This is a genomic window from Bradyrhizobium algeriense, from assembly GCF_003062295.1.
Lineage (GTDB): Bacteria > Pseudomonadota > Alphaproteobacteria > Rhizobiales > Xanthobacteraceae > Bradyrhizobium > Bradyrhizobium algeriense.
This window is the reverse complement of record NZ_PYCN01000003.1, coordinates 112,376-343,061: the sequence shown is the minus strand read 5'-3', so window position 1 is coordinate 343,061 and position 230,686 is coordinate 112,376. Positions and strand designations below refer to the sequence as shown.

Below are 230,686 nucleotides of genomic sequence, written 5' to 3'. Positions count from 1 at the left end.
TCTGGGTGGCGGCGCCAGCACGGCTGACCACAGACCAGGGGTAAAAACGGACGGCCTCGGTGCATGCGGCTCTGTGCGAACCGGTAGCCGATGCTGCTGCGGATCGCCGTGCACCAAGGAGTGGCCTCAGTCGCCGTTCCCGGCGCCGAGACGGGCGGCGGCGGAGGCTGGACGACACTATGGCTGGGCGTGCTACTGATGATGGTACTGGGGTTGCGGCCCTCTTGAGCGCGAGTGGCGCGCTTCGGCGCGCCCCGTGGCCCGCGCGCTTTCTCACTCCAGAACAGAGTTCTCGGTCATCGCGCCGACACTAAACCGTCTCCCGTTCGGTCGCAGTGCGTCCCAGCGGCGAACGAGACGAGCTTTTTAGGCTACAGCAGGCAGGTAACACGGTGTTTGTTGCGCGCCCGGGATTTGAACTCGGTGTCATCGGACAGGGAGGTGTACGTGGATCTCGCACATACGGCTACTCCCGGCGGGCTATAAAGATGCCACCGACCGAGTTAGCTTGCTCGCCGATAAGAAAACAGGGCTTCCGTAATAGTGGGTTTCGCGCTGTAGCGGACCTGACTCGAACCCCCGACAGCCGCTCACCGCAGATCGGGACATACCATCTCAAAACGCTGATCTCGTGAGTCAACCATCCTACAAATCTGAGCTCGGGGTGCTCAGAGAGCTGTGCAAGTTTTGGTCCAATAAGGCCGCTTCGGCCGTTGGCGCTTCTCCCGTCACGCATGTGACTACCGATCGCGGCATTCTGAACGCTGGAAATTCACCAATGCCATCAATGGGTCAACCTAAGGCGAAAATTCAGAACGTTCGTTGATTTTACTCGTGAATTCACCGCATTTTGATTCCGCCATTTGGAGGTTCAATCCCTCCCGCCCCAGTGTAGGAGTCTCGCTCGCACCGCGACATTCCATCTAGCGATTGGACGTCGCTGGCTGGACCTAGCTCAAGCTTCCTCATGATGGATTGGAACGAGAGTTCAATTTTTTCAATTTGTTAAAGGGCGGCGTGTGCACGACGTGTGCACCGGGAGATCCAGAAAAATCTATTGAGGGCAGATTTGAGCGCCTTGGACTCGATGCGATCTAATTAGCGAAAGCAGTGCGGCCGCGACCCGGAGGCTGATTTCGTCTGTCGACTTTGAGCGGACCAAGCGATGATGTCGCCGGCAGAGTAGGATTGTTAATCCGCGTGTCTCTGAAGAATGCTGATGTCATGGGGCGAGCCGCACGTTCTCGAACCTCCGGGCTTCACGCCTTGGTCCGTCCTCGAGTTCGCTATCGCGGTCCTTTCCGGCAAATGGGAAGAAAACTGCAGGTTCAACGACGCCGTTATCGGAAAGAGCATTTAATTTTCCGTCCCGAATGACTGCGCCGTCATTCGCCGCGTCGGTGCCAGCGGAACAAAAGTTCGTCATACGGTCGGAGCCGGCGCGGGCGCGCGCTGCTGGATCATCTCCAGAAACTGGGCGATAAGGATCGGCCAATTCAGCAGCGAAGCGAAGCAGAGGCCGATCATAATGGTCTCCACCACCAAGTCAGCCCATTGAACCACCGTGAGAGCTCATCACGTTCCATTTTATTTGCCTATCTTGCGCTGCGGCAGATGTCGTCGCAATGAGAGCGACGCACAGGAACGAAATGGTGACGCGCAATAGTCAGCCCATGACGAGGTCTGCAGCGTTCCTGAAAAAGCGAGGCCTATTACGTTGACGTGCCCAGGAAAAGCATGGCCGTTGGCGAGAGCGCTCTCGTCTATCGTTCCTGCCGAATTTCAACAGCACCGATTTGGAATCTTTCCAAAGCACCTTTGGAATCTTTCCAAACACGGCGTCAGCTGACTCTGGCCGTCGATGATCGAGACATTCTAAGTCGCAGCGCACGCATTTGCGTTGCGGTCACCATAGCGTCTCTTTAAAGAGGCGGCGCAGATCGCCAGCGATCGGAGGTTGCTGATAAGGCGCAGGCAACCAACCCAGAGTGCGAGTCTGCGAGGGAGCTGATTTACAGGGCCGCAAGTGTCGGCCGAGCTCGGACGCGGAGAGCGGATATTCGGTCCATGGTCGTTGCAGCCTAGCGTGGAACCATTTCACGTTGGGCGACGCGCTGTTGATGAGGGACTTTCTGGGAATGCGACGTGCAGGTGGGATCGGAACGGTAACTCGCTTTGGTGCGACATTACTAGGTGGAGTGGCGTTGCTGGCGGGATCCGGATCGCCCGCTCAATCCCAAACGCCGCAAAGCGGAAACTCCCTTCCACCCGTTACTGTCGATGCTCCGACGCAACAGTCGGTCCGCCGCGCGCCAACCAAACGAAGTGACGCCCGGGTCCGATCGACTTCACGGCGCACCACGGTGCCTTCCGCCCCGCAGGCCGAAACCGTCGCGGTGCAATCGCAGCCGTCGCAGCCGGGTGTCGTACCCGCCTTTGCAGGCGGCCAGGTCGCTCAAGGCGCGCGGCTGGGAATGCTCGGCAACACCAGCACAATGAAGTCACCTTTCAACGTGACGAGTTACACGGACAAGTTCATCCGGGATCAGCAGGCGGCAACGGGTGCGGATGCCTTGATCCTGGATCCTTCCGTGCGCAGTACCCACCCAACGGGCGGCGTGGTCGATTCCTTCAATATTCGCGGCTTCCCAATCAACGAGGGCAACAATGGTGAGTTCGCCTTCGAGGGCCTTTACGGCATCGCGCCGAGCTACCGCATCTTCACCGATTACGTCGAGCGCATCGAAGTGCTCAAGGGGCCCTCAGCCGCGCTCTCGGGCATCGCACCCAATGGCGGCGTCGGCGGCGTCATCAATGTTGTGCCCAAGCGTGCGGGAGAGGACCTGACCCGCTTCACCGCGGGTTACGGTTCGGCCGCACGGTTCGGCGGTCACTGGGATATTGCGAGGCGCTACGGCGACAGCAAGGAATGGGGTGTGCGCACCAGCGGCAGCCTGCGCGGCGGCGACACGCCGATTGACCGCCAGTCCGAAACGACGGGCGTCGGGGCGCTGGCCCTCGACTATCAGGGCGAACGGTTCCGGTCCTGGCTCTACCTTATTGCCCAGACCGATCGGTTTGACGCTCCGTCACGTCCGTTCCTGATGGATCCCAACCAGCCCAGCCTGCAAGTGCCAAAGGCACCGGACGGCCGGCTGAACGTGACGCAGCCCTGGGAGTGGTCGCGCATCAACGATCAATCTGTCTTGTGGCGCAACGAATACGATGTAACCGATCAAGTTACGCTGTTCGCCGACGTCGGCGGATCGCGGACCAATGTCGAGCGGTTCTTCGGTCTTCCGACCATCAAGACCACGAGCGGCGACACCACTTCGACGCCGCAGTTCTTCGGGCTCAGCATTGATCGATACACCTATGATGGCGGCGTCCGCGCCCGCTTCGATACCGCATTCGTTCGCCATGCCGTCACCTTCCAGGCTTCCGTCTATCATGACGCGCTGTACCGGCGGCTCACCAATGGCAGTCCGGTTGCGTCGAACATCTACAGTCCGACCGTGGCGCCAACTCAGTTCGCAAACGAGATCCCCGGGCGCCCACCGCTCTCGGACAGCCAACTCACGGGGCTCTCGATTGCTGACACCTTGTCCGTGCTCGATGAGCGTGTCCTGTTGACGTTGGGTGTCCGGCGCCAGGGCGTCGAGGCGAATAACTATCTCACACCGATGACGTCCTACGACAAGAGCGCGACGACCCCCGTGGTCGGCCTCGTCGTCCGGCCCCGGGACAATGTCTCCCTGTACGCGAACTACATCGAAGGTCTGAGCCGGGGCGACGTAGCGCCGCAGCAGGCTTCCAATTTCGGCGAAGTGCTCCCGCCCTACATCGCCAAGCAGTACGAGGCCGGCATCAAGGTGGACTTCGGCCGGATTGCAACCACCTTCAGTGCCTTCCAGATATCGAAGGCGAGCGGCGAGCGGGCTGCTGACGGACACTTCGGGGCCACCGCCGAAACGCAGGTGCGTGGGCTTGAGTTCAACGTCTTCGGCGAACTTATGCCCGATGTTCGTGTCCTCGGAGGCGTTTCGCTGTTGGATGGCACCCTGACAAAGACCGCCATCGCGGCAAACGTGGGCAATACGCCAATTGGCGTTCCGAACGTACAGGCCAATATTGGCGCCGAATGGGATCTCCCGTGGGTGAGAGGGCTCACTTTGAACGGGGCAGTCATCTACACGGGCAGGCAGTTCGTCGATGCAGCGAACAAGCAGCCGATCCCGGATTGGACGCGGCTCGATCTCGGCGCCCGCTACACGACGGCGATCAACGGCAGGAAGACGGTCTTCCGCGCAAACGTCCAGAACGTCACCGGTACGAACTACTGGTCCAGCGTGGCCTCATTCGGAACGTTCTTCCTGGGAGCACCGCGCACGTATCTCCTGTCAATGACCGTGGACATGTAATCGTTGCTCTTACAGTTCGGTGAGACGGTTCATGGATGCTTGTAAGGCTCGGTAGTGGAAGGAGGTGCGGCGCATGCGCTTCATGGACGGTTCCTGCTGACAAAAATCAGGTTGGTCGATATGAAAGTTTGCCTCCTTTCGCCAACATGCTTGATCCCGACCGAAGAGGTCGATCCCGACAGGGTAGCGGAGCTGCACGCGCAAATCCTCCGCACGGGTTGCTGGACTGTTCCGATCACGGCGGAGAAGGACGCCTTCTTCGTGATGGACGGTCATCACCGGCTAAACGTCGCGCACCGCCTGCAACTGCCTGTCGTGCCGGTGATTCTCCTGGACTACAACACAGTGCGGGTGGAGAGCTGGCGCCCTGGCCAGACGATCACGCCTGCGTGCATCCGCGCGATGGCGCGCAGTGGCCGAAAATTTCCGTGCAAGACCACGCGACATATTTTTGATCAGGGTCTGCCCAATTGCAACCTAACGCTGGAGAGCTTGCGCCACCTTGCTCCGACAGAACGCGCCGTAGCCTATGCCAAAAGGGCGAGGTCATGACCTTGCATTGCCATAAGCCCGGCGCGGGCCTCTCACCGATTCTGCGGCCAAGCACGGCGAAGCTCCTGGCTGGCAACGGCCCGCTGCTGATCGATTGGGTCGCCCGACATGGGTCCCCGGTCAATCTGATCTGGCCCGACGAGCTGCAGAGGAATCTCGCGGTACTCACAGGCGTCTTGCGCGAGAGCGGTGTTGCGCATGCGCTCTTTTACGGAGCGAAAGTCAACAAATCGCCCGGACTGTTGGCGGCAGCTCTGCGCGCTGGCGCCGGCATTGACGTCTCAAGTCTTTATGAGTTGCGAGATGCCAGGCGGCTCGGCGCCGACGGCACGCAACTTGTGGCGACGGGTCCGGCGAAGACCGCGGCATTCCACAACGAACTCATCAACTGCAGCGCTCTGATATCGATCGATTCACCGGAGGAGCTCGAAGATTTGATCCGCTTGCTGCCAGCAGAGGGCGGCCCGGTTCAGGCGGTGCTGCTGCGCTTGCGCCCCACCAACCAGGCGCGCAGTCGCTTCGGCATGCCGGCGGCGGCCATCCGGCAGTGTCTATCGCGCATTGCCGGCGAAAGCAGGTTGCGCTTTGACGGGCTGCACTTCCACCTGGGTGGCTATGGTTGGGAATCTCGTGCGCAGGCGATTGGAGAAGTCGCCGGCCTGATCAGCGAATCCCGCGCACAAGGTTTTGCGCCGCGCATGATCGACATTGGGGGCGGGTTGCCGATCCAATATGTCGATGAGCGCGCCTATCAGGCGCATCTTGGGGCACAGATGCCGGAGGATTACCGCACCGGGCAGGTGCCGGCCTCGTTCTATCCCTACGGGGGGAGCCTTTCCGCGGCCGAGTGGCTGCGCTGCCTGCTGCGCGCGCCGATCGCCGATGGCCGCAGCTTATCGAGCTATCTTGTCCATGAGGGGCTGGTGCTGGGGATGGAGCCGGGGCGAGCACTGGCCGATCAGGCCGCGATTTCCGTCTTCCGGGTGTTGCGCGTGAAGGTCGTTGGCCCTGATGCTCATGTCGTCTTCGTCGAGGGCAGCAGCTTCAGCGCGTGCGAAACCTGGTTTGCCTCCGAATTCCTGGTCGATCCCATCCTGGTTCCTTCCATATCGCCGCCGGTCGCCGCAAAACCGATCCGAGCATATCTGGCGGGCCATAGCTGCCTGGACGAGGACGTCCTTTGCAATCGATGGCTCACCTTTCCAATCGCTCCGCGCGCGGGAGATTTGCTGGTTTACGCCAACACCGGCGGTTACCAGATGGACCTCCTTGAAAACGAATTCCATCGCCACCCGATGCCGAGCCGGCTTTGCGTGGTTCAGGATGCAAAAGGGCAGCCAACGCTCGTTCCAGACACAATAGGAGAGGCACAATGCTCTGCACGACCGTAAGCCAGTTGATCGGCCAAACTCCGGTAATGCCGATTGCCGTACCCAACAGCGACGCCACGCTGGTGCTGAAGCTGGAAAAGAACAATCCGGGTGGCTCCATGAAGGACCGGATGGCGCGCAGCATGGTGCTTGCCGCGCTTGAGGACGGGCGGCTCGCGCCGGGCGGCACGATCGTCGAATCGTCGTCCGGAAACACCGGGATCGGACTGGCGATAGTCGCATTGGAATTGGGCCTACGCTTCATTGCCGTTGTCGATCATCACGCCGCGCCGGACAAGATCCGCATGATGCGCGCGCTGGGCGCGGAAATTCGTTATGTCGAAGGCGATTTTCGGGAAGACGAGGTTGCGGTGGTGGAGCGCCAGCGGCTGGCCGCCCAACTCGGTGCCCAGCTTCCTGGTGCGTTGTTCATGAACCAGTCCGACAATCCGGCAAACCCGGAAGGCTATGCCGGTTTGGTCGACGAACTCCTGGCACAGCTTCCAGACGGCGTCGACGCCTTTGTCGGCTGTGTCGGCACTGGCGGCTCAATGACCGGTATCGCCCAGCGTCTGAAGCGGGTTAATCCTGCTGTCCGCACGATCGCCGTGGAACCGGCCGGCTCGATCGTCTTCGGCAAACCCGGCCATCCCTACTACCAGTCGGGCACAGGAACGCCCGCCGGCGATGAAATCGGCAAGGTGCTCGACTATGGATGCATCGATGAAGGGGTACAGGTCACCGACACTCAGGCCTTCGAAACAGCACGTTTTATCGCGCGACGCCACGGGCTCCTGGTCGGCGGCTCGACCGGGGGCACCATCTACAAGGCGCTGGAATTTATTGCGGCCGGCAAGCTGTCCGGCACGGTGGTCACGCCCGTTGCCGACGGTGGCGAGAAATATCTCGGTTCGGTCTTCGACGATGAATGGATGGCCAAGCGCGATCTGTTGGATCCGACAATCGCCGCACAGCTCGACGCCTGGATAACCGGAAGGGCGCGCGCGGCATGAAGGTGACGATCTGCGGTGCAGGGCGCACTGGGCATTTGAATGCCGTGCTCTTCAAGCAGCGCCCAGGTATTACTGTTTCCGTGCTGACGGGAGCGGCTGCCGTCGCCGATCGGTGGACGAGCGGAGACGGTGTTTGGCGGGCCCAGACGCCGGACGGCCATGTCTTGAGCGGGCGGCCCGACTATGTTGGCGCCGATCCGAGCGAGGCACTCACAAACACGGATATGGTGATCGTGACGCAGCCGGCGCACGCGCGGCCCGCGCTTCTACACGACGTCGCACGGCACCTTCCCCGGGACAGGCACATCTATGTCGGCGCGATTCCCGGCTTTTGCGGCTTCAACTGGCTCGCGGCCAAAGCCCTTTCGGGCACATACAATGTGGTGATCTGGGGCATGAAGGACGTACCCCATACCGCCTTTGACCTGGTCCCAGGCGAGCGGGTGCGCATGGGGGGCGCCAAGGCTCAGCTCTTCGCGGCGCTTCATCGCCGCGAGACCGCAGCGAGCCGCGCCGAGCTCCGTGCGATGCTGGGCCGCCTTTATGAAGCTCCCGTCACCCTGCTGCAGGATTATCTGGAAATCACGCTGACGCCGGGCAACGCACTGATGCATCCAGCTGTGCTCTATGCGTTGATCGGCCCCGGCGCACCCTGGGAAAACAAGCCCTTTGACCGTCCCCTTTGCTGGTGGAGCGATTGCCCGCGTGCCGGCGCCGAATTGCTGGAGGCCTGCGATGCGGAAAACCAGGCAATCCGCCATGCGGTCGAGTCACGCCTTCGCATTGATCTGAGTTCGGTGAAGCCGCTCCGACAGGAATTGATCGAGGCTTATGGCAGCCAGATCGAGGACAACCGGGCCATGTATACGCTGCTGCGAACAAACCGTGCTTACGCAGGCATTCGCGCCCCACTTGTCCCCAATCCGGATGGGCCCGGCCTTGTCATCGATCGCGCAAGCCGCGCTTTCCACGAAGACATTGCCTTCGGGCAGGCGCTGCTCGTGGAATTGGCCGCGCGGCTTGAAGTGGCAACTCCCGCTATCACGAAAACCTACAACTGGGCGCTCAACTACCACGGCGGGCTCGCCGAAGGCGCGCCGGCCTGTTTGCCCTCCAACTGGCCGGAGGAAGCGTAATGGACGAGAGGATGTCTTCCCCCGCAAATGCCGAAGCTCAGGCGCGCGCCGCGCAGCTTCGCTTGGGCGCATCGCGCAATGCGCTCAACCGGTTGGTCCGCTGCTTGTTCGCCGAACGTCTCCTTGAACCGGATGCGTTATTGTGGGCGCGCGACGGCAACCAAGCATGGCTCCCGCTTTGGCAGTCACGCCGGGTCCTGCATTTCACCGACCTGCGTCGTGCGCCGGCCGGAACGTTGCAAAATCGCGGTTCTGTCGAGGTACTGGACGAGACCGGCGCTCGGCGCCGGATCGATGATCCCTCGGAGCTGATCGGGCAGGTCGCGCCCGCCTTGGCGATCTCGCCTGCATCTGATGGCGTCGAGCAGCTCATACGCGACGTCGAGGACAGCATGCGCAACGACATCCTGGCGCGCCGTCATCGGGAGGTCTGGAGCGCCGAGCTGAGAGGGAAGGTGGCCGAAGCAGGCGCGCGGGAATTCCTCGCATATCTGGAAAAGAGCCTGCCGCCGCATCTGGCGGCCATGACCCTCGATCAATGGGGCGCGCTGGAAGGTCACCCTTTCTATCCGACCTGGAAGTCCAAGTCCCTGTCACCCGAGGACGTCGCTGCGTTGTCGCCGGAGTTCGGTGCCCGCGTGCGGGTCCGGATAGCAGCGCTACGCAAGGAATGGTCCTATGTGGAGAAGATGCCGCATGTCGGCAGCTATTCGGAATGGTTCGCGCAGAACTTCCCCGAGCTCTGGCGCGACTGGACCGAAGGATTGAACGAGCGTGGCAAGGCTCCCGAGGACTGGCTGCCTCTACCTGTCCATATCTGGCACCTTGAAAATTTCGTGCGCCGTGAATTCGCGTCCGAGATTGCTTCCGGCGTTTTCGACCCGGATGGCCCGGACGTCGTGACGCTGCCGTCAATGTCGTTCCGCACCATGTTGCCGGACACACGGGAACCGCGGCCCTTTATCAAACTGCCTGTGGCGATCTGGATGACCAGCGAACAGCGCACGCTGCAGGCCAAGTCGATTCACATGGGGCCGCGTCTCAGCACCCTGATTTCCGAAATTCTGTCGAAGGAGAGGGATCTGTGTGACAGGTTGGAGATCTTCACCGAAGAGCTGGGCGCAATCCTGCGCCACCCCGTAACGGCCGATGAGCATCCCGGCCGCTTTCTTTCGGTTGTCTACCGCAACGCCGACGCACTGGCGCGAAATGATGGGCTATTACCGGTCACCGTCGCGGCACTCTTGACGGCAAGCCCGATCGATGGCCGCCCGCTCATTTGCGAATTGATTGCGAGAAACGGCGATGAAAGCGAAGCAGCCGTATCTGCGTTCTTCCGTACCTATGCAGCGACCGTCATCCAGCCGACGCTTGCCATATATCTGCTTTACGGAATTGCCTTTGAGGCGCATCAGCAAAACAGCACGATTCTGTTCGATGAAACCGGCCGCCCGCGAAAACTGCTGATCCGTGATTTCGGCGACGGCCGCAGCTTTTCACCTCTCTTTAGGGAACGAGGGCACCACCTCAAGCCCTTCACTCGCGCGGGGATCTTGCCCACCACCTTTGATGACGATATCAGCCTCGTGCGCTCATTCGTCATCGATGCCTGCTTCGTCTGCCACCTTCATGAGGTCGCACTCTGCCTTCACGAACATTATGCTCTGCCGGGCACGAGCCTTTGGCGCATCCTGCGGGAAGAGACCGCGGCAGCTTTCGACGCGCTCAGGCCGCGCATGTTGTCGGACGCGTTCTGGATGGAAGAACGTAAGGCCTTCCTCGAGAAACCCTGGCCGACCCGCTCGGTGCTACGGATGCATCTGGAGCGTTATCGCGACTACCGCGTTGAGCACGAGCTGCCAAATCCAATGGCTTCAGCGGAATGACAAATGCTTCTGCCGCGGTTCGCGGCTTCGGACCGGTTTTTGTTCTGCTGTTCGGGCTGCAATTCATTTCCATGGGTGCCATGGAAATGAGTGGTCCATTCTGGCCGATCCAGATCAAAGCGTTGAGCCCCTCCGACAGCGTCTTTGGGTTAGCAGGTGTTGGTGTCTACGTTGGCCCGATGATTGGCATGTCGCTGACCAGCGCCTTTTGGGGGCGAATGGGCGATCGCTACGGCAATCGGCTGATGATGGTTCGGGCGCTCGGCGGATTAGCGGTCACGCAACTCCTTGTTGCTGTTGCACAGGATGTCTGGACGATCATGGCGCTGCGTTTCTTGCAGGGCGCCTGCGCCGGCTATATCGCCCCAGCGCAGGCCTATGGCGTGCAGATTACCGGCGGGAAGGATCGCGCAAGCCTCTTCGCCTGGCTTCAGGTTGCCACCAATGTGGGCTCGCTGGGCGGCGCCTTTCTAGGCGGGCTCATTCTCGATAGCTTCCCTTTCGCCGCAATAAATCTGACCGCCGGGGCAATTTGTGCGCTGTGCGCTGCTGTTGCCTGGTTGAGCCTGCCCGTACCGACGCCAGGAGCTGTTGCCGCCGATCCCTGGAATGCGGGTACCGCAAAGCCTACGGCGTCGACAGGTATTCCCATCGCAGCTCTTCTTGCCTTGATGGGGATGCTGCTTGCCAGCCGCATGGTCCTGCAGGTTCCTTTCTCACTGTACATGACCCAGGTATTTGGCGCCCGTCACTGGGTCGCCGGCCTCACTTACGGGCTGCTGGCGTGCGGCTTTGTCGTGGCCGCGCCGCTGTGGGCGCGGCTCTTCGAGAATAGAACACCATTCTATGTGCTGGGCGGGAACGTGCTCATTTCGGCGGCGTGCGTTTTGGTGACGCATCTGGCGGGAAGCACCAGCTCCGTTGTCGTATTTGCGTTGCTGTATTTCATCTGGGGTATGCTTCTCGGGGGAACGACGCCGGTCCTTCTTGCGCTCATTTCGGTAGCCGTGGCTCATGATCGACAAGGTTCGGTCTTGGGTCTCGCGCAAGCTTCCCAACAGGGTGCTTCCGCCAGCGGCATCATCGCCGGCGTCGCGGTTACCCAGCTCTTTGGTCTTAAAGCCGCTTTCCCGCTCGTCGCCACGCTTTACGCCTTGTCATTTTTGTCCGCTCTCGGCATATGGCTCAAAATCGCGCACCCCACTCGAAAAGGAATCCGGTCATGACGGAACACCGATCGCTGCTGCATGCCGCGGTGATGGCTCTTGTCCTGATCGTTTTGCTTCCGACAGCAGCGTTTGCCGTCGAACCTGGACCGACACAGACACAAGCGTCAGTTACGCTCACCGATATCGCGGGCCGCCAGGTGACGCTTAACGCGCCGGTCAAGCGCATGCTTCTGGGCGAAGGTCGGCAGCTCTATCTTATCGCATCGCTGGAACCCAAAGATCCTCTGGCCCATGTGGTTGCCTGGCGCACCGATCTGATCGCGGCCGACCCGGCCACTTACGCGCAGTACCTCAAAGTGTTTCCCGCGTTGGCGAAGCTCCCTGCCTTTAAGGGCCAGGAGGACAGCCTGATCGACATCGAATCGGCGATCATCCAGAAGCCCGATGTGGTGCTGCTCAATCTTGAGGCCATGCAGGCCAACAAGGACGCCAATTACATTGAGAAGCTCGCGGCGCTGAACATACCGGTTCTTTACATCGATTTTCGCCACCGTCCGCTGGAAAACACCGAGCCGACCATTCAGCTGCTGGGGAGGATCATGGGCCGAGAGGCGCGTGCCGAAGAGATCATCGCGTTCCGCCGCCAGGCCATGGCTGCAGTTGCCAACGTCCTTGCCGCCAAACAACCGAAACGCCCCAATGTGTTCGTCGAGCGGATCGGCGGCTACTCGCAGGATTGCTGCCTGTCTTTCGGCGCGGAGAATTTCGGCAAATATGTCGAACTCGCCGGCGGCCATAATATCGGCAGCGATATCATCCCTTCGACTTTTGGGCAGATCAGCCCCGAACAGGTCATCGTCGCCGATCCCGCGCATGTGGTGGTTACCAGCGCCGACTGGCAAGCCTACGTGCCCGGCGGCCACTGGATTCCGCTCGGACCAGGGGCGGATTCTCGCCTGACGCGCAAGAAGCTCGAATGGTTCACTACCCGCGACGCCTATACCGGTATCGCGGCAAAGAAGGCGCGGAATTTTCACGGCATTTGGCACCAGTTCTACAACAGCCCATACGAGTTTTTTGCCGTCCAGCAATTGGCGAAGTGGTTCCACCCCGACCTGTTTGCCGATCTGGACCCCGACGCAACCTTTGCTGAATACCATCGTCGCTTCCTGCCGATAGACTACCGCCCCGGCTATAGCGTCAGCCTTTCCGACGGCCAGCGATGACAGATCTCCATACCGAAGCGCTGACAATAGCCGGACGCGACACCTATCAGGCGCTCAGCGTCAGGCGGTGGATCGTTCTCCTTGCGCTGGTGGTCGGGGTTTGCTTGGCATTGGTCGGCGACCTTTCGACCGGGCCGGCGAGCTACGGTCTTGGCGAGGTTGTGCGCACGCTTTTCCTGCCAGCAGAGGCGGATGCGCAGATGCGTGTCATTGTCTGGTCGATCCGCATGCCATCGGCCCTTATGGGCGTCGTGGTAGGTGTGGCGCTAGCCATCGGCGGCGCTCAGATGCAGACCATCTTGAACAATCCGCTGGCGAGTCCGTTCACGCTAGGCATTTCCGCCGGTGCAAGCTTCGGCGCAGCTCTGGCGCTCGCCTTCGGCGTCGCGCTGGTTCCCATGGTAGGCGACTACATTGTCGCGGCCAACGCTTTCGTCGTGGCCATGGCAACCGCCTTCCTAATCCATTTGGCCAGCCTTCGGCGCGGAGCCTCGATCCAGATGATCGTGCTCTTGGGCATAGCGCTGGTTTTCAGTTTCAATACGGCCCTCGCTATCGTTCAATATTTCGCGGCCGAGCAAGCCGTCGCGGCCATCGTTTTCTGGACCATGGGCAGCCTCACCAAGGCGACATGGCCCAAGCTCGCCATCACCGCGCTCGTCGTGGCGATAACCTTGCCGGTGTTTCTGCGCCGCCGGTGGCAGTTGACGGCGTTACGTCTTGGCGAGGCGCGCGCGGCGAGCTTCGGCATTCCCGTGCGGCGCCTGCGGCTCGAAACCCTGATCCTTGTCTCCCTTTTGACGGCGATCCCCGTCGCGTTTGTCGGCACGATCGGCTTTATCGGTCTCGTAGGTCCGCACATCGCCCGCATGATGGTCGGCGAAGACCAGCGCTTCCTGCTGCCCGCGAGCGCGCTGACTGGCGCGCTGATCATGTCGTCCAGCTCCGTCCTGGCCAAAATCGCGGTACCGGGCGCTGTCCTGCCGATCGGCATCGTCACCTCGGCGATCGGATTGCCGGTCTTCCTCTATTTGATCCTGAGAAGCGGAAGAGACATATGGTAGTGCTGAGCACGCATCGCCTCGGCGCCCGCTACGGATCACGCCAGGTGCTACGTGATGTGACGCTTCCGCCCTGTTATGGCGGCGAGGTGGTGGCTGTCATTGGACCGAATGCTGCGGGCAAGTCGACGCTGTTCCGGCGCTTGGCAGCCATTCTTCCGGGACCTGGCGAGTGCCGGCTGGAAGGTGTGCGCGATGCAGATCGCGCCGTCGCCTACATGCCTCAGGACCAAACGGCAAGCGCAGTGCTGACTGTATTCGAATCCATCCTTCTTGCGCGCAAGCAGGTCAGCGGCTGGCGTCTGGGGAGGTCTGATCTGGTGGCGGTGGACCAGGCGCTGGCAGCACTCGATATGGGCGATCTTGCCAATGAAGTCCTTACCGAGCTGAGCGGTGGACAGCGCCAGCTCGTCGGGCTTGCCCAATGTCTCGTGCGCGAACCGCAGGTGCTGCTCTTGGACGAGCCGACCAGCGCGCTGGATATGCACCGCCAGCTGGAAGCGATGCGACAGGTGCGCCGCCTTGCGCATGACGACGGTATGCTCGTGCTGATCGCGCTGCACCATCTCGACCTGGCACTGAAATTCGCCGACAAGGTCGCTCTCCTCTGTGATGGAACGTTGCACGATTTCGGCACGGCGGCTGGCGTCCTGACGCCGGAAAACCTTGCCGCAACCTTTCGCATCAGGGCACGTGTCGAATCCTGCTCGCAGGGCAAGCCGCATTTGATCGTCGACGACGCGATCTGACGCCCGATCGGAGAGGGTGTCGAAATCCGTTTCGCTACTGATCGACACTCCTCTTTCGATTGCCGTTCCTCCATAATGACGTCAATGCGCAGCGAGTGATCCCTCGCAGATGGATCGCGAATGGCGATCGCCCAGCGACGTTTCTGAGGAGTTGGCTTTATATGGCTAGGAGTTCTCTGTGGAGGATATTGCCGCTGTTATGGACGGCTTGGCGATTACGCGCGCTCGGCGGCTATACTATTTTCGCGGAAATAGTATAACGGCGTTAATGTTGAAGAACATACGGTTACGGTAACCAATTGGAATCGCAAGACTATCGTTTTTCCGTCGCGCCCATGATGGACTGGACCGACCGGCATTGCCGCGTGTTCCACCGTCTGATGAGCCGGCGCGCGCGGCTCTACACGGAGATGCTGACGACCGGCGCCATTATTCATGGCGACCGCAGGCGGCTGCTTGGCTTCGATCCAAGCGAGCATCCGGTGGCGCTGCAACTCGGCGGGTCGGAGCCGGATGATCTCGCCGCCGCTGCGAAGATCGGCGAGGATTTCGGTTACGACGAAATCAACCTCAATGTCGGCTGTCCGTCCGACCGGGTGAAGGACGGCCGTTTCGGCGCCTGCCTGATGGCGGAGCCGGCGCTGGTTGCCGATGGCGTTGCCGCCATGAAGCGCGCCGTCAAGATTCCCGTCACGGTCAAATGCCGGATCGGCATCGACGACCAAGATCCGGAAGTGGCCCTCGACGTGCTGGCGCGCGGCGTGGTCGCGGCCGGCGCGGACGCGCTGGTCGTGCATGCCCGAAAAGCCTGGCTCAACGGATTGTCGCCGAAGGAAAACCGCGACATCCCGCCGCTCGATTACGACAGGGTCTATCGACTCAAGGCTGCGCTATCAGGTATTCCGATCATCATCAATGGCGGCATCGGCAGTATTGCGGAGGCTGCGCGGCACCTCGACCATGTCGACGGCGTGATGCTGGGGCGGGCGGCCTACCAGGAGCCCTGGCGTTTGCTCGACGTCGATCCCGAATTGTTCGGCGAGGCGGCACCATACGCCACCATGAAGGACGTCTTCGAAGCGATGTTTCCCTATATCGAAGACCAGTTGGCGCAAGGCGCAAAGCTGCATTCGATGACGCGGCATTTCGTCGGCGCGTTTCACGGCGTTCCCGGCGCGCGTGCCTTCCGCCGCCATCTGGCGGAGAAGGGCGTCAAGCCGGGCGCCGGCGTCGACGTGCTGCGCGATGCGATCGCGCTGGTCGAGGATCGCGCAGCGGCGTTGGCAGCGGCCTAATCTGTCAGGCCGCCTTGGCGGCGTGCGAACAAAAGCCAAAGGCCGCGACCGAAGCAGCCTGCTCCTTCAATCGGCTCGTGCCTTCGCCGCTTCAAATTTCGCCCGCGCCGCCTCAATAGCCGGCCGGTTTCGCTTCGCCCAGGCATGGTCTATGTCCTGAACTAGCCGATCGCATTTTCCGGAGCGTCTCCGCGCCAGGCCCGCGCGATCAGTTCGCGGATTGCCGCTCGCTCGACCGGGCGCGGATTCCAGTAGGGGTTCTTCACGGCGAGGTCGGCGGTCTGATCGATGCCGCTCTCGGGCATGCCGATCTCGCGTAGCGATGCCGGCGCAGCAAGCTTTCGCGCCAGATCATGCAGGCCGAGCGCCGGGTCGCTCACGCCGAGCGCGGCAGCGATACGCGTCATCGCGTCAGGTACAGCAGGCGCATTGTAGGCGAGGGCATGCGGGAGAATGACGGTGTGGGTTTCCGCATGCGGTAGATTGAACGACCCGCCCAGCGTATGGCAGAGCTTGTGATGCAGGGCCATGCCGACGGCGCCGAGGCAGATGCCAGAGAGCCAAGCGCCATAGAGCGCGTCGGTGCGCGCAGCCCTGTCGTCTGGCCGGGTGCAGATCTTGGGCAGGGCGTGCGCCAGCGTGCGGATAGCCTCCTGCGCCATCAGCGATATCACGGGGTTGCGATCCCGGGCGTAGAGCGCTTCGACTGCATGCGCGATGGCGTTGATGCCCGATGTCGCGGACAAGCCCGGAGGCATCGTCATGGTGAGGTCGACATCATAGATCACGACCTCGGGAAGAATTTTCGGGCTCGACTGCGTGGTTTTGATCCCGCCGCTGGTCTGGCCGACGACCGGCGTCATCTCCGAACCGGCATAGCTGGTCGGCAGCACGATCTGCGGCAGGTCGGTTCGCAAGGCGATCGCCTTGCCGAGGCCGGTGGTCGAACCGCCACCGATCGCCACGAGACAATCGGCCCGCACCTCGCGCACGGTTTCCATCGCCCGTTCCGTCACCTCGACCGGCGTATGCATGACGGCTCCGGTGAAGACGCCGGCGAAGCGCTCCCCGATCATCTCCCGGATGCCGGCGACCAGATCTTTCTGGCGCGAGGTTGCCAGCACGAGCGCGCGCGTGACGCCGAGGCGGGACAATTCGTCGGGCAATTGACGCAGCGTGCCGGTGCCGAATACCACCCGCATCGGCGCGCTCTGGTAGACGAAGTCTTGCATGGCTGCTCCTTTGCGGAAGATATAGCCGGCCCCGGATCGTTCCGGAGCCGGACTTTCCGCATTGATGCTCCGCCTCAAGAAGCGGGCTGTGCAACCTTGCGCAAGGTGGCCGTCTCTTCAAGGCCGCTTGCGGGGGCTGTCGCCGGCTGCCGGGCCAGCAGGATGATCGCCCCGGCGGCGATCGCGGAGACGCCGATCGACAGGAACATCGGCGTCGGGCTCTGGTAATATTGCTGAAGCGCGCCGGCAACGAACGGTCCGAGAATGGCGCCGACGCGCGCGACCCCGAGTTCCATTCCAACCGCGGTGGCGCGCACGCCGGTCTCGTAGGAAGCCGCGGTAAAGTTGTTCAGCACGAACTGCGCGCCGATGATGAAGAAACCGGCGGCCGCGACCGACGTGATGTTGACGATGTGGTCATTCAGCACCACGAGCGACAGCACGGCGAGGCCGCCGATCGCCCACCAGGTTGCGATCAGCCCGCGGCTGCTGCCGGACTTGTCGACCAGATGCCCAAGCACGAGAGCGCCGACGAACGACATGATCTGCATCAGCGCGCCGAAGCCGAAGCTGGCCGCGAAGGTTTCTCCACGCTGCATCATCACGGTCGGAATCCATCCCGACAGGCCGAAGATGCAGAACAGGCTGAGGAACGCCGACGCCCAGATCGCGAACGTGGTCCGGCGATATTTGGAATGCAGCAGCACCGCCACCGAATTGACCGGCTTCTCGGACGCCCCGACGGCAATTTTGGCCGACTGATAGACGCCTGCGCGCTCGGGCCGAAGCTTGCTGAGCATGTCGCGGATTTCGCCGGTGCGGCCTTGGAGGGCAAGGAATTTCGGTGACTCCGGCAACATGTAGTGCATGAAAGGAAGCAGTAGGAACGACAGCGATCCGATCCAGTACAACGAGGTCCAGCCGAACGCCGGCGTCGCGAACACGCCGGCGACACCGGCGAGCGTTCCGCCGAGCGCCCAGCCGAGCGCGACGCCCCATAGCGCGAACGTGTTAGCCACCCGCCGCGGGGCCAGCTCGTTGATGTAGGTCGTCGCCAAAGGCAGCAATACGCCTAGCCCGATGCCGGTCAGAAGCCGCAGGATGCAGAACGACAGGAACGAGTCCGCGGACGTCGCGGTCAGCAGCGTGAAGATGCTGGTAATCCAGAGGCCCCCGAGCAGGGTGCCGCGGCGGCCGAGGCGGTCGGCGATGATGCCATGGATGGCGGCCCCGAGCAGGAATCCGACCAGCCCGCTGGAGATCAATAGCCCCGCCTGGCCGGCCTGCAGGCCCCACGGCTTTGCGACATAGTGAATGACGTAGGCCGGATTGAACGTGTCATATCCGTCGAACAGCGTGAGCAATCCCATGATGGCGCCGAGGCGCCAGTGAAATTTGCCGACCTTTGCCTCGGCTAGCTCCTCGTGAAGATCGATCGCTTTCGCAGTCATGGCCGTATCCCTCCCAAGATTGTGTTTGCGTATTGTGAGACCGCTTATTCCGCGGCTTGATGGATGCTTTGCCCGGCGACGGTGGTTTCGCCGAGATCGAGCTTGAACAGGTCGATGGCGTTGCGCCGGCCGATCTTCAGGCGATCGTTCTCACTGATGCTGGCGCTGTTGAACCAGTCGGAGGCGTGATCGACATTTTCGAACGGCCAGTCGACCGAGAACAGAATGCGGTCCGCCCCGATCTCGAGAATGGAATCAATCAGGGTTTGGGTACGGAAATTCCCTGAAGTGGTCAGGAAGAAGTTGGCGTTGAAGTAGTCGCAGATCTTCTTCTTCGCCTTGTGCTTCGGCGGCGCCTTGACCCAGCCGTTACGATGATCGACGCGCCACATGCTGTAGGGCAGGCCTTCGCCCATGTGGCCGAGGATGATCTTGAGTTTCGGATGGGCATCGAACAGGCCAGATCCCATCAGGCGCAGCGCGTGAACGGCGGTCTCCTGTCCGAACGCCCAGGTCGGGCCCATCAGCCACGGATGCCCTTCATAGATCGCGCAGTCCTCCGGCAGCGGATTGCGCGGATGCAGGTAGAAGGGCAGGCCGGTCTTCTCGACCGCCGCCCAGAACGGCCAGTACTGCGGCAGGTCGTAATAGACCGGCCGTTTGCCGTCGCCGACTTGCGAAAAGCCGTTGACCAGCGCGCCGCGGAAACCGAGCGTGTTGATGCAGCGCTGGAGCTCCTTGATCGCAAGATCCGGATCCTGCATCGGCAGCGCCGCAAATGCCTGAAATCGCGACGGGCGTTTTGCCACTTGCTCGGCGAGGAAATCATTGGCCCGGATCGCAATCTCGTTGGCGCGGGCCACGTCGGGAATCGCTTGAACCGCGGGCGCGTTCAGCGACAGGATCATCATCTCGACGCCGTGGCGGTCCATCTGCGCCAGCCGCTTGTCTTGGATATCCAGCAGGCGATCCTTCAGCTCCGGCCAATAAGAATCCGGGACGAAGCCCGCCGAATCCATCAGCGTGTCAGGAATTGCAAAATGTTCCTCTAGTGCGATCTTGCCCTGCATGTCGTCCTCGCTGATGTCTGATGTTGATTAGTATTGGCCTTCAGTACTGTCCTTGCGGCGTCAGCCCGAGCGCGAGCTGGCCGTACATGGTGCCGACGGCATCCCAGTTCATGCTGATATGTCGGCCGACCGCATTGGCGTCGCGCCAGGCGCGCTGCACCGGGTTGGAGAGATCGAGGCCGAGCCCGCCGGTCGATGCGTTCAACGCTTCGGTGGCGCGAATGGCAAGTGCGACCGAAAACGCCTGGCCGCGGCGGCTGACAATGCGATCCTCTATCGAGATCGGCTTGCCGTCGCGGACCGTCGCCGCACGATCCCTGAGATCGCGCAGCAGCACTTCGCGCGCCGCATCGACCGAGGCGGCCGCTTCCGCAACGCGCAACTGGATGGTCGGGAAATCCGCCATGCGATTGTTGTGGCCGGCCACCGCGCCGCGGGTGATCCGTCGCGATGTCACGGCAAGATAATCCTCCAGCGCGCCGGCCGCCGCGCCGACCGCGGCCGAGGCCAGGCAGGAGGGAATGTTCGACAGCATCGGGATCGAGAAGGTGGGGTTATTGGCATAGAGCGTGGCGCCCGGCGTCTTTCCGGATGTGGTGTCGGCGAACGACAGCAGGCGGTGCGCGGGCACGAACACGTCATTCAGCACCAGCGTCTTGCTGCCGGTGCCGCTGAGGCCGACGACATTCCAGGTATCGTCGATGACGTAGTCGGCAGCCGGAACCAGCAGGAAGGCCGGCGCGAACTGGCCGCTCTCGGTCTTCGACGGCAACAGCGCCGCGCACAGCGACCATTGGGCGTTATCGCAGCCGCTGGCAAACGACCAGCGCCCGGTGAGGCGATAGCCGCCGTCGACCTCGATTGCCTTGGCGGCCGGCGCGTAGGAGCCACAGGCCACCGCATCGGGATTGCTGGCCCAGACGTCGCATTGCGCGGCTTCCGGAAATCCTGCGATCAGCCATTGATGGGCCGCGAGCAGGCCGCCGACCCATGCCGTCGAGGCGCAGCTTTTGGCTAGCTCGATGTTCAATTCGACCAGCACGTCGAAATCGTGCTCGTAGCCGCCGAACATCGCCGGCTTGACGATGTCGAAATAGCCGATGTTGCGTAGCGCAATGATGTTCTCTTCCGGAACGCGGCCGGCCTTTTCGGTGGTGTGGGCGCGCGCCTTGATCTGCGGCGCGATCTGCGCCACGCGGCTGCGCAACTCGGCAATATCAGGGCGAAGCGACGGTGACGCTGGCACGTCCTTCAACTGGGCGACTGATACCATTGGTTTGCTCCGTGTCTTCGATGGATTGAAAGGCGGTCAGGTGGCTGGCGCGGTTCACGCGGCCTGGCTGTCGTGCGGCACCGAGAAGCAGTAGGTCGCATCCTGGTAGATCAGCGGCTCGATCGGATCGCGCACGTTCACGACCTCGGCTTCGCCGATGAAGATCGTGTGCGTGCCGTAGGGCACGGCGGCCGCCTTCTTGCAGAAGATGTTGATCTGCGCGTCGGCGAGGTAGGTGACGCCCTCGGCCGAGGTCTTCCAGTCGCCGAGCCCGAACCGCTCCTCGGCCGGGAGCGCGCCGCTGAAGGCGGATGAAAGCGGGACCTGATCGCGGCGCAGCACGTTGACGCAAAACCGGCGCGCCAGCAGCATGATGTCATGCAGCAGCGTTGCCTGGTTGATGCAGACGATCAGGGAAGGGGGATCCAGCGACAGCGACGTCACGGCGGTCGCCGTCATCCCGTGCCGGCGATCCTGGTCGGCCGAGGTGATGACCGACACCGCCGCGGGAAATCGCCGCAACGCGCGCTTGAATGTTTCACGCAATTCGTCGGATGCCGAATCCAGCGACATGGTTTCCTCCACTGAAATCCGCTCTTGTCCGACGGCTCAACTTTCCTTGAACAATAGTTGCATTTGCAAATATCGGTCAAGAGAAATTTTCAAATGCAACAATTGCCTTGAAAAATAATCGGCGTCCGGTTATTGGAAGATTGCAAAAGTTGCACCGAGGCAGGACGCAAGGCATTGTACAGGCTGACAAATTCCTTTCCCTATTTGCTCAACCGCGTGGGCGTGCAGATGGGTGAGCTGTTTTCCAGGCGCATTGCCGGCTACGGCGTGACCCTGCCGATGTATCGTGTGATGGCCGCGCTTTGGGAAACCGGCGACCAGCGGCTCGGCGATCTTGCGGCGATGACGACGATCGAGATATCGACGTTGTCGCGGCTGGTCGGGGAGATGAAACGGCGCGGCCTCGTCACGCGGGCGCGGCTGAAGGACAACGGTCGCACCGTTGCGATCAACCTCACGCCGAAGGGGCGGACGCTGGTCGAAGAGCTGATCCCGATCGCCATCCACTTCGAGGAGGTTGCGGTCCGCGATTTCCCGTCGAAGAACATTTCGGACCTGAAGGCAATTCTGGCAGAGATCTACGAGAGCCTGAAGTCGCTCGAACCCGAGATCGAGGAAGCCAACAAGGCGCGCAAGGCATCGAGGCCGAAAGGCTGACGTCTCCGCGGATAATTTGCAGCGGGCGGGGAAACGCTGGACGCGCCTCCGCCTTTTGCCTTCTATGCCGGACTGGCGTTCGCCTTTAGCTGCGCATGGCGGCGCGGAAGCCGACGAAGCTCAACGCGGCCGCCACGATGACGGCAATCCAGCTCGCCCAGAACGGCACATCGACGCCATTAAAGGTGACGGACCACCCCATCACAATCCGGATCAGCTGCAGAAGTGCGATCAGGGCAAAGATGGTGGCGGCAAGCGTGCAAAAGGTTTTGATGGTCATTGCCCATCTCCGATGGCAACGAGGACGTGCTTGTCCCCCGCAGCCAAAATGGGGAGGGACCGGCGCGGCGGCCACTCCCCTTAGGCAGGCTTAGGCAGGGAAGTGGTTTAGATCGTATGCATCATCCCAGCCGAGGCAATCATGACAGCCGATCTGTGGGCATTAGTTGCGGCCATGCTGTTGGTCGTCGTTCAGCTCACGCTATCCAGTGTGCTGACACTCCGTCAGCTCGGGGGTGCCTGGGTCGCAGGGTCTCGTGACGAATCGCGCGAGGTTACAGGTCTAAGCGGGCGCTTTGTTCGGGCGCACCGCAATCTGCTTGAGATATTCCACAGTTCGCCGCCGCGCGGTGGCGCTTGTGGCGGCCGGCAACATCAGGATAGCCGTGCATCAACGCTGCCGTTCGCTAATTCTTGCAGGCTCAATGAAGGGAATCATGCAAGACGTGGCCCGCTTGTTTGGAGCCCTTGTCAGCCGCCTTCCTCAGCAGCCGCAGCGCCTCGTCGGTCGGGCGACCGTCGATAAACAGCCTTATGGCAAACAGGTATAGCGTCTCCGGATGCTCTTGTTTGAAAGCCCGGCCGTACCATGACTCTGAAGCGTCGGGGATCGACCGGATAGCCGTATTGCCCGGTTTCCAAATACCACGCCAAATGGTGCTGCGCTTCGCCGTATCCATTCTTGGCCGCTCGCTCCAGCCAATAGTTGGCAAGCTCGGTACTCCGGCTGAAGAGATTCCCGAAACGTAAGTGCTGCCCGAGCTCCCATTGGGCCTCCCCGTTGTCCGCCTCCGCCAAATCTTCGAGCTTGCCAAGCCAGAATTTGCACCGCTCTCGGTTAGCTGGAAACCCTTCCTCTCTCCCTGAGTGCCAGAACGCTGCAACAAAGCAGGCAACTGGATCACCTTGCTCCGCGGCGGCTTTCATCAGTCGAAGAGCGGTAACGTTGTCGTCGCGATTATTGGCTTCCATGGCCTCCAGAAATAGGCGCGATCTACTCGCCACGTCTGTCTCCGTTGACGATAGTCATCTCGCAGGCGGCCAAGCGATGCGCTTTAAATCAGTTCGCCGCCGAGCGGGAGCGTTTGTGGTTGGTCGCGACCTCGGGATAGCCGTGCAGCATCACCTTGTCGGCTTGCACGCCCCAGCTTTCCAGGCGATCGAGAAAGCTCATGCCGAGCAGGTTGGTCTTCATCTGCCCGCGCGGCACCACCAGCGCCGGCACCGATTTTTCGACGAGCCCACCGACTGCGAGACGGTCAAGCGTCAGCCGCGCCGCCTTGGTGTGACCGCCGGCGGTTTCGACGTCGACATTGTATTCGAGCATCTCGATCGGCAGACCGATCGCCTTCGCCGTCTCCCAGGTCAGCACCACCGACGTCGCGCCGGTGTCGATCACCATCGGCGCCTTGACGCCGTTGATCTTGGCATGCAGCGCGAATTCGCCAGCCTTGCCGCGCGCGATCTGCACGGCGGGCGCCGGCTCCAGGCTGCGTTGCCGCAGCATCTTCGTGACCGAGTTGCTGGCGCGCGCGATCTGGTTCGGATCGCCATAGGCGACGACGGCGCCGGCGGTAGCGGCGAGCATCGCCAGAACGAGCATGACGCGGATCACAGCGCGCCTCCGCCGGTTGGTCCCAAGATTCGTCCCGGGGTCAGCCGCGCTCGGGGCGCGGCGGCATCTGCACGAGGCCGGCTTCCGCCATGCGCGCCGCAAGGCCTTCCATCACGGCTAATCGCTCCGCGCTCTCCATGCGGTGCCAGCGCGCGATCTCCGGCAGCGTGCGTCCGCAGCCGAAGCAGAGTTTGGTTTTGGGGTCCATCATGCAGACTGCGATACACGGCGTTTCTTTGCTCATTTATCGATAGTGAAATGGTTTGCGTCACTTGCGCAAGCGCTCCAGCTACAACCCGGTTACAAGCCGGTTCCTGCACTCATGATCGGTTTGTGACGCGTCCGCCGTTTGTCGTCGGCTGTGAAGGTGGGATCGGGCTGCAGGGGCGGGGCCTCCTCGGCCATCGGCGCCAGCGCACTCATCACGCGCTCCGGCGGGAAGGTGACGATGACTTCGGTGCCGATGCGCAGCTTCGATTTCAGCGTGAAGGTACCGCCGTGCATGTCGATCAGGCTCTTTGCGATCGGAAGGCCCAGCCCCGCGCCCTGTTCGGCCGATTTGATCGAGTTGGAGCCCTGGCCGAACGAGGCCAGCACGACCGGAATCTCATCCTCGGCAATGCCGGAGCCGGTGTCCTTGACGCTCAGATATTGCCCGCCGGAAGCGGTCCAGCCGACCTTGAGCCAGATATCGCCCCCCTGTGGGGTGAACTTGATCGAATTGGACAACAAATTGAGCACGACCTGGCGCGTGGCGCGTTCGTCGCCCCAGATCCGGGGCATGCCGTGCTCGAACACCTCGTGGATGGTGATGCCGCGGCTGGTCGCGCGCAGCTTCAACAGATGGTGGCAGTCGGCAACGACGTGCACCAGCGACACCGCTTCCTCGTTCAGCTCATAGCGGCCTGCCTCGATCCGTGACAGATCGAGAATCTCGTTGATGAGATTGAGCAGGTGAACGCCCGAATTATGGATGTCGGCGGAATATTCCTTGTACACCGCCACCGTATGCGCGCCAAAGATTTCGCTCTTCATCACTTCGGAGAAGCCGAGGATCGCGTTCAGCGGCGTGCGCAGCTCGTGGCTCATCTGGGCCAGAAAGCGCGACTTGGCGACGTTGGCGGATTCGGCGCGGTGCCGCGCTTCGTCCGAGATCGCCTTGGCCTGTTCGAGTTCGCCGATCAGCGCGTCCTTTTCGGCGCGCGCTTCCAGGGTCGCCAGGGTCGTCGAATGGAGCTGATGGGCGAGCAGGGCAAAATAGGCTTCGGCGGCGACCGCAAGCAGCGCGAGCGCGTAATTGTCGAAGGTTCCGCCCATGACGAAATTGAGCGCGATCGCCGCCGTCACCGGCGCGGTCGCGGCCATCGCCGCAATGGGGAGGGTTGCCGCCAGCATGCTCGACACCGCGATCACCAGCAGCATCAGGAACATCATCATCGTGTTCGAAACGACGTCGAGGCCGGCCGGATGCAGCAGGATCGCCGTCCAGCTCAGGCCGTAGAGCAGGTCGAGCAGCACGAACCGGGTTTGCCATTTGCGCGTGGCGGCGAGCGAGGGCTGCTCGCCGAGGAAGCGCCAGCAATTGCGGATGATGGCGGCATGGATGCAGAGCATGCCGACGGTCCAGACCGCGGCCGGCACAACGGCCTTCCAGAGGCCGAACAGCACGCCGGTCGCAACCACCAGCAGCATGACGACGAAGGAGGCCGATACCCGGGTCTGGGCGTATTGCCGGAGCAATTCGGTATCGAAGGCCGGGCGGGTGCCGCTTGATGACGTTAACCGATCCCGCGCCTCGCGCACCCGCTGCGCCGCCACGCGCCGGGTGTTGACCGGCGGTGCCACCGGCGCTTCTGCCGGAAGCTGCACGACCTCGGGCTTTTCTGCGGGGTTACTCATCAAACAACACAAATCCTGCCCGTGAACCGCGCGGGCTTTTTGCATTGTCTATCTGTGGCGCTAAATCATTAAGCGATGACTTAAAGAGCTAAAAATATCCGTTAACGGGAAGTTAAAATTAACCTGTTCCCCAAATGGAACCCCGCTTCTGACGAGACAAAAAGCGGGGCTCGTTCTCCGATCTTAACCGGCTTTTTTAACTCACCGCTCCAGCCGGGCCATCAGGCTCGACGTATCCCAGCGCTTGCCGCCCATCTTCTCGACCTCGGCGTAGAACTGATCGACCAAAGCGGTCACCGGCAGGTTGGCGCCGTTGCGGCGGGCCTCGGCGATGCAGATCGATAGGTCCTTGCGCATCCATTCGACCGCAAAGCCGAAATCGAACTTGCCCTCGTTCATCGCTTTGTAGCGGTTCTCCATCTGCCACGACTGCGCCGCGCCCTTGGAGATGGTCTCGACCACGGCCGCAACGTCGAGCCCCGACTTCTTTGCGAAATGAAGGCCCTCGGACAGGCCCTGGACCAGACCCGCGATGCAGATCTGGTTGACCATCTTGGTGAGCTGGCCGGCGCCGGCGGGTCCGAGCAGTTTGCACATCCTGGCGTAGGAGCCGGCGATGATCGGCTCGGCCGCGGCATAGGCATCTTCCTTGCCGCCGCACATCACCGTCAGCACGCCGTTTTCCGCACCGGCCTGGCCGCCGGACACCGGCGCGTCGATGAACTTGAAGCTTGCCTTGGTGGCGGCGGCGTCGAGCTCGCGGGCAACCTCGGCGGAGGCGGTGGTGTGGTCGACGAAGACAGCACCCTTTTTCATGCCGGCGAAGGCGCCGTCGGTACCGATCGTGACCGCACGCAGGTCATTGTCGTTGCCGACGCAGCACATCACGAAATCCTGGCCATCGGCCGCGGCCTTCGGCGTCGGCGCGGTGCGCCCGCCGAACTTGTCCGCCCATTCCGCAGCCTTGGCGCCGGTCCGGTTGTACACGGTCACCTCGTGGCCGCCTTTTTTCACCAGATGTCCTGCCATAGGGAAACCCATGACGCCGAGACCGAGAAAAGCGACTTTAGCCATGTGTGTTACCTTGAAGTTTTGCCGGCGACATTGGGCTGGCCGGACGGGTGTTCTTGAGGGAGCCGCACCATACAAGCTGCGCAGGGCAGGGCAACGCCTTCGTTTGGCGGGCGGGGCCGGATTTGTGCTAGGATAGCAATCTCAAGAACTTCACAAAAAAGGGAGTGACATCGCATGGGCGTCAGCGTGGGCGTGCTCGACCATTTCAACATCCGGACCCGCAACCTTGCCGATACGGTCCGGTTCTATGAGGACATTCTGGGCCTGGAAAAGGGCGCCCGGCCGAACTTTGCTTTCCCCGGGGCGTGGATGTACAGCGAGGGCAAGGCGGTGGTGCACCTCGTCGATATTTCCAGGACCGAGGAACCGCAGAAGCCGGATTCCGGCGTCGTCCATCATGTCGCGTTTGCCAGCTACGGCTTCGACGGCATGAAGCGGCGGCTGGAAGCGAAGGGCATGGCATATGACTCCCGGCAGGTGCCGGGCGGTGACCTCTGGCAGATCTTCGTCAATGACCCCAACGGCGTCATGATCGAACTGAACTATGAGGCCGCCAAGGAGACGGCCGCAGCCCCTGCCGAGCGGCGGGATGATGTGGGAGCGAGGTAGCCTTTTGCGCTGAACCGCTCTATGGGTCGCATCGGGCTAGAGCATGATCCGGAAAAGTGGGGACCGGTTTTCCGAAAAGATCATGCTCGAATCAAAGAGATAGAGCGGGATGATGTTTCGAAGAAGTATCATCACGCTCTGGCGTTTTGGGACGAGGCCCGCTTTTCGGATGTGCTCCGAGGTGGATCGGGTCGCGTCAAGAAAGCGCGTCGATACAAGAGAGTAGGGCCCGGTTCTCACTCAGGACCGAAAGGGCTTCAGGAGATGCGCGAGTGAGCGTTACGCAGCAACAGGTTCTCGATTCCCTTGGCGGGGTGGCGTCGCCGCGCGGCGTGCCCTTGACCAATGCCAATGTGCTGTCGGCGATCTCGGTCACCGACGGCAAGGTGTTCTTCTCCATCAACGTCGACGCAGCGGAGGCCCGCGCCTGGGAAAGCGTGCGGGCGCAGGCCGAGGCCGCCGTGCGCGCGATTCCCGGCGTCACCGCGGCGATGATCGCGCTGACGGCCGAGCGCAAGCCCGGCTCGCCGTCTCCTGCGCCTGCGCCGCATCGCCATGCGCATTCACATTCTCCCGGCGTGCAACCGGTCGCCGCGCATCGCCCGCCGCAAGGCGCGGCGTCGCCGATGTCGAAACAGGCGGAGATACCGGGCGTTGCCGCGGTCATCGCGGTGGCCTCGGGCAAGGGCGGCGTCGGCAAGTCGACCACCGCGCTCAACCTGGCGCTGGGCCTGCGCGACCTGGGCTTACGCGTCGGCCTGCTCGACGCCGACATTTACGGCCCGTCGGTGCCGCGGCTGACCGGCATCAATGAGAAGCCGCAACTCGATGACAACAGGAAGATGATTCCGATCCAGCGTTTCGGGCTTTCCATCATGTCGATCGGCTTCCTGGTCGAGGAAAACACCGCGATGATCTGGCGCGGGCCGATGGTGATGTCGGCGATCACCCAGATGCTGCGCGACGTGGCGTGGGGTACGCTCGATATTCTGGTCGTCGACATGCCGCCCGGCACCGGCGATGCGCAATTGACGCTGGCGCAGAATGTGCCGCTGAAGGGAGCGGTGATCATCTCGACACCGCAGGATCTCTCGCTGATCGACGCGCGCAGAGGGCTCGCGATGTTCAGGAAGGTCAACGTGCCGGTGCTCGGCATCGTCGAGAACATGAGCTACTTCCAGTGCCCCGAATGCGGCACGCGTTCCGACATTTTCGGTCATGGCGGCGCGCGGCATGAAGCGGAACGGCTGGGCGTCCCGTTCCTGGGCGAGATCCCGCTGCACATGTCGATCCGGACCACCTCCGATGACGGTAACCCGGTGGTGGCGAGCGAACCGGACGGTCCGCATGCCGCGATCTACCGGGCGATCGGGACCAGGGTTCGCGACCAGCTTCAGGGCGCTATCGCTGCGGCCTGAGGCCCTTATCCGTCGCCCCTAAGACTTTGGTTTAATCAGTGCAGTCATGCCTTTGTCGCGTTTTCGATAGCGAACTTCCGTGTTAAAGCCGCCCCGCCAGAGCGCCCCGGATGACGTGGAATTCGCCCGCCGGAGGACAGCTCGAGGAATATGGGAAACGACCCGTCTTAAGGAGACTTGAATGAAGCGTCGTGATTTTTTGAAGGTTTCAGCGGCCGGTGCTGCCGCGACAGCCGTTGCCTCGCCGGCGATCGCGCAATCATCGCCTGAGATCAAATGGCGCCTGACGTCGAGCTTTCCGAAGTCGCTCGACACCATCTATGGCGGCGCTGAGCAGGTGGCGAAGTACGTCGCCGAGATGACCGACAACAAGTTTCAGATCCAGGTGTTCGGAGCCGGCGAAATCGTCCCCGGCCTGCAGGCGCTGGACGCGACGTCGAACAATACCGTCGAGATGTGTCATACCGTCTCTTATTATTATGTCGGCAAGGATCCGACGTTTGCGATCTTTGCCTCGGTCCCGTTCGGCCTCAATGCGCGCCAGCAGAATTCCTGGTGGTACCAGGGCGGCGGTGAGGCACTCGGCAACGAGTTCTTCAAGAAGTTCGGCGTGATCGGCTTCGCCTGCGGTAATACCGGCGCGCAGATGGGCGGCTGGTTCCGCAAGGAGATCAAGACGGTCGCCGATCTTTCGGGTCTCAAGATGCGTATCGGCGGCATCGCCGGACAGGTCTTTCAGAAGGTCGGCGTGGTGCCGCAGCAGCTCGCCGGCGGCGAAATCTACCCGGCGCTCGAGAAGGGCACCATCGATGCGGCCGAGTGGGTCGGTCCCTATGACGACGAGAAGCTCGGCTTCGCGAAGGTCGCGAAGTACTATTACTACCCGGGCTTCTGGGAAGGCGGCCCGATGATCCACGCCTTCTGCAATCTCGAAAAGTGGAATTCGCTGCCGAAGAACTATCAGGCGATTCTCACCAATGCCACGGCCCACGCCAATACCTGGATGAACGCACGTTACGACATGCAGAACCCGTCCGCGCTGAAGCGCCTGGTGGCCGGCGGCACGCAGCTGCGTCCATTCACCAATGAAGTGCTGGAAGCCTGCCTGAAGTCGACCAACGAGCTGTGGGGCGAACTGTCGGGCAAGAACGCCGACTTCAAGAAGTCGATCGACGCAATGCAGGCCTACCGCTCCGACCAGTATCTGTGGTGGCAGGTTGCCGAATACACCTATGACAGCTTCATGATTCGCTCGCGCACCCGCGGCTGATTACGTCTTAAGTCGTAGAAAGCAGCCCGGCCTTCGCAAGGAGGCCGGGCTTTTTTCGTTTTGCCCGTATAGTTCGGGATGGAAATCGGGAACCGGTTGTTCCATGCTGGCTGTGAAGGCCTCGCCAAGAGGGCCACGACACGTTCACCAACAGGGATGGATTCAATGAAAAGAAGAGATTTTCTTAAAGTCACAGGCATTGGCGCGGCCGGCGCTGCAACTCTGGCGGCTCCCGCCATCGCTCAATCGATGCCGGAGATCAAGTGGCGTCTGACGGCAAGCTGGCCAAAATCACTCGACACGCTGTGGGGCGGGGTCGAGCTGATGGCCAAGCTCGTTGGCGAAGCCACCGACAACAAGTTCCAGATCCAGGCTTTTGCCGGCGGCGAAATCGTGCCCGGCCTGCAGGTGCTTGATGCCGTGCAGAACGGCACCGTCGAGATGGGCCATACGGCGTCCTACTATTATTTCGGCAAGGACCCGACCTTTGCCTTCGGCACGGCGGTGCCGTTCGGTCCCAACCAGCGTCTCAACCAGGCCTGGTACATGCTCGGCGGCGGCAGGGATCTGCTCAACCAGTTCTACAAGAGCTACAACGTCACCTCGTTTCTGGCCGGTAACACCGGCTGCCAGATGGGCGGCTGGTTCCGAAAGGAAATCAACACCGTCGACGACCTGAAGGGGTTGAAGATGCGTATCGGCGGCTTTGCCGGCCGCGTGATGCAGAGGCTCGGCGTCGTGCCGCAGCAGCTTGCCGGCGGCGACATCTATCCCGCGCTCGAAAAGGGCACGATCGATGCGGCGGAATGGGTCGGACCCTATGACGACGAGAAGCTCGGCTTCAACAAGGTCGCGCCGCATTATTACTATCCCGGCTGGTGGGAAGGCGGACCGATGCTGCTCGGGCTCGTCAACCTGGATAAATGGAATTCGCTGCCGAAATACTATCAAAGCGTCATCGAGCAGGCCGGCCAGTCCGCCAATAGCTGGATGATGGCGAAGTACGATCAGGGTAATCCACCGGCGCTGAAAAAATTGCTCGCCGGCGGCACTAAGCTGCACGCGTTCTCGCCACCGATCATGCAGGCTTGCCTCAAGGCGACGAAGGAACTGTATGCCGAAACGGCGGCGACCAATCCGAACTTCAAGAAGGTCTTGGAGTCGCTGAATGGTTTCACGGGCAACGGATACCAGTGGTTCCAGGTCGCGGAGCTCGGTTACGACAGTTTCATGGCACGCAACCCGCAAGGCTGATCGCGTCGTAGCAGGTTCGACAAGCAAAAACCCCGGAGCGAAAGCTCCGGGGTTTCTTCTTGGAAGAAGCGAAGGCCGCTATTGTTTCGGCCCGCCGAAATCCAGCATCGGTGGCAGTTCGATCTGCGGCACCTCGATCCTGACCTTGCTGAGATCGACGTCGAGCGGCTTGTCGAGCAGGGCGGTAACCACGACAGGGAAGGCGATCACGATCGCCACCATCACCGCCTGCAGGCCGATCCAGGGCACGGCACCCCAATAGATATCGGAGCTCTTGACCTCCTTGGGCGCAACGCCGCGCAGGTAGAACAGCGCGAAGCCGAAGGGGGGATGCAGGAACGACGTCTGCATGTTGACGCAGAGCATGACGCCGAACCAGATCAGGGCGGCATCCGCGCCGACGACTGGTGTCAGAATCTTCTGCGCGATCGGCGCAACCATGGGCAGGATGATGAAGGCAATCTCGAAGAAGTCGAGGAAGAACGCCAGGAAGAAGATGAAGAGGTTGATGAAGATCAGAAAACCCCAGACGCCGCCCGGAATCGAGGTCAGGTGGTGCTCGAGCCAGACGCCGCCGGAGACGCCGAGGAACACCACCGAGAAGCAGGTCGAGCCGATCAGGATGAAGACCACCATGGTGGAGAGGCGCATGGTCGTCGAGTAGCCCTGCTTGATCAAGTCGCGCAGGTCAGGAATGCGGACGGCTTCGAGACAAAGCCATACGATGGCGAGATAGACCACCGCGAAGGTTAGCTTGAACGCGAGCCCCTTGCCAAGGAGAACTCCGATGATCGCGCCGATACCGGCTGCGACGATGCCGACGATCAGCATCTTTTGACCCTTGTTGCTCAGGTCCTTGTGATGGATTGCGGCGAGAATGATCGCGCCGATGGCGCCCATCGCGCCGGCTTCGGTCGGCGTCGCCAGACCCAGCATCATGGTGCCCAGCACCACGAAGATCAGCACGGCCGAAGGAATGATGCCCATCAGGCATTTGCGCCAGAGCTGCCAGCCTGTCAGCGTTCGCGCTTCCCTGGGCACTGGCGGCACGTGACCGGGCTTGATCAGTCCGAGCATGAACGTGTAGCCGGCGAACAGGGCGATCTGGAGCACCGAGGGGCCCCAGGCGCCGAGATACATGTCGCCGACCGATTTGCCGAGCTGATCGGCCATCACGATCAGCACCAGCGAGGGCGGCACCAGCTGGGTGATGGTGCCGGATGCAGCCAGCACGCCGGTGATGTAGCGCACGTTGTAACCATAGCGGAGCATCACCGGCATCGAGATCAGCGCCATGGCAATGACTTGCGCCGCCACCGTGCCGGTGATCGCGCCGAGGATGAAGCCGACGATGATGACGGAATAGCCGAGACCGCCGCGGACCGGGCCGAACAACTGGCCCATCGAATCCAGCATGTCTTCAGCGAGGCCGCACCGTTCGAGGACGGAACCCATGAAGGTGAAGAAGGGAATCGCGAGCAGCAATTCGTTGGAAAGCACACCGCCGAAGATGCGTCCGGGAATCGCCTGCAGGAAGTTCATGTCGAAGTAGCCGAGATAGATCGACAGGAAGCCGAAGGACAGCCCGAGCGCGGCCAGCGTGAAGGCCACCGGAAAACCGATCAGCATGGCCAGAATCAAGCCGCCGAACATCAGCGGCGGCATCATCTCCAGCGTGATCATTGGGTCGGCCTCTCGTATTTCGCATCGATCACGACATAACCCTTCAGTGCAGCGATGCGCTTGATCACCTCGGAGACGCCTTGCAGCGCCAGGAAAACGAAGCCTACGGGAACGACGAGCTTGATCGGCCAGCGCAGCAGGCCGCCGGCATTGCTCGACGTCTCGCCGACCTCGTAGGCCTGGAGGAAGAATGGCCAGGACAGATAGCTGAGCAGCAGGCAGGACGGGATCAGGAAGCACAGCGTGCCGATCAGGTCGAGCCAGAGCTGGCCGCGCTCGGACAGCATCAGATAGAGAAGTTCCACGCGAACATGCTCGTTCTTCTTGAACGTGTAGGAGGCGCCGAACATTATGAACAGGGCGAACATGTACCACTGCAGTTCGAGCCAGGCGTTGGAGCTGTAGCCGAACGCGTAGCGGATCATCGCATTGGCGGCGCTCACCACGCAGGCTGCGAGCACGAGCCAGTTGCAGACGCCGCCTAGTTTCTCATTGAGCCAATCGATAGAGTTACTCAGTGCCAACAATGGGCTCATTACGCTCTCCTCGGACGCGTCATCGACGCGTGCCGGATGTCTTCATTGATATTGCGTTGCCATCTCGCGCCGGCCGCCTGGAGCTGCCGCCATGAATCAAACGCGCAAGGCTGCTACCGCGCGAAAAACGCGCAGGCCCGCAGCTCATTCGCAGATGCGATTGCAACGATAAGTCCTCCCCCGTCTCGCGCTACCGCCGTCTTGACTGCAACCAAAAGGATGCAGCGGCCTGTTCCGGCCGTGCTGGCGTGAAGCAGCCGCACCATTTCAGCGCGCTGCGGCGGCGTCAATCGGAAAATGGACAAATTGACGCGGGGACCAATTCGTTGGTTGGCCTGATGAATCCGCGTTGAGGAGGGCGGTAAATTTACGGGCGGCAATCAGCCGCCGGTCACGCTCATGTGGCGCGAGACGCTCGGGCGGTTATGCCGGCGGTCGATGATGAAGTCGTGGCCCTTCGGCTTCAGCCCGATGGCGCGGTCGATGGCGGCCGACAGCAAATCATTGTCGGCGGAGGCGCGCAGCGGTTTGCGTAAATCGGAGGCATCCTCGTGGCCGAGGCAGGTATGCAGCGTGCCGGTGCAGGTGATCCGTACCCGGTTACAGGACTCGCAGAAATTATGCGTCATCGGCGTGATGAAGCCGAGCTTGCCGCCGGTCTCGGCAACGCGGACATAGCGGGCGGGACCGCCGGTATCGTCGTCGAGGTCGGTCAGCGTGTAGTGCTTGGCGAGGCGGGCACGCAGGAGCGACAGCGGCACGTACTGATCGATCCGGCCTTCGCCGATGTCGCCCATCGGCATCACTTCGATCAGCGTCAGCGCCATGCCCTTGTCGTGCGCCCATTCCATCAGCGCGGGGATTTCTTCCTCGTTCATGTTCTTCAGCGCCACCGCGTTGATCTTGACCGCAAGGCCTGCGTCGCGCGCGGCTTCGATGCCGGCCAGAACCTTGTCGATATCGCCCCAGCGCGTGATGGCACGGAATTTATGCGCATCGAGCGTGTCGAGCGAGACGTTGACGCGGCGAACGCCGCAGTCGCGCAATTCGCCGGCGAAGCGCGCCAGTTGCGAAGCGTTGGTGGTCAGCGTCAATTCATCGAGCGCGCCGCTTGAAAGATGCCGCGACAGCGAGCGCACCAGCGACATCACGTTGCGCCGGACCAGCGGCTCGCCGCCGGTGAGGCGGATCTTGCGCACGCCCTTGGCGATGAAGGCCGAGCACAGCCGGTCGAGTTCTTCCAGCGTCAGGAGATCGGCTTTCGGCAGGAAGGTCATGTCCTCGGACATGCAGTAGAAGCAGCGCAGATCGCAGCGATCGGTTACCGACACGCGCAGATACCGGATGGTCCGGCCGAACGGATCGACCATCGGCTGGAACCGGTGATCGGATGAAGTCAACGAGGAACCGCTCATAACCTGCCTTGCTGGTTTCGGCGCGGGGGGCTGCCCGCGAGGTCGCTAGCACAATCTAGGCACCTTCCAGGGCGCCTACAATCCGCAACCTGCCGCAGCTGGGCAGCGGGATCAGCGCGCGGCGGGCTGCGCCGGGGAGCCGCCTTGGGTGGCTTCGGCTTCTCGGCCGCATCGGCTTGCGCACCCTCCGCGGCAGCGCGGCCGGCTTCAGCTCCGCGAACACCGGGCTGGGCTCAATGATGGTCGTCGCCGGCGAGGCAAAACCGCCGGGGTTGCGAATCACTTGGACCGGAACCGCAACTGGCTGGAACTTGGGGCTGGCGAGGGTGACCGGGGCGGCACGTTAAAAATGGTTAGCGCCGAATATCAGCGTTTCAAATATATCCTACAAATCAGATGGTTATGACCTGGATGGAACTTTGCTGAGGCTTTCCACCGCCGCCGGCAGCTCGCGCATATGGCCGATCAGCCGATCGGGCTTCAGTTCGGCGATCGGCACGTCGGTGTAGCCGAATTCGACGCCGATCACGGGAATGCCGGCCCGCCTCGCCACGCCGACGTCGGGGCCGGCGTCGCCGACCATGATGGTCGCAGCCATGTCGCCGCCCGCCCGCGCCACCGTCTGCTGCAGGATGATGGGGTCGGGCTTCGAGACGCCGAACGTGTCGGCGCCGCAGATGGCGGAAAATCGTCCGCTCAGCCCCAATTGGTCGAGCAGCAGCTTCGACAGCCATTCCAGCTTGTTGGTGCACACCGCGAAGCGGCAGCCCTGTGCCGCAAGCTCATCGAGGGCGGCATCCAGCCCCTCGAACGGCCGCGAGGCATCGGCAATATGGGCGGCGTAATAGTCGATGAAATCCTTCATGAGGCGATCGACGTCCGCAACGCTCATCATGCGGCCTTCCAGTTCGAGCCCGCGCTCGATCAGCTTGCGGGCGCCGGCGCCGATCATGTTGCGCGCCGATTTCAGCGGCACCGGCGGCACGCCCTCGCGGTTGAGCGCGAAATTGAGCGCGGCGATCAGGTCGGGTGCGGTGTCGACGAGGGTGCCGTCGAGGTCGAAGACAACAATGCGGGGAAGGGTCATGGGAATTCGCTAGCGGCAGGCAAAGCATCATGCAAGTAGGGAAGTGCAAATCCACAGGAGGAACCGCCATGCGAGAGTTCGCCGGCAAGACGGCCTTTGTGACCGGCGGAGCCGCAGGCATCGGACTTGCGCTCGGCCGGGCGTTTGCTCAATCCGGCATGAAGGTGATGCTGGCGGATATCGAGACGGATGCCCTGCAGGCTGCCGTCAAAAGCCTGCAGGAAATCTCCCCCGACATCAGCGGCACCATCTGCGATGTGGCCGACGCGGAAAGCGTCGAGCGCGCGGCGCGGGCCACATTCGATGCGTTCGGGCGTGTCCATGTCGTGTGCAACAATGCTGGCGTCGCTGCGGGCGGCGGCATCGACCACATCTCGCTGGATAATTGGCGATGGGTCATCGACGTCAACCTGATGGGCGTGCTTCACGGCATCAAAAGCTTCCTGCCGCATATCCGCGCCCATGGCGAAGGCGGCCATATCGTCAACACCGCATCGATGGCGGGGATGCAGGGCGGGTTGGGATTTAGCCCCTATGCGGCGAGCAAGTTTGCGGTCGTCAGCATGTCGGAAGGCCTTGCCCTGCAGCTCAAGCCGCACGGGATCGGCGTAAGCGTGTTATGTCCACACTTTGTGCGCACCGGCATCGGCGAGAGCGGGCGCAACCGGCCGGAGCGCTACGGTCAGTCGCAACCGCTCGATCCCGCCAGTCCGGCGGCGGCGATGGTGGCCGAGATTGCAAGGCAGATCAGGGCGGGGCTCGAGCCTGCGGCGGTCGCCGCGCGCGTGCTCAGCGCGATTCGGGACGATGAACTCTACATTTTCACCCATCCCGGCATGCGTGCCGAGGTCGAGCCGCGTTTCGCGGCCATTTTGGCCGCACTGGACAAGGTGCCGGCCCAATAATCCCGGGCGTGTCGGGCCCTCATGACGCTGTTCCTGCCGGCAAAACGACGCTAGACATGCGCCCGCGGAACGGCGGATTTCGGAAGGCATTCGGCACGTGGATATGGACGGACTTAAGCGGCAGGCGGCGGCACAGGCGCTGGAGCATGTGCAGGACGGCATGAAGCTCGGACTCGGCACCGGCTCGACCGCCAGGCATTTCGTCGACCTGCTCGGCCAGAGGGTTGCCGGCGGGTTACGCGTGGTGGGCGTACCGACATCGGAAGCGACCCGCGCCCAGGCTGAAGCGTGCAATATTCCGTTGACGACGCTCGATGAAGTCGACCGGCTCGATCTCACCGTCGACGGCGCCGACGAGCTTGATTCTGCGCTGAACCTGATCAAGGGCGGCGGCGGCGCGCTGTTGCGGGAGAAGATCGTGGCGGCGGCCTCCGATCGCATGATCGTGATTGCCGACGATACCAAATGGGTCGATGTTCTCGGCCGTTTCCCCCTACCTGTGGAGGTAATTCCGTTCGGGCTGGCCGCAACCCAACGGGCCATGGCCACGGCATTTGCCCAAAGCGGCGTTTCCGGGCAAATGGGGCTCCGCAAGGGCAAGGACGGCCACGTTTTTGTCACCGATGGCGGCCACTGGATTGTCGATGCCCATCTCGGGCGCATCACGGATGCGCCGCGTCTGGCGGGCCTCTTGAGCCTGATCCCGGGTGTCGTCGAACACGGGTTGTTCATTGGCCTGGCCAGCACTGCCGTCCTGGCAGGTGCCCAGGGAATTCGCGTAGTTGAGCGGCGGTAACGCCGGTAATCGAGGAGAATTGGAATGAAGAGCCTTTCACGGATTTTGTCGGCGGCCGGCCTTGCAGTCGGACTGGCCCTGACCGCCGTTCCGGCCGACGCGCAGCAGAAAAATGCACCCGCCGCGACGGCGCCACTCAAGCCCGGCTCGCCGGCGGCGCTCGCCGCCGCCAAGGAAATCCTGGCGATGAAGAACGCGAGCGCGATGTATGCCAACGCCGTTCCCAATCTCGTCGAGCAGACCAAGAACGTGCTGATGCAGAGCAATCTGAACTATCAGAAGGACCTCAACGAGGTCGCCGTGATCGTTGCCAAGGCTCTCGCCGGCCGCGAGAAGGAAATCGGCGAGGGCATGGCGCAGGTCTACGCCAACGAGTTCACCGAGCAGGAGCTGAAGGACCTCGTCACCTTCTACAAGTCGCCGCTCGGCCAGAAGCTGCTCTCGAGCGAGCCCCGTGCCATCCAGTTCAGCATGTCCTACATGAACCAGTGGGCGCAGCAATTTGCCGAAACCATCAACGGCCAGTTCCGCGCCGAGATGAAGAAGCGCGGCAAGGACATCTGATACCATAGCGTTTTCGAGCGAAGTGGACTTCCGGTTCGCGTAAAGAAAACGCGTCAAACAAAAAGAGAAACCAGAGGCGACTTCGGGCGGGGTTGAGATGGCTGAGTTCGACGTCGATCTGTTCGTCATCGGCGGTGGTTCGGGCGGCGTTCGCGCCGCCCGCATCGCAGCCAACCATGGCGCCAAGGTCATGGTCGCCGAAGAATACCGGATGGGCGGCACCTGCGTGATCCGCGGTTGCGTGCCGAAAAAGCTGTTCGTGCTCGGCTCGCACGTCCGCCACGAGATCGCGGACGCCGCCGGTTTCGGCTGGACCATATCGGACGTCTCCTTCGACTGGCCGACGCTGGTCGCCAATAAGGACAAGGAGATTGCCCGGCTGGAAGCCGCCTACGCCGCCAATGTCGAGAAATCAGGTGCGCGCATCGCAAAGACCCGCGCGGTGCTGGAAGACGCCCACACGCTGCGGCTGATGACCGGCGAGAAGGTCACTGCGAAATACATCCTGATCGCGACCGGCGGCGCGCCCAACCATGGGCGGGAAATCCCCGGCATCGAGCACGTCATCTCCTCGAACGAGGCGTTTCATCTCACCGAATTGCCGAAGCGTATCGTGATCCAGGGCGGCGGCTATATCGCGCTGGAATTCGCCGGCATTTTTGCCGGCTTCGGCTCCGACGTAACGGTGATCTATCGCGGCGACAACATCCTGCGCGGTTTCGACGAGGACGTCCGCAAGCACGTGCGCGCCGAAATGGAGAAGCAGGGCATCACCATCATCACCGGCTGCACCATCGATAAAGTGGGCAGGCACGGCGACGAATTCACCACGCACCTGTCTGATGGTTCGAGCATCGCCACCGACAAGGTGATGTTCGCGATCGGGCGGCACCCGAACGTCGCCAATCTCGGGCTTGAGACGGCCGGCGTCGCCATCAACCCGGCGAATGGTGGCATCGCCGTCGATGAGTGGTCCAAAACCTCGGTCGACAACATCTATGCGATCGGTGACGTCACTCATCGCCTCAATTTGACGCCGGTCGCGATCCGCGAAGGCCACGCCTTCGCCGACACCGTGTTCGGCAAGCGCCCCGTCCAGGTCGATCACGCCACCATCCCGACCGCGGTGTTCTCGCAGCCCGAAGTCGGCACCGTGGGCCTGACCGAAGCCGAGGCCCGGGCGCAATTCAGCCACGTCGATATCTACAAGGCCGATTTCCGCCCGATCAAGGCGACGATGTCCGGCCGCGACACCCGCGTGCTGATGAAGCTCGTGGTCGACGGCACGACAGATCGCGTGCTCGGCTGTCACATCGTCGGCGACACGGCGGCTGAAATCGTCCAGGCGGTTGCGATCGCGGTGAAGATGAAAGCGACGAAAGCCGATTTCGACGCGACGATCGCGCTGCATCCGACAGCGGCGGAAGAGCTGGTGACGATGCGGACGCCGACGGCGAGGTATGTACGCCAGGCGGCGGAGTAGGCGGGGCCGTAGGATGGGTGGAGCGAAGCGATACCCATCACCTTCCTTGAAGCGCCATTGATGGGTATCGCTGCGCTCCACCTATCCTCCGGACAGCACACTACCGATGGCCGCGGCACTCTGATAACGGTGCAGGCAAGCATTCAATAACGGAGTTTTCCATGATCGAAACAATTGGCATCGTAGGCGCAGGCACGATGGGCAACGGTATCGCGCAGGTGTGCGCCGCCGCCGGTCTCCCCGTCGTCATGACCGACATCTCGGATGCCGCGCTGACGCGTGGCATGTCCGTCGTGTCCAACAGCCTGGAACGCCTGGTCAACAAGCAGAAGATGACCGACGCGGACCGTCAGGCCGCGCTGGCGCGGATCACGACGAGCACGGACACGGCGAAGTTTTCCACCTGCGATCTCGTGATCGAGGCGGCGACCGAGAACGAAGATTTGAAAGTGAAGATCCTGAAGGATCTCTGCGCAAAACTGCAGCCGCGCGCGCTGCTCGCCACCAACACCTCCTCGATCTCGATTACCAAGCTCGCCGCCGCGACCGACCGGCCGGACCGCTTCATCGGCCTGCACTTCTTCAATCCGGTGCCGCTGATGGCGCTGCTGGAATTGATCCGCGGCCTGCAGACGTCGGACGATACCCACGCCAAGGCCGAAGCGTTTTCGAAAAGGATCGGCAAGGTATCGATCACGGCGAAGAACAGCCCGGGCTTTGCGGTCAACCGCATCCTCTGTCCGATGATCAATGAGGCGATCTTTGCGCTTCAGGAAGGCATCGCCACGGCGGAAGACCTCGACGCCGGCATGAAGCTCGGTTGCAACCACCCGATCGGCCCGCTGGCGCTGGCCGACATGATCGGGCTGGATACGATGCTGTCGGTGATGGAAGTCTTCTATGAGGGATTCAACGACCCGAAATATCGCCCCGCGCCGCTGCTGAAGGAAATGGTCGCCGCCGGCCATCTCGGCCGCAAGACCGGGCAGGGGTTTTACAGCTACGGGAAGTAAACGTCGCGGACGGCGTGTAGGATGGGTTGAGCGCAGCGAAACCCATCATTTCTAGCGCGGAGAGGTGATGGGTATCGCTCCACCCATCCTATGAAGCTACTTCGAAGGCTAATTCGGCAGGCCGAACTGGTTTCAGGAATGGGGAGCATCGGCGAATTCGCGAATCTAGCCACCCCGCGCGGTTGTCAGGGTGGCGCGAAATGGCAGCTATGCAGGAACAATCCATGAAGGACGCTGTTGGGGGCGCGTTTGTACCTTCCTCCCATCACCGTCCTCTGGAGTAATCGATGCTAAAACCCCTCCTTGTTGCGTCGGCGTTCCTGGTCGTCTTTTCCATTCAAGCAGAGGCGCGTCCCAACCACCGGCATCACGGTCACCGGGGCTGGTGCGGTAGTTACCTCAGCAAATATCTCGGAAAACCGGATCGCCGTCTGGCGCTTGCGCGCTCCTGGGCGAGCGAAGGCATGAATGCCGGCGGCCCCGGAATCGGCGTGGTGGTGGTCTGGGCGCATCATGTCGGCATCATTACCGGGCAAACACCTGACGGCCAGTGGATCGTTCATAGCGGCAATGATGGCGGCGCGGTCCGCACGCGAGCCCGATCGCTTGCCCGAGCGATTGCATTCAGGCGGGTGTGATCGACGTTAAGCGAGAACGCATCGGCTACGCCGGCGCGCAGCAATGCAAAGCCCGGCAGTCGATCCGAACTGCCGGGCGAGCAATAATATCAATTGCGAGGAATGAGCCATTGTCGAATTTTGATTCGGCGTGGTCTATCCGGGAAACCACGGTTTGTTGCAGTTCCTTCAAGCGTAGCCGCCTAGTCTCCCGCCTCTATCCATTCCGCAGCGCCGCGCCACAACGTGTCGCGATGTTCGGGCCGGAAGAATCCCATATGCCCGATCCTGCTCGCGCCGGTATCGGCGGGTACCACCGTGATGATCTCTGGCTTGATCGAGGTAAACCCCGCGCACAGCAATTCGACCGCGGGCCGCGTCGCCCAGGGATCGTCGGACATGCAGAGCGCGCGCAACGCGCCCGTGTATTTCGGAAAATTCTGCAACGCTTCGAGTTTGGCGTCGTCGAACAGATAGCGCGGGCTCATCACCCAGCCGACCCATTGCAGGAACGCGTCCTTCGGGAGGTCCATGCCGAGGCCGGCCTTGCCGGGCATGTAGCCGAGCGCGCGGGTTAAGGGGGCGCCGACAAAATTCAGCATCGCATAAACGCGGTAGCGCTCCGGCGCCGTCATCAATTTCCAGTAGCCGGCCTGGGCTGCGATGAACAGTGCGCGGGAAATCTCCGAATTGTTCGGCAGCAGGCCGAGCGCCTGGCCGCCGAACGAATGTCCGACATAGGCGAAGGGGAGCGCCTTGTAGCGCTCGCGCATCCAGGCGACCGCCGCCGTGATATCCTGCGCGGCCCAGTCCGACATCGAGGCCTTGAAGCCGACCAGCGATTTCGGCTGGTTGTAGTCGGTCAGCGCCTGCTGCCTGCTATCGCCGGTGCCGCGGTAGTCGTAGGTCAAAACCGCGCAGCCGCGCTTGGCGAGGTAGCCGGCAAAACCGCGGTAGAGCTTGCGGGGGACGGCGGTTGCCGAATTGATCAGGACGGCGTGGCGCTTGGCGCCGCGGGGCAGAAACAGCGTCGCGGCAAGGGGATATCCATCCGTCGCGGGCACCGTGATGTCGTCGCTAAATACGCCGTCTAGCTCCGGCTCGGCCACTGCTTCTTCTCCTCAGGTTGCGAGCGGCCACAGCAAAAGCGAAATCGGCTTTTGCCGCAAGGGCTTGTCAGGACTACCGGAAATCTAACTGGCGGTCGGCTAAAGGCCTGTGTATAAACCGGCCCTTAACAATCGCCATTAAGTTGCGGTTTTTGCTCAGGAGTTAACGTCATGTCCGAGCGGTGGACGCCCGATAGCTGGCGCACCAGGCCGGTGCTGCAGGTGCCCGATTATCCCGATGCCAAGGCATTGGCCGATGTCGAGGCGCAGCTCGCCACGTTTCCGCCGCTGGTGTTCGCCGGTGAGGCGCGCAACCTGAAGAAAGCGCTGGCCCGGGTCGCTGCGGGCGAAGCTTTTCTGCTGCAGGGGGGCGATTGCGCCGAGAGCTTTGCCGAGCACGGCGCCAACAACATCCGCGATTTCTTCCGCGTGCTGCTGCAGATGGCCGTGGTCCTGACCTACGCCGGCGCGCTACCGGTCGTGAAGGTCGGCCGCATCGCCGGACAGTTTGCAAAACCGCGTTCGTCGAACACGGAAAAAATCAACGGTGTCGAACTGCCGAGCTACCGCGGCGACATCGTCAACGACATTGCCTTCACGGCGGAGTCGCGGATCCCCGATCCGCAGCGCCAGCTGATGGCGTACCGGCAATCGGCGGCGACGCTGAATCTGCTTCGCGCCTTCGCGACCGGCGGCTTTGCCAATCTCGGCAGCGTGCATCAGTGGATGCTCGGCTTCCTCAAGGATTCCCCGCAGTCGCGGCGATACAAGGAACTGGCGGATCGTATCTCGGACGCGCTGAATTTCATGCGCGCCTGTGGGCTGGATCTCGAAAGCCATCCCGAACTGCGTGCCACCGATTTCTACACCAGCCACGAAGCGCTGCTGCTGGGTTACGAGCAGGCTTTCACGCGGGTCGATTCCACGACCGGCGACTGGTACGCGACCTCGGGCCACATGATCTGGATCGGCGATCGCACCCGCCAGCTCGACCACGGCCATGTCGAATATTTCCGCGGCATCAAGAACCCGATCGGCCTAAAATGCGGCCCGTCGCTGAAGCCGGATGAGCTCTTGAAGCTGATTGATATCCTCAATCCCGACAACGAGCCCGGACGGCTGACGCTGATCAACCGCTTCGGCTCTGACAAGGTCGGCGACCATCTCGCGCCGCTGATCCGCGCCGTGCAGCGGGAAGGGCGCGTCGTGGTGTGGTCCTGCGATCCCATGCACGGCAACACCATCACCTCGACCTCAGGCTACAAGACCCGTCCGTTCGACCGCGTGCTGTCGGAGGTGAAGTCGTTCTTCGCCATCCATGCCGCGGAGGGGACGCATGCCGGCGGCGTGCATCTGGAGATGACCGGGCAGGACGTCACCGAATGCATCGGCGGCGCGCGCGCCATCACCGACGAGGACCTCAACGACCGCTATCACACGGTCTGCGATCCCCGCCTCAATGCCGAACAATCGATCGACCTGGCCTTCCTGATCGCCGAACTGCTCAAACAGGAACGTGCGGGTAAGGAAAAGCCGATGCCGGCCGCAGCGGGGCTTTGACTTGCTGCGACTCTGGCGGGCCACCATCAACACGCGTAACGGCCTCGCCTTTGCGATCCGATCGGAGCAGGCCGTCCGCGAGGAACTTCTTGCGCTGGCGCTGTCGGTGCCGCTGGCCTGGCTGGTCGGCGCGAGCGTGATGCGCCGGGTTGAACTGGTCGCGGCGGTGGCGTTCGTGCTGGTGGTCGAGATCCTCAATACCGCGATCGAGAAGCTGGCCGACCGGCTCACCACCGACCACGATCCGCAGATCGGGCGGGTCAAGGACATGGGTTCCGCGGCGGTCGGCGTCGCGCTGCTGATGTCCGGGGCGTTCTGGCTGTTTGCCATCGCCGAACGCATAGGCGCGTTCTAAAGCGAGCATTTGCAGTTTGCTCTTGTGCAAGGCACCATCGCTCCCATGACCGAACCTACGTTTACGATCACGCTAGCGCAATTGAACCCGACGGTCGGCGACGTCACGGGCAACGCCGCCAAGGCGCGCGTTGCGCGCGACAAGGCCAGGGCCGACGGCGCCGATCTGTTGGTGCTGCCCGAATTGTTCATCTGCGGCTATCCGCCGGAAGATCTGGTGCTGAAGCCCGCCTTCCAGGCGGCCTGCCGCGCGGCGATCGAGGAGCTGGCGCGCGAGACCGCGGGCGGCGGTCCGGCGGTGCTGATCGGCACGCCCTGGGTCGAGGACGGCAAGCTCTATAATGCCTGCGCACTGCTCGATGAGGGCCGCATCGCCGCCCTTCGCTTCAAGGCGAACTTGCCGAATTACGGCGTGTTCGACGAAAAACGCCTGTTCGCGCGCGGCCCGGCCGCGGGGCCGGTCACCGTCAAGGGCATCCGCGTCGGCGTTCCCATCTGCGAGGACATCTGGCTCGAAGAATCAGAGGAATACGAAAACATCGTCGAATGCCTCGCCGAGACTGGCGCGGAAATTCTGGTGGTGCCGAACGGCTCACCCTACGCGCGCGACAAGAACGATCTGCGGCTGTCGATCGCGGTCGCCCGCGTCACCGAGAGCGGCCTGCCGCTGGTCTATCTCAACCAGATCGGCGGACAGGACGAGCTGGTGTTCGATGGCGCGTCGTTCGCGCTCAACGCCGATCTCTCGGTAGCGGCGCAACTGCCCGCCTTCGAGGAGAGCATCGTCACGCTGAACTGGACCAGGAGCGCCGACGGCTGGCGCTGTTCGGGGCCGGTGGCGCCGCTGCTCGAGGGCGACAAGGGAGACTACGCCGCCTGCGTGCTGGGCCTGCGCGATTACGTCCGCAAGAACGGATTTCCCGGCGTGCTGCTCGGCATTTCCGGGGGAATCGATTCCGCGCTGTGCGCGGCGATTGCGGTCGATGCGCTCGGCGCCGAGCAGGTTCGCGGCGTGATGCTGCCGTTCCGCTTCACTGCACAGGTGTCGCTCGACGACGCGGCAAAGCTCGCGAAAGCGCTCGGCATCCGTTATGAGGTGCTGCCGATCGCGGATGCCGTCAACGGCTTTGAAAAAATCCTCTCCGGTCCGTTCGCCGGCCTGCCGCGCGACATCACCGAGGAGAATTTGCAGGCGCGCACCCGCGGCACGTTGCTGATGGCGATGTCCAACAAGACCGGCGCGATGGTGGTCACGACCGGCAACAAGTCGGAAATGTCGGTCGGCTATGCCACGCTCTATGGCGACATGAACGGCGGCTTCAACCCGATCAAGGACATCTACAAGACCGAAGTGTTTCGTCTCTCGAGCCTGCGCAACGAGTGGAAGCCCGACGGTGCGCTCGGGCCTTCAGGCGAGGTCATTCCGGTCAACATCATCACGCGGCCGCCGACGGCGGAGTTGCGCGAGAACCAGACCGACCAGGATTCGCTGCCGCCCTACGAGATGCTGGACGGCATCCTCGAACGGCTGGTCGAGCGCGAGGAGCCGCTGGCCACGATCATCGCAGCCGGCTTCCCGGCGGAAATGGTGACGCGGATCGACCGGTTGCTCAACATTGCCGAATACAAGCGCCGGCAGGCGGCGCCGGGCGTCAAGGTGACGGAAAAGAACTTTGGCCGCGACCGCCGCTATCCCATCACCAATCGCTTCCGCGACAATGGCAAGGCGCTGCCCGCGCCCGACGAGAAGCTGGTCGCGCGCGCCGGCCGCGCCTCGGTGGACGCCTTCGAAGGGTAATTTCGCTTCTACTGCTTCGGCGGGATGAAGGTCGGGCCGACGGTGCGGATCTTGTCCTTGTCGGCGGCGGTAGCAGTCGTGTCGGCCGGGGCTGCTGTCGCAGCCGGTGCGGCGGCGGTGCCGGCAGGCGCTGCGCCTTTCTTGGGCGGTGGCGTCGCGCCCTTCGGCTGCGCGCGCTGCTGCATGCGCCGCGCGCTCTCCTCGGTAACGATGATGTCGCCTTGTTCGACGCCGGCCCTGTCATCGACTGACTTCAGCGCTTCCGACCAGGTCTGGCCTGCGGCCTTGCAGGCGCAGGACGGGTTGAACTCAGAGCGGAATTTGAACGCGTTCGGCAGCGACGAGTAAGGCTGGCCGTTGATCGAGACCGCTTGGTTGATGTCCTCGCCGGGATTGCGGTAGGTGAACAGCGTCGCTTCCGTCGCCGGGCAAAGTGCCTTGCAGGTCCTCTCGTCGTCCTGGAATCGCTGCTGGTAGGTGGCGAACGACACCGGGAAATAACCGCCGTCGCAGGTGCGGACGCAGACGGTGCGGAAGGTGCCGGACGGCGCGCCGAGATCGGCACTCGGCGGCGGGAGCGTCTGGTTGTTGTTGCCGAACAGACTGTCGATGAAGTTGCCGGGACCGCGCGCGGCCGCGGCATATTGCGGGCCGCAATTGTTCTGCCCGAGCGCGGTCAGCACCGAGCGGCGCTGGTTTTCGCGGTCGGCGCCGCCGATACCGCCGCTGCGCAGCCGCTCCAGGCTGGTGGTGATCTGGTCGAGATTGGCGCGCATCTGCTGAATCTGGTTGTTGACCGGACCGCACTGGGCCGACCGGCCGTTGAACAGCGAGAAGAAGCCCGAGCTTTCGCAGCCCATGCGCTTGGCCTGCAGCGTGACCCGATCGAGTTCGGCCTGCTGCTTGGCCTGGGCTTCCTGATAGCGGCGGATCTGCTCATCCTTGGCGGGGTCGCCGGTGCCGGCGCCGCGGTCGATAGTCGCCAATTGCCCTTCGAGCCGGATGCAGATCGGATTGGCCTGCGCGCCCTGCTGTGGCGGAGGCGGGGCGTCCTGGTTCATCTGCGCCATGGCGTCATCGTTCGACTGCGCCAAAGCGGGTGCGCCCGGGGTGGTGATGCCGAGCAGGATGGCGCAGGTCAAAATCCGAAGGGAGAGGGGCGCGTTGCGAATTTCCAGCATATCCGGCCATTGAGGGCTGATCCGCGCGGCTCGAAAGCTTGATAGCGCGGCCAAGGCAGCATTCTGCGGCCAAGGCCGCATCCAATACCCCCTTCTCAGGGCAGCGTCACGTCGTTTCCGGGGCGCGGATGTGGCAGCCAGCCCTTGATATTCCGCGATAATCGCCTCCATGGCGCTTTCGAGCGAGAGCCTGCCTCGTGCGTGAATCCCGGTTCTGATTCAACCGGAACCGAAAAGGCTCTAGCGCTGGCAGGTGATGGCGACGTATTCGCCGCAACCGTGGCCGGAGCATCTATCGCCGCCGTCTTTCGGAATCGCGCCGGTGACTTCCTCGGGATCGACGCGGCGGTAGGCGGTGGCCTGTGCAAATTCCCGTGACTGGCAGTAGGAGCGGGCGGCGTGGGCGCCGCATTTTTCGCCCCTGGCGAGGCATTCATCCACGCCGTAACCATCGGCCTGGTTGGCAACGATGAAAACGCGGCTGTCGGCGGAAGCGGCCGAGGCGGCAAGCAGGAAGGCACCGGCCAGGAAGGCACAGGCAATGAGTGCGGAGGAAAGTCGCATGGATGACACCGGCAGGGATGAGGAACCGCCCTCAGGAATAGGCCCAAAGTGTTAATAATGATTAACCATGAGCCCGCGGGGCGGCAGCGAATGGCGGGGGTTCGGCGCCTGATCAGCCCTAAATTGGGCACGAGCAAGGCTTGACGCCGTCCGCCCGATACCGCAATGGTGGAACCATGAACGGTCTCCTCGCCATCTGCAGCATTTGCCGCGAGATTATTAGCTAGCGATTCGCTGGCTGAGGCCGTCTTTTCTCCCAACCGAGATCACTGGACGCCCGGCCGCAACGGATGGGTATGCCATGGAATTACGTCTCTACGATACGTTGACGAAGGAGAAGCGGCCGTTTGTGCCGCTTAATGCCGATAACGTCGGCATGTATGCCTGCGGACCGACGGTCTACGACTTTGCCCATATCGGCAACGGTCGCGCAGCGATCGTGTTCGACGTACTGTTCCGCGTGCTGCGCCATCGCTACGGTGCCGACCATGTGAAGTATGTCCGCAACATCACCGACGTCGACGACAAGATCAACGTCCGCGCCGCACGTGATTATCCCGGCGTGCCCTTGAACGAGGCGATCCGCAAGGTCACCGAAGAGACCTATCGGCAGTATCAGGAGGACGTCACCGCGCTCGGCTGCCTGGCTCCGACGGTGCAGCCGCGCGCGACCGAGCATATCCCGGAAATGCGGGCGATCATCGAGAAGCTCGTGGTCGGCGGCTTTGCCTATGTCGCCGAAGACCATGTGCTGTTCTCGCCGCAGGCGATGAACGAAGCCAATTCCGTGATGCCGCGCTATGGCGCGCTGTCGAAACGCTCGCTCGACGAGATGATCGCCGGCGCCCGCGTCGACGTTGCCCCCTACAAGCGCGACAACACCGACTTCGTGCTGTGGAAGCCGTCGAAGCCGGGCGAGCCGTCATGGCCGTCGCCATCGGACATCAAGGTGGAAGGCCGCCCCGGCTGGCATATCGAGTGCTCGGCGATGGCATGGAAGCATCTCGGCGAAAAATTCGACATTCATGGCGGCGGCATCGACCTGGTGTTCCCGCACCATGAGAACGAGCTCGCGCAGACCTGCTGCGCCTTTCATTCCGACCGCATGGCGAATGTCTGGATGCACAACGGCTTCCTGCAGCTCGAGAGCGAGAAGATGTCGAAATCGCTCGGCAACTTCTTCACGATCCGCGAGATGCTGGCCGATTGGCCGGGCGAGGTGCTGCGCCTGAGCATGCTGAAGACGCATTATCGCTCACCGCTCGACTGGACCCTGAGGGGCGCGGAAGAGAGCGCGAAGACGCTCGATGACTGGTACGCGGTAGCAGCCGACGCCGAGGGCGGTCAACCGTCGCCGGTAATGGTCGAGGCGCTGTATGATGATCTCAACACGGCGCAGGCCATGGCTGTCCTGCACGGCCTGCGCAATGCGGCGGCGTCCGGTGGCGCGCGCGAACGCGGCGAGTTTGCGGCCTCGCTCCGGCTGCTCGGTTTTCTCTCGATGAGCGCTGCGGCATGGAAGGGACGCAAGCAGCAGGCGAGCGGCATTGACGCGGAGCAGGTCGATCGCCTGATTGCGGACCGCACCGCGGCGCGCGCGCGAAAGGATTTCAAGGAGTCCGATCGCATCCGCGACGAACTCGCCGCGATGGGCGTTGCCATCAAGGATGGCAAGGATGCCGACGGAAAGCCCGTGACCACATGGGAGATCGCGTGATGACCAGGCCCGATACGCCATTCCCAAAACACTGGCGTTATTACATCTTCATCAAATGGGCGTTAATCGTTGCTGCGATCGTGCTGGCCTTGAGACTGTTCGGAGTGTTTTGACGCGATGGGACAGGCGCTACCCAAACCTGGTTTGCGACCGTTTTTGCCGGCGGATGTTCCGATACTGGCGGCGATCTTCGTTGCTGCCATCGAGGGGCTGACCGGCGATGACTACAGCGAGGCGCAGCAGGCAGCCTGGGCTCAGGCTGCCGCCGACGAAGAAGCTTTCGGCAAGAAGCTCGCCGGGCAGTTGACGCTGATCGCGACCATCCAGAACGCGCCGGTCGGGTTCGCCTCGCTGAAAGGGGCTGACCATATCGACATGCTCTTCGTCCATCCGAGCGTCGCGGGGCAGGGCGTCGCCTCGATGCTGGTCGACGCGCTGGAAAAACTGGCGGGCGCGCGCGGGGCAAAGACCCTGACGGTCGATGCCAGCGACACCGCGGAGCCGCTGTTTCGGAAGCGCGGCTATGCCGCCAAACAGCGCAACACCGTCTCGCTCAACGGCGAATGGCTCGCCAACACCACGATGCAGAAGACGCTGGCTGACAATGCCGCGCCGGGAGTTCCGTCATGAGCCGCGAACGCCTTTATCTCTTCGACACCACGCTGCGCGACGGTGCGCAGACCAACGGCGTCGATTTCACGCTGCATGACAAGCAGATCATCGCACAGATGCTCGATGAACTCGGCATCGACTATGTCGAGGGCGGCTATCCCGGCGCAAATCCGACCGACACTGAATTCTTTTCGGACAAGCCGAAGTTCGAGAGCGCCAAGTTCACGGCGTTCGGCATGACGCGCCGTCCGGGCCGTTCGGCTTCGAACGATCCCGGGCTAGCGGCGCTCATCGAGGCCAAGGCCGACGCAATCTGCTTTGTCGCCAAATCCAGCGCCTATCAGGTGCGGGTGGCGCTGGAGACCACCAACGACGAAAACCTCGCCTCGATCCGCGACAGCGTCGTTGCTGCGAAGGCGGCGGGGCGCGAGGTGATGGTCGATTGCGAGCACTTCTTCGACGGCTACAAGGAGAACGCCGATTTCGCGCTCGCCTGCGCGAAAGCGGCCTATGAATCCGGTGCGCGCTGGGTGGTGCTGTGCGACACCAATGGCGGCACCATGCCGCACGAGATCGAGACCATCGTCGGCCACGTCATCAAGCACATTCCGGGCAGCCATGTCGGCATCCACGCCCATAACGATACCGAGCAGGCGGTCGCCAATTCGCTGGCCGCGGTGCGCGCCGGTGCGCGGCAGATCCAGGGCACGTTGAACGGGCTTGGCGAGCGCTGCGGCAACGCCAATCTCTGTTCGCTGATCCCGACGCTGCGCCTCAAGAACGAATTCTCCGATGCCTTCGAGATCGGCGTCACCGCGGAGAAAATGACGACGCTGATGAAGGTGTCGCGGACGCTCGACGACATGCTCAACCGCGCGCCGAACCGCCATGCGCCCTACGTCGGCGAAAGCGCCTTCGTCACCAAGGCCGGTATTCACGCCTCGGCGATGATGAAGGACCCGCACAGCTACGAACACATTTTGCCCGAGTCGGTCGGCAACCATCGCAAGGTGCTGGTGTCCGACCAGGCCGGCCGCTCCAACGTGATGGCCGAACTGGATCGCGCCGGTATCACTTACGAGAAGAGCGATCCGAAGCTGGCGCGTCTGGTCGAGGAACTGAAGGAGCGGGAAGCGGCGGGCTACGCCTACGAATCGGCCAACGCGTCGTTCGACCTGCTGGCGCGGCGCACGCTCGGCCGCGTGCCGGAATATTTCAAGGTCGAGCAGTTCGACGTCAATGTCGAGCAGCGCTACAACGCCAACGGCCAGCGTGTCACGGTGGCGCTTGCCGTGGTCAAGGTCGATGTCGCGGGCGAGCGGCTGATCTCGGCGGCGGAAGGCAACGGTCCCGTCAATGCGCTCGACGTCGCCTTGCGCAAGGATCTCGGCAAGTACCAGAAATATATCGAAGGCCTGAAGCTGATCGATTACCGCGTGCGTATCCTCAATGGCGGTACCGAAGCCGTGACGCGGGTCTTGATCGAGAGCGAGGACGAGAACGGCGACAGCTGGATCACGGTCGGCGTGTCGCCCAATATCATCGACGCCTCGTTCCAGGCGCTGATGGATTCGGTGGTCTACAAGCTGGTGAAGTCAGGCGCGCCGGCGTGAGCCAAGACCGTAGCCCGGATGGAGCGCAGCGCAATCCGGGATTTTCGCGGCTGGCTTGAGCGACCCGGATTGCGCTGCGCTCCATCCGGGCTACAAGTGACGGAGGAGCACGAAATGATCGACCACATCTCCGTCGGCGTCAGTGATCTCGAACGCTCCGCGCGTTTCTATGAAGCGACGCTTGCAGCCCTCGGCCTGTCGCGTCTGGTGACGCGCCCCGCAACCATCGGCTTCGGCAAAACCTACCCCGAATTCTGGATCAACCTGCGCGCCGGCATGGCCCCGGTCCCGCCCGAGAGCGGTACGCACATCTGCCTTCGCGCCAAAGCAACCGGCGATGTCGATGCATTCCACGCGGCGGCGTTGAAGTCCGGCGGCCGCTCCGACGGTGCACCGGGCCTGCGCCCGCATGATCGCGTGAAGTACTATGCGGCGTTCGTGATCGATCCCGACGGCAACCGCATCGAGGCCGTGACGTTTCCGAGTGAGTGAAGCGAGGAGGCTTAAAGCTTCCGCGCCAGTTCCGGCGCCATTTCCTTGCTGCCTTCGGGCGCACGCGCTGCGGCGGCGCGCAGGCGCGGCACGATGTCCTCGACCCGTTCAGCCTTGAGGATGTCGATGTCCAGTGACGGGCGGATGAACTCGGTTTCGCGCATGTGCGCCAAAAGCGCGATCAGCGGCTCCCAGAAGCCGTCGATGTTGGCGAGCAGAACCGGCTTGGAGTGGCGGCCGAGTTGCTGCCAGGTCATCTGCTCGACCAGTTCTTCCAGCGTGCCGACGCCGCCGGGCAGGGCGACGAACGCATCGGAATGTTCGAACATCAGCCGCTTGCGCTCGTGCATGTCGGGCGTGACGATCATTTCCTGAACGTGCGTCAGCATATTTTCGCGGGATCGCAAAAAATCCGGAATGATCCCGGTGACCAGGCCGCCGTGATCCAGCGTGGATTTGGCGACCGCGCCCATCAGGCCGACCGAACCGCCGCCATAGACGAGCCGGATGTTGTTCTCGGCGAAAGTCTTTCCCAGGGCGTGGGCAGCTTCGACAAAGCGGGGGCTGGAGCCGGCGCCGGAGCCGCAATAGACACAGACAGTTTTGATTTGATCGGTTTTGATTTGATCCATGGAGATCATGTGGCACTGCACCCAGAAAAGCTCAAGTCTGGTTGACTTCGCTGATGCAGCAGAAATAGGCCCGAAATCAAACCAAACGGGGGAAAGATTTATCTTTCAAGGCTGTACGGGAGAGTTAAACGCTCTATATGACGGGCCTATGCAGACCATTAGAAACCATCTAACGGCGGCCGGTGCGCCATCTTGCGTTGGGCGCGACAGCGATGGCTGATCCTGATTCGCCTGACCGTGCCGCCCAGTCTCCGGCCAGCGACTCTCCCGAAAAGGCGACCCTGATCGGGACGCTGGTGCATCTGTGGCCCTATATCTGGCCTGGCGACCGCGCCGACCTGAAGATGCGCGTAGTCTGGTCGATGGTGCTGCTGCTGGCAGCCAAGCTCGCGACGCTGACGGTTCCGTTCACCTTCAAATGGGCGATCGATGCGCTCAACGGCATGGGCACCGCGCCGGTCGAAGCGTCGAACTGGATGCTGTGGCTGATCGCCTCGCCTTTGCTGATGACCGCGAGCTACGGCGCGATCCGCGTGCTGATGGCGGTGCTGACGCAGTGGCGCGACGGCATCTTCGCCCGCGTCGCCATGCATGCGGTGCGCAAGCTCGCCTACATCACCTTCGTCCACATGCACGAATTGTCGCTGCGCTTCCATCTCGAGCGCAAGACCGGCGGCTTGACGCGCGTACTGGAGCGTGGCCGCACCGGCATCGAGGTGATCGTGCGGATGGTGATCCTGCAGCTGATCCCGACCATCGTCGAGGTGTCGCTGCTGATGGCCGTGCTGCTGTGGCAGTTCGACTGGCGCTACGTGCTGGTCACCGCGATCACGGTCGTGATCTACATGTACTACACTTACATCGCCACCGAATGGCGGATCGAAATCCGCCGCAAGATGAACGATTCCGACACTGAGGCGAACACCAAGGCGATCGACTCGCTGCTCAATTACGAGACGGTGAAATATTTCAGCGCCGAGAGGCGCGAGGCCGAGCGCTACGACCATTCGATGGAGCGCTACGAGCGCAACAGCGTCAAGACCTATACCTCGCTGGCGGTGCTCAACACCGGGCAGGCGGTCATCTTTACCATCGGCCTCACCGCGACCATGCTGATGTGCGCGCTCGGCGTCCGCAACGGCACCAATACGGTCGGCGATTTCGTCATGGTCAACGCCATGATGATCCAGCTCTACCAGCCGCTGAATTTCATGGGCATGGTCTATCGCGAGATCAAGCAGGCGGTCATCGACATCGAGAAGATGTTCAACGTGCTGCAGCGCAATCCCGAGATCAAGGATATCCCGGGCGCTGCGCCGCTCGTGGTCAGCTCAGGCAATGTGCGCTTCGACGACGTGCGCTTTGCCTATGATGCAGAACGGCCGATCCTCAAGGGCCTCAGCTTCGAAGTGCCGGCCGGCAAGACGGTGGCGATCGTCGGTCCCTCGGGCGCCGGCAAGTCGACGATTTCGCGATTGCTGTTTCGTCTTTACGACGTCTCCAGCGGAAAAATCCTGATCGACGGCCAGGACATCCGCAACGTCACGCAAGCGAGCCTGCGCGCCTCGATCGGCATGGTGCCGCAGGATACCGTGCTGTTCAACGACACCATCCGCTACAACATCCGCTACGGCCGCTGGGACGCCGGCGATGCCGAGGTCGAAGAGGCGGCGCAACTGGCGCAGATCGACGCTTTCATCCGCATGTCGCCGAAGGGGTACGAAACCCAGGTCGGCGAGCGCGGCCTGAAACTGTCGGGCGGCGAGAAGCAGCGCGTGGCAATTGCGCGCACGGTGCTGAAAGCGCCGCCGATCCTGGTGCTGGATGAGGCGACGTCCGCGCTCGACAGCCACACCGAGCATGAAATCCAGGAAGCGCTGGAGCGCGTCTCGCGTGGCCGCACCTCGCTGGTGATCGCGCACCGGCTGTCGACCATTGTCGGCGCCGATGAAATTATCGTGCTGGATCAAGGGCGCATCGCCGAGCGTGGCACCCATGTCAGGCTTTTGGCGTCTGGCGGGCTCTACGCCAGCATGTGGAACAGGCAGCGCGAAGCCGAGGAGGCGCGGGAGAAGCTCGCCCAGATCGACGACGGCAACGAAGCGCCGAACCGCGCCCCGCCGCCGGTCGACGATCCGCTCAACGAGCAGCCCAGGGATCTGCCCAAATCCAAAGATCCCTTGTCTAAAGATCCCTTGGCAACCGCCGCGGAATAATCCAAATACGGCGCTACTTCCGAAACGGGAAGTCGGCCAGACAACAGCGAGCCCTAATGTCGATTGCGAATTCCATCCGCGCCCAGATCCCGCCGATCCATCCCGAGGGCTATCCCTTCATTGGCGGCTTCGCGCTCGTCAGCCTGATTCTGTTCTGGATCTGGACGCCGCTGGGCTGGATCGGCTCGCTCCTGACGATCTGGTGCGCGCTGTTCTTCCGCGATCCCGTCCGCGTCACGCCGGTGCGCGACGGCATCGTGGTGGCGCCGGCCGACGGTCGCGTCTCCATGGTCGCGCAGGTGTTGCCCCCGGCCGAACTCGGCCTCGGCGACCGGCCGCTGCCGCGCATTTCGATCTTCATGAGCGTGTTCAACTGCCACGTGAACCGCAGCCCGGTGGCGGGCCGCATCGATCGCATCGCCTACCGGCCCGGCGCCTTCATCAACGCCGAGCTCGACAAGGCCAGCGAAGACAATGAGCGCAATTCGCTGGTCATCTCGACGACGAACGGACGGATCGGCGTGGTCCAGATCGCCGGCCTGGTGGCGCGGCGGATTGTCTCATTCGTGCGGGAAGGCCAGTCGATCGGCGCCGGCGAGCGGTTCGGCCTGATCCGTTTCGGCTCGCGTCTGGACGTTTATTTGCCCGAAGGCACGCGATCGCTGGTTTCCGAGGGCCAGACGGCCGTGGCCGGCGAGACGATTTTGGCCGATTTCGGGTCGAGCGAGCAGGGGCGGACGTTTCGGGCCGATTAACCACCTCTTGGCCGCCTAAAAGGCTAAGCCGCCGCCAATGGCGAACCGGGCCGGCGCTTGCTATATAATGGCAAGCATGCTGACCCCAGATCCCAAATACCCTGAACTACTGCGCCGCCGCCGGTTTCGCCCGATCCCGGTGCGGATGCTGGTGCCCAACGTCATCACCTTGCTCGCGATCTGCGCCGGGCTGACGGCGATCCGCCTGTCGATCGAAGGGCGGATGGAGCTCGCGGTCGCCGCCATCGTATTCGCGGCCGTGCTCGACGGGGTCGATGGCCGTGTCGCGCGCATGATCAAGGGCCAGTCGAAATTCGGCGCCGAACTCGACAGCCTTGCGGATTTCGTCAATTTCGGCGTTGCGCCCGGCCTGATGCTGTACTTCTGGCAGCTGCAAGAGCTGAACAATGGCGGCTGGATCGCGGCGATGGTGTTTGCGATCGCGGGCGGCCTGCGGCTCGCTCGCTTCAATGCCAGTATCGACGATCCGAACAAGCCCGCCTTTGCGGCGAATTACTTCACCGGCGTGCCGGCGCCGGCCGGCGCCATCCTTGCGATGCTGCCGTTCTATCTGTCATTTCTCGGCGTCCCGAAGCCGCCAGCGATGCTGACCGCGGGCTATATACTTCTCATCGCGTTCCTGATGGTGTCGCGCCTGCCGGTGTTTTCCGGCAAGACGGTGCGGATGCGCGTGCCGCCCGAAATGGTGCTGCCGGTTTTCGTCTCGGTGGTGTTCTTCGTCGCGCTGCTGATCGGCTATCCCTGGCATATCCTGTCGATTGGATCGGTGCTCTATCTTCTGAGCCTGCCCATGGGCTGGAAGTCCTATCGCGACCACGAGCGCAATGCTGCCGCGGCGGCGCAACCGGCTGCGACGACGGTGGAGACCGCCGCGCCGTCATCTCCAGCGGCGACATTCTCGCCGGCCCCAGATGATACCGAGGACGATCGGCCGGCGCGGCTGAACTGATCGTCCCGCGCGACTCTCCGATATTTCTGCTCCGATATATCTGCCATGAGCTGCCGCCGAGTTGGGTTCTCCTCCAATCTCGGCTATAGGGCTAAAGCGACGCACGGCCTCAAAGAGCCGGGCCGAAAAATCAGGAGAGAACGCCGTGAACAAAGCCGTTACTGCCCCGCTGCCTGCTTCCGTCCTCGAGGCGCTGGCGCGCTATGACACGCCGACGATCTGCAATGCTATGGAAATCGTCGCGCCTGAACGCCGCCTGATCGGCTACACCACCAAGCCGCTGGTCTGCCCGTTCCCCGATTTGCCGCCGATGGTAGGTTATGCCCGCACCGTGACGATCCGCTCGGTGCTCAAATCCACCCTTCCGGCTGACGAGCAGTCGAAGCGCCGCATCGCCTATTACGAATATGTCGGCACCGGCTTCGGTCCGCGCATCACCGTGATCCAGGATATCGACGGCGCCGATGCCGGTTACGGCGCGTTCTGGGGCGAGGTGCAGAGCAACGTGCACAAGGCGCTCGGCTGCCTCGGCGTCATCACCGACGGCTCGATCCGCGACATCCCGCAATGGGCACCGGGCTTTCAGGCGCTGGCCGGCTCGATCGGCCCGTCGCATGCATGGGTTCATGCGGAAGCCTGGGGCGGCGAAGTGCGCGTCGCCGGCATGACGGTGCATTCCGACGATCTGATCCACGCCGACCAGCACGGCGCCATCGTGATCCCGACAGATATCGCGGCGCAGATTCCGGAAGCCGCCGAACTCTGCGGCCGGCGCGAGACGCCGATCCTGGAGATCGCGCGCAGCCCGGACTTCACGTTGGAAAAACTGAAAGAGGCGTTGAAGCGTTCGTCCGAGATCCACTGACAAAAGTCAGGGTTCAACAAACGGGGGAGGCGTCATGAAGAGGTTCTGGGTCGCGCTGTCATTCTTGATCCTCTTCGGTGCTGCGGCTGCGCAGGCGCAAACCTATCCCTCCCGCCCGATCACGCTGGTGGTGCCTTTCCCGCCGGGCGGATCGACCGATGCCGCCGCCCGGATCATGGCCGAGCGGATGCGTGCAACGCTCGGGCAGTCCGTCGTGATCGAAAATGTCGGCGGCGCGGGTGGCAGCATTGGTGTCGGGCGCGTCGCCCGCGCCGCGCCCGACGGTTACACCTTCGACATCGGCCAGTGGGACACCCATGTCGGCAGCATCATCTACAAGCTAGACTACGACCTCGAAAAAGATTTTGAGCCGATCGCGCTTGTTTCCAACAATCCTCAGCTCATGGTCGCCAAGAAAGACCTGCCGGCCAACACGCTTGCCGAACTGGTCGCCTGGATGAAGGAAAACCCGGGCAAGATCAATTTCGTCAACCAGAACGCGGCGGCGAACGTCACCGGCGTGATGTTCGAGAACCTGACCAAGCAGAAGGTGCAGTTCATTCCCTATCGCGGCGCAGGCCCTGCGATGACCGACCTGATCTCCGGTACGGTGGATCTGCTGGTTGTGCAGGGCGCGGTGGCGCTGCCGCAAATCCGCGCCGGCAAGATCAAGGCGCTCGCCAACCTCTCGGCGACACGCTCGGCTTCGATGCCTGACATTCCGACCGCGGATGAGACCGGCGTGCCCGGGCTCTATATGTCGGGCTGGTTCGGCTTCTGGGCGCCAAAGGGCACGCCGAAGGATGTTATCGCAAAACTCAACGCCGCGACGGTGGAGGCACTGGCTGATCCGGCGATCCAGAAGCGCTTTACCGAACTGGGCCTCGACGTCGCGCCCCGTGCGCAGCAAACGCCGGAAGGATTGGCCGCTTTCCAGAAGGCCGAGATCGAAAAATGGTGGCCGATCATCAAGGCCGCCGGCATCGGCGCGCAGGCGCAGTGAGCGCCAAACGCTATGGTTAGTGAATCCTTGCGATCGTGCCGGCGCTGACCCGCAATTCTACGACCGCGCTTTGGGCTTAACCTTTACGCCTCTTTAATGGCGCAGTCGTAGGGTGCCTCCTGCGCAGCTCCGGATGAGCCGCGCGACCGTCCAGGACGGCCGGTAGTTCGCGTGTGCGTTCGGAGTGCAGAATGGATATCACCACGCTCGTTGGCCTGGTCGCCGGCATCATCGTCCTGTCGACGCTGATCCTGATGGGCGGTGACTTCCGGATGTTCTACGACATCCATGCCGTCATCATCATCTTCGGCGGCTCGACGGCGGCGACACTGATCCGCTTCCCGCTCAGCGCGATCCTGCATGGCATGCCGCTGGGTGCGAAATTCGCCTTCACGATGAGCCGTCTTTCGGCGCGCGATCTGGTCGACGAACTGGCCCGCATCGCGGAAATCGCCCGCAAGCAGGGTCCGGTCGGCCTGGAAAAGGTCGAGACCGATGAGCCTTTCCTCGCCAAGGGAATCCGCTACGTCGCCGACGGCTACGATCTCGAATTCATCCGCGACAACATGGAGCGCGATCGCGACAATTTTCTGATGCACCTGAACGAGGGCTCGAAGATCTATCGCGCCATCGGCGACTGCGCGCCGGCGTTCGGCATGATCGGCACGCTGCTCGGCATGGTGCAGATGTTCTCGAACATGTCGGACCCTTCGAAACTCGGCCCCTTCATGGCGGTCGCCCTGCTGGCGACGCTTTACGGCGCGCTTGTCGCAAACCTGATCTGTCTGCCGATCGCCGACAAGCTGCATGGCAAGCTGATCGACGAGGAAACCAACCGCACGCTGATCATCGACGGCATCCTGATGATCCGCGACTCCAAGAGCCCGGCGCTGGTGCGTGAAATGCTGCTGGCCTACCTGCCCGAAAAACACCGCCACGAGGAAGGCGAGCTGGTTCCGGCCTGACCGGCCGACGGCATCCAGGCGCGGACATAAAGCATGGCCAAGAAAAGACGCGAAGAGGCACATGGCGGTCACGGCTGGTTCGTGACCTTTGCGGATCTGATGGCGTTGCTGCTGTCGTTTTTCGTGATGCTGGTGGCGTTCTCCACGCAGGATTCGGCCAAGTTGAAGATCGTCGCGGGTTCGATGCGCGATGCGTTCGGCGTGCAGACCGAAGCCCGATATTCCGGAATCGTCGAAGCCGACGGCCTGCCGACGCGGCCGAATCTGAAGAACGTCGAGCATATTTCGCCCGAGGATTCCTCCAATACGCCGACGCCGGACGACAAGGACCGTCAGCGCGAATCCGGCGCCCGCCTGAAGGTCGATCGCGAGTTCGCGCTTGCTTCGGCCTCATTGCGCCAGGCGCTGCAGGACATGCCGGAACTGACCGAAATGTCCAGGCACATAATCTTCGAAGAGACCAGCCAGGGCCTCAATCTCGAAATCGTAGACCAGGACGGCCGCTCGATGTTCGCCGACGGCTCCAAGGTCCCCTACGACCGCACCCGCCGGCTGATCCAGAAGCTGGCCGTGCCGTTGAAGGCGACACCGCTGCGGGTCAACATTGTCGGCCACACGTCGGCCGGCTTCGTGCCGGCGCGCAGCGAGTATGGCGCATTCGATCTGTCGGCGGACCGCGCCAACGTCGTGCGCCAGATCCTCGAACGCGAGGGGCTGCCGCCGTCCCACATCTACGCCGTCGGCGGCAGGGCCGACAGCCAGCCATTGTTTCCCGATGATCCGACATTGCCGGCAAACCGTCGCGTCACCATCACATTGATGCGTGAAAATCCGCCGCTTCCGCCAAACCTGAAGCCGTAAGGCGACGGAACTACCATAATACCACTCCCGAAATTTCGATTGGCTTTGCGTAAGCTCCGCATCGTGCGCGGTGCTATGCTTGTCCGAGATTGACAGGCAACACGGAAGCGTCGATAGCCGCCCGGATCAATTCAACGACGAGAACGTTCCTCTCCATCATGACTGTCAGCGTCACATCTACCGAAGCCCATGAGGGCCAGGCCACCTCTGGCTTTTGGGCCCTGACGCTGGGAAGCATCGGCGTCGTGTTCGGCGATATCGGCACCTCGCCGCTGTATGCGTTTCGTGAGGCTGTCACGCACGCGGCGGAGGGCCAGCCGGTATCGCGCATCATCGTTCTCGGCGTGCTCTCGCTGATCCTGTGGTCGCTGTTCATCGTCGTGACAGCCAAATATGTGCTGCTGCTGTTGCGCGCCGACAACAACGGCGAGGGCGGTACGCTGTCGCTGATGGCGCTGGGGCAGCGGGCGTTGGGCCGGCGGAGCTGGCCGTTGCTGGCGCTCGGCGTCGTCGGCGCCTCGATGTTCATCGGCGATTCCATGATTACGCCGGCGATCTCGGTGTTGTCGGCGGTCGAAGGTCTCAAGTTGGTCACGCCTGCGCTCGAACATTATGTGGTGCCGCTGACGATCTTCATTCTGGTCGTGCTGTTCTCGGTGCAGAGCAGCGGCACCGCGCGCGTCGCCTCCGCCTTCGGGCCGGTCATGGTGGTCTGGTTCGCGACATTGTCGGTGTTGGGCCTGATCCACATCAGCGACGATCCAACGGTGCTCTACGCGATCAATCCCTGGTACGCGATCCAGTTCATGCTTTCCCATGGCGTCATCGGCCTTGTGACAATGGGCCTGGTGTTTCTGGCGGTGACCGGCGGCGAAGCGCTTTATGCGGATCTCGGCCATTTCGGACGCAAGCCGATCCAGACCGGCTGGTTCTATTTTGTGTTGCCCGCGCTCCTGATTAATTATTTCGGGCAGGGCGCGCTGGTGTTGTCCGACCCGGCGGCGATCGAAAATCCGTTCTATCGGCTGGTCCCCGGAGTCCTCTTGCTGCCGCTGGTGGTGCTGGCGACAGCTGCGACCGTGATCGCGAGCCAGGCGGTGATAACCGGCGCCTTTTCGCTGATCCGCCAGGCCGTGCAGCTCGGCCTGCTGCCGCGCTTCGAGGTTCGCTATACCTCGGAAACCCATGCCGGCCAGATCTATTTGCCGCGCGTCAACCGGCTGCTGCTGATCGGCGTCGTGCTGCTGGTGCTGTTGTTCCGCACCTCGAGCGGTCTGGCTTCGGCCTACGGCATTGCCGTCTCCACGACCATGGTGGTCGACGGCATCATGGGTTTTGTCGTGGTCTGGAAACTGTGGAACTGGCGCGCGGCGACCGCGGCGGCCGTGATCGTGCCCTTTGTGATCATCGACATGAGCTTCTTTGCCGCGAACCTGTTGAAGCTGCTCGAAGGCGCCTGGGTGCCGCTGCTGTTCGGCGTTGCCGTCGCGGTGATGATCTGGACCTGGCGCCGCGGCGCGGCGATTCTGACCGCGAAGACACGGCGCATCGAGGTGCCGCTGGCGGACCTGATCAAGAGCCTGGAAAAGCGGCCGCCGCACATCGTCAAGGGAACGGCGGTGTTCCTGACCTCCGATCCGAGCTTCGTGCCAACTGCGATGATGCACAATCTCAAGCACAACAAGGTGCTGCACGAGCACAATGTAATCCTGACCATCGAAACCGCCCAGACGCCGCGCGTCGATCCGGCCGAGCGCGTCAAGATGGAAACCATCAGCGAGAAGTTCTCTCTCGTGCGGCTGCGGTTCGGCTTCATGGAATCGCCGAACGTGCCCAAGGCGCTGGTAATCGCGCGCAAGCTCGGTTGGCAGTTCGACATCATGGCGACGTCGTTCTTCGTGTCGCGGCGGTCGCTAAAACCCTCGGCGCAGTCGGGCATGCCGCTGTGGCAGGATCATCTGTTCATCGCGATGAGCCGGTCGGCCAATGATGCCACCGACTACTTCCAGATCCCGACGGGGAGGGTGGTGGAGGTCGGAACTCAGGTAACTATCTGACCAACCAACGAGATTCCTCAGGTAAGCCCCTCCGATCCATGCGTTGGACGCATAGCAAGGGCCCAGATAAATATAACCTATGCGTTCCCGGTGGGAGTATAGCCCTGCCGTCCTGAATTGTGCGTTGCAATAAGCAATCGAGGCGCAAATCCCATGTCATCTGAAAGTGCGGTCACCGCGGCGGAAACGCCCGCGGCCAACGGTCATGGCGAAACGCATTCCACCGCCGGCTTCAAGGCCCTGATGCTCGGCAGCATCGGTGTCGTCTACGGCGACATCGGCACCAGCCCGCTCTACGCGTTGCGCGAAGCCATCGTCGCGGCCAGCGGGCACGCGGGTACCGCCAGCCCGCAGGCAGTGCTGGGCGTATTGTCGCTGATCCTGTGGGCGCTGATCGTCGTGGTGACGCTGAAATACGTCGTCATCCTGCTGCGCGCCGACAACAACGGCGAGGGCGGGACGCTGGCGCTGATGGCGCTGGCGCAGCGTGCGGTCACCAAGGGCGGCGGTGCGATCGTGCTGCTCGGCATCATCTCTGGTGCGCTGTTCTACGGCGACGCAGTCCTGACGCCGGCGCTATCGGTATTGTCTGCGATCGAGGGCATCAAGCTCGTCACGGTGACCTTTGAGCACTATGTCGTGCCGCTGACATTGGTCATTCTGGTTGCGCTGTTTGCAGTCCAGTCCCACGGCACCGCGCGCGTTGCCGCATTCTTCGGACCGATCATGTGCGTGTGGTTCGCCGTCATCGCGATCGCTGCCGTGCCGCAGATCATGCTCCATCCCGAGGTGCTGTCGGCATTCAATCCGCTCCACGCGGTTTCCTTCATGCTCCATCACGGCATGATCGGCTTCATCACGCTCGGCGCGGTATTTCTGGCCGTCACCGGCGCGGAGGCGCTCTACGCCGACCTCGGCCATTTCGGCAAGCGGCCGATCCAGACCGCGTGGCTCTTCATCGTGCTGCCGTCGCTGGCGGTGAACTATCTGGGGCAGGGCGCGCTGCTGATTGGCGATCCCAAGGCGATCGAGAATCCGTTTTTCCTGATGTTCCCGGACTGGGCGCTGATCCCGATGGTGGCGTTGGCGACAGCGGCGACCGTGATTGCAAGCCAGGCCGTCATCACCGGCGCCTATTCGCTGACGCGTCAGGCGATCCAACTCGGCCTGATGCCGCGGTTCGAAATTCGCCATACGTCGGAAGCCCATTCCGGCCAGATCTACATTCCGCGCATCAACATGCTGCTGTTCGTTGCGGTGATGCTGCTGGTGGTCCTGTTCCGGTCGTCGAGCGCGCTGGCTGCGGCCTACGGCATCTCCGTGACCGGGACCATGGTGGTCACGGCCATGATGGGCTTTGTCGTGATCTGGCGGGTCTGGAAATGGTCGCCGGTCGCGGCCGCAGCCCTGATCGCGCCGTTTTTGTTCCTCGACATCACCTTCCTCGCCGCCAATCTGCTGAAGGTGTTCGAGGGCGGCTGGGTGCCGTTGGCGCTCGGCGGCATCGTGATGCTCCTGATGTACACGTGGCGTCGCGGCAGCAAGCTGTTGTTCGAGAAGTCGCGCAAGCTCGAATTCCCGCTGGCCGACCTCGTGGCGATGCTGGAGAAGCGCCCGCCGCAGCGGGTGCCCGGCACGGCGGTGTTCCTGACCTCCGATCCCGAATGCGCGCCGACCGCGCTGATGCACAGCCTGAAGCACTACAAGGTGCTGCATGAGAAGAACGTCATCCTCACCATCGAGACCGCGCCGACGCCGCGGATCGACGATAGTGAGCGGGTGCGGATGGAGCAGCTCAGCGAGACCTTCTCGCGGGTGACGCTGAAGTTCGGCTTCATGGAATCGCCTAACGTGCCGAAGACGCTGGCGATCGCCCGCAAGCTCGGCTGGCAGTTCGATATCATGTCGACATCGTTCTTCCTGTCCCGCCGCGCGCTGAAGCCGGCCGCGCATTCGGGCATGCCGCGCTGGCAGGACCTGCTGTTCATCCGCCTCAGCCAATCCGCCAACGACGCCACGGATTATTTCCAGATCCCGACCGGGCGGGTGGTGGAGGTGGGAACGCAGGTCACGATCTAGGGTCCGAGCCCACAAGTTCCGTATAATTTTGTCGCCGGACGGCAACAGCTTGATTGTTTTTTGGGCGGAACAGAACATCTGACTCCACACGCATCCCGGTTTGGATCAGTCTCCTGATGTCGGGGGTCGGCGGATCGGAGTTTTACCCGGCGTGCCGCAGGGCGCAAATGCCTGCGGCATGCGGACTGTGCTCGGAAGCCTTGAGTGGCAATATTCCGATGCGATGATCTGACATTGTGAGGAGTAGCGCAAATGAGTTTCAGCGCGAACGACCATTCCAACTCCGATAATCCGGAAGATCCGCTGTACTACGCACCGCGCTCGGCGCGCGGCATGGCGAACCCGCGATCTAACGCGGCACCGCAGACGAGATCAGACCATTTGCCCCCCACGCCCCCTTTGTCTCGTTATGATGAGATGCGCGAGGAGGCTTTCGCCAAATTCACCCGTCCGTTGGAGTCCCAGTTCGTTTACGAACGCCGCCCACGACGCGGACTGCTCGCCACTGCGGGCGCAATTTCCGCGGCGATCGGCGTTACTGCGATCCTGGCGCTCGTTTTGTTCAACGTGTTTCCAAGGTCAAAAACTGATCCCTCGGAACTCGCCGTCTCCATTTCAACCCCTGCATCGGCGACGCCGGCCCCGGTAACGACGGAAGACTCCCAGGCGCTGCTTCAAGGATTCAAGCAGTTTCAAAGGATACAAGGCCAAGACCCGGCTGTTTCCGAACCCGCCTCCGCCGGAACGGCTAAAGAGGCGCCCGAAAAATCCCAGGCTCTGCTCGAAAAATTCATGCAGTGGCAGCAGAGGAAATAACCGGAGGCGCAACTACCGTAGCTTGGCAGTCGCTTCCGAATAAGGAAGCAGCCGTCTCAGGAAGTATCAGTCTCGCAAAATCTGAGGCAACGGGCTGCGGACCGCGGCTATCGCGGGCCTGAGTGACCAGAAGATCGATCTAGTCCAGCTCACAGACTCTCCGCACCATCGCGATCGGCGGGCTCCAATACGCCGCGCAACCAAAGCCGGTTCCCGCTAATACCGTAGTATCCCTTGTGCATTCCGCAAGTTTCCTGTGTCTATGGCATGAAATTGGCATGACAGGGCGCAAGTTGATCCGTAACCTTCGCGTTGGGCGTGCATCAGGGGGCAGGGAACAGGGGTGTTTGACGCTGGCATAGGCTGGACAGCTTTGCATGGTCATCGGCCGCGGCGGGATGCCGTCGCCGACCTCACGCCAGGCATTTCACTCGCTTTGGTGCGCTGTGCGCCGCCGATGCAAATGCTGAGCGTTTCCAGGTGCGGTACTACCGTAGAGATTTATTGGCCGTCCGGTGAGGCAGGCACCTACCTGCGATGCTGTATCGAGCTGAACTCGAAAGATCGGGACCTGTTGCGGCATCGGCGGCTCGCCCATCAGACAGCGAACAATCAATCATCGGCATTGGCGATTCTTGCAATGATGTTGCTGCTCGCGATGTGCGGTTGGATCGTCGGTGGGACCGAGGGCATGCGGCGCGCGTTACAGGGAACCGTCCCCCGCCCTGAAGGCACGGTTATCTCGCGCGAGAATATGTATCGCTGGTTCGGCGCCCGCCAGCTGTTCCACGCCCAGGCGCCGGAGTTGTTCGCCATTCTGACGAAGGTTTGCGGCCGAGCCGGCTTGGCTCGAGTGCCGGAGCTTTATTGCCTGCCGGCACCAAGCGATATGAATGCCTACGCGCTCGGCGGACCGGAACGCAGCGCCATCGTCTTAACTGAGGGGCTGTTGCGCGGCATGACGCGCGAAGAGATCGCCGGGATCTTGGCCCACGAAGTGGCGCATATCCGCAACAATGACACCTGGACAATGAGCTGGGCGACTACATTGCGCCGTGCGATCGATTGGACCTCGCTCGCCGGTCTCGCCCTGCTGCGAACGCGACATAACCACGGCGCGATGAGGGCAAGCCAGCCATTGGCGACGCTGCTGAGCGCAGCTCCGGCGCTCGGTCAGCTGCTTGGACTGGCGCTGTCGCGCGTCCGCGAACTGGATGCGGATGCAACCGCGCTAGAATTGACCGGCGACTCGCGGGCACTCATCGCCGCACTCGATAAGCTGGAGCGCCATCATACCGGCTCTGCGCCAATGGCTGTGCCTGCATTCGGGCATGATCCCATGCGCTTGCTTCGCAGCCACCCCGCTACCTCCGAGCGGGTCGGTACTCTACTCAACCTCACTTTTTAGCAACGTCTGAGCCGAAGCAGATGCGGCAAGAGCGCTGGCTGACAAGATCCGCGCGTCCTGGAATTTTCATAGAGTTGCCACCAAAATATCTCCGCGTGTCCGCGAAACTATTCGCGCTTGAGCGCGTTCGGGGAAAAATCAGCAATCAATCGCAGAGCGTCTGAGCGGACGTAAGTAGCTGGCCTCCAGGAGATGGCTGCTAAGAAACAACAAACCCGCTCCTGCATCTCTCAACGGCTTTGTTTTGCCGCCTTATGCTTCTCATTCGGTTGTTGCCTTGAGGAACGCAGTTCGCGTGCCTCAAGGCAGACGTAACCTATTGCTGCGATTTGTCCGGCGTTGAGCATTTGAATTTGAAAAATGCAGAGCCGTCACAAACCGGCGTGACGGACTGTGCCACCGAAGGACCTCGCATGCTGAGGCTCTACAAAGCACTTTGGGCTGAGGGCACCAACCATCGCAAGGAGAACAGCGATGACCTACTTTGATTACCTCGCGCATAATCCGCAGTTCGGACAGTTCGGTCCGCAACAACAAGGGGGATGGGGAGCATTAGGTTCGCAAGGCGGTGTTGGATTCGGACAGGCGGCCTACGGCCAGCAATATGGGCAATACGGCGGTCAGCAGCCCTTCGGCGCGTTCGGATATAACCCCGGCTGGGGCGGGCAACCGACGGGATGGGGCCAGCAGTGGGGCGGCCAACAGCGCCAGCTTTCGCAACAAGACGTGAACGAGGTCGTGCGTCAACTGGTACCGGCGCTGCCTCAAATGCTCGCGCAAGCACAAAATCCGTTCGGCGGAATCGGCTACGCGGCCTACGGCCAAGCGCCGCGGCAGCTGAGCCCGCAGGACGTGAATGAAGTCGTGCGGCAAATCCTGCCCATCGTTCCGCAGATCGTTGGAATGCTGCAGAGCCAGCAGCAACCTCACTATGCGGCCATGCAGGGCGGCCTCGGTCAGGGTCAGTTCGGAGGCCTCGGTCAGCAACTCGGAGGCCTCGGCCAACCTGGTCTCGGCCATCCAGCGCAAGCCTGGGGCACTCAGTTTGGCGCACCTCAGTTCCAGTCAGCGTTCGGCGGTCCCATGGCCTTTGGCCAACAGCGACAACTGACGCAGCAGGATATGGCCGACATTACGCGCCAGCTGATCGGCGTCATTCCTCAGGTCATAGGTAACCTTCAGGCCTATAGCCAACAGCGGATGATCTGAGCGCAATTCGCGGCCAGTCCGTAAGGTAATCAGCGACCGCCGCCCAAAGCGGCGGTTGCGCTCGCTGCCGTTATGCTTCCCTCCGGAGGAGAACATTCATGTCCGATTCCAATCCTTCTGGCGCAACTGCGTCACAGCCACGCCCGGCAGACATTCAGCAGCTCGTCGCGCTGCTCGGCAATTTGATGCCGCTTCTCATGCGCCTTCAGTTTCAACCATTTGAGCAACCGTTCCAAACCATGCCCGGTAGCCTGCCGATGCCGAACCCGGTCCTCGATCGTCAGGCTGCGGAGAACATGATCGGCGATATGGTCGCGGAATCGCTGCGCTCGCTTTCCGCCTTTCTCGCAGCCAACGCAGCACAGCATGCCGGCCTGGAGAACTGCGTGCCGATCGTGACCCAAGCCGCGCACAGGTTTGCCGCGCGGGACTATGCGCAGGCCTTCGACCTGATCGGGCAGGCCTATCGCATGATCGAAATCGTCCGCGCAGCTGATCCGCGCGTTCCGCTGGTGCGACAGGCTTCGACCGATCAGACTCAACCCTCAATCCACTAAAGGTGGGAGGCGACACCATGGCAGCAAGCTCATCAGATGACGCGCGCTCCACGGCGAGCGGCGACCGACGCAAATCATCACGTGACGCGCGCTCGGCGCCGGCCGGTGATCGACGCAAGCCGGCCCGCACCAGTCAGTACATGATCGCGCCGGCGGGACCTGGCGTAAGCGGTCAAGAGCTGGCCGAGCAACTCAACCAGTTCGGCAACATCGAGATCCTGCGGACCCGTGAGCGACGCGACACCACTGTCCCGCCGATTGCGGTCGTGCGCATACCTGACGACGCCGCCACCGCACTGCGCCGCTCCGCAGCTGGCAGCTTGATCATCGAGCCGGACCTCCATTTGCGAGCTGCATCATTCGCTGGCGCGTCATCGGTTCTCCCGACGGCCGCGATGATGACCGCGTTCGGGCCGGATTTGAAGGTGACGATCCGGATCATGAGCGAAGCCGGCACGCCCGTGGAGCAGGCGGCGGTGCGGCTCATCGGTGAGCAGGCGTCAGTTCAGGGACTGACGGATAGCGACGGCAGAGTAAATCTGACGCTGCAAGGCGAGCAGCCGGACACGGTCGCTGCCATACTTGTCAACCCGCGCTCCGGCTTTTGGGGCCTGTGGCAACATCGGCCTCATCTCGACGCCGATGCGGTGAACATCTTCACTCTAAAACCGTTGTCGCTGTCGGAGGCGCTGGATTGGGGGGGCGCAGCCATGCAGCTTGACCGGATCCCGAAGCAATGCCGCGGCGCCGGAGTCAGGATCGCTCTGATCGACAGTGGCGTTGCGACCAGCCACAAGCGATTGACCGGGATCGATCACGGTATCGACATCAGGAGCGCCGAAGCAAAATCCTGGTCGAAGGACGCAATCGGCCACGGCACGCCATGCGCGGGCCTTATCAGTGCCGCGCCCCAGACAGCGCACGGCGTACGGGGTTACGCGCCGGACAGCGAGCTGCATGTCTGCAAGCTTCCGTCCGATGCCTATTGCAGCGATCTGATCGTGGCGCTCGACTATTGCCTGCAGAACGCCATCGACGTGGCGTGTCTGGGATTCGGTTGCGAGCGCGGCTCGGCTCTGGTTGAGCAACGCATCGCTGAGGCAAAACAGCATGGCATGAGCCTCATCGCGGCTGCCGGAAATTCCGCAGGAGCGGTGCTGTTTCCGGCTTGCTCCCCGAACGTCATGGCGGTTGGTGCGGTCGGACAAGCGGGAAGCTTCCCGGAAGACAGTCCGCAGGCGGCACAAGCGGCGGCAGCCATCGCGCTCGCCGGCGGGTTCTTCGTACCGCCGTTTTCCTGTCGCGGGCCCGAGCTCGACCTCTGCGCGCCTGGCGTTGCGATCACTGCCTGCCAGTCCCCTGACAGTTACGCGCTCTGTGACGGGACCTCGCTCGCGGCTGCCCACGTTACCGCACTCGCAGCCCTGATCCTCGCCGATCACAGTGATTTCAAGAGCAGTTTCGCTGCCAGAGATTTGCAACGCGTCGAACGGCTGTTCCAGATTCTCAAGGATACCGCGCAGCCGATCGGTCATCCCTGGCAGACCGGGGCCGGGCTACCGAACGCGGCGCGTGCGCTTGGCATCTGGTCTGAGCAGCGAGCGACAGTCGTGCCGCTGAATGTCGGATTGGGTCAGATGCGCAGCGCCATTCGGCAGCTCGATCAGATTCAGTTCGGCGCAAGCGACGTGATGCCGTTCGAGCTGCCGCGTGGTCCGGCCAGGGTGAGTAGCCTGCCGCTGAGTTCGGGACCTCTGGCGTTCCAGGCCGACGGCGGCGAGAAAGCAAGCATCCACGAACTCAAGGCAGCAATGGCGTTCGCTGGTTTGGCGGCAGAACGCTAAAGCGCGATGGCTCTAAGTCGAATCGCAATCGCGCTTTAGTCGGTTGCGTCCGTCGCATTTAAAATAGCGTCAGGACCAGGGCCGGTCGGACCGCAGCGATCGTTCTGAAACCGCAAACGGACGCCACCAGATCTTACGGTGCGTGAACATCAGCCGCGTCGCGCCGCTTTGATCGCGGCGACGTCGATTTTCTTCATGCCCATCATGGCATCGAATGCGCGCTTTGCTTCAGCGCCGCCGGCCGCCAGCGCCTCTGTCAGCACGCGCGGCGTGATTTGCCAGGAGACGCCCCACTTGTCCTTGCACCAGCCGCACGCACTCTCCTGACCTCCATTGCCGACGATGGCGTTCCAGTAGCGGTCGGTCTCCTGCTGATCATCGGTGGCGATCTGAAACGAGAAAGCTTCGTTATGCTTGAACGCGGGACCGCCGTTGAGGCCCATACACGGGACGCCGGCGACCGTGAATTCTACCGTCAGCACGTCGCCCTGCGTGCCGGAGGGGTAGTCACTGGGTGCACGGTGGACGGCGCCCACGGCGCTGTCGGGAAAGGTTTCGGCGTAGAAGCGGGCCGCAGCTTCCGCGTCCCTGTCGTACCACAGGCAAATCGTATTCTTGGCCATTGCTTGTCCTTTTGCTTGGCTTACTCTCGTCCGAGAGTTCTATCGATGCCCTGCTGTCTGGGCCCGCTCTTTAATCATTAGGCTGCAATCCTTAGGTTGCAATCCTTAGGCTGCTCCTGGGCTGATGCTCACTGCGGAGGCCGCAGCTCGATGCCGTAGCGGGCGTAAATCCGTGCGATGGTGCCATCGGCCAGCAGGGCCTCGATCGCCGCATCGACACGCTGCCGCAGTCTGTCGTCGGGGCGAAGCAGTCCGGCCGCAATATTCCAGTTCAGATCCTGGTCGTTGTCGAACGCTGGAATCAGGCGGAGCGGCTTGTCGGCATGCTGCAGGTTGAACCAGCCGACCGTCATCGGTGTGACGGCGGCGGCCTCGATCTCGCGATTGGCCAGCGCTGCGACGATATCGTCCTCGAACACGAACGGAGACGTGGCGGCGCCGGCCTTGGCGAGCGTCATGGAGACCAGCGAGCCGACCGGTACCCCGACCCGCTGATCGGAACCGAGACTTGCCAGCGACGACGCCGGCGAATCGCCGCGCACTGCGAGCACGACGCCGCTGCGATGGTAGGGGCGCGAAACCCGCACACCGCCCGCGGGCGGCGTATCCTTGCGGGCGATGACGTCGAGCACGAGGTCGCAATCGGCGCGGCGATACTGGATCGCACTGACCACCCATTCGCGCGTCAGCTTGACACCGAGTTGCTCGGCGATTTTGTCGCCGAGTTCGATCTGGAATCCCGGGAGCGGTCCGGACTTGCTTGCAAACGGCAGTGCGTTGGGGCTGGCGCAGAGCGTCAACGCGCCGCGCTCCATGACGGTTTCCAGCGAGCGGGCATCCGCCGAGGCGTTCCAGAACATCAACAGCGAGAGGCTGGCCGCGTATCGGGCGAGGCGATATCGCGGTCTCAACGCCCCGCTAGTCATCGAGCCCCCGAATGTAGGCCAGGATCGCGATGATCTGGCCGTCACTGAACACCGACCCATAGGCGGGCATGGCGCCCGTCCTGCCCTTCTTGATTCGCTCGATGATGAATTCGTCGCTGCGCTCGGACTTCGACAGCTTCGGACCTTTGCCAGCATGGCGGCCGCCATCCGGGTGACAAAAGCCGCAGGTGGTTGCGAACATTTTCCCGCCTTCGATGTCGTCCGGCGAGGCTTCGGCTTGCGGCAGCGGATTTGCCGCGGCCGGTGAGGTGGACTGTTGGGCAAACGAGGCGGTCGACAGCCATGGCCAGACGATGGCCAGGGAAGCAACAATTACGAACGGTATTCGCATTCCAGCATCCGCATTCACCGCGAGGTGTTGATCGCAAGAGCGGCAACGTGTTGACCGCAAGAGGGGCAACGTATGGACCGGCAAGGGCGGCGGGAGAAATCGATCCCCGCCGCCCACGCTATCGTCATTGCCTGAGTGTGAAGACAACCAGGGCACCGGTATTCTTCGGCATGCTCTTGAAGGGCTCGCCAAAGAGCCCGACAAATTCGTCGCCCACCAGGCTGCCCCAGCCCGCCGGCACGGCGACGTACTGCTTGCCACCGGCCATGTAGCTGATGATGCCAGCATTATGCCCCATGCCGTTGTTGCGCGACCAGAGCTCTTCGCCGGTGTCCGCATTGTAAGCGTGCACGACGCCTTCGGAATCCGGCACGAATACCAGATTGCCCGCGGTGGCGAGAACGCTGGCGAGCGGCGGGTACTTGTAGTTGACCTCCCACTTCTTGGCGCCGGTGACCGGGTCGCGGGCGCTAAGATGACCACGGGCCGGTCCGTCCGGAGGCGCCACAGGCTTGAACGTGGCGCCGATGTTGAGCTGGGCCATCGGCTCCAGGATCGGCGTGGTCTTCTCGACGGTCAACTCCATGCACCACTCCTGCCCGATCCGGTAGAAGAGCCCGTTCTTGGGGCTGTAGGCGCCAGAGTTCCAGCTGATGCCGCCCATGATCGCCGGGCACAATGGCGGGTCCACCTTGCCTTCCGAGAGGTCACGGCGACCGATCAACTCGCCGGTCTTCGGATCGATGCTCTTGACGAAGTTGATGTTCTTTACCAGCGGCCAGACGTTCTCGATCTTGGCGTTGGAACGATCGTAGACGAAGACGTGTCCGCCCTTGTTGGCGTGCACGACGAGTTTCTTGCCGCCACGGTCGATCATGACGAACTCTCCCACGGAAGAGTCGAAGTCCCAGGCGTCGTGCGGCAGCTCCTGATGGTAGAATTTGAGCTTGCCGGTATCGGGATCGAGTGCGATGACCGATGTCGTGTAAAGATTGTCGCCCGGCCGCGGTCCACTCTTCTTCCAGTCCGCGCCCGCCCAGTCGTAGAGCGGCGCCGGGTTGCCGGTGCCCCACCACACCGCATTGTTTTCCGGGTCATAGGTTCCGGGCATCCAGCCGCCGCCGCCGCCGGTCCGCCAGGAATCGCCGCCCCAGGTCGCCTTGGCCTCTTCGGTACCGGCGACCGTGAAGAACTCCCATTTCTTCTGTCCGCTCTTGCCGTCCACGCCGAAGATCGGTCCGCGATGGGGCCATTCGCCGCCCTGGGCGCCGATGATGACCATGTCCTTCACCACCAGCGGCGCGCCAGTGAAGCCGACCGTCATCCTCTTGGAATCCAGCAGCTTGGTGTCCCAAACCAGCTTGCCGGTCTTCACGTCGAGCGCGATCAGGCGCCCATCGACCGTGCCGACGTAGAGATTGCCGTGTCCGATGGCGATGCCGCGGTTGTACGGCGAGTGCGTTTGCTTGGCGACCAGTTCCTCGTCGAGTTCCGGCGCGTAGGACCAGATTGTCTTGCCGGTCGCGCCGTCCAGCGCGTAGACGCGGCTGTAGGAGCCCGAATAGTACAGCACGCCGCCGATGGCGAGTGGCGTCGACTGAATGCCGCGGGTGGCGCGCTCCGGAAAATGCATCCAGGCAACTTCAAGATTCTTGACGTTGCCGGTATTGATCTGGTCGAGGCCGCTGTAATGATAGGACTTGTAGGTGCCGTGATAGGTCGGCCAGTCGTTCTGGGCCGCCTCGGCATTCAGCGCCGCGTCTTGAGGCTGCGTCGGCGCTTGAGCGTGCGTCGGCGAGACGGTGACCAAGGCAGCCACCGCCAGCACAGCGCAGCCGGCGAGATATCGTTCGTGGAAAGTCATCTGCGTCCTCCCTTTGTAGTTTGTTTGTTGGGCCGAATTTTCGTCCGCGACCCTTGACAGGATGTCGTGGCGTCAACGCCTCCTAGGGTCACAAGTTCGAAATAGATGGCATGGGCCGGCGGGGCCGCCATCGCGAAGAAGCGACAGCACGTCTTGCGGCCTGAGTGAGAAGCGGGCAGAGGATCGGGCGAAGGATTGTCTTCGAAGAGGGCGCCATGTCAGAGCACGGCGGCACATGCGATCACTGCCAGCGCTTGCCTGTCCCATGCTGCCCCCGGCGATGTCGGTGCAGTGCACCATGACATGTCCCTCGATGCGCTCGCCCATTAGTTGACCGGATTGTTGTTTTTTTGTGGAGCGCCTGTCGGCGGTGGCAACCTTGAGCTGAAGCCGCAGTCACTCCGGCCACGGCGCAGGACAAGCGATGGAGCCGCGCAAGCGTGTCGAGCACAGCATCACCACCGAGCAGCGGGGTTGCGCTCATTCCGGTAACCCCACCGGTCGCGCCGGTCGCAAATGACGGCGGCGTTTGGACAGTGTGACTGTCGGATTACATCGCTTGCGCCAATCGAGGTTTGGGCATTGAATTGCGCGATCATACGCCACCACCGAAAGTAGTTTTCTCAGTGTGCCTGCGCTCGTGCAGGATGACACGATGAAGAGAGGGGCGTGGGCGTGAAGCGAGTGTGATGGCTCCACTCGCAGCTTAAGCGGAAGGTACGCCTCATGGTCATCTGACTGATCGGGAGTAGGCCGAACTCGCAAGCCTCATGCGCGCACTGACCAGCACTGTCGACGCCAAAAAAGGGGAGGAGAACGATGAGCACCTGGCTTAGTGAACGAGAGCAGCGCCTCGTTGCGGGCGCCGAGGCGGCATCGGCCGCAACGCCGATTCCCACCCAGATTGTTTCCAACGGCGAGTATCTGCCGCCCCCGCAGAGCGAGACACAGAAGAAGGTCGAGGCGCGGATCAACGAGCTCGCCGACGTCAACGGCAAGCACCTCGGCTTGAGCCGCAGGCAGTTCCTGCACACGAGCTGTGGCATGGCGGCGGCATTCCTCGCCATGAACGACATCTACGGCAATGTTTTCCAGGTCGCGTCTGCAGAGGCCCGCGAGCCCGAGCTGATGCTGGCGCGCGCGCAGGGCCTCGCCGGCCAGTTCATCTTCGACGTTCAGACCCATTTCGTGCGCGACGAGTTCGATCACAAGGAGCTGTTGGGTCTGGCGGACTTTGCGAGCCAGCACTGGAATCCGAAGATGAAGGAGGAGGGCGTCACCTCGCTCGCCCGCTACAAGTTCCAGAACTATGTGAAAGAGATCTACTACGACAGCGACACCAACATGGCGCTCTTGAGCGGCGCGCCGTTCGACGATCCGAGCTGGTGGCTTCTGTCCAACGAGCAGATCGTCAAGGCGCGCGAGCTGATCAACGACTTCGCGGGCTCGCGCCGCCTGCTGGCGCACAGCGTCATTACCCCGAAGCAGCCCGGCTGGATGGAGGAGGTCGACAAGGCAATCGAGGTCTACAAGCCGGATTCCTGGAAGTCCTACACGATCGGCGACCCGCTGGCGCCCTCGAAATTCCCATGGCGGCTCGACGACGAGCAGGTGATGTATCCGTTCTACGAAAAAGCGGTGAAGGCCGGCATCAACACGTTGTGCATCCACAAGGGGCTGCTGCCGCCCGATTACGAGAAGTCGTTCGCCGGCGTGTGGGAATACGCAACCGCGTGGGACATCGGAAAGGCGGCAAAGGACTGGCCGCAGATGAACTTCGTGATCTATCACTCGGCGCTGCGGGCGTTCCTCGAACTGCCGGACAAGGCATGGGCGGAGTTCGAGCAGACCGGCCGCATCCAGTGGGCTACGGATCTTGCGGAAATCCCGCAGAAGTTCGGCGTCACCAATGTCTATGCCGAGCTCGGCACCTCCTTTGCCAACTCGGCGGTGGCGCATCCGAAGTTCTGCGCCGCGCTGGTCGGCACGCTGATCAAGGGCATGGGGGTCGATCACGTCATGTGGGGGACCGACTCGGTCTGGTACGGCTCACCGCAGTGGCAGATCGAAGCGCTGCGCCGCCTCGAAATTCCGGAGGACATGCAGAAGAAATACGGCTTTGCGCCGCTCGGCGACGCCAATAGCGCCACCAAGCAGCTGATCTTTGGCGGCAACGCCACCAAGTTCTACAAGATCAGGCTGAAAGCGGCTGACAACACCAGGATGCCGGCCTTTTCCGCGGACCGTCTCGCTTCGCTCAAGAACGAGTATGCGCTGGCGGCCGAGGGGCCCTCGAACCTGCGCTACGGCTACGTTCGCGCCGCCTGAACGCCAACCGCTGCGGCGGCACGGGAGGGATCGTGAGGCGACGTGAGTTCATCGCGCTGCTCGGCGGCGCGGCGGCAATCCGGCCACTCGGCGCGCGTGCGGAGCGCGCGCCTGCGCGCATTCTCTATTTCACATACTCGGCCGGCTACCGGCATGATGTCATACCGCTTTCCAAGGCAATCCTGACCCGGCTTGGAAGCAATTCGGGTGTTTTTGAAGTTACTGCAACGGAAGATACATCTGAATTTTCCACCGAAAACCTCGCGCGCTACGCCGCGGTGATGTTCTACACGTCAGGAGAGCTTCCGATGAGCGGCGCGCAAAAGGTAGCGCTTCTCAATTTTGTGCGCTCGGGCCGCGGGTTCCTCGGTGTTCATTCGGCGACCGACACATTCTACACCTGGCCGGACTATCTCGATCTGGTCGGCGGCTACTTCAATGGTCATCCCTGGCATCAGGCCGTGACAATCGAGGTGGTTGATCCCGGCGATCCCCTGATGGCTTTTCTCGGCAATTCGTTGCAAATCGAGGACGAGATCTACCAGATCAGCGACTTCGACCATCGTGGATCACGCGTGCTGCTGCGCCTCGACCCAGGCTCGGTGGACCTTGGCAAGACCGGCGTGCATCGACGATTCTATGGTTGGCCTCTCGCATGGACGCGATACTACGGCGAGGGACGCGTATTCTATACGGCGCTAGGCCACGAGCCGTCAGTTTGGCAGGACGCCCGCTACCAGCGAATCCTCACCAACGCCATCCTCTGGTCGATGCGAAGGTCGCCCTAGCAGACGCCGTGGCAGCCGCCATTCGCGCGGGGCGGGAACGGCTCTGCTATCCGCGGATCGCCGCATTGGCCTTCGCGGCGGCGTTGGTCATCGCAATCTTCGCTGGATTCGCTCCGGTGACCACTTCATTCACGCCGATCATGAATGCGTCCATGATCGGTCTCGATTGCGGATGGAAAAGGATCGCCTTGGCGCGGTCGACATCGGCATTCTGCAAGTTGGTCAGCGCCGCCTCCGCGGCTTGTGCGCCGAACGCCTTCTTGAAGTCCTCGCTCGACCAGGCCGACACCCGTGTCGTCGCCAGCCCCGCCGCAGCGGTCCGCATCGAGGTCGGCTTGCTTGTCGCCCACAGCAGAAACAGGAACGCAGCCCGCTTGTTTCGTGACCTGGAATTGATGCAGGCCTGCCAATGCGACATGAAGGGCACGGACGTGCGACCGGTGGCATGCGGAAAGGCGGCAAACACGGCCTTCCCGGCAACGTGGCTTCTTGCCGGATTGGAGATGTCGGTGGCGAAATTGCTGCTGTCGATCGCCATCGCCGTCCTGCGCTGAAGGAAGTCGTCCAGCACGTGGTACCATTCGTAGCCGCTCACACCGCCAGGCCCGGCTTGACTGAGCAACTTTCCAAACATCTCGATGGCCGCGATTGCTTCGGGGCTTGCGAAAACAGCCTTGTTGTCGCTGACCATGGCCCCGCCATAGGAGAAGACGAAGCTCATGGCCGCCACCGATGAATTGCCGCTGGCTTGAGCCCGCATGGCTATCCCGGACATCTCATCGGTCTTGAGCGCGTTCGCGGTAACAAGCAGCTGTTCGAAAGTCTGCGGAACCGGCAGGTTCTTGGCTGCCAGCGCATCGCCGTTGATGAACAGGGTCACCGCCTCCGAAGTGATCGGCATGGCGTAGCGTTCGCCGTCCCGCCACAACGGAAAGGCCCGGGCTGTCTTGAGAAGGTCGCCCTCGTCATACCAGCCGAGATCGGTCAGCGACTTGTCGGCATAATAGGCGTTCAGCGGCTCGAGCCATCCTGCCGAGATGCCCTGGCCATAGGTCGTCCACATGAAGACGTCGGGGGTGCTGCTGCCACGGTTGAGCTGGATCGGCAGCGCGCCCAGGTACGTCGTCTCCAGCCGGAAGTCGGGAACGACGCTAATACCGGTGAGCTCGGTGAAATCGGGCAAGAGTGGAGTAATCGCGTTCGACCAGGGATGGATCGCGCCGGCGAGCGCGATCGTCTGCCCCGCAAATTGTTTCCAACCTATCGCGGCATTGGCATAGGTCGCGGCGGCATCCTGTGCGAAACCCCACCGCGGCAACATGGCAAGGGCCGGCAACGTTACGCCCGCCGCGCCCAATCCCTTGACGAAGCTGCGCCGGCTGGCCGACGCGGAACCGCTCGGCAACTTTCCACGCAACTTTCGACTTGGAGCCATGTGCTCCTCCCGGGGAAGCCGCCTTCACGTGGGCGGGCCCTAACCGTGACGTTCTGGCCCCTTGCGAGGGGCGTAACGGGCCGGTGTAATCTGCGCGTTGAGGCTGCCGGTTCCCGTCTTACCCGTGCGACCTTGGCTGCATTTACATTATAATACTGGCAATACTCTGCGTCGGCATTAGAAATCAGCCGCTCACGCGAGCATCGAAGACTTAACGCCAATGTCAGTCCCTCAGAGGCAGTCCTTTCGGTGGTTTGCTCGTCCGCTGGCGCTGGTGGTCGCGGTTCTTCTAACTGTGGTTGTTGCGACCGGATTTCTCGGCCTCCGATACTTGCAGGAGCGACATGCGGCAAATCTTGCGCAGGAGCGCAACCGCCAGGTGCTCGAGACGCTGGATCGGCTGAAAGCGGTCATCGCCGACGTGGAGGCCCAAAGGCGCGGCTATCTGCTGACTCTCGATCCGCAATACCTCAAGGCCTACGGCGTCTCCGATGAAAGCGTACGGCGGGACGCGCAGGCGCTCCAGGCTCTGGTCGCGGGTGATCCATTGCAGAGCCATCGTGCCGAACATCTGGCGCTGACCGTTGCGGCGAAGCTGCGCGAGATCGATGAAATCGTCAAAACGGTCCGCACCTACTCCGGGCCGGCCGCGCTGGCGATGATCCGCAGCCTGGACGAGATAAGGTCGCAGATCGACCAGATGGTGGACCACGAGCGCTTCCTGCACGTGGACCAGGAGAGGCGCGCCGAGGCGCTCGAACGACGCAAGGCCTGGCTGATCGCGGCCGCTATCGTCATTGTCGCAGTCCTGGCCGGGGTGGCGCTGGCGCTCGCACGGCTCGAAGCGAAAAGGCGGCGTAAGGCGATCGCAGAGAACATCGCGCTCCACGGCGATCTCCTGGCGCGCGACAAGAAGATCCGGCGCCTGGTCGACTCCGACATCGTCGGGATCATCATCTGGGATCTCGAGGGTCGCATATTTGAGGCCAACGATGCGTTTCTCCATATGTTGGGTTACGACCGGGCGGATCTTGCCTCGGGGCGGGTGAACCGGACGGACCTGACGCCGGCGGAATGGCGCGACCGCGACGCACGCACCGTGGACGAGCTGAAGCGGAAGGGGACCGTCCAGCCATTCGAGAAAGAGTACTTCCGGAAAGACGGCAGCCGCGTGCCCGTGCTGATGGGCGGGGCAATGTTCGAACAAAGCCAACATCAAGGTGTTGGCTTTGTGCTCGATCTGACCGAGCGCAAGCGGGCGGAAGAGGCGCTGCGGCAGAGCGAGGAGCGCTTTCGCACCCTCGTGCATTTTTCCTTCGACGTGTACTGGGAGACCGATGCGCAGCATCGCTTCATTCACCAGGAGTTTGCGGAAAGCCTTGCCGACGCGCCGGGGTTGGGCTCCGAGATCGGGAAGACACGATGGGAAGTGCCTTACCTGGAGCCTGATGAAGAGGCCTGGCGCAAGCACCGGGAGACGCTCGATGCCCACCTGCCGTTCCGTGATTTTGAGCTCGCACGGCTCGCTCCCGACGGCAGCAAGCGTTACGTCTCCGTCTCGGGGCTGCCGGTGTTTGACGGAAGGGGACGCTTCATCGGCTATCGCGGCGTCGGGCGGCACATCACCGAACGCCGGCGGGCCGAGGAAGCCTTGCGCGCCATGCAGGCGGAACTCGCGCACGTCAATCGCGTCACCACGATGGGACAGCTGGCGGCCTCGATCGCCCATGAGGTCAACCAGCCGATCGCCGCGACGGTTACCAACGCTCAGGCCGCCCTGCGCTGGCTGCGCGCCCAACCGCCCGATCTCGGCGAGGTTCGCGACTCCCTTGCCCGTATCGCTGAGGACGGCAAGCGCGCCGGCAACGTCATCGGCGGTATCAGGGCCCTCATCAACAAGGTGCCGTCGCGGAAGGATCGGTTCGATCTCAACGAAGCCATCCTCGAAATGGTCGCGCTGACCCGAAGCGAAGTGCTCAATCACGGCATCTTGCTGCAGACCGGGCTCGCGCCGGGATTGCCCAAGGTGGATGGCGATCGCACTCAACTGCAGCAGGTGATCCTGAACCTGATCCTCAATGCCATTGAAGCCATGGGCGGCATCGATAAGGGGACGCGCGAGCTACGGATCACCACCGAGAGGGAGGCCGCCGGCGGCGTGCTCGTCACGGTTTGCGATTCCGGCCCAGGCCTGGACCCGGCGGATGTGGAGCGCGTTTTCACTGCCTTTTACACGACGAAGCCCACGGGCATGGGCATGGGCCTCGCGATCTGCCGGTCGATGGTCGAGGCTCACGGGGGACGGATGTGGGCGAGCGCGAATGAACCTCGGGGCGCGGTCTTTCAGTTTACCCTGCCGCTGGAACGAGACGAGAGCGTTCCAGCCCGCGCTTCAGGCGGATGGTGAAAACGAGGTCCGTGGTGACCGCCCTCAAGCATCAGAAGCAGAACAGTCGGCAACCGACGGCAGATCGACTCACGCGCGAGACGGCTGCGAATAACCGACTATTAACCATATAAGCGCATGATTTACGCGCTGAATTTGGTGGGCAATCGCACGCGAGCCGTCGCTGCATCGTCCACGCGATGGCTATGCGAGGGAAATCTTGCGACGGGTCTGGGACGTAGGGAACGCAGGTGGCCGAAACACCGGATAAGGAAACGCAACAAGACAATCAGCCTGCGACGGCACGGCAGGGCGCTTCGGGCCGGGTGCCGGCGATACTGGTGTCTTTATCCGCCTTGGCCATCATCGGTGCGGCCACCGCCAATTCTTTGCCGAGTTTCAATCCCTCCTCGTTGCCGAATTTCAATGACTTCTCTTTGCCGAATTTCGATCGCTTCTCTCTGCCAAATATCTCTCTGCCAGATTTCGATGGCTTCTCCTTGCCAAATTTCAATCGCTTCGCCGCACCTGCACATGAGACGGCTTTGGCCCCGTTACCAGATCCCGTCGTCCGCGCGGCACTGAACGATATTCAGTTGTCGCAGCAGCAAAACGCAGCGGTGCTGGTGTCGCTCACGCAGGCCTCTGCAGCTCAACAGGGGGACTTGAAAAGAATATCCCGCCAACTCTCCTCGCTAGCGGCGCAGACGGACGCTCTGCAGAGTGCTGTGACGCCGTTGACGACTTCCAGCATCTCGCATTCAAAACCTCGCGCTCGGGTCGTCCGCACGTCGCGAAAAACAGTCTCCCCACGGCCTAAACCTGTCGGCCCTGTTTCGGTCGGAGGCGCCCCGCTGAGTCCGGCGCCGGCACCGGGTTCGGGTGCATGACAACTTTGCGGTCCCGGCCTCGAATCTGTGCCGCCGATCGGGCTAACGCAGAAGCGTATCCTTTACGTGCAAGTTTTTCGGCGGTGCATGAGTCCGCTGAGGTAAAGCGGAAGTGCGCTGGTTATCCCGAATTTTTCGCTGGTTGATCCTGAGCGGACATGAGTGTCGCCCGATTGTTTTCGGCTATAATGTGCTCGGCACTGGAGGGATTGTGCGATGCCGCGCCTCGTGGTCGACAGCAACTATCTCGGCACCGACGAGCTTCGAACGCAAAATACCAAGAGAAGGTATCGTGCCTTTATCTCGTATAGTCATAAGGATACGGGCTGGGCAAAGTGGCTGCATCGTGAGCTGGAAAAGTATCGTGTGGATCGTGATCTTGTCGGGAGAGAAACCGCGACCGGCAAAATACCGCAAAATTTACGTCCGATTTTTAACGATCGGGATGACTTCGCAAGCGGGCATTCGTTAAAGGAGGCTACCACTCTTGCGCTCGATTCTTCAGAGTTTCTCATCGTCATTTGTTCTCCCCGTTCCGCGGCAAGTTTGCACGTAAATGAGGAAATTCGTCTCTTCAAGATACTAGGACGCTCGTCTCGTATCATTCCCATCATTATTGACGGTGAACCAAATCACCCTGAGTTGGAGTGTTTTCCTCCCGCGTTGAAATTCGAAGTCCTTTCCGACGGGCAAGTCTCGGAGATACCGGTAGAGCCTGTCGCCGCGGATGCCCGCGAGATTGCTGACGGCCGGGAAGTTGCCAAGCTTAAAGTTATTGCAGGTCTGCTGGGAGTTGGTCTCGATGAAATCAGAAGGCGGGCGGCACGAGCTGCACGTACAAGGCTCATCGGCCTGGGCATTACCGCGGGCGCAATGGGAATACTGGCCATTGTGGCCGGGCTAGCTGCTTGGATCGCGCACACGCGCGCAATTGAAGCAGAGCAGCGTTTGGATTGGGCGTTGGAAACCGCGGGCTCGATTACATCGAAGACGGTCAGTTTCAAGAATAGATTCGGTGTTCCTGCTCCCGTTTTGTCAGACCTCCTGCAAGAGGTCGAAAGACTGTTAGGTCGGCTCACACAACAAGGTGTAAATTCTCCTGAACTTGCACGGCGTGAGGCTCAGCTTTACCAAGCGCTATCGAACGGCAACAGAGATACGGGAAACACTGCAAAAGCGTTGCTGCAAGCGAAGCTGGCCTTAGATAAGCTAGCTTACTTCTCGGCGAGGAAAGACAACTCGTCTCAGATGGGGAATGACATTGCATGGGCTCGCATGCAGATCGGCAGTTTGCTCAAGCAGCAAAACAAACATGAAGATGCCAAGAAAGAGTTCTTAGAGGCCCAGCAAATTTTCAAGCAGTTGGTTGCAAGCGAACCACGCAATCCCCAATGGCAATCCGGCCTCGGTGCCTCGCTCAAGCGATTAGCTGATCTACTGGCGGTCCAGGGCAACCAGGTGGAGGCGAAGGCGGCGCTAGACGAGCGCATCGCGATCGATAGAAAGCTGCTTCAACTATACCCCAGCCATAATCCCTATAAGGAAAATTTGGCCTCGGCCTTGAATGATCGCGGAGATCTGAATCTAAATTCCAACGAATTCAAGGAAGCACATTCGCTTTATAAAGAAGCGCTCTCCATCAACTCCTCATTGAACGCAGTTGATCCAGCCAATGTAAACTGGATGGAGAGTTTCGCGCAGAGCCAGCAGAATGTGGGATATAGCCTGGAGCGCCAGGGTAATACTGCGGAAGCCGTCGATCTCTACACTCTCGCGCGGGAAATCCGCCAAAAGCTATCGGACCTAGATCCTACAGACGTTTCGAAATTGGGGCGTCTTGCGTACAATACTAGCTTGATTGGCAATATCGCTTCGGCTACGGGGAATTTACAAAAGGCAGAGAGTTCTTTCGCAGAAGTTGTCAGAGCTAGAAAGAAAATCGCGTTATTGGACCCGCAGGACTCTGCTGAAAAAGGAATCCTTTCGGTCGCGCTCGCGCAATTTGGAACTGCGCAGTTCTATCTCGGCCATATGAGCGCAGCCCTTCTTACCTTTGAAGAGGCGCACACTCTGTGTGCCGAGCTCATTCGATCAGATCCCACGAATACATACGTTAAGGCGGCACAAGCTATTAATCTGGGTCTGATCGGCATAATTGGAGAAGCGCTCGGCGACCAAGCGAGATCGACTTCTGCAGCCGAGGAAATGGTAAAGCTTGCCGACGAGCTGGTCATTATTTCACCCACCAATAATCTGTATGCTTATCAGGCGTTCTTTTCCCGACAACTGCTTGCAATAAAGTACAGAAGCCAGGGAAGACCACAGGAAGCGCTGGAGTTGCTGATCGCAAGGCAAGCCACTGCTGAGCAGCGCAAAGACGAGAAGGACGTTAATTGGCTCAATGCCGTGGGCACCTACTACAGTGAACTCTACCGCGTAAACGTTGATTTGAACCGCTTCTCGGATGCGTTGGCGGCCGCTAATGCCGGTCTTGAAATCACAAAAAGATGGAATGATGTCGACAAAAGAAGCGCCTTGGCAAAGCAGCAGGTGGCTACAGCCTACACCAACGTTGGTATAACAAATCGCTTTCTGAGGAAGTTTGACGAAGCGCGCTCAGCTCTTTCACTTGGGCTTGAAATTAGAAAGGCTCTCGTTGAAAGGGATTCCGGCAATACTCAATCCAAATCTGATCTCGCAATCTCGTGGTCTCGCCTGAACGACTTGCATTGGGACGAAGGAAATTACTCAGATGCTCTTCTTGCCGAAGAGAAGGCCGTGGGAATTAGACTAGAGTTATGTGCGATTGACCCGGCGAACCTCGCCTTCCAGAGCGATCTCGCGGAGTCTTATACGAAAATTGCTTCATCGCTGGAGCGTTTGGATCGAAAGGCGGAAGCGCGTAAGTCGTTAGAGTCCGCGTTGAGGACCCGACAATCTCTGGCACAAAGTCAGCCTAACAGAGCGGATTTTGCGGCCGATGTTGAGTGGACTGCTCGTCGGCTTTTAGAGTTTAAGTAGGTTCAAAGCGGAAGGATGTGCGGCCGGCGTGATCAACGCTAGCCAGCATCCGAAGCTGCTGGAGACCTAAGCTTATCGGGCCCCTTGTTTCAAGATCTGGAGTTACCAACCCATCGCGAACTTACCGGACTGGTGTCTCCGCGTGCGGGTGGGCAACACGTCGTAGCCAAATAGGCGAGCAACGCCTCGATCTGGCCCTCGTCGAGGGTCTTTCGGCTGTTTTCCAGCTGACATTTAGTCTCCCAATCCCAACATTTATGGGCACTCGCCCTTAGGCACTTCTGCCCGGCGGGAGGACGACGACGATCGCGCCCAGCTTCACCCGGTCCACGAGATCGATGATGTCTTCGTTGGTCAGGCGGATGCAGCCGGACGAGATGGCCTGACCGATATATTCCGGCTGGTTGGTGCCGTGGATGCGGTACAGGGTGTCCTTGTTGCCCTCGTAAAGATAGATTGCCCGCGCGCCCAGCGGATTGGCCGGACCTCCGGCAACGCGCTTCGGGTAGGGGCCGAGCCGAGCCTGGATCTCTGCCGTCGGGATCCAGTCCGGCCATTCCGCCATGCGCCCAACCGTAGCGACGCCGGACCAGGCCAGCGCTTCCTCTCCCACCGTCACGCCGTAGCGGATCGCCTTGCCTCCAGGCAGGACGTAGTACAGATACTTGGCGTTGGTATCGACCAGGATCGTGCCCGGCTGCTCTTTGCGCGTGTAGTCGACAATATGCCGGCGATACGTCTCCGGAATGCTCGCCCGCGCATAAGGCGCGTGGGCTAGCAACTGCCGGTCCCTTGGGGTCAAACTGGCGTTCGACGACGGCGCAAGCGTCGCTTGCATGCAGCCGCCGAGCAGCCCCACCAGTAACAACGCGAGCCCACGCCCCATCATCGCGTGTCCTCCAAAGAGTTACATGTTTGCAATTTGTTTGCTCGAAAAGTGCAGAAATCAAGGCGTCGTGCGATTATTGCGTGTCTCGCGACAATAATATTCGGGGCAGGCGGCGTTCGGCGACCGGATCAATCGAGTGCCATTCAATCCCGGTGTGCCGCTTCCCAATCTTTTGCAGCCTTCACCAACTCTTCGAATGCTCCGCCGCTTTCGAGCAGCGCACGTTTGAGCGCGGCCTCGAGCGGCTGTTCGGCGCCGGTATCGTCGAGCGGCATCCTGTCCTCACGCACCGCCGTCATTAGCCGGCTGATCTCGCCTGCCGCGTGGGCCGGTGTGTGCATCAGCACCAGCCGGCGCATCGGCATGGGGTTGTTCGGCATGTGACAGTTATCGCATTGCGCGTCGCGCATCCGCAGCGCCAGCGTCCTGTAGGTGGAGTCGAGCTTTGGCAGATAGGGATTGTCCTGCCGGAACAAGCCGTCAAAGAGCGTCACGCGCGGCTGGATGCGTCCCTCCTTGTCCATCCACATCCATTTGCCGTTGAATTTGTGCGAGATGGGCTGCGTGGAGACAACAGGGTTGCCGCTGCCCCGTTCGGTGAATTGCCCGATGACGACCTTCGCGGTTTTTGGATTGACCCAGAACAGAACCGCATTCGCAGCCTGATAAGCACCCCACTTCGCCTCTTCGTGCCAGAACGGATACGGAAACTGCCCGGGCGGCAACAGGTTGCGAAATCCTGCCCGCAGACGGATCAGGTACAATCGCTCGCGCTCGAAATACTCGGTGCTGTACTCGCCGCTGTACATGAACAGCGGGAGGTAAAGACCGGTAATCACATCGGGCGCAAACTGCGTGAGGTTGGTGTCACTGAGCGCTGCCGCGGCATCCTGGTTCCGGCGACCCCACAGCAGCCTCGGCGCGAGGCTGCGCCGCAGCGCGGAGTCGCCGAACAGGCTGCGCCGGCATCGGTCGAAGGCTGCCTGGTCCGAGGGCGAAGCAGGCGGACAGATTTGCTGCAACTCGAATGCGACCTCGGAAGCCATCTGCGCGATCTTGTCAGTAAGGTCGGGCAGGTCGTCGTCGATGTCAGCGGCGTCTGCGGCAAGGAAGGTGGCAAGCAGCAGCGCGCCGCCGGTCACCAAGCGCCTTGCGATAGCGCCGAACATGGGCCTACGGCGCCGGCTTCATGTACTTTGCAACGAGATGGTCGGCGACCTTGTGACCCATCGCGTCTCCGACCTCCAGCGAATTGCGGAAATGAATGCCGCCCCAGATGCGCACCTCTTTGTGCTCCTGGGTCATCTGCGCAAAGCTGGTAAATTTGCGTGAAAGGCGCGCGTCGGAAGTATCGGTCGCGACGAACTGTTCCGCCCCGTTGCCGAAAACAGCTTCCAGAACGCCTTGCGCCGCACCCGCGTTGATCCCCGCCTGCGACGGGTATTCCGGATGCATCGGCGTGGCGTTCAGAGGCTGCCAGCCTGCGACGCGTTCAGTCGCATCGTTGCCGTCCTGGTCGCCGTTGCGGATCGCGGTGATCGGTCGCCAGAAATTGTATTGGAATTTGGCGTCCCAATCGACAATGAAGCAATTGGCGAGAGCCATGGACATCAGCGCGAATACGCGCGCGCTGTCTGCGACAGGGAGGTTGTGACGCGCGGAAGCCTGCCTGGCGGCCTGGAACCATGCCGGCCCAAGGTTGGCCTGCGTCCAGAAGCGCACGGCGTCGGACTGCGCGTCGGTCCGCTTGGTGCTTTTCATCCCGCCCATTTCCCTGGTTTCGTTGTAATCGCGCGCGTAAAGCGCGCTGTTGAGGGCCGGGGGCGGAGCCGGGCGGACCTGACTGGCGCTGTCCAGACCCCACGGCTTGGCCGTCGCATATTGAGGGAACAGCGGCGGCGTGGTCGGGACCCATACGCCGGGCGTGGTGAGCGGGCGGTATGTGTCGGGCATGTTTGTCGCATCGCTCTGCCGTTCCGTAAAAACGGCGTCCGCAACGCTTTTGCCTAAATCAATACCTGCAGCCCGTGCGGGGTTGTCCGGAATGGTTTTCATCGTCTCCGCGAAGGCTGCATCAATCCGCTCCTTCTGACCGGGATACTGGCGCATGAGAATTTCGCGGGCAGCCGCCGCTGCCGCGGCCTCGGCTGAGGCGTTTGGGTTAGCTGGAAGCTCCGGTATGTAACGGGAATATCGGTTCTGCACCGAATTGACCGCGTCGGACATGGACACGTTCACCAGAGCCATGCTGCGCGTCCACGGATTACCGGCGACGTTGACCGCCTTCATCACGTCCATGGCGGTGTTGTTCCATTCGCCGATGACGTCCGCGCGGACCGGTGTATCGGCTGAAATGAGGACCAGGCCGACGATTGCAACTTTCAGCACGTTCATCGTTGCCTCCTTCGAAAAGTTGGATTTTGCCAATGTGGTGTGAATGTACCTCCGTAATTTTCTTGTCGTGCGCGCAGTTGCACCCACGCTTGGTCCGCAAAAGCGTCACCCAACCACCAAGGGTCCATTACAATTTTCGCCAGGTAACCGATTGCGGCGGAGCGAAGGTCGGGCCTAGCGCTCAGGCGTGTCCGTTTTCGAATCTGACATCGCGGACCAGCGCTCGTCAAAACTCGCAGGCGGGAACTGGTTCGCGTCAATCGTAGTCGTGCCGGTGGAGACGACAATGCCGTCTGTCGAAGTCGAGTGCGACCTCATGTTGGCGGCGGTTGCGGCAACAGCGAGCAGAGCGACAGCCACGAACCCGGTAATCGTTCGATGCCTCGTCATGCGGACCTCCTACTCTGGTCCAAACGCCCCTTAGTGTTGGGTCACGGGAACTTCGCGAAGGTTCAACAGCAAAGCGAGAAGTATGGATTGCGCGAATCCCACACGGACAACGAAGCTGTCCCAAATTCTGAAACCCGCGCACGAGACCGAATTGGGTCTGGAAGTGCAAATTACGGCAAGGGCATAAGTTCAGTTGGTAGCGGTCTCTTACCCTGGGGGCAGCCCGTTCGGCCCTTGAGGGACTGAATCGAAGCTGGAGACTCGTTGGACTGGTTCGGATCAGATGCCGATGCCTCGGCCGCGCTTATAAATTCGGTCACGGCAGCGTTCGATGACCATTCCACGTAACTAACAACGGCGAACCCAAGTACGAGCAAGGTGAGAAGCCCGACCGCCACCGTGGTGCCCATTCCCTGCCAATGGATTTGGCTATTGAATAATGGCATCGCTCGTCTCCCGAAACGGGGCTAGCGACGGCCTTAAATCAACTCGCGATATTCAAATGTGAACTGCCTCACGTCTCACGGTCACTTGATGTCGAGACGGAACGACAACGTCTTTCTGCCTGGGGCCGTCGCAAAATGAGCAATCAATTGGACGGACAAGCTTAATGACAATGCGGATCGCTTGTGCGCCAGCCGGCTGATCGGACAGAGCAGGTTGGAAGGCTTTTTCCAAATCAGTTGATAAACTCGTTCGCAGAACATCCGGCTTTGCGCCGCTAACGTTCGGCCGCGAACAATCTGACGCTCTCTGTGAGGCCCTTCAGGGAATGACTACCTTCGTCATGAAACCTGATGTTCGATCCTGCGACAAGATCATGGACTGTATTCGACACCAGAACCTGCCCGGGCTTTGCCATCGTCGCGACACGCGACGCAATGTGGACCGCGATGCCGCTCAGATCATCATCGGTCATTTCGACCTCGCCGGCCCTTACCTGCAGCCCAAGAGCTTCAACGCCTTCATTGATCGCCAGAGCGCACCGGATTGACCGAGCCGGCCCGTCAAAGGTTGCCAGGAAACCGTCTCCCATTGTTCTCACCTCATGCCCTCTATGTCGCGAAATCTCCCGCCGCACGAGCGCGTTGTGCCGATCAAGCACATCGTGCCATGCACGATCCCCGATCGTCTCGACACGCTTGGTTGAGTTCACAATGTCAGTGAACAGAACGGTGGCGAGCACGCGATCAGATTCGATTGCGGACCGCGAGCCTGTCAGGAACTCTTCAACCTCATCCAATACCCGTTCTGTTTCGCCGGTCCACAACAGGTGATCATTGCCGGGCAGTTCGAGATATTTCGCGTTTGGGATTTGCCGGGCCATGAACCGCCCGGTTTCAACGTTGACGCGAACGTCCCCTTGTCGATGAATAATGAACGTCGGCACCCGTATCGTTGGAAGGATTGGACGAACATCGATTTCGCTGTTCCATGCGCTCTTCCAAGGTTGGCGCACCAACCGTTCTGTCGGAAAGCCCGGTGCCGCGCTTGTCAAACATGATCAGGCGGGCGAAGGCCGCCAAGCGTGTCCAAACCCGCGCACGATAGGGCTCCTCCCAAGCGACATCGAGGTTGAAATGAAACCAGGAACGAACACGAGGTCGAAGGGCCCTTCGCCGACGACCTGATAGGCGATGCGAACATCACCGCTCTTTGCGTATTGGGTTTTCGGAACCATTACACATCACTGCACGTAAAGTGGCGTGATCGGCTTCGTCGACTTCCCAGAGAGCAGGTTCGATCTGAATCTTACCAGTTTGCGGCGGTACGCGGAAGCCAAAACCGCATAGCCCAGCCACAGCATGCGGTAATCGGCTGCTTTCTCAACCAGGTATCACACAAGCCAATAGCGCCGCTGGTACGTCCCACGCGCGGCGACGTGATAGACTACATCAATTCATGCCTTCCGCCGGTCGTGCAACTGATGTAGCCTGATCATGAGCTGCCAAGCGGGACGTGCCGAAGTCCCTTTTTCTTAGCCGCAGCGCTCGTGCCGTCGGCAGGCGTGCATCGAAATTAATCCGACGTCTGCGTGTGCGGCCTCCCGTGCGGCTCCGCAGGGATTTCGCATGCCAGCAGTTTGGGGAGGCCGCAATGAAGCTTCCGCGCCGTCAATTCCTGCATCTGGCAGCGGCCGCTGCCACGCTTCCGGCATTATCTCGATTCGCCAGCGCGCAGAGCTACCCGACGCGACCGGTGCACCTGCTCGAAGGCTTTGGCGCGGGCGGAGCGCCTGACATCGTCGCGCGATTGATCGGTCAATCGCTGTCGGAGCGACTTGGACAGTCATTTGTTATCGAGAATCGCAGTGGCGCTACCGGCAACATCGCCACTGAGGCAGTCGTGCGGGCATCCCCGGACGGCTACACGCTGCTGTTGGTTACCACGCCAAATGCGATAAATGCGACCATGTTCAACCTTGGCTTCGACTTCATCCGCGATATCGCGCCGATCGCAGGTATCGTTCGTGTGCCCTTGGTCATGGAGGTACACCCATCGGTTCCCGCCAAGACAGTCGCGGAGTTCATCGCCTACGCGAAAGCCAATCCCGGCAAGGTCAATATGGCGTCAGCCGGGATCGGATCTACGACCCATTTGGCCGGCGAAATGTTCAAAACGATGACCGGCGTCGATCTCTTTCACGTGCCTTACCGGGGCGCGCAGGTATTTCCTGCCCTTCTCACCGGCGAAGCGCATGTCTACTTTGGCCCGCTACTCTCATCGATCGAATATGTCAGGGCCGGCAATTTCCGCGCCTTGGCGGTAACAACGATGGCGCGCTCGCCAATATTGGCGGACGTTCCAGCTCTGGGCGAAACCTTGCCCGGTTACGAGGTAAGTGCATGGTTCGGCATCGGCGGTCCAAGGCGCACACCGGAAGAAGTCATCGAAAAGCTGAACAAGGAAGTCAACGTAAGCATCGCCGATCCGAAACTCCAAGCGAAGCTTGCCAATCTGGGCGGCACGGCTCTTGGCGGGTCGCCCGCCGACTTCGCCAAACTGATCGCCGACGAGGTCAAGAAGTGGAGCAGGGTGATTTTGGCGGCCAATATGAAACGGGAATGAGCAGCATGGGAGCTGCCGCACTGCGGGATTTCGGCCGGCCTATGTCCGTTCTGGGTCAATGGACTAAACCGCTCGCGCGGTAGTGCCCTACCGCGCGAGCGGTTTGGTCCCTTGGAGGTTTGCGGACGTCGGCCCCCCGTGTTCGCCGCGCCACCATCATGGGGCCGGCATCCGAAAACCTTCACAAGAGGCGAAACCCCTGTCCATCTTGTCGATGTCTCCTATTCCATCGAACGCGGACTGGTCGGCATGTTTCATTTCTCAACAGGGGGATCGATAGCCTCGTTGACACGATTCTTATTTTTACTTTCCTCGCTCGGGCCGTTGTGCCCTCTGTTGTCAAATTCGCGGGGCCCGGGCTTTTTGTGCTTTTGGCACCGCCTCGATCAACAGCCCGAGCGCCTTGCTGAAGCCTGAAGCGGCGTAGGATTCGCCCCGATAGTGTCCGAGACGCACGACGACGAGATCGTGCGAGGGAATGATCAGAGTGGTCTGCCAGCCAGCGCCCGCCATGTAATAGGCATCGCGCGGGACTGGATATTGCCCGTCGCCGTTGAGCCAGAAAAAAGCTCCATAGATCGGCCGATTGTCCGCGGCCCAGGCGGGCGCAAGCGTGCTGACGAATGTGGTGTAGCCCTCCGGGAGAATGCGCTCACCGTTCCAAACGCCGCCCTGAAGAAAGAGATTGCCAAGCCGCGCCCAATCGCGCCCGGAGCCCACCTCATAACCTTGCCCCAGAAAATTTCCGAACGGATCGGTTTCCATCACGATGGTACGGATGCCGAGCTTGTCGAACAGCGCCCGCTGAGGAAATGAGAGATATTCGTCACCGCTTTTTTCGACACCGAGCCGGATCAGATAGTTGATCAGGACCGGATCGGTGTTGCGATAGCGCCCGACCATGTTGGGAGGCCATTGCAATGGCCGTGTCGCCGCGTAGTGAAAGGAATTGATGCCGCCGGTATAAAGATAGATGTGATCCGGGTAAGGCCCCGTTGGGTCATAATCCGGGTCTTGGGGCGCCCTGATCCGAAGCCCGCTCGACATGTGAAGGAGATCCGCAATGCGTATTTTGGCGCGCGGGTCGCCGGGCGTTTGCCATTCAGGGATCGGTGCCGGCTGGTTCAAATCATAGACGCCGTCCTTGACCAGAATGCCAATGAGCGCTGCGGTAATGCTCTTGCCCATGGACCAGCTTTCGAGCGGCGTCTGCGCCGTAACACCTTCCGCGTAGCGCTCGGCGATGAGGCGGCCTTTCCACGTCACGACGAACGCCGCAGTCATTGCTTCGGCCGGCTGGAACGCGGCGTTCACGGCAGCTTTGAGTTTCCCGGTGTCGATCTCTGTCGGCAACGGCTCCTGCGGCAGCATGTCGCCCATGGGCCACAGTTGGGTCGCGGGATCGGGCAATCGGCTCTTGACGGCGACCGGCTTGAAATTCATGGCGCTCTCGCCGATCGGGAACGTGACGCAACCTTGGCTCCCGAGATATTTGGCCGTGCGGGTCACGCCGTTAGGCAGCGTGACGTGGACCGCCTTGTTGGCGCGATCGATGACCGGCTTGCCGAGCTTCGCGCGCTGTCGGTAGGGTGCCGTGAAAAACCCGACATTTTCGGCCGCGAAATCGGGCGCAAGGCCGGTCATGAATACTGCTGAGCACATGACCTTCGCAAATCCGGCGGCATGATGCGTCAAGGGGTCGCCTGGCGGTGGCACATAGGGCGTATCGAGTTCGAAAGATTTCGCGCGGGCGATGAGCGCGTCTGGAGCCTGCGCAGCCGCCGCCGTACCGGTGAGAACCACAAGAATCGTCACCAGAAGATACTTATTCATGATCGCTCCCGCGAAACGAACAGTAATCGTTTGGTTCAGTTGCTGCGCATGCAAACACATCAATATGCGCTGACGCGTATCTGAGTGAGAGTATGGACCAGCCCTCGCGGTGCAGGATATCAGATCGGCGGCACAATCGCTCCCGAAGCGATCCGCCCATAGTTCGGCAGTGTCCCGCACAGCGGGTCCAGCGTCACCTTGCCGGATTTTCCTTGGCCGCCGCCGGCCTGGAACTGCCTCACCTGTGGTGCGAGACATCCGAGCGGGCCTATCGACTTTGCCGCACGTCAGCTATCGTCGCCATGACGGATCCGGTCTTCGGATTTTTGCTGAAGCGATAGCGGAACACGTTGACGTCTGAAATGCTTGCGGAGCAGACATGGTCTGCACGAGTTCTTATCGGCGTTTTGTTGCCAGAGGTGCCAATGGGCACATGGCACGGCTTAGTCTGATATGAAAGAGGCCGCCAACGGAGGTACTCCAAACTAGTTCGGAACGACCAACCGGGTTGCGATAATTTAACTGACCGTTGGCCGCTTGTTTCCGCGTTGCTAGCGGTTGGAATGGCGGCCTCAGCTCAGCCCCCAGCCCCCCGCTGCTGGGGCCGCTTCTCTCCGGCCCGCGAAATGAAAAAGGCCATCAATTGAGGCGGCCTTACCGCACTCCAAGCCCCTTGATCGCCAGAGCCGAGACCTTCTCCGCTGTGTTGCGGCTCACCGCGGCATCAGGTCGGTTCGTGCACTGGACTTTCAAATCACCGTCATCTCGTGGATTGAGTGTATCGACCCACGACGCACGAGCGTCCTGATTGTCGTCAGATGCCAATCCAGCCTGGCGTCCGCGACGTGTGAGGTTCAATGGCGGAGGCGCGCGATCAGCCAGAGCATCAATTCTTTGCCGCAGATGATCAACCAGGAGTTCGGCGCCAATAGTTAGGCAGCCACCATGCCCCCCAGGCACCTGGACCACTTCGACTTGAGAGCTGAGATGCAGCCATGCCCGGCCGTCATGTTCGGCCGCGTAAAATGTCACGGGGACCTCAAGCGGTGCCGGAAGATATTGCGCCATTGCGATTGAGTAAGCGTCCCACAACGCGGGCAGAAACTTGCCCTCGACGATCGCATTCCGCTCGCGACCCCACGCCTTGGCGTATCGCTCTAGCTGCGCCATATGCTCGTACATCCAGCGCAGAAAGTAAGGTGAAACCATGGGCTTCATCAGACCGATGATTGCCCGCGGCGCCGGACGCGCAGCGACTGTCGGCGGATCGACCATCGCAACCAAATCAACCTTGTGGCCAGCTGCGATCAGCAGGCGGGCTGCTTCGAACGCCACCATGGCGCCGTTGCATTTGCCGCCCAGGAGGAAAGGATCGCTGGTCTGCCTCTCCAGAATATGCGGCAGGCGGTCGGCGGCCATCGCCTCGATCGACGGCGGAACCGGCTCCCCACGGAGACCATGGGGATCGATGGAGATGATCGGGTAATCGGGCCCGAAAAGCTCCACCATTCGCCGCATACTCTCATGGCCGCTGATGGTGTCTCCATTGAAAAAGTACAGCGGACGCCGATGGCCACGGGCACTGAACTGGAAGAACGGCGTCGCTGGCGTGCCCGTCTGTATCGCGATTTTTGGAGCAAGTTGCCGGATTGTTTCTGCCCCGAACAGGATCGTTTCCGGTACGGGATGGCCGACGAGCCGCTCGACCTCGATGAGCATTTCCATCGCTAGAAGGGAATCACCACCGCGCGCAAAAAAATCATCATCGACCGTCACGGTCTCGGATTTGAGCAGTCTACGCCATAGGATCAGCAATTCAGCTTCCAGATCCAATGGCCCTTTGTCCGCAACAGGCAGCGGCATCGCCCGCTGCTGATCCAACAGCTCGTCGAGCGACTCGCGCAGCCGTCGCCGTTGGACCTTTCCCGTCGCCCCCTTTGGCAGCTGGTCGAGGAATAGAATGTGCCGCGGAATCTTGAACGAGGCCAACTCGCGTTGCAGGAACTGGCGAAGCTCCGCGGGTGTCGTCTGCGCGTAAGGATGGGTAACGACGGCGGCTGCGACGTCATCGCCGAGGCGTGGATGGGGGATTGCGAACGCAGCGGCTTCGGCTACGGCCGGATGGCGCAGTAGTGCGGATTCGATCTCGGCGGGGGCGATCTTCTCACCGCCGCGGTTGATCAGTTCGCTCAAGCGGCCGTGCAGGGACAGGAAGCCGTCGCCATCGAGGCTGCCGATATCGCCCGTGCGAAACCAGCCCTCTCTGAAAGCAGCCTGATTGAGTTCCGGCGCACTGAGATAGCCAGACGTCACGGTGGGACCACGTACCCAGATCTCACCGCGCTCGCCGGCTGGCAAGGGATGTCCATCCTCACCAACGATGGCCACGGTATCAGGCCACGGTTGCCCGCAAGTCCCAGGCCTGTTCGGCCCGGGCGGCGGCAGGTTGGCGGCGATCTGCGCGGCTTCGCTGGAGCCGTAATGCTCCAGCACCGGCACGCCCAAAATGCGCTGCAGGTCGTCCTGCACCTCTTTCAGCAGCGGCGCGCCACCCGATACGACGAACCGCAGAGTGTGCGCCGCCGGCGCATCCTCAAGGCTTTCTGCCTTGTCCAGCACGGCAGCGTGGAGCGTGGGACCTGCCGAGTACCAAGTCGGCCGCAGGACATCGAGCCACTCGTCCAGCGCCACGACGGCACAGTTCGCCGGGACGGCAATGCTGCCGCCCGTCAGGAGCGGTGTGAAGACCGTTACTTTGAGCCCATGGGAATAGTAAGGGGACGAAACGCTCAGGCAACGGTCCCAGTGTGTGAGGCCGAACCAGGCCTGAAGCCGTGCGGCCGCCGCCAGCATATTGCTATGACTGAACGGGATGAGCTTCGGCTGCGCGGTCGTGCCCGACGTCTGCAGGATGAAAGCGGGCGAGCCCTGATCAGGCTCAGCGTCGATCGCAGGGGCGTTGGAGATCTGCACTGCGATATTGAGTCCAAGCTGACCGTGTCCGACCGGAGCGGCTTCGATGATGGCGAGCCTTCTCCGCTCGGCGGCCTGGCGAGCTTCAGAGGCACTGCCTTGCGGCACGAGAAGAGCGTTCAGGCGCAGCATGTCGAGACGCTGATCGATCTCCGCCTGGGACAGCCGCGGATCAAGAGGAACTGCGATGCTGCAGCAGGCTACCGCAACGATGGTGAGAATCGCGTCCGCGCCGTTCGGCATGAGTATCCCGATCCGGGCGTTGCAGTCGAACCCAGCCAAACGCAACTGTCGGCGGATGCCGTCCAACTGCCGCTGAAGACCGCGGTACGTCAGAGGCGCAAACGTGGCGGAGACGATCGCAGGCTGGTGTGGGAACGAACTTGCAGTCCGACCGATGACTTGGCCCAGTGTTAGTTTGGCTTCAGCCTCTGTGCCATCGCGCATTAGAATGCCCCCTTTGACTGCTCCATCGGCGCGCAATCAATCTAGCGGGAAATACTGACAAGTGGCGGGAGCAGGACGCCACTAATCCTTAATTTCCATACCCATAACTGCTTGGCGAAGGCCAAGGAACAATCGGCATGGCTGAGGGTTGATTCTAGTGCTTCCAGCCGAAAGGTGCCCCCCGACTGCTGGAAGAAAACCCGTATCGTTCGGGTTGGCGGCCCCTAGTTTGGGGCCGTTTAAACGAATGGCCAGGGTTCCCGTAAATCGAACGAACCGGCCTCTGCGTTGGGCCCAATGGTGACAGCCGCCGGGGCCGCCGTCACTGATAACCCGCAGCAAAGATTACACCCGCTTTCCCATTGACCGGGCAATTTCCTCTTCGCTGGAAGGTCGCATCTGGATCATCTTCAGACATTGGCCTAGGCCGTTATAGTGCGCATCTCTCAATAGCGGACATTGGCTCGGCAGGTCCGTTTGACGTGAGGCAGGTGACGATGGATACCGTTTACCGTCGCGCGATGCGCAAGGACGTGAGCCGTCTGCACGACGTGCGGCGGCGATCTATCCTTGAACTCGCGCTTCCAATGATGCCGGTCGCCGAAGCGCACGCGTGGGCGTCGAAGCTCACGCTCTCCGGGATGGAGCGAAAGCTGCGTGAGCTGGAAGTATGGGTTGCCGAACTGGACGGCGTCGTCGTCGGATGGGGGGCCATTAGCGGCGACATGCTGGAGGGCTTGTATGCGGCAGCCGAATTTGCCTGGCAGGGTGTAGGCGCCGGATTGCTCGATATGCTGGAAGGGCTGATACGCGACCGCGAGTTCCCCTCGGTGCGCGCCGAGGCAAGCACAAACGCCAGCGGCTTCTACCTTCGCCGCGGCTACCGGGCGGCCGGTCCTCAAACGCCCAAAGGGGCATGGCCCATCGCGAAAGACCTTCTGACCTGAAACAGGGGCGGGAGGAGAACAAGTGCGTTGGCGGCGGCGAGGTTTTGGCGGCCGTTTAAACCGTTCGCGGCGCTTGATTTTCGCCCCGCCAGGGGCGACTTTGGCGCCCGCGCGACGGGGCTGATCGGAGCCCTCGCGGCGGGTTGTCAGGAGGATATTGCGTGGCGGACCATCAGGTGCACGATTTGACCCCGGAAGAGGTTTCCAAGGGGATGGCGGAAGGGCGCTATCTTCTGGTCGATGTCCGCGAGCCCAACGAGGTCGCGGTGGAAGCCTATCCGGACGGTGTGGTCGTTCCTCTCCAGACCTTCGATCCGGCGGCCATTCCGGACCCGCAGGGAAAGCAGGTGGTTTTCGCCTGCCGTTCGGGCAAGCGCTCGGTGACGGCCTCGCTGGCGGCCCAGGCGGCGGGCCTTCCCTATGACAAGCATCTGGCCGGTGGCATCATCGGCTGGAAGGCCGCAGGCTTGCCGACCAGAACCGGCGGCTGATCTCCACCATGACATCCATGAACAAGGTCTTTGCCGACCTTCCGGTCACCGTGTTCGAGGCGATGTCGCAGGCCGCCCGCGACAACAACGCCATCAATCTCGGCCAGGGCTTTCCCGACGATCCCGGGCCGGAGGATATCCGCCGCGCCGCAGCCGACGCGACGGTGAACGGCTACAACCAATACCCGTCGATGATGGGCATTCCCGAACTGCGGCAGGCGATCACGGCCCATTACGGACGCTGGCACAAGCTCTCACTCGATCCGATGACGGAAGTGATGGTGACCTCGGGCGGCACCGAGGCGCTGACGGCCTCCATCCTCGCCGTCGTCGAACCCGGCGACGAGGTCGTGGTGTTCCAGCCGGTCTATGACAGCTATTTGCCGATCATCCGCCAGGCCGGCGGTATTCCGCGCCTGTTGCGGCTCGAGCCGCCGGGCTGGCGGCTGACGGAAGAGATGCTGGCCAGCGTCTTCAATTCCAAGACCAAGGCGGTGCTGTTCAACAACCCGCTCAATCCGGCTGCGGTCGTCTATCCCCGCGAGGACCTCGAATTGCTGGCGCGGTACTGCCAGCAGTTCGACACCATCGCGATTTGCGATGAGGTTTGGGAACACGTCGTTTTCGACGGCCGCGAGCATATCCCGCTGATCACGATCCCGGGCATGCGCGACCGCACCATCAAGGTCGGCAGCGCCGGCAAGATTTTTTCGCTGACGGGATGGAAGGTTGGCTTCGTCTGCGCCGCGCCGCCACTGTTGCGGGTGGCTGCAAAAGTGCACCAGTTTCTGACCTTCACGACAGCGCCGAACCTCCAGGCGGCGGTCGCCTACGGCCTCGGCAAACCAGATGAATATTTCTTCGACATGCGCAAGGAACTGGCGCGGAGCAGGGACCGTTTGACGAAGGGATTGGAGAGCATCGGCTTTCCCGTGCTGAAGTCGCAAGGCACGTATTTTCTCACCGTCGACCTGTCGCCGCTTGGGCTCAACGAAACCGACGTCGAGTTCTGCAAGCGCATCGTGAGCGATTATAAAGTCGCCGCGATCCCGGTGTCGGCGTTCTACGAGCAGGACGCTGTGACCTCGGTGGTGCGGTTCTGTTTTTCCAAGAAGGACGAAACGCTGGATACCGCGCTGGAGCGCCTGTCGGACGCGGTGCACGGCCGTCGCAAGAGGTAGCAGATGCGCGACCTTCTCCGAAGTTTGCTTCGCCTGATCGGCGTGATGACGGTCGCGCTGTCGCTCTCGCCCGCCTGGGCGCAGGAGCGCACGGTCAATTTCTACAACTGGTCGAACTATATGGCGCCTGGGGTGCTGGAGGACTTTACCAAGGAGACCGGCATCAAGGTGGTCTACGACACGTTCGACGCCAACGAGACGCTGGAGACGCGGCTACTCGCGGGCAAGTCGGGCTACGACGTCGTGGTTCCCACCGGCTATTTCCTGCAGCGCCAGATCACGGCAAAGGTTTTTCTCAAGCTCGACAAGTCCAGGCTGCCGAACCTCGCCAACGCCTGGCCTGTCGTGACCAGCCAGCTCGCGACCTACGATCCCGGCAACGATTACGCCGCCAATTACATGTGGGGCACCACGGGCATCGGCTACAACGTCAAGACGATGCAGAAAATCCTCGGGCCGGACGCCAGGATCGATAGCTGGGACATCGTCTTCAAGCCGGAGAACCTCGCCAAGTTCAAGGACTGCGGTATCCACATGCTGGACTCCGCTGACGACATTCTGCCCGCGGCGCTCGGCTATCTCGGGATCGACCCGAACTCGACCAGGCAGGCCGATCTGGAGAAGGCCGCCGAGCTCGTTAGCAAGATCCGGCCCAACGTCCGCAAGTTTCATTCCTCGGAATATCTGGGCGCGCTGGCATCAGGCGAAATCTGCTTCGTGGTGGGCTGGTCCGGCGACATCATGCAGGCGCGCAGCCGCGCGGCGGAAGCCAGGAACGGCATCGAGATCGGTTACACGATTCCGAAAGAGGGCGCGCAGATGTTCTTCGACAATCTCGCGATCCCGGCGGATGCGAAGAATGTCGCGGAGGCCTACGAGCTGATCAACTATCTCTACCGCCCGGACGTCGCGGCGAAGAATTCGGACTTTTTGTCGTATGCCAACGGCAATCTGGCGAGCCAGAAGCTGGTCGATCCAAAGATCCTCAACGACAAAAATATCTATCCGGACGAGGCGACGCAGAAAAAGCTGTTCGTCATCCAGGCCCGCGACCCGGCGACACAGCGCATCATCAACCGGCTGTGGACCAAGGTGAAGACGGGGAGGTGATTCCTGGCGTCATTCCGGGGCGATGCAACGCATCGAACCCGGAATCTCGAGATTCCCCGATGCGCAATTGCGCATCTGAGGTCTGGTGCTTACGCACCATCCCGGAATGACGACGCTGCTGCTTGTAGTGCATAGCCCATCAAACTCCTGTTGCCGGAACGTGAGGGAGAACCTATAGCTCCTTTCGGGAGCATCACATGACCACCATCCTCACGTTCTTTTCAACGCGCACGCTGCTGCAGATCATCTTCGTCCTGGGATCGACGGTTGCGATGAAGGCGTGGAGCCTCGGCCTGCTCTTCGGCGGATAAGCTTTCCGTAGCGGGTGAAGCGCAGCGCAATCCGGGGATTCAGCTGGTTGCGAGAGTGTCCCCGGGTTGCGCTTCGCTTCACCCGGGCTACATGGCCGCTACCGCCATCTTCTGTGCAGCCACAGCCACTGGTCCGGATATTCCCGTACCCAGCCTTCGATCACTGAGGTCACCGCCTGCATCGTGCCCTGGATGTCGATCTGGCCCGAGGCGTCGCGCACCGGTTTGACCTCTTCGGACAGTTCGGCGCGGAAGCGGTGGTTGGGCAGGCGGATGATGCGCACGCCGTGCACGGGGCAATCGACCTGCCGCAACAGCCGCGCCAGTGTCGGGTTGGCCTTGGTCTTGCGGCCGAAGAACGTCACCTCGACGCCGTTGCCCATGTATTGATCGACCAGCATCGCGACGTGCTGGCCTCGCTGCAGCGCCTCGGCGAGCTTGAGCGGCGCCTCGCGCCCGGCCGGCACCAGCGTGCCCATCTTGACGGCGCGGATCCGCTCGATGGCGCGGTCGGCGGACTCGATGTTGGGGCGGCGGAACAGGATTGCGCAGTCCAGCCCATGGGCGACCGCGCCGAGCGCCGGGATCTCCCAATTGCCGAGATGGCTCGCGAAGATGATCGCCGGCTTGCCGTCGTCGCGCAGGTGGTCGAAAATCTGCTTGGTCCGCGCGCCGAACTCGACGCGGCTCGGCTTGTCCGGATGCTCGACGTCGTAGTCCCAGATGTGATCGAGATGGGCGAACTCGGCGCCGATGCGGCCCAGATTGTCCCACACGCCGGCCAGAATGGTTTCGATCTCTTCGGGCGATTTCTCAGGGAAGGAGGCCTTAAGATTTTCGCGACCGATTCGGTCCTCCCGCAGCCGGCGTCCGATGAAGCGGGTGACGCGGCCGAAGAAATTCGCGGTTTTGTCCGGATCGAAATAGCGCGTGGTGCGCAACAGCGCGATCGTCAGCGCGCCGACGGCTAATTCCGCCACAGGCTTGGCGGCGTCGCGCAGGCGCGCCTTGGTGCGTAGGAGCAGGCGGTTCATTTTGCGAAGGCTATAGCGTTTTCAAGAGAAGTGGGCACCGGTTCGCGTCAAGAAAACGCGTCAAACAAAAGGCTGAAGGCCGGTTCTGATACAATCAGGACCGGCCTTCAGCTAGCCTACTAGACCGGTTCGCGGGTCAGGATCAGCGAGGCGTTTTGCCCGCCGAAACCGAACGAGTTCGACATCACGGCGGTGACCTTGGCGTCGCGCGCGGTGTTACCGACCACATCGAACAGGATCGCCGGATCCGGAATCTCGTAATTGATGGTCGGCGGAATCCGCTGGTGCTCCAGCGTGAGCAGCGAGAACACGGCCTCGACCGCGCCGGCCGCCGAAATCGTATGCCCGACCATCGACTTGTTCGACGACACCGGGATCTTCGGCAGATGCTCGCCGAACACGACCGCGGTCGTGTTGTATTCCATCTTGTCGTTTTCCGGCGTCGCGGTGCCGTGCGCGTTGATGTGGTCGATCTGCTCCGGTTCGAGACCGGCATCCGCCAGCGTCTTGCGCATGCAGCCGATGATCGGCTTGCCGTCCGGGCTGGAGCGGGTGCGGTGGAACGAGTCGGTCAGCTCGCCGCAGCCGGCCACCACGCCGAGAATCTTCGCGCCGCGGGCGATTGCGGACTCGTAGCTTTCCAGCACCATCGCGCCGGCGCCTTCCGCCATGACAAAACCGTCGCGGTTCTTCGAGAACGGCTTTGAGGCGGCCTGCGGCGGATTGTTCTGCGTCGATAGCGCCGACAGCAGCGAGAACCGCACCATCGCTTCCGGGTTGACCGAGCCGTCGGTCGCCACGCACAGCGCCGCGTCAGCGTCGCCGCGGCGGATCGCCTCGACGCCGAGCTGGATCGCGGTCGCGCCGGAGGCGCAGGCCGTCGACAGCGAGATCGGCGAGCCCTTGGTGCCGAACGCTTCGGCCAGATGGCTCGCCACCGAGCCGAACATGAAACGGTGATGATAGGCTGTGAACCGGCCGCCGCCGCTGAGGCGCAGCATGTCGTCATAGCCGAATTCGGTCTTGCCGATCGCGCGTCCGAGTTCGAGCCGTTGCGGCCATTCGACCTCGACCGGGGCTACCGCGAGAAACAGCGGCCCGGGAAAATCGGCCTTGGCGCCGATCGCGGCCTGTTCGAGCGCCTCTTCGGTGGCCATTTCGGCCAGCCGCTCGGTCAATCCCGTCGAGGTGACGGGATCGACGGTGACGAAATCGACCGTGCCCGCCATGGTCGATTTCAACCCATCGATCGGGAACCGGGTCACGGTGCGGATGCCGGATTCGCCCGCGGTCAGCTTGCGCCAATTGTCCGTCTTGCCGGCGCCGAGCGACGTCACCACGCCCATGCCGGTGACGACGACGATCGGCCTGCCGAATTTATCTGATGGTGCTGACATGGTTCCCCCGATGTTGCGCCGTAACTGAAAGCGCTCTCGCGCCGATTACTTGACGGCCTCGACCAGGGCCATGCCTTCGCCCTGCCAGTGACCGGCCCCCACCACCACAATCTGGTTCGGGGCATCAGCCTTTTCAACCTCAAGCCCGGTCGGATCGTTAGGCGGAAACAGCGCGCCGCGGGAGAGCGAAAGCGCGGCGAGCGCCAGGCCCAGCGGAAACTGGGTCTCCAGCGTGTGGCCGAACATCGTTCCGGTGGCGCGCACCGCGAATCCAGGATGCTGGCGCAGAAACGCCTTTTCTTCCGAGGTCACCGGCTCGGCGCCAGTCGCGCCAGTGATCAGATTGCCGCTGTCGCCGGCGATGCCGAGCTTCGGCCATAGCGCTTCCAGCGATTTGGTCACCGCGCCGGGCTGCTTGCGCTGCGCGAGGTCGGCGACCACCTTGGTCAGTTTTGCATAGGGCTTGGCGCCGCGCGCTTCGGCGTGCTCGCGGGATTCCAGCACCAGGAAACAGCCGGCGGAACCGAGCGCAAAACCGCTTCCGCCTTCGCGCTGCCAGACGGGGGCGTACTTCTCTTTCAGATTGAAGTCGCCGAATTCATAGAGGACCAGCAGATCGGACCGCTCGCCGTTATGCGCGGCGCCGACCAGGGCAATCTCGCTCTGTCCGGATTCGATGCGGGCAAGTGCGATCCGTGCCGCATCGATGGAGGCGGCTTCCTCGCCCATGAAGGTGCGCGACGTTCCGCACACGCCGTGCACGATGGCGATGTTGCCGGCGAGCAGGTTGGAGAGCTGGGCGAGAAACAGTGTCGGCCGCAAATCGTTCATCAGCCGTTCGTTGAGAAAGCCGGGGCTGGAATTGCCCTTGGCGTCGGCAGTCATGATCGCGAGGTCGACCGCGAGGTCGCGCTCGCCGCCGCCGGCGGCGACGATCATGTCCGTCCGTCCCAGGATTTCCTTGTCGCCTTTGATGCCGGCCGAATCCAGCGCCAGCCCTGCGGCATAGGTGCCGATGCGCTGCCACGCTTCCATCTGGCGCTGATCGCCCTTTTTCGGGATCTGGGCGTCGAACGTCACCGGCGCCAGCGGATGCACGATGTAGGGGGCAAAGCGCTTGTCGTCGACGTTGATCTTCCTGGCGTTCAGCGCATCCCAATGCGCATCCAGTCCCTCGCCGAGCGACGAGACGATGCCGATGCCGGTGATCCAGACTTCCTTGGCGCCTGCGGATTTTGGTTCAGTCATGCGTTATCGCCTGCAGTGGGAAGCCGATCTCGTTGGCCTTTGCGTCCATGTGCACGCGCAGGGCCGGGTCGGGGAAGGGGGTGAGACCGAAGGTTAATTCAGCGCTGCACTTGAGTTCTTTGCCGACGCGTCCCTTGACTTTCGTGACGGCGAAACCGGAACCTTCGTGCTCGAGCTTCGCCTCGATCGTCAGCAGCTGACCGGGACTGACGAAACCCCGCATCTTGGCTTCCTTCACGATGGCCAGGAACGGCATGCGCTCGAACTTCAAGACGCCGAGTATCAACCAGCCGGAGCTCTGCGCCATCGCTTCGGTCAGCAGCACCCCGGGCATGATCGGGAAACCCGGAAAATGCCCTTCGAAGATAGTGTGAACAGCCGGAACCTGGGCCTCGACCGTGATTTTCTTCTCGTCGAGATTGAGGTCGACGATGCGGTCGATGAGCTGAAAGTAATCAAGGTTCATGACGGGCGACTAAAGCGTTTTCCAGCGAAGTGGAGGCCGGTTCGCGTCAAGAAAACGCGCAAAGCCAAGAATCTAGAGCCCCGTTCCGATTCAATCGGAACGGAAATGGCTCTAGGCGCCCGGGGCTGCATTCTTGGCGGCGACCAGTTCGTCGATGCGATCGGCGAGATTTTGCAGCACGAAATACTGCTCGGTCGTGGCCTTGCCGTCATTGACCTCCTGGGTCCATTTTTCGAGCGGCATCTTGATCCCGAACGCCTTGTCGATGGCAAAGGCGATGTCGAGGAAGTCCAGGCTGTCGATTCCCAGATCGTCGATGGCGTGGCTCTCCGGCTTGATCGTGTCGCGCGGAATGTCGCAGGTCTCCGCGATAATGTTGGCGATCTGATCGAATGTAGAAGACATCATTAAGCCTTTGATATATTGGAGATATTCCGGAACGGCTCGGAGGAGGCGGGTGAACTGCCCCGGAAGCCTTGTTCCCCTCGGCCGGAGTCGAGAGCCCGTATATCGGAGCAGGGGGCTGAGTTCAATGGAAAGGGGCTAGGCGGGCGGGGATGGATTTTGGGCAGAAACGGCCGTTTTGGGGACACGCGCCGGGCATAGGGGAGTCAATTGCGTCCACAGGATGGGAGAGCGCGGCCCATCGCCGCCTTGTCCGCAATTGATGGGTAAAGGTCGTGGCCTTCAGCCAGCGCTTCTGACCGGTTGCCGCAGAATCGTCTTGAGCTTTTCCGGTGGCGTCTTGCGTGGATCACTCAGATAGATCTCGTGATGTGGCCCGGCAAACGTCACCCCCGTCGCAGGCATAATCTCGTTGTGAAGCCTGGCGAGCGTCGGGCCTTCGTCGTCATAGCTGCCGATATGCAGCGTCTGCAGGCATCGCCCTTCGTCCAATGGCTCAAGGCGCAGCGAAACCGGAGGCTCCCCGAGCTTGTCCCGCAATCTTGCCAGGGCAGCCTCGTACAGGGATCGGTCAACGAAGTCGGGCACCATGATTATCATCGTCCATTGCCACAGCTGCTTCCGGCGCCCGACAAAATCGTCGGGATTGTCGGCCCACCAAAGGCCTTCGAGGGGCGGAACGACGTAGTCTTTTCCCGATTTGGCCTTGCTGGCAAATTTCATCGCGTAGCTCAGGGAATACAGCCACTCGATGGCAAGCTTGTAGGCTGGATCACGATTGGGGTCGCCTTTGCCGTCGATCTTGACGAATGTCATGACCGGCACGTCGACGGTAGCAAAACTGCCATTAGGCGCGCTGTAGAGCGTTGCGAGCTTCTTCTTGAAATCGATCTTGTCCACGTTCGTCTCTGGTCGATTATCGCTGCGCTGTGTCCAGGCCAGTAGGATGGGTAGAGCGCAGCGAAACCCATCGCCGTCTCAGGCCGCGCAATTGATTGACATCGCTGCGCTCCACCCATCCTACGAGCTCAAATCACCTTGAACTTGACCTTCGAACCATCCGGTAGGGCGTGAATTTGGTGCGCAAGATTTCCAAGGGTTTTCATTAGTTGCAGGGAATCCAGTGCCGCAAAATTTTCCAGAGAATATTCTCCGCCCAACACAAAAGGTGTCTTGGCCATTAGCCGGTGGCGCGGACGAAGAGGGCCATACCGAACTTGCCATTCGTGCGCGAGGCTGAATCCAGTCATTTGATTGTAGTCGAGGAGCATCATTGAGGCCCATTCCTCCAAGGAGAGCGCCACAGTCCGGAAGTCTCCAGTCTCGACCTCGAATGTTCCAATCTTTCCCTCACAGACAGCGAACTGCTGCCCGAATACGTCTTCGGCAAAGCAGAAAATATTATTCGCAAGGCCACGATAGTCCGCCTTCCAAAGGTCAGACGAATTCCATTCGGCAAGCCCCCATGATGTTTCGACGGTAACTGAAGGAAAGAAGCGAAGCGCAGACTCGAAGCAGAAAAATCCATTCTTCCGCGCAAGGACATCTCGTATCGAGGTTCCGATTTCGCCGAGATGGTCGAGGCTCTCGATTGAACACTCAATGTCTCGAACGAACGGCGTTCCCGCAATTTCCAACAGCTTCTGTACTGAAGGCCCCATGCGGTCTACACCTTCGCTAGTCCGGCCCGTCGCTTGCCTCTCACGACTTCTTCGCCTCATCGAGAAACGCCTGCACCGCCTCGAACAGCTTCAGCCGATTGCGTTCCATGATGATCGTATGCGTTCCTTCTGCCAACGCGACGTAGCGTTTTCCCGGCGAGTTCACCAAAAGCGGAAACAGGGTCTGCGCCATGTAGGGCGGCGTGTCGCGGTCCCATTCGGCGCCGACCAACAATGTGGGCACCGTGATCTTCGCGGGATCGTAATAGGGTTTGCCGGCGCCAAAGAATTCGGCGCCGTCCTGCACGACGCCGTTGGGGGCGCGAACGACCGGGGGATTCATCTGGGCGCCGACCGGATCGGTTGCGAATGTCGCATCGGCCCAGGCATCGAACCAGCCGGTGGGAATGAGATTGGCTTTCTTGTCCTCGGGCACGCCGGTGTACCACCGCTCCTTTGCCTGATCGCGGTTGACCATCCTGTATGCGCCAAGTTTTCCGGCACCTGTTTGAACGAGCGAAGGCGTTTGCCGGATCCACGAAGGCGCGTAGAGGACGAGACGTTCGACCTTCGAGGCGTTTTGCGTGGTGTAGGTGGCCATCAGCGTCGTGCCCCAGGACCAGCCCAGAAGATTCAGCCGAGGAATGTTGCGGCGCTGCAGGATAAAGTCGACGACGGTGCCGACGTCCTTGACCGCGGTCTGGCCGGTGACAACAGGCGGATTGGCTTCGGGCTTGTCGGCCATCTCGGCGGGCCGCGTGGATTTGCCATAGCCGCGCAGATCGAGAAGCCACACGTCATAGCCGCGCGCGGCGATGTATTCCATCCAGGACACGCCATCGAGCTTGAGGTCGAACGCCGTTTCGGAAGGATAGGTCGCGCCGTGGACGTAGAGCACGGTCTGCTCCGGCCGGAACGAGGTCATGGCCGCCGGCCGCTTGTTGCGGACATATATTTCGATGCCGGGATCTGATGTCTTGACCATCATCTCTTCAGTCACCAGAGCCCTCGTCTGTGCCAGTGCGGGAATCGAAGCGAGAGTTGCGAGAAGGAAACCTGCTGCAGCGATCGAAAGATTCAATGTCGCCTCCCAAGTGTTCTTTGTTTTGTGTTCTTTGTTTTGTCCTGACCTAACGTAACGGGAATTCCCGGGACGGTGCACCTAATTCTCGCCCGGTTCGATTGGTACAATGCGGATGAAGCTAGGGATGAGGCCCACAGGCGGCTGACTGAGGCTATTCGGGCGTGCGCGATGGGACGATTTTCTCCAACAACTTCAAGCTGATTTGCCCCGTCCAGTCTCGGTTGCAAAAATAATCCGCTTCGCCATCCCCCCAAATCAGTCCTACAAACCCGCCATCCCGTCCCAAAGAAGAGGGGCGTTGGCCATCGTCACGAACGTTGGGGCGGGATGTGATGGACGCGGCAGCGTCAGGCGCGAGAAGTCGTTCGCAGGGCGGTTATCCGTGAGCGGACACGGCGCGCAAGACGTACGGCGCTGAAGCGTACGGCAAAACCGTGTGGTCCCGACACCCGTGGCTGGTGCCAAGCTGTCGGTGGCGACTTCGATCCAACCGGATCGATTGAGCCATCAAGCCGGCAGCGATGGAGGCAAGACGAATTCGTCTCCAGGGAGAGCGCGGCATAAGCCGTCAACCCATTGCGCAGGGGATGCCGGAGTGCTCCGGCTGTACCTGTATGCTCGTGTGCGCACTTCCTTGTGCCCATTGCACACGAGACCGCGGGTGCAGCAAGCACCCGGCATTCCCTGCTCCCTCTGTTTTGAGGGAAAGGAATTTCAGTAAAGCTCGGGCGCAGCGCGCCGCGAGAATGCGGACGTGTATCTCAATGACGGCTGAACCGGGAATCTTGTAGCCCGGATGGAGCGCAGCGAAATCCGGCGGCGGTGTCGATGCGGTCAGGGAATCCCGGATTGCGCTGCGCTCCATCCGGGCTACGTGGCCCGGGCTGTTTGACAATTGAATCGAGCGGTGTGCGCCACTACCCCAGCGGCGTCACCGAAATCCGGGCGCAGTCGCGGCGGCCCATCAGCACGCAGTCCTGGGTCTTGCGCAGATCGGCGATGCTGACCGCGAGCCAGATGCCGATGGCGGTCAGCGCCACGGTGAACGCGAGCGCGGCGACATTGGCGAGCATGCGATGACGGAAATCGTCGCCCTCGTCGCGCGGCCGCTCGTAGCGGGACAGATCGTTCGCCGTAGGCGATGTGTTGGTGTTGGACGTCTTGGTGTTGGGCGTCTTGGTATTGGGCGTATTGGCCGGATCGGGTTCTTCCCGTCCGCCCGGCGGGTGGGCGGAGGTGCGCGGCCGGAACTTGAGCACGACGTGCTCATCATCCGAAATAATGGGCCGCTGGGTTTTCACTGCCGCCGATCCGCGAAAAATCCTGCGCCTTTCTTAGCACAGCGGCAGCGCTTCCAACATGAAATCTTGCAACATGAAGGACGCGGGGCAGCCATCCATCCGCGCAACGTCTGATGGAACTGGCTGCCGTCGATCGGAAGCCCGTGGCCTTTGGCTTCCGCCAAATCCTGGCATGCCTGCCGCAAACCTTGGGTCGCGGCCATTTGAGGGCCCGCACCATCATGCCATGATAAAAGTTTGCCACAGGGCAGTTTTGCGGGTTCGGGCACGAGGATTGAAGCAGAGGGGCAACCATGGCCAACACGCGTGACCCGATCCTCAAGCCGGTCCCGATCCTGTCACTGCGTCCGACCCAGATGACGGTCGGCCTGCGAGAGGTGAAAGAGAAGCGCGAGCGCTGGCGCGAGCACAAGTCGGAAAAGAAGCGCGCCGAGCTGCTCGGCAAGCACATGATCCCGGTCGTGCTCGGGCCGGACGAGCACCATTACGTCGTCGACCATCATCATCTGGCGCGTGCACTGCATGATGAGGGCGTCGAGCATGTCCTGGTCACGGTCATCGGCGATCTCACCATGGTCGAGCGCGAGGCGTTCTGGACCGTGATGGATCACAAGCGATGGGCCTATCCCTACGACGCCAAGGGCGAACGGCGGCACTTCAAGGACCTGCCGAAGTCGGTCACGGGCCTGGCAGACGATCCGTTCCGCAGCCTCGCCGGAGAATTGCGCCGCGTCGGCGGTTTTGCAAAGGACATCACTCCGTTCAGCGAATTTCTGTGGGCGGATTTTCTGCGCCGCAAAATCTCGCGCAAAAGCGTCGAGGCGAATTTCGACAAGGCGATGGAGAAGGCGCTCGGCTTTGCCAGGAGCAAGGACGCGGTCTATCTGCCGGGCTGGTGCGGACCCGCCGATTGAACAAGCGGCTAGGTCGGCAGCTTGTCCGACGGAGAGGAGGGCGGTTCCTGTTCGGCTTCGTCCTTGCCGCCAAGCCTCTTGTGCAGCCAGGGTTCAATGCGGCCGCCAACGGTCAAAACGGCGAAGGTGATGACCAATGCGACGATGACCAAACGCCATTGTCCGAGACCGCAGACAATTCCGATGCAGGCCGCCAGCCAGGTGCAGGCGGCGCTGGTGAGCCCGCGAACCCCGAATTGACCTCCTGCGTGGACAATGACGCCGGCGCCGAGAAAGCCGATCCCGGTCAGGATTCCCTGTATCACCCGGCTGCCGGCGTCCGAGACGATTTTGGCCTCGTCCGAATGGGCCATCACCAGCAGCATGGCCGTTGCAAGGCTGACCAGCCCCAGCGTCTTCAATCCGATCGGCTTGCCGTGCAGATCGCGGTTGAGACCGATCAGCCCGCCCGCGAACGTGGCGATGCCGAGACGCAGTATGATTTCGCTCCAGTCCAGCAACGCGGGAAACCTCCGGGGCCCAGGCTAATTCATGGGCTAATCCTTGGGCTAATTCTCAGGTTATTTCGGCAGCCGTCCCATCATGTAGAACTCGTCATTCGGGCGCATCGCGGTGACATTGGCAAGCCGGTTCGACAGCGCAAAGAAGGCCGCGATCGCGGCGATATCCCAGATGTCATCGTCGGAAAAGCCGTGGCCGGCAACTTCCGCAAAATCCCCCTCCGAAACCGTGTTGGCCTCCTGGCTCACCTTCATGGCGAAGTCGAGCATGGCGCGCTGCCGTGGCGTGATGTCGGCCTTGCGGTAATTGACGGCGATCTGGTCGGCGATGACAGGGTTCTTGGCCCGGATGCGCAGGATCGCGCCATGGGCAATCACGCAGTAATGGCACTGGTTGGCGGCGGACGTCGCCACCACGATCATCTCGCGCTCGGCCTTGGTCAGCCCGCTGTCTTTTTCCATCAACGCGTCGTGATAGGCAAAGAAGGCGCGAAACTCGTCCGGACGATAAGCCAGCGTCAGGAAGACGTTCGGGACGAAGCCGGATTTTTCCTGCACCGCAAGGATCCGGGTGCGGATGTCCTCCGGCAGCTTGTCGATGGCGGGCGCTTGAAATCGTGTGGTGACGGGCTTGCTCATGAAAGGTTCCGGCTTAAGGCCGCGAGGCGGCGTTGCCGGGACCATATAGCTTTTTGCTGTGAAGTGGATACCGGCCCGCGCGAAGAATCCGCGCGAACGCTTCCGGCCTCAGCGCAGCGGCTTTTTCAGCAGCGAGAAGCGGTCGGGGTCCAGCCCCATCGAGGGCTGCAGCATCGGCGCTTCCACCGGCGTCATGACGCGGGCGGCGGGCCGGTCGTTGATGCCGGGATCGTTCGGCACGTCGCGGTTCGAGGTGGCGCCGCGCCAGCGGTCCAGCACGGCGGAGACGAAATGCATGTCATGGCCGGCGGAGACCGACGGCACCGACGCGATGGTAGCTTCGCTGCGCGGCAACTGATGGACCGGAACCTCCTTGAAGCGCAGCCGCGTCGGCAGCGCCACGCCTTCGCCGAAGGCCAGCACTTCGCGGGTGCCGAGCGAGGGTACGAACGACAACAGGTTCGCGGCGGCGTCCGAGACGGCCGAGCGCAACAGCGCCTGGTCGCGGTCGTTGGCAAGCCGCATCGCAAACAGCGTGTTGCACTGGGAGATGATGGTGGCGTCGAGTTCTGCCGGACGCTGGGTGACGAGGCCGAGAAAGACGCCGTATTTGCGGCCCTCCTTGGCGATGCGCGAAACGGCTTTCCGGGTCGGGCCGAAACCGATGTTGCGGTCGGCCGAGGCGTAGCGGTGCGCCTCTTCGCAAACGAACAGCAGCGGCGACACGCCGTCGCTCCACAGGCCGAAATCGAACGCCATGCGGCACAACACCGACACGACGGAATCGACGACTTCGGCGGGGAAGCCGGCGAGCTGCATGATGGTCATCGGCCGGCCATTGGCGGGCAGGCGGAACAGATGGCTGATCACCTCCGCCATGGTGTCGCCGCCGACATTGGCGTTGTCGAACATGAAGGTGTAGCGCGGATCGTTGCGCACGGTTTCAATGCGCGAAATCAGCTTGTGATAGATGATGCGCGAGGAGCGGTTCTCCAGCTTGCCCATCCGTTCATCGATCAGCGAGATCAGATCGGTCAGCCGGTAGGGCACCGGCGTATCGACGGTGTAGCCGCCGGACTTCGGGTCCATGCGCTTGAGCCCGAGCCGGTCGGAGTTCTGATACTGGGTGTAGAGACCCTTCGCCATCGGGATGACTTCGGCGAGGACGTCGAGCTCTTCGGGCACGCCCGGGCGGCCGCCGAACAGGACGTCCACAATCTCTTCGAAATTGAACAGCCAGAACGGCAGTTTCAGGTTGCGCGGGTTGAGCACCAGCGCACGGTCGCCGAAGCAGCGGCCATACTCGTTGTGGACGTCGAGCAGGAACACCCGCAGGTTCGGCCGGGCTTTAAGAATCTCGTTGAGCAGCAGCGAAACGCTGGTCGATTTGCCGACGCCGGTGGAGCCGAGCACCGCGAAGTGCTTGGAAAGCATCTCCTCGACGTCGACATAGGCGATGACGGAGCGGTCCTGCTGCAGGGTGCCGACATTGATCTGATCCGCCCCGCTCGGCGCATAGACGGTGCGGAGGTCCTCGGCGGTCACGAGGTCGACGGCGTCGCCGATGGTCGGATAGTTGGTCACGCCGCGCTGAAACTTGGGGCGCTCCCCGCCGGAAATCTCGCCGAGCAGGTCGACCGACGCGGTCGCCATGTATTCATCGGAGCTCGGCTGGTTCTCGCACGACACCTCGGTGATCATTGCAATGATGGTGGTGGCCGCCGCACAGCGAATACTGATGAAGCGGCCGACGGTAGCGCGCGCTTCGGAGACGGGTACCTGGCCCGACGCCAGAAGTCCGACCCGGGCGAGGGAGCCGCGCACGGAAATCACACGTCCGAAGGATGTCACGGTGTTGGATCTCATGAATTGGGGTCTGACCCCCATTATGGGCAGCGCCGGCTAGCGAAACGGTTAAACAGGCGGGGTTTCGCATCGGCTAAATCCGCGGCATCTCGGTCAGGATTCGTTTTTGCGGCACCGTCCCGCCATCGTCGTCGGGTGTCAGTTGCGCTGGAAAATAAGGGCTTTCTTGCATTTCCGGCCGCGCGCGACGCCGGCTTCGGATTAATCATTCGTTTACCACCCCGCACGAGAGCAGCCGCCCGCCGGTCACGCCTCGGTAACCTGCGATGCCAGATCGCGGATTGGAGCCAGCGCGTGTGCAAGGTAACCGATTGCTAACCGCAAGTTGTAACGCGCCTTCCATCTGTGTTGTGTAACAGTATCGCAGGGCGTCGTAGCAGCGTCCGATCGCACGCTAACTTTTCATCTGACGCAGGCCCCGTCGCCAAACCGGGACATCTTGGCGGGGGATGCGCGGGGAGCCATTTCGGGTGGACATCGACAGCGGCCAGCAAATGTCGAGCGGTTCTGCCGGCCCTGCGGAGAGGGCCGCAACGATCACGCGGCTTGCCGCATGCTGCGTGCTGCTCGCGGCGGCGGTTGTCGGCGGCATTGCGACCTCGGGATGGAGTCTTCGCGAACGCCTGCTGCTGGCGCTCGTCGCCGTTCTGGCCGTGGCCGCCGGACTGCTGCTGCGGCGTGACCGGTTGACCGACCGGCGGCTGGCGGCCGAGCGGCGCCAGCTCTCGATTGCCGTGAACAACATCCCGCAAGGCCTTGTTCTCTATGATGCATCCGCGCGGATCATCATTTGCAACCAGCCCTATCTCGACATGTTCGGACTGTCGCCCGACGTGGCCAAGCCCGGCTGCACCATGCAGCGGTTGATCGCCCACCGGAAGCAAACCGGATCATTCGACGGTGACGTCGACGAATTCTGCAATGCGATCATCAAGACAGTGTCGCTCGGCAAGGCGACGCGGCAGCTTACGGAAGCGCCGGGTGGCCGGGCGATCGAGATCATCAACCGGCCGCTGAAGGGCGGCGGATGGGTCGCGACCATCGAGGACATCACTTCGCGACGGCGCGCAGAGGAGAAGATCGCGCATCTGGCGCACTACGACGGATTGACCGACCTGCCGAACCGGATCCTGTTCCGCGAACGGTTGGAACAGTCGCTCAAGGCGATACGGCCTGGCGAGCAACTGGCGGTGCTCTATATCGACATCGACGAGTTCAAGAGCGTCAACGACGCGCTCGGCCATCCGATCGGCGATGAACTGCTCAAAGGCGTCGCCGAGCGCCTGCGCGGATGCCTCAAGGAAACCGATGTGGCGGCCCGGCTCGGCGGCGACGAGTTCGCCGTGATTCAGACCGCCATCAAGGACCGGTCGGAAACCACTCAGCTCGTTGATGTAATCCATTCGGCGATCAGGCAGCCGCTGGAATGCTTGGGACATCTGATCACGACCGATGCCAGCATCGGCATAGCGGTGGCCCCCGGCGACGGGGTGGACCTCGACCAGTTGTTGAAGAATGCGGACCTCGCGCTCTACGGCGCCAAGGGCGACGGACGGCGGACCTACCGCTTCTTCGAGACCGGCATGGATCAGCGCGCCAGGGCGCGGCGAAGCCTGGAGCTCGAACTGCGTCAGGCGATCAACAATGGCGGCCTGGAGACCTACTATCAGCCGGTGGTCAACATCGAGGACGGCAAGATCAGTTCCTGCGAGGCGCTGTTGCGGTGGCGGCATCCCGAACGCGGCATGATCTCGCCGGCGGAATTCATCCCGATCGCGGAAGACAGCGGCCTGATCAATCAGCTCGGCCTGTGGGTGCTCAATACTGCTTGCGCAGAGGCCGCCACCTGGCCGGATCACGTTCGCGTCGCGGTCAACGTCTCGCCGGTGCAGTTCAGGAGCCAGTCGCTGGCGTTGAACGTGGCGGCGGCACTCGCGGCTTGCGGCCTTCCCGCCAGCAGGCTGGAACTCGAGATCACCGAGGCCGTGCTCATTCGCGATGACGAGGCGGCGCTCGACATGCTGCATCAATTACGCAAGCTGGGTGTCCGGATCGCGCTGGACGATTTCGGCACCGGCTATTCCTCGCTCAGCTACCTGCAGCGTTTCCCGTTCGACAAGATCAAGATCGATCGCTCTTTCATCAAGGATATCGCCGGTCCCGGCGCGTCCTCCTCCATCGTCCAGGCGGTGGTGAACATCGCGGCCGCCAGTGACATGACGACGACGGCGGAGGGTGTCGAAACCGAGCAGCAGCGGAATCTGCTGTACATCCTCGGCTGCGACGAAATGCAGGGCTATCTGTTCAGCCCCGCGATACCGGCCATCGACGTGAGGCGGTTGTTGCTCTCGCACCGCGGCAGGGCCATGTCGGCTGCTTGAAGTCGGCGGCTTGAAACGCCGGGCGCGGCTTGCTATCCAGTTCTGCATAACAAGAAACAGAGCAGGGTGGACCGCGATGAACCGCGACAACGCATCTTGAGCGAGCCCGCGCGGCCTTCCGCGCTCGCACCATTCCGTATCAGGAATTATCGTTTTCAGTGGCCGGCCGATCTGCTCACCTCGTGGGCGTTCGAGATGGAGACGCTGATTCTCGGCTGGTACGTGCTGGTCGAGACCGGTTCGGTGCTGTTGCTCACTCTGTTCGCCTCGCTCGGTTATGTCGGTACGCTGGTCGCGCCGATGTTCGGCGTCGTTGGCGACCGGATTGGTCACCGCGATCTGCTGGCGATGATGCGCGCGACCTACGCGGTGCTGGCGGCCGTGTTGATGACGTTGGCGCTGTCGGGCCAACTCGCGCCGCTCTATGTGTTCATGGTCGCGGCCGTCATGGGCATCGTCCGCCCATCGGACCTCGGTGTGCGCGGCGCTTTGGTGGCGACCATCATGCCGCATGGCCAGTTGATCGGGGCGATCAGCATCTCGCGCACGACGATGGATACCGCGCGCATCGCCGGCGCGCTGAGCGGCGCCGGATTGTTTGCCGCGCTCGGCATGGGCCCGGCCTATGTGGCGATCGTCTGCCTTTATATTACGGCTACCGCGCTGACGCTGTGCATCGTGGCTCCGGCAAAGCCGCAACTCGCGGGCGCGGCTGCCAGCGAGGCGTTGCAGCGTTCGCCGCTGCGCGACCTCAAGGAGGGAGTGGCCTATGTCTGGACCACGCCGCGGATGCAGGCTGCGCTGTGGGTGGCGTTCCTCGCCAACCTGACGGCCTATCCGCTCTCCAACGGCCTGCTGCCCTACATCGCCAGGGCGATCTACGGCACCAACCAGACCGGGCTTGGCTATCTGTCGGCGAGTTTTGCAATCGGCTCGCTGGCCGGTTCGATCGTGTTGAGTTTGATCCGCGATCTCCGGGTGGCGCGGCTGATGATCGGCGCCACCGTCGTCTGGTATGCGACCTTGCTGATCTTCGTGCAGATGCAGACCGTGCCGACCGCGATTGCGTGCCTGGTGGTGGCGGGCTTCTCGCAAAGCCTCGCCATGATCTCGATCGCCGTCATCCTGATGCGGACCGCGAGCGAGAATTTCCGCGGCCGGGTGATGGGCGTGCGCATGATGGTGATCTATGGCCTGCCGATCGGCCTATTGGCCGCCGGCAGCCTGATCGACGAGATCGGATTCGCGGCGACCGGAACACTCTACGCGACGGCCGGCCTCGCCTTGATGCTGGCGGTCATGCTGCACTGGCGCGCCGATCTGTGGCACGTGCATGCGCCGGCGAATGCGCGGTGACCGTGCAAAGCCGGCTCGATGACCTCACTGCATCTTGATATTCGCCTCTTTCAGCACCGGCTCCCATTTCGCGGCCTCAGTGCGCATGAAGGCGTCGAAATCCTTTGGCGAGTTGCCGACCGGCGTGGCGCCCATCTTTTCCAGCGCGGTCAGAACCACCGGATCTTTCAGCGCGGCGGCAAGGTCGGCGTGGATCCTGGCGACCAGGTCAGGCGCCATGCCGGCGGGGCCGAGAAAACCCCACCAGACCGAGGCGTCATAGCCGGGGATGCCTGCCTCCGCGATCGTGGGAACGTCAGGCAATGCCTTCGAGCGCTGCGCCGTCGTCACCGCAAGTGCGCGCACCGCATTGCCTTCGAGTTGGCCGACGACTTCGGGCAGCGGATTGACGCTCATCGGAATCTCGCCTGATATGACTGCGGTGAGGGCAGGGGCGCCGCCCTTGTAGGGGATCGCCTGGATCTTGACCTTGGCCATGTAGTTGAGAAGCTCACCGGCGAGATGGGCCGAGGTGCCGTTGCCGGACATGCCATACGATAATGACTCCGGCTTTTCGCGCGCGGTCGCCAGCAACTCCTGCAAATTCTTCACCGGGCTGTTTTTGGACACCACGATCGCCAGCGGCGAATAGGCGATCTCGCTGATGGCAGTAAAATCCTTGAAGGTGTCGTAGGGCAGTTTTGGATAGAAGAACTGGTTCAGCGGATGGCCGCTTGCCACCAGGATCAGCGTGTAACCGTCCGGCGCCGATTGCGTGAGCGCCTGCGACGCGATAGTCCCGCCGGCGCCCGGACGATTTTCGATGACCGGCTGCTGTCCCCAGGTCTTCGACAGCGATTGCCCGAGCGTGCGCGCCAGCACGTCGACGGCGCCGCCGGCGGCGTAGGGCACCAGGATGCGCACGGGTTTGGTCGGGAACGGCTCCGCATAAACGTTGGTGCCGGCCAGCGAAAGCAGGGCGGCGGCGACGACACTGCGGATGATTGTTCTGCGTGGGGGCATGAGAAAAGGTCCTTTTTGGCTGGGCGTATCATTTGAGAATTTCATGCGTGCACCTCATTCGTGCGCGCCAGTTCGTGAAGCTGCGGCGTGGACATCGCTACTCCGCAGCCGAAATCATGGCGCCGCGCAATCCGGCGCGTGCGATCGCGGCTCCCACCACGCCTTCCGACTTCACCTCGTTGGTGAACTGGCGGATGAAAGCCATTGCCTGCTCGCGTCCCTTGGGAATGGCGATGGCGTGCCGCTCGATCCCCCAGCGGCCTTCGAGCACTTTCGACCCCGGCAGCTTCTCCGCCATTTCGAACAGCGTGGCCTTGTTGGTCGCGTAGGCATTGATCGCGCCGGTCGACATCATCTCGATCGCGACGTCGAAGGTGGCGGCGCGAACGATCTGGGCATGCTTGAAGTCGCGCGAAAGGGTGGCGTCGGAAGAACTGCCCGCAGTCACGCCGACGCGCAGCCCCGGTGCGTCCATCTCCGCCGGCGCTGTCAGCGCTGATCCGCGCGGGACGAGATAGCCGAGCTCGATTTCGAGAAAGGGCGGACCGAAATCCATGTCGCGCGCCCGTACCGGCGTCGCATTGGTGAAGGCGACGTCGACCTCTCCGCTTTTGACAGCGGCGAGGACTTCGGCGTTCTTGGCGAACACGACCGGCTCATAGGGGACGCCAAGCCGGCGCGCGAGCTCCTTGCCGAGATCGTAGCCGACGCCGCGCGGCTCGCCCGATCCGGCATCCGGCAGGATCGAGGTCGGGGTGCCCGGATAGAGTCCAGCCCGCAGCACGCCTGATGGCGCCAGTATCAGGCGCGGTTCCGGATCGGCCGCGATGGCAGGGCCGACGCCACGCCAGGCCAGTGCGCCGGCAACGATCAGAAACGCAACGATGATCCGGCGCATCCGGCGGTTCTCCCTTGTCATCCAGGGCCAGTCGCGGTGGCGGCTCGCCACCCAGATGTTTGTTGACTAGACCTGATATTTTGTACAAACGTACAAAACTCAAGAGCGGAAAGCAAATGCCATGACGCGAAATCCCAACATGCGGGAAGCCATTCTGAGCGCGGCCGAACTGTTGTTCTCGACGCGCGGCTTCAATGCCGTGTCGATCCGCGACATCGCGCTGGAAGCGGGCGCCAATCCGGGCAGCATCACCTATCACTTCAAGAGCAAGGACGGCTTGCTGCTCGAAATTTACAAGCGCCATTGCGGGCCGATGAACAAGCGCCGCATCGAGTTGCTGGTGGCGGCACGGCGCGTGCGCGACGTTCAGGACCGGCTGGAAGCGATCGTGCGCGCCTATGTGCAGCCGGCGTTTTCATCGAGCAGCGACCTTGCCGGCGGCGGGGCGCGGTTCACGCGGCTGCGCGCCGTGATGTCGGCCGAAGGCAACGCCGTGGTGGGGCGCATCATCGCCGAGATCTTCGACGACACCACCAACGCGTTCATCGAGGCGATCGAGGAAAGCCTGCCGCATCTGCCGCGGACAACGATCGTGTGGCGGTCGCAGTTCCTGCTCGGCGCACTCTATTATACCCTCGTCAGCCCGGAGCGGGTCACGCGGCTGTCGCGCGGCGAAGCCGATGGCGCAGATATGGCGGAAGCGATCGAGCAACTCGTCGCGTCGACGGTCGCCTCGTTGCAGGCGTCAGATGTAGATCATCTCGACACAGCCTCACGCCAGACGAAGTCCATCCAGCCGCCCGCAAAGGGCGCTGCTGGAAAGCGGAAAGAAAATTCGACTTCATGAGTATCGAGACGCCATGAAGCGCGACCAAGAAACTGCAGAAGGCACCATGCACAAGCCGACGATTCCCGGACCCGATCCCGATACACGAACGCCGAAGTTCAAGCTCCCGGCGCTGGCGTGCGACGCGCATACCCACATCTTCGGCCCTGGTAACAAATACCCCTATGCGCCGGGACGGCCCTATACGCCGCCCGATGCGCCGCTGGAGGATTTCCGGGCGCTGCACGGGAAGATCGGGATCGGCCGCGCGGTCATCGTCAATGCCAGCGTGCACGGCACCGACAATCGGGTGGCACTGGATGCCATCGCCGTGAGCAACGGGACCTTCCGCGCCGTCGCCAATATCGACGATAGCATTACTGAGCGTGGCCTTCGCGAACTGCATGAAGGCGGGTTTCGCGGCTGCCGCTTCAACTTCGTGCGCCATCTCGGCGGGGTGCCTGACATGAGGGTGTTCCATCGCGTCGTCGCGATGGTCGCGCCGCTCGGCTGGCACATCGACCTGCATTTCGACGCGGTCGACCTGCCTGAATATGCCGAGATGCTGGCAAAATTGCCGGTGCGTTACACCATCGATCACATGGGGCGCGTCAAGGCATCTGACGGTCTCGACCAGCTTCCGTTCCGGACCTTGATTGACCTGATGACGCGGGATGAGAAATGCTGGGTCAAGGTGTGCGGCTGCGAGCGGGTGTCCTCCGACGGACCGCCGTTCCACGACGCGGTTCCGTTCGCGCGGCGTATTATCGAAACCGCGCCCGATCGCGTGATCTGGGGGACCGACTGGCCGCACCCGAACGTCAAGGTGATGCCCAACGACGGCGATCTGGTCGACCTCATTCCCTTGTTTGCGCCGGAGCTAGAACTGCAGCAGAAGATCCTGGTCGATAATCCGGCGCGGCTGTTCGAGTTTTGAAGGAGGGCTGCGCGATGGCGGACAAGCGCGAGCGACACACTCTGAGCCGGCGCCGCGCGTCGTTCGCCGGGATGGCTGCGCTGGCCGCGACATTGTTGCTGCCGCAAATCGCCGACGCGCAAAACTATCCGAACCGGCCGGTGCGGCTGATCCTGCCGTTCGGCGCGGGCGGCGTTGCCGACGTCACGGCGCGGCTCGTTACCGAAAAACTCGGCGAAAAGCTCGGCCAGCGCTTCGTCATCGAGAACATGCCGGGCGCCGGCGGCATCAACGCCGCGCGCGCCGTGCTGTCGGCACCAGCGGACGGCTACACGCTGGCGCTGCTGTCTAACGGCACCGCGATTTCCGTCTCGCTGTTCAAGAACCTGACGTTCAATCCGGTGACCGATTTCGTTCCGGTGTCGAGCATGGGTTATTTCGACTTCATCTTCGTCACCCAGGCCGGCACGCCATATGGGACGCTGGCTGAATTCATCAAGGCGGCCAAGGCAAAACCCGGTACGCTCAATGTCGGCACCATCAACGTCGGGTCGACCCAGAACCTCGCCGCGCAATTGTTCAAATCGACCGCCGGTGTCGATGTCACCATCGTGCCGTTCCGCAGTTCGCCGGATGTGCTGGTCGCGCTTCTGCGCGGCGATATCCAGATGGCGATCGAGAACTACAGCGCGGTGCAGTCGCATGTTGCCGACAAGGCGGCCATTGCGGTGTCGTCTTCGGGTACGATCCGCACCGCATTCCTGCCTGATGTTCCGACGGTGAAGGAAGCAGGCGGCGGCGATTTCGAGGCGCGGTCCTGGAACGCGATTTTTGCGCCCAAGGGCACGCCGCCGGAGGTGATCGCGACGCTGAACGCGGCGTTGCGCGAGGTGCTCGAAATGCCGGAGTTAAAGAAGCGCGCGCTCGATCTCGGCATCGAGGCCAAGGCCAGCTCACCCGAGGAAATCCTCGACCGGCTCAAGGCCGATATCGACAAATGGGCAGTAGTGATCGAGCGGGCAGGAATTGCCAAACAATAGTCACGCGGCCGGTGCGGCCGGCCACGTGTACAAATCGAAGGAGGAAATCCCGATTATGAGCAATGCTGGCAAAACGGGCCTGGTGGTCACGGCGCATCCCGGCGATTTCGTCTGGCGCGCGGGCGGCGCAATCGCGCTGCATGTGAAGAAAGGTTATCGCGTCAAGATTGCCTGCCTGTCGTTCGGCGAGCGCGGCGAAAGCCAGTTCGCCTGGAAGGAGGCGGGGGCGACGATGGAGAAGGTCAAGGCGGGCCGGCGCGACGAGGCGCAGCGCGCGGCGGAGATGTTGGGTGCGGAAATCGAATTCTTCGACGCCGGTGACTATCCGCTGCGGCTGACGGATAAGCATTTCGACCGCATGATCGATATCTACCGCGAACTCAATCCGTCCTTCGTGCTGACGCACGCGCTGGAGGATCCCTATAATTTCGATCATCCAAACGCGGCGCACTTCGCGCAGGAAACCCGCGTGGTCGCGCAGGCGATGGGTCACAAGCCCGGCGCCAAATACACTTATTCCGCGCCGCCGGTGTTTTTGTTCGAACCGCATCAGCCGGAGATGTGCAATTTCAAGCCGCAGGTGATCCTCAACATCGACGAGGTCTGGGAGATCAAACGCAAGACGTTCGAAATTCTCGCCGCGCAAAAGCACCTGTGGGCCTACTATGAGCGGGTGGCGCTGCAGCGGGGCGTGCAGGGCGGCCGCAATACGGGCAAGCCGATGACTTATGGCGAGGCCTATCAGCGGCTGTTCCCGATGGCGATGGAGGAATTGGCATGAAGACGGTCGTCGTCCGCAACATCAAGCGAACCGATGCCGAGCTCGTGAACCGACTGGGCGCGCTCGGCGTCGCCACCGCACACGAGGCCTATGGCCGCTTCGGGCTGATGAAGCCCTATCTGCGTCCGGTCTGGAGCGGGGCCGAGACATCGGGCACCGCCGTGACCGTGCTGGCGCAGCCCGGCGACAACTGGATGATCCATGTCGCGGTCGAGCAGTGCCAGCCCGGCGACATCCTGGTGGTCGGCTGCACGACGGATAACACCGACGGCATGTTCGGCGATCTGCTCGCGACTTCGCTGATGGCGCGTGGCGTCAAGGGGCTCGTTATCGACGCCGGCGTTCGCGACGCCAAATCGCTTCGTGAAATGGGCTTTCCGGTGTGGTCGAAGGCGATCTCGGCCAAGGGCACGGTCAAGGCAACGCTCGGCGCGGTCAACGTGCCGGTGGTCTGCGCCGGCATCAATGTGGTGCCGGGCGATGCTGTGGTCGCCGATGATGACGGCGTGGTGGTGATCGGGCGCAAGGACGCCGCCGATGTAGTCGCCAAGGGCGAGAAGCGCGTCGCCGACGAAGACGGCAAGCGCAGGCAGTTGGCTGCGGGCGTGCTCGGGCTCGACATGTACAAGATGCGCGAGCCGCTGGCGAAGGCCGGCCTCGTCTATGTCGACGAGCTGGAGGAGGACTGAGGTGGCGATGCGCCTGCGCACTTTGCTCGGCGACCATCCAGGTACGTCGGCGCTGAAGAGTGGATCGATCGGATCGGATCTGGTCGAGCTCGATTTCGCAGAGTATTCGCCGACCAACAAGGGCTTCAAGCCGATGGTCCGCGAAGGAGCGTTCGACGTCTCGGAGATGGCGATCGTCACTTACCTGATGGCGAAATCGTTCGGCAAGCCGATGGTGCTGCTGCCGGATGTCGTGCTGGCGCGGTTTCAGCACGGGCATGCGCTTTACAATGCAAGAGCGGGAAAGCTCGCGCCGCGTGACCTCAATGGCAAACGCGTCGGCATTCGCTCCTTCACCACCACGACCGGCGCATGGCTGCGCGGCATTCTTGCCAATGATTATGGTGTCGATCTGGATTCAATCGACTGGGTGACGTTCGAGGACGCCCATGTCACTGAGTTCGTAGACACGACGAAGCGGGCGGCCGTCGGCAAGCAGATCATCCAGATGCTGATCGATGGCGAACTCGATGCGGTGCTCGGCGAAAAATCGGATCATCCCGATTTGAAGCCGCTGTTTCCCGATATCGCCGCGGAACAGAAAGCCTGGTTTGACAAACACCAGGTGGTGCCGATCAATCACATGGTGGTGGTGAGCCGGACCTTGTCTGATCAGCACCCGGACGTGGTGCGGGAGGTCCATCGGCTGCTTGCCGAATCTGCCGCCGCTTCATCCGCGGCGCCGCGTTTTGACCGAGGCGAGATGCAGCGCTCGCTGCAATTGGTCATCGATTATTCGACGCAGCAAAAGCTCATCCCTCGTGCGTTCACGGTAGATGAACTGTTCGACGACGTGACGCGAGCGCTGTAACTGTAGGGTGGGCAAAGGCGCATTGCGCCGTGCCCACCATGTGGTTTGAACTGGTGGGCACGCTGCGCATTGCCCACCCTACGAGAGAGAGCGCCAATGACCCCCGAGCCGATTTTCGACCTCGCCCATCTCGGCCACATGGAACTGCTGACGCCTACGCCGGACGAGAGCCTGAAATTCTTCGTCGACGTCATGGGCATGACGGTCAGCGGCCAGAGGGGCGAGTCGGTCTATCTGCGCGGCTGGGATGACTACGAGCGCTATTCGCTCAAGCTGACGGCCTCGAAAACATCAGGCATGGAGCACATGGCGTTGCGCGCCCGCAGCCCGCAGGCGCTGGAGCGCCGCGTCGCCGCGCTCAAAGGCTCCGGCTTCGATATCGGGTGGGTTGACGGCGACATGGGGCAGGGGCCGGCGTTTCGCTGCCGCGATCCCGATGGCCATATCGTCGAGCTCTATTACGAGACCGAGTGGTACCAGGCGCCGCCCGAGCTCAAGCCGGCGCTGAAGAACCAGGCGCAGCGGTTTCCAGCGCGCGGCGTCAATGTCCGCCGGCTCGATCATCTCAATTGCCTTGCGGTGGACATCAAGGCCAACCGGCTGTTCTTCGAAAACTATCTGGGCCTCCGCACGACCGAGCAGATCGTGCTCAACGACGGCACGGAAGCGGCGATGTGGATGACGATGTCGAACAAGAGCTACGACTTTGCCTATACGCGCGATCATTACGGCAAGGCCGGACGCTTCCACCACGTCACCTACGCGCTCGACAGCCGTGAGGAAATTTTGCGCGCCGCCGACATCTTTCTCGAAAACGGCATCCACATCGAAACCGGCCCGCACAAGCACGCGATCCAGCAAACCTTCTTCCTGTATGTCTACGAGCCCGGCGGCAACCGCGTCGAGGTCGCCAACGCCGGCGCCCGCCTCATCCTAGCGCCCGATTGGAAGCCGATCGTCTGGACCGAGGAAGAGCGCAAGAAGGGCCAGGCCTGGGGGCTGAAGACGATCGAGTCGTTTCACACCCACGGTACGCCGCCGGTCACGATCGGCTGAGCCCGATCGGACCGCGTAGTTCTGCAGCCTGGTCGATCCGGGTCACATGCCAGCGGTGCCACGCCTGGACATAGCGCGCAACCGGTCGAGGCCTGTCTCGATCGAATTCCGCGTCGAGCGGGGGAATAACCTTGCGCTCAACCACGATATCCGGCCGGCGAATGCTGTCGCGATAATTCCGGACGTCGTTGCCGGCTTGGTGACGGCCGTCTTCGCCAGATGAATCGGCGAAAGCAGATCTCGGGCCGCATCCATCGCCGGCTTCTCGATCCAGCGATAGGTCAGCGCGGCGACGGGGACAATTAGCACGGTCAGGATGAGCGCCGGCAATACCGCCTGTTCCGGCGTTCCCAGCAGCATCAGCTTCTCCTCATTGTGCCAGCCCACCAGGTTGAGATGGGCCTTTTGCCCGACGAAGGAGACCCCCATCTTCATCACTTGAAACAGGAAGGTGTGGATCATGTAGATCGAATAAGACCACAAGCCGAGCTTTTGCAGGATGGACGAACGCAACACTTTCGAAACGGCGCCCTGATCGTATGAAAAGACGTAAAGGACGATGATCGCTAGCAGCGGAAACGCGTAGTGCGACGGGCCCCATGGTCTGGACGCAGCAAACGCAATGACCAGCACCACGCAGCACGCCTCCCATAAATTCGGCGCTGTCAGCTTCTCATCCGAACGCGCCCGCAGATGATACGCCAGGCAGCCCGCGAAGAAACCGAACATGGCCCGCAGGATGCCCCAGTCGGACGAGACAAACAGCGCTTCTGGCGAAACCTGGTAGAGCAGCGCTCCGGCCGCCAGACAGAGCGCAAGGAAGATCGCATAGCGCTGGCGCGGGAAAAGCATGACGACCGTCGCGAACAGGATCGACACGTAGAACTCGACGGCCGCACTCCAGGCGGGACCATTCCATGACAATCCAGCGTGCAGATTGAAAGACTGCAGAAACAGGATGTTCGTGGCGATCTCCCAGAGCGAGCGACCCGGACCGAAGGCCTGGGAATCCAGCGCGAACGCGGTATCGGCGCGGCTGAAGATGAACTTGCCGGTCTCAAGTCCGACGAACAGGGTCAACATCACGATGTGCAACGGCCAAAGGCGGGCAAACCTCATCGCCACGAAACGAATGCTCTCAGCGCCATCGTTGAGACGTTGGCCATAGGCGTGACAGAGCACGAAGCCGGACAGGGCGAAGAACATGTCCACGCAAAACTGCAGATTGGCGAATGAGCCGATATCTTTAAGAGCATGGTAAACGGGGACGTGGAACAAGACCACGAGCAGCGCGCAGACGCCGCGCAGCGCATCGAGTGCCTCAAAACGGGCCGCAATCGCAGATTTTGTTCCCAACATGATACATCTCGTCCATGGTTCTTTCAGGTTGTATCTCCGTCAGCAAGAGCGGGGCCACAAACCCGGCAAGACCGGGATCGGACCCTTCAGCATCCATGGCATGGTGCAGGTGAGAGACATCGTATCCCGAGGCCGTTGCGCCGATCATGTTCCGCACCACCTTGATGCATGGACGCAAACGACAACGTGAGGTGAGCCGATGGCAGAGCTCGTGGATTTCGTCAGCGAAGCTTTTCTCCGTGATCCTCAGGCGGGCGTCGCGCGTTTGCGCGCGGCTGGTCCCATCGTCGCGACAAAGTTTCCGATCATCGGCCGGGTCTGGGTCACCACGACCTATGAGACAACAGCGCGTGTGTTGAAGGACAGCACGCTGTTCACGCTGCGCAAGGACGGCGGGTCGCTCGCAGGCCTGCCCTGGTGGATGCCGAAATTCATCGCAGCGATCGCCAACAACATGCTGACGATGGACGAGCCGGACCACACGCGGCTGCGAAGTATCGTCGACGAGGCGTTCCGCCGCCGCGCGGTCCTCGACATGGAGCCGCACATCCGCGCCATCGCCGATCGCCTCGCCGGCGAATTATTTGCACAAGGCAGCCCGGCCGATCTGGTGCAGCGTTACGCGCGGATGCTGCCGCTTGCGGTGATCTGCGAGCTCTTGGGCCTCCCGACGGCCGACCGGCCGAAATTCATCGCCTGGGCCAATTCGATCGCGCATCTCACCAATGCATTCGGCTTTCTGCGGCTGATCGGCGGCCTCATCAAGATGCGGCGCTATCTGAAAGAACGCCTGCGGCTCGCCCGCGAAGAAGGCGGCGAAGGATTGATCGCCGAACTGGTGCGTGTCGAGAAGGAAGGCGGCCGCATCACGCCGGACGAGATGGTTTCGATGGTGTTTTTGCTGCTCGGCGCCGGGTCCGAGACCACGACGCATCTGATCAGCGGATCGGTTTTTGAGCTGCTGAAGGATCGGGATCGCCGCGACTGGCTCGCAGCGGACTGGAGCCGCGCGGGGCTTGCGGTCGAAGAATTCCTGCGCTTCGTCTCGCCGGTGCAATTCTCAAAGCCGCGCTACGTGCGCCAGGACGTCGATCTCGAGGGCGTGAAATTGAAGAAGGGCGACAGGGTCATGGCGATGATCGTCGCCGCCAACCTGGACAAGGAAGCCAATGAGTGCCCCGAACGGCTCGATCTGGAGCGGCGGCCGAACCGGCATCTATCGTTCGGAACAGGAATTCATTTTTGCCTCGGCCACCAGCTCGCTCGCATCGAAGGAATTTGCGCCCTGCAGGCGCTGTTCACGCGCTGGCCGGGATTAAAGCTGGCGGTTGAGCCGTCGCAAGTTCATTGGAGAAGAAGGCCCGGCATTCGCATGATCGCAGAGCTGCCGGTTGTAGCCGGCGTGTGATGAGGGCGGCTAAGGGGAAGGGCCGACAAAGTCTGGCTGGGGAACTAGGATTCGAACCTAGACAAACAGAGTCAGAGTCTGTTGTGCTACCGTTACACCATTCCCCAAGAATTGCTCAATGACATCAATATCTTAGGCGGATGTCCGGGCAATCGGCTGGAGCGGGATTTTGCAAATCACCGCTTTCGCTGGTGCGTCGTTCTACTCGCTCGGTCCGGGTCTTGGCAAGCGCGGAAGGAGGGGCATTTTCGGGGCGAATTGCAGGGGGCGCTGCGGGCGGCATTTGCCGCAGTACCGGGTCAGCTCCGCGAATGACGTGCCTGTTTTTTGCGCCCGCGCGAACGGCGAACGGTCGGCGCCGTCATCTCCGCCTGCAGCAATAGCAGCAGGCAATTCGCCAGCCGTTCTTCCATTTCGCGGTCGTGAATGGATAGCGGCCCGGGATCGTTGAGGATGGCGTTGACCAGCGTTCCCAGCACGATCTGGAAGCCGAACGCGATCGCGCGCGTTTTTGCCGCCTTGTTGGCCCGGCCCATGGCGGCAAGCAGGATCGGCGTGGCGTCCGCCACATTGGCGCCCGCCAATGCCTTGAATGTCGACCAGCGGTCCGGCCTGGTGTCGTCGTGCTGAAGTGCTGCGCGCAGGACGCCTTCGTGGTTTCGGATCCAGCCGATGGTCCCGCGGACGAGGAGGCGGCTGAGCTCGGCGAGATCGGCATCGGCCAGCCGCTTGTCTTCCTTCATCCGCGACAGCCTGCTTTCGCCGTCGCGCGCCGCAAGCGCCATCAAGGCATTGAAATAGGCGTCCTTGCTCTCGAACCGGCTGTAGAAGGCGCCGACGGTGGCGCCGACCTGGCGGCACAGCACCTCAATCGACAATTCCGCGAGGCTGTGCGTTCGCAACATCTCCGCGCCGGCCTGGAGCAGCGCGGCCGTGGTCTCGCGGCTGCGCTTCTGCCGCGACGGGGTCACGCCGGGAAGGTCGGGTTCGGCCGGTCGCTGCATCCGGAACTTGCGTCTCCGTTCCAAGTAACCATAATGATAATTCGGATTATGATTTTTGGCAATGCGCGCGGGGCAGCGTGTTGCCACGAGCCTCGGCGAACCGGCGGATCAACCGCGATCACATCCAAAAAGCGGAGGAAAGCATGGCGGCAGGCAACGCAAAGCCGTTCGGCGGCACGATCGGGAAGACGGTGGCTGAATCGAAGCCGTGGTGGCCGCAAACGCCAAAACCGCCGCAGGGCGCGCCGAACATTCTCGTCGTGCTGTTCGACGATGTCGGATTTTCCGATTTCGGCTGCTACGGCTCGGCGATCAGGACGCCGACCATCGACAGGCTCGCGGCCGAAGGCCTGCGCTATTCGGGCTTTCACACCACCGCGATGTGTTCGACGACGCGCGCGGCGCTGCTCACCGGGCGCAACCATCATTCGGTCGGTGTCGGCTGCCTCGCCAATTTCGACAGCGGCTACCCCGGATATCGCGGCAAGATCGCGCGCGAGGCGGGCACGCTGGCGGAAATGCTGCGGCCGCACGGCTATCGCAATTACATGGTCGGCAAATGGCACGTCACCCCATTGACCGAAAGCGGCGCCACCGGGCCGTTCGACGGCTGGCCGTTGGGGCGCGGTTTTGATCGCTTCTATGGTTTTCTCGATGCCGAAACTGATCAATTCGCACCGGAGCTTGTCTCGGACAACACCCACATCGATGCACCGGGGACGTATGCGGACGGCTATCACCTCACGTCCGACCTGATCGACCAGTCGATCCGCTTCATAGCCGATCACACCGCCGACCAGCCCGATGTCCCATGGCTGACCTGGGTGGCGCTCGGCGCCTGCCACGCGCCGCACCAGGCGCCGATGGACATCATCAAGAGCTATGACGCGATGTTCGCCCATGGCTGGGACGTCGAGCGCGAGCAGCGGATGGCGCGGCAGAAGGCGATGGGGATCGTGCCGCCGGAAACCCGGTTGCCCGCACGCAATGACGGCGTGAAGGCATGGGATGAGCACACCGTCGACGAACAGCGCGTCTTCACGCGGCTGCAGGCGGCTTTCGCCGGCATGCTCGACCATGCCGATCAGCATCTGGCGCGGCTGATCGCGTTTCTCAACACGGCCGGCATTCGCGACAACACGCTGATCCTGGTTTTGTCCGATAATGGCGCAAGCCAGGAGGGCGGGCCGCTGGGCTTCGTCAACGCGATGGGGCCGTATAATTTCCGTCCCGAACCGATCGCGGAAAAGCTGCGCCGGATCGACGACATCGGCGGGCCGGACTCGCACAGCAACTTTCCCCACGGCTGGGCGATGGCGTCGAACACGCCGCTGCGCCGCTACAAGCAGAACACCCATGGCGGCGGCATCCGCGATCCCTTCGTCATGGCCTGGCCGAAGAAGATCGCCGCCAAAGGCGAGGTGCGCCATCAATTCGTTCACGCCTGCGACCTGACGCCGACCTTGCTCGACCTGATCGGCATCGCGCCGCCGGCCGAAATCGGCGGCGTCGCGCAGATGCCGATCGAAGGCGAGAGCTTTGCGCGCTCGATTGCCGATCCAGCCGCGCCGTCAAAATGTCAGCCGCAATACTTCGAAATGTTCGGGCATCGCGGGATCTGGCAGGACGGCTGGAAGGCCGTTTCCTTCCATCCCTCGGGCACGCCGTTCGAGAACGACAAATGGGAGCTGTTTCACCTGGCGCGGGATTTTTCGGAAGCCAGCGATCTGGCGGCGCAAGAGCCCGAGCGGCTTGAAGCGATGATCAAGCTGTGGTGGCTCGAGGCCGAGAAGCACAATGTGCTGCCGCTCGACGACCGGTTCGGCCCGCGCTTTGCGGAAAACGCCGCGCGCTTTCACGGCGCACGCAACAAATTCACCTTTCACGCCGGCATGGGTCACGTGCCGACCGACGTCGCGCCTGACGTGCGCAGCCGCAGCTACACCATCGAAGCCCATGTCAAGATTGGCGAGGAGGGCGCCGAGGGCGTGCTGATCGCCCATGGCGATGCGACGTCAGGCTACAGCCTCTACATCAAGGACGGCGTGCTGGTGCACGATCTCAATATCGGCGGCGGCCATGAGATCGTGACTTCGAACCGCAAGGTGCCGTCAGGCGCACACCGGCTCGGCGTGCATGTCGAGCGTCTGTTGCGCAAGGAGCCGCCGGCCAGGGGCTCCCGCACCGGCGTGACGGCCTATACGCTCCTCATCGACGGCGAGGCGGCAGGCTCGATCCAGACCCAGTCTGCCTTCAACAATTTCATCTCGTGGTCCGGCCTCGACATCGGCCGCGATCGTTCCAGCCCGGTCTCGCACTACGCGGCGCCGTTCGAATTCACCGGGCAGTTGTTGCGGGTGACGGTCGACATGCACGACGACCAGAAGCTGGACGGCGAGGGGGTGGGGGCTGCGGAGATGGCGCGGCAGTAGCCAGCGTCATTGCGAGGAGCGGAGCGACGACGCAATCCATGCATCCGCACACTCTGAGAGATGGATTGCTTCGCTGCGCTCGCAATGACGTGGAGAGAGCGCCTACTTGATCTTCTCATACGCCGCGCCGAAATCGTCCAGCGGCATGGGAATCGTGATCGTCTCCTTGGCCATGTTCTGGAACGAGACCTTCAACTGCTTGCCGGATTTCAACGTGGCCAGCACGTCAGGCGAGATCTGCAGGTTGGCATAACAGCCGCGCGCCTCGCAGGTCTGGATCTGCAGGTCGGACGCCTTGCCGTCGTCGACCTGGAGCTTGGCGCCGGCCGGCAGGTTGAGCCCGAGCGGCAACTGCACCAGCGCGATCGGCGCGCGGGTTTCGGCTGATACGCGGATATTGATCAGCACGATCAGTTGGCCGGTCTTGGTCAGGACCGCGCTCTGCTCGATCGCGCATTCGAGCGGCGCGCCGCGGCTTGCGCTGCTGCACCGCGCAATCCAGCCGGGAGGCGCTGGTGTATTCGCTCCCTCGGTCGCAGCGGCGGTGGGGCCCGGCGTCGCCTGCGCCACAGGCGCGGCGTTGTTTTTGGCTTTGGGCGCCTGGGCGTGGCTGTGGCCGCACAAACCCGATATCGCCGCGGCAGCGACCGCAAACTTCATTGAAATTTTCACCGAACCGGCTCCGAAATGAACTACCTTCGGTAGTGCCGGTTGCCGCGCAAAGTCAAGTCATTCGGCCGCTTGCTTGACCGAGCCGTCAGCGTCCAGATGCGCATCATGGTCAGGATTGGACGAACGCCCCCATCGTGCAAACGCGTTCGAAAGCCGGTCGAGATAGAGATAGACCACCGGCGTCGTGAACAGCGTCAGCGCCTGGCTGACGATCAGGCCACCGACCATCGCATAGCCCAACGGCTGGCGGATTTCCGATCCCGTCCCGGTACCGAGCATCAGCGGCACGCCGCCGAGCAGCGCCGCCATCGTCGTCATCATGATCGGGCGGAAGCGCAATAGCGCCGCCTTGCGGATCGCGGCCTCGGGCTCGAGCTGCTCGTCGCGCTCGGCGGTGATCGCGAAGTCGACCATCATGATGCCGTTCTTCTTCACGATGCCGATCAGCAGCACGATGCCGATCAGGGCGATCAGGCTGAAGTCGAACCCGAACAGCATCAGGATCGCGAGCGCGCCGACGCCGGCGGACGGCAGCGTGGACAAAATGGTGATCGGGTGGATGTAGCTTTCGTAGAGGATGCCGAGGATCAAATACACCACGACGAGGGCAGCGAGGATCAACAGCGGCACGGTGCCGAGTGACTGCTGAAACGCCTGCGCGGTGCCCTGGAAGCTCGAATTGAGCGTCGTCGGCGCGCCGAGTTCGACCATCGCCTTCTGCACTGCGTCGGTCGCCTGGCCCAGCGCCACGCCCTGCGCGAGATTGAAGCTGATCGTGATCGCGGGAAACTGGCCCTGATGGCTGATCGACAACGGCCGCACCGGCACGCTGGTCCAGGTGGCAAAGGCCGACAGCGGTACCTGGTCGCCGGTGGCCGGCGATTTCACGTAAATCTTGTTGAGCGTGTCGAGACTGCCCTGCAATTCCGGCAGCACTTCGAGCACCACTTTGTAGGTGTTGAGTTGGGTGAAGAACTGCGTCACCTGGCGCTGGCCGAACGCATCATACAGCGTGTCGTCGATCAGTTGCGGCTGGATGCCGTAGCGCGAGGCGGTATCGCGGTTGATCTTGAGCTCCAGCGTGGTGCCGTTGGTCTGCTGGTCGGTGGCGACGTCGCGAAGCTCGGGCAGCGTCTGCATCTTCGTCAGGATCTTCGGCGCCCATTCGTTCAGTTCGGCGAGGTCGGCGTCCTGCAGCGTGAACTCGAACTGGGTTCGCGTCGGCCGCCCGCCGAGCCGCACGTCCTGCGCCGCCTGCATGTAGAGACGGGCGCCCTCGACCTTCTCGAGCTGGGGTCGCAGGCGGGCGATGATCGCTTGCGCAGACGCCTTGCGCTCGTCGCGCGGCTTCAACGTGATGAACAGATTGCCATTGTTGCCGGCGCGGCCGCTGCCGCCGATCACCATCGCGACCGAGGCCACATCGGGGTCGGCCTGCACGATCTTGCCGAGCTCCTCCTGGCGCCGCTTCATGTCGGCGAAGGAGATGTCCTGGCCGGCCTCCGAAGTAGCCGTGATCAGGCCGTTGTCCTGCTGCGGAAAGAAGCCTTTGGGAATGATGACGAACAGATGGACCGACAGACCGAGCGTTGCGAAGAAGACCATCAGCGTCGTGAACTTCCAGCGCAGCGCGAGGTCGAGACCGCGCTCGTAAGCGCGCAGCATCGCGTCGAAGGCGCGCTCGCTCCATTGATAGAATCGGCCGTGCGTGACCTCGCGATGTGCGCGCAGGAAGCGCGAGGCCATCATCGGCGTCAGCGTCAGCGACACGATCATCGATACGAAGATGGTCATCGCCAGCGTCACCGCGAACTCGCGGAACAGCCGGCCGATGATGCCGCCCATCAGCAACAGCGGGATCAGCACCGCGACCAGCGAGACGCTGATCGACACGATGGTGAAGCCGATTTCACGGGCACCCTTGAAGGCGGCGGCGAGCGGCTTCTCGCCTTCCTCGATGTAGCGCGTGATGTTCTCCAGCATCACGATGGCGTCGTCGACAACGAAGCCGACGGCGATGGTAAGCGCCATCAGCGACAGATTGTCGAGCGAATAGTCGAATACCCACATCAGCGCGCAGGCGCCGAGCAGCGCCAGCGGCACCGTCACGGCCGGAATCACCGTCGCCCAGAAACTGCGCAGGAAGATGAAGATCACCATGACGACCAGCGCGATGGTGAGCAGCAGGGTGAACTGCACGTCTTCCACCGCCGCGCGGATGGTCTGGGTGCGGTCGCTGATGACTTCGATCTTGATCGCCGATGGGATCGCAGCGACCAGCCGCGGCAACTCCGCCTTGATCTTGTCGACGGTCTCGATGACGTTGGCGCCGGGCTGCTTGTACACGATCAGGAACACGCCGCGCTTGCCATTGGCCCAGGCCGCCTGCTTGGCGTCTTCCGGCCCGGTAACGGCCTGGCCGATATCGCGGATTCGTAAGGGGCCGCCGTTGCGAAAGGCGATAACGACGTCGTTCCAGTCCTTTGAGTCCGGCAACTGGTCGTTGGCGTAAATGGTGTAGGCGCGGCGGTCGCCATCGATATTGCCTTTGGGACTGTTCACGGTCGTGATCGCGATCTGGTTGCGCACGTCCTCCAGCGACAGGCCCTTGGCGACGAGCTTGGCGGGGTCGATCTGAATGCGGATCGCCGGCTTCTGCTGCCCGCCGATGATGACCTGGGCGACGCCGGAGATCTGGCTGATCTGCTGCGCGAGCTGGGCATCGACGGCGTCGCTGACTGATGTCAGCGGCAGCGTGTCCGACGTCGCTGACAGCAGGAGGACGGGCGAGTCGGCTGGGTTGACCTTGCGATAGGTCGGCGGCGAGGGCAGGTTCTTCGGCAATTGGCCGCTGGCCGCATTGATCGCGGCCTGCACGTCGTTGGCGGCGGCGTCGATCGAACGGTTGAGATCGAATTGGATATTGATCGCCGCGGTTCCGAGATAGCTGGTCGACGTCATCTGCGCGACGCCCGGAATTTGCGCGAACTGACGTTCCAGCGGCTGCGCCACTGACGAGGCCATGGTTTCCGGACTGCCGCCGGGCAGAGAGGCCGAGACCTGGATGGTCGGAAAGTCGACTTGTGGCAGGGGCGCAACCGGCAGCAAGGGATAGGCGACGAGGCCGACAAACATGATGCCCGCCATCATCAGCGAGGTGCCGATCGGGTAGCGAATGAAGGGGGCGGAGATTCCCCCGCTCATTGGCCGGTCACCTTGGCCTGGGCCTGATCCGAGCTGGCGACGGCCGTCGTCACCAGCGTGCCCGGCTGAACCTTGAACTGGCCCGCTGTGATCACCTGCTCGCCGGGCGACAGCCCTTCGTCGACCACGGAGCGGCCGTCGGTCGAGCGCGTCGCCCTGATCTTGCGAAGTTCAGCCTTGTTCTCCTTGTTGACCGTGTAGGCGTAAAGACCATTGGGGCCATGCTGAACGGCATCGTCGGGAACAACGGTAGCGTCTTTCAGCGTCGCTACCAGCAGCCGGGTTGAAACCGACTGGCCCGGCCACAGCGCGTGATCCTTGTTGTCGAACACGGCCTTGAGCCTGACGGTGCCGCTCGATGTGTCGACCTGGTTGTTGATCAGCGAAAGCGCGCCCGTGGAAAGCACGCGCTTGCCGTCGGTGGAGAGCGCGATCGTCTTGGGAGAGCCGGCGGCGAGCGCGGCCTTGATGTCCGGCAACTGGTCCTCCGGCGCGGTGAAGATCACCGCGATCGGCTCGATCTGGGCGATGCTGACGATGCCGGTCTGCGTCGCGGCATTGACGATGTTGCCGACGTCGACCTGGCGCAGGCCGGCAATGCCCGAGAACGGCGCCTTGACGGTCGCGTAGTCGAGCTGCGTCTGCGCATTGGCGATTGCTGCATCGTCGCCGGCCACTTGCGCCGTCAGTTGCGCGACCAAAGCCCGCTGGGTGTCCGTTTGCTGGCGGGTCGCGAACTCACCGAGCCGGGTGGAGCGCTGCAGGTCGAGGTTGGCATTGGCGAGATTGGCTTGGTCCTGCGCCTTCTTGGCCTTGGCCTGATCGAGGGCTGCCTGGAACGGCCGCGGATCGATCTCGACCAGCGTGTCGCCTTCACGAACGAACTGGCCTTCCTGGAACGCGATCCTGTTAATCTGGCCGTCGACCCGAGTACGGACCAGCACCGTGTTGAAGCCTTGCACGGTGCCGAGGCCGGTCAGATAGACTGGAAAATCAGCTTTTTCGACCGGGGCAATCCGCACGGGGACGGCGACACGGGCAGGCACGCGCTTCTGAGCTTCAGCCTGCGCCTGATGATCCCCGCCATGGAATCGCTGCCAGCCCAAAAACCCCAGCGCAGCGATCGCTACGATCAGCAAAGCCCAACGGATGGTGCGTGACCTCGACATATCAGCCCATGGATTGAAGGAAGTTCCCCCGCATGCCGATTTAAAGTCCGCCCGCTTGCCCTGTACAAACACTAAGGCTTGAGAATCCTAAACAATTGGAAAGGTTTGAAACAGCCGTCGAGCAGCGTTCCGCGCCAGCGCCAAATAACGCGCGATCGTCGGCGTGTCTTGCGAGCAGGGTGAATGCGCGATTGGTTGCAGCGGCGTTCTTAGAACCATTTCAAACTACAGATTAGAATCTCTGTGATCTGAGCGTATTCAACCGGAGTCCTGCTCCAATCGCGTTGACCCCAAATTTCTTGCTCGGTACCTACCGCGGGACTACTCGCCACATGTCGATCTGCGCGAATTGAAATCGATCAAAGGCACGTAATGAATTTTGCAATGGCGCCGGACGCTTCCGCCTGGGAGGACAGCCGCTCTACTGCGGGGGCGCAAATCGGATGGTGAAGCGCAACGAGCAGCTTCCGCCGGACAGCGAGGTTGCGCGAACGCTCGGCAATCGCCTGCTTTCGGCGCTGACCGCCAGTCCGAGATCCATCTCGTCGGCGATCCCGCTGCAGATCTTCCCGCCGCTATTTAATCGCTGCGTGGCCTCCGGCGGGCACCATTTCGGCCTCCATGTCGACAACGCTGTGAGGGGAGATCGTCTCACCGGCCGGCGGATCCGCACCGACCTGTCGGTGACGCTGTTTCTGTCGGAGCCGGACGAGTATGACGGGGGCGAACTGGTGATCGAGGACCTCTATGGTTCCCACGAAATCAAGCTCGCGGCCGGGGACCCGGTGCTTTATCCTGCGTCTAGTTTGCATTTGGTCACGCCGGTCACCCGAGCTATGCGCGTGGCGTCTTTTTTCTGGCTGCAGAGCATGGTACGGGATGCCCACGCCCGCAGCCTGATCTTCGATCTCGATACCTCGATCCAGGCACCGGTGGAGCGGCTTGGGCGAGACGACCCTGAAACGGTCAAATTGACCGGTATCTATCACAACCTGATCCGCTACTGGGCCGAAGTATGAAGAACATGTCTCTTTCTCGCGCGATGACAATTGCAGTGATCTCTGCGCTGGCGATGCTATCGCTGGCGGGGCCGTCGTCGGCCCAGCAGGGCACGACCCCTGCGGCGCCGTCAGCACCTGTGGCCCAGCAGGCGCCCGCGGTATCGCCGCCTCCGGCCGCGCTGCCCCAGGCGGCTGCACCGGCCGCACCTTCGGACGCGGCCGCCACGCCGGCGGAGCGCGAGGGCAAATTGCTGAAGGCGGCAGTTGCAGAACTCAAGGAATTGTCGCCGTGGACGATGTTCAAGTCGGCCGACGTGGTGGTCAAGGCGGTCATGATCGGCCTCGCCTTTGCGTCGCTGGTGACCTGGACCATCTTCATCGCCAAGATGATCGAGCTGTCGGTCGTTCAGCGCAAGGTGCGCTCGGCGCTGGCCAAGATCGCCGACGCGCGGTCGCTATCAGAAGCGCAATTCGCGCTGGGCTCCAAGGGTAGCGTGCTGGCGTCGTTCCTCGCGGCCGCGATGCGCGAGGCGCGGCTATCGGCTGGCATCTCCAGTGATGCCGGCATCAAGGAACGTGCCGCGTCGAGCTTTGGCGAAATCGTGCGCGCCGAGGCACGGCGGATCCGGCTCGGCATGGGCCTTCTGGCAACCATCGGCGCAACGTCGCCCTTCGTCGGACTGTTCGGCACCGTCTGGGGCATCATGAACAGCTTCATCGGCATTTCGAAATCGCAGACCACGAATCTTGCCGTGGTGGCGCCCGGCATCGCCGAGGCGCTGCTCGCCACCGCGATCGGCCTGGTCGCTGCGATCCCCGCCGTCATCATCTACAATCACTTTTCGCGCGTGACCAAGGGCTACATGGAACTGGTCAGCCGTGCGTCAGGCGCAGCGGGGCGGCTGTTGTCGCGCGATCTCGATCGCACCCATGTCAGCGGCTCGCATTCGCGCACGGCGGCGGAGTAGGCGATGGGCGCCTCGATTGCAGAACACGACCACGATGACGACAGCGATTTCGCGGAATCGCATGAGATCAATGTCACGCCGTTCATCGACGTCATTCTCGTTCTCCTGATCATCTTCATGGTCGCGGCGCCGCTGTCGACCGTCGACCTGCCGATCGATCTGCCGACGTCAACCGCGACGCCGCAGAAGAAGCCGGACAAGCCGACTTATGTGAGCATTAAGCCGGATCTCTCGGTTGCGATCGGTGAGAACATGGTCAAGCGCGTCGATCTGGTGCGCTCGCTCGATGCGATGCCGGACGCCAGCAAGGAGCGCCACGTCTTCCTGCGCGCCGATCGCGCGGTGCCCTATGGCGAGTTGATGGACGTTCTCGAAATCCTGCGCGCCGGCGGCTATTCCAAGCTCAAGCTGGTCGCGCTTGAAGGCGTTCCAGATGGAGCGGCGTCGCAAGCGGCGGCGCCGGCAAAGCCTTGACCGGCCTCGACGAGCAAAAGCCCTCCCGGCGGCTCTGGATTTTCGCCGCGGTGATCGCGCTCGCGCTTCATATCGGCGGCGCGGCGCTGGCGATCGCGCATTTGCAGACCGAAGAAGCCGATGACGCCCTGGGCGCGACGGCGATCGAGATCGGGCTGGAAATGGCCGCCGTACGCCGCGAAGTGACTGACTTGCCGCCAGGGCCGGATACCGATGCTTCCGCGGCATCGCCCCAGCTCGCCGAGCAGAAGGCGGAAGTGAAAGAGACCGATCTGCCGCAGGACAAGCCGACCGAGCCCGAAGAGGCCGACCGGGTGGTGACGGAGACCGAATCCAAGAAACCGAAAGAGGACGACCCGAAGATCGCGGCGGTGCAGACCCAAGCCTCCACCGAGTCGATCGCTTCCGAAGCCACCGCAACTCCGAGTTCAGAGGAAATGCCGGAAGGACAGCGTTCTGTCGCGCCGGTGATCGGCACCGGCGAGAGCGCACGGCGTGCACGCGCGACCTGGCAGAAGGAGCTGGTCGCGCATCTCGACAAGCACAAGCGGTACCCGAAGGAACGGCAGCAAAAATCCGCCGAGATCCAGATTCGCTTCACGCTCGACCGCATGGGCCACGTGCTTTCGACCGATATCGAAAAGGGCTCGGGCGATACGGCCTTCGACGAGGCCGCGCTGGCGATGGTGCGGCGCTCCGATCCGGTGCCGATGCCTCCGCCTGTCATCGCCGACGAAGGCCTGACTTTCACCCTGCCGGTGATCTTCCGCGTCAAGACCAAGAGCTGACACTACGCTTCCGACTCAATCAGAGACGAAGTTCTAGATCGGATAATGCTGTGGTCCGGTCTGGGTTTCCGCGATCCGGCCTATTTCAATCGCTTCTTCCGCAAGTACCGCGGCGCGTCACCGGGGAGTTATCGCCGGCAGATCCGATTGGAGGCATGCGCGTAGCGGCCCTTCCTACGCTGAGTGGCCATGAAGCGATGGTATTGCAATTCGGCCGGCGCGCGAAGACGCCCCGCGTCAGCGCCAGTAATAGCGGATACCGACATAGACCACGGCGAGGCACGCAAAGATCAGCGCCACTGGAAGCCTTGGTTTTGTCGCCGGGCCGGATGCCGCAGCCTTGGGCCGTGGGGGCGGCCGTCGGAACGCGGTGACGTTGCCGGCTTCGGTGACCGGCTCGCTCGCGCGCGAGGGAATTTCAGGTGGCGTTCCGGAGCCGCCCATCTCGGCATAATAGCTCTTGTATATGAGCTGGATGGTGGCCTCGGATGCGTCCGCCTCGGTCATCCTCGCCAGTAGCTGCCTGTAGCCTTCCAGAAAGCTCTGCGCCTCAGCGGGCAGGGCGGAGAATCCGTTGAGCTTGGCCATCATTAGCCAGGTTGCAAAATCTGCCCTCGCACGGGTATCGGCGCGTCGTGCAATCAACATATCGGCAGCTTTTGTCGCCATGGCCCGGGTCGGCTCTTCCCTATGCTATTTCTATCTGAAGCTTAAGCGTTGCCGGTGATGAAGAGAAGCGCGCTGATCACATAACCGGTCAATGTTCGCAGTATCGCCGAAATAACATCAAGATTTAGGCCGAGCTGTGCGCCGATGACGGGCAGCAGGATCAAAAGGCCGATCAGGATCAGCATCCCGTAGGGTTCCAGCCGCGACAGCGGGTAAGCCAGCACCCGCGGCAGCAGTCCGACGGCGACCCGGCCGCCGTCCAGCGGCGGGATCGGCATCATGTTGAAGATCGCCAGCACGATATTGATCAGGAAAGCATTTTTGAGGTTGTCCGCCGTCCATTTGGCGGCGTCTGCCGGCACCAAAGGCAGGGCATGGAAGGCGAACGCCACGATCGTCGCCAGGATGATGTTAGTGGCTGGGCCGGCCAGCGCCACCCAGACCATGTCGAGTCGGGGATGGTTAAGGTTCCGGAAATTCACCGGGACCGGCTTGGCGTAGCCGAACAGGAACGGAGAGTGCGCCAGCAGCAGCACGCCCGGCAGAATCACCGTCCCGAAGGGATCGATATGCTTGAAAGGATTGAAGCTGACCCGGCCGAGCTGCCAGGCGGTATTGTCGCCGAGCTTGTGCGCCACAAAGGCGTGCGCGGCCTCGTGAAACGTAATGGCGATGAGGAGCGGGAGCACCCAGACCGAGATGGCGTACAATGAAATATTCACGTGGTCTCGCTCAGTTGAAGGCGATCGGGATGGCGTCGCGGGTTGCGCGCCTCACCGAGATTTCATCAAGATGGTTTGAGATGGTTGAGCGCAGGTGATCCGCGAGTAGCGCGCCCGCTCGTGACAGATTCGCGGTGCGATGCAGGCAAATGTCCGCAGCCGGTAGTCGCGGCATGCCGTCGCGCTCCGACAGGGGGCGCAGCTTCGGCGGAAATGTACCTGCCTTCACGACGGTCACCGCAAGTCCCTGCGCCGCAACCGACTCAACGGCTGCCAGGCTTTGGCTGACGAAAGCCAACCGCCACGGTCGCTTGACCGCATCGAGCGCCTCGATCGCCCATTTTCGGAACAGGCAACCTTGCGGATAAAGCGCAAGCGGCAGCGGGTTCTGCTGCTCGACGGGGTGAAATGCGCCGGTTGCCCATGCAGCCTGTTCGCGCCGCAGGAATTCACCCTCGCCACTTCCCTCCGGGTGCATCGCAATCACGAGGTCATAGGCATTGCCGAGGCGCGAGGGCATGGAAGAGGTGAGTCCTGTCTCCATCTCAACATGGACCAGCGGATAACAGGCGACGAAGCTCGCCAGCAAGGGCGGGACGATCAAGGTGCCGTAGTCGTCCATCACACCCAGGCGCACGACGCCTTCAATCTTGCGCTCCCGCAGCTTGCCGACGGCCTCGTCGTTCAACGTCAGGATGCGCCGCGCGTATCCGAGCAGCCCTTCGCCTGCGGAACTCAAGTCGACATTGGCCTTGGTGCGGTTGAACAGCTCCACGCCAAGGCGCTCCTCCAGGCGCTTGATCTGCATGCTTACGGCTGACTGGGTCCGGTTAAGCTGGCTCGCGGCGCGGGTGAAGGAACGGCTGTCGGCCACCGCCACAAAAGCCTTCAACAGATCCGGATCGAGGAGGGGCGCGCTCATAAGTAAACGTTATTTCTCCTATAAGGAAAATTCCATTTCTTGATTACTAGTCCTTCCCTACCTTGTCTGCAAGTGCCGGAAGGGAAAATGCATGAACGAGGCGTGGGGCGTGCTGGCGGCGGTCCTGTCGAGCGGTCTGGGCGGGACTTCGGTTGCGGCAACCCGCTATCTGGTGAATGCGATTGATCCGCTGGCGATCGGTTCGTTCCGGTTCGGAATCGGGTTTCTGCTGTTGTTGCCGGCGGCGCTTCTGCAGGGCGGCCGGTGGCCGCCGCGCCGCGACTGGTCGGGCGTCGCCGGATTGGGTGTACTGTACTTCGCCCTGTTCCCGATCCTGTTCAATGCGTCTCTGATTTTCACGACGGCGGCACGTGGCGCGCTCGCCTTGTCGACGCTTCCGCTTCTGACGATGGTCGTGGGGGCGCTGCTCGGCAGCGAGGCCCTTACGGCGCGCAAATCGATCGGTGTCGTGATCGCAACGCTTGGAGTTGCCCTGGCTCTTCTGTCGGGTCTTGCTTCCGCGCCGCCGGGAGCCTGGCGCGGCGATCTCCTGATGATCGCGGCAGCCCTCTGCATGGCGCTCTACAGCATCTGGTCCAAACCATTCATCGCCCGCTCCGGGCCTATTCCCTTCACGACGGCGTCCATGGGGGTTGGGGCTTTATGCCTTGTCCTGATCTCGTACTCGCGCGGCAGCTTTGCGCCCATTGCGGCTTTCGAGGTCCCGCAATGGCTGGCGGCCCTCTATCTCGGTGCCTTCGGCAGCGCGCTGACGTTTTATTTGTGGGCATTCGCGCTGGAGCGCACAACGCCGACCCGCGTCGCGATCTCGGTCACCGTCAATCCGATCACCGCCTCGCTCGTGGGCGCGGCATTGCTGGACGAACCGCTCCGCTGGAATCTCGTCGGCGGCATGGTGACGGTCTTCGCCGGCATCTGGATCGCGACCACCGCAGGCCGGCGTCCTGCGCCGGCAACGCCATAGTCACGAGCGCCAATTGACTAGCGCCGTAGCCCGGATGGTACCCATTTCAGTAGGTCGCCCGGCCGCCGGAAATGTCGAACACCGCGCCCGTCGAGAACGCACAATCTTCCGACGCCAGCCATGCGACCATCGCCGCGAGTTCTTCGACGAGGACGAAGCGGCCCTTCGGAATTTTCGACAGCATGAAGTCGATGTGCTGTTGCGTCAGCTGGTCGAAGATCGCGGTTTTCGCCGCAGCGGGTGTCACCGCGTTGACCAGGATGTCGTGCTGCGCGAGCTCCTTGCCGAGCGATTTGGTCAGCGCGATCAGGCCGGCCTTCGAGGCCGAATAATGTGCGGCGTTGGGGTTGCCTTCCTTGCCGGCGATCGAGGCGATGTTGACGATGCGGCCGTATTTTTGCGCGATCATTGCCGGCACCACTGCCTTGCAGCAGATGAAAGGGCCGTCGAGATTGATGCGCAGCACCTTGCGCCATTCCTCAAGGTCGGTTTCCCACACCGTCTTGTTGATGCCGGCGATGCCGGCATTGTTGACGAGGATGTCGATCTTGCCGAGCGCCTTCAACGTTTCGTCGCGGGCCTTCTCGACCGCGGCGAGGTCGGAGACGTCGACCTTGAAGGCCGAGCCGCCCGAGCCGATTTCCCTGGCGGTCTTTTCCGCAAACGGCAGGTCGTGATCCCAGATCGCGACCTTCGCGCCGGATGCGACGAAGCGCTCGGTGATCGCGCGGCCAAAACCCTGCGCCCCGCCGGTAACGACGGCGCAACGGCCGTTGAGGTCGATCTTGTTCATGGGGATTTCTCCTGCGTTACAGCGTCCAGCCGCCGTCGATGACGTGCGCGACGCCAGTCGTGAACGCGCTTTCGTCGCTGGCGAGATAGACGGCAAGCGAAGCGATTTCCTCGGCCGTGCCGAGCCGGCCCATCGGCTGCCGCGAGATGAACATCTCGCGGCCGTTGGGGCCTGCGGCGGCGGCGCGGTCCAGCATCGAGGGCGTCTCGATGGTGCCAGGGCAGATGCAATTACATCGCACGCCCTTGCCGACGAAATCGACGGCAACCGAACGCGTCAGCGCGGCGACGGCGGCCTTGGTCGCGCCGTAGACGTAGCGATTCGGCGCAGCCTTGAACACGCCGGCGGCGGAGGAGATGTTGACGATAGCGCCGCGGCCTTGTTCCAGCATGCCCGGCAGGAACGCACGGATCGTGCGGTGCATCGACTTGACGTTGAGGTCGAACGAAAAATCCCAGTCTTCGTCGGAGCAATCCAGCACAGTGCCGTGATGCACGAAGCCGGCGGCATTGAGCAGGATGTCGGTGTTGCCGGCGCGCTTGGCCATGGCAGCGACGGCTGCGCTGTCGCGGGCATCGAGCCTGGCCACTTCCGCGATTCCTTCGCCCTTGAGGGCTTCGAGCTTAGCCTCGTCGATGTCGGTGGCGAACACCGTTGCGCCTTCGCGCGCAAAAGCCACGGCACAGGCGCGGCCGATTCCGACGGCGGCGGCGGTGACAAAGGCGCGCTTGCCCTTCAGGCGGTCTGACATTTTTTCTTCTCCTTATCCTTTCGTCATTGCGAGGAGCGAAGCGACGAAGCAATCCATCTACCCCCGCGTGGAGAGGTGGATTGCTTCCGCCTTCGTTCGTTGAGCTACGGCGGATAAGTCGCTTCGCTCGCAATGACGGCGATCAGCTAATGATTATCCCGCGCCACGCCGACCGTGCCCGCAATATTTTGATAGCGCGTGGCGAGCTCCATGCAGGCGCCGGTGGCCTGCTGGCCGACGGTCGAGCGATAGAGCTCCTGCCACGGCGTCTGGTTGGCCGGGTAGGGGAAGCCGCCCTTGTCCTTCAACTCGGTGCGACGCTTCTTCAATTCATCGCTCGTGATCAGGATGTTGGCGTCGCCCTTGTTGAGGTCGATGCGAACCTTGTCGCCGGTCCGCAAGATCGCGAGCCCGCCATCGGCGGCGGCCTCCGGCGAGGCGTTGAGGATCGACGGTGAGCCTGAGGTACCGGACTGCCTTCCGTCGCCGATGCAGGGCAGGGACAGGATACCGCGTTTGATCAGCGCCGCCGGCGGCTGCATGTTCACCACCTCGGCGCCGCCGGGATAGCCGATCGGCCCGGCGCCGCGGATGAACAGCACACAGTGCTCGTCGATGTTGAGCGAGGGATCGTCGATCCGGTCGTGATAGTCCTCCGGCCCCTCGAAAACGATGGCGCGGCCTTCGAATGCATTCGGGTCTTTGGGATTGATCAAATAGCGGTCGCGGAATTCCTTCGAGATCACGCTGGTCTTCATGATCGCGGAATCGAACAAATTGCCGCGCAGCACCAGGAAGCCCGCATCCTTCACCAGCGGCTTGTCGTAGCTCCAGATCACGTCGCCGTCGGGCTTGGCCGCCTCGCGGCAGTTCTCGCCCATGGTGCGGCCGTTGACCGTCACGGCGTCTTCATGGATGCGCTTGTGCGCCATCAGCTCGCGTACCACCGCCGGCACGCCGCCGGCGCGGTGATATTCCTCGCCGAGATAGAAACCGGCCGGCTGCATGTTCACCAGCAGCGGAATGTCGTGGCCATGCTTCTGCCAGTCGTCGATGGAGAGCTCGACGCCGATGTGCCGCGCCAGCGCGTTGATGTGGATCGGAGCATTGGTCGAACCGCCGATCGCCGAATTCACCACGATGCAATTCTCGAACGCCTTGCGCGTCAGGATGTCGGAGGGTTTGAGATCCTCCCAGACCATTTCGACGATCCGTTTTCCCGTCTCGTAGGCGATCTGGCCGCGCTCGCGATAGGGCGCGGGGATCGCCGCGCAGCCCGGCAGCGACATGCCGAGCGCTTCGGCGAGCGAGTTCATGGTCGAGGCGGTGCCCATCGTGTTGCAGTGGCCGACCGAGGGGGCCGAGGACGCCACGATTTCGATGAACTCGTTGTAGTCGATCTCGCCGGCGGCGAGCCGTTCGCGCTGCTTCCAGACGATGGTGCCGGATCCGGTGCGCTCACCGTTGAACCAGCCGTTCAGCATCGGTCCACCGGAAAGCACGATCGCGGGCAGATTGACAGTCGCCGCTGCCATCAGGCAGGCCGGCGTCGTCTTGTCGCAACCGGTGGTCAGTACAACGCCATCGAGCGGATAGCCGAACAGGATTTCAACCAGGCCGAGATAGGCGAGGTTGCGGTCGAGCGCCGCGGTCGGCCGCTTTCCGGTTTCCTGGATCGGATGCATCGGGAATTCCATCGCGATGCCGCCGGCGGCGCGAATGCCTTCGCGCACCCGGTGCGCCAGTTCGAGATGATGCCGATTGCATGGCGACAGGTCGTTGCCGGTCTGGGCGATGCCGATGATCGGCTTGCCGGATTGCAATTCCTCTCGGGTCAGGCCGTAGTTCAGGTAGCGCTCGAGATAGAGCGCAGTCATGCCCGGATTATGCGGGTTGTCGAACCATTCGAGGGAACGTAGCCTCCGGCCTTTGCCATTGGTGGTAGTTTTGTCGTCGTTGTTTTTCACTGGTTCCTCCCGCACTGCAAACTCGTGGACGGCTTAAGTCACGGCAGCGATGCACCATGCCAAGAATTTCATCCGCTGCAACGCGCTTGCCTTCTCCCGTCTGAGCCATACGATCCTAGTTCGGTCCAAAAGATAGCGCTACCATTTTCTGTTTGCGCTCGACCCGCGCCGGAGACGGCGATCAAGCGCTTTGCGGTGTCGAACTCTCGCGGACCATCAATTGAAAACCAAGGTCGATAACCGGCTCCCGCGGGCGACGGCCCTCGATCGCGTCGATTACCATCGTGACGGCGTGCCTGCCCATTTCGTAGCGGTTGGTGCGCACGCTGGTAAGCGAGGGGACCGCAGAGGCCGTGAATTCCAGATCGTTGAAGCCGACAATGGCCAAATCGCCGGGAACCGACATCTGCCGACGCCGGCATTCGAACAGGACGCCGAGCGCGAGGTCGTCGTTGACGCAGAAGACCGCGTCGATGTCGGATGTCCGGGCAAGGAGATCGGCGAACAAAGTTCCGCCGAGCGTGACGGTGGTTGGTATCGACGTGGTGACGATGAGGTTCGGATCGAACAGCGAGGCCCCCTTCATGGCATCACGATACCCTTCGAACCGCCGCTGCACGCGAGGGTCCATTCGCGCGCCGAGAAATCCGATACGGCGGTATCCTTGCTCGAGCATGTGCGAAATTGCCGCAAAAGCCGCGTCGTAATGCGAGAAGCCGACCATCATGTCCACAGGGCTGTCGCCGATCTCCATGATCTGCGTGACCGGGCAATTCATGGACTCCAGGATCGCGCGCGATTCCGCGGTCTGGTTGATGCCGGTGACGATCAATCCCGCGGGCTTCTGCGCCCGGAACAGGCGCAGCAGCTTTTCCTCCTGCAGAATGCTGTAGCGGGTATTGGCGAGCTGGATGGTGTAGCGGCTGCCTTCGGAAGAATCGTAGATGCCGCGCAATACGTCGGCGAACACGTTGTTGGTGAGGGAAGGGATGACGACGCCGATGACTTCGGTGCGGTGCGAGGCCAGCGCACGCGCGGCGAGATTGGGCACGTAACCCAGTTCCTTCACGGCGCTATCGACGCGTTCCCGCTTGCTTAATGACAGCGCTTCTGGATTCCTGAAAAAACGCGATGCCGTGATTGGGCTGACGCCAGCGAGCTTGGCGACCTCGGTGAGGCGGATTTTGCCAGACTTTGTCTGTTTTCGTCCCATCTTGCGCTCATATCACATCAGATTGGACGTTTGAACAATTATTGACAGCGCTACCATCGGATTGCTAAAAACCGCCAAACTGCGGATGATGATGCCCGTTGAATTCGGCTTCCGGCATTAGAGTCGAAAAGACAGCATGGCGCCGCCGCCAACCTGTGGCGCCAGAAAACAGAACATGAGGGAGAGAGTTCGATGTCGTCGGTACAGATTCGCGACGTGCGGAAGTCGTTCGGTAACTTTGAGGTTTTGCACGGCGTATCGATTCCGATCGATGATGGCGAGTTCGTCGTGCTCGTCGGTCCCTCCGGCTGTGGCAAGTCGACCTTGTTGCGGATGCTCGCGGGCCTCGAAAACATCACCTCGGGAACCATTTCGATCGGCGATCGCGTCGTCAACAATGTCCAGCCGAAAGAGCGCGACATTGCCATGGTGTTCCAGAACTACGCGCTCTATCCGCACATGACCGTCGCCGACAATATGGGCTTCTCGCTCAAGCTGCGCGGCGCGAGTGCCGATGAAATCTCGAACGGCGTCAAGCGCGCCGCGGAAATCCTGGCGCTGACCCCGCTGCTCGAGCGCTATCCCCGGCAATTGTCGGGCGGCCAGCGCCAGCGCGTCGCCATGGGCCGCGCCATCGTGCGCGATCCGCAGGTGTTTTTGTTCGACGAGCCGCTTTCCAACCTCGACGCCAAGCTGCGCGTCGCGATGCGCACCGAAATCAAGGAACTGCACCAGCGGCTGAAGACCACGACGGTCTACGTCACCCACGACCAGATCGAGGCCATGACCATGGCCGACAAGATCGTGGTGATGCATGACGGCATCGTCGAGCAGATGGGTACCCCGCTCGAACTCTACGACAGCCCGGCCAACCAGTTCGTGGCGGGCTTTATCGGCTCGCCGGCGATGAACTTCCTCAAGGGCCAGGTGAAGTCGAACGGTAGCGCGGGCTTTGAGGGGCCGAATGGCGTCAAGCTGCCGCTGGCGTCGGCACCGGCCAATTCGGAAGGGCGGCCCGCAGTCTATGGCGTCCGTCCCGAACATTTCACCATCGCCGATGACGGCGCCGAAGCCGAGATCGTCGTGGTCGAGCCGACTGGCTCGGAAACGCAAGTGTTTGCCAAGCTTGGCGGCGAGCAGGTCGTCGCCGTATTCCGCGAGCGTCACCAATTCAACCCGGGCGACAAGGTCCGGCTGAAGCCAGACCCGGCACTCGTGCATCTTTTCGACGAGCAGACCGGGAAACGACTGAACGCCTAAAAAATAAAGTCAAAATTATAAATCAACGGGAGGATGGACTATGCAGGATTTTACCCGCCGCTCTCTGCTTCAGGGTGGCACCGCGCTGGCGGCTGCCGGCGCGCTGACCGGACCGGCTCTGCTCGATTTCGCCAAGGCCTGGGCGCAAGCCTCGCCCTGGAAGGCCGAGTCCGGCGCCAAGCTCACCGTGATGCGCTGGAAGCGCTTCGTGCCGGCGGAGGACGAGGCCTTCAATGCCATGGTCGCCGCGTTCAAGACCGCGACCGGTACCGAAATGAACGTGTTCTCGGAGTCGTTCGAGGACGTGCAGCCGAAGGCCTCGGTTGCCGCCAACACCGGCTCGGGTCTCGATCTCGCCTGGGGCCTGCACACGCTGCCGCAACTCTTCCCCGCGCAGGTGCTGCAGTTGAACGACGTCGCCGACTATCTCGGCAAGAAATACGGCGGATGGACCGAAGCAGCCGCCGTGACCTGCAAGCAGGGCAACAACTGGCTCGGCATCCCGGTCGCGACCATCGGCGGCTACATGACCTACCGCAAATCGTCAGTGGAAAAGGCCGGTTTCAAGGATTTCCCGAAGGATTTTCCGGGCTTCCTCGAATTGTGCAAGGCGCTGAAGAAGAACAACACGCCGGCCGGTTTCCCGCTGGGCCACGCCTCGGGCGACGCCAATGCCTGGCTGCACTGGGTCCTGTGGGGCCATGGCGCCTACACCGTCGACAAGGACAACAAGGTCATCATCAACTCGCCCGAGACCGTAAAGGCGCTCGAGTACTGCAAGGCGCTCTCCGACACCTTTATTCCCGGCGTCGCGTCGTGGAACGATTCGTCGAACAACAAGGCGTTTCTGTCGGGCGAACTGCATTGCACCGCCAACGGCATCTCGATCTATGTCGCGGCCAAGGACGATCCGACCAAGAAGGAACTCACCGAAGACACATATCATGCGTTATGGCCGGTCGGCCCGATCGGGAAGCCGACCGAACTGCAGCTCTGCGTTCCGATCCTGGCGTTCAAATTCACCAAATATCCGAACGCCGCGAAGGCCTTCATCGCCTTCATGCTGGAGAAGGAAAACTACGACAAGTGGCTGATGGGCGCGCGCGGGTATCTCACCCACACGCTCAATGCCTACGATAACTCGCCGGTCTGGACCGCGGATCCGAAGAACCAGGTGTTCAGCCAGGCCAGCAAGCGCGCGTTGCCTGCGTCCGGCATCGGTACGCCAGGCGAGAAGGCGGCAACCGCGATCGCCGACTTCCTGGTGGTCGACATGTTCGCCAACTACTGCACCGGCGCCAAGGATGCCAAGACAGCGATCGCGGAAACCGAGCGTCAGTTGAAGCGCATCTATCGCTAATAAGAACCGGAGCGGATGGCGAGTGACCGCCGTCCGCTCCATTCATTTTCAATCGGGACATCGCCCATGGCTGACATCGCAATCGCGCCACGACGCGCCAAGACGGAGATTCGCGAGGCCAACGCGTGGGACCAGCTCAAGCACAACCGTAACTGGCTGGGCTTCTGGTTCATGGTGCCGGCGCTGGCGTTCCTGATCTTCTTCCTGGCCTATCCGCTCGGCCTCGGCATCTGGCTTTCGTTCACCGACACCCGCATCGGCCGTGTCGGGGCATATGTCGGCACCGAAAACTACGAGTGGCTGTGGGACGACGCGATCTTCTGGCTCTCGGTGTTCAACACGCTATTGTACACGTTCGTCGCGAGCGCCATCAAATTCGGCATCGGGCTCTATCTGGCGCTGCTGCTGAACGAGAACATGCCGTTCAAGGCGATGCTGCGCGCGCTGGTGCTGATCCCCTTCATCGTACCGACCGTGCTGTCGGCGCTGGCGTTCTGGTGGATCTTCGATTCGCAATTCTCGATCATCTCGTGGTCCTTGAAGCAGATGGGCCTGATCACGCAGAACATCAATTTTCTCGGCGATACCACCTGGGCCCGGATCTGCGTGATCTTCGCCAATATCTGGCGCGGCGTTCCCTTTGTCGCGATCACGTTGCTGGCGGGCCTGCAGACGGTGTCGCCATCGCTTTACGAGGCGGCGATCCTCGATGGCGCGACCAGCTGGCAACGATTCCGCTTCATCACCTATCCGCTGCTGACGCCGATCATCGCTGTCGTGATGACGTTCTCGGTGCTGTTCACCTTTACCGACTTCCAGTTGATCTGGGCGATGACGCGGGGCGGTCCAGTCAATGCCACGCATCTGATGGCGACCTTGTCCTACCAGCGCGCGATCATCGCCGGTCAGTTGGGTGAGGGCGCGGCGATCTCGAGCGCGATGATCCCGTTCCTGCTCGCTGCGATCATGGTGTCCTGGTTCGGGCTGCAACGCCGCAAGTGGCAGCAGGGTGAAAACAATGACTGATCTCCCCACCTCGCGGATCGATCTCAAGGCCGTCCTGCATAGCTCGGCGCCGACAGTTGCGATGGACGACCACAGCGAGGGCATGAGCTATTTGCAGTCGGTGCCGCGCCGGCTGGTGACGCTCTATCTGCCGCTGTCGATTATCGTGATCGTCCTGCTGTTCCCGTTCTACTGGATGGGGCTGACGGCGATCAAACCGGACGAGCAACTGCTCGACCTCGACAAGTTCAACCCGTTCTGGACCTGGAATCCGACCCTCAAGCACTTTTACAAGCTCCTGTTCGAAAGCCACTATCCGATGTGGCTCTGGAACACGATGTATGTCGCGGTTTGCGCTACCATCCTCTCGATTATCGCCAGCGTGCTTGCGGCCTATGCCATCGTGCGCCTGCGCTACAAGGGCGCCAATCTGGTCGGCGGTCTGATCTTCCTGGCCTATCTCGTGCCGCCGTCGATCCTGTTTATTCCGCTCGCCACCGTCGTGTTCCAGTACGGGCTGTTCGACTCGCCGATGGCGCTGATCCTGACCTATCCGACCATCCTGATTCCGTTCTCGACCTGGCTGTTGATGGGTTACTTCAAGACCATCCCGTTCGAGCTGGAAGAATGCGCGCTGATCGATGGCGCCAGCCGCTGGCAGATACTGATCAAGATCGTGCTGCCGCTGGCGATCCCCGGGCTGATTTCGGCGTTCATCTTCTGCTTCACGCTATGCTGGAACGAGTTCATCTATGCGCTCACCTTCCTGCAATCGACCTCCAACAAGACGGTGCCGGTCGCGATCGTCAACGAATTCGTCGACGGTGATATCTATCGATGGGGCTCGCTGATGGCGGGCGCGCTGGCCGGCTCGCTGCCGCTGGTCATCCTTTACGCGTTCTTTGTCGAGCATTATGTGTCGGCGATGACGGGAGCCGTGAAAGAGTGAGCGCTTGAGGCCCGTATCTGACGTTATCTCTTGACGCGTTTTCTTCACGCGAGCCGGTTCCCACTTCGCTTGAAAACGCTATAGAAGAGTTCAAAAAGGAGACGGGTCTTGCACATTCTAATTCTTGGTGCCGCCGGCATGGTGGGCCGCAAGCTGACCGAGCGGCTGCTGCGCGACGGGCGGCTCGGCAAGCACGACATCACCCGTATGACGTTGCAGGACGTGGTGGCGCCCGCCAAGCCCGCTAACGCCTCGATCCCGATTCAAGTCGTCGCTTCCGATTTCGCCGACGCCGGCGCGGCGGCGTCGTTGATCGCCGATCGGCCGGACGTGATCTTTCATCTCGCCGCGATCGTCTCCGGCGAGGCCGAGGCCGAATTCGACAAGGGCTACCGGATCAATCTCGACGGCACGCGATATCTGATCGATGCCATCCGCCACGCCGGCGGCGGCTACAAGCCGCGGCTGGTGTTCACGTCCTCGATCGCGGTGTTCGGCGCCCCGTTTCCGGAAAAGATCGGCGACGAATTCTTCCATACGCCGCTGACGAGCTACGGCACGCAGAAGTCGATCTGCGAACTCCTGATCAACGACTATACCCGCAAGGGCCTGCTCGACGGTATCTCGATCCGCCTGCCGACGATCTGCGTGCGGCCGGGCAAGCCAAACAAGGCTGCTTCCGGCTTCTTCTCCAACATCATCCGCGAGCCGCTGGCGGGCGAGGAGGCGGTGCTGCCGGTTTCCGAGGACGTGCGGCACTGGCATGCCTCGCCGAAATCGGCGGTCGGCTTTCTGGTCCACGCCGGCACCATGGACCTCGATGCGATGGGGCCGCGGCGCAATCTCAGCATGCCCGGCATGTCGGTGACCGTCGGCGAACAGATCGCAGCCCTGGATCGCGTCGCCGGCAAGAACGTCACCGCGCGCATCAAGCGGGTGCCCGATCCGACCATCATCGGCATCGTCTCTGGCTGGCCGCGCGACTTCGTCGCCGACCGCGCGCTCAAGCTCGGCTTCACAACGGCCGAGAAGACGTTTGACGACATCATCCGGATCCACATCGAGGATGAACTCGGCGGCAAGTTCGCGGCGTGAGGTGATCTCACGCTCATTCGCATGGATGCGGTCATGAGCAAGGTAGCCTGCATCGGCGAGTGCATGGTCGAGTTGAAGCAGGCGGACGGCGGCCTGTTCTCGCGCGGCTACGGCGGCGACACGCTCAATACCGCCGTCTATCTCGCCCGGCTTGGCGCCGGCGCCGATTACATCACCGCGCTTGGCGACGACAGCCTTAGCGAGGAAATGGTCGCCGGCTGGGCGGCGGAGGGGGTCGGGACCAGGCGGGTAGTGCGGCTGCCGGGCAAGCTTCCGGGTCTCTACATGATCCAGACCGACGCCAAGGGTGAGCGGCGGTTCTTCCACTGGCGCGACAGCGCAGCGGCGCGCAGCCTGATGGATTTGCCGGAGACGCCGGAGATCCTCGATGCGCTCGCTGGCTATGACGTGGTCTATCTCTCGGCGATCACACTCTCACTGTATGGCGCGGAGGGAAGGGCGCGTCTGTTCGAGGCGCTGAGACGCGCGCGCGAAAATGGCGCACGTTTCGCTTTCGATACCAACTTCCGTGCCCGTGGCTGGCCCGATCTCGACGTTGCGCGCGCCGTTTTTCGGGAGGCCTTCGCCACGGCCGATATCGTGCTGGCTTCCACCGACGATCTGCTGCCGCTCTATCCGGACGTAACCAACGAAGCCTTGCTGGCGCGGGTTCCAGGCGCCGAGGTGGTGTTGAAGCTTTCTGAGCCGGCGAGCATCCTGCGTCTGGGAGGCGTTTCTTATCCGATCAAGGCCAGGCCGGTGGAGGCGCCGGTCGTCGATACCACGGCAGCCGGCGACAGCTTCGCTGCCGCCTACGTGGCCGCGCGCCTCGTGGGCGCCGATCCGCTTGAAGCCGCGAGGGCGGGGCATCGTCTGGCCGGCGTTGTGGTATGTCACCCCGGGGCGATCATCCCGCGCGCGGCGATGCCGTCCGGCCTCGTCCCGAACCACGTCAATTCACGCAAGGCATCGCCATGACCACAGCCACCAGGCAGGAACAACTCGCCGCCATCTTCAAGTCCGCCACGGTGATCCCCGTCCTCACCATCGAACGGCTGGAAGATGCCGTGCCGCTGGCCCGCGCGCTGGTTGCAGGTGGGGTGCGCGTGCTGGAAGTCACCCTGCGGACGCCGGTGGCTGTCGAGGCCGCCAAGGCCATGATCGCGGAGGTGCCGGAAGCCATCGTCGGCATCGGCACGATCCTGAACGCCGACGATCTGGCAATGGCGAGGGCGCTCAGCGCCAAATTCGGCATCAGCCCCGGCGCGACGCCTGAGCTCTTGAAGGCCGCCGCCGCAAGCGACCTGCCGTTCGCCCCGGGGATCGCGACGGCTTCCGAGCTGATGCAGGCGCTGGCGGCCGGCTTCGATCTCGTGAAATTCTTTCCCGCCGAGCAGGCCGGCGGTATCAAGGCACTTCGGGCGCTGGCCGGCCCGTTTCCGAGTATCAGGGTCTGCCCGACCGGCGGCATCGGGGAAGCCAATGCAGCGTCCTGGCTGGCCGAGCCGAATGTGGTGGCGGTGGGCGGTTCCTGGCTCTGTCCGGCCGCCGATATCCGGTCCGGCAACTGGACCGGCATAACCGCCATGTGCGCGCGGACCCTGAAATCGCTGAAACCGGCGTGAAGTCTTTTTCCTGATAGGGTACAAAGGCTTCAGAACCGAAACAGGGAGAACGACCATGACTGCCAGCATCGTCGGATGGGCGCACACGCCATTCGGCAAGTTCGACGCCGAAACCGTCGAGAGCCTAGTGGTGAGGGTTGCGACCGATGCGCTGGCGGATGCCGGCATATCCGCCGAAGACGTCGACGAGATCGTGCTCGGGCATTTCAATGCCGGCTTCTCGCCGCAGGATTTTACGGCCTCGCTGGTGCTGCAGGCCGACCCCAAATTGCGCTTCAAGCCGACCACGCGGGTCGAAAACGCCTGCGCCACCGGTTCGGCGGCGGTACATCAGGGCATCCGGGCGATCGCTGCGGGCGCGGCCAGGATCGTGCTGGTGGTCGGCGTCGAGCAGATGACGCGGACGCCCTCGGCCGATATCGGGCGCTACCTCCTGAAGGCGTCCTATCTGCCCGAGGATGGCGACACCGTCGGCGGCTTTGCCGGCGTGTTCGGCAAGATCGCGCAAAGCTATTTCCAGAAATACGGCGACCAGTCGGACGCGCTGGCGATGATCGCGGCCAAGAATCACAAGAACGGCGTCGCCAACCCCTATGCGCAGATGCGCAAGGATTTCGGTTACGAGTTCTGCCGCGCCGAGAGCGAGAAGAACCCGTTTGTCGCGGGCCCGCTCAAGCGCACCGACTGTTCGCTGGTGTCGGACGGCGCAGCCGCCCTGGTGCTGGCGGATTCGGAAACCGCGAAGACCATGGGCAAGGCGGTGAACTTCCGCGCCACCGCGCACGCGCAGGATTTCCTGCCGATGTCCAAGCGCGACATCCTGCAGTTCGAAGGCTGCACCGTTGCCTGGCAGCGCGCGCTGGCGCAGGCCGGCGTGCAACTGTCCGATCTGTCGTTCGTGGAAACCCACGACTGCTTCACCGTCGCCGAACTGATCGAATATGAAGCGATGGGCCTGACGCCGCGCGGGCAGGGCGCCCGCGCCATCAAGGAAGGCTGGACTCAGAAGGACGGCAAGCTGCCGGTCAATCCGTCCGGCGGGTTGAAGGCCAAGGGCCACCCGATCGGCGCCACCGGCGTCTCCATGCATGTGATGAGCGCGATGCAGCTCGTCGGCCAGGCGCCCGAGGGTATGCAGCTCAAGAACCCCAGGCTCGCCGGCATCTTCAACATGGGCGGGGCGGCGGTGGCGAATTATGTCTCCGTGCTGGAGCCCGCGAAATAGCCGCGAAATGTGCTATCGTAGCCCACCATTAGTGCCGCGCGATGAGACTGGTGGGCACGCGGAGCCTGTCATCGGGCGCGCATTCGCGCGACCCGGTGGCTTTGCCCACCCTAGAGTTTTTCGGAGCGTGCATCATGGGTAATGAAAGTTCGCTGTCGCTGGCAGAGCTCAACAGCCGGATCAGGATTCTGGAAGACAACATCCGGCAGTTGATCGAACAGGCTGCCGCGGCTTCCGGCGAACGGAATGAAGCGCGCATCGCCGACCGCCTCAGCCAGCAGAATGAAGAGCTGGAGCGCCTGACCCGGGAACGCGACGCCAGATCCAAGAACGAGCCGTCGAAGAAATAGCCGCCATCGCGCGCATACGGCCATACGCTGGGCGCGCCTTGATCTTCGCAAGGGCCTGCCGTTACTTGGTTCTCACGACAATGCGAGGCCGGATGGCCGCATGGCGGGGAGCGGGGCTGATCCATGGGACCATTGGAAGGCATCAAGGTCATCGACATGACGACCGTGCTGATGGGGCCCTATGCGACCCAGATGCTCGGCGACTACGGCGCCGACGTCGTCAAGGTGGAATCGCACGATGGCGACGTGACGCGGCAAATCGGTCCGACCCGCCATCCCGGCATGGGGCCGGTGTTCCTCAACACCAATCGCAACAAGCGCTCAATTTGTCTCGATTTGAAGAAGCCGGCCGGGCGCGACGCCGTGCTGCGGCTGATCAAATCCGCCGACGTGCTGGTCTATAATGTGCGCCCGCAGGCGATGGCGCGGCTGAATCTCGGTTACGACGTGATGTCTGAAATCAATCCGCGCCTGGTCTATGCCGGCGTGTTCGGCTTCGGCCAGGATGGGCCCTATGCGGCAAAACCCGCCTATGACGACCTGATCCAGGGCGCGACGGCGTTGCCGGCGCTGATGGCGCAGACCGCCGACGGCGTGCCGCGCTATGTTCCGAATGCGCTGGTTGACCGAATTGTCGGCCTCACGGCAGTAGGCGCCATCTGCGCCAGCCTCGTCGATCGTAACCGCACCGGCCGCGGCCAGCGCGTCGATATCCCGATGTTCGAGACCATGGCGGGCTTCGTGATGGGCGATCACATGGGCGGTCTCACCTACGAGCCGCCGCTCGACAAGGGCGGCTATGCCCGTCATCTGTCGCCGGACCGGCGGCCTTACAAGACCTCGGACGGCTATATCTGCGTGATCGTCTATAACGACAAGCAGTGGCAGAATTTCTTCGACGCAACGGGGCGTGACGATCTTCGCGTCCACCCGAAATTTGCAACCTTCGCCGGCCGCGCCGTCAATATCGACGCTGTTTATGCCGAACTGGCGTGCATCCTCGAGACCAAGACCACCGCCGAGTGGACCGCTATCCTCGAGAAGGCCGATGTGCCGGTCATGCCGATGCACGACCTCGAAAGCCTGCTCGGCGATCCCCACATCGTTGCGACCGATTTCTTCCCGGTCGTCGATCATCCGACCGAAGGCCGGATCCGCAACATGAGGCCGTCGGCGCGATTTTCCGAAACGCCGGTTGAAACGAAGCGGCTGGCGCCGCGCCTGAGCGAGCACAGCGCGGAAATCCTCGAGGAAGCCGGCTTTTCATCGGATGAGATCGCAGCGCTGGTGCGCGATGGCGTCACCAAGACCGCGTCAAACACCTAAGGACGAGATAAATGGATTTTACGCTGTCGGCCAACCAGGAATCGATCCGCGACGCGGTCGGAAAAATCTGTTCGCGCTTCGACGATGCCTATTGGCTCAAGAAAGACAAGGAGGGCGGCTATCCGGCTGACTTCCACCGTGCGCTGGCGGATGCCGGCTGGCTCGGCATCTGTATCCCCGAGGAATATGGCGGGTCGGGGCTCGGCATCACCGACGCCGCGATCATGATGCGGACCATTTCGGAATCCGGCGCGGGCATGTCCGGCGCTTCCGCCGTGCATATGAACGTGTTCGGGCTTAATCCAGTTGTCGTCTTTGGCACCAAGGAACAGTGCGCCCGCATGCTGCCGCCGATCATCGACGGCCGGGACAAGTCCTGCTTTGCGGTGACCGAGCCCAATACCGGGCTGAACACCACGCAATTGAAAACCCGCGCGGTGCGCCAGGGCGACAAATACATCGTCAACGGCCAGAAGGTCTGGATTTCCACCGCCCAGGTCGCCAACAAGATTTTGCTGTTGGCGCGCACCACGCCGCTGGAAGAAGTGAAGAACCCGACCCATGGCTTGAGCCTGTTCTACACGGACTTCGACAAGCAGCGCGTCACCGTGCACGAGATCGAGAAAATGGGTCGCAAGCCCGTCGACTCCAACGAATTGTTCTTCGAGAATTTCGAGATCCCGGTCGAGGATCGTTTGGGCGAAGAAGGCCGCGGCTTCGAATATATCCTGCACGGTATGAATCCCGAGCGCATCCTGATTGCGGCGGAAGCGGTGGGGCTCGGCCAGATCGCGCTGTCACGGGCCTCGGCATATGCGAAAAGCCGCATCGTGTTCAATCGCCCGATCGGCATGAATCAAGGTATCCAGCATCCGCTGGCGAAGAACTGGATGGAGCTGGAAGCCGCGTGGATGATGGTGCTGCGTGCAGGCTGGCAGTACGACCAGGGCATGCCATGCGGCCCGGCCGCCAATGCCGCGAAATATCTTGCCGCCGAAGCCGGCTTCCACGCCTGCGAGCAGGCGGTCATGACGCATGGCGGCTTCGGTTACGCCAAGGAATATCACGTCGAGCGTTACCTGCGGGAATCCCTGATCCCGCGGATTGCGCCGATCAGTCCGCAGCTCATTCTTAGCTTCATTGCCGAGAAGGTGCTGGGTTTGCCGAAGTCGTATTGATAATGGGCAGCGCTCTCAAATCGTTGTTCCGGAGCGATGCGAAGCATCGAATCCCAATGTGCAATTGCACATTGTGGAACCTCGAGATTCCGGTTTCGCGTCTTCGACGCGCCCCGGAATGACCATGAGGGAGGCGGAGCAATCATGAGCTTCATCACCGGCGTCGGATTGACGTCCTATGGCAAGCATGAAGGCTCGTCCTCGCTCGATCTGATGAGCAAGGCAGCCGAGCTTGCGATTGCCGATGCCGGGCTGAAGCGATCCGAGATCGATGGGGTTCTCTGCGGCTACAGCACGGTGTCGCCGCACATCATGCTCGCGACTGTGTTCGCCGAGCACTTTGGCATCCAGCCATCCTATGCGCATGCGGTGCAGGTCGGCGGGGCCACAGGTCTCGCCATGACCATGCTGGCGCACCATCTCGTCGACGCCGGCGTGGCAAAGCATGTGCTGGTGGTCGGCGGCGAGAACCGTCTCACCGGGCAGAGCCGCGATGCCTCGATCCAGGCGCTGGCACAGGTCGGCCATCCCGATTACGAGGTGACCCTGGGGCCGACGATCCCCGCTTATTACGGCCTCGTGGCGTCGCGCTACATGCACGAATACGGCGTCACCCAGGAAGACCTCGCCGAATTCGCGGTGCTGATGCGCGCCCACGCCGTGACCCATCCCGGCGCGCAGTTCCATGAACCGATCACCGTCGCCGACGTGATGGCTTCAAAGCCGGTAGCAATGCCGCTCAAGCTCTTGGATTGCTGTCCGGTGTCCGACGGCGGTGCGGCGTTCGTGGTCAGCCGCGAGCCGACCTCCGCGACCGGCATTCGCGTGCGCGGCTGTGCGCAGGCGCACACCCATCAGCACATCACGGCAGCGCCGCGCTTGAGCGAACTCGGCGCCGAGATCGCGATCGCCAAGGCAAAGGCAGCATCCGGCGTTGCGATATCGGATGTGCGTTACGCCGCAGTCTACGACAGCTTCACCATCACGCTCGCTATGCTGCTGGAAGACCTCGGCCTTGCCGGGCGCGGCGAAGCGGCGGCGCGGGTGCGGGCAGGGCATTTCGGCCGGGACGGCGCCATGCCGCTCAACACCCATGGCGGGCTGTTGAGCTACGGGCATTGCGGCGTCGGTGGCGCGATGGCGCATCTGGTCGAGACGCATCTGCAGATGACGGAACGTGCCGGTTCCCGGCAGGTCCGCGATGCCTCGATCGCGCTCTTGCACGGCGATGGCGGCGTGCTGTCGTCGCATGTCAGCATGTTCCTGGAGCGGGTACGATGAGCGACAAACTGGCCGACTGGACCAAGGGCGCCGAGGCCATCGTCTATCAATCCTGCGGTGTGTGCGGGAAAGTGCAATATTTCCACCGCCGTTTCTGCGCCGCCTGCGGTGCGCCGGATCCGCTGGAGAAGCATGCCAGTGGAACCGCGACGGTCTATGCGACGTCGCTGGTGTGCCGCGCCGCGACGTCGGAGACGCGCGCGCATGTTCCCTACAATATCGTGCTGGTCGATGCGGCGGAGGGCTTTCGCATGATGGCCCACGGCGACAACGATCTGGCGATCGGTGACAACGTCACCGCAAGCTATCGGCCGTTTGCGGGAAGGCTGGTCCCGTATTTCGAGAAGACGAGGTGAATGTCAGGCATCAATGCTCACGCTACGAAGCAACCCAGAATTACGCGGAACAGGTGAAAATCTGAGTGCTTCGACGCGTCAACATTCAATGCCAGTAGAACACGACGCTGGCGATAACGAGCATTGCTGTTACCGCCATCATCTGCGCAAGCGCTTCCGAGGCCGCCTTTTTGGTGGCTTCCTTCATGCCTAACTCCCTAGACTTGGGCATGAGTCATCAATGCCCGCGAAGGCTTGATGGCTCAGTTTGGTTTTACTCGGAACACCCCGCGACGAGTATTCGCTCTTTTGAGTCCCCACTCAGCGAATATCGACAGTCCTGAGAATCGACCAGCATTGAGGCGGCAATTTGGCTCGCTCGTAGCCGGTTTGTGCACGAGAGAGGGAGTTTTTTGGCGCGGCTCGAACGGCTTGGACGCAGGCCCGAACCTGCGTCGGCAGCATTTCGGCGGTTGATCGGCCTCCTGCTGCGGTGCATGATCCCTCTGTCAACAAATCAGAAAATCCCCAAACCCCAAGGTGATCAATGGCCCGCGTCGAATACAGCGATCCCGCCAAGCACAACGAGCGCACCCGCGAATTGCTGGGCAAAAACCGCAATGCCAACATCTTTCGCATGATGGCGCATTCGCCGAGCTACCTCGAACAATACTGCCGGCTGGGTGGGGCCATCAGGCACAAGGGAGAGCTGGACCCGATCGTGCGCGAGCTCGCCATCACCCGCACCGGCATCCTGTGCGAGGCACCTTACGAAATCGTCGCCCACAAGCGGATCGGCAAGAACGTCGGCGTCACCGACGAGCAGAACGAGGCATTGGAGAACTGGGAAGCGGCGACCTGCTTCAACGACGTACAACGCGCGGCGCTCGCCTTCACCGATGAGATCATCAGGCGTCACAAGCCGACGGACGCGACCTTCAACGCGATTGCCTCGAAACTGACGCCGGCTGCATTGGTCGAACTGCAGCTCTCGGTCGGCTTCTACATCATGACGTCGAAGTTCCTGGAAACGTTTGCCATCGATCTGCAGCCGGTAGGGGAAGTCGTGGGCTGACGGATTTGTCGCTTGGGTCAGAGTGATGTCGTGATCAATGAGGAACTCGAATCTTCGGTACGTGCAGCCATCGCTCGATTGCATGCCGCGATGGCCATGGTCGCGAACGGTGACGTTTCGGCGATCAAGGATCTCTATTCGCACACCTCCGAGGCAACCAGCTTCTATGGGTGGGGCGGTTACGAAAAGGGATGGGAGGCGGTTTCGCGCCGTTGGGACTGGGCCGGCGCCCAGTTCAAAGGCGGAAGCGTACGTCACGAGAACATCTCGACGATCACCACGCCGGAGATGTTCTATGTTACCGACATCGAGACCTTCGAGGGTCAGCGCGTCGCAAGCGTAGACGGCACAACGGGGTGGTCCAACCGGGTTACGCATGTTTTCCGCCGCGAAGCAGGCGAGTGGCGTCTCGTTCACCGCCACGCTAACCGGCTGGAATCGCAACACGAGCCATCTACCAGACTTGCAACAGCGCCTACGAGATAATCTCAGTCTCGCGGCCCGTATCGTCGCAGCGCCTCCAGCGTCAATCCCTTGCCGACGGCGCCGAAGATGTCGCCCTCGACGATGCGGGCCGATGGCACGGCTTTGACGATCGTATTGCGAACGTGGGCGAGTTTTACCGAGCCGCCGGTCAGGAACACCGAATCGATATCGCCGGCGGCCAGGCCTGCCTGGATAAGGCAGTTGTTGATCCGCGCCGCGATGCGATCGGCCAGCTGTTTTGTATGGCTGACGAGATCGGGGCGGCTGATATCAGCGCCAAGGCCGGGGGTAACCCACTCCAGCGGGATGTCCGCCCGGCGCTGCTCGGACAGGGCGATCTTGGCCTCTTCGACTTCCATCGCCAGCGTATGACCGCGCTGTTCGTGCACCACGCGTATCAGTCGGTCGAGAAGTTCCGGCTCGCTGGCCTCCTGCCGCACCTGGCGGATATCGGCCATCACGCGCGGATCGTACATGCGGTTGATGCTCGACCAGGTCGCGAGGTCGTGGAAATAGCTCGACGGCACGTCAAGCCCGGGACGCTTCATGGCGCTGCGGAATCCGAACAGCGGCATGATCACGCCGAGGCTGAGTTGACGGTCGAAATCGGTGCCGCCGATGCGCACGCCGTCATTGGCGAGGATATCGGCCGCGCGATCGGCCTTGCCGTGGCGCTCGGGCCCCAGACGCACGATAGAAAAGTCGGAGGTGCCGCCACCGATATCGGCGATGAGTGCGACTTCCTCGGATGTGATCTGTCGCTCATAGTCCAGCGCCGCGGCGATCGGTTCGAACTGAAACGTGACCTCGTCAAAGCCGATCCCCCGCGCAATCGTCCGCAGGGTGTCCTCCGCCTTGCGATCGGCGTCCGGCGCGTTGTCGACGAAGTGCACCGGCCGGCCATGAACAACCTCGCGCAGTTCGCGCGCCGTGGCCTGCTCCGCGCGGCGTTTGACCGCACCGAGGTAATAGGCGATCACGTCGCGAAAGCTGACCCGTGCGCGCCCGAGCCGGGTGGTTTCGTCGATCAGCGAGGTGCCGAGCACCGACTTGAGGCTTCGCATCAGCCGGCCGGGCGCGCCTTCGACATAGGTTTCCACGGCCCTGCGGCCGATCAGAACGCCCCCGTCCACCTCATAGAACATCGCACTGGGTATAGTGGTCTGTGTGGCCTCCAGGGCCACCAGAACCGGCGCATGGCCCTCGATGGTGCCAAGCGTCGTGTTCGACGTTCCGAAATCAAGGCCACAGATTGACATGGGTACTCCTGGAGGGAGCGTCCGTTTACACATTACAACGCCATCGATCCACCTTTATCTTGTGTCATCGCAACTGGTTGTTCGCACATATTGAATTGTTCGATTAAGGCCATCCACAGATCAATTTGTTTCCCGCAACGCCTTGATGAAATAATCTGCGATGGTCCATAAGCGGCCTCCGGCGGCGGGGGCGATTCACCTGCCGCGCTGGTTTCGGGAAAGATTTGGCCGTGGCAAATATCAATCGACAGATCGCGGAAGAACTCGGCGTTCGCGAGCAGCAGATCTCGGCGACAGTCGAATTGCTCGACGGCGGCGCCACCGTGCCGTTCGTGGCGCGCTATCGCAAGGAAATCACCGGTGGGCTCGACGACGCGCAATTGCGCACGCTGGAGGAACGGCTGACCTATCTGCGCGAGCTTGAAGATCGCCGGACGGCCATCCTCAACTCGGTGCGCGAGCAGGGCAAGCTCGACGCCGCGCTGGAAGCGGCGATCATGGCGGCCGACAGCAAGGGACGTCTGGAAGACATCTACCTGCCGTTCAAGCCGAAGCGCCGCACCAAGGCCGAGATCGCCAAGGAAGCCGGGCTCGAACCGTTGTCCGAACTGTTGCTGACGCAGCCGCAGAACGATCCGCAGGTCGTGGCTGCCGGCTACGTCGACGCCGAGAAGCAGGTCGCGGACGTCGCCGCAGCGCTCGAAGGCGCGCGGGCGATCCTGGTGGAGCGCTTTGCCGAGGATGCCGATCTGATCGGGCGCTTGCGCGAAGAAATGTGGTCGAACGGGGTGATGACATCCACCGTGCGCAAGGGCAAGAAGACCGAAGGCGAGAAGTTCAAGGACTATTTCGACTACAACGGAGCCCTCCACAAGCTGCCGTCGCACCGCATTCTCGCGCTGTTTCGCGGTGAGAAGGAAGAAATCCTCGAGCTGCAGATGATGCCCGAGGCGAATGCTCCGGTGGCCGGCGTTCCCAGCACGTATGAACTGAAGATCATGCAGCGCTTTGCGATTACCGATCAGGGCCGCCCGGGCGACCGCTGGCTGATCGAGACCGCGCGCTGGGCCTGGCGCACCAAGATCCAGGTGCACCTCAACATCGACCTGCGGATGCGGCTGTGGACGGCGGCGGAGACCGAGGGCGTGCGGGTGTTCGCCTCGAATTTGCGCGACCTGCTGCTGGCGGCGCCGGCCGGCGCGCGCGTCACCATGGGGCTCGATCCTGGTTACCGCTCCGGCGTCAAGGTCGCCGTCGTCGACGCGACGGGGAAGGTGGTGGCGACCAGCGTGATCTATCCGCACGAGCCACAAAGGCAATGGGATGCGGCGCTGGCGACGCTGGGCAAGCTCGCGGTCGCGCACCGCGTCGACCTGATTGCGATCGGCAACGGCACCGCCTCGCGCGAGACCGACAAGCTGGCGACCGAGCTGGTCAAGCTGCTGCCGGACCTGAATATGTCGAAGATCGTAGTGTCCGAAGCGGGCGCGTCGGTCTACTCCGCCTCGGCCTTCGCGTCCGAGGAATTGCCGGAGCTCGACGTCACCTTGCGCGGCGCGGTGTCGATCGCGCGGCGCCTGCAGGATCCGCTGGCCGAACTCGTCAAGATCGACCCGAAGGCGATCGGCGTCGGACAGTACCAGCATGACCTCGGCGAATCCAAACTGGCGCGCTCGCTCGATGCCGTGGTCGAAGACTGCGTCAACGCCGTCGGCGTCGATGCCAATACGGCTTCCGCGCCGCTGCTGGCGCGGGTGTCGGGCATCGGCGCAGGGCTGGCGCAAAGCATCGTGCAGCATCGCGACGCCAACGGGCCGTTCAAATCGCGAAAGGCGCTGAAGGAAGTGCCGCGGCTGGGACCGAAAGCGTTCGAGCAATGCGCGGGATTCCTGCGCATCAACGGCGGTGAAGACCCGCTCGATTCGTCCGGTGTGCATCCGGAAGCCTATCCTGTGGTGCGGCGGATACTCACCGCAGCCAAGAGCGACATCAAGGCGCTGATCGGCAATGCCGAGATCGTGCGCCAGTTGAAGCCGCAGGCCTTTGTCGATGACACGTTTGGCCTGCCCACGGTCACCGACATCCTGCGCGAACTGGAAAAGCCCGGCCGCGATCCGCGTCCGGCATTCAAGGCCGCGGTGTTCAAGGAGGGCGTCGAGGAGATCAAGGACCTCAAGCGCGGCATGATCCTGGAAGGCACGGTGACGAACGTCGCGGCGTTCGGCGCCTTCGTCGATATCGGCGTGCACCAGGACGGGCTGGTGCACATCTCGGCGATGTCGAAAACCTTCATCAAGGACCCGCGCGAGGTGGTGAAGCCGGGCGATATCGTCAAGGTCAAGGTGCTGGAGGTCGAGGTCGCCCGCAAGCGCATCGCACTGACGCTGCGGCTCGACGACGAAGTGGGCGAGAAGGGCCCCAAGCTGTCGGAAAACAAGATGCGCGAGTATTCCAAGGCGTCGATGACGTCGTCCGCGCCGCGCAAGGCACAGGAACAGGGCGGTGCACTGGCTGATGCCTTGCGGCGCGCCGCCGAAAAGAACGGGCGGGGCAAGGCGGGAGCGTAGAACAGCGAGCCAGCCACGTCCTAGGGTCTGTTGGGATTCATCGAGAGTTTATCACGGCGGCAGCCAGATGGATCATGGAGGCGAAGCTTTGATCGGTCTTGTCGGCTCGCATGGCGATGCGTTTGAACTCCTTGAGCTTGCCGAAGAAGTTTTCGATGAGATGCCGCCATTTGTACATCTCCTGGTCGATGGCGAGAGGCTTTGCGCGACGCGGATGCTGGGAGATCACGACCTTGGCGCCGCGCGCGTCCAGTTCAGCGATGATGGCGTTGCTATCGAACGCCTTGTCAGCGATCAGCGCATCGAAGGCCAATCCCTCGATGAGCGGCGGCACGCCGACTGTGTCGAAGCGCTGTCCGGGCAGCAGCACGAAACGCACGAGATTGCCGAGCGCATCGGTGAGCGCCAGGATTTTGGTGGTCATGCCGCCTTTCGAACGGCCGATGGCCTGGCTCTGAGTCCCCCTTTTGCGCCCTGTCCGTGGCGGTGGACCTTGACGATGGTGGCATCGACCATGGCGTATTCCATGTCCGGCTCGTCCGAGACCGCGTCGAACAAGCGCTTCCACACGTCTGCCTTCACCCAATCGCGGAAACGCGTATACACGCTGTTCCAGTGGCCGAAAGCGCGCGGCAGATCGCGCCACGGACTGCCCGTGCGGGCGATCCATAACACCGCTTCGACAAACAGCCGGTTGTCCTTGCCGCTGCGTCCGGGATCGGTCGGCTTGCCGAGACAAAGCGGTTCCATCTTCGCCCATTGGGCGTCAGTCAAAACGAATCGGTCCATCAAAAGCTTGAATCACAACCAAGCCCGGATGAGAATCCTGAATCCCAACAGACCCTAAAGCAAGATGAAATTAGGTTTGGCTGCGACCACGAAGAAGGTGCGCTCCCTCTCCCGAATGCGGGGGAGGGCCGGGGTGTCTCCGCGGGCAACACTGCCCGAGTGGAGAGAGCCCCCACCCGGCGCTTCGCGCCGACCTCCCCCGCAAGCGGGAGAGGTGAAGCGCGTCTGCGGCCAACTCGATCTAACCAAAAATCATCATGCTCTAGCTCGGTGTCAGCAGATTCAGCTTGGCATTCGCCAGGATCAGGCGATCGGCCAGCAATTGCGCAAGATTGCGCATGATGCGCTCGCCGGCGCGCGGATGCTGCTTTCGGAAACGCTCGAAATCGCGGAGCGGGATTTCGTAAGCGGTCGCGGCCATGTCGGCGAAGACGTCGGCGGAGCGGTGCGGCTCCAACAGCGCCATCTCGCCGAACGGCATTCCGGCCGTCAGCGTCGCCAGGCGGATGCCGTCGGGCAGCGTGACATGCACGACGCCGCTCCTGAGAAAGAACACGGAAGTTGCGGGATCGCCGGAGGCGATGATCTTTTCGCTCGCCTGATAGGTCTGGATCGAAGCGAGCGAGGCGAGATCGGTCAGTTCTTCGTCCGTCAGTCCGGCCAGCAGCGCCTGTTCGGAAAGTTCGGTCGCCTCGAAGAAATCGATCGCGCCGCCGTAGCGATAGACCACCTGGTCTTCCGCCCATTCGATGGCGGCATCGAGCAGATAGTAGTTCCGAATGTTGGTCAGGCCTTCCGTCCATTGCCCGATCATCTTCCATTCCGGCGACGACCGCCTGATGCCGGACAGGACCACGGTGACGTGGAAGCCTGCGAGCTCGCGGAACTCCTCGGCGAGCAGGCGGGTGCCGGCGCGGGTCATGGCCGTGACGCGGCGGAGGTCGAAGATGACGAGCTGCGGCCGCGGCTTGGCAGCGAGCTGGCGGGAGACGTAATCGACATTGGAGAACGACAGCGTGCCCACCAGTTCGATGACGCGAACGTCCTGGTGATGCGCGGCGAGGATGTTCTGTTCCTGCGCACGCCGCACCCGTCGCGACGGGCTGTTGCCGATGTCGTAGTCGGCGATAATGCTGTTGCGGGCGTCGTCGCTGCGGTTGAGCATATGCAGGTCGTAATGCGATGACAGCGCCTCGCAGACCTTGATGCCGCGCACGCTGTTGCCGTGCTTGTCGAGTTTCGGCGAATAGCTGCCGAGCCCGAGCCGGGCCGGCAGCGCGGCGAGGATGCCGCCGCCGACGCCGCTCTTGGCGGGGATGCCGATCCGGTAGATCCATTCCCCGGCGTAATCATACATGCCGGAGCTCGTCATGACGGAGAGCGTCCGCGAGATGGCATACGGCGTGAGCACCTGTTCGCCGGTCACGGGATTGATGCCGCGGTTGGCCAGCGTCGCAGCCATCACGGCGATATCGCGCGCCGTCACCAGGATGGCGCATTGCCGGAAATACACCTCCAGCACGGCAGCCACATTGTCCCGGATCACGGCATTAGTACGCAGCAAATAGCCGATCGCGCGGTTGCGGTCGCCGGTGGTGCTTTCGGAGGCATAGACGGCGTCGTCCACGTCGAGATCGCGTCCGGCAAACCGCCCGAGCGCCTGCCGGATGTATTCGAATGCGGCGTCGCCCTTGGCCTCGTGGATCAGGCCGGAGCAGGCGATCGCGCCGGCATTCACCATCGGATTGAAGGGATGATTCTCGGCGTTGAGGCGGATCGAGTTGAAGGGATCGCCCGATGGCTCGACGCCAATGACGCTTTCGACCCGCGCCGCACCCAGCGTATCCAGCGCCAGCGCGAACACGAACGGTTTTGATATCGACTGGATGGTGAAGGGGATTTGGGTGTCGCCGACCTCATAGACATGGCCGTCGAGGGTGGCGAGGCTGATGCCGAAATGGGCAGGATCAGCCTTGCCGAGTTCGGGGATGTAATCGGCGACAGCGCCGCTGGTTTCGGGCGCGAAATCCGCGTGGCAGGCGTTCAGGAACCGCAGCAAGGGCGGTTTCGAGCTGGTCCAGGCAGCGGGGCCGGCGTTAAGCGGAGGAGGCGATTGTTTCATCGCCTCCTCTTGTGCAACGCAATCAGGGTGCGCGCAACTGGCTCGGCGCCAGAGTCTGGCGGCGTACCAGCACCAGCGCGATGAGCGCGGTCGGGATCAGGATCGCCAATCCAAGAGAGGTGACCTGCCATTGCGCGAGCGGCATGATGCCGCCGCCAGGCGTGGCGATGACGAAGCCACCGATCACGAGCAATACCCGCAGCGGCCATTCCAGCGCGCCGGCGCCCCTGAGGTCGCCGACAAACGCCTGATAGCCCTGGATGCCACCGCAGATGAACAGCGTGCCGAAGCCCGCCAGCGCCATCAGGCCGAGCCCCTCCAGATACGGGCTTGGTCCCTGCAGCACCAGCGCCGGGTTCAGCACGAAGAAGAACGGGATGAAATAGATGATGCTGCCGACCCACATCGATTCCCATCCCGTCTTCATCGCCGGCGAGCCGGCTATGCCGGCTGCGGCAAAGGAGGCGATGGCGACCGGCGGCGTGATCGAGGACAGCATGCCCCAGTAGAAGATGAACATGTGCACGGCCATGCGGTTGAGGCCGAGCTTCTCCAACGCGGGCGCCACCAGGATGGCGAGGAAGATATAGCAGGCCGTCGTCGTCAGTCCGAGCCCGAGAACGAGGCTGGTGAAGGCGCACATCACGAGCAGCAGCAATGCATTGTCGCCGGCGATCCGCAACAGATCGTTGGCGAGGCTGGAAACCACGCCGGTCATCGAGAACGCGCCGATCAAGAGGCCGCAACCAGCCAGGATGCCGACCAGCTCGACAAAGGTGCGTCCGTTGACCTCGAGGAACTTGTTAATGGTCGAGAGCGTCCAGCGCGTGTCCTTCGAGAAAAGCTGGTTCAAGACCAGCAGCAGCGCGGTCGCGTAGAACGGCGCGTGGCTCTCGCGCTTGAAATACAAGAGCATCACGATCAGGAGCGCGATGACGAAGACATAATACCAGCCGTCCTTGATCGTATCCCAGACCTTCGGCAGTTCGGCACGCGGAATGCCCTTCAGGTTGTGACGCGCCGCATAGGAGTCCACCTGCATGAACAGCCCGGCGTAATAAAGCACCGCCGGAATGATCGCGGCGAGCGCGACGTCGGCGTAGCTGACGTTGAGGAATTGCGCGATCACGAACGCGGTCGCGCCCATCACCGGCGGCGCCAGCACCGCGCCGGTCGACGCGCAGGCCTCGATCGCGGCGGCATAGGAGGCGCGGAAGCCACTCTTTTTCATGACCGGAATGGTCATGGTGCCGGCAGTCAGCACGTTGGAGATGATCGAACCCGACATCATGCCGAGCAGCCCGGAGGCGAAGATGCAGACTTTTGCCGCGCCGCCGCGGAAGGTGCCGCATAGCGAGAATGACAGGTTGATAAAAAACTTTCCGGCGCCCGTCATCATCAGCGCGGTGCCGAATACCAGGAAGCCGATTACGGTGTCGGCAAAGGCCTGGATCGGGATGCCGAGCAGGCTTTCCCCCGACAGCACGTGATAGGACGTTGCCTGTTCGAGCGTCGACTGCGTGCCGCGGAACGGTCCCAACCACTTCGCGTCTGCAAACAGCGGATATACCGTAAACGGCAGCACGCTCAACAGCAGGCTCCAGCCGCCGGTGCGCCGCAACGCCTCCATCAGCACCACCCACATGATGACGCCGGCGACGATGACATCCGTCGGCGCGCCGCCGAATTCCCAGCCGGCTTCCGCCGCCTTGCGGACGCTGCGCATCAGGAGGATGGCGCAGGCGAAGGTGACGACGAAAAACAGGATGTCATACCAGGGAATTCGATCGAGCGGCGCGCTCTCGGTTCCCGGAAAGATCAGGAACGTGAACGGCAGCATCAGCGCGATCAGGAGATAGAAATACTCGGTGTTGAGCTGCGTATAGCCGAGGAAGAAGCGTAGCGAGAATTGCTGGTTGATGCACAAAAGGATGGTGACCGCGGTCGCGACCACCAGCGCCCAGCGCCACGCCCCTCGCAGCGTGCGCACGCGTGTGACTTCGGCTTCCTGCATGTTGGCATGCGGGTCGTCGAATTCAATACGCTTCGTCGGCGCAGCCGCGCCATTGCTCGCAGACATTACTTCCCCCGAGACGGTGTTCGCCTTCGATCTGATCTAGCGAAGCAGTGTTGTTATTCAAAGCCGTTCGGCATGCTGGCTTTGGTCAGCGCCGCAGCGCGCGCTTTCATCCAGGCATCGAGAAACGCCTTGTCGTCCGATGGCGGACTGGACTTGTTGAAGTCCGTCCATGCCGCCGCCAATACCTGCTGGCGCTTGAGCAATTCCTTGTTGTGGGCTTCCTGTTCGTCGCTCCACTGACCGGCTTCTTTCAGGGCCTTGGCTGCGCCCGGATGTACCGGGACCACCCAGTTCTTGGTCTGGCGGTCGGCGGCAAGGCCGCCCGCGCCCGGCGCGGAATCCTTGTAAGCGTCGTAGCCCGTGATCATCGCCTTGGTGATGGCATAGACCTCGTCGGCGCCCAGCGATCCGTAAGACACGAAGATCGGGTAGGGGTAGTTGCCGAGCTCGATCGGCTTGTCCTTGGTGATGCCGGCGCCGCAGGTCGCGGTGTGCGGGAAGAAGAACGAGCCAACCTTTTTCACGCGCTCCCAGCCGGCCTTGTCGCTGGCGGGTAGCGGCGGCCAGATGATGCCGCGCGGTGATGTCTCGAGCTCTTTCGCCGGGCCGGTGATGGTGGTGGCGAAGGCGGCATCAACGTCGTTGTTGATCATGCCCTTCCACATCGCGCCATAGCTCGAGAACTCGACAATCTTGACGTCGCTTTGCTTGAGGTCGCCGAATGCCAGGATCGCGAGCGCATTCTGGTTCAGCGCCGGCGAACCGACCACGAAGCCGACGCGCTTGCCCTTGAGTTGCTTGATCTCGGTCACGCCGCTATCCTTGGCGACCCCGAGCGTAGCGGCGTTGCAGTCAACGGTAGACAGCACCAATTGCAGGGCTTGCGGACCCCATTCCTTGGTACCGAATTCGAACACGCCTTCCTGCGCAAAATAGGAGCCGGAGCCCATCGCGGACATGGCCGCGCGCTTGGCGCGCAACGGTGCCAGTCGCGCCACGTCGTTGCCGGCGGGCAGCACGCGGACATCGGTACCGTATTTGTCCTTCATCATCTTGCCGATGCCGACGGCGATGTTGAAGCCCGCCGTTCCGGTGTCATAGGCGGTGACGACCATGGTCGGCGGCAGCTTGACGTCCTGGGAATAGGCCGGCGAGGCGAGCAGCGAGACGCCCGCAAGGGCAATTGGCGCGAACGCCTTCAACCGATGAATCATAATTTTTTCCCTCAGATAGTTTTCGCTTTGCGAAAGTCACTCGTTAGCACCGATCATGTCATCGGCCGCTGGCGATGGCAACGTTAGGTGTGCATGCGTCAACATCTAAGCTGGGCAGATTGTCGCGGAATCGTCGCAAGCACGTCTATGCCGTGATCAAGTTAAGCTTCGATGACGGCGACGACCTGTCCTTCAGCGATGACGTCGTCGAGTTTGACCAGGATAGCCTTGATTCTCCCTGCCGTCGTCGACGTGACCGGAATTTCCATCTTCATGGCTTCGACGAAAGCAATCTCGTCGCCGTCGCTGACATCTCCGCCGGTTGTGACGGGAAGTGCGCACACGCGGCCGGCGACTTCGGTGACGATCTTGATGTCTGGCATTTCCGTTCTCCCGGGGACCGTCTGACGGACTGGCTGTCCTCGTGAACGGCTTTTTGTTGTGGCCGCAGATTGCCTGAGGTAGTTTGTTCTGCAAGTGGAATTTTGTTCCGCAGGGCGGAATTAGGCCATGGAGCCAATAACAATGGGAAGACGCTCGGAACGGCTTAGCAAGCAGGGAATGCTCGCCAGCGATCTCGCAGGCGAGGGTGATGTGATCCAGGTGGTGTCGCGGGCGTTCGACGTCTTGCGCTGCTTCGAGGGTCATGAAGCGCGACTGGGCAATCTGGAAATTTCCAGCCGCTGTGGTCTGCCGCGGTCGACGGTATCGCGGCTCACGCACACGCTGACGCGGATGGGCCAGCTGGTTTATCTGCCGCGCGACCAGAAATACCGTATCGGCCCAAGCGCGGTGGCGATGAGCACCTCGATGATGAAGGGGTTGCAGCTTCGCAATCTTATCCGGCTGCGGCTGCAGGACGTCGCCGATCAATTGCCGGGCACCGTCGGCTTCGTGATTCCGGATCGCTATCATCTGGTCTATCTCGAATTCGCGCGTGCAGCGAATGCGCTCGGTCTGCATGAAGGCACCGGCAGCCGCATCTCGATGACGAGCACCGCGGCCGGCTTTGCCTACACCGCCGCACTCGATACTGACGTCGGCGACGCCTTGATCGCCGAAATGGAGCGCGAGATTCCGGGAAATGCGGGACTCTTGAAGTCGCGCATGGAAGCCAACCGCCGCCATTTGCGCGAACACGGCTATGTCGTCGGCTGCGGCACCTGGAGCCCGCATATCAACGGTTGCGCGGTGCCGGTGTGGTCGCCGCAATATCAAACCTTCGTCGTCGTGACGATCGGGCTGCTGTCCGCGATGTTTGATGAGAAGCGGCTGCACGGGGAAGTGGCGCCGCTGATGCTCGAACTCAGCGTTGCGATCGGCAGTCTGCTCGAAGGCGCCGAGGGCGATATCTTCGCAAACCGCATGGAAAGAAAGCCGCTTCCGGTACCGGCCCATAATAACAAGATCATCAAGACGGAGGATACGAATGAACTGGAAGCCGGAGCTCGACGAGCTCGCTCGGCGCGAAGCGTTCGCGCGCGAGATGGGAGGCGTTGACAAGGTCAAGCGCCAGCATGACCAGGGCCGGCTCACGGTTCGTGAGCGCATCGACGGACTGATCGACAAGAATTCCTTCCACGAGATCGGCGCGATTTCCGGCATCGCCGAATACGACGACAACAGCGAACTCAAGCACCTGACGCCGGCCAACTGCGTGTTCGGCCGCGGCAAGATCGACGGCCGCACCGTGGTCGTGGTCGGCGACGATTTCACCGTGCGCGGCGGTTCGGCCGACGCCTCGATCTCGGCCAAGCCGCTGATGGCCGAGGAAATGGCGCATGATTTTCGCCTGCCGATCATTCGCGTGATCGAAGGCTCGGGCGGCGGCGGCTCGGTGAAGACGATTGAAACGCGCGGGGCTGCCAATCTGCCCGGCGGGGTCGGCGGCACACGCTGGTACTGGTTCACGATTGCCAACATGGCGCGTGTGCCGGTGGTGGCGCTCGGGCTCGGTTCGGTCGCAGGGCTTGGCGCGGCGCGGCTTGCCGCCAGCCATTATTCGGTCATGACCAGGAATTCCGCGATGTTTGTCGCAGGTCCGCCGGTCGTGAAGCGCCTCGGCCAGGATCTGACCAAGCAGGAGCTCGGCGGCGCCGAGATCCAGACCCGCGCCGGCGGCGTCGACGATGCCGTCGACAGCGAGGAGGAGGCATTCGAACGCGCCAGGCGCTTTCTGTCCTATCTGCCGTCCTCGGTGTACGACCTGCCGCCGACCACGCCCTGCACCGACGATCCCGAACGTGCGGAAGAATCGCTGTTGAAGGCGGTGCCGCGCAATCGCCGCCAGGTCTACAAGATGCGCCCGATCATCGACGCCGTGGTCGACAAGGGCTCGTTCTTCGAGGTCAACGCCAATTTCGGCCGCCCGGTCATTACCGGGCTTGCCCGGCTCGAAGGCCGCGCCGTGCTGCTGCTGGCGAGCGATCCCTACCACTACGGCGGATCGTGGACGGCGGAGGCGTGCCAGAAGGTGGTGCGCTGGGTCGACTTCGCAGAGACTTTCCATCTGCCGGTGGTTTATCTGATGGATTGCCCCGGCTTCATGATCGGGCTCGAGGCCGAGAAGTCGGCGACCATCCGTCATGGCGTGCGCGCGATGGCGGCGGTCAACCAGTCGACCGTGCCCTGGTGCACCATCATCGTGCGCAATGCATTCGGCGTGGCGGGTGTCGTGCACCAGCCGGCCAACCGCTATTCGATGCGCTATGCCTGGCCGTCGGCCTATTGGGGCTCGCTGCCGCTGGAAGGCGGCATCGAGGCGGCCTACCGCGCCGACATCGATGGTTCAGATGATCCGGCCGCGAAGCTGAAGGAGATCGAGGATCGCCTCAACAAGCTGCGCTCGCCGTTTCGTTCGGCCGAGAAATTCTGGGTCGAGGAGGTGATCGATCCCCGCAAGACGCGTTCGCTGTTGTGCGAATTCGCGCGGCTGGCCGAGCGGGTCTGCAACGTGGGTCCGCCGACGAACATGTCGACGCGGCCGTAGGTCTCGTAGGGTGGGCAAAGCGCAGCGTGCCCACCATCTCTCCACGCATTGACAGCGAATGGTGGGCTCGCTTCGCTCGGCCCACCCTACAACTCCATCATGCCGCCACCGGCTTCGGCCGCGAGATCGCCAGCACGATCAGCGCGGCGACGATGCAGAGCGCGCCGGCGACGAAGAAGGCTGGCAGATAGGTCGCATAGACGGTCCGCGACAATCCGGCGCCGAAGGCCGCAACGCCCGCGCCGAGCTGATGGCCGGCGAAAATCCAGCCGAACACAAGATTGGCGCGCTCAGGCCCGAACCGCTGCGCGGTTAGCCGCACCGTGGGCGGCACGGTCGCGATCCAGTCGAGCCCGTAGAATACCGCAAACAGCGACAGGCCGTAGAACGAGAAGTCGGTGAACGGCAGGAACAACAGCGACAGGCCGCGCAGGCCGTAATACCAGAACAACAGCCAGCGATTGTCGTAGCGGTCCGACAGCCAGCCCGAGACGATGGTGCCGACGAAATCGAAGATGCCCATCGCCGCGAGCAGGCTTGCCGCCTGCACCTGCGGAATGCCGAAATCGAGGCACATCGGAATCAGGTGGACCTGAACCAGACCGTTGGTGCTGGCGCCGCAAATGAAGAAGGTGGCGAACAGGATCCAGAACACACCCGACTTCGAGGCGTCGCGCAGGGTGCCGAGCGCCGCCGCCATGATCGGCGTGTTGTTCGGCGGGGGCGCCGGCAGCGGCTCGGTGCCTTCGTCGCCGAATGGCCGCAAGCCGACGTCGCTCGGGCGGTCGCGCATGACCATCAGCACGGCGAAGGCGGCCACGCCCAGCATCACGCAGATCAGCGCCAGCGCGATCCGCCAGCCATAGGTTTCGGTCAGGCTCGCCAAGAGTGGCAGGAAGGCAAGCTGCCCGGTCGCAACGCTCGCGGTGAGGATGCCGACCACAAGCCCGCGCCGCGCCGCAAACCAGCGCGCGGCAATCGTAGCCCCCAGTACCAGCGCCGTCATGCCGGTGCCGAGCCCGATCACCACGCCCCACAGCAGCATCAGTTGCCAGACCTGCGTCATCGCCAGCGATGCGACGAGGCCGGATACGACGATCAGCAGCGCCAACAGCGTGACGTTGCGCAGGCCGTAGCGGTTCATCAGCGCGGCGGCGAACGGCGCCATCAGCCCGAACAGGATGAAGCGGATCGACAGCGCCGAGGAAATCTCCGCCGTGGTCCAGCCGAATTCCTTCTGCAGGGGCACGATGAAGACGCCGGGGGCGCCGACCGTGCCGGCGGAGATCAGGGCGGTGAGAAAGGTCACGGCGACCATCACCCAGCCGTAATGGATGTTGCGGCGGGCGAGGGCGGCTGACAGCCAGTTCGAGATCATTGGGCCTCAGAGGATTCCAGAGGGGAGATTCGCTCAGGTGGCTTTGCGCATTCTGACCTGATGGCCGTTTGACTTGAATGTCACACTTCCCTCATTTCAGGACATCGCGACACCGCTGCGCCAAGGATCGATCCGGGTGCGGTCAACCCGATATTGAATTATTGTTGTAATATTATGCGCTGCAACAAATCGCAACGGATCATCACATGAAAAATCTCGCCGTTCGCATGAGAGAAATTGATCGACCGGCGCCTGAGGCTGGGATTGTCGGCCCTTGCCGGCAGGTCTCATGCGCTCCTCCGTCTATTTCTTGCGGTCGAGAAATCCCTGCATCAGCCGCTGCGGCTCGCCGGTCAGGAAGGACTTTCCGAACACGCCGACGCTTAAGTTGACGGATTCGGTCAGCGGCAGTTCCTCCCACTGGCGCAGCAGCGCCTTCTGTGCGCGCAGCGCTTCCGGACCGCATTCGAGCAGCGCGTTGACCGTGTGCTCGACCGCAGCGTCGAGCCCGCCTTGCTTCGCGACCACGTCGACCAGACCCCAGGCGAGCGCGGTGGGTGCGTCGATGTTCTCTGCCGTCATGACAAGCCAGCGGGCGCGGCCCCAGCCGATCAGCCGCGGCAGCAGGGCCGCATGGATTACCGAGGGGATGCCGACACGCACCTCCGGCATGCCGAATTTGGCGTCGTGGGCGGCAATGCGGAAATCGCAGGCGGCGGCGACTTCGAGTCCGCCGCCGAGACACCATCCAGGCAGCCGCGCGATCACGGGCGCCGGAAAGTTGCGCACGGCCTCGCAGAGGTCGCGCAGCCGCGTGATGAAGGCTTCCGCGGATTTCTGGTCGAGACGCGCCATCTCCTTGATGTCGGCGCCGCCGATCATGCTCTTTTCGCTCTGGCCGGCGAGGATGACTGCGCGAACGCTCTTGTCGCCGGCGAGTTTCTCAAACCCTTCACGAACCCCGTTGGTGACGGCGGAGGAGAGGATGTTGAGGGGGCCTGCGTTGCAGATCGAGAGGCGAACGACACCTCGAGCGTCGCGATCGATGCCGCAGTGAGGATTGAGCATTTCCATTTTGTTTTCCGGACTTGGTCGGGACGGTTGACGTCACTTCCAAGGACATTGCGGCGGCTTGTCAAGGGGAAGCGGGGAGGGTGTTGCGCGGCGGTGTCGCGCGGCGGCACGCGCCGACATAGAATGACAATTATCATTCAATGGAGCTGTTCATGACCGCGACAGAGACCGTCGATCTATTTTCGTTCGACACGCGCAGGCATCGGGTGGTGGAGTGGCAGGCGCCGGGGCCGGTAGCGAAGGCGGCCTCCGGGATGTCCGGGCTGGAGACAATGTGCGCGATCCGCGACGGCATCCTGCCACCTCCGCCGATGGCCCGATTGATCGGCTTTGAGATGCGTGTCGCCGAACCCGGCCGGATCGTGATGGAACTCGACCCCAATGAAAGCCTGAAAATACCATCGGACTGCTCCATGGCGCGGCGGCTGCGGCACTCCTGGATACCGCCATGGGTTGCGCCATCGCCACCATGCAGCCGACCGGGCAGACCTCGGTCACGCTGGACCTCAAGCTGACCTATCTGAGGCCGCTGTCGGTACGATCAGGCACGGTCTCGGCGGAAGGCAAAGTGGTAAAACTCGGCCGCCAGGCCAGTTATGCCGAGGGCTTTGTCCGTGACGGCGCGGGAAATCTTGCAGTGCACGCGACCGCAACGTTCACGATGATCGGCGTTGAAAAGGCGAAATAGATGCAGCTTTTCGCCCGCACAACTGCTATTATATGACTGCAGACATTTAATGGGACGGGTTGATGCGTTATTCGAAAGAGCACAAGCAGGAAACCCACGCGCGGATCGTGAAGAAGGCCTCGGTGCGGCTTCGCGAAAAGGGCGCGCATGGCATCGGCGTCGCCGACCTGATGAAAGAGGCCGGCCTGACTCATGGCGGCTTCTACGCGCATTTCGATTCCCGCGAGGCGCTGGTGATCGAGGCCTTTGCCTATGCGATGGACCGCTCGGTCGCGCGTTGGCGCGAGATCGCCGCTGAAACGCCGCCGGAGAAGCGGCTGTCGATGATCATCGATTCCTACGTCTCGACGGTGCATCGCGACGATCCCGGCCGCGGCTGCGCGGTCCCCACGCTCGGCGCCGAGATTGCCCGCGAAAGCGCCAAAACCCGCAAGGCCTTTAGCGCCAAGCTCGAACAGTTGATCGATGTGATGGCCGAGCAGATTCCGGATGTGCCGCGAAAGACGGCGCGCAAGCAGGCCATGGGCACGCTGGCGACGATGATGGGCACGCTCGTGATGTCCCGCGTCGCGGGCAGCGGTGAACTGTCCGACGAAATTCTCGTCGCTGGCCGCGAGGCGGCGCTGGCCCGTGCCGAGGCGAAACCGGCCCCGAAGAAAGCACGGGCGAAGGTGAATTAACCGACGGCCTCTCCGCCTCGTCCCTGCGAAAGCAGGGACCCATACGCCGCGGCCATGGAAGGGGCACAAGGAGAGACGGGTTTCGTCGCCACTCACATTGGTGGCTATGGGTCCCTGCTTTCGCAGGGACGACGATGGATTTGTGCCCGATCCTCACCTTCCCCCAAACAGCGCGCGTTCGCTCTCCACCGTCTCGTGGATGTAATCGGCAACCGCCCTGATCCGCGCGAGATCCTTGCTGTCGGCGTGCATCAGCATCCAGAAGGTGCGCGAAATCCTGATCTCGTACGGCAATACCGGCCGTAATTCCGGATGCGCCGCTGCCATGAAGTGGGGCAGCACGGCGATGCCGAAGCCTGCGATGGTGGCGTTGAGCTGCGCGATCAGATTGGCGCTGCGGAATTTGGCGGAGATTTTTGGCGAGACCTGCGGCAGGTAGTCCAGTTCGGGCGTGAACAGCAGTTCCTCGATGTAGCCGACGAAGCGATGCGCGGCCAGGTCGGCACGGCCAGTGATTTTCGGCGCGCGGTCGAGATAGGCGGGGGCGGCGTAGAGCCCGAGGCTATAGTCGAGCAGCTTGCGGCCGACGATCCGGCCTTCCTTGGGCATCGTCAGGCTGATCGCAATGTCGGCCTCGCGTTTCGACAGGCTGAACAGGCGCGCGGTGGCGACGAGCTGCAGGTCGAGATCGGGATACCGCTCGGTGAACTTCACCAGCCGCGAGGCCAGGAAATGGCTGCCGAACCCGTCGGGGGCGCCGATCCGGACCGTGCCGGTGAGCTGGGCGCGCGAGCCGCCGACCGCCTCCTGGTTGGCGACGATGGTGGACTCCATCGCTTCCGCGCTGTCGGCCACGCGCTGGCCGGCCTCGGTCAGGAGGTAGCCGGTCTTGCGGCGATCGAACAGTTTTGCCGAGAGATGCCGTTCCAGGCGGTCGACACGCCGGATCACTGTGGCATGATCGACCGATAGCTGCTTGGCGGCAGCTGAAACCGATCCGCCGCGGACGATCGCCAGCACGAAACGGAAGTCATCCCAATCGATCGTCTTGGTGCCTTGATCCAGCATTTCCGCACATCTAAGGTGCAATATATCAGACTTGTATCCTAAGAAATGCAGGTCAAAAAGGGCTCCAAAGCTGATCCAGCGGGACTTCAGGGAGAAAATTCATGCGCTCAATCGGACATTTCATCGGTGGCAAAGAGGTCAAGGGCACGTCCGGCCGGACGGCCGACGTTTTCGAGCCGATGACAGGCGACGTCCAGGCCAAGGTGGCGCTGGCCTCCAAGGCCGAGGTTCGCGCCGCCGTCGAGAACGCCAGGGACGCCCAGGTCGAGTGGGCCAACACCAATCCGCAGCGCCGCGCGCGCGTGATGATGAAATTCCTCGAACTGGCGCAGCGCGATTACGACAAGCTCGCCGACATGCTGGCGCGCGAGCACGGCAAGACCGTTCCCGACGCCAAGGGCGACATCCAGCGCGGCCTCGAAGTCGTCGAATTCGCCTGCGGCGTTCCGCATCTGATGAAGGGCGAATACACCGAAGGCGCGGGTCCCGGCATCGACATCTATTCGATGCGGCAGCCGCTCGGCGTCGTCGCCGGCATCACGCCGTTCAATTTCCCGGCGATGATCCCGATGTGGAAATTCGCGCCCGCGATCGCCTGCGGCAACGCTTTCATCCTGAAGCCGTCCGAGCGCGATCCCGGCGTGCCGATGATGCTGGCCGCATTGATGATCGAGGCGGGGCTGCCGCCCGGCGTGCTGAACGTCGTCAATGGCGACAAGGAAGCGGTCGACGCTATACTCGACGATCCCGACATCAAGGCGATCGGCTTTGTCGGCTCCTCGCCTATCGCGCAATATATCTATGAGCGTGCGGCCGCGACCGGCAAGCGCTGCCAGTGTTTTGGCGGCGCCAAGAACCACGCCATCGTGATGCCCGACGCCGACATGGATCAGACCGTCGATGCGCTGATCGGCGCCGGCTACGGCTCGGCCGGCGAGCGCTGCATGGCGATTTCGGTCGCGGTGCCCGTCGGCAAGACGGCCGCCGACCGCTTGATGGAAAAGCTGATCCCGCGCGTGGAGTCGCTCAAGATCGGCACCTCGGTCGATCCGTCCGCCGATTTCGGTCCGCTGGTTACCCGCGAAGCGGTCGAGAAGGTGAAGAACTACATCGATATCGGTGTCAAGGAAGGGGCGACGCTCGCCGTCGACGGCCGTGGCTTCAAGATGCAGGGCTACGAGAAGGGATTCTATCTCGGCGGTTCGCTGTTCGACAACGTCACCAAGGACATGCGGATCTACAAGGAAGAGATCTTCGGCCCGGTGCTCTCGGTGGTGCGCGCCCACGACTACAAGGAAGCGCTGGCGCTGCCGTCGGACCATGACTACGGCAACGGTGTCGCGATCTTCACCCGCGACGGCGACGCCGCCCGCGATTTCGCCGCCAAGGTCAATGTCGGCATGGTCGGCATCAACGTGCCGATCCCGGTGCCGATCGCCTACTACACTTTTGGCGGCTGGAAGAAGTCCGGCTTTGGCGATCTCAACCAGCACGGTCCGGATTCGATCCGCTTCTACACCAAGACCAAGACGATCACCTCGCGCTGGCCGTCCGGCGTCAAGGAAGGTGCGGAATTCTCGATCCCGACGATGAACTGACGCGTCACAGCGCGAGGCGCGGAGATGCAGTTCGCTCTCAATGAGGACCAGGTGGCGGTTCGCGACATGGCGCGCGAATTCGCCGCGGAAAAAATCGCGCCGCATGCGCTCCGCTGGGACGAGGAAAAGCATTTCCCCGTCGACGTGATGCGGGAAGCTGCCAAGCTCGGCATGGGCGGCGTCTACATCAGGGACGACGTCGGCGGCTCGGCGTTGACGCGGTTCGACGCCGCGCTGATCTTCGAGGCCTTAGCGCAGGGCTGTCCGACGGTGTCGGCCTTCATCTCGATCCACAACATGGCCTCGTGGATGATCGATGCCTATGGCAACGACACCCAGCGCCAGAAGTGGTTGCCAAGGCTCTGCACCATGGAGCTGTTGGCGAGCTATTGCCTGACCGAGCCGGGCTCCGGCTCGGACGCCGCCGCGCTCCGCACCCGCGCGGTGCGCGACGGCGACCATTATGTACTCAACGGCCAGAAGCAGTTCATCTCCGGCGCCGGTGGCGGCGACCTCTATGTCGTGATGGTGCGGACCGGCGCTGACGGGCCGGGCGGCATCTCGACACTTGTCATCCCGGCCGATACGCCGGGCGTCTCATTCGGCGCCAATGAGCGCAAGATGGGCTGGAACGCACAGCCGACCCGCGCCGTGATTTTTGAGAATGCCCGCGTGCCGGTCGAGAACCGGCTGGGCGAGGAGGGCATCGGCTTCAAGATCGCGATGGCCGGGCTCGACGGTGGCCGCATCAATATCGCGGCGTGTTCGCTCGGCGGCGCGCAAAGCGCGCTGGAGAAGTCCCTGGCCTACATGAAGGAACGAAAAGCGTTTGGAAAACGCCTCGATGAATTCCAGGCGCTGCAGTTTCGGCTTGCCGACATGGCGACCGAACTGGAGGCGGCGCGGACTTTTGTCTGGCGTGCCGCCGCAGCGCTCGATCGCAAGGACGCGGACGCCACAATGCTGTGCGCGATGGCCAAGCGTTTTGGCACCGACGTTGGTTTCGAAGTCGCCAACCAGGCGCTGCAACTGCATGGCGGCTACGGCTATCTCAGCGAATACGGCATCGAGAAGATCGTGCGCGATTTGCGCGTGCACCAGATCCTGGAAGGGACCAACGAAATCATGCGGCTGATCGTGTCGCGCAAGCTGATCGAGGGCGCGCGATGACGGATGCTGCTGTTGCAGAGGGCGACCTGATCGCGCGCAAGGAAGGCTCGGCTGGCATCCTCCGGCTGAACCGGCCGAAGGCCATCAATGCGGTGACGCTGGAGATGTTCCACGACATCGACAAGGCGCTCGATGCCTTCGAGGCCGATCCTTCCGTGGCCGTGATCCTGCTGGAAGGCGCGGGCGAGCGCGGCCTTTGCGCCGGCGGCGACATCCGCGCGCTCTGGGAGAGCTCCAAGGTCAAGGGCGATCTCGGCAAGATCCTGTGGCGCGACGAATACATCCTTAACGCCCGCATCAAGAAATTCCCGAAGCCTTATGTGTCCTTCATGGACGGCATCGTGATGGGCGGCGGCGTCGGGTTATCGGCGCACTCGAGCCACCGTGTCGTGACCGACAAGACGAAATTGGCAATGCCGGAAGTCGGCCTCGGCTTCTTCCCGGATGTGGGCGGCACATGGCTGCTGTCGCATTCGCCGGGAGAGATCGGCACGTATTTCGGCTTGACCAGTCAGACCATGAACGGTCCGGACGCGATCCATGCCGGCTTTGCCGACTCGGTCGTGCCGTCAGGCAAACTCGCCGCGTTGCGCGAGGCGCTGACCAAGGTTCGGCCCGGTGTGACCTCCGCGGAAGTCAAAGCGCTGATTGCTGGCTTCGCAACCGGTGAGACGGACGGACCTGTCGCCGCGATGCAGCCGAAGATCGACGCATGGTTCGCCTACGACCGCATGGAAGACATCGTCGCGGCTTTGCAGCGCGACGGCTCGGAACTGGCACTCTCGACGCTGAGGATGCTGAACGAGAAATCGCCGCGCGGCATGGTGGTGACGCTGAAACTGCTGCGGCTGGCGCGGGCATCACGCTCGCTGGAGGAATGCCTGGTGCGGGAGTATCGCGCCGCGCTGGAAGTCTTTGCCAGCGATGATTTTCGCGAGGGCGTGCGCGCCGCGGTGATCGACAAGGACCGCAATCCCAAATGGTCGCCGCCGCGGATTGAGGACGTGACGCCGGCAATGGTCGCGCCGTATTTCGCCGAGATCGGCGCCGATGAGTTGAAATTCAGCTAATCAAAACAGAAAAACCTTAAGCGGAGGATTCGAGATGGCAAATATCGCATTCATTGGCCTCGGCAATATGGGTGGGCCGATGGCAGCCAATCTGGTCAAGGCCGGCCACAAGCTCACCGCGTTCGATCTGGTCGCGGCCTCGCGCGATCAGGCAAAGGCCGACGGCGCCACCATCGCCGAGAGTTCGGTGGCCTCGGTCAAGGGCGCTGAAATCATCATCACCATGCTGCCCGCTGGCAAGCATGTGCTGTCGGTCTGGAACGAAGTGATCCCGGCGATGACCAAGGGCACGCTGATCATCGATTGCTCGACCATCGACGTCGAAAGCGCCAAGCAGGCGCATGAGCTGGCCGCGAAGCACGGCGCGCTCTCGGTCGATGCGCCGGTGTCGGGTGGAACCGGCGGCGCCAAGGGCGCGACGCTCACCTTCATGTGCGGCGGCGAGGACAAGGCCTTTGCGGCGGCAAAACCCGTGCTGGAAAACATGGGCAAGAAGATCGTGCATTGCGGCGGCGCCGGCGCGGGGCAGGCGGCCAAGATCTGCAACAACATGATCCTTGCCGTCTCCATGATCGCGGTCTGCGAGGGCTTTGCGCTCGCCGAGAAACTCGGCCTGTCGCATCAAGCGCTGTTCGACGTCGCCTCAACCTCCTCGGGGCAGTGCTGGGCGCTGACGTCCTATTGTCCGGTTCCCGGCCCGGTGCCGACCTCGCCGGCCAATAACGATTACAAGCCCGGCTTTGCCGCTGCGCTCATGCTGAAGGATCTCAAGTTGTCGCAGGATGCGGCCAAAGCCTCAGGTGCGTCTTTGCCGCTCGGAGCGTTTGCAACCGATCTCTACGAAATTTTCAACAACGCCGGCAACGGCGCCGTCGATTTTTCTGGCATCATCCAACAGGTGCGTTCTCTCGGCGCACAACCGTGAAGGCTTGCAATGACCACCTTCCAGGAAGCGCGCACCTTTCTGCTCAAGCACCGCGCGGATTACGATACGGCCGTGAAGGGATTTCGCTGGCCCGATCCGGTTCCGTTCAACTGGGCGCTGGACTGGTTCGACGCAGAACTCGGCCGCAATGCCGACAGCCGCGACCGCACCGCGCTCTGGATCGTCGATGCCGGTCACAAAGAGACAAAACTTTCCTTTGCGGCGCTCTCGGCCCGTTCCAATCAGGTGGCGAACTTCCTGCGCGCGCAGGGCTTGAGGCGCGGCGACCATCTGTTGCTGTTGCTCGGCAATGTCGTACCGTTGTGGGAGACCATGCTGGCGGCAATGAAGCTCGGCGTGGTCGTGATCCCCGCCACCACGCTTCTCACGCCCGACGAATTGCGCGACCGGCTCGATCGCGGCCGGGCGAGGGTGGTGGTGGCTTCGCAGGATCAAGTGGCGAAGTTCGCAGGCCTCGGCGGCGACAATCTGGTGCGTATCGTGGTCGGTGCATCGACGACGCATGACGGCTGGCTGCCATTCGAGCAGGCGGCCGGCGCGCCCGAGACTTTTGCGCCTGATGGTCCGACCAACGCCGACGACCCGATGCTGCTCTATTTCACCTCGGGCACGACGGCAAAGCCAAAACTGGTGCGGCACAGCCAGCGCAGCTATCCGGTCGGTGCGCTGTCGACGATGTTCTGGCTCGGGCTGCAGCCGGGCGACGTGCATCTGAATATTTCCTCGCCGGGCTGGGCCAAGCATGCCTGGAGCTGCTTCTTCGCGCCATGGAATGCCGGAGCTACTGTGTTTGTGGTCAACCAGCCGCGCTTCGATGCCAAGGCCTTGCTCGCCACCGTCGGCCGCTGCGGCGTCACCACGCTGTGCGCGCCGCCGACGGTGTGGCGGCTGTTCATCCAGGAGCGGCTTGCGGATTTCAAGGTCAGCCTGCGCGAGGTCTGCGGCGCCGGAGAGCCGCTCAACCCGGAAGTGATCGATCAGGTGAAGGCGGCGTGGGGCTTGACCATCCGCGACGGCTACGGCCAGACCGAAACCACCGCGCTTGCGGGCAACTCACCGGGCCAGAAGGTCAAGGTCGGCTCGATGGGCCGCCCGCTGCCGGGCTACCGCGTGCAGATCACCGACAGTGACGGCCACGTCACCAAGGAGGGGGAGGTGACGCTGGTGCTCGGCGCCGATCGGCCCGCCGGCCTGATGCAGGGCTATCAGGGCGAGGACGGCAAACTGAAGGGCGCCGACGGCGATCTCTATCGCAGCGGCGACGTGGTGTTTGCCGATGACGAGGGTTATCTGACTTTCGTCGGCCGTTCCGACGACGTTTTCAAATCATCCGACTACCGTATCAGCCCGTTCGAGCTGGAAAGCGTGCTGCTGGAGCATGAATCGGTCGCTGAAGCCGCGGTCGTTCCCAGTCCCGATCCGATCCGGCTCGCGATCCCCAAGGCCTATGTGCTGCTGGTCTCAGGCGTCGAACGCACGCCGGAAACGGCGCTATCGATCTTCCGGCATCTGCACACAAGGCTGGCGCCGTTCAAGCGCATCCGCAAGATCGAACTGGTGACGGAACTGCCGAAGACGATTTCCGGCAAAATCCGCCGCGTGCAGTTGCGCCGGCTCGAACATGATAATGTCAGAAGCGATGCGCTGCGCGGAGCGGAGTTCCGCGAAGAAGAATTCCCGGAGCTGCAGAAGGTGCGGACCGCCGGGCTGGAGAGCTAATCACAATGAATGAAGTCTGGAAGAAGCCGCCGGTCTCGTTTGAGGCCTATCAGGCCATGGTGGGCAAGGAGATCGGGGTGTCGTCCTGGCACCTGATCGACCAGAGCCGGATCAATGTCTACGCCGACGTGATCGAGGACCATCAGTTCATCCATGTCGATCCCGAGCGCGCCAAAAAGGAAACCGCGTTCGGCAACACCATCGCGCATGGCTTTCTCACGATGTCGCTGATGAGCATCATGTCCTATGAAGTGATGCCGGTCATCGAAGGCACGGCGATGGGCGTGAATTATGGTTTCGACAAGCTGCGCTTCCTCTCGCCGGTGCGCGCGGGCTCGCGCGTGCGTGGCCGCTTCACGCTGATGGAGGCCAAGCTGCGCAAGCCGAAGGAGCTGCAGTCGCGCACCAGCGTTACCATCGAGATCGAGGGCGAGGAGAAGCCCGCTTTGGTCGCCGACTGGATCGGGCTGATTTACTTCGCATAACCTCAGCGCGTCATGGCCGGGCTTGTCCCGGCCATCCACGTCTTGCTATGCAGCAACCAGGAAGACGTGGATGCCCGGCACAAGGCCGGGCATGACGAGTGAAACCCACATCCAGGAATCGTAACTCATGGCAATCAGGTTTGACGGACGCGTCGCCATCGTCACCGGCGCGGGCAATGGTCTGGGACGGGCGCATGCGCTGGGGCTGGCGAGCCGCGGCGCCAAGGTGGTGGTCAACGATTTCGGCGGCGCGCGCGACGGTACCGGCGGGTCGCTGACGCCAGCGGAAACCGTGGTCGAGGAAATCCGCAAAGCCGGCGGCACCGCGATGGCCGATGGCGCCGACGTCTCGAAGTTCGGACAGGTCACGGCGATGGTCGAGCGGGCTACGAAGGAGTGGGGCAGCGTCGATCTCCTGTGCGCCAATGCTGGCATTCTTCGCGACAAGTCGTTCGCAAAAATGGATGTAGCCGACTTTGCCAAGGTACTCGATGTTCATCTCGTCGGTACGTTTTACTGCTGCAAGGCGGTGTGGGATGGCATGCGGGAGCGCAACTATGGGCGCATCGTGCTGACCACCTCGTCGTCGGGCCTGTTCGGCAATTTCGGTCAGGCCAATTACGGCGCCGCCAAAGCCGGCATGGTCGGCCTGATGAACGTGCTGGCCGAGGAAGGCCGCAAGAACAACATCCGCGTCAACACGATTTCGCCGACCGCGGCGACCCGGATGACGGAAGAACTGCTGCCGCCGCAGGCGCTGGCCCTGATGCGCCCCGAGGCGATCACGCCGGCGGTGGAATTTCTGCTGAGCGAGGACGCCCCGACCCGCACTATCATGGGCGCGGGCGCGGGCTCGTTCGCGGTGATCAAGATCATCGAGACCGAGGGCGTCAATCTGGCCCAGTCCGACTGGACGCCGGATGCGATTGCGGCGCGTTTTGCCGAGATCGACGACGTCTCGAAGGCCAAGGCGCTGCAAGGCGCGTTCGAGCAGACGCAGAAATATGTGGCGCAGGCCGCAGCGCGGGCGGGGATCAAGCTGTAGCGCTGCGGTTCTCGTCAAACTCTCTCGTCATGGCCGGGCATAGCCGTCCGAAGGACGGCGTCGCTTCCGCTCGCCTATGACCCGGCCATCCACGCCTTTGTCACCGACCGCAAGTTAGACGTGGATGCCCGGGACAAGCCCGGGCATGACGACTGTTATTGTGGCGGCGACGACGTACACTCCCGCCATGTCTTCACCCTCACAACACGTCGCCATCATCGGCGCCGGCCCCGCCGGCCTGATGGCAGCCGAAGTGCTCGCGCAGGGCGGCGCCGAGGTCATCGTCTATGACGCGATGCCTTCCGCCGGCCGCAAGTTCCTGATGGCCGGGCGAGGCGGGCTCAACCTCACGCATAGCGAGCCGTTGCCGGCATTCCTCGCGCGCTACCGCGAGGCGATGCCGCATCTGAAAGCCGCCATCGAAGCGTTTCCGCCACAGGCACTGCGCGACTGGAGTGAAGCGCTGGGGCAGGAGACTTTTGTCGGCTCCAGCGGCCGGGTTTTTCCGAAAGCCTTCAAGGCCTCGCCCTTGTTACGGGCTTGGCTGCGGCGGCTCGACTCGATGGGCGTAAGATTGGCGCTGCGCCACCGCTGGACCGGCTGGGATGAGCAGGGCCGCCTGCGTTTTGAAACACCTGGCGGACCGCTCGTCGTCGAGCCGCGCGCAACCGTGCTGGCGCTCGGGGGCGCGAGCTGGCCGCGGCTTGGTTCAGACGGCACGTGGAAGGAAACGCTCGCTGCAGAGGGCGTGAAGATATCGCCGCTGCGGCCGGCCAATTCCGGCTTCACCGTCGCCTGGTCGGAGATTTTCCGCGACCGCTTTGAAGGTCAACCGCTCAAGGGCGTTGCGCTGACCTTTGCAGCGCATACTCAGCGCGGCGAAGCCATCGTCACGCGCACCGGCATCGAGGGCGGCGCGATCTATGCGCTGTCTGCCGAGTTGCGTGAGGCCATCCTGCGCGATGGGCACGCCACACTGAATATCGCCTTACGTCCCGACGCGGAGACCGGTGAACTGATCGCGAAATTGTCCGCAGCCAAGGGCAAGCAGTCCTTCTCGAATTTTCTCCGCAAGGCGGCAAATCTTTCGCCCATCGCGATCGGGCTGTTGCAGGAGTCAGCCAAGACATCCGGGAAGTTGCTAACCGCGCTTTCTCCGACCGATCTCGCCCGCTTGATTCAGGCAGTGTCCGTGCAGCTCAACGGCATCGCGCCGATCGCGCGCGCGATTTCGACGGCGGGCGGAATATCGTTCGACGAGCTCGACGACGCTTTCATGCTCCGCCGCTTGCCGGGGGTGTTTGCGGCGGGCGAGATGCTCGATTGGGAAGCCCCGACCGGCGGCTATCTGTTGCAGGCGTCGTTCGCGACCGGCGTAGCAGCGGGGCGAGGGGCGCTGAAGTGGTTGGGGAGGCAACGCTTGCCTTAAGAAATTGCGCGTGGTTGGCGTGGCCTACGATGTCTGCGATCGTGACGCAAGCTTAGCGTTTGCTGGCAAAAAGGTGCCTCTGGGCGGCGTTGATCGCATCATGATCCCAGTCAACCTCTCGCTTTGTTGGCGGGAAATGTTGCCGCTTGTCTTCGTATTCGTAATACAATGTTCCGTGGATGCCCTGCGCATCCCGCTTGAGGATGGGACGATCCCATACTGGCCTCAATATTTGTCCGGCCCGCTCGTCCCCGACGCGTTCGATAAAGTCCTCGATGAACTCCATGTCCTGGCCATCGGCAGGAAAGATGGCAGCGAATTCGTCTTCAGTCGCTTGAAACACGCTGAAGGTTGCGTTGAGCGCGCCATCAATAATTTGTATGTTCTTCAACGTTCGACTCCCCGTCGCATCTTAGACAGAGCTGCGTAGGGTGGGCAAAGCGAAGCGTGCCCACCACTGCTTGCGTTGCTCTTGATGGTGGGCACGGCGCAAGGGCGCCTTTGCCCACCCTACAATCTCACCGCAATTTCCCCCGTGCCGCGACCGGCAGCGTGCCGATGATCTCCTCGCCGCGCACCATCACCACTTCGTCCATCATGTTGACGACGACGCAGACGTGGTTGGGTACGATGCGGACGACGTCGCCGACGACAGGCCGTGTATTGCTGCGGGCCAGATCGAGGAACCCGTGCTCTTCCGCAAAGCGCGCAATCTTCGCCTCGGGGTGCTCCAGGATCAGCCCGTGGCCTTCAAGCCCGCCGCCGGTATCTGACGTCAGCGTCTTGGAGCCGGCGTCGAGGATGCCGCGGTCCGGGCCGGCGCGGCTGACGACGGTGGAATAGATGTTCAGCGCGCAATCGTCCCAACTGGCAACTCCGGCGGCGACCTGCATGCGGTCGTTGTAGATATAGGTGCCCGGCCGGTGCTCGGTCGCGCCCTTGAGTTTTCCAAGATTCTTCAGGTTCGGCGAGCCGCCGGTGGAAACCATCGCAGCATCGAGCCCGTGCGCGCGGACGCCGGCCAGCGCCTCGTCGAAAAATTTCTGCGCTTCCGTCCAGCCGGTTTCGGTCGGGTACAGCATGAAGCCCGCAAACCGCAGTCCTTTCAAGCCTGCAATCTCGTGCGCCAGCGCAATGGCTTCAGCCGGCGTCTCGACGCCGGCGCGCTTCCGCCCGGTGTCGCATTCGACCACGACCGAGAGCGCGCGTCCCGACGCGGCGGCGGCCTGTGGCAGGCCCGCGATCACGGTCGAATTGTCGGCGGCGACCGTCATGTTGGCTTTGGCCTGCAGCGCGGCGAGCCGGGCCATTTTCTCGTCGCCGATCAAATTGTAGCTGATCAGGATGTCGTCGATGCCGGCTTCCGCCATCACCTCGGCCTCGCCGAGTTTTTGGCAGGTGATGCCGCGGGCGCCGGCCGCGACCTGCATCTGCGCCAATAGCGGGCTCTTGTGGGTCTTGATATGCGGCCGGTTGGCGACGCCAGCCGCATCGCAGGCCGCCTGGATCCGAGCGATGTTGCGCTCGACGCGGTCCATGTCGATCACGGCGCAGGGCGTGCCATATTCACGGGCGATCTTGGCGGCGAGGGGCGTTGTCATGCTCTTCTCTCTGTTCGAAATCGTAGGAACCGTAGGGGGTAGAGCGAAGCGAAACCCATCAATCGTGTCGGTGCGTCATGATGGGTCTCGCTGCGCTCCACCCATCCTACGCCTGTTCGATCTCTTCTCGCAAAACCTCAAGCTCCAGCCAACGGTCCTCGGCAGCCGCGAGTTCTTCCTGCGCCTTCGCGACCGCCGCGGAGGCCGCGTCGAATTTCTTGCGATCCTTGGTGTAGAGGTCGGGATCGTCAAGCAGCTTTTGCTGTTTTGCGATCTCGGCCTGCAGCTTCGCCATCGTCTTCGGCAGCGTTTCCAGCGCGTGCTTCTCGTTGAAGTTCAGCCGGCGCTTGGGTGCCGCAGAGGGCGCGGCAGCTCTGGTTTCCTTCTTTTCCTCGACGGTACTCATATTGGGAGCTTCGCGCGCGAGATCCTCGCCGCGCTGCGCCAGCATGTCGGTGTAACCGCCGGCATATTCGATCCAGCGGCCGTCGCCCTCGGGCACGATCACGGAAGTGACGACGCGGTCGAGGAAGTCGCGGTCATGGCTGATCAGGATCACGGTGCCCTCGTAGTCGCCGAGCATCTCCTCGAGCACGTCGAGGGTTTCGAGATCGAGGTCGTTGGTCGGCTCGTCCAGCACCAGCAGGTTGGAGGGCTTCGCCAGCGCACGCGCCAGCATCAGCCGGCCGCGCTCGCCGCCGGAGAGCACCTCGAGCGGCGTGCGCATCTGTTCCTGGGCGAACAGAAAGTCCTTCATGTAGCTGACGACGTGCTTCGGCCGGCCGCCGACCATGACATGGTCGCCACGTCCGCCGGTCAGCGCCTCGGCCAGTGTCGACTTGGGGTCGAGGCTTTCGCGGTGCTGGTCGAGCGTCGCCATTTCGATATTGGCGCCGAGCCGGATCGTGCCGCTGTCGGGCGGGCTGCCGCCGGTCAGCATCTCGATCAGCGTGGTCTTGCCGACGCCGTTCGGCCCGACGATGCCGATGCGGTCGCCGCGCTGGACGCGGATCGAAAAGCCATCGACGATCGTGCGCTCGCCAAAGGCCTTGGCGAGGTTCTTGGCCTCGATGACAAGCTTGCCGGATTTGTCGGCTTCCGCCGCGGCGAGGCTGGCATTGCCGGTCGCGCCGCGATAATCGCGCCGCTGGTCGCGTAGCGCATGCAGATTGCCGAGCCGCTTGACGTTGCGCTTGCGGCGGCCGGAGACGCCGTAGCGCAGCCAGTGTTCTTCGTTGACGATCTTGCGATCGAGCTTGTGCTGGTCGCGCTCTTCTTCCGCCAGCACCTCGTCGCGCCAGGCCTCGAACGCCGAGAAACCGCGGTCGATCTGCCTGATCTGGCCGCGATCAAGCCAGGCGGTCGCGCGCGACAGATTGGAGAGGAAGCGGCGGTCATGGCTGATGATGACCAGCGCACAACGTCGGCTTTCCAGCTCGCCCTCCAGCCATTCGATGGTGGGAAGGTCGAGATGGTTGGTCGGCTCGTCCAGCAGCAATATGTCGGGCGAAGGCGCCAGCACCCGCGCCAGCGCCGCGCGGCGGGCCTCGCCGCCCGAGACATGTGCGGGGTCTTCGTCGCCGTGCAGCCCGAGTTGCTCCACCAGATAGCGCGCCTGGTAGTGATCGTCGCCGGGGCCGAGGCCAGCCTCGACATAGGCCAGCGTCGTCGTGTGATCGCCGAAATCAGGCTCCTGCGGCAAATAGCGGATGGTCGCGCCCGGCTGCACGAAGCGGCTGCCGCCGTCGGGCTCGACGGTGCCGGCGGCGATCTTGAGAAGCGTCGATTTGCCGGAGCCGTTGCGGCCGATCAGGCAGACGCGCTCGCCCGCGGACACGGATAGCTCCACGCCCGACAGCAGCGGCGTGCCGCCGAACGTCAGCCTTATATCTTTCAACTGGATCAGCGGCGGCGCCATCGTTCACTTCAACCCTGGTCTTGCGCGGGCTGTTGCGCCCGCTGGCGCTGGATGCGGCGGATGGTCTGGTCGAGCGCCGACAAAAAGGCCGAGCGGTCGCGCGGGGAGTAGGATTTCGGCCCACCGGTGACTTCGCCCGATGAGCGCAGGTCAGTCATCAAATTGCGCACGGCCAGCGTCATGCCGATCGATTGTTCGGTGAACGGCTTGCCATTCGGCGCAATCACCTCGGCGCCCGATTTCACGCAGCGGCTGGCGAGCGGGATATCCGAGGTGATGACGATGTCGCCGTTTCCCGCACGCTCCGCGATCCAGTCGTCGGCGGCATCCATCCCGGAACCGGCGGCGATACGCTCGACCAGCGGATCCTGCGGCACGCGGATGAAATTCCCCGCGACCACGCTGACCGGCAGGCCGTGCCGGGTCGCGACGCGATAGATCTCGTCCTTCACCGGGCAGGCGTCGGCATCGACATAGATGCGGGTGGGGTTCAATTCAGGCATATCTCGGCGCATGTTCTTGCCCGCGCGTGGTAGCCTATTCGATGGCGGAATGCGAGGAAAACAGGGCGCGGAACACGCTTGCCACGGTACATTCTTTGCGTACGATAAATGGCTGAAAACAACCAAGAATAAGAGAAAACGAGCATGACTATCGAGCCGTATCGCGTCCAGGCCTACAACACCGCCAAACAATCCGAAAACAAGATGCATGACGACACCGTGGCAAAGCGGTTCGGATTCTCGGGTGGGCTGGTCCCGGGCGTCGACGTGATGGCCTATATGATGCACCAGCCGGTCGCAAAATGGGGCCGCGCCTTTCTCGAACGCGGCCTGATCGAGGCGCGCTTCGCCAAGCCGGTCTATGACGGCGAACTCGCGGAGCTGACGGCGGAGGAAAGCAATGACGTGCTTTCGATAGAAGTGCAGAGCCGTGGCGAGCTTTGCGCCACCGGCACCGCGTCATTGCCGGCATCCGCACCGGCTGTTTCGATTGCAGACTACAGGGAAGTCGCTGCCGTGGCGGAGCGCAAGCCGGTCAACGGCGCTTCCTACGAGGTCGGTAGATGGCTCGGCACCACGCCGCGCAACTGGGCGGGCGACGCGGCCACGGGATATCTTGCCGACATCAGGGAAGCCGATCCGATCTACGCGAAGGAGGGCCTTGGTCATCCCGGCCTGCTGCAACGGGTGATGAACCGGGCGCTGGTCGACAACGCCATTCTGGGGCCTTGGATTCACGTCGGTAGCCGCATGCAGCTTCTTTCCGCGGCAAGGACCGGTGACGTGATCACGGCCCGCGCAAAGGTCATCGGCAATTACGACAAGAAGGGCCACCGCTTCGTCGAGCTCGACGCGCTGGTTGTTGCCAACGGCAAGACGCCACTGGCGCATTGCCACCACGTCGCGATCTACCAGCCGCGCGAGCAGGCTGCGGCGTAACACGACGTGCTATTGCCGGGCTTGACCCGGCAATCCATCCGCTGCGAGAGGCTGTTCCTCCCTGGCTTGCCGCCATGTCGCGGGCGGCGAGCCGACCACTCGCCGGAAGGCGCGATTGAAAGCCGCGTCGGAGTCATATCCGACGCGTCCGGCGATCTCGGCGACGCCAAGCGTGCTGTCTTGCAGCAGGTGCTGGGCCAGATGCATCCGCCAGCCCGCGAGATACTGGATCGGCGACTCGCCGACCAATTCGACGAATCGTTTGGCGAGCGCCGCACGCGAGACCCCGACTTCCTTTGCAAGCGCTTCGACGGTCCACGGCCGTTCCGGCTGCGCATGAAGCAGTGTGAGCGCGGGACCCACCTGGGGATCATGCAGGCCTGCCAGCCAACCGCCGCCATGGCCCTGTGTCGCAAACTGCAACTGCCACCGCAGCAGCTCGAGGAAAAGCGACTCGGCCAATCGCGCCAGCACGGCACGATTGCCGGGACCCGGCGTCGCGGTTTCGCTCATCAGGTAGCGCACCGACGCCCGCCACCACTCCTTCTCCTGCGGATGCGTGATCGCCTGCACACGCCTTCCGGTGCCGTCCAGCGTCTCGAGCGTAAGGGTGTCTTCACGCGAGCGGACGCAAAGAATCGCCGGCAGCGATTTCAGCAGCGGATCGAAGCGCTGATCGGCGTGCAGAAAGCCGCAGATGAAGCGCGCCGGCGGCCCGCCGCCGCCGTGATTCACGACCGTGATCCGCTCCGCGGACGGCTGCGAATAGATGTCCTGTATCGGGACAGGCGCCAGCTCAGGATCGCTGGTCATTACATGCTGATCGCCGCGCGGGAACACGATCACGTCGCCGCTTTCGATGTGGATTGGCGGCAATGCCCCTGATGTCACCAGGCAATTGCCCTCGGTGACCACATGAAACGGTGTCACCGATCCTTCGGAGGATTGCAGGCGCGCCGCAAGCAGCGCCGGCGGGGACGAAAGAATGGCCCACGGATGCGTAAATTCCGCGCGAAAATGAATCGTTCCGGACAAACGGACGACGCGCAGGACTTCCGACAATACGTCCACAATCTGATCCTGAATTCCTGCTGTCGGCGCGCCTGCGGGCAGCGTGAAGCCTTTCAGAATGCATTCTCCAGTCAAGCGGCATAGCGTCGCGGCAAAGCTTCCTGGAGCCGTGGTCATTGCGCTATTGACCAAGCTTCGCCACAAACTGGGCCATTATCCGTACCTAACGATAACAGCATACGGGAGAATACGATGCCTAATTCAGTGAAGGATTTGCTTGCAGCGGCTAACAGCTCCGTTCCAGCCATCAGCCCACAAGACGCGAAAGCCCTGATCGAGCGTGGCCAGGTCCTGGTGGTCGATGTGCGCGACGGGCTTGAGCTACAGAGCACCGGCAAGGTTCAGGGCGCGAAACACGTCGCGCGCGGCATGCTCGAATTCAAGGCGGATCCTGACAGCCCCTATTATGACAGTGCATTCGATCGGGAAAAAACCGTGATCGTCTATTGCGCCTCCGGCGGCCGGTCCGCGCTTGCCGGCAAGACGCTGCAAGACATGGGCTACAAGGACGTGCGTAATCTCGGTGGCTTCAAGGGCTGGGCCGAAAGCGGGGGCGCGGTCGAGAAGGTGTGACGCAGGCGCGAGCGCGTCTCGACGTCATGCCCCCGCGAAGGCGGGGCATCCAGTACGCCGCGGCCTGGGGGTTCGATCGTTGACGCCTCTGGAATACTGGGTCACCCGCCCCAGTGCGCAATTGCGCACAAGGCGGGTGACGAACAGCTCGCTTGTGGAAGCGAGGGCACTCACGCCGCCTTCGCCTTCGCATCCTGGATCGCCCGCCACACCCGCTCCGGCGTCAGCGGCATGTCGATATGGGTGATGCCGTATTCCGACAGCGCGTCGACCACCGCGTTGACGATGCAGACGAGGCTGCCGGCACAGCCGGCTTCGCCGCAGCCTTTTGTGCCCAGCGGATTGGACTTTGCGGGCGAGGGGTGGTCGCCGACTTCCATCGGCGGGATGTCCTCCGCGCGCGGCAGGGCGTAGTCCATGAACGAGCCGGTGATCGGCTGGCCGCTGGAATCGTAGCTGACTTCCTCCATCAGCGCCTGGCCGATGCCTTGCGCCACGCCGCCATGCAGCTGGCCGGCGACGATCATCGGGTTGACCACCGTGCCGAAATCATTAACGGCGAAGTAGCGCACGATCTGCGTCACGCCGGTCTCGGGATCGATTTCCACTTCCGCGACATGGCAGCCATTGGGGAAAGTGGACGGCGTGTCCTTGGTGGCGTGGTCGACGTCGAGCGACAGCGGCACGCCCTCCGGCATCCTGCCTTCACGCACGCGCTGCGCCAGCTCCATGATGCCGATCGAGCGGTCAGTGCCGGCGATGGTGAAGCGGCCTTGGGCGAATTCGATATCGCCCTCGGACGCTTCCATCAGATGCGCGGCGGCCTGTTTGCCTTTCGCGATTACGAGGGCGGAAGCTTCCACGATGGCCTGACCGGTCGCGGTGATGGAGCGCGACCCGCCGGTGCCGTTGCCGAAACGGACGAGATCGCTGTCGTTCTGCTCCAGCGTGATCTTGTCGAAGGGAACGCCTAGCTGCGCCGAAAGCACCTGCGCGAACGGTGTGGCGTGGCCCTGGCCGTAATCGAGCGTGCCGGTGGTCAGCTTCACCGAACCATCCGGCTCGAAGCTGATCTTGCCGAGTTCGCCGCTCGGCGGCGCTGTCACTTCCAGATAGGAGCCGACGGCGATACCGCGCAGCTTGCCGCTCTTTTTGCTCTCCTTCTTCCGCTTCGCAAAATTGGCGTGGTCGGAAATCTCCAGCGCCTTGTTGAAGACCCCTGCGAAATCGCCGCTGTCATAGGTGACGCCGGAGGCTGCCGCGAACGGCAGTTGCGACGGCTTGATGAAATTGCGCTTGCGCAAGGTGAGGCGGTTGATGCCCATCTCGTCGGCGGCACGGTCGATCAGCCGCTCCATGTAGTAATTGGCCTCGGGCCGGCCGGCGCCGCGATAGGCGCCCATCAGCGTGGTGTTGGTCAAAACCGTCTTGATGTCGACGCCGAGCAGCGGCGTGCGGTAGACGCTCGCAAGGTTCTTGCCGGTGTTGAGCGACAACGGCCCCGGCGCCACGCCGGTGATATAAGCGCCGAGATTGCCGTAACCCTGCAGTCGCACCGCCAAAAACTTGCCTTCAGCATCGAGCGCCAGTTCGGCGTGAATGAGCTGGGCGCGGCCATGGCTGTCCGAAAGGAAGCTGGTCGAGCGCTCGTCGGTCCATTTCACCGGGCGGCCCAGCGCCTTCGCCGCGTGCAGGATGCAGGTATATTCGGGATAGCTGACGTTCTTCATGCCGAAGGAGCCGCCGACATTGGCGGTCAGGATGCGAACCTTGTCGTTCGGCACATTGAGAATTTTTGCCAGCGTCACCTTGTTGCCGGAGACGCCCTGCGTCGGCACCTGCAGCGTGAAGCGCTCGGCCGCCTTGTCGTAGGCGGCGAGCGCCACGCGCGGCTCCATCGACACCACGGCAACGCGGGTGTTGACGATGTCGAGTTTGGTCACATGCGCAGCAGTGGCAAACGCCGCGTCGATCTTGGCGGTGTCGCCATAGTGGTAGTCCAGCGCGACGTTGTTCGGGATGTGATCGTAGAGCAGCGGCGCACCGGGCTTTGTCGCTTCAGCCGCATCGGTCACGGCCGGCAGCGGCTCGATGTCGAGTTCGACGGCCTCCGCCGCATCGCGCGCCTGCGCCAGCGTTTCCGCGACCACAAAGGCGATGGGATCGCCGACAAAGCGCACCTTGTCGGTCGCCAGCGCCGGACGGTTGGTCTGCAGCAGCGGCGAGCCGTCCCGGCTCTTCAGCGGCAGACCGCAGGTGAAGGGGTTGTAGCCGGCGGCTTCCAGGTCCTTGCCGGTCCAGATGCCGAGCACGCCGGGCATGGCCTTGGCGGTGGCCGTGGCGATCCCCTTGATGATTCCGTGGGCATGGCTGGAGCGCACCATCCAGCAATAGGCCTGGCCGGGCAGGGCGAAATCGTCGGTGTATTTGCCCTTGCCGCGCACCAGCGTGTCGTCTTCCTTGCGGCGCACCGGCTGCCCCACCCCGTATTTTTGCAGTGCGATAGCGTTGTCCAGGGAGGAGGCGCCCGTGTGATCTTGCATCGAAAAACACCTGAAATGCTTAGGATTCTCGCGGATTTTACCGGTTCCGCGGGTTCCTGCTGAGATAACGCACTGCGTCATGCCCGACAACGCCTGATTGGGCATAGTCCTATGTGATGGGTTGTTGCGTAGCCCCTTGGCGCTGCTAAAGTTTCCGTGAACGGTAATTTTTCTTCGGCGGCCCGGAAGCGGCCCGCGGAAAGACAGTTTTGATGAATGACGATACGCGGCTGCGCGAAGGCCTTGAGGTCTGCGCTAGCCCGTCAGGGTCGGTTGCGGCGGCCACGGCAAACGGTGTCTATGCCGCGCTCGACCTTGGCACCAATAATTGCCGGCTTTTGATCGCCAGTCCGGCAGGCGATGGTTTTCGCGTGGTGGATTCGTTTTCGCGGATCATCCGGCTCGGCGAGGGCATTTCCGCGACCGGTTCCATCAGCGAGGCGGCGATCGAGCGCGCCATCGCGGCGCTCAGCATCTGCAGCGACAAGATCCGCTACCGCAAGGCCCACCGCCTGCGGTTGATCGCCACCGAAGCCTGCCGCGCCGCCGCCAATGCCGAAAGCTTTCGCGCCCGCGTCGCGAGCGAGACCGGCATCCGGCTCGAGGTGATCGATCGCGAGACCGAGGCGGCGCTTGCCGTGATCGGCTGTTCGCCGCTGCTGGACGCAAGGGGGCGGGGCGCGATCCTGTTCGATATCGGTGGCGGCTCGACCGAACTGGTCCGGATCGAGCGCGATCCCGCCGAGCAGAATGCGCCGCCGCGGATCAAGGCGTGGATGTCGATCCCGCTCGGCGTCGTCACCTTGGCCGAGCATTTCGGCGGACGAGACGTCACGGCGGAATCCTACGTGCGGATGGTGCGCGAAGTCGCGCAATATGTCGCGCCGTTCGCTGGCGAGCACGGCACGGATTTGCACGACATGCATATGCTGGGCACCTCCGGCACCGTGACCACGCTCGCCGGCGTCCATCTCAACCTGGCGCGCTACGACCGCCGCCGCATCGATGGCATCTGGATGCACGGTTCCGACATTACCGCGGTGATCCAGCGGCTGCGCGGCATGAGCTATCTGGAGCGCGCCAACAATAATTGCATCAGCGTCGAGCGCGCCGATCTGGTGCTGGCCGGCTGCGCCATTCTGGATGCGATCCGCGATGCCTTCCCGCTGCCGCGGCTGCGCGTCGCCGACCGGGGCCTGCGCGAGGGCATGCTGGTCGAGATGATGCGCGAAGACGGCGCGCTCAGGGCGTGTTAATGCGCCGCGTGGCGTGATGTGCTAGATCGCGTCTGACACCCCAAGGCACCGACAGACATGGCAAAAGACACCACCGGACGCCTGCACGTCACGGTCAAGAGCGGTGGCAAGCGCAAGCTGTCATCAAAACTCTGGCTGGAGCGGCAGCTCAATGATCCCTATGTGGCGCAAGCCAAGCGGGACGGCTATCGCTCGCGCGCGGCCTACAAGCTGATCGAGATCGACGACAAGTATCACTTCCTCAAGCATGGCATCGCTGTGGTCGATCTCGGCGCCGCCCCCGGGGGCTGGAGCCAGATCGCGGCGAAGCGTGTCGGCGCGGTCAACGGCAAGGGCAAGGTGGTCGCGATCGATCTCCTGGAGATGCCGGAAGTCCCCGGCGTCAATTTCGCCCAGCTCGACTTTCTGGCCGAGGACGCGCCGGAAAAACTGATCGCCATGATGGGCGGTCGTGCCGACGTCGTGATGTCCGACATGGCGCCCAACACCACCGGCCACCGCAAGACGGATCAGTTGCGCATCGTCGGCCTGATCGAAACTGCGGCAGCGTTTGCCGCCGACGTGCTCAATCCCGGCGGAACGTTTCTGGCCAAGGCCTTTCAGAGCGGCGCAGACGCCGAACTGGTCGCGCAATTGAAGCGCGATTTCGCCAGCGTGCGCCACGTCAAGCCGGCGTCGAGCCGGCAGGATTCGTCGGAGCGCTATGTGCTGGCGATGGGATTTCGCGGGCAGCCCACCCGGCTTTAAGCGCAACCTTTACGCGGCCGCGGCCGATGAATGTCTGCCTGGTTGCGGGGTGAGCGGCGTTGACGCGCCTGAGTAATGCCATTGGAACTTTTTCCCGGATGGCGCATATTACCTGCTCGGCGCGGTCTGTTTATTCGCATGCAGCCTGACGCCAGCAGCAGTTCTGCAGCGTACGGCGCATCCGTCTGGGAAGGAGCTTTCCCGTGATGGAGCACAGGGCCAGAGTTGGTAATCGACTGTTAGCTGCATTGCCGCCAGCAGATCTTAAATTCCTGGTGCCTCATTTCCGAATGGTCCCGCTTGAACGTGACGCCGTGCTGATGCGGTCGGGTGACGTAGTCGAAAAGATCTATTTCCCTCTCAGCGGCTTGATCGCCTTCATCATGGACATGCCGAGCGGGCAAACGGTCGCGACCGCTCTCGTCGGCAACGAGGGAGCTGTGGGCATCCTGTCGACGCTGGGGCCTTCCCGCTCTCCGATGACCGCGGTGGTCCGGGTGGCGGGGACCACGTTGCAGATTTCGCCGGCACGGTTTCAAGCGGCGCTCGACCGCAGCAGCGCCTTGAATGGCGCGGTTCAGATCCTCTCCAGGGCACTGATGGCACAATTTCAGCACGTTGCGGCCTGCAATGCGCTACACTCGGTCGAAGCCCGTCTGGCGAGATGGTTGCTGCATGTCCACGATCGGCTTGACGGGGACACCCTGCCGCTGACGCAGGAGACGCTTGCGGAATTTCTCGGCGTGCGGCGAACGACGGTGACGCATGCCGTTTGCAAGCTCCGTGACTCGGGTGCGGTCCGATCCAATCGACGCTCCTTCATTGAGATCGACAGGCCGCGACTCGAAGCAGCAGCATGCGAGTGCTACCAGCTCATGCGCCGCAGGATCGGTCGGATCGTCTTGCCGGAGGAGATGACGCCGCCGGGGCCTGTCCGGCATCCCCGCGATCGACATGCCTTGTTTGCCCAGGCAGAGGAGGTTCATCGCCGCACGCCAGGCCAGAGAGTGACCGGCCCCCGCTCGAGGGGCCATTGACGGAGTTGCAGCAAGGGCTTCAGCGGCTCTACGCTGATTACAGGCTGAGAATGGCCTTTAGCTTGAGCCGCTTCTCTGCTGGCTCGTGAACCCAAGCCTCCCTGGCAAACCATTCGTGACTGACCTCGCAGATCGAGCAGAACGTCCGCGCGAAAAACACCGGACTGCAGCGAAACTTCTCCCGATCCGCATTCATGCCCGTCGGAATAGCGCGCCCCGTCTCGGGGCATTTGATCATGACGACGCCCATCTGTTCTTCCGTCCCTGGATTTTTGTATTGCGGCATGTCAGCTCGACATCGGCTGGAATGCGCCCTTCTCGTGGAGCGCTCGTTCCAGCCGATCCTGTCGGGCTGCGAAAGTGACTTAGAACCAGGACGCTTTCTGCAGCATGCCGGCAAAGCTCTTCTTGATTGGATTGGCACTCTCGGTCGCGATCTTGCGGGTGAGCTCCCAAATCTCGCGGTTTTGTGCTGCCGTGGCTCCGAAGTTCTTGCAGCCCTGTGCGGCGGAGAGCTGCAAGATTTCCGAGGGCGACTTCGTGCCCATGAGATGGGTGAGAAACTCGAAGGCGGAGTTGGTGTTGGCGGCCGAGAACTCGATCAATTTGGCGGCGTAGTCCGCGGCGCCTCTTGCGTTGGTTGAACTTGATTCCAGGAGAACGTCGGTGACTGCTCCCGAGGCAATCTTCATGTTCTCGATGCCTTCCTTCGCCCGCGTCACGTTTTGCTCGGCGATCCCATTAAAAATCCCGGACACCGCGACGAACGGCATGTCAAAGCCGCGCTTTTCGTGTGGTCCGGCCGCTTTCGGGTTCGGCGGATTGCTATTCACGTCAACGTTCATATTGGCATCACTCACGGGTTTTCATCCTTTCAGCGAAACTGAAATCAACAACGATCGGATTTTTGTTCCCGGACCTTCCGAGGCGCGTACTGTGCCGCAGAGACGGAACCGGGAACCATTCCCCCAAACTTCCAACAAAGGCAGGTGCTGCCGCGGATGACCGCCTCGCGCCGGCCTATACCAAAGTATATGACGGACCGGCGCCGGGGCTTCCGTTCGCTTTGTGACTCTCGCGGCGAATTTTTTGGATGTCGGGTGTCCTACATAGCGGCAACGGAAAAACTCTCGGGAAAGCTCGGTCCCTGGCCTTGCCGGTGTTGCCGTCAAGCGGGGCGATGCCGCGCCCGGTCAGCCCAGCCGCTGATCCCGTGCGTCTCCGGTACCTTCGCTGGCGGCCTTGGTCGCCGCCTTTTCCGCGCCCTTGCGGCTGGAAATCTCGACCACCTTGCGCCCGGAAATTTCGTGGCCGGCGTCATCGGGCATCTGCCAGAAGAAATACGCCGACGCGGCCGAGATGAGCGCGACCACGAGGAACGCCGGCGGGAATACGTCGGCGCTCAGTTCGGTGACATGGTGCCACAGCATGGTCGATTCCACCGAGAACGCACCGACCGCGACGCCGGCGGAAATCGCCAGTTGCTGGTTGACGCTGACCAGCGTGGTGGCGCGGCTCATCTGCGCCGGCTCGACCTCCGCATAGGCCACCGTATTGATCGCGGTGAATTGCAGCGAGCGGAAGAATCCGCCGACGACCAGGATGATGAAGATCAGCAGCAGCGGCGTCGTCACCGTGAACAGGGCGCAGGCGGCTAGGAAGACCGCGCTGACGACGGCATTGACCGTCATCATGTTGCGAAAACCGAAGGCGCGGATGATGCGCGCGGCCAGCGTCTTCATGCCCATGGCGCCCACGGCTGAGGCAAACGTGACGAGGCCGGACTGGAACGGCGTCAGGCCAAAACCTTCCTGCATCAACAGCGGCAGCAGGAACGGCAGCGCGCCGATGCCGAGGCGGAACAGGAAGCCGCCGATGATGCTGGCGCGCATGGTCGACAAGCGCAGCAGCGAGAAATCCAGCACCGGCGATCCGGTCCGCCTCGCATGCATCACGTAGAGCGTCATCGAGATCGTGCCGACCGCAACGAGGCCGGTGACCACAGGCCAGGGCAGCAGGCCGAGGCCGGCAACCGAGAGGCCGAAGGCGATGCCGGCAAGGCCGATCCCGGCCAGCACCAGCCCGTAGAGATCGAAGCGCTCGGGATCCTCGCTCTTGATCGGGTCGATATACTTCATCGCCATGAAGATGCCGAGCAGCCCGATCGGGATGTTGATCAGGAAGATCCAGTGCCAGGAGAAGTAGGTGGTGATGAAGCCGCCGAGCGGCGGGCCGATCACCGGTCCGATCAGCGCCGGCACCGTCACCCATGTCATCGCGTTAACCAGTGCGCTCTTGTCGATCGAGCGCAACAGCACCAGCCGTCCGACCGGCGTCATCATCGCGCCGCCCATGCCCTGCAGGATACGGGCGATGACGAAATGGGTCACGTTCTGCGACAGCGCACACCCGATCGAGCCGATCATGAACACGCCGATTGCGATCGAGAACACCATGCGCGCGCCAAAGCGATCGGCGGTCCAGCCGCTGGCCGGGATGAACACCGCGAGCGACAGCAGGTAGGACGTGATGGCGAGCTTCAGCGTCAGCGGGCTGGTGCCGATATCGGCCGCGATCGCCGGCAGCGAGGTCGCAATCACCGTCGAGTCCATGTTCTCCATGAACAGGGCGGTGGCCACGATCAGCGGGATCAGGCGTTCTTTGGTCATCGGGATCGGGGGACCGGAAAGTGAGGCAGGCGAGGGCGCTGTATCATCCCGTTGTCGCACAGGCCATTGCGGAACAGGGCAAACCACCTAAATCCTGCGTGACGCTGGTATGCACCGCGCCAGCCGCTGGAGGTCCGCATGATCTACGTGCTTGCTGCCTTGTTGCCGCCGCTCGGGCTGCTGCTGAACGGGCAGCCGTTTTCGGCGATTTTCAACCTAGTCCTGATCGTGTTTTGCCTGGTTTTCGGGCTGATTTTCCACGTCCTGCTGCTGGTGCCCTCGGCGCATGCGCTGATCGCGGTTCACATGAAGCGGGAGGACCGCCGGCACCGCGAGGTGGTGGAGGCGATCCGCCAGCACGGTCCGCCGCCGGGATACCGATCCTAAGGCCGCCGCTAACCCCTTGGGATTGCGGCTTTTCCCGAAAAGCCTGTGCATAGCTGGCAAACGCTTTGATTCGGCGTCCCGCCATGCTATCGACCACCGTCAACCCCACCGATGGGCTTCGATTCGACGGCGATGCCGATAGCATCGCCGGAGGCGGCGTTCATCTATAAGAACTGATCGCGGCGATGAGCCGCCGAAAGGAGTTGGCAATGGCGCAGGGACTTCAGGGTATCCGTGAAGCCTTCACGTTCGACGATGTGCTTCTGAAACCCGGTCTCTCGGATATCCTGCCCTCGGAGGCCGATATCCGCTCGCATGTGACCCGCGCGATCCCGCTCAACATCCCGATCATCGCGTCCGCGATGGACACCGTCACCGAAGCACGCATGGCGATCGCGATGGCGCAGGCCGGCGGCGTCGGCGTCATCCACCGCAATTTCGATCCGGAGGGACAGGCCGCCCAGGTGCGGCAGGTCAAGAAGTATGAATCCGGAATGGTGGTCAATCCGCTGACCATCGGCCCCGATGCGATGCTGTCGGACGCGATGGCGCTGATGAAGGATCACGGCTTCTCCGGCATTCCCGTGGTCACCGGTGCTTCCAAGGGTGTACCGGGAAAGCTGGTCGGCATCCTCACCAACCGCGACGTCCGCTTTGCGAACGATCCGCGCCAGAAAATCTCCGAATTGATGACGCATGAAAACCTCGTCACGGTGCGCGAAGGCGTCAGCCAGGACGAGGCGAAGCGGATGCTGCACAAGCATCGCATCGAAAAACTGCTTGTTGTCGACGATCAATATCGCTGCGTCGGCCTGATCACCGTCAAGGACATGGAGAAGGCGGTTGCGCATCCGCTGGCCTGCAAGGATGAGCACGGCCGCTTGCGCGTTGCAGCCGCGACTACGGTCGGCGAGGGCGGTTTTGAGCGCACCGAGCGGCTGATCGATGCCGGCGTCGACCTGATCGTGGTCGATACCGCGCACGGCCATTCCTCCCGCGTGCTGGAAGCGGTCAACCGCATCAAGCGGCTCTCCAACGCCGTGCAGGTGATCGCCGGCAATATCGCCACGAAGGAAGGCGCGCAGGCGCTGATCGATGCGGGCGCGGACTCGATCAAGGTCGGCATCGGCCCGGGCTCGATCTGCACCACGCGCATCGTCGCCGGCGTCGGCGTGCCGCAACTCACCGCGATCATGGATGCGGTGGAAGCGGCGAAGAAGGCCAACGTGCCCGTGATCGCCGACGGCGGCATCAAATATTCCGGCGATCTGGCGAAAGCGCTCGCCGCCGGCGCCGACATCGCCATGGTCGGCTCGCTGCTGGCCGGCACCGATGAGACGCCGGGCGAAGTGTTTTTGTGGCAGGGCCGTTCCTACAAGGCCTATCGCGGCATGGGCTCGGTCGGCGCGATGGCGCGCGGTTCCGCCGACCGCTACTTCCAGCAGGACATCAAGGACACGCTCAAGCTGGTGCCCGAAGGCATCGAGGGCCAGGTGCCGTATAAAGGCCCGGTCGGCAACGTCATGCATCAGCTCGCCGGCGGCCTGCGCGCCGCGATGGGCTATGTCGGCGCCCGCAACCTCGCCGAATTCCACGACAAGGCGCAGTTCGTCCGCATCACCGGCGCTGGCCTGCGTGAAAGCCACGTCCACGACGTGACGATCACGCGCGAGAGCCCGAATTATCCGGGCGGGGCGTAAGGCCTGTAGTCCGGCTGGCGGAATTTAAGCCGTCATTTGCGAGGAGCGTCAGCGACGAAGCAATCCATTTCGCCGCTTGCGGAGGCGTGGATTGCTTCGCTACGCTCGCAATGACGAACAACAACCAACAATCCGGAGGAACCATCATGTCCCAGGGCAAACGCATCGTTCTTGCCTCACGCCCCGTCGGCGAACCCAAACCCTCCGACTTCCGCCTTGAAGATTGCGAGATTCCGACACCGGGCGCGGGCGAAGTCCTCCTGCGCACCATCTGGCTCTCGCTCGATCCCTACATGCGTGGGCGTATGAGCGACGGGCCGTCCTACGCGCAGCCGGTGCCGATCGACGGCGTGATGGAAGGCGGCACCGTCAGCGAGGTGATCGCGTCGAATAATTCCGCCTTCGCCAAGGGCGACATCGTGCTGTCGCGCGCCGGCTGGCAGACGCACGCCATCTCCGACGGCAAGGGCCTGGCGAAAATCGATCCGAAGATCGCGCCGATCTCGACCGCCGTTGGCGTGCTCGGCATGCCCGGCATGACCGCCTACACAGGCCTGCTCGATATCGGCAAACCGCAGGCCGGCGAGACCGTCGTCGTCGCGGCGGCCTCCGGCGCGGTCGGCTCGGCGGTCGGCCAGATCGCGAAGATCAAGGGCGCACGCGCGGTCGGCATCGCCGGCGGCAAGGACAAGTGCGCTTACGTGAAGAACGAGCTCGGCTTCGACGATTGCCTCGATCACCGCGAAACCGATCTCGCCGCGAAGCTTAAGTTTGCCTGCCCGAAAGGCATCGACGTCTATTTCGAGAACGTCGGCGGCGCGGTGTTCGAAGCGGTGTTTCCGCTGCTCAATGCCTTTGCGCGCGTGCCCGTCTGCGGCCTGATCGCGCATTACAACGATACGCAAGCCGTGGCGCCGAAATGGGCACCGGCGATGATGCGCAACGTACTGACCAAGCGGCTGACCATCCGCGGCTTCATCGTCAGCGACTTTGCCGCGCGTCACGGCGACTTCCTGTGCGACATGTCGGGCTGGGTTCGCGAGGGCAAGGTAAAGCACAAGGAGTTCGTCACCGAAGGCCTCGACAGCGCGCCTGCAGCGTTCATGGGCCTTCTGAAGGGCGCCAATTTCGGCAAGCAGTTGGTTCGCGTCGGGCCGGATAAAATTTGAGCCAACCGGAACCTGCAACGCGAACCTCACAGCCACTTGAGATGGATGGGGGAACGTCCCTTCGAAAGCATCGTTTGGTTTTGACATCCAATGGAGAAGCCAAATGATGAACTTCAAGAAACTATCGCTCGGTCTGGTTGCCGCAACGATGCTGGCCACTCCTGCGATGGCTCAAGTGGTCTACCAGGAACCCGGCGTGACGGGCTACTATCCGAACTCCGCTTACGTCACAGGAGGCTACGGTGTCAGGGTCACGCCCGGACCGGGCTACTATTACGGCAACCGGTTTCACCCGGCTCCACGCGTAGGCGCATTTGCGACAGCGCCATGGGACGATGGTTCCTCCTCCTTTGGCCTCGTTGAACGTCAGTGGTGATGCGCTCTAACGCGTGAAGCATGATCTGAAAATCTTTCGAGAAGGTCGTGCTCAATCAAAGCGGAAGCAGAGCGGTCCCAAGAAAGCCTCAGTCCTTGGCCGCTTTGCCGAGCAGCTCGTCCAGCCCGACATCGGTCTGGCCGGGCGCCCTGACGTGGCGGACTTCAAAACTGTCGGGCTGGAAACGGTACTCCACCAGCCCGACTTCCTTGGCGCCAATCACTTCCTGCATCCGGTCCGGAATGATGAAGCCGGCAGACGGCGCCCAGACATGGCGGGTATGGCCGAAGGTGAAGTCGCGCCGCTGGTGCACGTGGCCTGAGGCGACCAGCCGCAGGTCGACCGCCGAAAACATCTCGATCAGATTCTTGCGGCGGGGCTGCGGAACGTAGCGGATAGCCGACGCCTCGATCTCGGGATCGTCAGGCGTGTTCAGATATAGCGGCTTATGCAGGAATAGCGCGACCGGCTTGCCGTTCACGCTTGCAAGTTCTGAAACCAGCCAGCCGAACTGCTCGGCCTCGCTTTCGATTCCGGTGTTCATGATCAGCGAGTTCAGCCCGATAAAACACCAGCCAGCCGCGTCGAAACGCCAACGGTCTTCGCCAGCCACAGACAGATATTTCCGCCGCTCTTCCTCGGTCGCCGGCTGCTTCGGTGCGGGGCCGATCGCCGTCGGGTTGTCGCCGACGTCGTGATTGCCGGGCAAAAGCCTGCACGGCACCGGCAGTGCGTCATGCATTTCCTTCGCAAATTCGAGATCGCTGCGGCTGGTCGGACCGTCGAAGGAGATATCGCCGCTGTTGATCACGAGATCGGGCCGCGTCGCGTCGATATGCTCGCTGACGCGGTGAAAATTGTCGGTCAGTTTCTGCAGACGGCGGGCGAGGTGGGTATCGGAAATTTGCGTCAGGCGAAATTCGCTCATGGACCATCCCTTTCGGGCCGATCATAGCCGCACCCGAAGTCGGAACGATGACGAAAGCGCGTGAGCGGCTTCAGCCCAGCGTCCGCCGCCAGAACGCCAGCATGTCTGTTTTAAACAGCTCGGCATCGCCGTCGCGGCTTCCAATCTTGGCGCCCTTCCGGCCATAGCCCGCCTTCAGCGCATAGATCATCAGGTCGCGGTCGACGAGCTTGCTGTCCGCGACGCCCGTGAGCGGATGGATGAAGGCGCCGTTATTGGCGGTATAGGCCGTCGGCGCGGCGGGGGAGACGGATGCGTCGGGAACATTCTCGATACCGGTGCCGCGGTCAAAGCTGTGCTGCGCGCCGCCGATCAGCCGCATCGTTGCTCTTCCGCCGGAGAGGCGGATCGCCTGGCAATGGCCCTGCACCTGCATCGGCGAGCACCATTCATCGGCATCGCCCATGATGACGCGGATTTCGGTTTCATCGACGGAGGGATCGAGGAACTGGTGGCCGCTCCAGGGATAGGCGGCGAGCACGCTGCGAAAACCGGCGCCGGCGCCGACCACCGCATCGGCAAAACGTCGCGTCGCCGCCGTCAGCACCGCCGAGCCGCCGCGGCTATGGCCTTGCGCGCCGATGCGTGAGGCGTCGATCTCCGGATGGGCCGACAGCACCTGCCAGGCCGACAGCACGTCATAGGCGCTGGCGGCAAAGGAGAACTGGGTTTGGTTGGCGACCGTGGACGTCACATCGCGCGCACCAAAACTGTCGAGCACAAAAGCCGCAAAGCCGTCGCTCACCACCGTTTCGGCATGTTTGAGGTGCGAGGGCGCGACGCCGAGGCTGCCCGGCACCACTATGACAAGCGGCAGCTTCCCGTTGCGCTTGCGATGCTCCGATGTGGGCAGGAACAGCTTGCCGTCGATGACAAGTCTCGGCAGCTCGGCGGCATTGCTGATGACTTGGAAGTAATTGACCGGATTGGCGCTGAGGATGTCGATATTCTGTCCCTTGGCACCGCCAGCGAAAACAATGTCCTGATCGCGAAATCGCAAGTTGTAACCCTCCCGCGGCCACTCTCTTTCGGCGACCGTCGGGGATAAAGTAAAGCGCTGGTTGTTCCCGTCAAAGTAAAAGTGCCCGCGGTCTTGCCATCCTTGTCCTTCAGGGCAAATGGGCAACACAAGCGCTCCAGCGTCTTGGCCGCGTCGTGGCCGCCCAGTGTAGCGCCTCAAAGCACGCGGTAGCGGATCGCGAAGGCGTCGTGAATCTCTGATGTCACCGCGCCGCCATTGGCCGGCACGATGCCGTCGGCCAGATGCCACGGCCCGAACTGGCCGGAGCGTGTCGGGCTCGCCGGCAGCCGCAGCCGGAACGTGCCTTGGGCCTGGCCGGGCAGGTTCAGCACCATCACGCGCTCGGTAGTGCGATAATCCAGCGTCACCGTGCCCCGCAATATGCTGCGGCCGTCAGGGGTGGCGGCCAGCGCCTCCTGAACCTTGGCCAGTTTCTGGTTCCGGTCGGTCAGCAGTTCGACCTGGGTGTCGGCGGCGGTGGTCAAGGCCGCCTTCGGCAGGCGGATTTCAAATTCCACCGCGGGTTTTGCCGGATTGAGGCCGAGATAGGCCAGCGCGGCGTTCCGCATGTCCGAGATCACGAAAGCGAGCAGGACCAGCACTGCGGAGGCGGCAAGCCCGTGTTTCAGGAGATCGTGGCGGCTGCGGTAGCCGCTGCGAAAGTAGACCGAGAGCACGATCGCGACCGCCAGCGCCGCCGCGACACCGGCCAACGCCGACATGATGATGCCGAGGCCGCCATCGGGGCTGTCGCTGAACCCGACCGCCCGGAGAAAGGAGGTCATGGAATAGCCGGGTAGCTCGGCCGCGTTGGCTGCGCCGGTCAGGATCGGGGAGGTGATGTTCATCGCCTGCTCGCGGGTTGCTTTGGGGCCGGTTCGAGACCAGAACCATCGGAATTCTCGATAGTTGGTCGCCAAGGCTTCGTCCGTGGTTCAAAAGGGGCTGTGGTTCAAGCGAGTGTCGGGGAACTGGATTTGTCAGGCGAGGGGTGCCTCGCTATTGCTTCAAGGTCTGGCGCAGGTTTCGGGGGAGATTCTCATGTCGGTTCAAATGGTTTTGCTGCCGGTTTTCGTGTCGGTCGGGCTCACTTTCTTCCTGATGCTGTGGATGGTGTCGGCCCGCACGAAAGCGGTGAAGGCCCGGGAAACCAGCCTGAAGGATATCGCGCTGGGGCAGCCGAAATATCCGGCCCGCGTGGCCCAGATCGGCAATTGCTTCAGCAATCAGTTCGAAGTACCCCTCCTGTTCTACATGCTGATCGCGCTGGCGCTGCCGCTGCGCCGGGCCGATCTCTTCATCGTGCTGATGTCCTGGATGTTCGTGGTGACGCGATTTGCCCATGCCGGCATCTTCGTCACCTCCAACAACATCCAGCAGCGCAGCCTGGCCTGGTTTGCCGGCGCAGTGGTGCTGCTCGTGATGTGGATCTACTTCGCGCTGAAGCTGCTGCTTCTGACTTAGAAAGCCCTTGATGACCCCTGCTGCCCGGCTGTCCGCCGCCATCGAACTGATCGAAACCATCGACGCGCAACGCGTTCCCGCGGCGAAGGCGCTGAAGGAGTGGGGCACCGCGCATCGCTATGCCGGCTCGGGCGACCGCGCGGCGATATCAGGCCTGATCTGGGACGTGCTGCGGCGCCGGGCGTCCAGCGCCTGGCTGATGGACGCGGACACGCCGCGTGCGCGGGTGCTCGGCATGATGCGGCTCGAGCGCGGCATGAATACCGAGGCCATCGCCGCGCTGTGCGACGGCGGACGTTTCGCGCCGGAGCCGCTGAGCGAGGCTGAGCGATCAGCGCTCACCTCGCGCACCCTCGACGGCGCGCCGCCGCACATCGCCGGCGATTATCCGGAATGGCTGGACGCGCCGCTGGCAGCGGTGTTCGGCGACGACCGCGTGGCCGAGGCGACAGCGATGGCGAGCCGCGCCCCGCTCGATCTGCGCGTCAATACGCTGAAAGCCAAGCGCGAGAAGGTTCTCGCTTCGCTCAAGCATCTCGGCGCGCAGGAAACGCCGTGGTCGCCGATCGGCCTCCGCATCGAACTCGGCGCCGACGCGCGCAACCCCGGCATTCACGCCGAGGAGGATTTTATCAAGGGCGCCGTCGAAGTGCAGGACGAAGGCTCGCAGCTTGCCGCGCTGTTCTCGGCGGCAAAACCCGGCGAGCAGGTGATCGATCTCTGCGCCGGCGCCGGCGGCAAGACGCTGGCGCTGGCCGCGATGATGCAAGGCAAGGGGCGGCTGATCGCGACCGATCACGACAAGCGCCAGCTCGCGCCGATCTACGAGCGGCTGTCCCGCGCCGGTGTCCACAACGCCGATGTCCGCGCGCCGAAAGGCGACACTGATCCATTGGCCGACATCAAGGCCTCCGCCGATCTCGTGCTGATCGACGCGCCCTGCACCGGCACCGGCACCTGGCGCCGCAACCCCGACGCCAAATGGCGCATGCGCCCCGGCGCGCTCGAAGTGCGGTTGAAGGACCAGGCGGAAGTGCTTGATCGCGCGAGCGCCCTGGTCAAGCCCGGCGGCCGCATCGCCTATGTCACATGCTCGGTGCTACGAAGCGAAAACGGCGACCAGATCCGCAGCTTTCTGTCGCGCCGTCCGGAGTTTTCGATTCAGCCACTGAACGAGACGGCAAGCGTGCTCTGGGACAAGGCGGAAGATTTTGAGAAGGCCGCGCTGCAATCGCCCGAAGGTTGGCTGATGACGCCCCGCCGCACCGGCACGGACGGTTTCTTCGTGTCGGTGCTGAAGAAGACGTGAATGCGTAGGGTGGGTTAGCCGAAGGCGTAACCCACCGACACACGAAGAAAGATGGTGGGTTACGCTGCGCTAACCCACCCTACGATTCGTCAATCCACAATGAACAGCTTCACGCCCGTCTTCGTCGACGACCGATGCGCGGCGTCGCCGAAATCCGACACCTGATAGCTCATGCCTGGCTTGAGCTTGAACGTGCGTCCGTCGCGCAATTCGGAATCGAGTTCGCCTTCCAGCACGTAGAGCACATGCCCGCGGTCGCACCAGTGATCGGCGAGATAGCCCGGCGAATACTCGACCATCCGCACGCGCAGATCGCCGATGTTGAGCGTGCGCCAGAGGGCTTCGCCGGTGACGCCGGGATGTTTTGTCGCTTCCATCTGGCTCCAGTCGGTGACGGTGAAAGGCAGCGTCGGAATTTTCATGTGGGAGAGTCCTGAGGTAAGCGAGAGATATCTCGTCATTCCGGGATGGTGCGTTAGCACCAGACCTCAGGGGTGCAATTGCACCCCCGGGGAATCTCGAGTTTCTCAGGTGCGCAATTGCGCACCATAGTTCGATGCTTCGCATCGCCCCGGAATGACAGCTAATCCTAATGCGCCAGATGGTTCGCCGAACCCTGCCTGATCTTTCCCCTCGCATCGAGCCGCAAATATTCGCAGATCTGCGCGCCGCGCTCGTTCTGGTAAAACACGACGACGCTGTCCGGGCTCACATAGGTGTCGATCAGGTCGAAATGCAGGCCGGGCAACAGTTGAAACGCCTTGCCCCAGTACATCCGCAAGCTTTCCTTGCCGCGCAGCGTGCCGCTGGCTTCCAGGCCGAGCGCCTGAATGCGGTCGGAGGTCATTTCGGCGTCTTCGGCATAGAGCGCGAGGATGCGCTCGAGGTCGTGCGAGTTCCAGGCGGCGATCCACTCCCGGCCGAGTGCGGCGAGATCGGCCGCCGCGTAGTGCTGGCTTTGCATGGTTTCCTCCCTTTCTCCCGATTTGCTCCAGCAAATCGCCCGATCGCCCCCTCGGCGAGCGTCGGAACAAATTAGGTCAATAATACTTACCTAGTTGCATTTGTCCATGCCCCAGAAAGAATGTGGGTCAGCCCTTTGCCGCGGTTGCGAGGCCGCGCCCCGTCGCGTAATTCCTGTCCATGACAGCAGCACAACAAGCCCGCGAGCAGACCACCTCCGTGGCCTCGGCGCATGACAAGATTCTGATTGTCGATTTCGGCAGTCAGGTGACGCAACTGATCGCGCGCCGGGTGCGCGAGGAAGGCGTCTATTCCGAAATCGTTCCGTTCCAGAAGGCAGAAGCCGCCTTCGACGAGATGAAGCCGAAAGCGGTGATCCTCTCCGGCGGTCCGGAGTCAGTGCACGAAAAAGGCTCGCCCCGCGCGCCGCAAAAGATCTTCGATTCCGGCGTGCCTGTCCTCGGCATCTGCTATGGCCAGATGACCATGGCCGCCCAGCTCGGCGGTGAGGTCGAGGGCGGCCATCACCGCGAATTCGGCCGCGCCGATGTCGAGGTCAAGGCCTCCAGCAACCTGTTCGAGTCCACTTGGGTCTTGGGCGAGAAGCATCCGGTCTGGATGAGCCATGGCGACCGCATCACAAAAATGCCGCCGGGTTTTACGGTGGCCGGCGTTTCGCCGAACGCGCCGTTCGCGGTGATCCAGGACGAGAAGCGCAAATATTACGGCCTGATGTTCCACCCGGAAGTGGTGCACACGCCGGATGGCGCCAAACTGATCCGCAATTTCGTCCGCAAGGTCGCAGGCCTCACCGGCGACTGGACGATGCGCGCGTTTCGTGAAGAGGCTATCGAAAAAATCCGCGCCCAGGTAGGCCCGGGCAGGGTGATCTGCGGCCTCTCCGGAGGCGTCGACTCTGCGGTGGCCGCAGTGCTGATTCACGAAGCGATCGGCCACCAGCTCACCTGCGTGTTCGTCGATCACGGCATGCTGCGGCTTGATGAAGCCAAGACCGTCGTCGACCTGTTTAGGCATCACTACAACATTCCGCTGGTGCATGTTGACGCGTCGAAACAATTCCTCGGCGAACTCGCCGGCGTCACCGACCCCGAAATCAAGCGCAAGACCATCGGCCGCCTGTTCATCGACGTGTTCGACACGGAAGCGAAGAAACTCGGCGGCGCGGATTTCCTGGCCCAAGGCACGCTCTACCCCGACGTGATCGAGAGCGTCTCCTTCACCGGCGGCCCGTCGGTGACCATCAAGTCGCACCACAATGTCGGCGGTCTCCCTGAGCGCATGAACATGAAGCTGGTCGAGCCCTTGCGCGAACTGTTCAAGGACGAAGTCCGCGTGTTGGGGCGCGAACTCGGCCTGCCCGAAATCTTCGTCGGCCGCCATCCGTTCCCGGGCCCCGGCCTCGCCATCCGCTGCCCCGGCGACATCACACGCGAAAAGCTCGACATCCTGCGCCAGGCCGACGCCGTCTATATCGACCAGATCCGCAAAGCCGGCCTCTACGACACCATCTGGCAAGCCTTCGCCGTGCTGCTGCCGGTGAAGACGGTGGGCGTGATGGGCGACGGCCGCACCTACGAATACGTCGTCGGCCTCCGCGCCGTGACGTCAACCGACGGCATGACCGCCGACTTCTATCCCTTCGACATGAGCTTCCTCGGCCAGACCGCGACGCGGATCATCAACGAGGTGAAGGGGGTGAACCGGGTGGTGTATGACGTGACGAGTAAGCCGCCGGGGACGATTGAGTGGGAGTGAGCGGAGCAGAAAAATTAAAGCGTATCTGCCGGAGCTTCGAAACTCTATGCTTTGCCATCTAACTCACTAAACATGGCAGGAGCTTGATTATCGGGCGTGTAGAATAATGGCAGATAGCGAACAGGTTTCTGCACCGCTCGAAGGCGCGTTAAGTTCGTCTGTCGGCGCGACGGCTGCGCAGGCTGGCTACGAATATCAGCTCAACGTGTCGGTGCTTGCAGCGGTGCGCCTGCTGCTAATCACAAAGTCGGCGACCCGTATCACGCTGGAACCCGCAAACGAGGAAGACCTTGAGGCCGACCTTACGCCGGATCAACCCGGCCGGGTGACGCCACGCGCGAGCCTTGCAAGCGGGTACAAGCTCGTGGTGCAAGTCAAATCGCGTAGCGGCGAGCCCTGGTCGATCGAAGATTTCGACCGCTTGCTGAAGCATGGCAAGGAGCGAAAGCCAGCAAAGCATCATCTTGATGATCAGGATACGCGCTATCTGCTGGTTACCAATGCTGATGCAAAGGGAGCTGCGCGCAACCTGCTCGTTGACGATTTCGAAGAAGCGCCGGACCCCGCTGAGTTTCCTGCTTCACTTAAAACGACGCTGCCGAACGGCCCTGAAGGTCGTGTGGCGATCTGGGGCGGGCTCACGGAAAAGCTTATCGAGTTCGAGCTCAACTACATTCTGAGCGATCTGCTGCGCGTCCCGCAATCACGTCAGCCGGATTGTCGCGAAGAAATGAGGAAGGAAGCCAAGCGTCGAATGCGCGGGACTGCCCCGGGCGTCTGGACACGAGACGATCTAATCGGGACAATTCGCAGCCATGGCGGCTATCTTGCAAGCGCGGCGGAGTTGGCAGCCTTCGTCCCGCCTGCGAACTTCGAGGATATGGTAGCGATGCTGCAGGCTAAGAATGCCATCGTGATCAAAGGACCATCGGGCACTGGAAAAACGCTCGCAGCGATAGCGCTGTGCGACGAGGCGCGTAAACGCGACGGCAAGCTCGACGTCGTGACCGTTAATCCGAACGACGATCCTTCTAGCACGCGAAGGTTGATCGATACAGGCCCAACGCTTTTTTATGTCGAGGATCCTTGGGGCCAGTACAGCCTGCGAGGCGGTTCGGAGGCTTGGACAGAGCAGCTGCCCCGGTTGCTTAGAAACGCGCGACCGGAACGCCGATATGTTGTGACTTCGCGCAGCGACATGCTCGGCCAAGCTCGCGCTGGCGAAGACTTGAAAAGGTGGTCGTTGGCGCTTGACGCCGACCACTACCGGAACGGCGAACTCGCCCAGATATATGATAGGCGTATGGACCTCCTCGCTACTGTTCTCCAGTCGAAAGCGCTGGAGTTTCGAAAGGGAGCGCTTGAGGCCCTCGAAACGCCGCTTGAGCTAGATCTCTTCTTCAGAAATCTCGCGGATGGACCGGAGCCCAGCGAGGCGGATCACGCATTTTGTCGGCGCATTCTAGATCTCTCCCACCGCGATGCGGTCGAAGGCGTCGTCGTTAAATATCTCGATCAGATTGACAGGATCGGGCTCTCCGCCGTCGTGTGGGGCCTGCTTGCCGCTCGGGGACAAATCGAACGTGCGCAGCTGACCGCACTCCAGCGGCAGTTGCGGAGAGTCGATGCAGCGCTCGGCGATGGACTGGAGAAGACCGTCGATCGCCTGGTTGCGACCCGGCACCTTCGCCAACCTGCACGAATCGTAACTTTCGCTCATCCAAGTGTTCGCGCGGGGTTTGAAGCGTTTCTCAAGGAAAATTGGTCTCGCAACGAAGCCGCTCTCCAATTGCTCATCCAAGCGCTGACGGAGCTCGCTGGCACTCAGCGCTCATGGGGTCTGGAAACCGCCGCGCGAGTTCTGGATTCGGCGGCGGATCTCAGATCCACGATCGAGGATCTAGAAGGGGCGTTCGACGCAACCGACTTGAGCCGGGCGGCAATCGATGGTTGGTTGGAGGAAGCACTCGTCGATCCGACGTCGGACTTTCCGCCCTTGCTGCAGCTGGCGGCCGATGTGGGAAGCACCGAATCGACGCCGTCGGAGCTGGCGCGCTGGTTCATCAACGGGGTGCGACGGGCTGGGTCATTCTTCATCGATAATTGGCAACCGCCCGCGTTCAGTGATGTCTGGTACGAACGGATCTCGACCGACACACGATCCGCCGTCATCGCAGGCCGCTTCGTTCGCGAACAACTGCCGCGGGATAATGGCAGATTCGGTCCGAGCTTCTTGACGAAGCTCGACCGGATAGCTACCGGGCTGACACCGGCGTTCCTAGCTGTAGCGCACGAAATGATCGGAACCGGTTTCGACCACAATGTCGATGCGGTTGCTGCAGGCGCCATTCGCGATCTTAGTGGATATGAGTCGGTACTCGTCCAGGCACTCGACAATCTCGCTGCGATTCAACAATCCGATGATGAGGCCACGGAGCGATGGCGCGCCATCGAGGACGGTGAGTACGACAAGAGTTATGAAGAATATTACACCTCGGGCAACGACGATGAAAGCTATTCGTCTGGGGTGATGGTCGATACCTATATCACGACCATCCGTGCGGCCGGCCGCTGGCAGGATCTGGCGAGCCATCCGAGGGTAAATGATCTAGCTTGGCATTGGGGTAGGGAGGTGTCTCACACTCAGAATCCCCCAAGCATTGAGGAACTGCGCGCTATCCTCGAAGCGACCCGGTCCAGTGGTGACGAGCATGAAGGCTGGGATGCGGCGCGAGCATATTGGGACGCCGCACTCGAACCGGACCTTGCGGAGCGCATACTGTCTAACCCGAGCAACGAGCGCTTGCGCTGCTCGCTCGCTCGCTGCGCGCTTGCAGCCGCCGCCCAGTCAACATTGATTGATTGCTTTACCGCTCTTGCAGGATCGTCCACCACGGCGTTTGTTCATTTCCTCGTCGATGTTCACGCGGCACAAGGTGTGATAGGTGCGAAGGATGGGATACAAAAGGTGGGGCCGGTGCTCGATGCCCTCTCGCCGAAGGCGGCGGAGATATTCGGTGCACTTCGTCTCAAGAACAAAGGGCCGAACGGCGTAGGGGCTGCGGCGCTTGGATTACTGGAGGAAGCTGCAGCCACCTCTACTCCGGCGGTGCTCGACAAGATCGTCCCGGTGATGATCGCGAGCGGCGCGGCTCCGATAGCCGCAATTCAACGATGGCTCGCGGAAACAAAGGATAAGGATCTCGCAGTTGCAGCTACTGAAGCGGCAATCGCAATTGACAATGAAGAGTTGATATGGCTCGCGCGCTATCACGATCGTGCCGACGCGCGTCGCGCCGCACTCGAATACCTGGTGCCAAGGATACAAGATCCGCTTCCGCCTAAGCTGCTCGACCTCGTAACCGATCCGGGTAGCCGAGTTCGCCGCGCACTGGTCAGCGCGCTGCAGTCCAGGCCGCATGCGGACCATCTGCCAATCCTCATGCGCTTGACCCGCGACCAATGGTCCGATACCGAACCGCAATATGACGAGCCCGAATCCTATCCGATTGCGCGCGAGGCGGTAGATGCGCTCGTGCCGTATGGATCGCTTTCCGATGCGCTCGGCGACGAGCTTCTCGACTTGGTTCGCGAGACAAAGGACCGGAGCCTCCGCCGCGATGCGCTAGTTGCGTCTGCTCAACTTTGCGGTCCTGATATCCGAAAGAAGATTTGGACGATGGCCGCTAAGAAGGAACTCGGCTGGATTCGCGTCGATGCTATGGATGCGCTAAGCGCGGCAACAATGGTCGAGGAAGACATTGTCACGCGGATTACCGCTGAAAGGGTGATGAAGTTACCAGCACCGTTGGCGGCGTCCGCGACCGTGCTGGCGAGCTCACATCTTCCAGTCTCCGACGCGGTTCGTATCCTTGAGCAGATAGGGCATTCGAATTCGCATCGGGCGCTGCTACTGCTCGGAGCCATTGCGCTCGAGCATCGGGATCCGCTGGCCGCATTGAAACTTCTCGACCTGCTGGATGCCGAGCATCCGGCGCGGAGGCTGCTTGATAGCGACAGTGATCTCTTGCCGCGCAATGTGCTCGACGATCTAGGCGATGTTCGCATTCGAAGGTATGTGCGGCCGTGGCTGATAGACCGAATAGCTAAGGAATGACGAATTACGGTAACACAAAATTGCAACGGTGGCTCAAGGCCGCGTCACAAACTGGGGTGACGGGCAAATCACTTCTGATTTTCAGAAATCGCGTCAAGCCCCGGAATCAAAAATATTCTGCTTTCGTTCTCACCCAAATCAGTCGCATAACTCCGCCCGTCTCACGGCAGATGAGGGGCGTTGGCCATCGTCACGAACGCGCGGTGAGATGCGGTGGACGCTGAGGGCGCGATAGACGTACGCGCCGGAAGCGTACGGCGAAGTCGTGTGGTTCGGGCGTCGCGGTGCTGGCGCTAAGTTGGCGGGAAGTGTCCCGCCGATGACGGAGGCAAAAGAGCCGTTCTCCGGGAAGAGCACGAAGTAAGCCGTAAAGCCATTGCGCAGGGAAGGCCGGAGTGTTCCCGCTGCCCTGTATGCTCGTGTGCAGTTTTGTTTGCGCAAATCGCACGCGAGACCGCGGGTGCAGCGAGCACCCGGTCTTCCCTGCGCCCTCTGTCTTTCGAGAGGGTAAAATCAAAACAATAGCTCGGGCATTTCGTGCCGCGAGAACGTGGGTTCGTGCCCACGCTGTTTGACAATTGAATCAGAAGAACCGCATTGCGTTCACGGACGAGCAAGCCGCCGGGGACGATTGAGTGGGAGTGATTTCGGCCCATCGGGCCTAATCGGGCTTGAGGTTATCGAGAAGGGCACTCCAGCTCCCCCGCCGCAGACCTTTGCCCCACACGACTTCGAATGTCGCGCGTGACGCGCGAGGATGCTGCATCGCTTCAACGAACGCTTCGGCAACATCTGCGCGGGCAATGCGGTTGCGAAACGCCAGGGGTAGGGTGCCCTGGCTGACATTGACTGCACGCTCGCCGCCCGGCCGGTCGAGGAGGAAGCCGACGCGGATAATCGTGTAGTCCAAGCCGCTACTGCGGATTTTGTCTTCGACGCGTCGACGCCAAACCAGCGTATTCCGCTTGAGCAGGTTGATCAGGAAACCCGCCAGTGAGTGCGTCTTGATACCGATCGAGTTCAGATAGACGAAGCGACCCCGGAACCCGGCGCTTCGCGCTGCCGCGAGCGTATCGATGACTCCATCGTAGTCTGTCGTCTTGACGAGGTTTTCCGAGGCGTATCGTCCGCTCGGCGCGCCGGCGGTGAAGATGATGTGGTCCACATCTCGCAATACAGGCGGGAGCGTTTCCGCTTTCGTGAGGTCTCCGGCGACCACCTCAAACGCGGAGCCGAGCTCGGCAGAAGCTCTGGCAGGATCGCGAGCCAGCACGCGAACGTCATAGCCTCGTTCGTGCAGCAGCCGCGCGATCAGGCACCCGGCACCCCGTGTGCCTCCGACAACCAGGACGCGGTTTCCTCCAGCCTTGCTCATCGAGACCTCGGCGCAAGTCCTCTTAGGAGGGATGCGGATAGTCGTCGATTATCCAATAATTCTTCACTTGCCGATATGGGCGGCCAACTCGTCAGGCGTCCCCATTGGAAAGGCCGCTTTCAGATAGTCGAGGAACGCCGACACCCGAGCGCTTAGCAGCCGCCTGGATGGGTAGAGCGTCCACAAGGCAATGTCGCCTCTCTCGATATCTCCCCAGTGTACCAGCGAGCCGTCGGCTAAATCGTGACTCACGAGCGACACGGGGAGGCGGCCGGCGCCGACGCCTGCTCGCACCGCGTCCCGGATCATGATGAGCGACGACAGAGCGAGGACTGGCTCGATCGCGATGGTTGCCCGGCCAGCGGGCGTCTTCACGTTCCAGGCCAGTCGATCGCCGGCCGAGCGCACGACGGCAGGAGCGGTATCGTCTCCGCCTGGCCGGGCGAGGTGGGGGCTTGCCACGGCCACCAATCGATCGCGCAGGAAGGGTCGGCCGACCAGGCTATCGTCTGGATCCGGATCGACACGGATCACCAAATCAAACCCCTCCTCGATCATGTCGACGGAACGATCTTCCGTCGAGATCTCGAGCCTCACTTCCGGATATTTCAAGGCGAACCCGGCGGCAATCTTGCCCATCGCGGTCTGCGAGAAAAGCAGTGGGGCGCTGATCCGCAACCTGCCTCGCGGCCTTTCACCGCCCGAGGCGATCGCCGCCGCCGTCTCTTCGAGTTCGGAGAGCAACCGGCCCGCGCGCTCGAAGAGCGCACGTCCTTCCTCGGTGAGCTTCAGCGCGCGCGCGCCACGTTCGAACAGGCGCAGGTCGAGGGCGGCTTCCAGTTCGGCGACCCGGCGGGACAGGGTCGCCTTCGGCCGCCCTGCGGCGCGTGCAGCGCGTCCAAACCCTCCGTGTCGGGCGACAAGATTGAAATCAGCCAGAGCGAGCAGGTCCATGTGTTCCACCAGTGAGACGGTATGTCCAAATATAACGTCTATTGGGAAGAATGTGGATCACTCATTTACAGGGTGTCTTTTGACCCCAAACCGGAGTGATCCCCATGACCATCCTCGTTACCGGCGCCACCGGCCGTGTCGGCCGCCAAGTCGTCCAGCAACTCGTCAAGCGCGGCGCCGACGTGCGCGTCCTCGTCCGCGATACCTCGAAGGCCAGCTTTCCGGCCAGTGTGGAGGTCGTGCAAGGCGACCTGCTCGATATCGACGCGCTGCGCACCGCGTTCACCGGCGTGAACACGCTGTTTCTGCTCAATGCGGTGGCGGGAGACGAATTCACCCAGGCGCTCATCGCCCTGAACATTGCTCGGGAGTCAGGCGTCGAGCGGGTCGTCTATCTGTCGGTGATCCACAGCGATCACTTCGTGAACGTGCCGCACTTCGCGGTGAAGTCCGGCGCCGAGCGGATGATCGAACGGATGGGTTTTGGCGCCACGATCCTGCGTCCGGCCTACTTCATCGACAATGAACTCATGATCAAGGACGTCATCTTCAACCACGGCGTCTATCCGATGCCGATCGGTAGCAAGGGTATCGCCATGGTCGACGCCCGCGACATTGCCGAGGTCGCAGCGATCGAGTTGATCCGTCGCGAGCAGGCTTCGGGCAAGCTGCCGATCGAAACCATCAATCTGGTCGGCCCCGATACGCTGACTGGTTCGGACGTGGCCGCGATCTGGTCCGACGTCCTGGGCCGTCCGGTTGCCTATGGCGGCGATGATCCCACCGGGTTCGAGCAGAATCTGGCGAACTTCCTGCCGAAGTGGATGGCCTATGAAATGCGCCTGATGGCCGAGCGCTATGTCAGCGACGGCATGATCCCGGAGGTCGGCGACGTCGAGCGTCTGACCAAGATCCTGGGCCGCCCGCTGCACTCCTATCGCAACTTCGCGACCGAGATCGCGGCCTCGGCTTAACGGCCGAGCGACACTCAACATTTCACGAGAAGGAACATCATCATGATCTATTCGACCGCGGATGCCGCCTTGCTGTCCACGCTGAGGCGCACACGCGAGCTGTTCGCGGAGGGCCGGCTCTGACCATCACCATGGAACATCAACCAAAGGGACTGCCTCTTAGGAGGCGTCCCGCCTTCCAAGCAATCATGGCCGCCCCGGCAATGGACGTTGTGGATCGCTTCGCGGAGCCTGTCATCCGGCGGCGCTTCGCGCCGACCGGGTGGCTCGCAATGACGGAGCTGGCCCCATCGAGTTTACGCAGATCGCACGCGAGACCGCGGGTGCAGCAAGCACCCGGTCTTCCCTGCGCCCTCTGTCTTTCGAGAGGGCAAAATCAAAACAATAGCTCGGGCATTTCGTGCCGCGAGAACGTGGGTTCGTACCCATGCTGTTTGACAGTTGAATCAGAAGAACCGCATTGCGTTCACGGACGAGCAAGCCGCCGGGGACGATTGAGTGGGAGTAGGGGCAAGTGGGCCCGGGCCGAAAGGGCCTGACTCTGGCAGGGCCTTTCGGAAGGTCGAGGGCCGGCGGCGACGACAGAAGGGCACGCGCCAAAAAAATCATCGCGAGCTGTCGGATCTTGTCGATCTGGCTCGTCCTCAGGTTTGGACCGCCACAGGGAGACAGACGATGCGGGTTATGGTGTTCGGAAAAGCCGCTGACGGCAGCGAAAAAAGCGCGCCCCCCACGAAAGAGGCGTTCGCGGCGATGGATCAGTTCACCGAGGAGCTGGTCGAGGCCGGGATCATGGTGGCCGGCGCCGGCCTCCAAAACAACGCCCAGGCCAAGCGCATCACCTCCGATGGTTCGAGCAGCAAGGTCATCGACGGGCCGTTCGCCGAGACCCACGAGTTGGTCGCCGGCTTCATGATCTGGCAGGTCAAGGACATGGACGAGGCCGTGGCCTGGGCGAAGCGCAATCCCATGTTAGGCCCGAGCGGGGTCGAGATCCGCCCGTTCTACGAGGCGGCGGATCTGGCTGAGTATCTGACGCCCGAGGAGCTCTCGACGCCTCGTGAAGGCGAGCGCGGGAAGCTCGGCGTCGCCTGATGCCGCCGGATGGATCGGCCGCCATCCGTCTCGGTTGGCCGTGAGATTCCGTTTCTTCTGGAAAGCAGGGAAATCGCTATGGCGAAGATCGTATTTGGAATGAACCAGTCTCTGGACGGCTACGTCGACCATGACCATCCGGAATTTGCGCCGCCAAGTCCCGCGCTCTTTCGTCACTTCATCGAGCAAGTGCGCAACCTGGCGGGCAGCGTGTACGGTCGCCGCATGTACGAGGTGATGCGTTATTGGGACGAAGACCACCCTGAGTGGGACGCCGCGCAATATGACTTCGCAGCGGCGTGGCGGAACCAACCGAAGTGGGTCGTGTCGCGCTCCCTGCAGTCAGTCGGCCCCAACGCCACGCTTGTCGGGGATGACCTTGAGGCGGTGATACGGGGGCTGAAGGCTGAGCGAGTTGGGGAGATCGACGTCGCCGGACCAGACCTGGCGCGAAGCCTGACCGATCTTGGTCTTATTGATGAGTATCAACTCTACCTCCACCCCGTCGTGTTGGGTCGCGGCAAACCATTCTTCGCCGGCCCCCGGCCGCCGCTTCGCCTTGTGGCCAGCGATCGAATTGGCGAGGACGTGATCAGGTTGACGTACGTTTCTGCTTGATGACAGGACTCGCCCGACCGACGGCATGACCGCGGACTTCTATCCCTTTGACGTGAGCTTCCTCGGCCAGTCCTGCACCGCTTGCGTAACCGCGTTGCGGTAATGGCGCTAGAGCGCTTCGTCATCGCGGTGATCGGCGAGCCCGCTCGTCACGCGCCGGGTGAGCTCCTTCATGTCCATATCGACGCCGTCGCCGGACTGACGCTCGAGCCCGTAAACCTCTTCGGGGAAGTTCATTTGGCTCAAGATCGCGTCGATCTCCTCGTGCTTGTCGGGCGGGAAGAGCTGGGCGGGATCGCCGACCGCCACCCACTTGATCGGGACGAGCGAGTGGGGCGGCAGGACGCTGCGCACGTGAACGACGCCGTCGATGCGGACCTCCGTGCGCCGAGCGACGCGCGCGCCCTGGAAGATCCTGACGCCCGTCGCCAGGAAACACTCGTCCTCGATGACACAGCCCTTGAGCGACGAATGCGGCCCGATCAGGACGTGGTCGCCGATCTCTACTGCGTTCCGGCTCGTGCTTCGGATGTTGAGGTTCTCGCGAATGACGCACTGCGCGCCGATGCGCACCGGCGCGCCGTGCGCCTCGATCACCGCGCCGTAGGAAACGTGCGTGCGCGGGCCGATCGTCACGTCGCCGCAAATCACCGCTGTCGGCGCAATATGTGCGCTCGGGTCGATGGCGGGTCGTTTGCCTTGATGTTCAATCAGCATGAGCAGCGCCTCTGGACAAAGACCGAGCTGCGATTTCGTGCGTTCAGAAGGGTGGCGTCAGGGGACAAGGTCCATAAGTACGGCCCCGGTCCTGAAATCGACGGGCAGGGAGATATGTTCGTGCGTAATCAACCACTCGTTATTGGATCGCTGGCAGCAAACGGTCGAACGGAGCCAGAACCCACGCTTGCTCTGCTGCTCGGACAAGTTTGCGTTCCCTTTGTCCAGGTGAAGCATATGCGCAAACGCAACGTCCCCGCTGGCCGCGATATTCAAGTCATGTGTTTCCAAGCCGATAGGGCCGTCGTATTCATTGAACCACCGCACGAAATTGTCCCGAACTGCGTCGGAACCGGTGAGGCGGAGAGGGGGAACAACATCGAAATAGACGATGCTGGGGGAATAAAGTGACATGAGTCGATCAATGTCTTTTGCCCGACACGCCTGAACCCGCCTATCCAGAAGGACTTCGATCTCTGACCCTACTGAAACCAATGTGTCCTCCTTTGCGCTGGAAAATCATTCGTGGTGAAGCGCAAACGCCACGACGTGGTCGCCGCGCTTGGTGCAGAGCTTGCCGTGTCCTCCGGCCGCGATAACGACGTTCACTAGGCATGCGACGGCGGCATATTCTCTAAACGGCGCCAGCACAGCCCCGTTCCCCATTTGGCCGGGCCGATTTCGATTGCGCAACCGGCCGTCGCGCGGAGCGTTGATGCTTCGACACTTGGGCGTGAACCAAAGCCACAGGAACTTCGCGACTTCTAGACCCGGAGGCACAGCGATGACGGTACGATGGACCTTACTGGAGCGGTTCTCGTTCGAGGGACAGGCGATCGCCTGCGAATTACGGAATTACGGTGCACTAAATTGCATGAACGCAGGTGGCGACGATGCCTGACCGTCATGAAGGTGGATGCTTATGCGATGCCATTCGGTACCGCATCCACAGCATCTTCGACGTTGTCTATTGTCACTGCGCGAAATGCCGCCGCCGCTGCGGCGCGCCGGTGTCGCTCTCGGTTGTCGTCCCTAAGGGTGAGTTTGAGCTGATCAAGGGCGCGCCAGCGTCTTTCAGGAGCTCCGGAGTAGGGGCAAACCATTTTTGCAGCATTTGCGGAACACAGCTCTATTTTGTCGAAGACCGAGGTCCATACGTCTCTGTCAGCCATGGCAGTCTCGACGAGCCAGAGAGCGTGAGGCCGAGGGCGCACCAATGGTTGGGCAGCGCGCTCTCGTGGTTTCACATCGATGATGGACTGCCCTCATTTGCTGATGGGCACCTCACGCATCCGGATCGACGTTCGGAATTGCGATAACAGTGCACTAAACGAGCCGAAGGCTGTGCCGCAAAGCTGCGTTCCATTCCTGCCCACAAGCAATCTACTGGCGCCCCGGCAAGGGCTGCTATGGGAATTACGGTGACAGTGCCATTGGTATCGCGTAGTGCCGCAGCATAGAATGACGTGCAATAGGTCGGTCTGCTTTGGGATAGCCACCACCCGCTGCCAGGATTTTCCCGATATGACCAGTTCGGTGACGATCGCTCCGCTCATCGCAGGCGCCGTTTCAAATCTCCGACTTCAGGTCGGCGAACGCCTCTTTTAGATAAGTGGCGATAGGTCGCTTCCCCTGGTCGCGGTTCCAGTTGTCGATCGCAAGACGAAGCGCTCCGATCGACATCATGGCGACAATGCGCAGCGCAGGCTGCCGCTTGGGCTGCGGCCACATCTGGCAGAGCGCGTCGAATACCGCTTGCTCCTTCTCTACATATCTCGCCTGGTGTCGTATGCGAAGCGACTCGTTCGCACACATCAGGCGTTCGATCACCCGGGTTTGCTTGTAATCGAACTGAAAGCGGATCGTCAGCTCCAACAAGGCGTTCTTCACGGCGTTGAGTGGTGACTGTTTGGTCGATTGCTCCAGTACGGCGGCGCGCAGGGTCTCGGTGAAACCGCCGTCCTGCCACGCCAGCAGAATCTCTTCCTTGGATTTGAAATAGTAGAAGAACGTTCGCCGCGAGATCCCCGCTGCCTCCGCGATCGCGTCGAGCGTGGTGGCCTCATAGCCGCGGGTCAAAAACAGTTTCAGGCCTTGCTCGGCGATACGATGCAGCGTCTCGCGCCGCTTCCGCTCGCGTGGACGTTCCTCCTTGGGGGCCGAACTTTCCATGACCAGTTCTGACACGAATTTGTGATTTTGCAAAATTACACTCAGTGCAATATAATATTACACCCAGTGCGAATTGTGTTCAAGGTGTGTTTATGAAGGGCAGGGTGGGCGGCGATACTCCCTCGCGGCATGTTCAATCCGCTCTCGCGGGCGGCCGGGGCGACGCAATCGTATCGGTCAACATGACGCGACGGCGCCTCGGTGCCATGCTGCTCGCCATCGCCATCACGACCGCGATTCCCATAGATCCAGCGCGAGCGCAGTCCGCCGCGCCCTCCGTCATTGATTTCAACTGGATCGACTCCGCGCGTTCGCGGGCCGTTCCGGCGCGCCTGCATTGGCCCACGAGTGTCGCGCCGGGTTCGCGCGTGCCGCTCATCGTGTTCTCCCATGGCATGGGCGGCTCCCGCCGGGGATACAGCTATCTGGGCAAGTATTGGGCTGCGCGCGGCATTGCCAGTCTGCATGTTCAGCATGCCGGCAGCGACTCGTCGCTCTGGGTGGGCAATCCTCTTACCGTCGTAGACCGTTTGCAGCGAGCGGCTCACGAGAGCGAGGCGCTTGCGCGGGCCTGGGATCTGCGCTTCGCCCTCGACCGCATGCTGTCTGGTGGTGCCGGCTCTTACGGCGCCCAGATCGACCGTCGGCGTATCGTGGCGGCCGGCCATTCGTATGGCGCAAACACGGCGCTTCTTGCGGTCGGCGCGCGCGTGATGCGCGAAGGGCAGTGGGTTGAGGCCCGCGACCCGCGCTTTGCGGCGGCGATAATGATCTCTGCGCCGCCGTTCTACGGCGAGTCCGATCTTGCCTCGGTGCTGAGCAAGATCACGGTTCCGAACCTGCATGTGACTGCGACCAACGACGTCATCGAAATTCCCGGATACCACTCGCCTGCTGCCGATCGGTTAGCCGTCTTCAACGCCATTGCCACACCGCGCAAGCTGCTTGCCGTGTTTGAGGGCGGCTCGCACAGCATCTTTACCGATCGCTCGTTCACAGGCGGTCCGGCTCTGAACCCGAAAGTGAAGGCCGCCACGGCGGAACTCACTCTGGCTTTCCTCGACCTCGCCTTCGACAGTAACGGTACGACGTTGACGCGCTGGAATGCGACATGGCAGCCAATCCTGGCATCAGCGCCCGGTACCGCGCTTTCTCCTGTTCCGGTCGCGCGTTCCCGGCGCACGGTCCAGGGATCGGCGGTTGGCCTCGTTGCCGCGCCATGAGATGGGTCGTGGTAGCGCCGCTAAGCTTGATGGCTGCTGGTTGCGCGACCGCGCCGCTGGAGCGGTCCGGGTCGTTAGCCTCCTACGACAATCTGACGCCGTCCGATGGGCTCCTGACAAAGTCGCAGGTTAGCGTTAGCAAAGCCGATGTCCTCGGAGCGAAGACTCTGCGGATCGAGCCGACCGCATTCACGGTCGCCGCTGCAAGAGAGCCGTTCTCGGACAAGCAGCGCAGCCTGATCAAGAATGCGGTCAACAGAGCGATGTGTTCTGCGCTGAGCGAGCGCTTCCGAATTGTAGCACCGACGGAAGCGGCGGACTTGAGTGTCCGCGCGGTCATTACCCACATTGCGCCGACCGATGCGACGGCCGCCGGCGTCTCCAAGGTCGCGAGCGTTGTACCGTCCGTCGTTGCTCCCGGTGTGCCGATCCCTGTGCCGCGGCTTCCGATCGGACTCGGGAGCCTGTCCGTAGAGGCCGAGGCCCGCGATCGCAGCGGCAGCCAAAAGGCTGCCATGATCTGGGCGCGCGGAGCGAATTCCTTCACCAGCGCTCCGCGCGTATCGAGCGACGGGGATGCCTATGATCTCGCCAGCGCTTTCGGAGACGATTTCGGGAAATTGCTGGTTACCGGCGAGAGTCCGTTCGGGAAGGTCTCCGCGCCACCATCAATCGATAGCTTGAAGGCCTCGCTCGGCGGAGCGCCGAAACAGGCGATTTGTGAAGCATTCGGGCGCGCGCCGGGACTGCCCGGCATGATCGGCGAGAGGATCGGGCTGCCGCCGGATTGGACCGACCGGGGTGCGTCGGCGAACGCCGTGTCGGAAGCGCCGGTTACCGATTAAGCCATGCAGCATGGCGCGTACCGCCGTCGATCATGCGGCGGGTTACGCTTTTAACCCGCCTTACGGACTGAATGACCGGAAGCGGTCGCACGTTTGTTCAACGCGAAAACTCGCACACGCGCTAGTTTTCTTCCCACCAAAGGGAGGAAAACCAATGACAGCCACAGCACTTGCAAAACACGCAACTCCGCTTCGCGATGTGTTCGAACGCTATCATGTCGGCTGGGAGACCAAGAGCCCGGACCTGATCGCCTCGCTCCATTCGGAAGACACGGTCTTCCATATCCATGACGGGTCCGACGCCGTCCACGGGCGGGAGGCCTTGCGGCAGCGCTGCATT

199 protein-coding genes, 1 tRNA gene and 4 pseudogenes (1 of these 204 only partly in view) are annotated in these 230,686 nt (G+C 62.4%); 118 read left to right on the top strand and 86 right to left on the bottom strand.

The genetic code is table 11. The annotated features are described in order from the left end of the window. Positions 1-2,120 precede the first annotated feature (2,120 nt). The 11 genes from C7G61_RS09175 (at position 2,121) to dusA (ending at position 15,878) form a co-directional block, all read left to right on the top strand. Positions 2,121-4,421 (top strand): TonB-dependent receptor, encoded by a 2,301-nt coding sequence (locus C7G61_RS09175; RefSeq protein WP_108514083.1) that lies wholly within the window; start codon positions 2,121-2,123, stop codon positions 4,419-4,421. A 120-nt stretch (positions 4,422-4,541) separates the two neighbouring features. Further along, positions 4,542-4,973 (top strand): ParB N-terminal domain-containing protein, encoded by a 432-nt coding sequence (locus C7G61_RS09170; RefSeq protein WP_108514082.1) that lies wholly within the window; start codon positions 4,542-4,544, stop codon positions 4,971-4,973. Then, on the top strand, positions 4,970-6,364 hold the full coding sequence (locus C7G61_RS09165) for a Y4yA family PLP-dependent enzyme (protein WP_108513774.1): 1,395 nt from the start codon (positions 4,970-4,972) through the stop codon (positions 6,362-6,364). The genes C7G61_RS09170 and C7G61_RS09165 overlap by 4 nt, the downstream gene beginning before the upstream one ends. Next, the gene (locus C7G61_RS09160; protein ID WP_108513773.1) at positions 6,346-7,356 is read left to right on the top strand and encodes a PLP-dependent cysteine synthase family protein; all 1,011 of its coding nucleotides are present in this window, start codon (positions 6,346-6,348) and stop codon (positions 7,354-7,356) included. The genes C7G61_RS09165 and C7G61_RS09160 overlap by 19 nt, the downstream gene beginning before the upstream one ends. Beyond that, on the top strand, positions 7,353-8,492 hold the full coding sequence (locus C7G61_RS09155) for an NAD/NADP octopine/nopaline dehydrogenase family protein (RefSeq protein ID WP_108513772.1): 1,140 nt from the start codon (positions 7,353-7,355) through the stop codon (positions 8,490-8,492). Before C7G61_RS09160 ends, C7G61_RS09155 begins: the two co-directional genes overlap by 4 nt. Continuing rightward, positions 8,492-10,378: an IucA/IucC family protein gene (locus C7G61_RS09150; protein ID WP_190241738.1), complete on the top strand. Its 1,887-nt coding sequence runs from the start codon at positions 8,492-8,494 to the stop codon at positions 10,376-10,378. Before C7G61_RS09155 ends, C7G61_RS09150 begins: the two co-directional genes overlap by 1 nt. Next, positions 10,375-11,604 (top strand): MFS transporter, encoded by a 1,230-nt coding sequence (locus C7G61_RS09145; RefSeq protein ID WP_108513771.1) that lies wholly within the window; start codon positions 10,375-10,377, stop codon positions 11,602-11,604. Before C7G61_RS09150 ends, C7G61_RS09145 begins: the two co-directional genes overlap by 4 nt. Next, positions 11,601-12,773: an ABC transporter substrate-binding protein gene (locus C7G61_RS09140; protein WP_190241737.1), complete on the top strand. Its 1,173-nt coding sequence runs from the start codon at positions 11,601-11,603 to the stop codon at positions 12,771-12,773. Before C7G61_RS09145 ends, C7G61_RS09140 begins: the two co-directional genes overlap by 4 nt. Continuing rightward, positions 12,770-13,837 (top strand): FecCD family ABC transporter permease, encoded by a 1,068-nt coding sequence (locus tag C7G61_RS09135; RefSeq protein ID WP_108513770.1) that lies wholly within the window; start codon positions 12,770-12,772, stop codon positions 13,835-13,837. Before C7G61_RS09140 ends, C7G61_RS09135 begins: the two co-directional genes overlap by 4 nt. After that, positions 13,831-14,583 carry an ABC transporter ATP-binding protein gene (locus tag C7G61_RS09130; protein ID WP_108513769.1) on the top strand — a complete coding sequence of 251 codons (753 nt, stop codon included), beginning with the start codon at positions 13,831-13,833 and terminating at the stop codon, positions 14,581-14,583. The genes C7G61_RS09135 and C7G61_RS09130 overlap by 7 nt, the downstream gene beginning before the upstream one ends. A 299-nt stretch (positions 14,584-14,882) precedes the next feature. Further along, on the top strand, positions 14,883-15,878 hold the full coding sequence (gene dusA, locus C7G61_RS09125) for a tRNA dihydrouridine(20/20a) synthase DusA (protein WP_274542262.1): 996 nt from the start codon (positions 14,883-14,885) through the stop codon (positions 15,876-15,878). Positions 15,879-16,039: 161 nt separating this feature from the next. Here the strand turns inward: dusA and C7G61_RS09120 are convergent, their stop codons facing one another. From C7G61_RS09120 to C7G61_RS09100, 5 genes are all read right to left on the bottom strand, one after another. After that, complete coding sequence (locus tag C7G61_RS09120) at positions 16,040-17,110, bottom strand: maleylacetate reductase (RefSeq protein ID WP_108513768.1); 1,071 nt, start codon at positions 17,108-17,110, stop codon at positions 16,040-16,042. A 74-nt stretch (positions 17,111-17,184) separates the two neighbouring features. Next, a complete protein-coding gene (locus C7G61_RS09115) occupies positions 17,185-18,561 on the bottom strand; it encodes an MFS transporter (protein WP_108513767.1) in 1,377 nt (458 codons plus the stop codon). A gap of 44 nt (positions 18,562-18,605) precedes the next feature. Next, entirely contained in the window at positions 18,606-19,631 is a 1,026-nt protein-coding gene (locus C7G61_RS09110) for an amidohydrolase family protein (protein ID WP_108513766.1), read from the bottom strand. A 40-nt stretch (positions 19,632-19,671) separates the two neighbouring features. Next, positions 19,672-20,904, bottom strand: a complete 1,233-nt coding sequence (locus tag C7G61_RS09105; protein ID WP_108513765.1) for an acyl-CoA dehydrogenase family protein — start codon at positions 20,902-20,904, stop codon at positions 19,672-19,674. Positions 20,905-20,958: 54 nt separating this feature from the next. Beyond that, positions 20,959-21,477, bottom strand: coding sequence for a flavin reductase family protein (locus C7G61_RS09100; RefSeq protein ID WP_108513764.1), 519 nt, complete (start codon positions 21,475-21,477; stop codon positions 20,959-20,961). A gap of 174 nt (positions 21,478-21,651) precedes the next feature. On the opposite strand from C7G61_RS09100, the gene C7G61_RS09095 reads away from it, so the two are divergent. After that, positions 21,652-22,134: a MarR family winged helix-turn-helix transcriptional regulator gene (locus C7G61_RS09095; protein ID WP_202975763.1), complete on the top strand. Its 483-nt coding sequence runs from the start codon at positions 21,652-21,654 to the stop codon at positions 22,132-22,134. A gap of 85 nt (positions 22,135-22,219) precedes the next feature. Here C7G61_RS09095 and C7G61_RS09090 read toward each other — a convergent pair whose 3' ends face one another. The 6 genes from C7G61_RS09090 to C7G61_RS09065 form a co-directional block, all read right to left on the bottom strand. Then, positions 22,220-22,414 (bottom strand): hypothetical protein, encoded by a 195-nt coding sequence (locus C7G61_RS09090; RefSeq protein WP_108513763.1) that lies wholly within the window; start codon positions 22,412-22,414, stop codon positions 22,220-22,222. Positions 22,415-22,884: 470 nt separating this feature from the next. After that, positions 22,885-23,418, bottom strand: coding sequence for a tetratricopeptide repeat protein (locus tag C7G61_RS09085; protein ID WP_108513762.1), 534 nt, complete (start codon positions 23,416-23,418; stop codon positions 22,885-22,887). A gap of 55 nt (positions 23,419-23,473) precedes the next feature. Further along, positions 23,474-24,028, bottom strand: coding sequence for a TIGR02281 family clan AA aspartic protease (locus C7G61_RS09080; protein ID WP_108513761.1), 555 nt, complete (start codon positions 24,026-24,028; stop codon positions 23,474-23,476). A 40-nt stretch (positions 24,029-24,068) separates the two neighbouring features. Continuing rightward, positions 24,069-24,272 (bottom strand): DUF1289 domain-containing protein, encoded by a 204-nt coding sequence (locus tag C7G61_RS09075; RefSeq protein ID WP_108513760.1) that lies wholly within the window; start codon positions 24,270-24,272, stop codon positions 24,069-24,071. 56 nt (positions 24,273-24,328) lie between these two features. Then, positions 24,329-25,927: a sensor histidine kinase gene (locus tag C7G61_RS09070; RefSeq protein ID WP_190241736.1), complete on the bottom strand. Its 1,599-nt coding sequence runs from the start codon at positions 25,925-25,927 to the stop codon at positions 24,329-24,331. A 201-nt stretch (positions 25,928-26,128) separates the two neighbouring features. Next, on the bottom strand, positions 26,129-27,001 hold the full coding sequence (locus tag C7G61_RS09065; protein ID WP_108513758.1) for an NAD(P)-dependent oxidoreductase: 873 nt from the start codon (positions 26,999-27,001) through the stop codon (positions 26,129-26,131). 174 nt (positions 27,002-27,175) lie between these two features. Between C7G61_RS09065 and C7G61_RS09060 the strand changes: the two genes are divergently transcribed. From C7G61_RS09060 to C7G61_RS09045, 4 genes are all read left to right on the top strand, one after another. Continuing rightward, positions 27,176-27,610, top strand: coding sequence for a VOC family protein (locus tag C7G61_RS09060; protein ID WP_108513757.1), 435 nt, complete (start codon positions 27,176-27,178; stop codon positions 27,608-27,610). Between the two features lie 272 nt (positions 27,611-27,882). Further along, a complete protein-coding gene (locus C7G61_RS09055) occupies positions 27,883-29,028 on the top strand; it encodes an Mrp/NBP35 family ATP-binding protein (protein ID WP_108513756.1) in 1,146 nt (381 codons plus the stop codon). 181 nt (positions 29,029-29,209) lie between these two features. Beyond that, positions 29,210-30,298, top strand: coding sequence for a TRAP transporter substrate-binding protein (locus C7G61_RS09050; RefSeq protein WP_108513755.1), 1,089 nt, complete (start codon positions 29,210-29,212; stop codon positions 30,296-30,298). A gap of 165 nt (positions 30,299-30,463) precedes the next feature. Continuing rightward, positions 30,464-31,552, top strand: a complete 1,089-nt coding sequence (locus C7G61_RS09045; protein WP_108513754.1) for a TRAP transporter substrate-binding protein — start codon at positions 30,464-30,466, stop codon at positions 31,550-31,552. A 78-nt stretch (positions 31,553-31,630) separates the two neighbouring features. Here C7G61_RS09045 and C7G61_RS09040 read toward each other — a convergent pair whose 3' ends face one another. The 4 genes from C7G61_RS09040 to C7G61_RS09020 form a co-directional block, all read right to left on the bottom strand. Continuing rightward, positions 31,631-33,235 (bottom strand): TRAP transporter large permease, encoded by a 1,605-nt coding sequence (locus tag C7G61_RS09040; RefSeq protein WP_108513753.1) that lies wholly within the window; start codon positions 33,233-33,235, stop codon positions 31,631-31,633. Next, the gene (locus tag C7G61_RS09035) at positions 33,232-33,771 is read right to left on the bottom strand and encodes a TRAP transporter small permease subunit (protein WP_108513752.1); all 540 of its coding nucleotides are present in this window, start codon (positions 33,769-33,771) and stop codon (positions 33,232-33,234) included. The genes C7G61_RS09040 and C7G61_RS09035 overlap by 4 nt, the downstream gene beginning before the upstream one ends. Before the next feature lie 380 nt (positions 33,772-34,151). Then, positions 34,152-35,186: a GTP 3',8-cyclase MoaA gene (moaA, locus tag C7G61_RS09030; protein ID WP_108513751.1), complete on the bottom strand. Its 1,035-nt coding sequence runs from the start codon at positions 35,184-35,186 to the stop codon at positions 34,152-34,154. A 400-nt stretch (positions 35,187-35,586) separates the two neighbouring features. Further along, a complete protein-coding gene (locus C7G61_RS09020) occupies positions 35,587-36,273 on the bottom strand; it encodes an HAD family hydrolase (protein ID WP_108513749.1) in 687 nt (228 codons plus the stop codon). 68 nt (positions 36,274-36,341) lie between these two features. On the opposite strand from C7G61_RS09020, the gene C7G61_RS09015 reads away from it, so the two are divergent. The 6 genes from C7G61_RS09015 (at position 36,342) to C7G61_RS45905 (ending at position 41,672) form a co-directional block, all read left to right on the top strand. Further along, the gene (locus C7G61_RS09015; RefSeq protein WP_108513748.1) at positions 36,342-37,178 is read left to right on the top strand and encodes an SDR family NAD(P)-dependent oxidoreductase; all 837 of its coding nucleotides are present in this window, start codon (positions 36,342-36,344) and stop codon (positions 37,176-37,178) included. A gap of 103 nt (positions 37,179-37,281) precedes the next feature. Continuing rightward, the gene (rpiA, locus tag C7G61_RS09010) at positions 37,282-37,974 is read left to right on the top strand and encodes a ribose-5-phosphate isomerase RpiA (RefSeq protein ID WP_190241735.1); all 693 of its coding nucleotides are present in this window, start codon (positions 37,282-37,284) and stop codon (positions 37,972-37,974) included. A gap of 24 nt (positions 37,975-37,998) precedes the next feature. Continuing rightward, positions 37,999-38,538, top strand: coding sequence for a DUF2059 domain-containing protein (locus C7G61_RS09005; RefSeq protein ID WP_108513746.1), 540 nt, complete (start codon positions 37,999-38,001; stop codon positions 38,536-38,538). 97 nt (positions 38,539-38,635) lie between these two features. Further along, complete coding sequence (gor, locus tag C7G61_RS09000) at positions 38,636-40,021, top strand: glutathione-disulfide reductase (RefSeq protein ID WP_108513745.1); 1,386 nt, start codon at positions 38,636-38,638, stop codon at positions 40,019-40,021. Between the two features lie 161 nt (positions 40,022-40,182). Continuing rightward, the gene (locus C7G61_RS08995; protein ID WP_108513744.1) at positions 40,183-41,034 is read left to right on the top strand and encodes a 3-hydroxybutyryl-CoA dehydrogenase; all 852 of its coding nucleotides are present in this window, start codon (positions 40,183-40,185) and stop codon (positions 41,032-41,034) included. Positions 41,035-41,321: 287 nt separating this feature from the next. Continuing rightward, on the top strand, positions 41,322-41,672 hold the full coding sequence (locus C7G61_RS45905) for a C40 family peptidase (protein ID WP_244608199.1): 351 nt from the start codon (positions 41,322-41,324) through the stop codon (positions 41,670-41,672). Positions 41,673-41,854: 182 nt separating this feature from the next. Here C7G61_RS45905 and C7G61_RS08985 read toward each other — a convergent pair whose 3' ends face one another. Beyond that, positions 41,855-42,760: an alpha/beta hydrolase family protein gene (locus C7G61_RS08985; RefSeq protein WP_108513743.1), complete on the bottom strand. Its 906-nt coding sequence runs from the start codon at positions 42,758-42,760 to the stop codon at positions 41,855-41,857. 171 nt (positions 42,761-42,931) lie between these two features. On the opposite strand from C7G61_RS08985, the gene C7G61_RS08980 reads away from it, so the two are divergent. The 3 genes from C7G61_RS08980 to C7G61_RS08970 are packed head-to-tail and all read left to right on the top strand — an operon-like array spanning position 42,932 to position 46,472. Next, a complete protein-coding gene (locus C7G61_RS08980; protein ID WP_108513742.1) occupies positions 42,932-44,320 on the top strand; it encodes a class II 3-deoxy-7-phosphoheptulonate synthase in 1,389 nt (462 codons plus the stop codon). Between the two features lies 1 nt (position 44,321). Continuing rightward, the gene (locus C7G61_RS08975; protein ID WP_108513741.1) at positions 44,322-44,675 is read left to right on the top strand and encodes a diacylglycerol kinase; all 354 of its coding nucleotides are present in this window, start codon (positions 44,322-44,324) and stop codon (positions 44,673-44,675) included. Positions 44,676-44,720: 45 nt separating this feature from the next. Continuing rightward, positions 44,721-46,472, top strand: a complete 1,752-nt coding sequence (locus tag C7G61_RS08970) for an NAD+ synthase (protein ID WP_108513740.1) — start codon at positions 44,721-44,723, stop codon at positions 46,470-46,472. A gap of 8 nt (positions 46,473-46,480) precedes the next feature. On the opposite strand, the gene C7G61_RS08965 is transcribed toward C7G61_RS08970, so the two are convergent. Together C7G61_RS08965 and C7G61_RS08960 are read right to left on the bottom strand one after the other, a co-directional pair. Beyond that, positions 46,481-47,653 carry a DUF2865 domain-containing protein gene (locus tag C7G61_RS08965; RefSeq protein WP_108513739.1) on the bottom strand — a complete coding sequence of 391 codons (1,173 nt, stop codon included), beginning with the start codon at positions 47,651-47,653 and terminating at the stop codon, positions 46,481-46,483. Between the two features lie 240 nt (positions 47,654-47,893). Further along, a complete protein-coding gene (locus C7G61_RS08960; protein ID WP_108513738.1) occupies positions 47,894-48,217 on the bottom strand; it encodes a hypothetical protein in 324 nt (107 codons plus the stop codon). 301 nt (positions 48,218-48,518) lie between these two features. On the opposite strand from C7G61_RS08960, the gene cysS reads away from it, so the two are divergent. From cysS to C7G61_RS08940, 4 genes are all read left to right on the top strand, one after another. Further along, a complete protein-coding gene (gene cysS / locus C7G61_RS08955) occupies positions 48,519-49,934 on the top strand; it encodes a cysteine--tRNA ligase (RefSeq protein ID WP_108513737.1) in 1,416 nt (471 codons plus the stop codon). A gap of 117 nt (positions 49,935-50,051) precedes the next feature. Next, complete coding sequence (locus tag C7G61_RS08950) at positions 50,052-50,564, top strand: GNAT family N-acetyltransferase (protein ID WP_108513736.1); 513 nt, start codon at positions 50,052-50,054, stop codon at positions 50,562-50,564. Beyond that, complete coding sequence (gene cimA / locus C7G61_RS08945) at positions 50,561-52,159, top strand: citramalate synthase (protein ID WP_108513735.1); 1,599 nt, start codon at positions 50,561-50,563, stop codon at positions 52,157-52,159. The genes C7G61_RS08950 and cimA overlap by 4 nt, the downstream gene beginning before the upstream one ends. Positions 52,160-52,273: 114 nt before the next feature. Beyond that, positions 52,274-52,651 carry a VOC family protein gene (locus C7G61_RS08940; RefSeq protein ID WP_108513734.1) on the top strand — a complete coding sequence of 126 codons (378 nt, stop codon included), beginning with the start codon at positions 52,274-52,276 and terminating at the stop codon, positions 52,649-52,651. An 11-nt stretch (positions 52,652-52,662) separates the two neighbouring features. On the opposite strand, the gene C7G61_RS08935 is transcribed toward C7G61_RS08940, so the two are convergent. Then, positions 52,663-53,283: an LOG family protein gene (locus tag C7G61_RS08935; protein WP_108514076.1), complete on the bottom strand. Its 621-nt coding sequence runs from the start codon at positions 53,281-53,283 to the stop codon at positions 52,663-52,665. A 212-nt stretch (positions 53,284-53,495) separates the two neighbouring features. Here C7G61_RS08935 and C7G61_RS08930 point away from each other — a divergent pair, with 212 nt between their 5' ends. The 14 genes from C7G61_RS08930 (at position 53,496) to C7G61_RS08865 (ending at position 70,888) form a co-directional block, all read left to right on the top strand. Beyond that, a complete protein-coding gene (locus C7G61_RS08930; protein WP_108513733.1) occupies positions 53,496-55,499 on the top strand; it encodes an ABCB family ABC transporter ATP-binding protein/permease in 2,004 nt (667 codons plus the stop codon). 5 nt (positions 55,500-55,504) lie between these two features. Continuing rightward, positions 55,505-56,254: a phosphatidylserine decarboxylase gene (locus tag C7G61_RS08925; RefSeq protein ID WP_274542267.1), complete on the top strand. Its 750-nt coding sequence runs from the start codon at positions 55,505-55,507 to the stop codon at positions 56,252-56,254. 79 nt (positions 56,255-56,333) lie between these two features. Beyond that, the gene (locus C7G61_RS08920) at positions 56,334-57,224 is read left to right on the top strand and encodes a CDP-alcohol phosphatidyltransferase family protein (protein ID WP_108514075.1); all 891 of its coding nucleotides are present in this window, start codon (positions 56,334-56,336) and stop codon (positions 57,222-57,224) included. 145 nt (positions 57,225-57,369) lie between these two features. Beyond that, positions 57,370-58,089: an RraA family protein gene (locus tag C7G61_RS08915; protein ID WP_108513731.1), complete on the top strand. Its 720-nt coding sequence runs from the start codon at positions 57,370-57,372 to the stop codon at positions 58,087-58,089. A 34-nt stretch (positions 58,090-58,123) separates the two neighbouring features. Beyond that, a complete protein-coding gene (locus C7G61_RS08910) occupies positions 58,124-59,092 on the top strand; it encodes a Bug family tripartite tricarboxylate transporter substrate binding protein (RefSeq protein ID WP_108513730.1) in 969 nt (322 codons plus the stop codon). Between the two features lie 191 nt (positions 59,093-59,283). Continuing rightward, the gene (locus tag C7G61_RS08905; RefSeq protein WP_108513729.1) at positions 59,284-60,057 is read left to right on the top strand and encodes a motility protein A; all 774 of its coding nucleotides are present in this window, start codon (positions 59,284-59,286) and stop codon (positions 60,055-60,057) included. 33 nt (positions 60,058-60,090) lie between these two features. Next, on the top strand, positions 60,091-60,918 hold the full coding sequence (locus C7G61_RS08900; protein WP_108513728.1) for an OmpA/MotB family protein: 828 nt from the start codon (positions 60,091-60,093) through the stop codon (positions 60,916-60,918). Positions 60,919-61,076: 158 nt separating this feature from the next. Further along, positions 61,077-62,975 (top strand): potassium transporter Kup, encoded by a 1,899-nt coding sequence (locus C7G61_RS08895; protein WP_108513727.1) that lies wholly within the window; start codon positions 61,077-61,079, stop codon positions 62,973-62,975. A 153-nt stretch (positions 62,976-63,128) separates the two neighbouring features. After that, positions 63,129-65,054, top strand: coding sequence for a potassium transporter Kup (locus C7G61_RS08890; protein ID WP_108513726.1), 1,926 nt, complete (start codon positions 63,129-63,131; stop codon positions 65,052-65,054). A gap of 252 nt (positions 65,055-65,306) precedes the next feature. Further along, positions 65,307-65,870: a hypothetical protein gene (locus C7G61_RS08885; protein ID WP_108513725.1), complete on the top strand. Its 564-nt coding sequence runs from the start codon at positions 65,307-65,309 to the stop codon at positions 65,868-65,870. Positions 65,871-66,213: 343 nt separating this feature from the next. After that, on the top strand, positions 66,214-67,278 hold the full coding sequence (locus tag C7G61_RS08880; protein ID WP_145963583.1) for a M48 family metalloprotease: 1,065 nt from the start codon (positions 66,214-66,216) through the stop codon (positions 67,276-67,278). Positions 67,279-67,752: 474 nt separating this feature from the next. Next, positions 67,753-68,487 carry a hypothetical protein gene (locus tag C7G61_RS08875; RefSeq protein WP_108513723.1) on the top strand — a complete coding sequence of 245 codons (735 nt, stop codon included), beginning with the start codon at positions 67,753-67,755 and terminating at the stop codon, positions 68,485-68,487. Positions 68,488-68,585: 98 nt separating this feature from the next. Then, a complete protein-coding gene (locus C7G61_RS08870) occupies positions 68,586-69,044 on the top strand; it encodes a hypothetical protein (RefSeq protein WP_108513722.1) in 459 nt (152 codons plus the stop codon). 17 nt (positions 69,045-69,061) lie between these two features. Further along, on the top strand, positions 69,062-70,888 hold the full coding sequence (locus C7G61_RS08865; protein ID WP_108513721.1) for a S8 family serine peptidase: 1,827 nt from the start codon (positions 69,062-69,064) through the stop codon (positions 70,886-70,888). Between the two features lie 149 nt (positions 70,889-71,037). Here C7G61_RS08865 and C7G61_RS08860 read toward each other — a convergent pair whose 3' ends face one another. The 4 genes from C7G61_RS08860 to C7G61_RS08845 all read right to left on the bottom strand — a co-directional run bounded on the left by C7G61_RS08860 (position 71,038) and on the right by C7G61_RS08845 (position 74,653). Then, positions 71,038-71,511 carry a VOC family protein gene (locus C7G61_RS08860; protein WP_108513720.1) on the bottom strand — a complete coding sequence of 158 codons (474 nt, stop codon included), beginning with the start codon at positions 71,509-71,511 and terminating at the stop codon, positions 71,038-71,040. A 128-nt stretch (positions 71,512-71,639) separates the two neighbouring features. After that, positions 71,640-72,437 carry a substrate-binding periplasmic protein gene (locus C7G61_RS08855; RefSeq protein ID WP_244608198.1) on the bottom strand — a complete coding sequence of 266 codons (798 nt, stop codon included), beginning with the start codon at positions 72,435-72,437 and terminating at the stop codon, positions 71,640-71,642. Continuing rightward, positions 72,430-72,789: a c-type cytochrome gene (locus tag C7G61_RS08850; protein WP_108513719.1), complete on the bottom strand. Its 360-nt coding sequence runs from the start codon at positions 72,787-72,789 to the stop codon at positions 72,430-72,432. Before C7G61_RS08850 ends, C7G61_RS08855 begins: the two co-directional genes overlap by 8 nt. A 124-nt stretch (positions 72,790-72,913) precedes the next feature. Further along, positions 72,914-74,653 (bottom strand): pyrroloquinoline quinone-dependent dehydrogenase, encoded by a 1,740-nt coding sequence (locus tag C7G61_RS08845; protein ID WP_108513718.1) that lies wholly within the window; start codon positions 74,651-74,653, stop codon positions 72,914-72,916. A gap of 819 nt (positions 74,654-75,472) precedes the next feature. Between C7G61_RS08845 and C7G61_RS08840 the strand changes: the two genes are divergently transcribed. Next, positions 75,473-76,981 (top strand): amidohydrolase family protein, encoded by a 1,509-nt coding sequence (locus tag C7G61_RS08840; RefSeq protein WP_108513717.1) that lies wholly within the window; start codon positions 75,473-75,475, stop codon positions 76,979-76,981. Positions 76,982-77,013: 32 nt separating this feature from the next. Beyond that, the gene (locus C7G61_RS08835) at positions 77,014-77,769 is read left to right on the top strand and encodes a ThuA domain-containing protein (RefSeq protein ID WP_108513716.1); all 756 of its coding nucleotides are present in this window, start codon (positions 77,014-77,016) and stop codon (positions 77,767-77,769) included. A 46-nt stretch (positions 77,770-77,815) separates the two neighbouring features. On the opposite strand, the gene C7G61_RS08830 is transcribed toward C7G61_RS08835, so the two are convergent. Continuing rightward, a complete protein-coding gene (locus C7G61_RS08830; protein WP_108513715.1) occupies positions 77,816-79,204 on the bottom strand; it encodes an ABC transporter substrate-binding protein in 1,389 nt (462 codons plus the stop codon). Between the two features lie 220 nt (positions 79,205-79,424). Here C7G61_RS08830 and C7G61_RS08825 point away from each other — a divergent pair, with 220 nt between their 5' ends. From C7G61_RS08825 to C7G61_RS08815, 3 genes are all read left to right on the top strand, one after another. After that, on the top strand, positions 79,425-81,611 hold the full coding sequence (locus C7G61_RS08825; protein ID WP_108513714.1) for a PAS domain S-box protein: 2,187 nt from the start codon (positions 79,425-79,427) through the stop codon (positions 81,609-81,611). 230 nt (positions 81,612-81,841) lie between these two features. After that, entirely contained in the window at positions 81,842-82,480 is a 639-nt protein-coding gene (locus tag C7G61_RS45650) for a hypothetical protein (protein WP_145963582.1), read from the top strand. Between the two features lie 216 nt (positions 82,481-82,696). Further along, entirely contained in the window at positions 82,697-85,501 is a 2,805-nt protein-coding gene (locus tag C7G61_RS08815; RefSeq protein ID WP_108513712.1) for a TIR domain-containing protein, read from the top strand. 271 nt (positions 85,502-85,772) lie between these two features. On the opposite strand, the gene C7G61_RS08810 is transcribed toward C7G61_RS08815, so the two are convergent. From C7G61_RS08810 to C7G61_RS08785, 5 genes are all read right to left on the bottom strand, one after another. Beyond that, the gene (locus C7G61_RS08810) at positions 85,773-86,390 is read right to left on the bottom strand and encodes a L,D-transpeptidase (RefSeq protein WP_108513711.1); all 618 of its coding nucleotides are present in this window, start codon (positions 86,388-86,390) and stop codon (positions 85,773-85,775) included. Between the two features lie 143 nt (positions 86,391-86,533). After that, positions 86,534-87,532: a hypothetical protein gene (locus C7G61_RS08805; protein WP_145963581.1), complete on the bottom strand. Its 999-nt coding sequence runs from the start codon at positions 87,530-87,532 to the stop codon at positions 86,534-86,536. Positions 87,533-87,563: 31 nt separating this feature from the next. Continuing rightward, positions 87,564-88,784: a vanadium-dependent haloperoxidase gene (locus tag C7G61_RS08800; protein WP_145963580.1), complete on the bottom strand. Its 1,221-nt coding sequence runs from the start codon at positions 88,782-88,784 to the stop codon at positions 87,564-87,566. 174 nt (positions 88,785-88,958) lie between these two features. Continuing rightward, complete coding sequence (locus C7G61_RS08795) at positions 88,959-89,174, bottom strand: hypothetical protein (RefSeq protein WP_108513708.1); 216 nt, start codon at positions 89,172-89,174, stop codon at positions 88,959-88,961. Positions 89,175-89,895: 721 nt separating this feature from the next. Further along, the gene (locus C7G61_RS08785) at positions 89,896-90,633 is read right to left on the bottom strand and encodes an adenylate/guanylate cyclase domain-containing protein (RefSeq protein WP_244608245.1); all 738 of its coding nucleotides are present in this window, start codon (positions 90,631-90,633) and stop codon (positions 89,896-89,898) included. 638 nt (positions 90,634-91,271) lie between these two features. Between C7G61_RS08785 and C7G61_RS08780 the strand changes: the two genes are divergently transcribed. Further along, on the top strand, positions 91,272-92,243 hold the full coding sequence (locus C7G61_RS08780) for a Bug family tripartite tricarboxylate transporter substrate binding protein (protein WP_108513706.1): 972 nt from the start codon (positions 91,272-91,274) through the stop codon (positions 92,241-92,243). 339 nt (positions 92,244-92,582) lie between these two features. Here C7G61_RS08780 and C7G61_RS08775 read toward each other — a convergent pair whose 3' ends face one another. Next, the gene (locus C7G61_RS08775; protein WP_108513705.1) at positions 92,583-94,076 is read right to left on the bottom strand and encodes a serine hydrolase domain-containing protein; all 1,494 of its coding nucleotides are present in this window, start codon (positions 94,074-94,076) and stop codon (positions 92,583-92,585) included. Between the two features lie 654 nt (positions 94,077-94,730). Next, entirely contained in the window at positions 94,731-97,496 is a 2,766-nt protein-coding gene (locus C7G61_RS08770; RefSeq protein WP_108513704.1) for an AMP-binding protein, read from the bottom strand. Positions 97,497-97,993: 497 nt separating this feature from the next. On the opposite strand from C7G61_RS08770, the gene C7G61_RS08765 reads away from it, so the two are divergent. The 4 genes from C7G61_RS08765 to C7G61_RS08750 all read left to right on the top strand — a co-directional run bounded on the left by C7G61_RS08765 (position 97,994) and on the right by C7G61_RS08750 (position 101,225). Continuing rightward, positions 97,994-98,443 (top strand): GNAT family N-acetyltransferase, encoded by a 450-nt coding sequence (locus C7G61_RS08765; RefSeq protein WP_108513703.1) that lies wholly within the window; start codon positions 97,994-97,996, stop codon positions 98,441-98,443. Between the two features lie 212 nt (positions 98,444-98,655). Beyond that, positions 98,656-98,934, top strand: coding sequence for a rhodanese-like domain-containing protein (locus C7G61_RS08760; protein WP_244608244.1), 279 nt, complete (start codon positions 98,656-98,658; stop codon positions 98,932-98,934). Between the two features lie 8 nt (positions 98,935-98,942). Then, entirely contained in the window at positions 98,943-100,115 is a 1,173-nt protein-coding gene (locus C7G61_RS08755; RefSeq protein WP_190241734.1) for an aminotransferase, read from the top strand. A 45-nt stretch (positions 100,116-100,160) separates the two neighbouring features. Beyond that, the gene (locus tag C7G61_RS08750; protein WP_244608243.1) at positions 100,161-101,225 is read left to right on the top strand and encodes a polyamine ABC transporter substrate-binding protein; all 1,065 of its coding nucleotides are present in this window, start codon (positions 100,161-100,163) and stop codon (positions 101,223-101,225) included. A gap of 409 nt (positions 101,226-101,634) precedes the next feature. Here C7G61_RS08750 and C7G61_RS08745 read toward each other — a convergent pair whose 3' ends face one another. The 9 genes from C7G61_RS08745 to C7G61_RS08700 all read right to left on the bottom strand — a co-directional run bounded on the left by C7G61_RS08745 (position 101,635) and on the right by C7G61_RS08700 (position 110,132). After that, the gene (locus tag C7G61_RS08745; RefSeq protein ID WP_108513699.1) at positions 101,635-102,570 is read right to left on the bottom strand and encodes a lipid A biosynthesis lauroyl acyltransferase; all 936 of its coding nucleotides are present in this window, start codon (positions 102,568-102,570) and stop codon (positions 101,635-101,637) included. Between the two features lie 119 nt (positions 102,571-102,689). After that, positions 102,690-103,967: a beta-ketoacyl-ACP synthase gene (locus C7G61_RS08740; RefSeq protein WP_108513698.1), complete on the bottom strand. Its 1,278-nt coding sequence runs from the start codon at positions 103,965-103,967 to the stop codon at positions 102,690-102,692. A gap of 45 nt (positions 103,968-104,012) precedes the next feature. After that, a complete protein-coding gene (locus C7G61_RS08735; RefSeq protein WP_108513697.1) occupies positions 104,013-105,215 on the bottom strand; it encodes a beta-ketoacyl-ACP synthase in 1,203 nt (400 codons plus the stop codon). Then, the gene (locus C7G61_RS08730; protein WP_108513696.1) at positions 105,208-105,681 is read right to left on the bottom strand and encodes a 3-hydroxyacyl-ACP dehydratase FabZ family protein; all 474 of its coding nucleotides are present in this window, start codon (positions 105,679-105,681) and stop codon (positions 105,208-105,210) included. Before C7G61_RS08730 ends, C7G61_RS08735 begins: the two co-directional genes overlap by 8 nt. A 111-nt stretch (positions 105,682-105,792) precedes the next feature. Further along, a complete protein-coding gene (locus C7G61_RS08720; protein WP_028346689.1) occupies positions 105,793-106,086 on the bottom strand; it encodes an acyl carrier protein in 294 nt (97 codons plus the stop codon). A 282-nt stretch (positions 106,087-106,368) separates the two neighbouring features. Beyond that, positions 106,369-106,986 (bottom strand): GyrI-like domain-containing protein, encoded by a 618-nt coding sequence (locus C7G61_RS08715; protein ID WP_108513695.1) that lies wholly within the window; start codon positions 106,984-106,986, stop codon positions 106,369-106,371. A 128-nt stretch (positions 106,987-107,114) separates the two neighbouring features. Next, entirely contained in the window at positions 107,115-107,747 is a 633-nt protein-coding gene (locus tag C7G61_RS08710; protein WP_108513694.1) for an SMI1/KNR4 family protein, read from the bottom strand. Positions 107,748-107,787: 40 nt separating this feature from the next. Next, complete coding sequence (locus tag C7G61_RS08705) at positions 107,788-108,747, bottom strand: alpha/beta hydrolase (RefSeq protein WP_244608197.1); 960 nt, start codon at positions 108,745-108,747, stop codon at positions 107,788-107,790. A gap of 1,001 nt (positions 108,748-109,748) precedes the next feature. Beyond that, positions 109,749-110,132 carry a hypothetical protein gene (locus C7G61_RS08700; RefSeq protein ID WP_108513692.1) on the bottom strand — a complete coding sequence of 128 codons (384 nt, stop codon included), beginning with the start codon at positions 110,130-110,132 and terminating at the stop codon, positions 109,749-109,751. 293 nt (positions 110,133-110,425) lie between these two features. Between C7G61_RS08700 and C7G61_RS08695 the strand changes: the two genes are divergently transcribed. Continuing rightward, the gene (locus tag C7G61_RS08695; RefSeq protein WP_108513691.1) at positions 110,426-111,046 is read left to right on the top strand and encodes a ParB-like protein; all 621 of its coding nucleotides are present in this window, start codon (positions 110,426-110,428) and stop codon (positions 111,044-111,046) included. Positions 111,047-111,054: 8 nt separating this feature from the next. Here the strand turns inward: C7G61_RS08695 and C7G61_RS08690 are convergent, their stop codons facing one another. From C7G61_RS08690 to C7G61_RS08680, 3 genes are all read right to left on the bottom strand, one after another. Further along, positions 111,055-111,546, bottom strand: a complete 492-nt coding sequence (locus tag C7G61_RS08690) for an MgtC/SapB family protein (protein ID WP_108513690.1) — start codon at positions 111,544-111,546, stop codon at positions 111,055-111,057. 60 nt (positions 111,547-111,606) lie between these two features. Next, positions 111,607-112,185: a peroxidase-related enzyme gene (locus C7G61_RS08685; RefSeq protein WP_108513689.1), complete on the bottom strand. Its 579-nt coding sequence runs from the start codon at positions 112,183-112,185 to the stop codon at positions 111,607-111,609. A gap of 108 nt (positions 112,186-112,293) precedes the next feature. Beyond that, on the bottom strand, positions 112,294-114,051 hold the full coding sequence (locus C7G61_RS08680; protein ID WP_108513688.1) for an ATP-binding protein: 1,758 nt from the start codon (positions 114,049-114,051) through the stop codon (positions 112,294-112,296). Positions 114,052-114,611: 560 nt separating this feature from the next. On the opposite strand from C7G61_RS08680, the pseudogene C7G61_RS08675 reads away from it, so the two are divergent. After that, a pseudogene (locus C7G61_RS08675) lies at positions 114,612-116,432 on the top strand (putative bifunctional diguanylate cyclase/phosphodiesterase); the annotation flags it as partial. A 96-nt stretch (positions 116,433-116,528) separates the two neighbouring features. Next, positions 116,529-117,788: an MFS transporter gene (locus tag C7G61_RS08670; RefSeq protein WP_108514073.1), complete on the top strand. Its 1,260-nt coding sequence runs from the start codon at positions 116,529-116,531 to the stop codon at positions 117,786-117,788. Between the two features lie 24 nt (positions 117,789-117,812). Here C7G61_RS08670 and C7G61_RS08665 read toward each other — a convergent pair whose 3' ends face one another. Together C7G61_RS08665 and C7G61_RS08660 are read right to left on the bottom strand one after the other, a co-directional pair. Further along, entirely contained in the window at positions 117,813-118,790 is a 978-nt protein-coding gene (locus tag C7G61_RS08665) for a tripartite tricarboxylate transporter substrate binding protein (RefSeq protein ID WP_108514072.1), read from the bottom strand. Positions 118,791-118,887: 97 nt separating this feature from the next. After that, entirely contained in the window at positions 118,888-119,688 is an 801-nt protein-coding gene (locus C7G61_RS08660) for a transporter substrate-binding domain-containing protein (RefSeq protein WP_108513686.1), read from the bottom strand. A gap of 121 nt (positions 119,689-119,809) precedes the next feature. Here C7G61_RS08660 and C7G61_RS08655 point away from each other — a divergent pair, with 121 nt between their 5' ends. The 7 genes from C7G61_RS08655 to C7G61_RS08625 all read left to right on the top strand — a co-directional run bounded on the left by C7G61_RS08655 (position 119,810) and on the right by C7G61_RS08625 (position 125,846). Continuing rightward, positions 119,810-120,535, top strand: coding sequence for a TetR/AcrR family transcriptional regulator (locus C7G61_RS08655; RefSeq protein ID WP_108513685.1), 726 nt, complete (start codon positions 119,810-119,812; stop codon positions 120,533-120,535). Between the two features lie 13 nt (positions 120,536-120,548). Further along, a complete protein-coding gene (locus tag C7G61_RS08650; RefSeq protein WP_244608196.1) occupies positions 120,549-121,451 on the top strand; it encodes an amidohydrolase family protein in 903 nt (300 codons plus the stop codon). A gap of 14 nt (positions 121,452-121,465) precedes the next feature. Further along, complete coding sequence (locus C7G61_RS08645) at positions 121,466-122,470, top strand: Bug family tripartite tricarboxylate transporter substrate binding protein (protein ID WP_190241733.1); 1,005 nt, start codon at positions 121,466-121,468, stop codon at positions 122,468-122,470. A gap of 55 nt (positions 122,471-122,525) precedes the next feature. Beyond that, positions 122,526-123,251, top strand: coding sequence for a PIG-L deacetylase family protein (locus tag C7G61_RS08640; RefSeq protein ID WP_108513684.1), 726 nt, complete (start codon positions 122,526-122,528; stop codon positions 123,249-123,251). After that, positions 123,248-123,940 (top strand): 4-carboxy-4-hydroxy-2-oxoadipate aldolase/oxaloacetate decarboxylase, encoded by a 693-nt coding sequence (locus C7G61_RS08635; RefSeq protein ID WP_108513683.1) that lies wholly within the window; start codon positions 123,248-123,250, stop codon positions 123,938-123,940. Before C7G61_RS08640 ends, C7G61_RS08635 begins: the two co-directional genes overlap by 4 nt. A gap of 7 nt (positions 123,941-123,947) precedes the next feature. Further along, the gene (locus C7G61_RS08630) at positions 123,948-124,790 is read left to right on the top strand and encodes a substrate-binding domain-containing protein (RefSeq protein WP_108514069.1); all 843 of its coding nucleotides are present in this window, start codon (positions 123,948-123,950) and stop codon (positions 124,788-124,790) included. 96 nt (positions 124,791-124,886) lie between these two features. Further along, positions 124,887-125,846, top strand: a complete 960-nt coding sequence (locus C7G61_RS08625; protein WP_108513682.1) for a catechol 2,3-dioxygenase — start codon at positions 124,887-124,889, stop codon at positions 125,844-125,846. 42 nt (positions 125,847-125,888) lie between these two features. Here C7G61_RS08625 and C7G61_RS08620 read toward each other — a convergent pair whose 3' ends face one another. Beyond that, on the bottom strand, positions 125,889-127,205 hold the full coding sequence (locus tag C7G61_RS08620; RefSeq protein WP_108513681.1) for an acyltransferase family protein: 1,317 nt from the start codon (positions 127,203-127,205) through the stop codon (positions 125,889-125,891). A 199-nt stretch (positions 127,206-127,404) separates the two neighbouring features. Between C7G61_RS08620 and C7G61_RS08615 the strand changes: the two genes are divergently transcribed. Further along, on the top strand, positions 127,405-128,613 hold the full coding sequence (locus C7G61_RS08615) for a cytochrome P450 (protein WP_108513680.1): 1,209 nt from the start codon (positions 127,405-127,407) through the stop codon (positions 128,611-128,613). Between the two features lie 33 nt (positions 128,614-128,646). Here the strand turns inward: C7G61_RS08615 and C7G61_RS08610 are convergent. Both C7G61_RS08610 and C7G61_RS08605 read right to left on the bottom strand, forming a co-directional pair. Further along, positions 128,647-128,720: transfer RNA gene (locus C7G61_RS08610), tRNA-Gln, on the bottom strand. Positions 128,721-128,912: 192 nt separating this feature from the next. Beyond that, entirely contained in the window at positions 128,913-129,617 is a 705-nt protein-coding gene (locus C7G61_RS08605; protein ID WP_108513679.1) for a TetR/AcrR family transcriptional regulator, read from the bottom strand. 143 nt (positions 129,618-129,760) lie between these two features. On the opposite strand from C7G61_RS08605, the gene C7G61_RS08600 reads away from it, so the two are divergent. Then, positions 129,761-132,049: an arylsulfatase gene (locus tag C7G61_RS08600; protein WP_108513678.1), complete on the top strand. Its 2,289-nt coding sequence runs from the start codon at positions 129,761-129,763 to the stop codon at positions 132,047-132,049. Between the two features lie 102 nt (positions 132,050-132,151). Here the strand turns inward: C7G61_RS08600 and C7G61_RS08595 are convergent, their stop codons facing one another. From C7G61_RS08595 to C7G61_RS08585, 3 genes are all read right to left on the bottom strand, one after another. Then, positions 132,152-132,709, bottom strand: a complete 558-nt coding sequence (locus C7G61_RS08595; RefSeq protein WP_108513677.1) for an invasion associated locus B family protein — start codon at positions 132,707-132,709, stop codon at positions 132,152-132,154. A 69-nt stretch (positions 132,710-132,778) separates the two neighbouring features. Beyond that, complete coding sequence (locus C7G61_RS08590) at positions 132,779-135,925, bottom strand: multidrug efflux RND transporter permease subunit (protein ID WP_108513676.1); 3,147 nt, start codon at positions 135,923-135,925, stop codon at positions 132,779-132,781. Further along, complete coding sequence (locus C7G61_RS08585) at positions 135,922-137,094, bottom strand: efflux RND transporter periplasmic adaptor subunit (RefSeq protein ID WP_108513675.1); 1,173 nt, start codon at positions 137,092-137,094, stop codon at positions 135,922-135,924. The genes C7G61_RS08590 and C7G61_RS08585 overlap by 4 nt, the downstream gene beginning before the upstream one ends. 372 nt (positions 137,095-137,466) lie before the next feature. On the opposite strand from C7G61_RS08585, the pseudogene C7G61_RS08580 reads away from it, so the two are divergent. The 4 genes and pseudogenes from C7G61_RS08580 (at position 137,467) to C7G61_RS08565 (ending at position 140,325) form a co-directional block, all read left to right on the top strand. Next, positions 137,467-138,113, top strand: a pseudogene (locus tag C7G61_RS08580) (Fe2+-dependent dioxygenase). Then, complete coding sequence (exbB, locus tag C7G61_RS08575) at positions 138,110-139,063, top strand: tonB-system energizer ExbB (protein ID WP_190241732.1); 954 nt, start codon at positions 138,110-138,112, stop codon at positions 139,061-139,063. Before C7G61_RS08580 ends, exbB begins: the two are co-directional and overlap by 4 nt. A gap of 3 nt (positions 139,064-139,066) precedes the next feature. Continuing rightward, a complete protein-coding gene (gene exbD, locus C7G61_RS08570; protein WP_108513674.1) occupies positions 139,067-139,537 on the top strand; it encodes a TonB system transport protein ExbD in 471 nt (156 codons plus the stop codon). After that, positions 139,534-140,325 carry a TonB family protein gene (locus C7G61_RS08565; RefSeq protein ID WP_108513673.1) on the top strand — a complete coding sequence of 264 codons (792 nt, stop codon included), beginning with the start codon at positions 139,534-139,536 and terminating at the stop codon, positions 140,323-140,325. The genes exbD and C7G61_RS08565 overlap by 4 nt, the downstream gene beginning before the upstream one ends. A gap of 237 nt (positions 140,326-140,562) precedes the next feature. Here the strand turns inward: C7G61_RS08565 and C7G61_RS08555 are convergent, their stop codons facing one another. The 3 genes from C7G61_RS08555 to C7G61_RS08545 form a co-directional block, all read right to left on the bottom strand. Then, positions 140,563-140,973: a hypothetical protein gene (locus tag C7G61_RS08555; RefSeq protein WP_190241759.1), complete on the bottom strand. Its 411-nt coding sequence runs from the start codon at positions 140,971-140,973 to the stop codon at positions 140,563-140,565. A 62-nt stretch (positions 140,974-141,035) separates the two neighbouring features. After that, positions 141,036-141,716: a site-2 protease family protein gene (locus C7G61_RS08550; protein WP_108513671.1), complete on the bottom strand. Its 681-nt coding sequence runs from the start codon at positions 141,714-141,716 to the stop codon at positions 141,036-141,038. Positions 141,717-141,726: 10 nt separating this feature from the next. After that, complete coding sequence (locus C7G61_RS08545; protein WP_108513670.1) at positions 141,727-142,638, bottom strand: LysR family transcriptional regulator; 912 nt, start codon at positions 142,636-142,638, stop codon at positions 141,727-141,729. 91 nt (positions 142,639-142,729) lie between these two features. On the opposite strand from C7G61_RS08545, the gene C7G61_RS08540 reads away from it, so the two are divergent. Further along, positions 142,730-143,623: a DMT family transporter gene (locus C7G61_RS08540; protein ID WP_108513669.1), complete on the top strand. Its 894-nt coding sequence runs from the start codon at positions 142,730-142,732 to the stop codon at positions 143,621-143,623. A gap of 46 nt (positions 143,624-143,669) precedes the next feature. On the opposite strand, the gene C7G61_RS08535 is transcribed toward C7G61_RS08540, so the two are convergent. The 4 genes from C7G61_RS08535 to gntR form a co-directional block, all read right to left on the bottom strand. Next, positions 143,670-144,416, bottom strand: a complete 747-nt coding sequence (locus tag C7G61_RS08535; protein WP_108513668.1) for an SDR family NAD(P)-dependent oxidoreductase — start codon at positions 144,414-144,416, stop codon at positions 143,670-143,672. A gap of 16 nt (positions 144,417-144,432) precedes the next feature. Continuing rightward, positions 144,433-145,167 carry an SDR family oxidoreductase gene (locus tag C7G61_RS08530; protein ID WP_108513667.1) on the bottom strand — a complete coding sequence of 245 codons (735 nt, stop codon included), beginning with the start codon at positions 145,165-145,167 and terminating at the stop codon, positions 144,433-144,435. A 146-nt stretch (positions 145,168-145,313) separates the two neighbouring features. Next, positions 145,314-147,134: an IlvD/Edd family dehydratase gene (locus C7G61_RS08525; protein WP_108513666.1), complete on the bottom strand. Its 1,821-nt coding sequence runs from the start codon at positions 147,132-147,134 to the stop codon at positions 145,314-145,316. Positions 147,135-147,315: 181 nt separating this feature from the next. After that, a complete protein-coding gene (gene gntR / locus C7G61_RS08520) occupies positions 147,316-148,347 on the bottom strand; it encodes an HTH-type transcriptional regulator GntR (RefSeq protein WP_108513665.1) in 1,032 nt (343 codons plus the stop codon). A 192-nt stretch (positions 148,348-148,539) separates the two neighbouring features. Between gntR and C7G61_RS08515 the strand changes: the two genes are divergently transcribed. The 15 genes from C7G61_RS08515 to C7G61_RS08445 all read left to right on the top strand — a co-directional run bounded on the left by C7G61_RS08515 (position 148,540) and on the right by C7G61_RS08445 (position 162,897). Then, positions 148,540-149,607 carry an ABC transporter ATP-binding protein gene (locus tag C7G61_RS08515; RefSeq protein WP_108513664.1) on the top strand — a complete coding sequence of 356 codons (1,068 nt, stop codon included), beginning with the start codon at positions 148,540-148,542 and terminating at the stop codon, positions 149,605-149,607. A 40-nt stretch (positions 149,608-149,647) separates the two neighbouring features. Then, positions 149,648-150,967: an ABC transporter substrate-binding protein gene (locus C7G61_RS08510; protein ID WP_108513663.1), complete on the top strand. Its 1,320-nt coding sequence runs from the start codon at positions 149,648-149,650 to the stop codon at positions 150,965-150,967. A gap of 66 nt (positions 150,968-151,033) precedes the next feature. Next, positions 151,034-151,993 (top strand): carbohydrate ABC transporter permease, encoded by a 960-nt coding sequence (locus tag C7G61_RS08505; protein WP_190241731.1) that lies wholly within the window; start codon positions 151,034-151,036, stop codon positions 151,991-151,993. Further along, entirely contained in the window at positions 151,986-152,921 is a 936-nt protein-coding gene (locus C7G61_RS08500; RefSeq protein ID WP_108513661.1) for a carbohydrate ABC transporter permease, read from the top strand. Before C7G61_RS08505 ends, C7G61_RS08500 begins: the two co-directional genes overlap by 8 nt. A 108-nt stretch (positions 152,922-153,029) precedes the next feature. Continuing rightward, on the top strand, positions 153,030-154,016 hold the full coding sequence (gene denD / locus C7G61_RS08495) for a D-erythronate dehydrogenase (RefSeq protein ID WP_108513660.1): 987 nt from the start codon (positions 153,030-153,032) through the stop codon (positions 154,014-154,016). Positions 154,017-154,049: 33 nt separating this feature from the next. Further along, positions 154,050-154,994: a sugar kinase gene (locus C7G61_RS08490; RefSeq protein ID WP_108514067.1), complete on the top strand. Its 945-nt coding sequence runs from the start codon at positions 154,050-154,052 to the stop codon at positions 154,992-154,994. Next, entirely contained in the window at positions 154,991-155,641 is a 651-nt protein-coding gene (gene eda, locus C7G61_RS08485; RefSeq protein WP_108513659.1) for a bifunctional 4-hydroxy-2-oxoglutarate aldolase/2-dehydro-3-deoxy-phosphogluconate aldolase, read from the top strand. The genes C7G61_RS08490 and eda overlap by 4 nt, the downstream gene beginning before the upstream one ends. Before the next feature lie 55 nt (positions 155,642-155,696). Then, entirely contained in the window at positions 155,697-156,866 is a 1,170-nt protein-coding gene (locus C7G61_RS08480; protein WP_108513658.1) for an acetyl-CoA acetyltransferase, read from the top strand. Positions 156,867-157,000: 134 nt separating this feature from the next. Next, positions 157,001-157,216 carry a hypothetical protein gene (locus C7G61_RS08475; RefSeq protein WP_108513657.1) on the top strand — a complete coding sequence of 72 codons (216 nt, stop codon included), beginning with the start codon at positions 157,001-157,003 and terminating at the stop codon, positions 157,214-157,216. Between the two features lie 123 nt (positions 157,217-157,339). Further along, complete coding sequence (locus C7G61_RS08470) at positions 157,340-158,542, top strand: CaiB/BaiF CoA transferase family protein (RefSeq protein ID WP_108513656.1); 1,203 nt, start codon at positions 157,340-157,342, stop codon at positions 158,540-158,542. A gap of 11 nt (positions 158,543-158,553) precedes the next feature. Further along, positions 158,554-159,720 (top strand): acyl-CoA dehydrogenase family protein, encoded by a 1,167-nt coding sequence (locus C7G61_RS08465; RefSeq protein ID WP_108513655.1) that lies wholly within the window; start codon positions 158,554-158,556, stop codon positions 159,718-159,720. Between the two features lie 144 nt (positions 159,721-159,864). Further along, entirely contained in the window at positions 159,865-161,001 is a 1,137-nt protein-coding gene (locus C7G61_RS08460) for a thiolase family protein (protein WP_108513654.1), read from the top strand. Then, positions 160,998-161,357: a Zn-ribbon domain-containing OB-fold protein gene (locus C7G61_RS08455; RefSeq protein ID WP_108513653.1), complete on the top strand. Its 360-nt coding sequence runs from the start codon at positions 160,998-161,000 to the stop codon at positions 161,355-161,357. Before C7G61_RS08460 ends, C7G61_RS08455 begins: the two co-directional genes overlap by 4 nt. Before the next feature lie 526 nt (positions 161,358-161,883). After that, complete coding sequence (locus C7G61_RS08450; protein ID WP_108513652.1) at positions 161,884-162,411, top strand: carboxymuconolactone decarboxylase family protein; 528 nt, start codon at positions 161,884-161,886, stop codon at positions 162,409-162,411. A gap of 12 nt (positions 162,412-162,423) precedes the next feature. Next, complete coding sequence (locus tag C7G61_RS08445) at positions 162,424-162,897, top strand: YybH family protein (protein ID WP_108513651.1); 474 nt, start codon at positions 162,424-162,426, stop codon at positions 162,895-162,897. A 2-nt stretch (positions 162,898-162,899) separates the two neighbouring features. On the opposite strand, the gene C7G61_RS08440 is transcribed toward C7G61_RS08445, so the two are convergent. Further along, positions 162,900-164,156: an Hsp70 family protein gene (locus tag C7G61_RS08440; protein ID WP_108513650.1), complete on the bottom strand. Its 1,257-nt coding sequence runs from the start codon at positions 164,154-164,156 to the stop codon at positions 162,900-162,902. Positions 164,157-164,386: 230 nt separating this feature from the next. Between C7G61_RS08440 and C7G61_RS08435 the strand changes: the two genes are divergently transcribed. Next, complete coding sequence (locus C7G61_RS08435; protein ID WP_108514066.1) at positions 164,387-166,723, top strand: Tex family protein; 2,337 nt, start codon at positions 164,387-164,389, stop codon at positions 166,721-166,723. A gap of 37 nt (positions 166,724-166,760) precedes the next feature. Here C7G61_RS08435 and C7G61_RS08430 read toward each other — a convergent pair. The 5 genes and pseudogenes from C7G61_RS08430 to C7G61_RS08410 all read right to left on the bottom strand — a co-directional run bounded on the left by C7G61_RS08430 (position 166,761) and on the right by C7G61_RS08410 (position 173,311). Beyond that, positions 166,761-167,473, bottom strand: a pseudogene (locus C7G61_RS08430) (IS5 family transposase). Between the two features lie 301 nt (positions 167,474-167,774). Then, complete coding sequence (glsA, locus tag C7G61_RS08425; RefSeq protein ID WP_108513648.1) at positions 167,775-169,634, bottom strand: glutaminase A; 1,860 nt, start codon at positions 169,632-169,634, stop codon at positions 167,775-167,777. Positions 169,635-169,656: 22 nt separating this feature from the next. Further along, entirely contained in the window at positions 169,657-171,714 is a 2,058-nt protein-coding gene (locus tag C7G61_RS08420) for a TRAP transporter permease (RefSeq protein WP_108513647.1), read from the bottom strand. A gap of 53 nt (positions 171,715-171,767) precedes the next feature. Further along, on the bottom strand, positions 171,768-172,928 hold the full coding sequence (locus C7G61_RS08415) for a TAXI family TRAP transporter solute-binding subunit (RefSeq protein ID WP_108513646.1): 1,161 nt from the start codon (positions 172,926-172,928) through the stop codon (positions 171,768-171,770). A 161-nt stretch (positions 172,929-173,089) separates the two neighbouring features. Continuing rightward, the gene (locus C7G61_RS08410; protein ID WP_108513645.1) at positions 173,090-173,311 is read right to left on the bottom strand and encodes an acyl-CoA carboxylase biotin carboxyl carrier protein subunit; all 222 of its coding nucleotides are present in this window, start codon (positions 173,309-173,311) and stop codon (positions 173,090-173,092) included. A 142-nt stretch (positions 173,312-173,453) separates the two neighbouring features. On the opposite strand from C7G61_RS08410, the gene C7G61_RS08405 reads away from it, so the two are divergent. Together C7G61_RS08405 and C7G61_RS08400 are read left to right on the top strand one after the other, a co-directional pair. Further along, the gene (locus C7G61_RS08405; protein WP_108513644.1) at positions 173,454-174,428 is read left to right on the top strand and encodes an IclR family transcriptional regulator; all 975 of its coding nucleotides are present in this window, start codon (positions 173,454-173,456) and stop codon (positions 174,426-174,428) included. After that, positions 174,358-175,917: an acyl-CoA carboxylase subunit beta gene (locus C7G61_RS08400; RefSeq protein ID WP_108513643.1), complete on the top strand. Its 1,560-nt coding sequence runs from the start codon at positions 174,358-174,360 to the stop codon at positions 175,915-175,917. Before C7G61_RS08405 ends, C7G61_RS08400 begins: the two co-directional genes overlap by 71 nt. A 97-nt stretch (positions 175,918-176,014) precedes the next feature. Here C7G61_RS08400 and C7G61_RS08395 read toward each other — a convergent pair whose 3' ends face one another. Further along, on the bottom strand, positions 176,015-177,295 hold the full coding sequence (locus C7G61_RS08395) for an MFS transporter (protein WP_108513642.1): 1,281 nt from the start codon (positions 177,293-177,295) through the stop codon (positions 176,015-176,017). A gap of 303 nt (positions 177,296-177,598) precedes the next feature. Beyond that, the gene (locus C7G61_RS08390; RefSeq protein ID WP_108513641.1) at positions 177,599-178,369 is read right to left on the bottom strand and encodes an enoyl-CoA hydratase; all 771 of its coding nucleotides are present in this window, start codon (positions 178,367-178,369) and stop codon (positions 177,599-177,601) included. A gap of 152 nt (positions 178,370-178,521) precedes the next feature. Here C7G61_RS08390 and C7G61_RS08385 point away from each other — a divergent pair. Continuing rightward, positions 178,522-179,057, top strand: a pseudogene (locus C7G61_RS08385) (PaaI family thioesterase). Between the two features lie 62 nt (positions 179,058-179,119). Further along, complete coding sequence (locus C7G61_RS08380; protein ID WP_108513640.1) at positions 179,120-179,737, top strand: TetR/AcrR family transcriptional regulator; 618 nt, start codon at positions 179,120-179,122, stop codon at positions 179,735-179,737. A gap of 153 nt (positions 179,738-179,890) precedes the next feature. Here the strand turns inward: C7G61_RS08380 and C7G61_RS08375 are convergent, their stop codons facing one another. Next, a complete protein-coding gene (locus C7G61_RS08375; protein ID WP_108513639.1) occupies positions 179,891-180,805 on the bottom strand; it encodes a LysR family transcriptional regulator in 915 nt (304 codons plus the stop codon). A 101-nt stretch (positions 180,806-180,906) separates the two neighbouring features. Between C7G61_RS08375 and C7G61_RS08370 the strand changes: the two genes are divergently transcribed. From C7G61_RS08370 to C7G61_RS08335, 8 genes are all read left to right on the top strand, one after another. Further along, a complete protein-coding gene (locus C7G61_RS08370) occupies positions 180,907-182,403 on the top strand; it encodes a CoA-acylating methylmalonate-semialdehyde dehydrogenase (RefSeq protein WP_108513638.1) in 1,497 nt (498 codons plus the stop codon). Between the two features lie 24 nt (positions 182,404-182,427). Further along, complete coding sequence (locus C7G61_RS08365; RefSeq protein ID WP_108513637.1) at positions 182,428-183,573, top strand: isobutyryl-CoA dehydrogenase; 1,146 nt, start codon at positions 182,428-182,430, stop codon at positions 183,571-183,573. Beyond that, positions 183,570-184,643, top strand: coding sequence for an enoyl-CoA hydratase/isomerase family protein (locus C7G61_RS08360; protein WP_108513636.1), 1,074 nt, complete (start codon positions 183,570-183,572; stop codon positions 184,641-184,643). The genes C7G61_RS08365 and C7G61_RS08360 overlap by 4 nt, the downstream gene beginning before the upstream one ends. A gap of 34 nt (positions 184,644-184,677) precedes the next feature. Then, a complete protein-coding gene (gene mmsB / locus C7G61_RS08355; protein WP_108513635.1) occupies positions 184,678-185,568 on the top strand; it encodes a 3-hydroxyisobutyrate dehydrogenase in 891 nt (296 codons plus the stop codon). Between the two features lie 9 nt (positions 185,569-185,577). Next, positions 185,578-187,308 (top strand): AMP-binding protein, encoded by a 1,731-nt coding sequence (locus C7G61_RS08350; RefSeq protein ID WP_108513634.1) that lies wholly within the window; start codon positions 185,578-185,580, stop codon positions 187,306-187,308. A 5-nt stretch (positions 187,309-187,313) separates the two neighbouring features. Continuing rightward, positions 187,314-187,793: a MaoC family dehydratase gene (locus C7G61_RS08345; RefSeq protein WP_108513633.1), complete on the top strand. Its 480-nt coding sequence runs from the start codon at positions 187,314-187,316 to the stop codon at positions 187,791-187,793. A 127-nt stretch (positions 187,794-187,920) separates the two neighbouring features. After that, positions 187,921-188,838: an SDR family NAD(P)-dependent oxidoreductase gene (locus C7G61_RS08340; protein WP_108513632.1), complete on the top strand. Its 918-nt coding sequence runs from the start codon at positions 187,921-187,923 to the stop codon at positions 188,836-188,838. Between the two features lie 187 nt (positions 188,839-189,025). Beyond that, positions 189,026-190,267 (top strand): BaiN/RdsA family NAD(P)/FAD-dependent oxidoreductase, encoded by a 1,242-nt coding sequence (locus C7G61_RS08335; protein ID WP_108513631.1) that lies wholly within the window; start codon positions 189,026-189,028, stop codon positions 190,265-190,267. A 52-nt stretch (positions 190,268-190,319) separates the two neighbouring features. Here C7G61_RS08335 and C7G61_RS08330 read toward each other — a convergent pair whose 3' ends face one another. The 4 genes from C7G61_RS08330 to C7G61_RS08310 form a co-directional block, all read right to left on the bottom strand. Next, entirely contained in the window at positions 190,320-190,658 is a 339-nt protein-coding gene (locus C7G61_RS08330) for a hypothetical protein (RefSeq protein ID WP_108513630.1), read from the bottom strand. Positions 190,659-190,785: 127 nt separating this feature from the next. Beyond that, positions 190,786-191,868: a D-TA family PLP-dependent enzyme gene (locus C7G61_RS08320; RefSeq protein ID WP_108513629.1), complete on the bottom strand. Its 1,083-nt coding sequence runs from the start codon at positions 191,866-191,868 to the stop codon at positions 190,786-190,788. A 106-nt stretch (positions 191,869-191,974) separates the two neighbouring features. Then, positions 191,975-193,786 carry an ABC-F family ATP-binding cassette domain-containing protein gene (locus C7G61_RS08315; protein ID WP_108513628.1) on the bottom strand — a complete coding sequence of 604 codons (1,812 nt, stop codon included), beginning with the start codon at positions 193,784-193,786 and terminating at the stop codon, positions 191,975-191,977. 8 nt (positions 193,787-193,794) lie between these two features. Next, entirely contained in the window at positions 193,795-194,289 is a 495-nt protein-coding gene (locus tag C7G61_RS08310) for a YaiI/YqxD family protein (protein ID WP_108513627.1), read from the bottom strand. Positions 194,290-194,433: 144 nt separating this feature from the next. Here C7G61_RS08310 and C7G61_RS08305 point away from each other — a divergent pair, with 144 nt between their 5' ends. Next, positions 194,434-195,228 (top strand): hypothetical protein, encoded by a 795-nt coding sequence (locus C7G61_RS08305; protein WP_108513626.1) that lies wholly within the window; start codon positions 194,434-194,436, stop codon positions 195,226-195,228. A 9-nt stretch (positions 195,229-195,237) separates the two neighbouring features. On the opposite strand, the gene C7G61_RS08300 is transcribed toward C7G61_RS08305, so the two are convergent. Then, on the bottom strand, positions 195,238-196,299 hold the full coding sequence (locus C7G61_RS08300) for an AraC family transcriptional regulator (RefSeq protein ID WP_190241730.1): 1,062 nt from the start codon (positions 196,297-196,299) through the stop codon (positions 195,238-195,240). 192 nt (positions 196,300-196,491) lie between these two features. Here C7G61_RS08300 and C7G61_RS08295 point away from each other — a divergent pair, with 192 nt between their 5' ends. Beyond that, positions 196,492-196,872 carry a rhodanese-like domain-containing protein gene (locus tag C7G61_RS08295; protein ID WP_108513624.1) on the top strand — a complete coding sequence of 127 codons (381 nt, stop codon included), beginning with the start codon at positions 196,492-196,494 and terminating at the stop codon, positions 196,870-196,872. Positions 196,873-197,042: 170 nt separating this feature from the next. On the opposite strand, the gene C7G61_RS08290 is transcribed toward C7G61_RS08295, so the two are convergent. Continuing rightward, complete coding sequence (locus tag C7G61_RS08290; RefSeq protein WP_108513623.1) at positions 197,043-199,415, bottom strand: xanthine dehydrogenase family protein molybdopterin-binding subunit; 2,373 nt, start codon at positions 199,413-199,415, stop codon at positions 197,043-197,045. Between the two features lie 212 nt (positions 199,416-199,627). Between C7G61_RS08290 and C7G61_RS08285 the strand changes: the two genes are divergently transcribed. From C7G61_RS08285 to C7G61_RS08275, 3 genes are all read left to right on the top strand, one after another. Next, on the top strand, positions 199,628-200,671 hold the full coding sequence (locus C7G61_RS08285) for a Ppx/GppA phosphatase family protein (protein ID WP_108513622.1): 1,044 nt from the start codon (positions 199,628-199,630) through the stop codon (positions 200,669-200,671). A 57-nt stretch (positions 200,672-200,728) separates the two neighbouring features. Beyond that, complete coding sequence (locus C7G61_RS08280) at positions 200,729-201,418, top strand: RlmE family RNA methyltransferase (RefSeq protein ID WP_108513621.1); 690 nt, start codon at positions 200,729-200,731, stop codon at positions 201,416-201,418. 206 nt (positions 201,419-201,624) lie between these two features. Further along, a complete protein-coding gene (locus tag C7G61_RS08275; RefSeq protein WP_338026061.1) occupies positions 201,625-202,455 on the top strand; it encodes a Crp/Fnr family transcriptional regulator in 831 nt (276 codons plus the stop codon). Positions 202,456-202,492: 37 nt separating this feature from the next. Here C7G61_RS08275 and C7G61_RS08270 read toward each other — a convergent pair whose 3' ends face one another. From C7G61_RS08270 to C7G61_RS08260, 3 genes are all read right to left on the bottom strand, one after another. Then, complete coding sequence (locus tag C7G61_RS08270) at positions 202,493-202,741, bottom strand: hypothetical protein (protein WP_338026060.1); 249 nt, start codon at positions 202,739-202,741, stop codon at positions 202,493-202,495. A 79-nt stretch (positions 202,742-202,820) separates the two neighbouring features. Further along, positions 202,821-203,315, bottom strand: coding sequence for a phasin family protein (locus C7G61_RS08265; protein WP_145963579.1), 495 nt, complete (start codon positions 203,313-203,315; stop codon positions 202,821-202,823). Between the two features lie 333 nt (positions 203,316-203,648). Beyond that, positions 203,649-205,124 (bottom strand): DHA2 family efflux MFS transporter permease subunit, encoded by a 1,476-nt coding sequence (locus C7G61_RS08260; RefSeq protein ID WP_108513617.1) that lies wholly within the window; start codon positions 205,122-205,124, stop codon positions 203,649-203,651. Between the two features lie 138 nt (positions 205,125-205,262). Here C7G61_RS08260 and C7G61_RS08255 point away from each other — a divergent pair, with 138 nt between their 5' ends. The 4 genes from C7G61_RS08255 to C7G61_RS08240 all read left to right on the top strand — a co-directional run bounded on the left by C7G61_RS08255 (position 205,263) and on the right by C7G61_RS08240 (position 208,756). Next, complete coding sequence (locus C7G61_RS08255; protein ID WP_108513616.1) at positions 205,263-205,511, top strand: hypothetical protein; 249 nt, start codon at positions 205,263-205,265, stop codon at positions 205,509-205,511. Between the two features lie 209 nt (positions 205,512-205,720). Continuing rightward, positions 205,721-207,211 (top strand): IMP dehydrogenase, encoded by a 1,491-nt coding sequence (gene guaB, locus C7G61_RS08250; protein ID WP_108513615.1) that lies wholly within the window; start codon positions 205,721-205,723, stop codon positions 207,209-207,211. Between the two features lie 146 nt (positions 207,212-207,357). Beyond that, positions 207,358-208,380, top strand: coding sequence for an NADP-dependent oxidoreductase (locus C7G61_RS08245; RefSeq protein WP_190241729.1), 1,023 nt, complete (start codon positions 207,358-207,360; stop codon positions 208,378-208,380). 103 nt (positions 208,381-208,483) lie between these two features. Continuing rightward, the gene (locus tag C7G61_RS08240; RefSeq protein WP_108513613.1) at positions 208,484-208,756 is read left to right on the top strand and encodes a hypothetical protein; all 273 of its coding nucleotides are present in this window, start codon (positions 208,484-208,486) and stop codon (positions 208,754-208,756) included. An 88-nt stretch (positions 208,757-208,844) separates the two neighbouring features. Here C7G61_RS08240 and C7G61_RS08235 read toward each other — a convergent pair whose 3' ends face one another. From C7G61_RS08235 to C7G61_RS08225, 3 genes are all read right to left on the bottom strand, one after another. Then, entirely contained in the window at positions 208,845-209,684 is an 840-nt protein-coding gene (locus C7G61_RS08235; RefSeq protein ID WP_108513612.1) for a metallophosphoesterase family protein, read from the bottom strand. 70 nt (positions 209,685-209,754) lie between these two features. Continuing rightward, on the bottom strand, positions 209,755-210,723 hold the full coding sequence (locus tag C7G61_RS08230; RefSeq protein WP_190241728.1) for a dienelactone hydrolase family protein: 969 nt from the start codon (positions 210,721-210,723) through the stop codon (positions 209,755-209,757). Positions 210,724-210,899: 176 nt separating this feature from the next. Further along, entirely contained in the window at positions 210,900-211,592 is a 693-nt protein-coding gene (locus C7G61_RS08225; protein WP_338026059.1) for an acriflavin resistance protein, read from the bottom strand. A 193-nt stretch (positions 211,593-211,785) separates the two neighbouring features. Between C7G61_RS08225 and C7G61_RS08220 the strand changes: the two genes are divergently transcribed. Together C7G61_RS08220 and C7G61_RS08215 are read left to right on the top strand one after the other, a co-directional pair. Continuing rightward, the gene (locus C7G61_RS08220) at positions 211,786-212,208 is read left to right on the top strand and encodes an MAPEG family protein (RefSeq protein WP_108513610.1); all 423 of its coding nucleotides are present in this window, start codon (positions 211,786-211,788) and stop codon (positions 212,206-212,208) included. 10 nt (positions 212,209-212,218) lie between these two features. Then, complete coding sequence (locus tag C7G61_RS08215; RefSeq protein ID WP_108513609.1) at positions 212,219-213,517, top strand: RsmB/NOP family class I SAM-dependent RNA methyltransferase; 1,299 nt, start codon at positions 212,219-212,221, stop codon at positions 213,515-213,517. 89 nt (positions 213,518-213,606) lie between these two features. Here C7G61_RS08215 and C7G61_RS08210 read toward each other — a convergent pair whose 3' ends face one another. Then, on the bottom strand, positions 213,607-213,939 hold the full coding sequence (locus C7G61_RS08210) for a DHCW motif cupin fold protein (RefSeq protein WP_108513608.1): 333 nt from the start codon (positions 213,937-213,939) through the stop codon (positions 213,607-213,609). A 167-nt stretch (positions 213,940-214,106) separates the two neighbouring features. Next, positions 214,107-214,481 carry a nuclear transport factor 2 family protein gene (locus C7G61_RS08205; protein ID WP_108513607.1) on the bottom strand — a complete coding sequence of 125 codons (375 nt, stop codon included), beginning with the start codon at positions 214,479-214,481 and terminating at the stop codon, positions 214,107-214,109. A gap of 179 nt (positions 214,482-214,660) precedes the next feature. On the opposite strand from C7G61_RS08205, the gene guaA reads away from it, so the two are divergent. Both guaA and C7G61_RS08195 read left to right on the top strand, forming a co-directional pair. Continuing rightward, entirely contained in the window at positions 214,661-216,256 is a 1,596-nt protein-coding gene (guaA, locus tag C7G61_RS08200; protein ID WP_108513606.1) for a glutamine-hydrolyzing GMP synthase, read from the top strand. Positions 216,257-216,362: 106 nt separating this feature from the next. Further along, positions 216,363-220,373, top strand: coding sequence for an nSTAND3 domain-containing NTPase (locus C7G61_RS08195; RefSeq protein WP_108513605.1), 4,011 nt, complete (start codon positions 216,363-216,365; stop codon positions 220,371-220,373). 661 nt (positions 220,374-221,034) lie between these two features. On the opposite strand, the gene C7G61_RS08190 is transcribed toward C7G61_RS08195, so the two are convergent. Beyond that, entirely contained in the window at positions 221,035-221,748 is a 714-nt protein-coding gene (locus tag C7G61_RS08190) for an SDR family oxidoreductase (protein WP_108513604.1), read from the bottom strand. 63 nt (positions 221,749-221,811) lie between these two features. Next, positions 221,812-222,702: a LysR family transcriptional regulator gene (locus tag C7G61_RS08185; protein WP_108513603.1), complete on the bottom strand. Its 891-nt coding sequence runs from the start codon at positions 222,700-222,702 to the stop codon at positions 221,812-221,814. 104 nt (positions 222,703-222,806) lie between these two features. On the opposite strand from C7G61_RS08185, the gene C7G61_RS08180 reads away from it, so the two are divergent. The 3 genes from C7G61_RS08180 to C7G61_RS08170 all read left to right on the top strand — a co-directional run bounded on the left by C7G61_RS08180 (position 222,807) and on the right by C7G61_RS08170 (position 225,389). Further along, positions 222,807-223,676, top strand: a complete 870-nt coding sequence (locus tag C7G61_RS08180; RefSeq protein ID WP_108513602.1) for an SDR family oxidoreductase — start codon at positions 222,807-222,809, stop codon at positions 223,674-223,676. 675 nt (positions 223,677-224,351) lie between these two features. Beyond that, positions 224,352-224,771: a YciI family protein gene (locus C7G61_RS08175; RefSeq protein ID WP_108513601.1), complete on the top strand. Its 420-nt coding sequence runs from the start codon at positions 224,352-224,354 to the stop codon at positions 224,769-224,771. 78 nt (positions 224,772-224,849) lie between these two features. Further along, positions 224,850-225,389 (top strand): dihydrofolate reductase family protein, encoded by a 540-nt coding sequence (locus C7G61_RS08170; protein WP_108513600.1) that lies wholly within the window; start codon positions 224,850-224,852, stop codon positions 225,387-225,389. Positions 225,390-225,497: 108 nt separating this feature from the next. Here C7G61_RS08170 and C7G61_RS08165 read toward each other — a convergent pair whose 3' ends face one another. Both C7G61_RS08165 and C7G61_RS08160 read right to left on the bottom strand, forming a co-directional pair. Next, positions 225,498-226,106, bottom strand: a complete 609-nt coding sequence (locus C7G61_RS08165) for a gamma carbonic anhydrase family protein (RefSeq protein WP_108513599.1) — start codon at positions 226,104-226,106, stop codon at positions 225,498-225,500. Positions 226,107-226,163: 57 nt separating this feature from the next. Then, positions 226,164-226,601 carry a YybH family protein gene (locus C7G61_RS08160; RefSeq protein WP_108513598.1) on the bottom strand — a complete coding sequence of 146 codons (438 nt, stop codon included), beginning with the start codon at positions 226,599-226,601 and terminating at the stop codon, positions 226,164-226,166. A 398-nt stretch (positions 226,602-226,999) separates the two neighbouring features. Here C7G61_RS08160 and C7G61_RS47350 point away from each other — a divergent pair, with 398 nt between their 5' ends. After that, positions 227,000-227,425 (top strand): GFA family protein, encoded by a 426-nt coding sequence (locus tag C7G61_RS47350; RefSeq protein WP_145963578.1) that lies wholly within the window; start codon positions 227,000-227,002, stop codon positions 227,423-227,425. A 250-nt stretch (positions 227,426-227,675) separates the two neighbouring features. Here the strand turns inward: C7G61_RS47350 and C7G61_RS08150 are convergent, their stop codons facing one another. Beyond that, positions 227,676-228,278, bottom strand: a complete 603-nt coding sequence (locus C7G61_RS08150) for a TetR/AcrR family transcriptional regulator (protein ID WP_108514064.1) — start codon at positions 228,276-228,278, stop codon at positions 227,676-227,678. A 206-nt stretch (positions 228,279-228,484) separates the two neighbouring features. Between C7G61_RS08150 and C7G61_RS08145 the strand changes: the two genes are divergently transcribed. The 3 genes from C7G61_RS08145 to C7G61_RS08135 form a co-directional block, all read left to right on the top strand. Continuing rightward, positions 228,485-229,501, top strand: coding sequence for an alpha/beta hydrolase family protein (locus C7G61_RS08145; protein ID WP_244608193.1), 1,017 nt, complete (start codon positions 228,485-228,487; stop codon positions 229,499-229,501). Positions 229,502-229,509: 8 nt separating this feature from the next. Next, positions 229,510-230,346 (top strand): DUF3313 domain-containing protein, encoded by an 837-nt coding sequence (locus tag C7G61_RS08140; protein WP_244608192.1) that lies wholly within the window; start codon positions 229,510-229,512, stop codon positions 230,344-230,346. A 154-nt stretch (positions 230,347-230,500) separates the two neighbouring features. After that, positions 230,501-230,686, top strand: the beginning of a protein-coding gene (locus C7G61_RS08135) for a nuclear transport factor 2 family protein (protein WP_190241727.1). 246 nt of this gene lie beyond the right edge of the window; 186 of the gene's 432 nt are visible here — the first part of the coding sequence; its start codon is at positions 230,501-230,503; its stop codon lies beyond the right edge, outside the window.

What these genes read in the sequence shown, in the direction of transcription:
- C7G61_RS09175 (WP_108514083.1), top strand. Translation starts at nt 2,121, where the DNA reads ATGAGGGACTTTCTGGGAATGCGACGTGCAGGTGGGATCGGAACGGTA.
- C7G61_RS09170 (WP_108514082.1), top strand. Translation starts at nt 4,542, where the DNA reads ATGAAAGTTTGCCTCCTTTCGCCAACATGCTTGATCCCGACCGAAGAG.
- C7G61_RS09165 (WP_108513774.1), top strand. Translation starts at nt 4,970, where the DNA reads ATGACCTTGCATTGCCATAAGCCCGGCGCGGGCCTCTCACCGATTCTG.
- C7G61_RS09160 (WP_108513773.1), top strand. Translation starts at nt 6,346, where the DNA reads ATGCTCTGCACGACCGTAAGCCAGTTGATCGGCCAAACTCCGGTAATG.
- C7G61_RS09155 (WP_108513772.1), top strand. Translation starts at nt 7,353, where the DNA reads ATGAAGGTGACGATCTGCGGTGCAGGGCGCACTGGGCATTTGAATGCC.
- C7G61_RS09150 (WP_190241738.1), top strand. Translation starts at nt 8,492, where the DNA reads ATGGACGAGAGGATGTCTTCCCCCGCAAATGCCGAAGCTCAGGCGCGC.
- C7G61_RS09145 (WP_108513771.1), top strand. Translation starts at nt 10,375, where the DNA reads ATGACAAATGCTTCTGCCGCGGTTCGCGGCTTCGGACCGGTTTTTGTT.
- C7G61_RS09140 (WP_190241737.1), top strand. Translation starts at nt 11,601, where the DNA reads ATGACGGAACACCGATCGCTGCTGCATGCCGCGGTGATGGCTCTTGTC.
- C7G61_RS09135 (WP_108513770.1), top strand. Translation starts at nt 12,770, where the DNA reads ATGACAGATCTCCATACCGAAGCGCTGACAATAGCCGGACGCGACACC.
- C7G61_RS09130 (WP_108513769.1), top strand. Translation starts at nt 13,831, where the DNA reads ATGGTAGTGCTGAGCACGCATCGCCTCGGCGCCCGCTACGGATCACGC.
- C7G61_RS09120 (WP_108513768.1), bottom strand. Translation starts at nt 17,110, where the DNA reads ATGCAAGACTTCGTCTACCAGAGCGCGCCGATGCGGGTGGTATTCGGC.
- C7G61_RS09115 (WP_108513767.1), bottom strand. Translation starts at nt 18,561, where the DNA reads ATGACTGCGAAAGCGATCGATCTTCACGAGGAGCTAGCCGAGGCAAAG.
- C7G61_RS09110 (WP_108513766.1), bottom strand. Translation starts at nt 19,631, where the DNA reads ATGCAGGGCAAGATCGCACTAGAGGAACATTTTGCAATTCCTGACACG.
- C7G61_RS09105 (WP_108513765.1), bottom strand. Translation starts at nt 20,904, where the DNA reads ATGGTATCAGTCGCCCAGTTGAAGGACGTGCCAGCGTCACCGTCGCTT.
- C7G61_RS09100 (WP_108513764.1), bottom strand. Translation starts at nt 21,477, where the DNA reads ATGTCGCTGGATTCGGCATCCGACGAATTGCGTGAAACATTCAAGCGC.
- C7G61_RS09090 (WP_108513763.1), bottom strand. Translation starts at nt 22,414, where the DNA reads ATGACCATCAAAACCTTTTGCACGCTTGCCGCCACCATCTTTGCCCTG.
- C7G61_RS09075 (WP_108513760.1), bottom strand. Translation starts at nt 24,272, where the DNA reads ATGAGCAAAGAAACGCCGTGTATCGCAGTCTGCATGATGGACCCCAAA.
- C7G61_RS09070 (WP_190241736.1), bottom strand. Translation starts at nt 25,927, where the DNA reads ATGAGTAACCCCGCAGAAAAGCCCGAGGTCGTGCAGCTTCCGGCAGAA.
- C7G61_RS09065 (WP_108513758.1), bottom strand. Translation starts at nt 27,001, where the DNA reads ATGGCTAAAGTCGCTTTTCTCGGTCTCGGCGTCATGGGTTTCCCTATG.
- C7G61_RS09060 (WP_108513757.1), top strand. Translation starts at nt 27,176, where the DNA reads ATGGGCGTCAGCGTGGGCGTGCTCGACCATTTCAACATCCGGACCCGC.
- C7G61_RS09050 (WP_108513755.1), top strand. Translation starts at nt 29,210, where the DNA reads ATGAAGCGTCGTGATTTTTTGAAGGTTTCAGCGGCCGGTGCTGCCGCG.
- C7G61_RS09045 (WP_108513754.1), top strand. Translation starts at nt 30,464, where the DNA reads ATGAAAAGAAGAGATTTTCTTAAAGTCACAGGCATTGGCGCGGCCGGC.
- C7G61_RS09040 (WP_108513753.1), bottom strand. Translation starts at nt 33,235, where the DNA reads ATGATCACGCTGGAGATGATGCCGCCGCTGATGTTCGGCGGCTTGATT.
- C7G61_RS09035 (WP_108513752.1), bottom strand. Translation starts at nt 33,771, where the DNA reads ATGAGCCCATTGTTGGCACTGAGTAACTCTATCGATTGGCTCAATGAG.
- moaA (WP_108513751.1), bottom strand. Translation starts at nt 35,186, where the DNA reads ATGAGCGGTTCCTCGTTGACTTCATCCGATCACCGGTTCCAGCCGATG.
- C7G61_RS09020 (WP_108513749.1), bottom strand. Translation starts at nt 36,273, where the DNA reads ATGACCCTTCCCCGCATTGTTGTCTTCGACCTCGACGGCACCCTCGTC.
- C7G61_RS09015 (WP_108513748.1), top strand. Translation starts at nt 36,342, where the DNA reads ATGCGAGAGTTCGCCGGCAAGACGGCCTTTGTGACCGGCGGAGCCGCA.
- rpiA (WP_190241735.1), top strand. Translation starts at nt 37,282, where the DNA reads ATGGACGGACTTAAGCGGCAGGCGGCGGCACAGGCGCTGGAGCATGTG.
- C7G61_RS09005 (WP_108513746.1), top strand. Translation starts at nt 37,999, where the DNA reads ATGAAGAGCCTTTCACGGATTTTGTCGGCGGCCGGCCTTGCAGTCGGA.
- gor (WP_108513745.1), top strand. Translation starts at nt 38,636, where the DNA reads ATGGCTGAGTTCGACGTCGATCTGTTCGTCATCGGCGGTGGTTCGGGC.
- C7G61_RS08995 (WP_108513744.1), top strand. Translation starts at nt 40,183, where the DNA reads ATGATCGAAACAATTGGCATCGTAGGCGCAGGCACGATGGGCAACGGT.
- C7G61_RS45905 (WP_244608199.1), top strand. Translation starts at nt 41,322, where the DNA reads ATGCTAAAACCCCTCCTTGTTGCGTCGGCGTTCCTGGTCGTCTTTTCC.
- C7G61_RS08980 (WP_108513742.1), top strand. Translation starts at nt 42,932, where the DNA reads ATGTCCGAGCGGTGGACGCCCGATAGCTGGCGCACCAGGCCGGTGCTG.
- C7G61_RS08970 (WP_108513740.1), top strand. Translation starts at nt 44,721, where the DNA reads ATGACCGAACCTACGTTTACGATCACGCTAGCGCAATTGAACCCGACG.
- C7G61_RS08965 (WP_108513739.1), bottom strand. Translation starts at nt 47,653, where the DNA reads ATGCTGGAAATTCGCAACGCGCCCCTCTCCCTTCGGATTTTGACCTGC.
- C7G61_RS08960 (WP_108513738.1), bottom strand. Translation starts at nt 48,217, where the DNA reads ATGCGACTTTCCTCCGCACTCATTGCCTGTGCCTTCCTGGCCGGTGCC.
- cysS (WP_108513737.1), top strand. Translation starts at nt 48,519, where the DNA reads ATGGAATTACGTCTCTACGATACGTTGACGAAGGAGAAGCGGCCGTTT.
- C7G61_RS08950 (WP_108513736.1), top strand. Translation starts at nt 50,052, where the DNA reads ATGGGACAGGCGCTACCCAAACCTGGTTTGCGACCGTTTTTGCCGGCG.
- cimA (WP_108513735.1), top strand. Translation starts at nt 50,561, where the DNA reads ATGAGCCGCGAACGCCTTTATCTCTTCGACACCACGCTGCGCGACGGT.
- C7G61_RS08940 (WP_108513734.1), top strand. Translation starts at nt 52,274, where the DNA reads ATGATCGACCACATCTCCGTCGGCGTCAGTGATCTCGAACGCTCCGCG.
- C7G61_RS08935 (WP_108514076.1), bottom strand. Translation starts at nt 53,283, where the DNA reads ATGGATCAAATCAAAACCGATCAAATCAAAACTGTCTGTGTCTATTGC.
- C7G61_RS08930 (WP_108513733.1), top strand. Translation starts at nt 53,496, where the DNA reads ATGGCTGATCCTGATTCGCCTGACCGTGCCGCCCAGTCTCCGGCCAGC.
- C7G61_RS08910 (WP_108513730.1), top strand. Translation starts at nt 58,124, where the DNA reads ATGAAGAGGTTCTGGGTCGCGCTGTCATTCTTGATCCTCTTCGGTGCT.
- C7G61_RS08905 (WP_108513729.1), top strand. Translation starts at nt 59,284, where the DNA reads ATGGATATCACCACGCTCGTTGGCCTGGTCGCCGGCATCATCGTCCTG.
- C7G61_RS08900 (WP_108513728.1), top strand. Translation starts at nt 60,091, where the DNA reads ATGGCCAAGAAAAGACGCGAAGAGGCACATGGCGGTCACGGCTGGTTC.
- C7G61_RS08895 (WP_108513727.1), top strand. Translation starts at nt 61,077, where the DNA reads ATGACTGTCAGCGTCACATCTACCGAAGCCCATGAGGGCCAGGCCACC.
- C7G61_RS08890 (WP_108513726.1), top strand. Translation starts at nt 63,129, where the DNA reads ATGTCATCTGAAAGTGCGGTCACCGCGGCGGAAACGCCCGCGGCCAAC.
- C7G61_RS08885 (WP_108513725.1), top strand. Translation starts at nt 65,307, where the DNA reads ATGAGTTTCAGCGCGAACGACCATTCCAACTCCGATAATCCGGAAGAT.
- C7G61_RS08875 (WP_108513723.1), top strand. Translation starts at nt 67,753, where the DNA reads ATGACCTACTTTGATTACCTCGCGCATAATCCGCAGTTCGGACAGTTC.
- C7G61_RS08870 (WP_108513722.1), top strand. Translation starts at nt 68,586, where the DNA reads ATGTCCGATTCCAATCCTTCTGGCGCAACTGCGTCACAGCCACGCCCG.
- C7G61_RS08865 (WP_108513721.1), top strand. Translation starts at nt 69,062, where the DNA reads ATGGCAGCAAGCTCATCAGATGACGCGCGCTCCACGGCGAGCGGCGAC.
- C7G61_RS08860 (WP_108513720.1), bottom strand. Translation starts at nt 71,511, where the DNA reads ATGGCCAAGAATACGATTTGCCTGTGGTACGACAGGGACGCGGAAGCT.
- C7G61_RS08855 (WP_244608198.1), bottom strand. Translation starts at nt 72,437, where the DNA reads ATGACTAGCGGGGCGTTGAGACCGCGATATCGCCTCGCCCGATACGCG.
- C7G61_RS08850 (WP_108513719.1), bottom strand. Translation starts at nt 72,789, where the DNA reads ATGCGAATACCGTTCGTAATTGTTGCTTCCCTGGCCATCGTCTGGCCA.
- C7G61_RS08845 (WP_108513718.1), bottom strand. Translation starts at nt 74,653, where the DNA reads ATGACTTTCCACGAACGATATCTCGCCGGCTGCGCTGTGCTGGCGGTG.
- C7G61_RS08840 (WP_108513717.1), top strand. Translation starts at nt 75,473, where the DNA reads ATGAGCACCTGGCTTAGTGAACGAGAGCAGCGCCTCGTTGCGGGCGCC.
- C7G61_RS08830 (WP_108513715.1), bottom strand. Translation starts at nt 79,204, where the DNA reads ATGGCTCCAAGTCGAAAGTTGCGTGGAAAGTTGCCGAGCGGTTCCGCG.
- C7G61_RS08825 (WP_108513714.1), top strand. Translation starts at nt 79,425, where the DNA reads ATGTCAGTCCCTCAGAGGCAGTCCTTTCGGTGGTTTGCTCGTCCGCTG.
- C7G61_RS08815 (WP_108513712.1), top strand. Translation starts at nt 82,697, where the DNA reads ATGCCGCGCCTCGTGGTCGACAGCAACTATCTCGGCACCGACGAGCTT.
- C7G61_RS08810 (WP_108513711.1), bottom strand. Translation starts at nt 86,390, where the DNA reads ATGATGGGGCGTGGGCTCGCGTTGTTACTGGTGGGGCTGCTCGGCGGC.
- C7G61_RS08800 (WP_145963580.1), bottom strand. Translation starts at nt 88,784, where the DNA reads ATGAACGTGCTGAAAGTTGCAATCGTCGGCCTGGTCCTCATTTCAGCC.
- C7G61_RS08795 (WP_108513708.1), bottom strand. Translation starts at nt 89,174, where the DNA reads ATGACGAGGCATCGAACGATTACCGGGTTCGTGGCTGTCGCTCTGCTC.
- C7G61_RS08780 (WP_108513706.1), top strand. Translation starts at nt 91,272, where the DNA reads ATGAAGCTTCCGCGCCGTCAATTCCTGCATCTGGCAGCGGCCGCTGCC.
- C7G61_RS08775 (WP_108513705.1), bottom strand. Translation starts at nt 94,076, where the DNA reads ATGAATAAGTATCTTCTGGTGACGATTCTTGTGGTTCTCACCGGTACG.
- C7G61_RS08770 (WP_108513704.1), bottom strand. Translation starts at nt 97,496, where the DNA reads ATGCGCGATGGCACAGAGGCTGAAGCCAAACTAACACTGGGCCAAGTC.
- C7G61_RS08765 (WP_108513703.1), top strand. Translation starts at nt 97,994, where the DNA reads ATGGATACCGTTTACCGTCGCGCGATGCGCAAGGACGTGAGCCGTCTG.
- C7G61_RS08760 (WP_244608244.1), top strand. Translation starts at nt 98,656, where the DNA reads ATGGCGGAAGGGCGCTATCTTCTGGTCGATGTCCGCGAGCCCAACGAG.
- C7G61_RS08755 (WP_190241734.1), top strand. Translation starts at nt 98,943, where the DNA reads ATGACATCCATGAACAAGGTCTTTGCCGACCTTCCGGTCACCGTGTTC.
- C7G61_RS08750 (WP_244608243.1), top strand. Translation starts at nt 100,161, where the DNA reads ATGACGGTCGCGCTGTCGCTCTCGCCCGCCTGGGCGCAGGAGCGCACG.
- C7G61_RS08745 (WP_108513699.1), bottom strand. Translation starts at nt 102,570, where the DNA reads ATGAACCGCCTGCTCCTACGCACCAAGGCGCGCCTGCGCGACGCCGCC.
- C7G61_RS08740 (WP_108513698.1), bottom strand. Translation starts at nt 103,967, where the DNA reads ATGTCAGCACCATCAGATAAATTCGGCAGGCCGATCGTCGTCGTCACC.
- C7G61_RS08735 (WP_108513697.1), bottom strand. Translation starts at nt 105,215, where the DNA reads ATGACTGAACCAAAATCCGCAGGCGCCAAGGAAGTCTGGATCACCGGC.
- C7G61_RS08730 (WP_108513696.1), bottom strand. Translation starts at nt 105,681, where the DNA reads ATGAACCTTGATTACTTTCAGCTCATCGACCGCATCGTCGACCTCAAT.
- C7G61_RS08720 (WP_028346689.1), bottom strand. Translation starts at nt 106,086, where the DNA reads ATGTCTTCTACATTCGATCAGATCGCCAACATTATCGCGGAGACCTGC.
- C7G61_RS08710 (WP_108513694.1), bottom strand. Translation starts at nt 107,747, where the DNA reads ATGGGGCCTTCAGTACAGAAGCTGTTGGAAATTGCGGGAACGCCGTTC.
- C7G61_RS08695 (WP_108513691.1), top strand. Translation starts at nt 110,426, where the DNA reads ATGGCCAACACGCGTGACCCGATCCTCAAGCCGGTCCCGATCCTGTCA.
- C7G61_RS08685 (WP_108513689.1), bottom strand. Translation starts at nt 112,185, where the DNA reads ATGAGCAAGCCCGTCACCACACGATTTCAAGCGCCCGCCATCGACAAG.
- C7G61_RS08680 (WP_108513688.1), bottom strand. Translation starts at nt 114,051, where the DNA reads ATGAGATCCAACACCGTGACATCCTTCGGACGTGTGATTTCCGTGCGC.
- C7G61_RS08665 (WP_108514072.1), bottom strand. Translation starts at nt 118,790, where the DNA reads ATGCCCCCACGCAGAACAATCATCCGCAGTGTCGTCGCCGCCGCCCTG.
- C7G61_RS08660 (WP_108513686.1), bottom strand. Translation starts at nt 119,688, where the DNA reads ATGCGCCGGATCATCGTTGCGTTTCTGATCGTTGCCGGCGCACTGGCC.
- C7G61_RS08655 (WP_108513685.1), top strand. Translation starts at nt 119,810, where the DNA reads ATGACGCGAAATCCCAACATGCGGGAAGCCATTCTGAGCGCGGCCGAA.
- C7G61_RS08650 (WP_244608196.1), top strand. Translation starts at nt 120,549, where the DNA reads ATGAAGCGCGACCAAGAAACTGCAGAAGGCACCATGCACAAGCCGACG.
- C7G61_RS08645 (WP_190241733.1), top strand. Translation starts at nt 121,466, where the DNA reads ATGGCGGACAAGCGCGAGCGACACACTCTGAGCCGGCGCCGCGCGTCG.
- C7G61_RS08640 (WP_108513684.1), top strand. Translation starts at nt 122,526, where the DNA reads ATGAGCAATGCTGGCAAAACGGGCCTGGTGGTCACGGCGCATCCCGGC.
- C7G61_RS08635 (WP_108513683.1), top strand. Translation starts at nt 123,248, where the DNA reads ATGAAGACGGTCGTCGTCCGCAACATCAAGCGAACCGATGCCGAGCTC.
- C7G61_RS08630 (WP_108514069.1), top strand. Translation starts at nt 123,948, where the DNA reads ATGCGCCTGCGCACTTTGCTCGGCGACCATCCAGGTACGTCGGCGCTG.
- C7G61_RS08625 (WP_108513682.1), top strand. Translation starts at nt 124,887, where the DNA reads ATGACCCCCGAGCCGATTTTCGACCTCGCCCATCTCGGCCACATGGAA.
- C7G61_RS08620 (WP_108513681.1), bottom strand. Translation starts at nt 127,205, where the DNA reads ATGTTGGGAACAAAATCTGCGATTGCGGCCCGTTTTGAGGCACTCGAT.
- C7G61_RS08615 (WP_108513680.1), top strand. Translation starts at nt 127,405, where the DNA reads ATGGCAGAGCTCGTGGATTTCGTCAGCGAAGCTTTTCTCCGTGATCCT.
- C7G61_RS08605 (WP_108513679.1), bottom strand. Translation starts at nt 129,617, where the DNA reads ATGCAGCGACCGGCCGAACCCGACCTTCCCGGCGTGACCCCGTCGCGG.
- C7G61_RS08600 (WP_108513678.1), top strand. Translation starts at nt 129,761, where the DNA reads ATGGCGGCAGGCAACGCAAAGCCGTTCGGCGGCACGATCGGGAAGACG.
- C7G61_RS08595 (WP_108513677.1), bottom strand. Translation starts at nt 132,709, where the DNA reads ATGAAGTTTGCGGTCGCTGCCGCGGCGATATCGGGTTTGTGCGGCCAC.
- C7G61_RS08590 (WP_108513676.1), bottom strand. Translation starts at nt 135,925, where the DNA reads ATGAGCGGGGGAATCTCCGCCCCCTTCATTCGCTACCCGATCGGCACC.
- C7G61_RS08585 (WP_108513675.1), bottom strand. Translation starts at nt 137,094, where the DNA reads ATGTCGAGGTCACGCACCATCCGTTGGGCTTTGCTGATCGTAGCGATC.
- exbB (WP_190241732.1), top strand. Translation starts at nt 138,110, where the DNA reads ATGAAGAACATGTCTCTTTCTCGCGCGATGACAATTGCAGTGATCTCT.
- exbD (WP_108513674.1), top strand. Translation starts at nt 139,067, where the DNA reads ATGGGCGCCTCGATTGCAGAACACGACCACGATGACGACAGCGATTTC.
- C7G61_RS08555 (WP_190241759.1), bottom strand. Translation starts at nt 140,973, where the DNA reads ATGTTGATTGCACGACGCGCCGATACCCGTGCGAGGGCAGATTTTGCA.
- C7G61_RS08545 (WP_108513670.1), bottom strand. Translation starts at nt 142,638, where the DNA reads ATGAGCGCGCCCCTCCTCGATCCGGATCTGTTGAAGGCTTTTGTGGCG.
- C7G61_RS08540 (WP_108513669.1), top strand. Translation starts at nt 142,730, where the DNA reads ATGAACGAGGCGTGGGGCGTGCTGGCGGCGGTCCTGTCGAGCGGTCTG.
- C7G61_RS08535 (WP_108513668.1), bottom strand. Translation starts at nt 144,416, where the DNA reads ATGAACAAGATCGACCTCAACGGCCGTTGCGCCGTCGTTACCGGCGGG.
- C7G61_RS08530 (WP_108513667.1), bottom strand. Translation starts at nt 145,167, where the DNA reads ATGTCAGACCGCCTGAAGGGCAAGCGCGCCTTTGTCACCGCCGCCGCC.
- gntR (WP_108513665.1), bottom strand. Translation starts at nt 148,347, where the DNA reads ATGGGACGAAAACAGACAAAGTCTGGCAAAATCCGCCTCACCGAGGTC.
- C7G61_RS08515 (WP_108513664.1), top strand. Translation starts at nt 148,540, where the DNA reads ATGTCGTCGGTACAGATTCGCGACGTGCGGAAGTCGTTCGGTAACTTT.
- C7G61_RS08510 (WP_108513663.1), top strand. Translation starts at nt 149,648, where the DNA reads ATGCAGGATTTTACCCGCCGCTCTCTGCTTCAGGGTGGCACCGCGCTG.
- C7G61_RS08505 (WP_190241731.1), top strand. Translation starts at nt 151,034, where the DNA reads ATGGCTGACATCGCAATCGCGCCACGACGCGCCAAGACGGAGATTCGC.
- C7G61_RS08500 (WP_108513661.1), top strand. Translation starts at nt 151,986, where the DNA reads ATGACTGATCTCCCCACCTCGCGGATCGATCTCAAGGCCGTCCTGCAT.
- C7G61_RS08490 (WP_108514067.1), top strand. Translation starts at nt 154,050, where the DNA reads ATGAGCAAGGTAGCCTGCATCGGCGAGTGCATGGTCGAGTTGAAGCAG.
- eda (WP_108513659.1), top strand. Translation starts at nt 154,991, where the DNA reads ATGACCACAGCCACCAGGCAGGAACAACTCGCCGCCATCTTCAAGTCC.
- C7G61_RS08480 (WP_108513658.1), top strand. Translation starts at nt 155,697, where the DNA reads ATGACTGCCAGCATCGTCGGATGGGCGCACACGCCATTCGGCAAGTTC.
- C7G61_RS08475 (WP_108513657.1), top strand. Translation starts at nt 157,001, where the DNA reads ATGGGTAATGAAAGTTCGCTGTCGCTGGCAGAGCTCAACAGCCGGATC.
- C7G61_RS08470 (WP_108513656.1), top strand. Translation starts at nt 157,340, where the DNA reads ATGGGACCATTGGAAGGCATCAAGGTCATCGACATGACGACCGTGCTG.
- C7G61_RS08465 (WP_108513655.1), top strand. Translation starts at nt 158,554, where the DNA reads ATGGATTTTACGCTGTCGGCCAACCAGGAATCGATCCGCGACGCGGTC.
- C7G61_RS08460 (WP_108513654.1), top strand. Translation starts at nt 159,865, where the DNA reads ATGAGCTTCATCACCGGCGTCGGATTGACGTCCTATGGCAAGCATGAA.
- C7G61_RS08455 (WP_108513653.1), top strand. Translation starts at nt 160,998, where the DNA reads ATGAGCGACAAACTGGCCGACTGGACCAAGGGCGCCGAGGCCATCGTC.
- C7G61_RS08450 (WP_108513652.1), top strand. Translation starts at nt 161,884, where the DNA reads ATGGCCCGCGTCGAATACAGCGATCCCGCCAAGCACAACGAGCGCACC.
- C7G61_RS08440 (WP_108513650.1), bottom strand. Translation starts at nt 164,156, where the DNA reads ATGTCAATCTGTGGCCTTGATTTCGGAACGTCGAACACGACGCTTGGC.
- glsA (WP_108513648.1), bottom strand. Translation starts at nt 169,634, where the DNA reads ATGAAACAATCGCCTCCTCCGCTTAACGCCGGCCCCGCTGCCTGGACC.
- C7G61_RS08420 (WP_108513647.1), bottom strand. Translation starts at nt 171,714, where the DNA reads ATGTCTGCGAGCAATGGCGCGGCTGCGCCGACGAAGCGTATTGAATTC.
- C7G61_RS08415 (WP_108513646.1), bottom strand. Translation starts at nt 172,928, where the DNA reads ATGATTCATCGGTTGAAGGCGTTCGCGCCAATTGCCCTTGCGGGCGTC.
- C7G61_RS08410 (WP_108513645.1), bottom strand. Translation starts at nt 173,311, where the DNA reads ATGCCAGACATCAAGATCGTCACCGAAGTCGCCGGCCGCGTGTGCGCA.
- C7G61_RS08405 (WP_108513644.1), top strand. Translation starts at nt 173,454, where the DNA reads ATGGGAAGACGCTCGGAACGGCTTAGCAAGCAGGGAATGCTCGCCAGC.
- C7G61_RS08400 (WP_108513643.1), top strand. Translation starts at nt 174,358, where the DNA reads ATGAACTGGAAGCCGGAGCTCGACGAGCTCGCTCGGCGCGAAGCGTTC.
- C7G61_RS08395 (WP_108513642.1), bottom strand. Translation starts at nt 177,295, where the DNA reads ATGATCTCGAACTGGCTGTCAGCCGCCCTCGCCCGCCGCAACATCCAT.
- C7G61_RS08390 (WP_108513641.1), bottom strand. Translation starts at nt 178,369, where the DNA reads ATGGAAATGCTCAATCCTCACTGCGGCATCGATCGCGACGCTCGAGGT.
- C7G61_RS08380 (WP_108513640.1), top strand. Translation starts at nt 179,120, where the DNA reads ATGCGTTATTCGAAAGAGCACAAGCAGGAAACCCACGCGCGGATCGTG.
- C7G61_RS08375 (WP_108513639.1), bottom strand. Translation starts at nt 180,805, where the DNA reads ATGCTGGATCAAGGCACCAAGACGATCGATTGGGATGACTTCCGTTTC.
- C7G61_RS08370 (WP_108513638.1), top strand. Translation starts at nt 180,907, where the DNA reads ATGCGCTCAATCGGACATTTCATCGGTGGCAAAGAGGTCAAGGGCACG.
- C7G61_RS08365 (WP_108513637.1), top strand. Translation starts at nt 182,428, where the DNA reads ATGCAGTTCGCTCTCAATGAGGACCAGGTGGCGGTTCGCGACATGGCG.
- C7G61_RS08360 (WP_108513636.1), top strand. Translation starts at nt 183,570, where the DNA reads ATGACGGATGCTGCTGTTGCAGAGGGCGACCTGATCGCGCGCAAGGAA.
- mmsB (WP_108513635.1), top strand. Translation starts at nt 184,678, where the DNA reads ATGGCAAATATCGCATTCATTGGCCTCGGCAATATGGGTGGGCCGATG.
- C7G61_RS08350 (WP_108513634.1), top strand. Translation starts at nt 185,578, where the DNA reads ATGACCACCTTCCAGGAAGCGCGCACCTTTCTGCTCAAGCACCGCGCG.
- C7G61_RS08345 (WP_108513633.1), top strand. Translation starts at nt 187,314, where the DNA reads ATGAATGAAGTCTGGAAGAAGCCGCCGGTCTCGTTTGAGGCCTATCAG.
- C7G61_RS08340 (WP_108513632.1), top strand. Translation starts at nt 187,921, where the DNA reads ATGGCAATCAGGTTTGACGGACGCGTCGCCATCGTCACCGGCGCGGGC.
- C7G61_RS08335 (WP_108513631.1), top strand. Translation starts at nt 189,026, where the DNA reads ATGTCTTCACCCTCACAACACGTCGCCATCATCGGCGCCGGCCCCGCC.
- C7G61_RS08320 (WP_108513629.1), bottom strand. Translation starts at nt 191,868, where the DNA reads ATGACAACGCCCCTCGCCGCCAAGATCGCCCGTGAATATGGCACGCCC.
- C7G61_RS08315 (WP_108513628.1), bottom strand. Translation starts at nt 193,786, where the DNA reads ATGGCGCCGCCGCTGATCCAGTTGAAAGATATAAGGCTGACGTTCGGC.
- C7G61_RS08310 (WP_108513627.1), bottom strand. Translation starts at nt 194,289, where the DNA reads ATGCCTGAATTGAACCCCACCCGCATCTATGTCGATGCCGACGCCTGC.
- C7G61_RS08305 (WP_108513626.1), top strand. Translation starts at nt 194,434, where the DNA reads ATGACTATCGAGCCGTATCGCGTCCAGGCCTACAACACCGCCAAACAA.
- C7G61_RS08295 (WP_108513624.1), top strand. Translation starts at nt 196,492, where the DNA reads ATGCCTAATTCAGTGAAGGATTTGCTTGCAGCGGCTAACAGCTCCGTT.
- C7G61_RS08290 (WP_108513623.1), bottom strand. Translation starts at nt 199,415, where the DNA reads ATGCAAGATCACACGGGCGCCTCCTCCCTGGACAACGCTATCGCACTG.
- C7G61_RS08285 (WP_108513622.1), top strand. Translation starts at nt 199,628, where the DNA reads ATGAATGACGATACGCGGCTGCGCGAAGGCCTTGAGGTCTGCGCTAGC.
- C7G61_RS08280 (WP_108513621.1), top strand. Translation starts at nt 200,729, where the DNA reads ATGGCAAAAGACACCACCGGACGCCTGCACGTCACGGTCAAGAGCGGT.
- C7G61_RS08275 (WP_338026061.1), top strand. Translation starts at nt 201,625, where the DNA reads ATGGAGCACAGGGCCAGAGTTGGTAATCGACTGTTAGCTGCATTGCCG.
- C7G61_RS08270 (WP_338026060.1), bottom strand. Translation starts at nt 202,741, where the DNA reads ATGCCGCAATACAAAAATCCAGGGACGGAAGAACAGATGGGCGTCGTC.
- C7G61_RS08260 (WP_108513617.1), bottom strand. Translation starts at nt 205,124, where the DNA reads ATGACCAAAGAACGCCTGATCCCGCTGATCGTGGCCACCGCCCTGTTC.
- C7G61_RS08255 (WP_108513616.1), top strand. Translation starts at nt 205,263, where the DNA reads ATGATCTACGTGCTTGCTGCCTTGTTGCCGCCGCTCGGGCTGCTGCTG.
- guaB (WP_108513615.1), top strand. Translation starts at nt 205,721, where the DNA reads ATGGCGCAGGGACTTCAGGGTATCCGTGAAGCCTTCACGTTCGACGAT.
- C7G61_RS08245 (WP_190241729.1), top strand. Translation starts at nt 207,358, where the DNA reads ATGTCCCAGGGCAAACGCATCGTTCTTGCCTCACGCCCCGTCGGCGAA.
- C7G61_RS08240 (WP_108513613.1), top strand. Translation starts at nt 208,484, where the DNA reads ATGATGAACTTCAAGAAACTATCGCTCGGTCTGGTTGCCGCAACGATG.
- C7G61_RS08235 (WP_108513612.1), bottom strand. Translation starts at nt 209,684, where the DNA reads ATGAGCGAATTTCGCCTGACGCAAATTTCCGATACCCACCTCGCCCGC.
- C7G61_RS08225 (WP_338026059.1), bottom strand. Translation starts at nt 211,592, where the DNA reads ATGAACATCACCTCCCCGATCCTGACCGGCGCAGCCAACGCGGCCGAG.
- C7G61_RS08220 (WP_108513610.1), top strand. Translation starts at nt 211,786, where the DNA reads ATGTCGGTTCAAATGGTTTTGCTGCCGGTTTTCGTGTCGGTCGGGCTC.
- C7G61_RS08215 (WP_108513609.1), top strand. Translation starts at nt 212,219, where the DNA reads ATGACCCCTGCTGCCCGGCTGTCCGCCGCCATCGAACTGATCGAAACC.
- C7G61_RS08210 (WP_108513608.1), bottom strand. Translation starts at nt 213,939, where the DNA reads ATGAAAATTCCGACGCTGCCTTTCACCGTCACCGACTGGAGCCAGATG.
- C7G61_RS08205 (WP_108513607.1), bottom strand. Translation starts at nt 214,481, where the DNA reads ATGCAAAGCCAGCACTACGCGGCGGCCGATCTCGCCGCACTCGGCCGG.
- guaA (WP_108513606.1), top strand. Translation starts at nt 214,661, where the DNA reads ATGACAGCAGCACAACAAGCCCGCGAGCAGACCACCTCCGTGGCCTCG.
- C7G61_RS08195 (WP_108513605.1), top strand. Translation starts at nt 216,363, where the DNA reads ATGGCAGATAGCGAACAGGTTTCTGCACCGCTCGAAGGCGCGTTAAGT.
- C7G61_RS08190 (WP_108513604.1), bottom strand. Translation starts at nt 221,748, where the DNA reads ATGAGCAAGGCTGGAGGAAACCGCGTCCTGGTTGTCGGAGGCACACGG.
- C7G61_RS08185 (WP_108513603.1), bottom strand. Translation starts at nt 222,702, where the DNA reads ATGGACCTGCTCGCTCTGGCTGATTTCAATCTTGTCGCCCGACACGGA.
- C7G61_RS08180 (WP_108513602.1), top strand. Translation starts at nt 222,807, where the DNA reads ATGACCATCCTCGTTACCGGCGCCACCGGCCGTGTCGGCCGCCAAGTC.
- C7G61_RS08175 (WP_108513601.1), top strand. Translation starts at nt 224,352, where the DNA reads ATGCGGGTTATGGTGTTCGGAAAAGCCGCTGACGGCAGCGAAAAAAGC.
- C7G61_RS08170 (WP_108513600.1), top strand. Translation starts at nt 224,850, where the DNA reads ATGGCGAAGATCGTATTTGGAATGAACCAGTCTCTGGACGGCTACGTC.
- C7G61_RS08165 (WP_108513599.1), bottom strand. Translation starts at nt 226,106, where the DNA reads ATGCTGATTGAACATCAAGGCAAACGACCCGCCATCGACCCGAGCGCA.
- C7G61_RS47350 (WP_145963578.1), top strand. Translation starts at nt 227,000, where the DNA reads ATGCCTGACCGTCATGAAGGTGGATGCTTATGCGATGCCATTCGGTAC.
- C7G61_RS08150 (WP_108514064.1), bottom strand. Translation starts at nt 228,278, where the DNA reads ATGGAAAGTTCGGCCCCCAAGGAGGAACGTCCACGCGAGCGGAAGCGG.
- C7G61_RS08145 (WP_244608193.1), top strand. Translation starts at nt 228,485, where the DNA reads ATGCTGCTCGCCATCGCCATCACGACCGCGATTCCCATAGATCCAGCG.